Here is a 221,688-nt window from a genome sequence, read left to right as displayed (position 1 = left end):
CCGCCCATGGACTACGAATGGGACGGCTACGGTGACACCCGCGCCGAATGGCAGGCCCTGGCCGACCCCTTCGAAGAAACAGGCACCCCTTTCCTGCCCATGGGCCTGAACGCCGGCCTGCAACTGCACTGGCTGCAGCGCCACCACGGCGAAGCCTGCGCCCGCGTCCAACACTGGCTGCCCTACCCCCAATACTGGGCCTGGTGGTTCAGCGGCGTGGCCTGCAGCGAAGTCTCGTCCCTGGGCTGCCACACGGGCCTCTGGTCCCCCGCGAAGGCCGACTTCAGCCCCTGGGCCCGCCGCAGCGGCCTCGCCGCCCGCTTCGCCCCCATCCGCCGCGCCTGGGAAGCCATCGGCACCCTGCGCCCCGCCCTCGCCCAACGCCTGGACCTGCCCCCCGACATCCAAGTCATGGCCGGCTCCCACGACAGCAACGCCTGCCTCGCCCGCTACCTGCGCAGCGACCCGAACGCGCTGGTGCTGTCCACCGGCACCTGGTGCGTACTGATGGCGCCGGGGGCCTCGGCTGAAGACCTGGACGCGACACGCGATGAACTCGTGAACGTGGCAGTCGACGGCCGGCCGGTGCCGACTGCGCGGTTCATGGGCGGGCGGGAGTTTGCGGTGTTGTGTGGGGAGGCGTCGCCGGAGTTGGCCACGACTGAGGCGCTGGCGGAGGTGATGCGGGAGGGGTGGAAGGCCGAGCCGGCGTTCACGGAGGCTGGGGGGCCGTTTCCGGGGCAGCGGGGACAGGTGTTCAAGCGTGGAGTTGAAACCACCATCGACGCTGTGCCGCTCAAGCTTCGCCCTGCGCTGGCCTCGCTTTACTGCGCCGAAGTCATTGCTGCGATGGTTCAGAGGCTGGACCCGCGATCAGGCGCGGAGAGTTTGATTCTTGAGGGACCGTTGGCTGCCAATGCGGCGTTCTGTGCGGCCTTGACCATGCTCAGCGAGCCGAGAAAACTGAAGCACAGCCACGACGAGCTTGAAGGCACGGCGCGCGGGGCTTGGCTGTTGGCAAAGTGCTTACCCTATCAAGACAGCGAACGCTCAACTGGCCTATCAACCAACATACTTCCTGACGTGCGCCGTGACACCCGCCACCACCAGACAAAGCAGTTGTGATGATCGGTAATTGGAGACACCGCGCACTTGCCTTGCAGGGAAGTTCTTTTTCAGGCTGCGGCAACAACCTCGCCAGGTTCCAGTACGATGTCCTGGAATCCATAACGGGGGAGCGCGGTGAGAGACAGAGACCGGGAAGTCATTCGAACGATAGTTGCTCCGCTCGTAGGGCGAGGCGAGGCTTCGTTGCTACTTGGGGCCGGATTCTCCATAGTAAATAACTCAGCGTTGGGCCGCCTGCCTAGCGCCGATGGCCTTCGCGACATGATCTTGTCAGAGGCAGGTCGCTCAGCCGGCAAAAAGACTACGTTAAAGGATGCATACCTACTCGGAACCCGAGAAATCAACGACTTCAATGCATTTCTTTCGCGATGCTTCACCGTGTCGGCTGTTCACCCTTGGCAAGAGAATATCTTCGCTTACGCATGGACAAGAGTATACACGACAAACATCGACAATGTATTAAACGTTGCGCATGCCCAATGCGCAAGAAAAGGGCGAGTTAGCGGCGACTTTGTGTTCACAAACTACTCCGCCCCGGCCGCGCCCAGCAGCTTCATTGGGACAATGCCTGTGGTGACAATCCACGGTACTTGCCTGAATCTAGCAGATGGTTTCGTTTTCTCTTCGCTTGAGTACGCTAGAGCCTCAGCGAAGATGCTCGATTGGCATCGCGACTTGGCTGCTAGGGTTATGGCCGGCGGCCTAGTCGTCATCGGAAATCAATTAGACGAGTCGGACATCGACGCTCACCTCGCCATTAGAGAGATCGCGTACGGCAGTGGCCAGGCTCTGCAGAATTTCATCGTGACCCCAGGTCCCGATGAGATTAAAGCTTCCAATTATGAAGCCGCCGGATTTACGGTGATTGACTGCACGGCAGAGGAGTTCTTTCAGGAATTGTATTCAGTCATTCAACCGAAATCGGTCGCAGACATTGTCATCGATTCGACGCCGAGCATCAGGCGTGCGGTCACAAATATCAAAGCCATGACATGGTTCAAGGCCGCATTCAGATCATGCATCCTTGAAATCGACCGGGCAGCTAAGGAAACAGGCATTCTTCGGCATTTTGTTTCCGGCGCCGATCCAGATTGGTTCTACATAGTAAATGACGCATATGCGTCGACTTCCGTCATCGCGCGACTAACATCAAACGCAAATAGGTTGATGCAGTCAAATGCAAAAGGGATTGGTATTTTGCACGTCACCGGCCCGAGCGGATCCGGTAAGACCACGGCAATTAAAGGTGCCGTTCGGCAACTAGTTCGTACATATCCCTACATTTATGAGTTCGACGGCAGCAAGGAAGTTGATACCGATTTACTTCGGAGCATCATAGACGGCTTTTCTGAAAAGGTGATATTTGTTTTCTATTCTGCCGCCGAATATTACTATGCCGTCAATATAATCGCAGATCGCCTCAATAGCCACCCGAAGCCCTATACGCTGTTTATTCTCGAAGATCGAACGAATGAACACAAGCGGAACTACCGACAAATTGCCGACCCCAAAAGATCAAATTACTTTGAGATCCCTAGTATTGATTACGGGGATGCTTCGCTGATTGTCCAGAAGATGCAGGACAGCGGGCTAGAAGTTGAGAACTTTTCCAACCTACCTATCCCCAAGAGGGCTGGTATCCTTGTGGACAAGGAACGAGGATTTTCCGGTGACCTGCTGACAGCCCTGTTCTCTCTTACATCGCATGAGAATTTCGAGCGAAAAGTATTTGATGAGTACTACTCAACCCCTGAAGGGCTACCAAGGCGGATTTTTGACGTAGTTGCGATCCTTGGGGCGCAAGGTTTCTCGGTCCCGGTTGAGTATGTCGGCGGCTTCCTTGGTGAGCGGCCAGACACCATTTCTCAATGCCTTGGGACCGAGCTGGCGGGCGTACTGATACGCGACCAAAAGACGGCCAGTGTTAAGTGCAGGCACCGAATAATTGCACAGTATTATTTCAATACCTGTATCGCTGGAGCCGGAAGTGTCAACCTAATAGTAGGAATGCTGGAGTTCCTATCCAGAATGTTTGGCGTCGAAGACATCAAATTTCACCCGCTTCCCTACCGGATGTACAAAGAGGTTATCTCCTTTGAATTTTTGCATGACGCCTATTTTCCACAATCAACGAGATTAGCTGATACCGAGAGAACCTACCACGAAGCTCAGCGATTCTTTGGTCGCGATGGTATATTTTGGCTGCACTTCGGAAGATACTATCGCAAAACAAAGAGATGGGATGAAGCAATTGATTGCTTCAGATCAGGGCTAAAGTTCTTCGACTCTTTTCAGACTCGACATTCTCTGGGGACGGCCTTGCTCGAGAAATACTTGGCAGGAGGCTGCCAAGAGCTGCACCTTTATAACGAGGGTGTGCAATTACTTGAGTATGAAAGGCAAGAACGCGGATTAAGAGATCCGTACCCAACCACCACGCTGCTTGCTCTATTAATGCGAATAGTGGAGCGGAATTCACAGCATGCCGATGCGGCAAGCAGAGTGAAAGAATGCCTCAACTCTGGGCTAAAGCATTTCGCTGATGACGAATTCTTCAGGGACCTGCTGGCTCGGCATATGAAAGCTTCTGGATGAAATAGACACTGGCGTGGAGAGGCTCGGTGTTAGTGCCGTCAGTTTTATCGGTTCCGGCTTCGGGCCCTCAGACTCCGCGTCCAGCGCAGGGTTTCCTGTTTCCCCCTGCGGCAAGCTCCCAGTGCCGAGTTGCTGGGAAGCACGGTGACCTCAAGGCATTGCGCACAGGGCATGCGGGTGCAGGCTTTTGGGAAGCTGACTGCCGCGCCTGGGAAAGATGCGAATTGGAATGGGGACGATAGTTCTAAGACTACAAAGCCCCGCATTGCGGGGCTTCGAGTCGGAGCGCGAATCGGGTTCTGGCTGGCAGCTCAGACACGCTTGCCCGTCACGACAACGATCTGCAGCGGCGCCTCATCGGCCATGCGAGCCATCGCAACCAGGGCGGCATCGCTGCGGGCCTGCGCGAATTGGGCTTCCTTGACCTGAGCACCAGCGATATGGGTGACGCTGCCCAGTACAGCGAACGTCACCACCGCAGCCAAGCCGGCGAAGCTCAGGCGAGCGGTGCTGGAAACGGTGGCGAAGCGGGCGGCGGCGGTGGTCATTTGGGGCTCCAGTCAGTGGCTGTTGGGGTGTCGATGGATGGACTTTATGAAGACAGCCCAAGTGCCGCGAGCGGCTTGCGACGAGCTGCAGGGAACGCTGCGCAAAGCGCTGTCGGCAGGGATGAGCGGCGGCAATGGGAGCACCCCGATCCAGTCTGCTCAGGTGCGACGGAATGGCGGGCGCCACTGATCCGGGCACACGGCCCGTTTCGCGCTACTTCTGCTTCGTCCCCGAGTACGTATTCGACCCGCGAACCAGCGAGAACCCAGCCGCCGTGCCATCGCCCGTCAACTCGAAGCGAATCGTCATGTCCTGCGCCGTCATGAAGTAGGCAGCCTTGGACTCTGGGAAGAGTTCCATGCGCTTGGGGCCGAACAGGTCGCTCTGGAAGTAGAGGCGCTCGCCTTCAGCGGTGACCTGGGCGGGCTTGTCCAGCAGCATGTAGGTGCCAGCCACCGCCCTGTTCGCGGCGGCATCCGGCTTGGCGGCCAGTTTCTCGGTCACCTGGAATTCGGGCCAGCCGTATTCGGCGGCGATGCTGCACAGGATTTCGTCGATCAGGGCGGCGCCGTTCGCGCCGTTGGTCATCACCACGGCGCCTTGGCCAGACTTCGTATAGCCGTACAGCTGCGAGCGGAAACCTTCGGTGCCGCCGCTGTGGCTGAAGCTGGTGGTCTGACCCAGGTTTTCGACGAAGAAGCCCAGGCCGTATTCGCCCAGGCCGCGGGTCAGCATCGTGGAGGCCATGCCGCGCGACAGCAGCTTGTTGGACTGACCGGCCTCGGCGCGCTGGACTTCGGCGATGACACGCGCCAGGTCGGTGGGCGTGGCCCACAAGCCGGCGGCGGCGGATTCGGGGTATACGTGCCAGCCGCCTTTGACGGCCGTGCCGTCGGCGCCGTGGCCAGTCGCCGCCAGCTCACGCCAGCCGGGCGGCAGCGACTGCGCAAACGTGCTGTGGGTCATGCCCAAAGGGGTCAACACTGCCGCCTGCATGTACTGCCCGAACGGCTGCTGGCTGGCCTCGCTCACCATCAGCTGGACGATGCTGAAGCCGCCACCGGAATAGCGCCACGCGGTGCCGGGCACCGCCTCGACACGGACCGGGGCGGAGTTCGCAGGCGGCAGGCCGTCGAGCACCTGCGGCAGCGTCGGGATCTTCTGGCCCACTTCATAGCCATCGAAGCCGTGCACCGAGAGGCCCGCGCTATGGTTCAGCAGCATGCGCAGGCTGACCTCGTGGCCCGGGGTGAACGCATTGCCCGGAATCTGCCAGGCAGACAGCTGCCGATTCGCCGCCCCATCCAGCGAGAGCTTGCCCTGCTCGACCAGGCGCAACGCGCCGATGGCACTGACGGCCTTGCTGACGGACGCGGCCTGGAACAGCGTGGTGGTTGTCGCGGGCCGCTGGCTCGCTGCATCGAGCACGCCATAGGCACGCGCCCATGCGATCTGGCCCTTGTCGATCACGGCAATGCTGACGGCGGGCACCTGGTGGAACGCCATGCGCTCGGCGATGGCCATCTTGCGGTTCGGCGAATCCTTGACGACGACCCGCGTGGACAGGCCTTGCGCCACCCGTGAAATGCGCGCCTCGTCGGCCACCGATGCGGGCGGTTCGGAGACCGTGGGCTCGGCCGCCTGAACCTGCAGGCACAGCGCCAACAGAAGGAGCGCGCCGCACGACATGCGTTGTTGTTGGTGTTTCATCGAAGGAGCGTTTCGTCATGGGCAGCAAGCGCGGCGGCGTCCGCCTTGGCGACTTGCTCGGCGGGGAACAGCGCCCCGCCGCCGTGGGTTGTACCAAGAGACAGCGTCGACGCAGGCCGTGGCGCCCCAAAACGACAAAGCCCCGCCATGCGGGGCTTTGAGTCGGAGCGCGAATCGGGTGTTGGCTGATCAGGCACGCTTGCCCGTCACGACCACGGTCTGCAGCGGCGCTGCGTCAGCCTGGCGGGCCATCGCGACCAGGGCAGCATCACTGCGGGCCTGGGCAAGCTGGGCTTCCTTGACTTGCGCGCCGGCGATCTGCGTGACGCTGCCCAGGACAGCAAACGTGACCACCGCGGCCAAGCCGGCGAAGCTCAGGCGAGCGGTGCTGGAGACAGAGGCGAAGCGGGTGTTGGCGGTGGTCATTTGGGGGCTCCAGTCAGTGGCTGTGGGGGTGTCGATGGATGTACTTTATGAAGACCGCCCGGCCGCTGCGAGCGGCTTGCGACGAACTGCAGGGAAGGCGGCGCGGAGCGCTGTCAGCAGGGATGAGCGGCGGCGGCATCGATCGATGCGTGGCATTCCGGGCGATGATGGCGGCGCGCCCGAATTGCAGATGGCGAACCTCGTTCACCGGGAGAACCGGGCCGGCGTCCCCGCGAGCGCCCAAAGAAATCATGAACAAAAGATCGCTGACTGTTTTGGTGGTGGAAGATCATCCAACGATCGCTCGCCAGATCGTGGACTTCCTGGAGGGGCTGAAGTGGCAGGCCGACCATGCCGCCACCGGCGCAATGGCCATCCATCTCGCCATGAATGAGATCTACGATGTCGTGCTGCTCGATCTGAACCTGCCGGACATCGATGGGTTGGAGGTCTGCCGCACGATCAAGGCGCAGGCACCACGCAATGTGCCGGTACTGATGCTCACAGCTCGCGATGCTTTCGAAGACAAGGCTCGCGGTTTCCACGGTGGCGCAGACGATTACCTGACGAAACCATTCGACCTGCGAGAGCTTGCGCTGCGCTGCGAAGCGCTGGCAAGGCGTGGACAGTTGCACATCAGCCAGGAGATGCGTGTCGGTCCGTTGAGACTGCATGCAAGGGAGAAGCGCGCCTCGCACAACGGCACGCCGGTTGCGCTCACCCAGGCCTGCTTCAAGGTCCTGTTCATGCTCTGCACCGCCCATCCCCACGCCGTTTCCCGGTCCGCCTTGATGCACGACCTCTGGGGTGCCGATCCGCCCGATTCGGACGCCCTCAAATCGCACATCTACGCGCTGCGCAAGCAGCTCGAACAGGCCGGCGCGCCGAACATGATCGTCACCATTCCCCAGCTGGGCTATCGGCTCGCACTTGCCGCCGCGGACGATGTTTAGGTCCATCCGGCACGGCCTGTTTGCCGCGCTCGCAGGCTTCACGGTCCTGATCTGCGTCTTCTACACCGGGCTGGCCCTGGTCATTTCCTATGTGACCGAAGACATGCTGATCGACCGGCTGCTCGCGCGCGAGGCCGAGGCCATGGCCGCGCATTTCCGCCTGCATGGCGAGGTCGGGCCGCCCGGCAACGATTTGATCCAGGTGCACCGAAGCGTCGAATCACTGCCGCCTGTCGTGCGCGACAAGGTCTTGAGCGGTCACCCACGCGCGGAGATATTCACCGATACCGGCCAGCACTATCACCTCCGCAGCCTGGACCTCGGTGCGACCGGCGAGCCGCAACAGGCCTACCTGCTGGCGGACGTGGGCCCGCTCCTGGTGGTGTCCAAGCTGTTCCGTGAAGTCGGCGGGGGCCTGGTGGCCGCTGCAATGAGCTTGATTGCCTTGGCGCTGGTGCTGGCCTACCGGCTGTCCCGGCGGCTGGTACTTCCGCTCCAGGTGCTGGCAGACGAAGTGAGAGATTCGTCGCCGGATGCTTCGATCAACTTCAGCGCCAGGCAGCGGCCGGACGAAATCGGATACCTGGCAGAAAAGCTTGCCGAGACGCTTGCGGCATTGCATTCGGCGCTGCGCCGGGAGCATGCGTTCACGCGCGATGTCAGCCATGAACTGCGCACGCCGCTGACCGTCATGAACAACCTCCTCGGTCAGGCCACGTCGCGCACGCTGGCCAGGCAGGACGTGGCGCAACTGCAGGCGAGCCTGGACGACATGCGCGCCACCCTCGATGTTCTGTTTGCGCTGGCGCGCGCGACACACATTGCGACCGAGACCTTCGACCTGCGTGGCGGCATCGAGGAATGCCTGTTGCGGCTGCTGGAAAACGCCGACCATGGCGCCGAACGATTTGCACTCGACCTGCCGGAGCGAATCGACGTGGTCGGCAACCGCCATCTGGCCACGCTGCTGCTCCACAACTGCCTTGGCAACGCCCTGTTCCACGGCCAACCGGGCTCGCCTTTTCATATCTCGTTTGCAGACGGGGTCTTGTGCGTGGTCAACACAGTCGACCCTGACCGGGAGGGCGTGGTGCAAGGCTTCTCGCATGGCCAGAACCTGCTGTTGCGCATTGCCAAGGCCCTGCGCTGGGAGCTTGAAATTCATGCCGGCGTCAACGACCACCGGGTGCACATCGTGCCTTTGCGCGCCCACTGAAACCCGCCGGATTTCACCTGTTTTTCACCGCCAGCCTTCTATCCTGCGCAGCCGTTCACCGCCTGCGCATCATGAAAATCTGGATCAGCTTCGTCGTCCTTGCCTTCGCATCTCACACGGCATTTGCGCAGGTGAAATCCCTGCTTCACAAGGAAGAGAAGCGCCGCTATCTCGTCTACACGCCGGCCTCCTACGGCAGCCAGCCCGGCAAGGTCTTTCCGGTCGTCTTCAACTTCCACGGCGGCGGCATGACCATGGCCGAGCACATGCTCTACACGCAGATGAATCGCGCCGCGGACCGTCACCAGTTCATCGCCGTGTATCCGGCCGGCATTCAGCAGGACTGGAACGTCGGCTTTGGCATGCCCTACCTCGGGGGAACCGACGACATCGGCTTCACCGCAGCCGTCCTGGGCCAGCTTGGCAAGGACTACCGCGTGGATCCGCAACGTGTGTTCGCCACCGGGCTGTCGCGGGGCGGCTTCTTCGCGCTGCGCATCGCAGCCGAACTTCCCGAGCTGTTCGCGGCCGTGGCCTCTGTTGGCGGGCCCATGCCGGAACCCGTGGTCCAGCATCACACGAAGCCCGGCAAGGTTGGCGTGCTGCTGGTTCACGGCACTGCAGACCAGGTGGTCGCCTACGGCGGCAAGCCAACCGGCTATTTGTCGGCCGAAGCCTCCCATGCCCATTGGCTGAAGCACAACGGCGTCGCGTCAGCCGCCACGCGCCGTCGCCTCATCGACGCCGACACCAGCGACGGCACCGACGTGACCTGGACCGAACAAGGCGGCGATGGAGAGGCACACGTTGCACTCGTCACGATCAGGGAAGGCGGTCACACCTGGCCCGGCGCCGATCCTTTCAACGTCGGCCTGCCACTCGGAAAGACCACCCGCGACATCGACGCCAACGAGGTGATCTGGCAATTCTTCGATCAGCACCGCCGCGACTTGAAATGAAGACGTGGCCGGAGTGCCGCGCAGGCGCTCGGCAAGCCGTGGCCATCCAAAACAACAAAGCCCCGCAATGCGGGGCTCTGAGCGGGAGCGCGAATTGGGTGTTGGTTGATCAGGCACGCTTGCCCGTCACGACCACGATCTGAAGCGGCGCTGCGTCAGCCTGGCGGGCCATCGCGACCAGGGCAGCATCGCTGCGCGCCTGGGCCAGTTGCGCTTCCTTGACCTGAGCGCCTGCGATCTGCGTGACGCTGCCCAGGACAGCGAACGTGACCACCGCGGCCAGGCCGGCGAAGCTCAGGCGAGCGGTGCTGGAAACGGCAGAGAAGCGGGTGGCGGCGGTGGTCATTTGGTGGCTCCAGTCAGTGGCTGTTGGGGTGTCGATGGATGTACTTTATGAAGACACGCCAAGCGCTGCGAGCGGCTTGCGACGAACTGCAGGTAAGGCGGCGCGGAGCGCTGCCAGGACGGGATGAGCGGTGGCGAGGGGCACGCCAGCCATGGTCCGCGAGCTGGCCGCACTCAAATACCTCACCGGGCAGCCGATATCCCTGCATTGCAGCGCCATCCGAGGCCCGGCAACCACCACAGCGGCGCCATGGGCGCCGCCCTTCTGGAAGCATTGCATGAACTTCAGCTCTCGATTGTTCGTCTGCGCCGCGGTGCCGGCAGCCCTGTTCATCGCCGCACTCTCCACCGGTCTCTGGAGCCTGGTGCGCACGCAAAACGAGTTCGACCGATACATCAGCACCGAGCAGGCCGCCGCCAGTGGTTTGTCGGAGATGTATGCACAGGGCCTGCAGATGGGTCAGGCGCTGCGCAACATCGTGCTCGACCCCGCCAACAAGAAGGCCTACGACAACTTCACGAACGCCGAAGCCGGCTACGAAAAGGCCCGGGCCGAGACCGGGCAGGCCGTGCGCGGCACGCCGGCCCAAGCCAGCCTGGACAGGCTGGCGCCCTTGCGCGAGGGGCTGGCCGCCAAACAGAAGGAGGTGCTGGGATTGGTGACCACCGATCCAGCCTCGGCGGCCAAGGCCTTGACTGCCGGCGAGACCCCGGCCTGGCGCAGCCTGCGCGCCAAGCTGCTCGAGCAGATTGACGCCGGTCGCAAGACCGCCATCGAGACACATGCCAAAACGAAGCAGCGCGCCAACCAGATGACGGTGCTGACGCTTGCGCTGGCGGTGGTGGCGGCTGCGGTAGCGGTTGGCCTTTGCTGGGCGATGCGCCGCACGGTGGTGCGTGAACTCGGTGGCGATCCCGCTGGGGCCCGTGAGGCCTTGCGCCGCATGGCCGACGGCGACCTCAGCTTCAAGCTTGCGGTGCTGCCCCCGGCCGGCAGCCTGTTGGGCGAACTGCAGCGCACTCAGCACCGACTGCAGGAATTGGTGAGCCACGTCCACGCCAGCACCGAAAGCATCAACACCGCCAGCAGCGAAATCGCCACCGGCAACCACGACCTGAGCCTGCGCACCGAACAAACGGCCTCCAGCCTGCAGGAAACCGCCTCGTCGATGGAGCAGCTCACCAGCAACGTCAAACAGGCGGCCGACGCAGCCCACCAAGCCAACCAGTTGGCCACCTCGGCGGCCGAGGTGGCCCAGCGTGGTGGCAATGTGGTGGCACAGGTGGTCTCGACCATGGGCCAGATCAACACCAGCTCAAAGAAGATCGCTGACATCATTGGCGTCATCGACGGTATTGCGTTCCAGACCAACATCCTGGCGCTGAACGCCGCCGTCGAGGCCGCGCGTGCCGGTGAACAGGGCCGGGGTTTCGCCGTGGTTGCCAGCGAAGTGCGCAGCCTGGCGCAGCGCAGCGCCACCGCGGCGCGCGAGATCAAGTCCTTGATCGGCGCCTCTGTGGACAGCGTCGAAGGTGGCTCGCGCCTGGTGGCCGATGCCGGTCGCACGATGACGGAAATCGTCACCTCGGTGCAGCGGGTCGCCGACATCGTCGGCGAGATCACCAGCGCCGCGGGCGAACAGTCAGCGGGCATCGGCCAGATCAACCTGGCGGTGAACCAGCTCGACCAGATGACGCAGCAGAACGCTGCGCTCGTGGAGGAATCGGCCGCCGCCGCACAGTCGATGAAAGACCAGGTGGTGCGGCTTTCCGGCGTGGTGGGCACTTTCAGGCTGCGCGCCAAGGCCTGACCGACGCTTTCACATCCCGGCGGTCTGGACGCCGGGTCGGCCACCTCCATGCGCATCCCAAAGTGGGCGCGGGTCGCGCAAACAACAAAGCCCCGCAATGCGGGGCTTTGAGTGGGAGCGCGAATTGAGTGCTGGCTTTGGCTCAGGCACGCTTGCCCGTCACGACCACGATCTGCAGCGGGGCTGCGTCGGCCACGCGGGCCATCGCGACCAGCGCAGCATCGCTGCGCGCCTGGGCAAATTGTGCCTCCTTGACCTGGGCGCTCGCGATCTGCGTGACGCTGCCTAGGACCGCGAACGTGACCACCGCGGCCAGGCCGGCGAAGCTCAGGCGAGCGGTGCTGGAAACGGCAGAGAAGCGGGTGTTGGCGTTGGTCATTTGGGGCTCCAGTCAGTGGCTGTTGGGGTGTCGATGGATGTACTTTATGGAGCCAGCCCAAGCACTGCGAACGGCTTGCGACGAACTGCTGGAAAGGCGGCGCGGAGCGCTGTCTCGCGGGATGAGTGGCGGACGGACATGCTGCTTGGACCGTCACGGCTGGGACGGCCAATCCAAACGCCAAATCCGGCAGCCAACACAAGCTGTGTCGGTCACCCGATCCGCTCAATGGGCCAGAACGCACCGCCGAGCGGCCTTAGACGGCAGCGAGTCGCGATTCACTCAAGCCCGTTGGGGCTTCGCTGTCCCGCTGCTCGCAAGGTGTCTTCCAACTCGCGTCGCAGGGCTTCCCGGTCTGGCAAGTACAACTGGTACTTCTGGACAAAGAGTTGGCTGCTCATGCCGTAGGTCGCGTACTCGACCAGCAACTCGTCCTTTTGCCGGCTGAGGATGATGCCGATGGGCGGGTTGTCGCCTTCGACGTTCTCCTCGCTCGCGAAGTAGCCCAGATAGAGGTTCATCTGCCCGATGTCGTGATGCTGCACTTCGCCCAGCTTCAGGTCGATCAGCACGAAACAGCGCAGGATCCGATGGTAGAAAACCAGATCAACCCGGTGGTGTGTGCCGTTGATCGTCACCCGGTACTGTCGACCCACAAAGGTGAAGCCCTTGCCCAGTTCCAGCAGAAAGGGCTGCAGGTGGTCGCACAGCAAGGTTTCAAGCTGGGTCTCTGACACCTGATGGGGCTCGGGAATCTTCAAGAACTCGAACACATAGGGTTCGCGCAACAGATCGGCGGGTCGCTCGACGACCTGGCCTTGCTGGGCCAACTGCAATATTCCTGCCTTGTCCTGGCTGGCGGCCAGGCGCAGGAACAGGGCGGCAGCCTTCTGCCGCTTCAGCTCGGGCACCGACCAGCGTTCGGCCTGCGCCTGCTGTTCGTAGAAGCCTCGCTCCAGCGCATCTTCGATCTTCAGCAGTTCGACGTAATGCGACCAGCTCAATTGGTGAGAAGGCTTCTGACTTATTGGCGCGCTCGCTGGATAGCGCAGATAGAAGAGGCGCATGTACACCAGGTTGCTGCGACTGAAGCCCTTGCCGTGACGCAGGCCCAGGTCGATCGCAAGGCGCTGGATCAACGCCGTGCCGTACTCGGCCCGGGCTTGACCGGCCTGCTCGAATTCGACGATGTGGCAGCCAACATGCCAGTATGTGTCGATCAGTTGGGCATTGACCGCCTGTACCGCCCGCAGCCGACCTTGAGTGTAGGTGTCCGAAATCTCCTGCAAGAGCTGCAGGTAGCCGTCGGTGGTGCTCAATTCCATGCGAAGCCGCTCTCTCAAAGTGTTCATCGACATGGCGAACGGGACCGCCCAAATCAACCCAGTCGCAGCTTTGCGATGCGCGCGGGCCTTGCCAGCCGCTGGACAGCCCATTGTGCCAACGGCGACAGCTGGCCAAAGGCTTTCGTTCCACCAGCTCTGGACGCAAGGTCTCGCCTCCAGCGGCCCCGCTATAGTCCGCCCTCCTCGTTGTACCGCCCCTCGCAGCGCACCTTCCCCATGCCCCTCGCCGACCTCCGCACGGCCCTGAACGCCGAGCTGGCGGCCACGCCCGAGTATTACGACTTCAAGGTCCTGCGCAGCGAGCGCGAAGGCGCGCTGTGGCGGGTGACGCTGGCGCCGGGCTACGTATTCGCGGAGGGCCAGCGGCCGGGGCAGGCTTCGGCGCAGGCCTTGCTGGACGACAGCCTGGACGGGGCTTCGGCCTGGTGGGGCTCGCCGGAAAAAGGCGGGGCCAGCGTGCTGGCGGTGGTGGTGGAAGACGACCAGTTGGTGCTGCAAAACGCGAGTTCGCCGCCGCCGGGGACTGACCTGTTGATACGGCTGTACCCGCCGCGCTTCCTGACCGCGGTGGCGGATGCCTGGTGGGACACGGCCTGGGCCGAGCGGGCGCTGGGCTGTTTGCCGGACCTGGCGCGGCCGGAAGTGTTGGCCGACGGGCCGGTGCTGACCGGCGAGCCGTTTCGATGGCTGCGGCCGGCGCAGCGGCAGGCGCTGTCGCTGCTGCGGGCCAGCAGTGGCTTCCTGTGGGGGCCGCCGGGCACCGGCAAGACGACCACGCTGGGCGTGATGCTGGCTGAGTACCTGGAGCGGCGGCCAGAGGCGCGGGTGCTGCTACTGTCCACCACCAACCAGGCGGTGGACCTGGCGACACTCGCCGTGGACAAGGCGCTGCAGAAAGGTCGCAGGGAGACCTTGCGCGCCACCGTGCGCCGCCTGGGCACGCGCTTCGACGCGGCGGCCTATGCCGGCCGCGAACACCTGCTGCCCACCGATGACCACGACCTGATTGGCCGCCTGGCGCGGGCCGAGGCGGCGCGGCCGTCGTCGAGGGAAGCGGCGAAGCTGAAGGCCTGGGCCGACCGGCTGGCCACGCTGCGCGAAGAGCTGCGCGCGCAGTCGCTGAAGGTGTTGCGCAGCTGCCGGCTGGTGAGCATGACCACCACGCGCGCAGCCTTCACGCTGAAGACGCTGCGCGAGCTGGCGCCCGAGGAGGGCGAGCCACCGTTCGACCTGCTGGTCTTCGACGAGGCCAGCCAGGTGAGCCTGGCGCATGCGCTGGCGCTGATGCCGCTGGGCCGCGCACGGCTGTTCGCGGGTGACCCGCAGCAGCTCTCGCCGGTGCTGCGCAGCCCGGACCGACTGGCGCGCCGCTGGCTGGGCCGTTCGGCGTTTGGCGAGATGCCACCGCGTGGCGCTTCCGTGGCTTTGTTGGACGAACAGTCACGCATGGCCGGGCCGATCAGCGAGCTGGTCAGCGACCTGTTCTACGACGGCGCGCTGCGTGTGGCCGAAGACGCCTTGGCCTCGCCCGATTGGCTGGCCGCGCGGCAGCGCGCGCTGGGCGACGCGGACGCGGGCACGCATGTGCATGTGCATCGGCTGAAGACCGATGGCGCCTGGTCGGCCATGGAGCGCGGGCCGGTTCGCAGAGAGTCTGCCGAGCTGATTGCCGCGACCGTGGCCGCGGCGCTGGAAAGCGGGCATTGGCTGCCGCAGGAACTGATCGTGCTGACGCCGTTCCGCGCGCAGCGGGCGCTGATCCGCCAGCGGCTGTGGGCCCATGGCGTGCCGGAGACGGTGAAGGTCAGCACGGTGCACCGGGCGCAGGGCAGCGAAGCGCCGGCCGTGCTGTTCGACCCTGCCGATGGCGCGCAGCCTTTCCTTCAGACGGAAGAGGCGCAGCGCCTCTTGAACGTGGCGCTGAGCCGGGCGCAGGCCAAGGTGCTGGTCTACCTGTCGGCGGCCGACATCACGAACCCGATGCTGGCCGCGCTGGTGCAGCGGCTGAAGCTGGGCACCGACACGCGCGAGGCCGTGCCGCTGCTGGAGCTGGCGCGCCGGCCCGGCTTCCCGGCCAATGCGCTGGGCCAGCGCGTGAGCGCCGGGCGCCACACCGGCGAGGTTTCGCGCCTGAGCCCGGATGGGCGGCAGTTCTGGCTGGTGAATGAGCGCAGCGGCACCGAGCAGTTGTTCGACACTGAGTTCTGGCGCGCCAAGGCCCGCGGCTGAACTGCGACAGAATCGCCGCCCTCGCCTCCCGATCCTCATTTTCGATCTTGCGCGCCCCATGCAGCCCTTGTTAGACGCCATCGCCTCGACGGCCTTGCCCACAGACGCCCAGCGCATCTTCCACGGCCGCGGTGGCCTGCACCCGGGCTGCGAACACTGGTCGCTGGACTTCTTCCCGCCCGTGTGGGTGCTGACCAGCTTCCAGCCAGTGGCGGACGAGGAACTGGCCGCTGTTGGCGCGGCGCTGGCACAGCGCTGGGAGCAGCTCGCGCCGGGCCAGCCGCTGAATTGGGTCTTCCAGTGCCGGCACGAGGGCAAGAGCAGCACGCAGCTGATGGCCGGCGCCGTGCCGGACCCGCACTGGGTCAGCGAGGACGGGGCGCGCTTTCGCGTGCACGTGGGCAAGGGGCAGAACCACGGCCTTTTCCTGGACATGGCCGAGGGGCGGCGCTGGGTGCGCAAGCATGTGGCCGAGCACACCACCGAGGACCATCGCGTGCGGGTGCTGAACCTGTTCGCCTACACCTGCGCGTTTTCGGTGGTGGCCTTGCAGGCCGGCGCGCGGCAGGTGGTGAACCTGGACATGAGCCAGGGCGCGCTGGGCATTGGCCAGCAGAACCACCGTTTCAACGAGGTGTCGGCCAACGCCAGTTTCCTGCCGCATGACTTGTTCAGCTCCTGGGGCAAGGTGACGCGCAGCGGGCCTTACGGACTGATCATCGTGGACCCGCCCAGTTACCAGAAGGGCAGCTTCGTCGCGACCAAGGACTATGCCCGGCTGATCAAGCGCCTGCCGGACCTGCTGGCGCCCGACGGCCACGTCTTGCTGTGCCTCAATGCGCCGGAGCTGGGTCCGGCCTTCCTGCAGGACCAGGTGCGCGAACTGGCGCCGGAGCTGAGCTTCGTGGAACGCGTGGCCAACCCGCCGGCGTTTGCCGACGTGTCCGACCTGCGCTCGCTGAAGGTGCTGGTGTACCGCTCGCCGCCGCTGGAAAAGGCGCTCTAACTCGCCGCGGCCACGTGCGCCGCAAAAGCCTGCACCTTGGCCGACTGGCGGCGCTGCGGCGGGCTCACCAGGTGGATGGGCAGCGGCGGTGCGGGCCAATCGGGCAGCAGCCGCTGCACCTCGCCGGAAGCCAGTTCGGCTTCGAACAGCCAGGTGGGCGCCTGGCCGATGCCCATGCCGGACAGCACCGCCGCGCGGATGACCTCGCTGCTGTCCGTCTGCAGGTTGCCCTGTGCGCGCAGCGAGACCTGGGTGCCCACGGCCACAGGCGCACCGGGGCCGGCGGTGAAGGTCCAGTTGATGGCGCTGTTCAGTTCGGAGTAGACGATGCAGTTGTGCTGCAACACGTCTTCCGGCAGGCGCGGCGCCTGCAGGCCGGGCGCTAGCGCGCGCAGGTACTCGCGGCTGGCCAGCAGCACGCGATGGGTGCTGCCCACGCGGCGCGCCACCAGCGAGCTGTCGGCCAGCTCGCCGATGCGCACCGCCACGTCGATGCCCTGCTCCACCAGGTCCACGAAACCGTCGTTGAGCCGCAGCTCGATCTTCACGGCCGGGTGCGCAGCCAGGAAGCTGTTGACCAGCGGCAGCAGCTTCAGCCGGCCATAGGCGACCGACGAGGCCACGCGCAGCCAGCCGCTGAGCTGCTCCTCGCCTTCGCGTGCCGCGGCTTCTGCCTCGGCGATCTCGCCCACCAGCCGGCGCGCCTGCTCGAAGTAGCGCTGGCCGGCCTCCGTCAGCGCCAGCGCGCGCGTGGTGCGGCTGAGCAGCCTGGCGCCCAGCGTGCGCTCCAGCGCCGCCACCTGCTTGCTCACCGCACTCTGCGTGGACCGCGTCTCGCGCGCCACGGCCGAGAAGCTGCCGCTTTCGACCACGCGCACAAAGGTCTGCATCGCCGCCAGCCGGTCCATGTGTCTGCCCTCATTCATTCCAGATGGGACTGGATGTTAGGCGGACCGACTGGCTAGTGCGTTTGGCGGGCGTGAATCACAGTCCAACCCATCGATTCACCCCTTGAAGGAACCGCAGATGAACACCGCAACCCACACCCCCGTCGTGCTGATCACCGGCGCGCTGACCGGCATCGGCCGCGCCACGGCCCTGGCCTTTGCCCACGAAGGCGCCAGCGTGGTCGTCTCCGGCCGCCGCGACGAAGCCGGCCAGGCGCTGGCCACCGAGCTGCGTGCGCTGGGCGTGCAGGCCGAATACCTGCGGGCCGACGTGCGCGCGGAAGCGGACGTGCGCGGCCTGGTCGACCAGGTGGTCGAACGCTTCGGCCGGCTGGACGTGGCCGTGAACAACGCCGGCACCGAAGGCACGCTGGGCGCCGTCACCGAGCAGACCGCCGAAAACTACGAAGCCACCTTCAGCACCAACGTGCTGGGCACGCTGCTGGCACTGAAGCACCAGATGCGCGTGATGCTCAAGCAGGGCGCGGGCGCCATCGTCAATGTCTCGTCCATGGCCGGCCAGGTCGGCGTGCCGGGCGCTTCGGTCTACGTGGCCAGCAAGCACGCGGTGGAAGGCCTGACCAAGAGCGCCGCGCTGGAAGGCGCCGCGGCCGGCCTGCGGGTCAACGCGGTCGCCCCCGGCCCGGTGGCCACGCAGATGCTGGACCGCTTCGTCGGCCACAACGAGGCAAACAAAGCCGGCTTCCTGGCGACCATCCCGGCCCGCCGCGCGGCGCAGCCCGAAGAGATCGCGCAGACCATCGTCTTCCTGGCCAGCGACAAGGCGCGCTACCTGACCGGCCAGTCGCTGGCGGTGGACGGCGGCTACACGGCGCAGTGAGTTCAGCCGCGGCGCGGTTTGGCCGGCACGGCGCTTCTGCCGGCCTTGCCGCCACCGCGCCGCGCGCCGTTGCCCGACAGGCTGGCCGCGATCATGGCCGCCAGCAGCACCACCAGCCAGGAGAAGTACAGCCAGAGCAGGAACAGCGGGAAGGCCGCGAACGCGCCGTAGACGGCCTTGTAGGTGGGCAGCTTGACCAGGTAGGCCGCGAAGCCGCGTTTGCCCAGTTCCAGCGCGGTGCTGGCCAGCAGTGCGCCGAAAAAGGCATGGCCCAGCGGCACCTGGGTGTTGGGCACGAAGCGGAACAACGCCGTCAGCGCGGCCAGGAACAACAGCGCCGGCCCCAGGTCGAGCACGAAATGCAGCGACGGCGGCAGCGCACCGATCAGGCCCATGGAGGCGCCCAGCAGGTAGGAGCTGGCCCACAGGCTCAAGCCCAGCACCGGCGGGCCCACGGCCAGCATCAGCAGGTACAGCCCCACACGTTTGAAGAACGGCCGGTTGCGCTTGACCTGCCACATCTGGTTGAGCGCGTTTTCCACCGTGAGCAGCATCGCCACGGCCGTCACCAGCAGGAACAGCGAGCCCAGCCAGGTCAGGCTGCCGGCATTCGCGGCGAACTGATTCAGGTACTTCAACACCGTGCGCGAGATGTCCGCCGGCAGCAGGCCCTTGAGCACGTAGTCGTCGATCACGCCTTCGAGCCGGCCGAACATCGGCACCCGGGTGAACAGCGCAAAGCTCACGGCCAGCAGCGGCACGGCGGACAGCAGGCTGGTGAAGGTCAGGCTGCCAGCCACCTGCACCAGGCGCTCCTTGCGGGCGCGTTGAATCGTGAGTCGGATCAGGCTGAACATGCGGGGCGGAACACGCGGCGGAAGCTGGCGAAGCCGCAATTGTGCGGGCGCTTGCTGCGGGGGCTTCGCCGGCCGGGTCAGAATGCTTGCCGATGAAGCCGCTGAACTTCCTGGTGCCGTTCCTGGCCTTGCTGCTGTGCGAAGCGCATGCAGCCGGTGACCCCGTGGCCGGCAAGGCGGCCTTTGCGCCCTGCGCGTCCTGCCACCAGGTCGGCCCTTCGGCACGCGGCGGCTTCGGGCCGCAGCTCAACGGCATCATCGGCCGGCCGGCAGGCACCACCGCGGACTACACCTATTCGGCCGCGATGAAAAACTCGAGGATCGTCTGGACCGAGCAGACGCTGGCAGCCTTCATCAAGGACCAGGACAGCGTGGTGCCGGGCACCAGGATGCGCTTTGCCAGCTGGGGCTACGGCGACCAGAAGATCGCCGACCTGCTGGCCTACCTGCGCAGCTTCCCGCCGGCCAGGTAGCCCCGGTTCCGGCTGCGCCTGGCGGGTGCGGCGCAAGCTGTTAGAAACCTGTCGAAAGCCTGTCGTAGGTGGAAACCGACGCACGCTTCGGAGGGCAGCTTCCTACATTGGTGTACCGCAATTCAGCATTCCATGCGGACCCAACCCATGACAGACCAAAACCTAGCCCGCGGCGTGTTCCTGGCCGCCGTTTCGCTCGCCTTCGGGCTGGGCGCGTACATGCATTACCCCCTGGGAACCTTCAACCGCGCAGGCCCCGGTTTGTTCCCGCTGATGGTCAGCAGCCTGCTGCTGGTCATCGCGCTGGCGATGATCGTGCGCTCGCGTTTCGTCGCACCGATCGCCATGCACTTCAGCGTGAAGAACATCGGCCTGCTGATGGTAGCGCTGTGCGGCTTTGCCACCCTCTCCAAGCTGCTGGACATGGCGGTGGGCATCACCTTCATGGTCTTCGTGGCGGGCTTCGCGGCCACCTCGTATTCCTTCAAGCGCAACTGCATCATTTCCGCCAGCCTGATCGCCGTTGCGTTCGGCTTCCAGCACCTGCTCGGCCTCAACCTTCCGCTGTTCTGATGGACATCCTGCACAACCTCGCTTTCGGCTTCGGCCAGGCGCTGACCTTCCAGAACCTGATGTATTGCGCCATCGGGTGCACGGTCGGCACGCTGGTCGGCCTGCTGCCCGGCCTCGGCCCGCTGGCCACCATCAGCCTGCTGCTGCCGCTGACCTATTCCATCCCCACCGGCGGCGCGCTGATCATGCTGGCCGGCATCTACTACGGGGCCCAGTACGGGGACAGCGTGAGCGCGATCACGATGAAGATCCCGCACGCCAGCAGCATCGTGGCCTGCATCGACGGCTACGCGATGACGCTCAAGGGCAAGACCGGCCTGGCGCTGTTCACGGCCGGCGTGTCGAGCTTCATCGGCGGCACCGTGTCCATCATCGTCATCTCCTGCCTGGCGCCGGCGCTGGGTGAAGTGGCGCTGCTGTTCGGCCCGGCCGACTACTGCGCGCTGATGCTGGTGGGCTTTGTCTGCGTGAGCTTCGTGACCACTGGCAGCCTGCTCAACGGCCTGGCCATGTGCCTGATCGGCGTGCTGCTCGGCCAGGTGGGCACCGACGTGACCAGCGGCATGCCGCGCTACACCTTCGACCTGCCTTCGCTGGCAGACGGCGTGGGCCTGGTCAGCGTGGCGCTGGGCTGCTTCGGCATTGCCGAGATCACCAAGAACCTCGACGAGAAGCAGCAACGCACGCCGTTCAACGGCGCGATCAAGCTGATGCCGACCTGGCCGGAGTTCAAGCGCATCATCCCCAGCGCGCTGCGCGGCAGCATCGTGGGCTCGGCGCTGGGCATCCTGCCCGGCGGCGGCCCGGTGATCGCCCAGTTCGCGGCCTACGCGCTGGACAAGAAGGTCAGCAAGTACCGCCACGAGATTGGCGACGGCGCGATCGAAGGCGTGGCCGGCCAGGCCGCGGCAGACGAAGCGGCAGCCCGCACCAGCTTCATCCCGCTGATGAGCATCGGCATCCCGGAGAACCCGGTGATGGCGCTGATGATGGCCGCGTTCATCATCAAGGGCATCCAGCCGGGCCCGAACATGATCACCGAGCACGCCGACCTGTTCTGGGGCCTGGTGGCCAGCATGTGGATCGGCAACTGCTTCCTGCTGGTGCTGAACGTGCCGCTGGTGCGCTACTGGCTGTCGGTGTTCAAGATCCCGTACTACGCGCTGTTCCCGGCCATCCTGTTCTTCTGCTGCATCGGCACCTACAGCGTCAACAACAACCTGGACGACATCTTCATCACCTCGGCCTTCGGCCTGGGCGGCTATGTCTTCATGCGCCTTGGCATGGACGCTGCGCCGCTGATGCTGGGCTTCATCCTCGGCCCGATGCTGGAAGAGAACTTCCGCCGCGCGATGCTGATCAGCCGCGGGCACTTCGGGGTGTTCGTCGAGCGGCCCATCAGCGGCACGCTGATCGGGCTGATCGCAGCCTTCATCGTCTGGCAGCTGGTGGTGTTCTTCCGCAGCTCAGGAGGCGGCAAGCAGGCCGCGGCGGAAGCCGGTGGACACGGCCCGGCCGAAGAGATCAAGACGGCCTGAGCCAGGTCCCAGCGCCCCCGAAACTGCCCGCGCCTGCGGGCAGTTCCTTTTTCAGGACGGCACGGCGGCTGCGAACGGGAACATCAACAGCACGCGCATGCCGCGCTGCCCTTGCGCCGCGGGTTCGATCTTGGCCTCCGCGCCATGCAGGCGGGCAATGTCGGCCACGATGGCCAGGCCCAGGCCGCTGCCAGGGCTGCTGGCGTCCCGCCCGCGCCGGAAGCGCTGCCACAGCGCGTCCAGGTTGTCCTGCGGCACGCCGCGGCCGTCGTCCTCCACACTGAGCCAGCTGCGGCCTTCGCGGGTTTCAGTGCGCACGGTGATGCTGGTGCCTGCGCCGGCGTGGCTGATGGCGTTGTCGATCAGGTTGCCAATGGCTTCTTCGAGCAGCATGGCGTGCCCTTCGACCCAGGCCGGCTGCAGCTCGAAGCCCAGGTCCTGCCCGGCTTCCAGTGCCGGCCGCAACCAGCGCTCGGCCATGCCGGCCACCAGGGCCGCCAGGTCCAGGCGTTGCGCCTTCAGCCCCGGGTCCAGCGCGGCACCCTCGGCACGCGCCAGCGCCAGCAGTTGCTGCGCCAGCCGCGAGCCGCGCTCGGCACCGGCATGCAGGCGCTCCAGCACCGGGTGCAGGTCCGGCGAATGCGGCGTGGCCAGCGCCTGCGCGGTCTCCACGCGCATCACGCTCAAAGGGGTGCGCAGCTGGTGCGCCGCGTCGGCCACGAAGGCCCGCTGGGCCGCGGCGGCCTCGTGCAGGCGGGCCAGCAGCCGGTTCAGCGCATGGACAAAGCCCAGCACCTCCTGCGGCATGCCTTGCGCGTCGATGGGCGCCAGCCGGTGCGGCATCAGCGACTCCACGTCGGCCACCGCGCGGCGCAGCGGCCGCAGCGTGCGGCGGATCGCCAGCATCGAGAACAGCACCAGCGGCAGCGCCAGAACGGCGGCCCCCACGCCAGCGGCGAGCAAGGCGGCACGCTGCGCGGCGTTGCGCTTGCCCAGCGTCTCGGCCACCACGATGATGCAGACCTGGGCCTTCTGCGCGCCGCAGGCCGCACCATGCACCGCCAGGCGCACCGGCTTGCCGGTCAGCCAGGCCTGCTGGAAGTGCCACTCGTCGACCCGCACGGGCGGTGCCAGGGCGGCCAGGTCGAAGCTGCCGCCCAGCAGGCGGCCTTCCGGCGACTTCACCGCGAAAACGGTTTCGTCGACCACGTCGGCCGACAGTGCGCGCGCCGTCTGCGGGCTCAGCGGCAGCGTCACCTGCCCGTCCTTGAACTCGATGATCTCGGCCAGCGCCACGGTGGTGCCGGTCAGCGCACGGTCCAGCGCGTCCAGCGCCGGGCTGCGGGCCAGCAGGTAGATCAGCGCCGCCGTCAGCGGCACCAGCCCCACCAGCGGCGCCAGCAACCAGATCAACAGGGTGCGGCGCAGGCTGGGCGGCGCCGTGCCGTTGCCCTGGGTCATGGCGACGGCGCAGCGTCCAGCAGGTAGCCCAGGCCGCGCACCGTGCGCAGCCGCACGCCGCCGGGCTCAATCTTGGTCCGCAGCCGAGAGATCAGCAGCTCCAGCGCGTTGGCCGAGGTGGCGGCGTCCCAGCCGGGCACCAGCGCGGCCAGCTGGTCGCGCGGCACGATCTGGCCGGTCTTGAGCATCAGGTACTGCAGCACGATGCATTCGCGCGCCGACAGGTGCACCGGCTGCCCGTCCACATGGGCGCGCCGGGCGGCAGCGTCGAAGCTCAGCATGGACAGCACCAGCATCTCGCTGCGGCGCAGCTCGTGGCGGCGCACCAGCGCGCGCAGCCGGGCCAGCAGCTCGCTCAGCGCAAAGGGCTTGACGAGGTAATCGTCCGCGCCGCCTTCCAGCCCGCGCACGCGGTCGTCCACGCCGTCCCGCGCGGTGAGCATCAGCACCGGCAGGCTGGAGCCCTGCTCGCGCACGCGGCGCAGCGTTTCCAGCCCGTCGATGCCGGGCAGCTCGATGTCCAGCACCAGCACGTCGTAGGCGTCCTGCAGCAGCGAGGCCGGCACCGGCTCGCCGCGGTCGCTCACGTCGGCGCGCCAGCCTTGCGCGCGCATGGCCGCCGCGATGGATGCGGCGAGGGGGCTGTCGTCTTCGACCAGAAGGATGTGCATGCGTGTAACCCGGAGAACAGGCCGACACGATGCCACATCCTGGCCGGGTCAAACGATCGGCTCGGTTTCCGGGGCCGACTCGACAGTCACGCGCCAGCCAAGGCCCGCGCGTTCGCTGCTGCAGCGCACCGGCAGGAACCGCTGGATCACCTCGAAGTTGGTCTGCGCATGCAGCGTCAGCTCGGTGGCCGTGTAGCGACCCGCACGGCCACTGGCCCGCACCGCCAGCGCCAGCGGCAAGGTCAGCTGGTCGGCCAGGTACGGGCCGGCAGCGGCCGCGTCGTCGCCCTGCCGGCTGGCCTGGTAGCTGCGCACCTGCTGCACCAGCTTCTTCACGACCTGCTCGGCCGCCAGGCTGCGCTCGCCAAAGCTGGTGAAGACCTCGGTGACATGCGCGTGCACCAGCGTCGCCATCAGCGCATTGCCCGGGCCCTCGTTCTGCCGCGCAGTCGGCGTGCGCAACTGTTCGCCTTCCCAGCCCAACGCGGCGCCCAGCAGCTCCAGCTCGCGCGTGGCCACGCTGCGCGCCAGGCCAGGCGCCAGGCATTCGGCATAGGCCTCCTGCAAGGGCCCGCGCTGCAGCAGCTCGAACGGCTGCAGCGCACCCGCCGCCGCTGGCGTCACCTCGGCCGTCAGCTCCCCGCCACCGGCCGGGTAGAAGCCATGGCGGCGCAGTGTCACGTCCAGCCCCACGCCCATGCGGCGCAGCATCGGTGCAAACGAGCGCTCGATGAAATGGAAGTTCGGCGCCATCGGGTTGTGCGTGCCACCTTGCAGCGTCAGGCGGCTGGGCCCGTCCGCCAGCATCAATGCCGGCAGCACCGTCTGCAGCACCAGCATGCAGCTGCCCGCCGAGCCGACCGCAAAGCGGTACTCGCCCGCCTTCACCGCACCCGGCTCGAACACCAGCTCCCGCGAACCCAGCTCCGCACCCTGCACGGTTGCCCCACTCACCGCCTGCGCCGCATTCACGCAAGCCAGGTGCTGCCGCATCAAGCCCGGCTTGGGCCGGCGTCCGCGAATGTCGTGCAGCGCAAACGCCTGCCCGGTGCACATGGCCAGCGCCAACGCACTGCGCAGGATCTGGCCGCCGCCCTCACCCGCGGCGCCATCGAGTTCGATCATCTTGTTCATCACGTCTTGCATTGTTGTTCTCTCTTCCACTGCCGCGCCGCTCAACACCATCCTCTGGCGCGAGCCACCTCGGCCTGCCGGCGCTTCTCCAGCCCTTGTTGGTTTGCGGCCTCCAACTGCGCGTAGTCGGCATGCTTTGCAAAGTACGGCCCCAGCCACCCTTCTTCGTGGGTGAAGGCCATGTTCCAGGCCAGGTTCTCCGGAAATACGTTGTAGTCGCGCTCGGGCCAATTCACAGGCTTTCGATCGAGCAGAAAGACGGATTGCCGGTCATTCGACAGCAGGACGTAGCGCGCAGCGGCATGCCGCTCGTATTCCGCCCTCGCCTCCTCGCCCGCCACGCTTGGATACCTGGCGCCGCTGAAGATGTGCCAAAGAAATGCCTTGGCGTTGACGCCGTGCCGGTCCCGCCCAAAGACCGCCAACCAGCGCTGGCACCAGCCAGCCGCCACCGCAGGTGGACAAACGTGCACGACCCCAGGCACTTTTTTCCCCTTCGGAACGTCTCTCTTCGCCATGACCATTCCTCAGTCCAACACGCCGGCCGTCGCCAGGACAAAGCCCAGAGACGACTGCAGCGAACGCGGCAGGCGCGCAACCACCTGCAGCCAGGCCGCCTTGATGGCTTGCGCCTGTACAGGCTTCGGCGGCATGCAGATGTGCTGCATGTCCCGCTGCCAGCAAGCCACTGCATCAGCGACCTCTGCCTCACGGTCAGCCTCCAATGACAGGCCCATCGCCTGCAGCCAGAGCAGCAGCACCGCCCACGGCTCACCGTGCCGGAGAATCTCGCGCGCGCGGCGCAGTGCCAGGGCAGTCTGATGCTGAAAGGCCTGTTCCAGCACCCGTACCGAATCGGCGAGATACACGCCTTGCTGGACCTGCCGCGCCGCGTACTGCTGCAGCCGCGGCGCACTGTCGGCCCAGGCTGCCCATACCAAGGCCTCGACTTGTGCATCGTCGGCGTGCGCACGCAGCGCGGCCAGCAAAGCCACGCGCACCGAAGGCAAGGGCTCGGCACCCCAGGCCTGGCACAGCGGGCGCACGCACTCGAAGTCCGTCTCCGCCAACAGGCCCAGCGCAGCCACACGGTGGCGCGCAGACACGCTTGCGTCCACCACGCGCGCCATGGCTCGGGCCTTCACCTGGGCCTGCTGCGCCGCAGGCAGCATGGCCCACGCTGAGCGGCGCAGCGCCGCATGAGCGCTCAGCGCCAGATCCTGCAGCAGCTCGCTCGGCAGGCCTTCTGGCGCGTCCTTGCGCAAGCAGGCCAATGCCGAGAGCCGAATGCGCGAAAACGGGGACGTCATCGCCGCCGCCCACAGGCGAGCGCGGTCGGCCGCCTCCGCCAGCGACGAAACACTCGACAAGGCCCAGTGCGCCAACGGGATGTCGCGCCCGACCAGCGCGGCGTGCAGCCATGCCATGCGGTCGGCAGCATTGCTCGCCGCCTGCCACTCAAGGCGGCGCACATGGCGCCGCACCGTCAGCGGCGTGTCCGGCAACACCGCGGCCTGCAGGGCTGGCAGCACGGCGGGCGACGAGAGAAAGCTGTCGATCTCGTTCAACAGCTCGGCGTGGTCTGCTCGACCGGCGCGCGTGAGCGCCACAACCTCCGGCAGCGCCTGTGCCCAGGCGGCCGCGTCAGCAGGCCGCAGCAGCGCACGCACAGCCTCGCGCGCCGCAGCGCGAACCTGCGGCACCCAGTCGTTGACCCGCACCAGCAGGAGCGGCAAGGCCGCTGCCTGCGGCTGCCGCGTCAGCGTCTTGAGCGCGGCCTCCCGCTCCCAGCCGCTGTAAGAGGTCAGCCGATCGAGCAAGGCCAGCGTCTGGCTGGCCTGCGGATCTTCGGGCTGATGCCCCAGCACCTTGTTCATGAACTCGGCGAACGACATGTCGCCCTCCTTTCTTGTCTTTGTTGACCCGGCCGGGCATGCCGGCCCTGTCTACCCCTTCACGCACACCACCTGCTTCAACGTGTAGACCACTTCCACCAGGTCCGCCTGTGCGGCCATCACCGCGTCGATGTCCTTGTAGGCCATCGGGATCTCGTCGATGACGGCTTCGTCCTTGCGGCATTCCACGCCTTCGGTGGCCTTGATCTGGTCGGCCACGGTGAACAGTTTCTTGGCCTTGGTGCGGCTCATCACGCGGCCTGCCCCATGGCTGCAGCTCTCGAAGCTTTCCGGGTTCCCCAGGCCGCGCACGATGTAGCTGCGCGCACCCATCGAACCGGGAATGATCCCCAGCTGGCCCTTCTTCGCACTCACCGCGCCCTTGCGGGTCACGAACACGTCTTCCCCGAAGTGGCGTTCCTGCTGCACGTAGTTGTGGTGGCAGTTCACCGCTTCCACGTGAGCCTCGAACGGCTTGGTGATGACGTAGCGCACAGTGGCGATCAGGTTGGCCATCATCACTTCGCGGTTCTTCGCCGCGAACTTCTGCGCCCAGCCGACCGCACGCACGTAGTCGCCAAAGTACTGCGCGCCTTCCTCGAAGTACGCCAGGTCCTGGTCCGGCAGGTTGCGCTGATGCTGCTCCGCGTCCTTCTTGGCCAGCTCGATGAAGTGGGTGCCGATGGCGTTCCCCACCCCACGCGAGCCGGAGTGCAGCATGAACCAGACAGCGCCGGCTTCGTCCAGGCAGACCTCGATGAAGTGGTTCCCGGTGCCCAGCGTTCCCAGGTGCTTGCGGTTGTTGGTGTTCTTCAGGCGCGGGTGGTCTTCACACAGCGCTTCGAACTCGTCCACCAGCCCCGCCCAGGCCTGGTCCACCAGGTTGGGCGGGTTCTCCCAAGCGCCTTCGTCACGGCGCCAGCCCTTGGGCGAACGACCATGCGGCACAGCCTTCTCAATGGCCGAGCGCAGCGGGCCCAGGTTGTCCGGCAGGTCTTCGGCGCGCAGCGTGGTCTTGCAGGCCATCATCCCGCAGCCGATGTCCACCCCCACCGCAGCGGGAATGATGGCCTTCAGCGTCGGGATCACCGAACCCACGGTGGCGCCGATCCCCAGGTGCACGTCCGGCATGGCAGCCACGTGCTTGAAGACGATGGGCAGGCGCGCTGCATTGCTCAACTGCGCATGCGCCTCGGGCTCGACCGGCACGCCGCGGGTCCACATCTTGATGGGCACGCCGCCTTCGACTTGTTCTTCGTTGTAGTTCATGGTGTTCTCGTTCATTCGTTCATCTGGGCCCGGCGCGATGCCAGACGCTAGCAAGGGGTGCGGTGACAAGAGTCAATGAAATCTTCACTCCGCCATCCATTTCTGGACCGGGAGTTGAACCCGGGCGTCTCAAGATCACGCTTGAGACACGCAGCTTTCGCCACGTGCGTCTACCTGTAATTCCATCTGCATTCACCGCGAAAAAATTGGCGACAAGGGTTGGTGAAACGTCGTGCTCTATCCAACTGAGCTACGGTCAGCTCGGGAGCCGACCGGCGGGACTCGAACCCGCGACCACGAGATTAAGAGTCTGTAGTTCCACCGGCATTCGCCAAAAACTTCATGTTCAGTTCAGGGTGAGGTCGGGCCTCCCCGCGTGGCGACCAACAGTCGGAAAGACTGATGGGATGTAGTCCTTCCTGCATTCGCCACGCGACGACACCCTCCCTCGGGTTGATTCCTTCAATCCTTCTGCGCCACGTCCAGCGCCACATCCTCGATCACGCGCACCCAGTGCTCGGCACCGGTGGCGCCGTGCGCGAAGGCCGCGATCAGGCCGAACACCGCGTCCGAGAAACCGCCGACGTTCATCACGTCGGCCTGTTCCGCGGCCTGGGTGGTCGCGCCCGGCTGCAGGTCCACGCAGACCAGCCGCGCCTGCGGGCGACGCTGCTTCAGCGCGGCCCACTGGCGCATGGTCTCGGTGGCGCCGTGCCGCCGCGCATCGATCCACGACTCGTTGTCCGACACTATCACCACCAGGTCCACCTCGGCGCGCTGCTGGTTCAACAGCGCCAGCGGTGCGCTCACGTTGGTCCCGCCGCCACCTACGGCTGCCAGCCTGGCCGCGTTCGTCATCACCGAATCCCGAGGGTTCAGCGACAGCGACACGACCTTCTGCTCGAACGGCAGCACCACGGCACCGCTGTTCTTGCGCACCAGTGCTGCCGCCACCAGGGCAGCCACGTCGATGCAGCGCACCGTGGTGGTTGCCGAGCCGCGATGACCAGTCACCGGCGAGGCCATCGAGCCGGACACGTCCGGGCAGATGACGACACGGCCTGGCAGCGCCGGCACATTGGCCAGCGCTGCTTCCATCGCGTCCTGCAGCGCCTCGCCCAGCTCACCCGGCAAACCGGCCGCCGCCTTGTAAGCCGACAGCAGCTGGTACGGCAGCACCCGCGCCTTGGCGATGGCCCGCACGTCGCGCAGCTTCGCAGCCACAACTTCGACCATGCCGGGTTCCTCGAAGACACCGTGCCGGGCAAACGTGGCCAGGTTCTGCCGCACCATCTGCCACGAACCCTGGCGGGCGATCGCGCACCAGTGAGCGGTCGCCAGCGGCAAGGCCGTCAGCATCTGGAACGGCACGTCCGGCAACTCGCTGGCCGCTTCACCCGCAGCCAACGCACGCTTGAAGCGTTCGAAGGCTTGCGTGGCAGGAGGCAGCACCGCTTCGTCGAACGCACGGCCGATCAACCACGCGAACCAGGCGCCGCGCCAAGCCTCCGCCGGCTTCGGGTGAACCATCTTCACCACGTCCGCCAGCGAAGGCGTGGTGCCCACCGCAGCATGCAGCAACTGCGCTTCGGAAGCCGCCAGCAGCCATTGCTGCACCAGCTTCTTCGGACGCGAACCCAGCGACTTCCGGCCCACCGCGCCACTGCGCACGATCTGCACGAAGTTGCGCAGCATCTTGCCGTTGTCGATCACACGTGGGAACACCGCCTGCAGCAGGGCCACGTCACGCTGCGCCAGCACCGCCGCCAGCAACGCCGGCATGTCCTTCATGTAACCGGCCTGTCGGGCGTAGATCGCCGCCTTGGCCACGAACAGCGACGGCAGTTCGACAGCCAGTTGCTGCACGGCGTCCAGTTGCGCATCGGCAGAGGCGTAGAAGGTCTGGCCCAGGGAGCCGGTGGCCGCCAGTTGCGCCAGACGGTGCTTGGTGCTGTAGGCATAGGCCGGGGCCTGAGCCTGGTTCAGCGCGGTAGCGGCCGGCAGCTGCGGGCCGCGGGCGGTGGTGAAGAGCGTCTTCAACATGGCTTCTCTCCTCGGGCTTTCTTGTGTCTTGTTCCGTCAGTTCGTCTTGCTTGGTCTCTCTTATTGCAACGGGTGTGCCAAGCCTTTCTGAATAGCTTCAATCATTCATTAAGTGCTTGATATGACAGAAAAAATTCCCGAACCGGTCTACCGACCGACAATCCGAGCCGATCTCAAATTTCCGGATTGCTAGAATTTCAGCTAGCCAATTAGCCAGAAATGAAAACCTCCCAGAAGACCGTTGTCATCGGATTCCTCGGCACGCAGCTGGACTCGGGCCAGGGCGCAGGCCGCTGGGAGAAGTGGCGGCCGACGATTTCGCTGGTCCAGCACGAGGACACGGTGATCCACCGGCTGGAGTTGCTGTACACCAAGCCGCACCTGGCGCTGGCGCAACTGATGAAGGCGGACATTGCCAATGTCTCGCCCGAGACCACGGTGAACCTGGTGCCCATCGAGCTGGCCGACCCGTGGGACTTCGGCGAGGTCTACACCGCGCTGTACGACTGGGCCAAGGGCTACCGCTTCGATGCCGAGCGCGAGCGCTACTGGGCCCACATCACCACCGGCACGCATGTGGCGCAGATCTGCATGTTCCTGCTGGTCGAGTCGCGGCAGCTACCGGGCGTATTGCTGCAAAGCTCGCCGCCGCGGCGGCAGCGCGCGGGCGAGCCGGGCAACATCGCGCTGATCGACCTGGACCTGTCTCGCTACGACGGCATTGCCAAGCGCTTCCACCAGGAGCAGAGCGACGCGGTGGCTTTCCTGAAGAGCGGCATTGCCACGCGCAACCCGCGCTTCAATGCGCTGATTGCCGAGATCGAGCGCGTGGCGGTGCGCTCGAAGGCACCCATCCTGCTGGTGGGCCCCACGGGCGCCGGCAAGTCCTTCCTGGCACGGCGCATGTACGAGCTGAAGAAGGCGCGGCACCAGCTCGAAGGCAGCTTCGTCGAGGTGAATTGCGCCACGCTGCGTGGCGACGGTGCGGCTTCCGCGCTGTTCGGCCACAAGAAAGGCGCGTTCACCGGCGCTGCTGCCGAGCGCGCAGGCCTGCTGCGCACGGCGGACGGCGGGCTGCTGTTCCTCGACGAGATTGGCGAGCTGGGGCTGGACGAGCAGGCCATGCTGCTGAAGGCCATCGAGGAAAAACGCTTCTTCCCGATGGGCAGCGACCGCGAGGTGGCGAGCGACTTCCAGCTGCTGGCCGGCACCAACCGCGACCTGCGCGCCGAGGTGGCCGCCGGCCGCTTCCGCGACGACCTGTTCGCCCGCATCAACCTCTGGACCTACGACCTGCCGGGCCTCGCGCAGCGCACCGAAGACATCGAGCCCAACACCGAGCACCTGCTGGCCTTGAGCGCACAGGACACCGGCCGCGCCGTGCGCTTCAACGCCGAAGCCAAGGCCCGCTACCTGCGCTTCGCCCAGTCGCCGGAAGCCACCTGGAACGGCAACTTCCGCGACCTCAGCGCGTCCGTCACGCGGCTGGCCACGCTGGCCGAGGGCGGGCGCATCGGCGTGGACCTGGTGGACGCAGAGATCGCTCGGTTGCGCTGGCTGTGGAAGCGGCAGGACGAGCCGAGCAGCGGCGCCGAAACCGAGGTCGACCTGCACGCCCTGCTGGGCGACGAAACGGCGGACGCGCTGGACTTGTTCGACCGCCTGCAACTGCAATCGGTGCTGCGCGTGTGCCGCAGCGCCAAGAGCCTGTCGGACGCCGGCCGGCAGCTGTTCCACGTCAGCCGCAAGCAGCGCAGCGTGGTCAACGATGCCGACCGGCTGCGCAAGTACCTGCAGAAGTTCGGCCTGGGCTGGGAACGGATCAGCGAGGCCTGAGGGGCCAGCCGCCCGGGCCCTGAGCTGCGGCGGGGGGCAGCAGCTGAGCACTCAGGCTGTCGAACTGCAGACTCCAGGCCTGGCGCCAGGCCTGCCGCAGGTCGTCGTCCATCCAGGCGGCGTCCAGGCCATTGAGCATGAAGCCCTTCAAGGCCGGCAGGTCGAAGCCGAAGTCCCGGGCCATCATCAGCCAGGCGCGGGTGGGCGTGACGTGGTGCAGCGTCGGGTCGTCGGTGTTGGGGTGCACGCGCAGGCCCAGGCGCACCATCTCGCGGATCGGGTGGTCCAGCGCCCAGCGCTCCGGCGCCAGGGTGCGCAGGTAATAGGAGTTGGTGGGCACGACGGTGAAGACGAGGTTGCGCTCGATGCAGCGGCGCACCAGCGCCGGGTTGTCGATCACGGTGTAGCCATGGTCCACGCGGTCGACCTGCAACTGGTCGATGGCGGTCTCGACATGGGTCCAGGGCGTGCCGAATTCACCGGCATGCGCGGTGGTCTTGAGGCCGGCGCGGCGCGCGTCCCGATAAGCCTCCCAGAACAGCTCCGGTGGGTGGCCGACTTCGTTGTAGTCGATGCCAATGCCGAGGACCTCGGGCGCCCGATGGGCCGCAACCAGGCGCACCATCTCCACGGCGTCGTCCGTGGTGGCTTCGCGGTCGATGCTGGGCACCAGGCGGCCGATGATGCCCAGGTCGCGCTCGGCATCGCGAATGGCCTGCACGATGGCACTCTGCGCCGCCACATAGGGAATGCGGGAGACCTGCATCGTGCCGGTGGGGTTCCAGAAGAACTCGGCATACAACACGCCATGCTGGCGCGCGTCTTCGAGGTACTCGCGGGTGAGGCGGTACAGGTCGTCCGCGGCGACGATGAGCTCACGGTCCAGCGCACGCAGCACGCGCAACACGCCCACGGGCTTCTCGCCGCGAGTGTAGAAGGCCTCGATGGTGTCCTCGCTGATGGGTGCCTGGGCCTTCCTGGCCAGGGCCTGGAAGGTCTGCTGTCGCACGGTGCCGAACAGGTGGCAATGCAGCTCCACCTTGGGCATGGCGTGCAGGAATCTTTCGAGTGGCGACCGGGGGTCAGCCGCCTCGCGCGAGGGGCTCTGGAACATGTCTGTCTTCTTGTTCGTGAGGAAATGGCGGAGTGACGCCCCCTAGGGCCTGCTAACGCTACGGCAACGCGCTCCCTTGCCGTAGCGTTAGCAGGCCCTAGGGCGCTCAGCCCAGGCAATGGATCAAGCGCGCCATGAGGGCCGGCAGGGCCTGGCCAGCGTCAATGCGCATGGCCACCTGCACCGGTGGCTTGCGCTGGTGGGCCGGCCGGAATTCGCACACCGTCATGCCACGGGTGAAGCGGCCTTGCAGTTCGATGTCCACCTGCGCCGGCCGGAACTCGAAGTGCTCGGGGTTGCTGAGGTAGGCGGCCACGACCGGGTCGTACAGCGGCATGGGGACCGCGCCGTCGGCACTGCGAATGCGCTGGTAGGCGTCCAGGTAGCCCGCGAACCATTGCGCCCTTGGGCTGGCCAGCGCCTGCACCTGGCGAACCTCGGCCTGGGTGAGCGTGAGCTGGCGGCACAGGTTGAGGCCGAACATGCGCAGTGGAATGCCCGCGTTGAACACCTCGCTGGCCGCCTCGGGGTCGGCATGGATGTTGAACTCGGCGGCGGCGGTCTGGTTGCCGCCGTCGGTGGAGCCGCCCATCAGCAAAATTTCTGGGATGGACGCGGCGATGTCCGGCGCCTGGCGCAGCGCAGTGGCCAGGTTGGTCAGCGGCGCGATGGCCACGATGCTGAGCTCGCCCGGGTGGCGGCGCACCGCGTCGATCAAGGCTTGCACGGCATGCGGGCCGCTGCCAGCGGCCGTTGCAGCCACCGGTGGCAGCGGCTCGCCGGTGGTCTTCATGCCACTGGCGCCCAGCACATGCTGTGCGGTCTCGTTGCCACCCGCTAGGGCCTGGTCGCAGCCGCTGTAGAGCGGCGCGTTCAGGCCGTAGTGGGACTGGATGCGCTGCGCATTATCGAAGGTAGCGGCCAGGGGCGCGTTGCCCGCCACCACGCTGGTGCCCACCCAGTCCAGCGCCGGGTTGGCGGCCAGCAGCAGCATGGTGAACCAGTCGTCGAAGCCGGGGTCGGTGTCCAGCCAGATCTTGCGGGTGCTCATGGTGCGTCAGTCGCGCAGGCACACGGCCGCTGCGAGCGGCAGCGCGAAGTGCACGGTCTCGCCTTCGCGCCAGCGAGCCTCGGCGGCATCGCACAAGCCCTTGACCGGCCCCAGCGGCGAGTCCAGCAGGTATTCGACCTGGTCACCCAGGTAGCCGCGCGCCCGCACCGTGCCGGCGAGCTCGCCCTGCCCCACGCGCACCTGGCCCACGCGCCAGCCCACGCTGGCGGTGCCGGGCGGCAACGCGCCGGCCAGTGCCACCCGCTGGCCGGCCTCGCCGCAGAGGCAACCATCGCGGTAGGAGAAGAGATTCTCGAAGCCCATGAAGTCGGCCACGAAGCGATTGGCAGGCTGGTTGAACAGCAGCTCGGGCCGGTCGAACTGCTCGATCTTGCCGGCGTTCATGATGACGATGCGGTCCGACAGCGCCAGCGCCTCTTCCTGGTCGTGGGTCACATACAGCAAGGTGACGCCCAGCTCGCGCTGGATGCGGCGCAACTCGGCGCGCATCTGCACCCGCAGCTTGGCGTCCAGGTTGGACAGCGGCTCGTCCAGCAGCAGCAGCTTGGGCTCGATGACGATGGCGCGCGCCAGCGCCACGCGCTGCTGCTGCCCGCCAGACATCTGCGCCGGCAGCCGCTGCTCGAAGCCGGAGAGACCGGTGGCCGCCATCACCTTCTCCACCCGCTGGCGCAGCGCCGCTTCAGGCACCTTGCGCAAGCGCAGGCCGAAGGCAATGTTGTCGAACACGTTCAGGTGCGGGAACAGTGCATAGGACTGGAACACCAGCCCCATGTTGCGCTGGTGCGCAGGCCTGCGGCTGATGTCCTCGCCGTCGAGCACGATGCGCCCGGCGTGCAGCGGCTGCAGGCCGGCCACAGTGCGCATGGTGGTGGTCTTGCCGCAGCCGCTGGGGCCCAGCAGCGAGACCAGCTCGCCCTTCTCGACTGCAAGGTGCAGATCCTTCACCGCCGCTGCGCCGCGCACATAGCCGGTCGCCAGACCGTGAAGCTCCAGAAAACTCATGACCTGACCCTTGGCACTACATGTACTTGGAAAAGCCCAGCACCCGCTCGGCCGCGAACACCAGCAGCATCGAGAACACCACCAGCACGGTGGACAGGGCGGCGATGGACGGGTCGAAGGTGCTCTCCACGCGCCCCAGCATTTCGATGGGCAGCGTGCTGATGCCCGGCCCTGTCAGGAACAGCGAGACCGGCACCTGGTTGAACGAGGTGATGAAGGCCAGGAAGAAGGCGGCGATCAGCGCACCCCGGATGTTGGGCAGCACGATCATGAAGAAGGCCCGCAGCCGCGTGGCCCCCAGCGTGACGGCAGCGTCCTCGATGTCCACCCGCAGGTTGGACAAGCTGGCGTAGGACACCCGGATGGCATACGGGATGGACAGCGCCAGGTGGCCGATGAACAGGCCCAGGAAGACCGGCGCGTCGATGCGCAGCACCAGGTGGCGCAGCAGCGCCAGGCCCGCCACCATGCCGGGCACGATGAGCGGCGAGGTGATGACCAGCCGGATCACCCCCATGCCCGGCGGTGGCATGCGCGAGAAGACATAGGCCACCGGCACGCCCAGCAGCAGCGCCGCCACGGTGGCCAGCAAGGCGATCTCCAGGCTGGTGAGGAAGGCGCGCAGGAACTCGCCGTCCTGGAGCACCGCCAGCGTCCAGCGCCACGAATAGCTCCTGGGCGGAAAGGCCAGGGTTTCGGCGTCGCTGAAGCCGGCCATGCAGGTGATGACAAAAGGCCCCAGCAGGAACAGCAGCAGCAGCAACAGGGCTGCGCGAGAGAAGAGCGAGTCGCGTGTCATGGTCTGCGGGGGCTCCTTCGGTGGGCCAGGCGCTTGAGCAGCACGCTCATGGCCAGCGTCAGCACGATCAGGATCACGGCAATCACATTCGCCGCGCCCAGGTCGCTCTCCACATTGACCTTCTGGTAGAGCAGGGTTTCGAGCATCAGCACCTGCGGGCCACCCAGCAGCGCCGGCGTGACATAGGCGGTGACGCAGCCTGTGAACACAAGCGTGCCGCCCACCACCAGGCCCTCCTGCGTCAGCGGCAGGGTGACCCGCCAGAAGGCCTGCAAAGGCGTGGCGCCCAGGCTGCGCGCGGCGGCCTCCACGTCCCGCGGCATGTTTTCCATCGCACTGACCAGCGAGATCAGCATCAGCGGCGCGAACAACTGCAGCAGGCCGATGAACACCGCGCCTTCCGTGAAGAGCAGGCGCAGCGGCTCGGCGGAAAGCCCCAGCCACCCGATCACGTCATTGACAAAGCCGTTGCGGCCCAGCAGCACGATCCAGGCATAGGTGCGGGGCACCGGCGCGATCATCAGCGGCAGGATGGTCAGCGCCATCAACAGGCTGCGGTAGCGGCCGGACACCCGCACGATGGCCTGAGCCGGCGGGTAGCAGATCAGCGCAGACAGCAGCGTCACCAGCCCCGCAATGCGCAGCGTGCGCCAGAGGATCTGCCAGTTCAGCGCGGAGGCGAAGAACTCGGTGAAGTGGGCCAGTCCCCAGGCGCCGGCACCACTGCCCGCGCTCTCATTGCGGAAAGACGCCAGCAGCAACAGCAGCACCGGCAGCAGGAAGGCCAGCACGACGAAGGCCAGCGCCGGCGCAATGAGCAGCCAGCGCCATGGCGCTTGCGCAGGCTTGGCGGCGGAAGCAGGCGCGGGCATCGGCGAGGGCGGCGTCACGGCGAGGGCAGGCACGGCGGCTCAGCGGCTCAGCGCGCCATGCCCTTGTTCCAGGCGTCCACCCAGCCGGCGCGGTTGGCCAGGATGGTGTCGGGCTTGACGAACTTCAAGGACGCCATCTGCTCCTCGCCATAGGTGCTGACCTCGGCAATCTCCTTGGGCAGCGTCACGGACTTGTTGACAGGCGAGTCGATCATGTTGAGCGCCAGCGCCGTCTGCACTTCCTTTGACAGCCAGAAGTCCATCAGCTGGTAGGCCAGGTCGGCGTTCTTCGAGCCGGCCACGATGCCCATCACATTCAGCCCCGCGGCCTGTCCTTCCTTGGGCGAAGCCCACTTCAGCGGCATTCCGGACCTGGACATCTGGGCCCACACAAAACGCGGCACCGGCGCCAGCCAGATCTCGTCCTGGGCAAACAGCGCCGCCAGCTGCGCGCTGTTCTTGACGAAGGTGACCACGTTGCCGCGATTGGCCAGCACCTTGTCCATGCCGGTCGCATAGCTCGGGCTGGTGCCGCCCCACGAGAGCTCGGCCATGTGCAGCGTCAGCGGCCCCTGGGTGGTGGTGACGTCGGGCATCGCCACGCGGCCCTTCAGCGCCGGGCTCCACAAGTCCTTCCAGGAGGTCACCGCGGGCAGCTTGTCGCTGCGGTACACCAGCCCGACGGAGTAGGCGGTGTAGCCAACGGCGAACTTGCCGCCCACAGGGTCCCTGGCAAAAGATTCCAGGTCGTCGTAGTTCTTCAGGCGGCCGTAGTCCAGCGGCTGGACCAGGCCCTTGCGTGCGGCCTCCAGCATGCCGAAGTCGGAGAACAGCACCATGTCCACGACCTGGTTCTGGCGGCGCGCTTCCAGCTTGGCGATGCGGTCGGCGTTGTTGCCGGTTTCCACCACCAGGTTGCAGCCGCACTTGGCACGGAACGGGGCGTAGACGTACTTCTCGAAGCCGGGCTGCGAGACGGCGTAGGTCGAAAGCGTCAGCGTGCGCCTGTCTTCGGCGTGGACAGTGGCCACCAGGCCGGACAAGGCCAGCGCCAGCAGGCCCAGGCGTGAGGTCTTCTTCATGATGCTGCTGTAGGAGAGTTCGGTGAGGCCGCAAGAGCGGTAAAAGCCCCAGGGGCCAATGCCATCAGAACCGGTGGCGCATGCCCACGGTCAGCATGGTCTGCCGGCTGTCGCTCGAGGCACCATAGCCGAAGATGTGCGCCTGGGTGGCGTCGCCGCCGGCGCGCTGCTCGATCAGGTTCACGAACAGGTCGCTGCGCTTGGACAGCACATAGTTGGCCTGCAGGTTCACCTGGTCCCAGTGCGGCGCGGTGTCGATCACGTTGTACTTGCCGTTGGTGCGCGTGTAGGCCAGGCCGAGGATGACCTTGGGCAGCACGGTGTAGTTGATGTTCACATCGTAGTTCTGCATGTGCAGGTCGCTGCCATCCAGGTACTCGTACTTCACATCGCTGAAGTAGGCGCCGATCAAGGCAGGGCCCAGGGTGTACAGCCCGCCCGCACCGGCAATGGACTGCCGAGCGGTGCCATAGCTGTTGTTCACGGCGCTCTTGGTGAACAGCAGCAGGCTGCTGGCGTAGTCGTTGCCCACGGCACCGGCCGTGTTGCTGGCGCTGTTGGGGTTGTTCATGCGCGCAAACACGGCGCCCAGGTCCCAGGGCCCCTGCTTGTAGCCAACGCCCACGCTGTAGGCCTCGTTGTTCGAGCGGGTGGTGCTCTCGCTCAGGCCGTAGACGGCCGTCAGGTTCAGGCCGTTCCAGCGCGGGCTGATGTACTTGACCGAATTCTGGATGCGGATGTCGTTGTAGGCGTTGTCGTTGTCGCCAATCGCCACGCCATTGCTGGCGATCAGCACCGGGCCCAGGTAGTCGTGCACCGTGTCGTACTGGCGGCCCAGCGTGAGCGTGCCCAGCCGGTTGTCGCTCAGGCCCACATAGGCCTGCCGGCCAAAGGCGCGGCCGTTCTGGGACAGCGTGCCCGTCATCACGTTGAAGCCCTGCTCCAGCGTGAACACCGCGCTGGTGCCGCCGCCCAGGTCTTCCTTGCCCTTCAGGCCCCAGCGCGGGTTCTGGTTGGTGCCGCTCACCGCATGGCGGTTGCTTTTGCCGCCTTCGTCCGAGACGTAGCCCAGGCCGGCCGAAATCAGGCCGTAGATCGAGACCGTGGACTCGGCATGGGCCGTTCCGGTCGACATCACCGCGCAACCGAAGCACAGCGTCAGCACTTTTCTCATCGCAACCTCATCCAGGCGTTGTTGTGGCACCGCGGCGGCGACCAGGCACTTCGTGGTGGGGCCGGCCGGTGCATGGAAGGAAGGCTGCAATGTAGGACGAGGTAACAATAAGTGCAGATGATTATCTGTATGGTTCCATAGTCTCAAGTTATATTTTGGCGTGGACAACGACGCTGACAACCCTTCTGCCGACCGCCTGCCCGGCCTCACGCTGCGACAGTTGCGCCACCTCGTCACGCTGGCCGAACTGCGCAGCTTCACGCGCGCGGCGCAGGCCCTGTCCATCAGCCAGCCTGCGCTCACGGCCTCCATCCGGCAGGCCGAGTTCCTGCTGGGCGGGCAGTTGTTCGACCGCTCCTCCCATCGGCTCACCCTCACCGGCGCGGGCACCCTGGTGCTGCCGCTGGCCGAGCGCCTGCTGAATGTCGCCAGGCTCAGCTTCAACGACATGAGCCTGGCCGTGACGCAGGGCGTGCAGACGGTGCGCATCGGCCTGATCCCCTCGGTGGCCGAGAAGGTCACGGCCCACCTGATCGCGCTGCAGGCGCAGGAGCCCAGCGTGCGCTTCACGCTGCAGGACATGGCCAATTCAGACCTGATCGAAGCCGTTCAGGCCCGCAGGGTGGACTTCGGCATTGGCGCGCGCGAACGCCGGGCGGCCGATGCCGGCCTGGTCTGCGAGGACCTGTTCCGCGACGACATCGTCATCGTGATGCGGGCCGACGATTCCCTGGCCTCGCACGCGCAGCTGGCCTGGGCAGACCTGGTCGACCGGCCGCTGGCCGTCTTCGTGCGCGGCAATGTGGCCGACAGCCTGCTGCGAACGGCCGAGGAAATGGGCCTGGAGCTGAACGTGGCCTTCCGCATGGAATACACCGAGCCGATCTACGCGCTGGTGCGCAACCGGCTGGCCATGGCCATCATGCCGCGGCTCTACACCGAGCAGCTGCACGACCCCGGGCTGGTGGTGCGGGCCCTGCGGGCGCCGCATGTCAAACGCGGCATTGCACTGCTGGCCACCGCCGACGACGCGCGCAGCCCGCAGGTGATGCTGTGCCGTTCGTGGATCGTCAACGCGCTGCGGGTGGCCCCGTCGGCGGGCGAGGTGCCCGGCGAAACCTGATCCGCGGCCGCACCGCTCAGGGAAAGCCCCCTGATGCGGCCGGGCCGGCTCGTCGATAGTCCGCCAGTTGTACGACGACTGATGACATGACACCAACCATGAACACCAACTCACATACCCTCGCTCGCCACAGCCTGATGCGCCGCGGGCTGCTGGCCACCAGTGCCAGCCTCGCAGCGCTGTGCGCCAGCGCCGCGCACAGCGCCGAATACGCCTACATCGCCAATGCCGACAGCCAGGAAATCTCGGTGCTGGCGCTGGACTCGGCCAAGGGCACGCTGAGCACCATCGAGACCGTGCCGGTGGGCGGCACGGTGATGCCGCTGGCCGTCAGCCCGGACAAGAAGGTGCTCTACGCCGCGCTGCGCTCGCAGCCGTTTCGCGTGCTGAGCTTTGCCATCGACCCCGCCAGCGGCAAGCTGCGCAAGCTCGGCGAAGCGCCGCTGGCCGACAGCATGGCCAACATCGACACCGACCGCAGCGGCAAGTGGCTGTTCGCCGCCTCGTACCCGGGCCACAAGATCACCGTCAACAGCATTGGCAAGGACGGCGCCGTGGGCGCGATCCAGCAGCTGATCCCGACCGCGCCGAACGCGCACGCGATCCACGCGGATGCGACGAACCGCACCGTGTTCGCCACCAGCCTGGGTGGCGACCAGCTCTCGGCCTGGCGCTTCGACGAAGCCACCGGCCAGCTCAGTGCCAACAGCCCCGCGCTGACCGCGACCGACGCCAAGACCGGCCCGCGCCATTTCGTGTGGGACAAGGCGCAGAAGTTCATGTACGTGCTCTGCGAGGTGGACGCTTCGCTCTACACCTATGCCTACGACGCCGCGGCCGGCACGCTGCGCCAGCTGCAGCGCACCAGCGTGCTGCCGCCCGGCTTCACCGGCAAGCCCTGGGCGGCGGACCTGCACCTGGGCAACGACGGGCGCTTCCTCTATGCCTCGGAGCGCACCACCAGCACGCTGGCCACCTTCCAGGTCAACCCTGCGACCGGCCTGGTGCAACTGGTCAACCACGTGCCGACCGAAAAGACCCCGCGCGGTTTCGCGATCGATCCTTCTGGCCGCTGGCTGCTCGCCACCGGCCAGGACTCGCACGGCGTGGCGGTGCACGCCATCGACCCGGCCAACGGCACGCTGAGCCAGGTCCAGCGCTACCCGCTGGGCAAGAACCCGAACTGGGTGGAGATTGTCGAACTGCCCTGACCCAACTCAGGGCAACGCAGGGCCTCAGCGGTAGAACGCTTCGACCCTGCCCTTCAGCTTGATCTTCAGCGGCTGGCCCCTGCGGTCCTTGGCCTTGCCGGCGGCCACCGCGATCCAGCCTTCGCTGATGCAGTATTCCTCGACGTCGAAACGCTCCTTGTCATTGAAGCGGATGCCGATGTCGTGCTCGAAGACCTTGGCGTTGTAGTGCGGGCTGCGCGCGTCCGTCGAGAGGTGGTCGGGCAGCGCGGGGCGCTCGGCAGGCGTCGGGGCGGAAGCGGTCGTGCCGGTCGTGTCGGTGGTGTCGGTCATGGGAGCTGGATGATTCGGGGGTGAGGCTCAGCCGGCAAGACCCGCGAAGACGTTCTGCACGTCTTCGTTGGCGTCCAGCGCGGCGAGAAAGGTTTCGACTTCTTCGAGCTGCTCGGCGCTCAGCGTCGCCGGGTCGACCGGGTTCTTGGGCTTGTAGCCCAGCTTGGCCGACAGCACATTGAAGCCCTGGCCCTGCAGCGCGCGGCTGACCAGGTCCAGGTCGGTGGGGTCGGTGAGGAACACCGTCGCGCCGTCTTCGCCTGGCTCCAGGTCCTGCGCACCGGCTTCGATGGCGGCCATCTCGGGGTCGGCGCCCGGGGCCACCGGTTCGGCCTCGATCATGCCGACGTGGTCGAAGTCCCAAGCGACCGAGCCGGAGGTGCCGAGCTGGCCCTTGCGGAACAGCACCCGCATGTCGGAGGCGGCGCGGTTCACGTTGTCGGTCAGGCATTCGACCATCACCGGCACGCGGTGCGGCGCAAAGCCTTCATACAGCGCGTACTCGAAGTGCACCGCCTCACCGGTGAGGCCGGCGCCCTTCTTGATCGCGCGCTCCAGCGTGTCCTTGGGCATGGACACCTTGCGGGCCTGCTCCACCACGAGGCGCAGCCGCGAATTGGCGGCCGGGTCCGCGCCGTGGCGGGCGGCAATCATGATGTCCTTGGCCAACTTGCCGAACAGGCGCCCCTTGGCATTGGCCGCCAGGTCCTTGTGCTTTGCTTTCCACTGCGCGCCCATGGCTGCGGCTCTTTCTGCGAGTTGCGGTTGCCGCGACGACTGGCGCCCGGCGGAATGCACGGGCGCTTCAACAATGCTGGCGCGGCCTGCGCGCAGGCCGGCGGCGCACGCGAAGGGGGCGGATTTTACGGCCAGGCTGAACAAGCCCGGCGCCCCGAGCCCCGCACTTGCGCCTGCGCAAGCAACCGAGGCAGCCGCAGTCCAACAATTGGGCCAACCGTCACCAGCACCCCAATGCGGCATTTATGCGCCACGACCTACCCAGACAAGACAGGCAAGCCATGTTGGCCCCGGTCTTCCTGGCGCCTGTGCTGGCAGAAGCTGCGCGCCAGCGGGTCAGCGTCCACACGCTGACCCGCGGCCTGCAGATCACCGCAGAGGACCTCAACTCGCCTGGCACGGCGATATCGCACAGCGAAGCGCTCACCGTGGTGCGCCGCGCCGTGCAGGACCTGCGCATCGACGATGCCGGACTGGCCCTGGGCATGCGAGCCTGCGTCACGGAGCGCGGCATCCTGGCGCTGGGCATGTTGGCCGCCGCCACGCTCGGCGATGCGATCAAGCTGGCGCTGCGGTTCCCCGAAAGTGCAGGCTACCTGCTGAGCCTCTGGGAAACGCCTTCTGCCCAAGGCCCGCAACTGCACGCAGAACCGTTTCCCGACGACCTGGACCTGCAGGACTTTCTGGTCGACCTGACCTTCTCGTCCATGGTGGCTGTGTGCCGACAGGTCACGGCGGCGAACTACACGCCTGCTGGCGTGGAACTGGTCCGCAAAGCCCCCGCTGCGGGCCACGCCCATGAGCAGTTCTTCGGCTGCCCCGTGCGTTTCGGTTGCCCGAGAAACACGCTGACGACAGGGGCCGACTGGCACAACTTTCCCTTGCCCTGGGCCAACCGCCAGGCCTATCGGGTGTCCTCGCAATCGCTGGAGCAAGCCTGTGCGCAATGGCGCGCAATGACCGGCCTGGCCCCTCTGGTGACCCGTGCGCTGCACCGCAGCCTGCCACGCATCGCGAACCTCGCCGAGGTCGCGGCAACACTCCACCGCAGCGAACGCACCCTTCGCCGCCAATTGGCCCAGCACGGCCTGAGCTATCGCAGCCTGCTCGACGACAGCCGGAAGTCCCGGGCACTGGAGCTGATGACCAGCAAACGCTGGGGCCTGGCCCAGATCGCGGCCGAGGCCGGTTTCTCCGACACCCGCGCCTTCACCCGGGCCTTCAAGCGTTGGACCGGCCACTCGCCCACTGCTCTTCGCGACCGGCCCGCTGCCCCGACGACGCCCGCGGCCGAGGCCGAAGCTGGGACTGATTGATCAGTCGCCCAGCCCCGGGCTCAAGCATTCAGTCACGCAAGGCAATGCCGAGCCAGTCCGGCACGCCTTGGCTCGCTCACCTGTCGATTGGCCGAACAGGTCCATGGAATGGCCGAGCGGGCCCTGTCTGCCCGCAGGCCCGAACCGATAAGCAAGTGGTCGATGTCTGCATGGCCCGGCCCCCTTCGGCGAGATTGGCCATCGACTCCTGAACCAGACGACGGTTGCACCGCGCATTGTTTGACCAAAGACCCGACACCGCACTCAACTCACCCACCACCATGACCATCCTCAGCAATATAGGCATCGGAAAACGCCTTTACGCGGTTTCCCTCTTGTTGATCGTCGCGCTGTCTGCGCTGGCTGTCAGTTCCTGGTTTCAGTTGGTGCAGGTCGGGCAATTGGCCAATCGCGTGGGCATCGTGCGCGCACTGCAGCTCGAACTCATTGCCAGCACCGAGTTGGGGGTCACGCGCGCGTTGCTGGACCTTCGCCAGGCCATGCTGGTCAAGACGCCGCAGGAGGCCGAGGCCGCGCTGGGGGACATCGACGCCGTGCGCAAGCAGATCACCCACAACGACGACACCTACCTGCGCGAAGTCACGACGCAGGAGGGACGGGACGCGTTTGAGCGCGACTGGCTGCAACTGCAGAAAATCACCTGGCCGACCGCCGAAGCCACGGTCGCTTTGGTGCGCGAGGGCAAACGCGAGCAGGCCTTTGACACCTTGATGCAACGCACCATTCCGGCGTTTGCGCGCATGCAAGACTGGCTGAGCGCCGAGCGCGCCCGCCAAGGCAAGATGCTGGCCACCGAGGTGGGCGACATCTCGAAAGCCGCCGACGCGATTCGCATCCAGCTCGCGGGCTTGGTCGCTGCCATCGGCGTGGGCCTGATGGGCTTCTCCTGGTACATCGCACGCCTGCTGCGCCGGCGTGTCACCCAGGCGCAGCAAGTGGCAGAGCGAGCCCGCCAAGGCGACTTCACCGTTGCGGTCACCGATCACGCCAGCGATGAGTTCAGCCCCTTGCTGGGCAGCCTTTCCGCCATGCAGTCGTCGTTGATCGATGTGGTGGGCTCGGTCCGGCGCAATGCACAGGGCGTTGCCACCGCCAGTTCGGAGATTGCCAGTGGCAACAACGACCTGTCGCAACGCACCGAACAGCAGGCTTCGGCACTGGAGGAAACCGCCGCGTCAATGGAAGAACTGAGCTCGACCGTCAAACAGAATGCCGACAATGCTCGCCAGGCAGAGCAACTGGCAAAACTGGCCAGCGAAGTCGCCCGCAAGGGAGGCGATGTCGTGGCAGAAGTCATCCAGACGATGAAGGGCATCAACGACAGCGGCAAGAAGATCTCCGACATCATCGGTGTGATCGACGGCATTGCCTTTCAGACCAATATCCTGGCGCTGAACGCCGCCGTGGAGGCCGCCCGTGCCGGAGAACAGGGCCGAGGCTTCGCGGTGGTGGCCACCGAGGTGCGCAACCTGGCCGGCAGATCCGCCGAGGCTGCCAAGGAAATCAAGAGCCTGATCACAGCCAGCGTCGAGCGCGTCGAAGAGGGCACCACGTTGGTCGACAAGGCAGGGGCCACGATGTCCGAAGTGGTCTCTTCCATCCGGCGGGTGACCAACCTGATGAGCGAGATCAGCACCGCGAGCAACGAGCAGAGTGCCGGCGTCACGCAGGTGGGCGAAGCCGTCATGCAGATGGACCGCGCCACGCAACAGAACGCCGCGCTCGTGGAGCAAAGCGCCGCTGCCGCCGAGAGCCTGAAAACCCAGGCCCGGCAACTGGTGCAAGCCGTGGCGGTTTTCCAGCTCTCGCAAGACGCGGCTTCCGGTCCCCGGTGAACGCAAGGGTGGAGGCCCGCTGCTCCGGCAAGCCGTCAGCCAACCCGAAGGGACGGAATTCAGGCGCCTCCTCTTCCTCCTGGACTCATGCCGGCTGCACCTGCGGCGCAGGTTCGGCCAGCTGAGGCGCCAGCACCGAGATGACGGCCGCCAACGCCGCCAGCACCAGCAGCGCCAGACGCAGGCTGCCAAGGTGTGCGAGCCAGCCAATCATCGGCGGGCCGAGCAGGAAGCCGCCATAGCCCATGGTCGCCATCGCGGCAATGCCATGGCCCGGGCCGCGGTGCGAGCGCCGGGCCGCCGCGCCAAAGGCCAGCGGCGCCACCGTGGCCACCCCCAGCGCCACCGAAACAAAGGCCACCATCGTCAAGCCCAGCTGCTGGGCGGCCAGTGCGATGGTGAGTACCGCGGCGCCCAACGCATTGGCCAAGCGCAGCAAGGCGGGCGCCGGCCAGCGCAGCAGCAGCTTGTCGCCCGCCAGGCGCATGGCCATCATCGCGAAGGCAAACGCCGCGTAGCCCAGCGCGCCCACCGCTGCGGTGGTGCCCAGCGTGCCGGTCAGGTAGACGGCGCTCCAGTCGGCCATGGCACCTTCGATCAGGAAGGCACAAAAGACGATGGCGCCCAGGCCCAGCATGCCCGGTTCAGGGCGCGCGAAACGTGGGCCTTCGGGCATGGGAGCAGGCAGCGTGGCCGGCAGCCAGCGGCGCGCCAGCAGCGTGACCAGCGCGAGCAGCACCGCCACGCCGCTGAGGTGCCAGAACGGCGAAATGTCCGCATGCGCCATCGCACCGCCCAGCGCCGCCCCACACAGGCCGCCGGCACTCCACAGCCCGTGCAGGCCGGACATGATGGGCTTGCGCTGGCGGGTCTCGACCTCCACCGCCAGCGCGTTCATCGCCACGTCCATCGCCCCGTTGGCCGCGCCCAGCAGGAACAGCGAAAACGCCAGCGCCGGCAACGAGCCGACGATGACCGGATGCGGCAGCGCGTAGAAGAACATGAAGCCGGTGGCCAGCGTCAGCGCCCGCGCACCCAGGTGCGCAATGCCACGGCCGGCCAGCTGGAAGGCCAGCAGCGCGCCGGCGCCCATGGCCAGCAGCGCCAGGCTGAGCTGGCCTTCGCTGAGGTGCAGGCTGTCGCGCACGGCAGGAATGCGCGAAACCCAGCTGGCAAAGCCGGCGCCATTGGCGAAGAAGACCGCGGCCATCGCCAGGTGTTCGGCACGGGGCGCTGCAGCGCCTGCATCAAGGGTGGCGGCCATTCGGTCAAAGCTCCAGATTTGCGCTCAATCGAGCAAATTCACAATTAAACGAGCATACTTGAGCAATCAAGCCACCGCAAGCTGCCTAGAATTGCCGCATGGACCGCAAGACTTCTGCCCCGCCGCAGTTCAGCGAGGAACGCCGCGCCCGCATCCTGGAAGAGCTGCAGGCCAAAGGCCGCGTCGAAGTGCCGGGGCTGGCACGCCTGCTGGAAGTTTCCGAGCACACCATCCGCCGCGATCTGCTGGACCTGCAGGCCCAGGGCAAGCTGCACAAGACCCATGGCGGCGCCGTCAACCTGGACACCGCGCGGCTTGACTTCGCAGCACGCAGCAGCGTGCAGGTCAGCGCCAAGCAGGCCATTGGCCAGCTCGCCGCCACGCTGATCCAGCCGGGCCAGACGGTCATCATCGACGCCGGCTCCACCTCGCTGAGCCTGGCCCGCGCCCTCACCGCCCGTCCGCTGACGGTGATCACCAACGCACTGGACGTGGCCACGCTGTTCGACCGCGAACCGCAGGTGCAGCTGGTGCTGACCGGCGGCACCTGGCAGCCGCAGTCACGCGCGCTGTGGGGCCCGGCGGCCTGCGAAATGCTGGCCCGCTGCCGGGCCGACTGGGCGGTGCCCGGCGCCTGCTCGGTGGACCTGCGCATGGGCACCACCGTGACCGACGAGGCGGACGCTGCCACCAAGCAGGCGATGATCGCCGCGGCCGCGCGCACGCTGATCCTGGCCGACCACACCAAGCTGGACAAGGTCTCGCCTTTCGGCGTGGCGCAGTGGCACCAGGTGCACACCCTCGTGAGCGACCGCCCGTGGCCAGCGCTGGCTGCGCTGGGCGTGCAGGTGCTGGTCACACCGGCGGACTGATCAACCCACTCGCGCCGCCTCAAGGCACGAAGCGGTAGCCAATCCCCGTTTCGGTCAACAGGTGCCGCGGCTGCGCCGGGTCGTCCTCCAGCTTCTTGCGCAGCTGCGCCATGTAGACGCGCAGGTAATGCGTGTCGTCCGCATGGCTGGGGCCCCAGACCGAGCGCAGCAGCTGGCGGTGGGTCAGCACGCAGTGCGGGTGCGCGGCCAGATGCGTCAGCAGCCGGTACTCGATGGGCGTGATGTGCAGGGCCTCGCCGCCGCGCTCGACCGTGCGGCGGCCCAGGTCGATGCGCACCTCGCCGAACTCGATCGCGCTGCCAACCGCGTTCGCGCCTGCCGCGGCCGGCGTAGCGCGGCGGCGCAGGTGGGCGCGCACCCGCGCCAGCAGCTCGCCGGTGCTGAAGGGCTTGACGAGGTAGTCGTCGGCGCCGGCGTCCAGCGCCTCGATCTTGTCGGCCTCGCCGGTGCGGGCCGACAGCACCAGCACCGGCACGTCGGACCAGCCGCGCAGCTCGCGGATCAGGGCCACGCCGTCGCCGTCCGGCAGGCCCAGGTCCAGCACCACCATGTCGGGCCGGCGCGTGCCGGCTTCGATCAGGCCACGCTCCAGCGTCTCGGCCTGGTGCACCTCGAAGCCTTCGCGCTCCAGCGACAGGCTGACAAAGCGGCGGATCTCGGCCTCGTCCTCGACGATCAGCACGCGGGGCACGGGTTCACTCATGCGCTGGGTCCTTCTGTGATGTCTTGGTCGGGCCAGGCCTCGTCGGCCACCATCGGCGGCGGCTCACCGCGCGGCAGCTCGACGATGAAGCGCGCACCGCCCGCCGGCCGATTCTCGGCGCGGATGCGCCCGCCATGCGCCTCGACGATGGCCCGGCAGATCGCCAGCCCCAGGCCCACGCCCGGCGTGGCGCTCTCGCGCCGGCCGCGCTCGAACATCTCGAAGATGGCCTGCTCGCGGCCGGGCGGCAAGCCAGGGCCTTCATCGTCCAGCGTGATGCGCACCCAGTCGCCCACCACCTCGGCGCCGAAGCCCAGCGGGCTGCCCGGCGGCGTGTACTTGGCGGCGTTTTCCAGCAGGTTGCACAGCACCCGCTCGAACAGCGCCGGGTCCACCTGCAGCAGCGGCAGGTCGGCCGGAAGCTGCGCCTTCACGCGGCGCGCGTCCAGCGTGCCGTCCATCGCCCGCAAGGCACTGCCCAGCGCTTCTTCCAGTGGCAGCCACTGGCGGTGCAGATGCACCTGGCCGGACTGCAGCCGTGCCATGTCCAGCAGGTTGTGCACCTGCGAGCGCATGCGCAGCGCAGACTCGCGCATCGCATGCGCCAGCTCGGCCTGCCGCGCGGGCTCGGGCAGCGGCTGCATGGTCAGCGACTCGGCCATGCCGACCATGGCTGCCAACGGCGTGCGCAGGTCGTGCGAGATGGCCGCCAGCAGCGAGTTGCGCAGGCGCTCGGACTCGACCTGCACCGTCGTCTGCTGCGCCACCTCCACGTAATGGATGCGCTCCAGCGACAGCGCGAGCAGCGAAGCACAGGTGGCCAGCAGCCGCTGCTGCTCCGGGCCGACCAGCCGGGCAGGCTGCTGCGGCGCGACCGCCAGCACGCCGCGCATGCGCATCGGCGCCTTCAGCGGCAGGTACAGCATGGCCGCGGCCGGCAAGGTGTTGGTGCCCTGCCCGGCCGCTTCGGCATGGTCGTAGGCCCATTGCGCCACGCCGAGGTCGACAGCCTTTTCTGCTTCCGCACCTTGCGAGGCGACCAGCCGGTCATTCGCATCCGCCACCAGCAGCGTGCTGCGGGCATCGAACTGCGAGGCCAGGAAACGCGCGGCGATCTCGGCCACCTGCTCGGCCATCAACGCACCGGAAAGGTCCCGCGACATCGCGTACAACGCGCCCACCCGCGCCTCGCGCCGCGTGGCCACCAGGGCCTGGAACTTCAGGCCGGCCGTCATCTGGCCAATGACCAGCGCGACCACCAGCATCACCGCGAAGGTCAGCAGGTACTGCGCGTCGCTCACGCTGAACGAGAAGCGTGGCGCGACGTAGAGAAAATCGAAAGCCGCCACGCTGAGGAAGGCCGCCATCACGGCCGGGCCACGGCCGTAGCGCACGGCCGCCACCACCACGGCCAGCAGGAACAGCATCACGATGTTGGCCAGCTCGAAGACCGACTGCAGCGGCGCCGCCAGCACCGCGGCCACCGCGCAGCACAGCGCCGCCATTGCATACGGCCGCCAGCCCTGCATCTCGGGTGCCGGCGTGCCCCAGGCCCACCAGGGGCGCGCCCCGCGTTCGTCCTGGCGCGCAGGCAAAGCGATCTGGATCACGTCCAGGTCCGGCCCCATCGCGCCCACCGCTTCAGCCAGCGTCAGCCGCCAGGGGCGAGGCCAGCGGCGTGTGTCACGGCCCAGCAGCACGCGAGAGAGGTTGTGCGCCTGGGCGTAGCGCACCACCTCTTCCGGCAGCGAGCGGCCGGACAGCGTGGCGGTCGTCGCGCCGGCTTCCTCGGCCAATGTCAGCAGCCGCAGCGTGCGCTGGCGCACGGCGTCCGGCAGGCGCTGCAGGCGCGGCGTCTCCACGTACAGGCAGTGCCAGGGCACGCCCAGCTGCGCGGCCATGCGCGAGGCAGCGCGCACCAGCTTGTCGGCCCCCTCGCCGGGGCCGATGCACAGCAGCAGCGCCTCGCGCGTCTGCCAGACCGGCGCGACCGAGCGGGTGCGGCGGTACTGCAGCATCTCGTCATCGACCCGGTCCGCCGTGCGCCGCAGCGCCAGCTCGCGCAGCGCGATCAGGTTGCCCTTGCGGAAGAAGTTGCGCACCGCCGTGGCGGCCTGCTGCGGCAGGTAGACCTTGCCCTGCTTCAGGCGCAGCAGCAGCTCGTCCGGCGGCAGGTCGACGATGACGACCTCGTCGGCCTCATCGAAGATGCGGTCCGGCACCGTCTCCCAGACGCGGATGCCGGTGATGCCGGTGACCACGTCGTTGAGGCTTTCGAGGTGCTGGACGTTCATCGTCGTCCAGACGTCGATGCCGGCGTCCAGCAGCTCCTCCACGTCATGCCAGCGCTTGGGGTGGCGCGAGCCGGGCACGTTGGAATGCGCCAGCTCGTCCAGCAGCAGCAGGGCCGGCCGGCGCTGCAGCGCGGCGTCCAGGTCGAACTCCTGCAGCACGCGGCCCTTGTGCTCGACGCTGCGCAGCGGCAGCCGGTCCAGCCCCTGCACCAGGGCTTCGGTGTCGGCCCGGCCGTGGGTCTCGACCAGGCCCAGCAGCACCGGCACGCCCTGCCGGCGCAGGTCCTGCGCGCGCTGCAGCATCGCGAAGGTCTTGCCCACGCCGGCGCTGGCGCCGAAGAAGATCTTCAGCTTGCCGCGTGCGGCCTGGGCTTCGTCGGCCTGCAGGCGGGCCAGCAATTGGTCGGGGTCGGGTCGGGCATCAGTCACGATGCAAGCATAGGTGGCGCTGCATCAGGAACGCATCAGTGCTCAGCATCAGGATGCCGATTGCTGATCCAGTGCCAGGTTCAGCTGCAGGACATTGACCCGCGGCTCGCCCAGGAGGCCCAGCGTGCGGCCCTCGGTGTGCGCGGCGACCAGGGCCTGCACTGCCGCCAGCGGCAGCTTGCGCTCGCGGGCCACGCGCGCGGCCTGGTACTCGGCCGCGGCCGGGCTGATGTGCGGGTCCACGCCGCTGGCCGAGGTGGTCACCAGGTCCACCGGCACGGGTTGCGTGTTGCCCGGGTCGGCGGCCTGCAGCGCGGCCACGCGGGCCTTCACCGCGTCCACCAGCGCCGGGTTCAGCGGGCCGACGTTGGTGCCGGCCGAGTTGGCGGCGTTGTTGGCCATCGGGCTGGTGGCCGAGGGCCGGCCCCAGAAGTATTTCGGCTCGCTGAAGGCCTGGCCGATCAGCTTCGAACCCACCGGCTGGCCTGCGGCATTGCGCAGCAGGCTGCCGTGGGACTGTTCGGGAAAGGCCGTCTGCGCGACGGCGGTGACGACCAGCGGATACGCCAGGCCGGTGATCGCGGTGAGCACCACGAACAGGCTGAGGGCGGGGCGGATGAGGTTTTTCATGATGATGGCTTTCGAGTTCAGACCCAACCGGCGGCGCTGAGCAGCAGGTCGATGGCCTTGATGCCGATGAAGGGCACGATGACGCCGCCCAGGCCGTAGACCGCGAGGTTGCGGCGCAGCAGCACCGCGGCGCCCAGCGGCCGGTAGCGCACACCCTTGAGCGCCAGCGGGATCAGGAAGACGATGATCAGCGCGTTGAAGATGACGGCCGACATCACGGCAGAGTTCGGGCTGGCCAGCTGCATCACGTTCAGCGCGCCCAGCTGCGGATAGGTGCTGACGAATGCCGCCGGGATGATGGCGAAGTATTTGGCCAGGTCGTTGGCAATGCTGAAGGTGGTCAGCGAGCCGCGCGTCATCAGCATCTGCTTGCCGGTTTCCACCACCTCGATCAGCTTGGTGGGGTTGCTGTCCAGGTCCACCATGTTGCCGGCCTCCTTGGCGGCCTGGGTGCCGGAGTTCATGGCCACCGCCACGTCGGCCTGGGCCAGCGCGGGCGCGTCGTTGGTGCCGTCGCCCGTCATCGCCACCAGCCGGCCCTCGGCCTGGTGCTGGCGGATCAGCGCCAGCTTCTGCTCCGGCGTGGCCTCGGCGAGGAAGTCGTCCACGCCGGCTTCCGCGGCAATCGCCGCGGCAGTGAGCCGGTTGTCGCCGGTCACCATGATGGTCTTGATGCCCATGCGGCGCAGCTCGGCAAAGCGCTCCTTGATGCCGCCCTTGACCACGTCCTTCAGCTCGATGATGCCCAGCACGCGGGCGCCGTCCGACACCGCCAGCGGCGTGCTGCCGCGGCGGGCCACGTCTTCCACCGTGGCGGCCAGGTTGGGCGGGAAGCTGCCGCCGAGCGCCTCGACGTGGCGGCGCAGCGCATCGGCCGCGCCCTTGCGGATCTGCCGCGTGTTGCCACCAGCCGGCAGGTCCACGCCGCTCATGCGGGTCTGCGCGGTGAACTGCACGAAGCTCGCGCCTTCGGCCTGGAAGCCGGGGTCGCGCATCGGGTGCAGTTGCTTCGCGAGCACCACGATGCTGCGGCCCTCTGGCGTCTCGTCGGCCAGCGAGGCGAGCTGGGCCGCATCGGCGAGTTCCACGTCGCTCACACCGGGCGCCGGGATGAAGGCCGAGGCCTGGCGGTTGCCCAGCGTGATGGTGCCGGTCTTGTCCAGCAGCAGCACGTCCACGTCGCCCGCGGCTTCCACCGCGCGGCCGGAGGTGGCGATCACATTGGCCTGCATCATGCGGCTCATGCCGGCCACGCCGATGGCCGACAGCAGCCCGGCAATCGTGGTCGGGATCAGGCAGACCAGCAGCGCGATCAGCACGGTCACGCTGATGGGCGTGCCGGCGCCGGCCACCTGCACGCTGAAGACCGAGAACGGCAGCAGCGTGACGGTCACCGCCAGGAAGACGATGGTCAGCGCCACCAGCAGGATGGTCAGCGCGATCTCGTTGGGCGTCTTCTGGCGCTTGGCCCCTTCGACCATCGCGATCATGCGGTCGATGAAGGTTTCGCCGGGGTTGGCACTCACGCGCACCACAATCCAGTCCGACAGCACGCGGGTGCCACCGGTCACGGCGCTGAAGTCGCCGCCGGACTCGCGGATCACCGGGGCCGATTCGCCGGTGATGGCGCTCTCGTCCACCGAGGCCACGCCTTCGATGACCTCACCGTCGGCCGGCACCACGTCACCCGCCTCGACCAGCACTACCGCGCCCTTGCGCAGCTCGGTCGATTCCAGCGGATGCCAGGACGAGCCGTGGCGCGGCTCTTCCAGCTTCTTGGCCCAGGTCTGCTTCTTCAGCCCGCGCAGCGAGGCCGCCTGGGCCTTGCTGCGGCCCTCGGCCAGGGCCTCGGCGAAGTTGGCGAACAGCACGGTGAACCACAGCCACAGGGCGACAGCCAGCGTGAAGCCGGGCGAGCCCTGGGCTGCGCCGCCGCCGGAGTCCCGCACGGCCGCCCGAAGGGACTCGCTCCCGCCTGGCGGGATCGGCCCTTGGCCGTAGGGCGCACCAATCCAGGCCTGCAGCCACAGGCCGGTGGTCAGGATGCTGCCGACGTAGACGACGAACATCACCGGATTGCGCCACTGCACCCGTGGGCTCAGCTTGCGAAAGGCGTCGACCACGGCCGGCCTGGCCAGCGCGGGGTCGAACAATGAAAAGCTCTTGCGTGTCATGGGAACTCACTCACTTCCAGAGCACCAGGTGCTCAACGACCGGGCCGAGTGCCAGCGCCGGCACATAGTTCAGCAGGCCCACCAGCAGCACGATGCCGATCAGCAGGCCGCCGAACAGCAGGCCATGCGTGGGCAGGGTGCCGGATGTCGTGGCGATGCGCTTCTTCGCTGCCAGCGAGCCGGCAATCGCCAGCACCGGCACGATCACGCCGAAGCGGCCGAACCACATCGCAATGCCCAGCAGCACGTTGTAGAACGGCGTGTTGGCCGACAGCCCGCCGAACGCGCTGCCGTTGTTGTTGGCCGCCGAGGTGAAGGCGTAGAGGATCTCGGAGAAGCCATGCGCGCCGGGGTTGGCCACGCCCGCCTGCCCGGCAGGGCTCAGCACTGCAATGGCGGTGCCCAGCAGCACCAGCAGCGGCGTGACGAGGATGGCAATCGAGCTCATCTTCATCTCGTGCGCCTCGATCTTCTTGCCCAGGTATTCCGGCGTCCGGCCGATCATCAGCCCAGCGATGAAGACCGCCAGGATCGCGAAGATCAGCATGCCGTACAGCCCCGTGCCCACGCCGCCGAACACCACCTCGCCCAGCTGCATGTTGACCAGCGGCACCAGCCCGCCCAGCGGCGTGAACGAGTCGTGCCAGCCGTTGATCGCGCCACAGGAGGCGTCGGTGGTGATGGTGGCGAACAAGGCGGTGTCGGCAATGCCGAAGCGCGTCTCCTTGCCTTCCATGTTGCCGCCGGCCTGGGCCAGGCTCATGCCCTGGTCCACGCCCAGCGGCGCCAGCAGCGGGTTGCCCTGCTGCTCGAAGCTCATCGCGGCCACCGCGCCGACCAGGAACAGCACGCCCATTGCAGCCGCCACCGTCCAGCCCTGGCGCCTGTCCTGCACCATGCGGCCGAACGCAAAGCACAGCCCGGCCGGGATCAGGAAGATCGACAGCATCTGCACGAAGTTGGTCAGCGGCGTCGGGTTCTCGTACGGGTGCGCCGAGTTGGCGTTCAGGAAGCCGCCACCATTGGTGCCCAGCATCTTGATTGCCTCCTGCGAGGCGATCGGGCCCATCGCCAGCGTCTGCTCGCGGGTTTGCTGCGGCTCCGTCACCGGCTGGCCGTCAGCACCCTTGACCGGCTGGCCTTCGGCGTCCAGCTTCGGCGTTTCGTAGTGCTGCGTCTCGAGGGTCTGCACCACCGGGTAGGCATCGAAGTTCTGCACCACGCCTTGCTGCGCCAGGAACACCGCGTAGACGATGCACAGCGGCAGCAGCAGCCACAGCGTGGCCCGCGTCAGGTCCACCCACAGGTTGCCGATGGCCTTGGCCGAGTGCCGCGCGAAGCCGCGGATCAGCGCAATCACCACCACGATGCCGGTGGCCGCGGAGAAGAAGTTCTGCACCGCCAGGCCCAGCATCTGGGTCAGGTAGCTCATCGTGGTTTCGCCCACGTAGCCCTGCCAGTTGGTGTTGGTGGCGAAGCTGATCGCGGTGTTGAAAGACGAGTCGGGCGACACGTTGGCCATGCCCTGCGGGTTCAGCGGCAGCCACAGCTGCAGCCGCTGCAGCGCATACACCGCCAGCACGCCCAGGCCGTTGAACAGCAACAGCGCCAGCGCGTACTGCAGCCAGCCCATCTCCGCCTCGGGCTTGACGCCGCAGAGCCGGCACAGCCCGGCCTCGATGCGGCCCGCCCAGCGCAGCCGCCCTTCCATCACTGCGGCGATGTAGCGCCCCATCGGCATGGCCAGCAGCCACAGCACAACGCTGTAGACGGCCAGCAAAGTCCAGCCATGTGCATTCATGAAAACTTCTCCGGCTGCAGCAAGACCGCCACCAGGTAGACCAGCAGGCCTGCCGCGACGATGCCACTCAAGATGACCAGACCGCTCATTTCTCGGCCCCTCCCAGCTTTGCGCAACCCTGCGCCATGCCCACCAGCAACAGCCAGCACACGACGCTCAGCGCGATGTAAACGACATCCATGGGACGCCCTCCTTGAAACATGCGCTCATCGTAAAAATCGGGGCATCAAGACGGTGCCAAGACTCGGCAGCCGGGTATCAAGAAAGTATCAAGACGCCCTTTGCGGCGCCCGGTCAGGCCGGCAGCGTCAACAGCTTCCACACCTCGGCTGGCGTGCGGCTGCGCGCCAGCGCCAGGCGGAACATGCCCTCGCCGCAGCGGCTGGCCAGCCCGGCCAGGCGGATCAGCTGCGCCTGCGGCTCGCGCACTGGCAGCAGCAGCGCGATCAGCCAGCGCACCGGCTGCCCGTCCGCCTCGCCAAAGACCACCGGCGAGCGCAGGCCCACGCAGGCGCCCACCGGCGCGGCCAGACCGGCCAGTTGGGCATGCGGCAGCGCCAGGCCGTGCCCCAGTGCGGTAGAGGCCAGCGCCTCGCGCTGCACCAGGCGGCGCAGCACGGCTTCCTGCGGACAGACCAGCCGGCGCGACAGCAGCCGTGCCAGCACCTGCAGCGCCGCAGCGCCGTCCGGCGCCGCCACGTCCAGCAGGATGTCCTCGCAGGCCAGCCAGGGCTCGGCAGCGGGCGAGTCCTGGCGCGCACTGCGCGGCAGGGACGGAACACAGGGCGAGAGAACGCTCATGCCGACATTGCAGCAAGCAGCACCTCAAGCCGGGATCAAGAAAGCGGCGGCCGGCATCAAGCCGAAATCAAACGCGGGCGCTTGATGCGGGCTTGATGACGAGAGCCCGTCTCTTGATGCCGGGCTGAGGTCGCGCTGTCTAGAGTGGCTTCATCGTCACCACTGCGCGCCAAGCCGCGCCCTTGTATGAAACCGGTCGCCCTGCTGCAACACGACAAGACCCAACGCCCCGGCTTCCTGCTGGACTACCTCGAAGAGGTCGGCATCGAACACCGCCTGATCTGCCCCGAGCAAGGCGACAGCCTGCCGAGCGACCCGCGGGACTTCAGCGGCATCGTGATGCTGGGCAGCAATCGCAGCGTCAACGAGCCGCTGCCCTGGATCCACGACGAACTCGCGCTGGCCCAGGCCGCGCTGCGCGCCGACATTCCGCTGCTGGGCCACTGCTTCGGCGGGCAGATGATCGCCAAGGCCATGGGCGCGCGCGTCAGCACCAACGCCTGGGCCAACATCGGCTGGAACCACCTGCAGGTCACGCCCGCCGGCCGCCGGCTGTTTGGCGAGCAGCCGGTCGTCGCCTTCAACTGGCACTACGACACCTTCGAGATTCCCGCCGGTGCGCAGCGCCTGCTGTTTGGCCGACACTGCCTGAACAAGGCCTTCGGCATGGGCAAGCACCTGGCCTTCCAGTGCCACTTCGAGGTCACCGAGGCCATCGTGCGCGAGTGGTGCCACGAGTCGGCCCTGGAGCTGGCCCACGCGGCCGGGCCTGCCGCGCAATCGCGCGAAGAGATCTTGCGCCAGCTGAAAACCTGCCTGCCGCAGTTGCACGCCTCGGCCCGGCACATCTACAGGCACTGGGTGGCCTCGCTGCCACGCCCGGTGGTGGCCCACATGCGCGGCGGCTGGTGAGCGTTGAACGGCCGCGCTGTTTCAGCGCGCCAACGGGGGCGGCTGAAGCCGGCTGGCAAGGTGCGCCTGGAGGAATTCCACGCACACGCGCACCTTGGCCGAGGTGTCCAGCCGCGAAGGGTAGACGGCCCACACATCGGCCGCCTGACTGTGGTCCGGCAGGACCTGCACCAGCTTGCCTTCGGCGATCAGCGGGCCGACATCCCACAGCGAGCGCAGCGCGATGCCGCGGCCGTCCACGGCCCACTGCACCACCATCTCGCCGTTGTTGGACGAGAGCGGGCCGCGAACCTTGATGGTGCTTTCCTTGCGGCCGTGGCGCAGGCGCCAGACGCCAAACGGGTGGTCGCGTTCCTTGATGATCAGGCAGTCGTGCGTGGCCAGCTCGTCCAGCGTGCGCGGCGTGCCGCAGCGCGCCAGGTAGGCCGGCGAGGCGCACAGCACGCGATGGTTGGCTGCCAGCCGCTTGGCAATGAGGTGCGGGGCGATCTCGTCACCCACGCGCACGTCCAGGTCGAAGCCTTCGCTGGCCACGTCGACCAGCCGGTCGAACACCTCGAAGCGCACCTTCAGCGCCGGATGCTGCTCGACCAGGGCCGACAGCGCAGGCGCCACCACCCGCCGGCCGAAACCGAAGCTGCTGCACACGCGCAAGGTGCCACGAGGCGCCTGCCGCGTCACGCCAATCTCCTCGACCAGATGATCCAGGTCGTCCAGGATCTTCTGCGACCAGTGGCAGATGCGCTCGCCGGCCTCGGTCACCACCACCCGGCGCGTGGTGCGGTGGAACAGCGGGGTGCCCAGCGTGGCCTCCAGGATCTGGATGCGCTTGGTGACGTAGGACGGCGAAACGCCCAGCTCCTCGGCAGCGCCGGAGAAGCTGGCCTTGCGCACCACCGCGTTGAAAACGCGCAGGTCTTCGGCGAGCGGATCATTGTTCACGATGTGTGCATGGCGGATTCACAAGAGCTCCGATTGTAGAAAGCCCCAGGTCCCCTAGGATGCCAACCCTGACATGTGCCAATGCACGCACGGCGCCCAACCAGGAGTTCTCCATGAAACCGCTCAAGATCGCAGCCATCCCCGGTGACGGCATCGGCCAGGAAGTCATGCCCGAAGGCCTGCGCGTGCTGCACGCGGCTGCCGAACGTTTCGGCATTGCGCTGGACATCACGCCCATCGAATGGGCCAGCTGCGAGCACTACCTGAAGACCGGCCAGATGATGCCGGACGACTGGAAGCAGCAGTTGCAGGGCATGGACGCGGTGTATTTCGGTGCCGTGGGCTGGCCGGCCACGGTGCCGGACCACATTTCGCTGTGGGGCTCGCTGTTGAAGTTCCGCCGCGAGTTCGACCAGTACATCAACCTGCGGCCGGTGCGCCTGTTCGAGGGCGTGCCCTGCCCGCTCGCGGGCCGCAAGCCAGGCGACATCGACTTCTTCGTGGTGCGCGAGAACACCGAGGGCGAGTACACCAACCTCGGCGGCAAGCTCTACGAGGGCACCGAGCGCGAGATCGTGATCCAGGAATCGGTCTTCTCGCGCCACGGCACCGACAGGGTGATGAAGTACGCCTTCGAGCTGGCGCAATCGCGCCCGCGCAAGAAGATCACCGTGGCCACCAAGAGCAATGGCATTGCCATCAGCATGCCGTGGTGGGACGGCCGGGCCGATGCGATGCACGCCGGCTACCCCGAGCTGGCCATGGACAAGCAGCACATCGACATCCTCTGCGCCCGCTTCGTGCTGCAGCCGGACCGTTTCGATGTGGTGGTGGCCAGCAACCTGTTCGGCGACATCCTCTCGGACCTGGGCCCGGCCTGCACCGGCACCATCGGCCTGGCGCCTTCGGGCAACCTGAACCCGGAGCGCAAGTTCCCGTCGCTTTTCGAGCCGGTACACGGCTCGGCGCCGGACATCTTCGGCAAGGGCATTGCCAACCCGGTGGCCATGATCTGGTCCGGCGCGATGATGCTGCAGTTCCTCGGCCATCAAGAGGCACACGACGCGATCCTGCGTGCCATCGAGGCCACGCTGCGCGAGGGGCCTCGCACGCCCGACCTGGGCGGCAAGGCCAGCACCGCCGAGGTCGGCGCGGCCATCGAGGCCGCCGTGCGCAAGCGCTGAGTTACCAGACCTTGAACACCTGCCCGGTCTGCACGCCTTCGACGCTGCGCAGGTAGGCCTGGGCCGCGCGTGCCGCGGACACTGGCTCGAAGCCCTGGAAAAACGCCCCATAGGCGCCCAGCGATTCGGTCAGCACCGTAGGGCTGACCACGTTGATGCGCAGGCCGCGCTGCAGCTCGCAGGCCGCCGCGCGCACGAAGCCTTCGACAGCAGCATTGACGGCGGTGGCGTTGGCGCCCAGGCGGATCGGCGCTTCCGACAGGATGCCGCTGGTCAAGGTGATGGAGCCGCCGTCGTTCAGATGGTGCTGGCCGATCAGCGCCAGGTTGACCTGGCCCAGCAGCTTGTCCTGCAGGCCGATGCTGAACTGCTCGGCGCTCATTTCGGCCAGCGGGCCGAAGTGCACCTTGCCCGCGGTGGCGATGATCGCGTCGACCCGTCCCACCGCTTCGAACAGCGCATGGATGCTGCGGCCCTGCGTCAGGTCCACGCGATGCGCTCCGCTACTGCGGCCGGCCGTGACCAGTTCCCAGAGGCCCTCGCCCGCCTGCGCCACGGCCTGGCCCACGGTGCCGTTGGCCCCGACGATCAACACTTTTTTCTTGCCCATGATGTTTCGCTCCTGAAGTGCCCGCAAAGGTGCTGGCCTGGTCGTCATAATTCCTGGCACCGACTCATCAGGCAAATCGATTGGAATCATGAGCCACATCATCGAGCGCGATTTCAGGGGCGTGGACCTGAACCTGCTGGTCAGCTTCCTGGTGCTGGTGCGCGAGCGCAGCGTGTCGCGCGCGGCGGCCAAGCTGTTCCTCGGCCAGCCGGCGGTCAGCGGCGCGCTGGCCAGGCTGCGCGAGCTGACCGGTGACGAGCTGCTGGTGCGCACAGCGCAAGGCATGGTGCCCACGCCCCGCGCGTTGGCGCTGGCCGACCAGCTGGCGCCGGCGCTGGAAAGCGTGCGTGGCGCCTTGACCGAGTCCGGCGGCTTCGACCCTTCGCGCGGCGAGCGCAGCTTCCGCCTGGGCATGCCCGACTGGATGGAGGCCTGGCTGATGCCCGGCGTGCTGGCCGAAGTGGCGCGGCAAGCGCCGGGCGTACGGCTGGCGGTGCGCGCGTCGGACCGCTCCCGCGCCAGCCGCATGCTGGAAGCCGGTGAGATGGACCTGGGCCTGTCGGTGTTCGACCCGGGCCCGGCCTGGCAGCGCATGGCAGCACTGGGCACGCGCAACTACCGCTGCGTCTACCACCCCGATCAGGTGAAGTTACCACCCTCGGGCCGGCTGACACGGGCGCACTTCCTGCGGCTGCCGCACCTGTTCATCTCCTACCAGGGGGACTTCGAAGGCCAGGTGGACACCGCACTGGCGGCCCTCGGCGCGCAGCGCAGGGTGCTGTATGCCACCCCGCACTTCGGCTCGCTGCCAGGGCTGCTGGCCCGCCTGCCGGCGGTGGCCACAGTGCCGGAGCTGCTGGTGCCGGGCTGGCGCCAGCGCTTCGGGCTGCAGGCGGCAGCGCCGCCGCTGAAGCTGCCGGACTACACGCTGTCCTGCGTCTGGCACGCCCGCCACGATGGCGACCCTGCGCTGCGCTGGCTGCGCGAGCTGCTGCAGCGCAGCGCGGCCGCACTGCTGGACGGCGCTGGCGACGGGCAGCCGCGCCGCCAATCGCCCGCTACCGAGCCTCGGCCGGCGCGCCGCCCTCGCGCTTGATCACCGTGATCTGGCCATCGCCCTCCATCTGGGCGTGCTTCACCTCGGCCAGGTCCGACACCGCCTGCTTGCGCAGTTCCATCATCAGGTCGTCCAGCGTCAGGAACTCCTTGCGCAGGTTGCGATGCAGCACCCGGCCGTGGCGCACCAGCGGCAGCGGCGGTGCCTGCAACAAGCGGTGCACCGGCTCGAAGTGCCAGGCCGCCCAGTCCAGCGCCCAGTTCCAACCGACGATGGTGCCCACCAGCACCATGCCGTCCGCCACTGTCTTGTAGTCGCCGGCCATCGCGTTCTGCGAGGCGTCGGCGATCAGCACCAGCAGCAGCACATCGGAAATCGCGATCGAGCCCACGTCACGCCGCAGCACGAAGCGGAAGATCAGGAACAGGAAAACGTACATCGCGCTGCCGCGGATCACCAGATCCAGCGGTGACATCGAGAAGCTGAACATCGCCATCAAGCTTGCCTGGTTCATCGGTCGCTCCGTTCGTGTGCAGCGCCATCTTCCGGCCCCTCAGGCGGCGCCCTGTAGGCCCAGGCGAAGCGCGCGCGTCAGCCGGTGTCGCAACCGTGGCCCCAATGGCGCCATGGCATGGCAATGCGCCCTAGAGTGGCCTCATTGCCTCATGAGGAAACGCCGGGTCCGTCCCAAGTTTCCCCACCCCCTGGGGGGCTTGACGCTCAGCGGCAGGTCTGAGGGCACTCTCATCAACCCAGGAACCGCGATGCGAGTTCCGCCAACTGGAGTTCTTCCCATGCGCACCACCGCCAGCCACACTGCCAGCCCCGCCAAGTCGCGTACGCCCGACACCAGCAAGACCACTGGCCGCGCGCCTGACGCGATCACGCTGCTGCGCGCTGACCACGCCGAGGTCAAGAAGCTGTTCAAGGACTACGAGAAGCTGGCCAAGGCCGAAGCTCCAGCCGGGGATCGCAGCAGCGTCGCGCTGACCATCTGCGAAATGCTCACGGTGCACGCCCAGATCGAAGAAGAGATCTTCTATCCTGCCGCCCGTGAAGTGCTGCCCGAAGGCGATCTGGTCGACGAAGCCACCGTCGAACATGCCAGCGCCAAGGACTTGATCGCGCAGATCGAGGCCGGCAAGCCGGACGACGACCTGTACGACGCCAAGGTCAAGGTGCTGGGCGAGTTGATCGACCACCACGTCAAGGAAGAGCAGGACGAACTGTTCCCCAAGGTCAAGAAGGCCGGCATGGACACCAAGGCCGTCGGCGCCCAACTGGCCGCGCGCAAGGCCGAGCTGATGGCCTCGCATTGAAGGAGGCACCGGCATGAACCGCTTGCACTTCCGCTGCCAGGCCCCTGGCGGCTCGGACCACGCCGGTGCCGGCGGCCCCGGCACCAGCACCTCGGTCGGCCCGGACCCGGCCACCACCACGCTGCCCGACAGCGAAAGCCCGCGCGAATGGCTGGATGAACGCACCCGGAAGCCGGCCAGCGACAAGGGCCAGCCGCAGGGCGTGCCGCTGTCCAGCCAGGATCCGGACCGGCTGACCCCGCCGCTGGGCAAGGAACAGCGCCGGGACGCCGAAAAAGGCGAGGCCCTGGAGTCCAAACGCGGCGCGTACTGAACAACCCGACACCGGACATGCGCCACCTGCCCAGGCGGCAGCGACCGGCGTAGAGTCAGCATGCCTTGGCGGTGCAGTGGGGCCGCCAAGGCATGCGACTTGCCCCCCGGAGTCGGCGTCGCCCTCGGCTGCCCGATGCGTGCCGCGCCTCCCGATTCGACAGGAGCCATCTCATGAGCCAGCGCCCCGCCACCCAGGCCATTTCGCCACCCATTGCCCCGACCCCGTTCGATGCCACCTTGCTCGTCCAGCCGGACGAGCTGCCGGAGGCAGCGCAAGCCACCCTGGTCCGGCAGGAGCCCTGCGTGGCTTGCAACGAACAGGCCCACACCGAGGGCCGGCTGTGCATGTCCCGTGGCACCGAGCCCTGGGACAGCCGCCACGTGGTGCCCGAAGACGACAACGCCTACGGCGTGCGCCGCGTCGATGACGCTACCGGCCACGACACGCGCCACGAAGGCGCGCAAGGTTAGGCAGGTGGCTGGTTGATGGCTGGCTGTAGCAGAACATGCGCCGCTGGTCGACACCCGTGCAGGTGGACTTTCTCAGGCCAGAAGGTGGAGCATAGAACCACCTCATCGGGGCTTCCGCAGAGGGCCTGAAGACACGTATGGTGCCGCCGGTATCGACGCCGGCTGGCGAGGCGTTCCCGCCTAGCCGGCCCCGGCGTCGCAGCCTGGAAGCACCTCGTGACAAATCAACCAAGCGGCCACATTCGCGCCGCCATCGCCAGCGTCTGGCTGGCCCTCGGCCTGGCCGCAAGCTTGGTCACATCGGCCACCGGCGCAGACGCGGCAACGCACGCGACGGCCACAGGCGCCACGCTGCAATTGCCGCTGGAGGTGCTGGGCGCCGGCCTGCCCAGCAAGCCCACCATCGTGCAAGCCGTCCTGAACGTGGACGCCAGCCAGCTGGCCCAGGTCGACCGGCTGTGGTTCAGCTGCCACCGCTGCGGCTTCTTCGGCCCGCCGGAGTTCGAGGCCACCACGCAGGCACCCGCCCGCGTCAAGGCCAGCCTGCGGGTGCTGGGCGGCACCAGCGCCGATGCCGGCGCCGACATCCCCTGGGTGGACATCACCGATGCCAACGTGCAACTGGCCGATGCCGAACGACTGCAAGGCGGACTGGCCCGCGGCGGCCTCTACACCGCACGCATCGGCCTGGTGCTGGACGCCACCACCAAGGCCAGGCTGGTGGCCGCCGCCAGCGGCAACCTGATCCAGTTCCGCTTCAACGGCACCGACGGTGAGTCCAACGGCTACCGCGTGATTGCGCTGCAGCTGCAGGACGCCCAGGGCCGCAACCTGGCCACCAATGCGGTGCAGTTCGCCAACATCAAGAAGCAGAAGGACGCCGGCAAGACCTGGAGCGAAAACGTGGCCGCGGGCGAGACCCTCTGGCATGCCTCCGGCGTGCTGGCCAAGTCCTCCATCGTGCCGCGCAAGCTGCAGGCAGCCTGCGCCTCCTGCCACGCGCCCACCGGCCGCGACCTGCAGTATTTCAACTACTCGGACAACGCCATCGTGCAGCGCAGCCGCTTCCACGGCCTGAGCAAGCTGCAGGGCCAGCAGATCGCGGCCTACCTGCGCTACAGCCAGCAGGCCGTGCCCCACGTGGCGCAGGCGGCACCCTGGAACCCGCCCTACCAGCCCGGCGCCGGGCTGGACAGCCGGCCCATCACCGAATGGGCCGCAGGCGCCGGCCTGAGCGCTGCGCTGGACACCACCACCCAGGCCTTGCAGGCCGTGTTCGGCAAGCCCATCGACGGCCAGCCCCTGAGCCTCACGCAGGCCGACGTGGACAAGGTGATGGACGCCAGCGCGACCATGAACACCCGCGAAATGGCCGTGCCGCTGCAGTACCCGGACTGGAACGCCTGGCTGCCCGCCGCCCACCCGCTGGACGTCTGGCCCGAGGGCTTCAGCCCCGCGGGCTCCTTCGCCAAGGGCGCGCAGTTCTCGCAAAGCAGCTGGCAGGACCCGAACGGCGACGCCGCGAAGATCGAAGGCTGGCTGCAGGGCCACCTGAACCCCAACGGCAAGTACGGCGACTGGAGCCACCTGACGCCTGCCCAGCGCAACGAGATCCAGCAGCTGTTCGCGAACTCGGGCTGGATCGCCTACGGCTTCCTGGGCGGCGGCCGCGGCAACCACGTCGCCAGCAGCGGCCAGTATGGCGCGCAGGTCGGCGCCAGTCGACTGGCCGCGCTGGCCGCCAGCGCCACCACCGCGAGCGAACCCGAAGCGGCCACCACCAACGCCTTCATCGAGCGGGCCATGATGAGCCTGCTGCAGTGGAATGCCGTGCAGCAGTGGCACTGGGCTACCAGCTACGGCCTGGAAGGCAAGCAGAAGTGGTTCATTGGCGACTACGACGCCAAGGCCAACACCTGGAAGGGCCGCGGCGAGGTGCGGGGCTGGCCGTTCAACACCGTGAGCGTGTTCTACCTGGCGCCGCACATGCTCTACCAGGCCGACACCGATGCTTCCGGCAAGGTCACCCGCGACCTGATCCATGCCTGGGAAACCCACAACGTGATCGGCTCCTACTACCGCACCAACGCCTGGTACCAGATGCAGATGTCCATCAACCCCGGCGCCCAGAGCGACTGGGTGAACTTCTCGATGGACTGGCCCTACCTGACCGGCTTCGACGAACTCCTGACCGGCACCCTGGGCGCCTCCTCGCCGGCGTTGCAGGAACTTGGCAACGCCAGCACCGTGCGCCTGCTGCAGGCCCGCATCAAGAGCGCCCAGTTCGTCAATAACGCGATCCCGCTCTACGTGGCCAGCGACACCGGCAGCCTGATCAACAACCGCGGCCGCTACAGCCGGGCCCAGGCCATGAAGCACCTGTCGCCCAGCAACTTCATGGACCGCGCCACCGCCACCATGGGCACCGCCGGCTCGCCCTACGCGCCGCTGGACCGCTATCAACCAGGCCTCTCGCTGAAGCTGCTCAACGGCGCGATCTCGCAGTTCAACACCTTGTACGCCAGCACCGACCCCGCGGCCTGGCGCCGCTGCGACCCCGCCAACACCGACCTGGGCGAGCCCGAACCCACCGCGGGCTTCGCATTCTGCGTGGACAAGGGCCGCACGCCGCTGGCCGCGATGGGCAACGGCCAGTACGCAGAGACCACCGATGCCTACGGCCGCGCATCGCCCGAGCAATTCCTGCAGTACGCGCTGTGGAAGGCCACGCAGATGGGCGCCGAGACCACACGCCTGCAGCGGCTGACGGACTGGACCTACCGCGTCTGGCCGGCACCGGCCTCACCCGCCCGGTAGGACCTGCTGCGGGGCATGCGCCTTGCCAAAGACAAAGCCTTCACGGCATTTGCCATCCACACGAGGAAGCTTCGCATGACCCAACGCAACTCCCCCACGCCAGGCGCACCGCAGCAGACCGGCGGCGGTGGCTACGGTTTCGACAACAGCATGCGGCACCGCCAGACGGAAGACGGCGAGACCATGGGCAGCCCCGCCGCGAACCCGCCGCGCCAGCAGCAAGCCGAAGCCGCACCAAAGCCACAGGCCGAACAAGCAGGATTGGCCGAGGCCGACGCGCAGCCAGGCGGCGTTCCCAAAGCCCGCTGAGCGCGGGTCCGATGCTTCAGCGCGCCGCCGCCAGGTCAGCCATGGGGCGACTGCGGGGCCGTGCTCGCCGTCCCGGCGGGATCGGTCTTGGGCTGCTTCGGGTCGCAGCCGGACAGTGCAATCGCCATCAGCACCATGCGCCGCGACAGGCCATGGAACGCCGCGTGCTCTGCCCGGTCCAGCGGCTCTCCGGCACGGCAATTCGTGCCGCAGCTTGTGCCGTCGCAGGCGCGAACTGCGGAGCGCCTGTCCCTCGCGACCATCGGCGGCGGGCTGGGTGGGCTGGGCATGGGTGGCGGCGGCGCGATCGGCGGCACGCCATAAGGCGGCGGGTCGCCGATCGGCGTTGGCGCGGGCTCCGGCGGCTGGTTCGGCTGCGGCGGCAGCGTCGGCTCGGGTGGCACGTGCGCCCGCAAGCCGGGCGGAAGCGCCACGGTGGCGTAGGTTCTCTGGCCGAGCATCCTCATCGGGGTCTCCGTCAACAGTGGTGCTGGTGCCTGCCGGGCAGACGGCGTGCCCATGCCCAGCAGGGCACGGCGCTGCCGGGAAAAAGCGCGGTCAAAATGGCGCGGCCCGGGCCACCGAGAGATGGCCTGCCCTGCTCAGGAGCCCCGCTTGGACGAAGCCGATTTCCGCCGCCTGGTGTCGCTGCACGAACTCGCCTGCCGCGACGACCCGCGCCGCTTCACACGCGACACCGCGCTGCTGGCCGGCCTGGGCCAGGCCATGATCCTGGGCATGCTGGCACTGGCCATCGGCGGCCCGTGGCTGGCGCTGGGCGGCCTGTTCGGCGGGTCCCACGGCTCGCACGGCTGGTTCAAACCCTGGCGCCTGCTGCTGGCCGCCGGCTGTGGTTCGCTGCTGCTGTCGATTGCCGGCGCGCTGTGGATGCGCCAGCAGGCGCCACCCGGCCTGGTGCTGACCGCCGCCGAGGCACCGGCGCTGTTCAAGCTGATTGCCAGGCTGCGCAAGCGCTGCGGCGGCCCGCGGCTGGACCAGGTGCTGATCGACAGCAACCTCAACGCCGCCATCGTGCAGCAGCCGCGGCTGGGCGTGCTGGGCTGGCACCGCAACACGCTGATCCTCGGCCTGCCGCTGCTGATGGCGCTGGACCTCAAGCAACTGGCCGCCGTGCTGGCGCACGAATTCGGCCACCTGCGCGGCGACCACGGCAAGCTTGGCGCGTGGATCTACCGAACCCGCCGCAGTTGGTGGCTGCTGGCGGTCTCGCGTGAGCGTTCGCGCGTGGGCGCCTCGGTCGCGGACTGGGTGCTGAACCTGTTTTTCCAGCACTTCTTCCCGCGCTTCAATGCACGCGCCTTTGTGCTCTCTCGCCAGCAGGAGGTCGAGGCGGACCGGCTGGCGCACCAGGCCGTCGGCCCGCAACCGGCGGCGCTGAGCCTGGTCAGCATTGCCGTGCAGGCGCGTTACCTCAGCGAACACTTCTGGCCACGGCTGTGGGCCGCCGCCGAGCGCGAACCCGAACCCAAGGCCACGCCGATGCGCGACATGCGCATCCTGCTGAAGGACGGCCTGCGCCACGACGAAGCGCCACGCTGGCTGCGCGAGGCGCTCAAGGCCCTGCCGGACGCCAGCGACACCCACCCCAGCCTTCGCGAGCGCCTGGAACTCGCCAAGGTCCAGCCGGCGCTGCCCGCGCCACCGGCCCAGAGTGCCGCCGAGCAGTTGCTGGGCAGCGTGTTGCCCAAGCTGATCCAGACGCTGGACGCCCAGTGGCGCGACGAGGCCACGCCGACCTGGCAAGGCTTCCACCGCCGCCACCGCCAGCGCGAGCGCCTGCTGGCCGAACTGGCCGAAGCCCACGCCCGGCAGCGCCTGCCGCAGGCCGACCACATGCTGTGGGCCCGCACCGCCTGGCAGGTGCACGACGCTGCCAGGGCCCAGCCCATCCTGCGCGACGCGCTGGCCGCCGACACCCAGCCACCGCCCGGTGAAGCCCGTCTGCTGTTGGCCATGGCGCTGCTGGACGGCGCCGGCCCGGTGCAGCCGCAGGCCCGCCAGCCCGAACCGCCGCCCGCGCTCGCCGAAGCCCTGAAGCTGCTGAACAGCCTGGCCTACGAGCAAAGCAGCAGCCTTCACCTGCACGCCGGCACCGCCGAGCCACGCTGGCGGCTGCCGGCCGCGCAGCGGCTGGAGCAGGTGCTGGAACAGCGCGAGGACTTCGAGGGCCTGAAGAAGCTGCGCCCTCGTCTGCGCGAGCTGGGCGAAGAAGCCGAGGCCGCCGAAACCGCGCTGCACGACTTCGACGACGAACCGCTGCTGGCCGCCGCGCAGCTCAGCCCGCGCGTGCTGCGCCCGACGCTGGAACTGCTGCGCAGCGAACCCGCAGCCGGACGCGCCTGGCTGCTGCGCAAGACCAGCCATGCGGCCCCTGGATGGGCGCTGCTGGTGCTGGTGGTCGAACGCTCCAGCGTCATGGGCCAGCCCGGCGCAGCCGACTGGTGGCACACGCTGCGCGAGCAGGTCGAGCTGCCGATGCAGGTCATGGTGATCGACCTGGCGCATCCCTACTGGAAGGACGAGGCCCAGGCTGCGATGGTGCAGCGTTTCCGACAGACCGCCGGCGCGAACATCTACACCGCGAAGACCGCACGCTGAGCTTCAGGTGTCTGCTCGCCCAAACCCCAGCGCCGCGCCGATCAGCGCCACCGCCAGCACCGCAATGCCCGGGCCGATCAAAGCCGCGATGCCGGGCAAGCCCGCCAGGTGGCCGGTGCTGGCCACCAACCCGAGCAAGCCCGCCGCGCGCAGCAGCCAGCCGGCCCAGCCATGGCGCCACAGCGGGCCGCCGCGCTGCCAGGCCGCGGCCAGGGCGCCGAGTGCGGCTGTCCAGGCGCCAATCGTGAACAAGGCGTCGAACAGCAGCCGCAGCGCCGCGTAGCCGTCCGGCCCGGCCTGCAGCGCCGCGGCGGGCAGCACCAGTGCCACCATCGCGTCGACCACGATGAACAGCACGCTGGCCACGCCCAGCGCCAGCCAGCCGGCAGTTGCCAGCGCAGCCCCTCGCCGGTACTCGTGCGCCGCCAGCAGCAGCCCGCCGACGGCCAGCAGCACATCGCTGGGCATGCCCGCCAGGCCGGCAACGCGCATCCAGCCCCCAGCCGCCGGCGTGGCCGCAAACCCGGCCGCCATGCCAGGCGCGCCACCCGGCAGCGCGGCCAGCGGACCGGCCAGCACGTAGCCCAGGCAAGTGGCCACGAGGCCCAGCGCGCCGACCAGCAGCAGCCACGCGCCGAGCACCGTGGCAGCGCCGGCCTCGGCCCCCACGGCCGGGACGTTCAATGCGGGTGGCACCGCAGCAGATCGCAGGGAAGTCGCGGGCATGATCAGCCTCCAGGTGAATTGAGCGGCGCAGAGAAGTTATCAGTGTTAACTTCAACTGGGGCGCAGCTTAGAGTCCAGTGTTAATCTCGTCAACATGCCCGCCAAAACCCGCACCCAGACCGATGCAGGCGTCCAGCTGCCGCACCAGCCCAAGGCCGGTTACCACCACGGCGACCTGGCGCGCGCGCTGGTCGTCGCGGCCACGCGGCTGGTCGAGGCCGGTGGCGGTGGGCGGCTGACGCTGCGTGCGGCGGCGCAGGCCGCGGGCGTCAGCGTCGCGGCACCGTACCGGCATTTCGCAGACCGCGAGGCCTTGCTGGCTGCCGTGCTGGCCGAAGGTTTTGGCGAGCTGGCACGGCGCACCGACGCGGCGCGGCTGGCCGCTGCTGAACCGCTGGCCGCGCTGGCGGCAACCGGCCTGGCCTATGTGCAGTTCGCCGCGGCCCATCCGCGCACTTACCGCCTGATGTTCGGCCCGGAGTGCGACAAGGCCTCCCACCCGGCGCTGATGCAGGCCGGCCATGCGGCGCTGGGTGTCTTGCACAGGGCCGTGGCCGACTGCGAGGCGGCCGGCCTGCTGCGCAAGGGCGCCAACGTGCAGCAGGTGGCGCTGGCCGGTTGGTCCCTCACCCACGGCCTGGCCTCGCTGCACGTGGACGGGCTGCTGGCCGGCACCTCGGCCGACCAGGACATCGGCGCGACGGCCAGCGCGCTCAACGCGATGCTGCTGGCCGGGGTCCGCCGGGACGCTTAAGGCCTGAGCTGCCGGACGAAAAAGTCCGTCTCGGTCCTGGCCAGGTGCAGCTTGGATTTGCGGCCGTCGATGCCGTGCGCCTTGCCGGGGTAGATCACCGTCTCGAACAGCTTGCCTTCGGCCTGCAGCGCCTCGATCAGGCGCAGGCTGTTCTCGAACAGCACGTTGTCGTCGGCGGTGCCATGGGCCAGCATCAACGGCTTGGCCAGCAGCTTCGCGCGGCCGACCAGGCTGGCCAGGGCGTAGGTGGCCGCATCACGGCCCAGCGGGTCGGTGCCCAGGTAGCGCTCGGTGTAGGCGGTGTCGTAGAGCGTCCAGTCGGCGGGCGGCGCGCCGGCGAAGGCGGCCGCAAATGGGGTGTCTGCGTCCAGCATCGCGCGCACTGACAGGAAGCCGCCGTAGGACCAACCGGTGAAGCCGATGCGCGCCGGGTCCACGCCAGGCACTTGCTGCGGCAGCTGGCGCACCGCGGCGAACAGGTCGGCCACCTCGACCTGGCCGAAGGCGCGGTAATGGGCATGGGTGAAGTCGCGGTCGCGGTTGGCCATGCCGCGCGTGTCCACCGTCATCACGCCAAAACCCAGGCGCTGCCAGTAGGCCAGCTGCGGCAGCTCGCCTTCCCACGCCCAGCGCACTTCCGCGCCAGTGGGGCCACCGTAGGCGCGCACGATGACCGGGTGCAGCGCGCCCGGCGCGGCGCCGGCTTTCAGCGGCGGCAGGTAGAAGGCGTTCAGCGGCGTCTTGCCGTCTGCCGCCACGATGTCCAGCACCTGCACCTCGGGCACGATCTGCGCGAGCAGCGGCTCGGGCGGCGTGCCCGCGATGGGCTGCGGTGCCGCATCCATGTCCAGCGACACGGCCGACAGTTTCGGCGGTTGGCCCCAGCGCGACTCGGTCACCAAAAGCTGGCGGCAGTCGTCGTCGGCCTTGGCGTCGCGCCAGCGCCGCGGCTCGCCAGGCGACAGCATGCGAACCTGGCCTTCGCCGTCGGCCACGAACAGCTCCCGCGCCCGGCCCCGCTCGGTGGCACCGGCGAACACCACCCGCTGGCCGGCGGCGCAGACCACGTGGCTCACCGCCTCGGGCTGCTGCGTCAGCGCTTGCGGCTCGCCGCCGCGGCGGTCCAGCAACCAGAGTTGGCGCCGGCCGCTGCGCTCGCTGGACCAGACCAGCGCAGGCTTGCCGCCCAGCAGGCGGCCGCTCAGCTCGGCCAGGTCGTCATGGGTCTCGACCCAGGCCGGGTCGCGTTCGGAGACCAGCGTGTGCGGTGCGGCGCTGCGCCGGTCGAACTCGACCAGGTCCAGCCGGGTCTGCTCGCGCGTGAGCCACTGCAGCCACGGCGTGCCGTCCTCGAACCAGCCGGCGCGGGCGATGTACTCGGCCTCGGGCGGCAGGCGCAAAGGTGTGGCCTTGCCGTTTGAGATTTCGATCCTCAGCGCACGGACCTTGGCGTTCGGCTGGCCGGCGCCGGGGTAGCGCTGCTCGGCGAAGCTGGTGTGGTCGGCGGCGATCTGCGCGCGCACCTTGATCGGCACCGGGCTTTCGTCGACCTCGATGGCCAACAGCGCGCGGCCGTCCGGCGCCCACCAGAAACCTTCGTGCCGGTCCAGCTCCTCCTCGGCGATGAACTCGGCCAGGCCGGTGCTGCGGGTGGCGCTGGCGCTGTGCGTAAGCCGGCGCGCCGGGCCAGCGCTCAGCGGCTGCACCCACAGATCGCCCGCCTGCACAAAGGCGACTTGGCGGCCGGCCTTGTCGCACTGCGGGTCCCGCACCGGTTCGTCGCCCCGAGTGTCCGTTTTCGCCTGCGCCAGCAAGCGCGTGCGTGGCAGGCCGTCCGCCTGCAGTTCGGCCAGGTACAGCCCGCCGGACAAGGGCACCAGCAGGCGCTGGTCGCTGTTGCCGCACCAGCGGTATTCGAGGATGCCGCTGCCGCCGATGCGCCGCCGCTGCAGCGCCATCTTCTCGGCTTCGGTCAGGTGCACCTTCGCACCCCCCAGCAGATCGGCCATGGCCAACAGCCGGCGTGGTCCACCGGCCGGCAGCGGCTGGCCCCACAACTCCTTGACCTCGCCGTCGGCCTGGGACGGCTGCAGCCAGGCCGCCCAGCGGCCGCCAGGCGACAGCGTGGCCTCGCGCGGCAGCCGGCCCTGCAGCGGCGGGTCCGCATGGATGCGATCCAAACTCAACGGGTCGACCAGCTCGGCCGCCGGCACGGGCAGCACACAACTCAGGCAGGCGGCGGCGAGCAAGGCCTGTGGCATGAAACGCAAAAGCATGGTGGAGCGAGAGCGGTCAACAGCGAAGGCTGGAATTTAGCTGCGAATGCCGCGCAGCCGCACCGGCAGATTCAATGGTGCGTCCGCGCGGCGTTGGCCACCATGGTGCGCAGCGCCGCCAGCGGTTCGCCTTCGGCCCCCAGCTGATCGGCCAGGTCACAGAAGCGTTGTGTCTCGTCCAGGCACAGCGGCATGGCCAGCTCCGACCGCAGCGCCTGCAGCTGTTCGGCCAGGCTCGGCCACGGCACCAGGCGCAATGCAAAACGCATGGCGTTGGACAGGCCTGCTTCGACCCGGTCGACCCTGGGCGCGAACTGCGCGTAGGCCGCGTCCACCAACACGCCGGCCGTGGCCAGCTGCGCCTCGCTGAAGCCGTCGCCCCAGGCCCACCTGGCCAGCAGCAGCTTGAGGAAGCTTGCCACCATCGCAGCGCGGGCCGCGTTGGCCACCGGTGGCAGCAAGAGCTGCGCAGAGGCCATGGTACGAAGGTCCGCGCCGGCGTGGCAGGCAACGGTGGCCGTGCCTCGGCAACGGTCCATCAGCGCCACCACCTGGGTCAGCAGCACCAGTTCCTGCAGGTAGCGCCCGGTGTCGGGCGAATCGCCTCGGTCCTGTTGCATCACGGCTTGCGTGGCCGCCAGCAGCAACTCGGCGGCAAACATGTCGGCCGAGGCTTCGCACTGCAGCTGGTCCAGGCCGACCATCGAGCTGCCGCGCTCGGCCAGCGCGAGCTGGCGAATCTCGTTTTTCAGGCCAGCCGGGTAGTGCACGGCCTGGGCCAGGGCCACGTCGATAAAACCGAGCGCGCGCGTGTCGGAGAACAGCAGGCGCTGGCCGCTTTGCTGGCGGCGCGCCGCCTCCACATGGCCCAGCTCGTGCAGCAGGCCGTAGAACCACACGGCCATGTAGGCCTCGCCCTTGCGCTCCTGTTCCAGCACCAGGGTTTGGTCGCCATCGTCCAGCCAGATGCCTTTGCCAACGATGGATTTCAGGAAGGCGTGGACCGCGAAGTCGACATGGCCACGGCGCAGCGCGAACTCGGCCATCAGCTTCAGGGCCAGTTGCTCGGCGCATTCGTCGGCCACTTGCTGCAGCGAGGGCTCCGAGAACACGCGTCTGACACAGGCCGAGAGCGAGAGGTGGCGCCGGCTGTAGACGACCGGGCAAGGGCTGAGGCCCGGCAGCGAAAACAACTCGGGCGAGCCGAGGTCCAGCCAGTACAGGTCGAAGCTCCCGGCGCCCAGCCGGCGCTCGACCAGGTCCAGCACCAGGCCCATCGGCGAACCGGGCGCCGGCTGGTGCAGGAAGAAGCGGGCTCGCGGCCCCAGCTCAATGGCCAGCACCGCCTCGGCCTGGGCCCGCCGAGCGGCGCTGGCCATGCTCAGGCCGCCGAGTTGCTGCGGGCTTCCAGGGACTTGTCGATCGACTTGCGCAGCCGCTCGATGTCCTCTGCGCTCGGGTTCTCGATCTCGACGTCGCCGATCTTGATCTTCTTGACCTGGCGCCGCGTCACCAGGTCCTTGATGAAGCCCAGGATGTGCGGCAGCGCCAGCACCGCGACATTGGCGATCGCCAGCCAGGTCTGGGAGTTGCCGTCGAAGTTCTTGCGCTCGGTCAACGCGCTTTCGCTGCCGGGCTGCGCGGCGACCTCACGGTGAAAGGCCGTGATGGCTTCTTTCGGTCCGCTGAGCACCAGCAGTTCGCTCTGTGATTCGGTCATGCACGCTCCTCCGGGAAGCCACGCCACAGCCAGAACTTCAGGCTGCGCGGATTACAGCGGAATGCCGCCCACAGCGCCACCCCAAGCAGTGCCACGTCACAGGACTGAGGGACAGCGCGGCGTCACCTGCGCCACCCAAGGCTCACGCGCCGCCGGTGGACTCGCGCTCAACGATGCGAAAGCCGACGTCGATCACCGGCTGGGCCGGGGTTTCGCCGCGGCAGCGGGCCAGCAGCAACTCGGCGGCCTGGCGGCCGATGGCGGGGCCGTCGACCTGCACGGTGGTCAGCGAAGGCGCCATGTGGGCGGCGAAGTCCGCGTCGCCAAAACCGCAGACGGCCAGGTCCTGCGGCACGCGCAGGCCGCGCACGGTGGCTTCGGTCAGCACGCCTTGCGCGAGCTGGTCGGAGCTGCAGTAGATGGCGCGCACGCCAGGCGACTTTTTCAGCAGTTCGCCCAAAGCGCGCCGCCCCAGTGCCAGGCTGCTGGGCGCCGGCACCACCACCGTGGGCACCTCGCGTCCGATGACGGAGAGAAAGCCTTCGCGCCGCACTGAAGCACGCTGGTCATCACCGGTCGCGATGCCGACCTGCTGCCAGCCCTTGGCCAGGAAATAGCCGGCGACCGCGGCACCCACCTTGAGGTGCGAGAAGCCGACCATCATGTCCACCGGCCGCTCGCTCAGGTCCCAGATCTCGACCACCGGCGTGCCGAGCCGGCGCAGTTGCTCGCGCGCTTTGGTCGAATGCACCAGCCCGGCGAAGACGATGCCGTCCGGCCGGCGGCTGGCCAGCGTGTTCACCAGCGCTTCTTCGCGTGCATGGTCGTAGCCGCTCTGGCCGAGGATCAGTTGATAGCCGGCAGCGGCCAGGGTTTCGGTGAGCGTCTGCACCGTGGGCAGGAACTGCGCGACGGAGATCGCCGGCACCAGCGCCGCCACCGTCATGCTGCGGCGCGACTTCAGGCCGCCGGCCAGCAGGTTGGGGATGTAGCCTGTCGCCTCGACGGCCTGACGCACCTTCGCGATGGTCTTCTCGGACACCAGGTCCGGGTTGCCCAGCGCGCGAGACGCGGTGATCAGCGAGACGCCTGCCGAGCGCGCGACGTCGTGCAGCGTGGCGGCACGCGGCGAGGCGGGCGCGGCGTCGGGAGTGGAAGAGGCGTTGGGCATGGCAGCAGCGTGAGACGGCCGCATTGTCCGACACGTTCGACGGGTCGCTTGACGCATCGAAATGACAACGTTACCATTTTTCAAATCGAGCGCCGCGGTGGCCGGTTCCGACTGGACGCACACGAGACCATTTGACCGATGGCCTCGGTGGCGAGCGGAACATCAGCTGCCATCGCCCAGAAATGACAACGTTACCAATCCAACTCGCTTCCTGCCCATGAACGCTTCTGCCCTCCCCGTCCTGGCTGCCGACGACCGCATCGCCTGGCTGCGCATCTCCTCCTGCTACCTGCCGCTGGCCACGCCCATCAGCGACGCCAAGGTGCTGACCGGCCGGCAAAAGCCGATGACCGAGGTGGCGATGCTGTTCGTCGAGGCGCAGACCGAACAGGGCGCCGAAGGCCTGGGCTTCAGCTACTCGAAGCGGGCCGGCGGGCCGGGGCAGTTCGCGCATGCACGCGAGATTGCGCCGGCCTTGCTGGGCGAAGACCCGAGCGACATCGGCAAGCTGTGGGACAAGCTCTGCTGGGCCGGTGCTTCGGTGGGCCGCAGCGGTCTGTCCACCCAGGCCATTGGCGCGTTCGACGTGGCGCTGTGGGACCTGAAGGCGCGCCGCGCCGGCCTGCCGCTGGCCAAGCTGCTGGGCGCGCACCGCGACTCGGTGCGCTGCTACAACACCTCGGGCGGCTTCCTGCACACGCCGCTGGAACAGCTGCTGGTGAACGCCGCGGCCTCGGTGGAACGCGGCATTGGCGGCATCAAGCTGAAGGTCGGCCAGCCGGACCGCGCGCTGGACATCCGCCGCGTGGAAGCCGTGCGCAAGCACCTGGGCGACGGCGTGCCCATCATGGTGGACGCCAACCAGCAATGGGACCGGCCCACCGCGCAGCGCATGTGCCGCATCTTCGAATCATTCGACCTGGTGTGGATTGAGGAACCTCTTGATGCCTACGACCACGAAGGCCACGCCGCGCTGGCCGCCGCGTTCGACACGCCGATTGCCACCGGCGAGATGCTGACCAGCGCCGCCGAGCACGGCGACCTGATCCGCCACCGCGCGGCCGACTACCTGATGCCGGACGCGCCGCGCGTGGGCGGCATCACGCCTTTCCTGAAGGTGGCGGCGCAAGCCGATCACGCCGGTCTGATGCTGGCGCCGCACTTCGCGATGGAGCTGCACGTGCACCTGGCCGCGGCCTACCCGCGCGAGCCCTGGGTCGAGCATTTCGACTGGCTGGAGCCGTTGTTCAACGAACGGCTGGAGATAGCGCACGGCCGCATGTTGGTGCCCAAGCGGCCTGGCCTGGGCATCAGCCTGAGCGAGCAGGCACGGGCCTGGACGCGGGAAAGCGCCGAAGTCGGCCAGCGCACCTGAATCGCCTGACCCTACAACAACGGAGACACACCGCATGACCCTCAAGCACACCTTCGCCGGCCTGCTGCTCGGCCTGGCGACCTGCATCGCCCCCGCCTCTGCCGCCTGGCCGGACAAACCCGTCACGCTGCTGGTGCCCTTTCCGCCCGGCGGCTCGACCGACAACATCGCCCGCCTGCTCGGCGCGCAGCTGCAGCAAAGCCTGGGCGCGACCTTCGTGGTCGACAACAAGGCCGGTGCCGCCGGCACCATCGGCGCCGGCCAGGCCAAGCGCGCGGCGCCGGACGGCTACACGCTGCTGGTCGCGTCGCTCGGGCCGTTCGTGATCGCGCCGCACCTGCAGAAAGGCGTGAGCTACGACGCGCTGAAGGACTTCGACTACATCACCGTGGCCGTGCAGTCGCCCAACGTGCTGGCGGTGCCGGTGAACTCGCCGTTCAAGAGCGTGGCCGAGGTCATCGCCTACGAGAAGGCCCACCCCGGCAAGATGACCTTTGCCTCGGCCGGCAATGGCACCAGCGACCACCTGACCGCAGAGCTGTTCTGGCAGCAGACGGCCACCGAGGCGGTGCATGTGCCCTACAAGGGCGGCGCGCCAGCCATGTCCGACCTGATCGGCGGCCAGGTGGACGCGACCTTCATGAACGTCAACACCGCCGTGCCGCACATCAAGGCCGGCAAGCTGCGCGCGCTGGCCATCACCAGCACCCAGCGCTCGCCGGTGCTGCCGCAGGTGCCGACGATGACCGAGCTGGGCCTGCCCGGCGTCACCGTCTATTCCTGGCAGGCCGTGGCCGCACCCAAGGGCCTGCCGGCAGACATCAAGACCAGGCTGCGCGACGGCATCGTCAAGGCACTCAACGACCCGCAGGTCAAGGCCGGCCTGCTGGACGTGGGCTTCGAGATCGTCGCCAACACGCCCGAGCAGTTCACCGCCTTCCAGGCGACCGAATTCGCGCGCTGGAAGAAGGTGATCGACACCGGGCACATCACCGCGGATTGAGCGGCGGCTTCGTCGTGAAGCGAGGGTCGCAGCCGACGTGCTCGACCAGGAAGGCCAGCACCGCGCGCACCCGCGCCGGCAGGCGCTCGCTGCGGCCCAGGTAGACGGCGTGGATGGGCGCGCGCTCATCGGGGTTGAAGCGCTCCAGCACCGGCACCAGCGTGGCGGCGTCCAGGTCGTGCTGGATGTGGTACCGGGACAGGCGCGCCAGGCCGGCACCGGCCAGCGCGAGATTTCGCAGGGTTTCGCCGTCGCTCGCGCGGATGCGCCCGCGCACCGGCACGTCCAGCAGCTTGCCTGCAACCAGCAGCGGCCAGTCCGGCATGCGGCGGCGGTAGCTGAAGTCCAGCAGGTGGTGCGCGGCCAGGTCCTCAGGCTTTCGCGGCGTGCCGCGCTCGGCCAGGTAGGCCGGTGAACCGACGATGACCTGCCCAGTCTCGCCCAGGCGGCGAGCCACCAGGTCGGACGCCGGCAGCGGGCCCCAGCGGATCGCGATGTCGGCGCGCTCGTCCATCAGGTCGATCACACGGTCGGTCAGCGCCACGTCCAGCGAGAGCTGCGGATGCTGCGCCAGGAACCTGGGCACCAGCGGCACCAGCACATGGGTGCCGAAGGACACGCTGGTGTTGACCGTGACGCGGCCACGCGGCTCGGCGTCGGCCCCTGCCGCGCGCTCGGCCTCGTCCATGTCAGCCAGCACCTGCACCGCGCGCTCGTAGAACTGCTGGCCTTCGGCGCTGAGCTGCAGCTTGCGTGTGGAGCGGTGGACCAGCTGCGTGCCCAGCCGGGCTTCGAGCCGGCCGACCAGCTTGCTGATCGCCGAAGGCGTCATGCCCAGCACCCGGGCTGCAGCCGAGAATCCACCACGCTCGACCACCTGCACAAAGGCTTCCATTTCGCCGGAGCGGTTGACTTCGATGCGTGGCATGTGAATTCAAGTCACAGCTGATGGTCCATGCGGCATTCTAGTCACCGACTGAAAAGCCGCGCACAGTGCGGCCCATCATGCCAATCGCTCTTCTTGCCCTGACCGCCGGTGCCTTTGGCATCGGCACCACCGAGTTCGTCATCATGGGCCTGCTGCTGCAGGTCTCGGCGGACCTTCATGTCACCGTCGCCGGCGCCGGCCTGCTGATTTCCGGCTATGCGCTGGGCGTGGCCGTGGGCGCGCCGCTGCTGACGCTGGCCACCCGCAGCCTGCCGCGCAAGACCGTGCTGCTGGCGCTGATGGCCATCTTCACGCTGGGCAATCTGGCCTGCGCGCTGGCGCCGGGCTACGGCTGGCTGATGGCCGCGCGGGTGCTCACCGCGCTGGCGCACGGCACCTTCTTCGGCGTCGGCTCGGTGGTCGCCACCGGCCTGGTGCCGCCGCAGCGCCGCGCCTCGGCCATCGCCATCATGTTCACCGGGCTGACCGCCGCCACGCTGCTGGGCGTGCCGGCCGGCGCGTGGCTGGGCCTGCAACTGGGCTGGCGCGCGACCTTCTGGGCCGTGACCGTGATCGGCATGCTGGCCTTTGCGGTGATCGCGATCTTCGTGCCGGCCAAGGCGGGCCAGGAAGAGAACGCCGAGCCGGTGAAGCTGCGCGACGAGGTCGCCGTGTTGGCCCGGCCGCAGGTACTGCTGGGCCTGGCGATGACGGTGCTGGGCTTTGCCGGCGTCTTCGCGCTGTTCACCTACATCCAGCCGCTGCTGACGCAGGTCACCGGCGTGTCGGACGCCACCGTCTCTGCCCTGCTGCTGGTCTTCGGCGGCGGCCTGGCGGCCGGCAACCTGCTGGGCGGCAAGCTGGCCGACCGGGCACAGATGCCCGCTGTGCTGGGCAGCCTGGCGGCGCTGGCCGTGGTGCTGCTGGCCATGCCGCTGTTCATCGACAACGCCATCGCCGTCACCGGCTTCATCGCGGTGTTTGGCGTGGCCGCTTTCGCCACCGTCGCGCCGCTGCAGATGCGCGTGCTGGAGCAGGCCGCCGGCGCCGGCCAGAACCTGGCCGCCAGCCTGAACATCGCCGCCTTCAACCTCGGCAACGCGCTGGGCGCCTGGCTGGGCGGCGTGGCGCTGACGCACGGCCCCGGCCTGCGCTCGCTGGGCGGCGTGGCCGCGCTGTTGACGCTGGCCGGCCTGGCGCTGGCGCTGGTCAGCCGCCGGCTGGAACAGCGCAGCCGGCCGGTCTCGGCGCGGCTCTCGCGCGCCGCCTGAACAACATCTTTCCCCTCATTCAGGAACCTCAAATGGAACACCGCTTTCTCGGCAACTCCGGCTTCAAGGTGCCGGCCCTCGGTTTTGGCGCTGGCACCTTCGGCGGCCAGGGCCCGCTGTTCAGCGCCTGGGGCAACACCGACGTGGACGGCGCACGCCGCATCGTCGACATCTGCCTGGACGCTGGCGTCAACCTGTTCGACACGGCTGACGTCTACTCGAACGGCGCATCCGAAGCCATCCTCGGCGCCGCGCTGAAGGGCAGGCGCCACCAGGCCATCCTGTCGACCAAGCTCTCGCTGCGCAGCGGCGACGGCCCGAACGACACCGGCTCGTCGCGCCACCACCTGATCGAAGGCGTGAACGCCGCGCTGAAGCGGCTGGACACCGATCACATCGACATCCTGCAGCTGCATGCCTTCGACGCGATGACGCCGGTCGAGCAGGTGCTGCGCACGCTGGACGACCTGGTGCGCAGCGGCAAGGTGCGTTACCTGGGCGTGTCCAACTTCGCCGGCTGGCAGCTGATGAAGTCGCTCGCCGCGTCCGAGCGCCTGGGGTTGCAACGCTACGTGGCCAACCAGGCCTACTACTCGCTGATCGGCCGCGACTATGAACACGAGCTGATGCCGCTGGGCGCGGACCAGGGCGTGGGCGCCATCGTCTGGAGCCCGCTGGGCTGGGGCCGCCTGACCGGCAAGATCCGCCGCGGCCAACCCTTGCCCGAAGGCAGCCGCCTGCACGAGACGGCCGGCTTCGCGCCGCCGGTGGACGACGAACGCCTCTACCGAGTGATCGATGCAATGGCCGAGGTGGCCGAGGAAACCGGCAAGACCCTGCCGCAGATCGCCCTCAACTGGCTGCTGCAGCGGCCCACGGTCAGCAGCGTGCTGATTGGCGCACGCACCGAGGAACAGCTGAAGCAGAACCTCGGTGCGCTGGGCTGGCAACTGAGCGCGGCGCAGATGGAAAAGCTCAACACCGCCAGTGCGACCACACCGCCCTATCCGCACTACCCGTACTGGAACGGCATGTTTGCCGAGCGTGCGCCGGTGCTGGCGCTGCAAGGCGCCGCGGGTTAATCGCCGCGCGGCGGCGCCCAGCTGTCGATCAACGCACGCGTCTGCTCGCGCACCGTCTGCTTGAGCAGCGCCAGGTGCTCGCCATCCAGCTGCACCCAGCCGAGCGACTGCAGCGCGGTCTTCGGCACCACGTGGAAGACCAGCAGTTGCCCCTGCGCCGTCATCATGCGCAGCAGGGTCAGCGGATCATTGGCGGGCCGGCCGCTGAGGCGGGCCACCACCTCGGCCGCGGCCCGCTTCAGGCGCTGCTTGCCCGGGCCTTCCTGCACTTCGGCCAGCGCGCCGCGGCCGGCCTGGTCCTGGGCGATGAACAGGCGGCGGTGCTGGGCTTCATCGCTGAGCAGCAGGCGGTCTGCCGTCGCGTCCTGCATCAGGAAAAACGCTTCTATCAGCGTCTCGCGTGATGCCTGGGGGTCCGCCAGCGCGGCCTCCATCGCCGCCAGTGCGGGTGCGAAATGCGCCTCCGCGCTGCAGGACAGGTCTGCCATGCAGGCCTTGTAGAGGCCTTCCTTGCTGTCGAAGTAGTACTGCAACGCAGGTGCATTGACGCCGGCCAGGCGCGCGATGTCGCGCGTGGACGCGCCTTCGTAACCCCGCTCGCCGAACAGCCGGATGGCCGCGTCGATCAGCCGCTGGCGCGTTTCCTCGCCGCGCGCGTAGCCCCCGTCGGCGCGGTGCCGGGGACGGACCGTGTCGTGGGGTGCAGGGGCTTCAGGCTTGGCCATCTTCAAAAATATACCAGTTGACAGATTTCTTCCATCTGGAAAAAATCTATCAACCGTACGAATTTGGAGTTCCGCATGTCCTCGCCTGACCAGCCCAAGCCGGCCGCCGCCTCGAAACCGCCCAGAAAGATGCGCGGCCGCGCGGTGGCCTGGGTGTTCGGCGTGGGCGTGCTGGTGGTCGGTGGCGCCTGGGGCCTGCACTGGTGGCAGGTCGGCCGCTACATCGAAAGCACCGACGACGCCTACCTGAAAGCCGACGCGGTGGTCGTCACGCCCAAGGTCGGCGGCTACGTGGCCGAGGTGCTGGTGCAGGCCAACCAGGTGGTGCAGCAAGGCACGCCATTGGTTCGGCTGGACAGGCGCCAGTACGAAGCGCTGTTCGACCAGGCCAAGGCCCAGCTCGAAGCCCGCGAGGCCGACCTGCAGCGGGTGAAGGCCGAGCTGGTGCAGCAGCAGGCGCAGATCGAACAGGCCCAGGCGCAGGAAACCTTGGCCCGCCTGGCCGAGCGCCATGCGCGCGATGAAGTCGCACGCTACGCGCCGCTGGTCCCCACCGGCGCCGCCACCGAAGAACGGCTGGCGGAGTTGCGCAACACGCTGGAACAGGCCCAGGCCAGCCTCGTGTCTGCCAGCGCGGCGCTGAAGGCCGCGCGCAGCAAGCTCAGCACCAGCCAGGCCCAGGTGGCGCAGGCCGAGGCCCAGTCCCGCGCGGCCGAGGCCTCGCGCCGGCAGAGCACGCTGGACGTGGACGACACGCTGCTGCGCAGCGCGCAGGCCGGTCGCGTGGGCGACCTTTCCGTGCGCGTCGGCCAGTTCGCCCAGCCGGGCACTCGGCTGATGAGCATCGTGCCGGTGCAGCAGACCTACCTGGTGGCGAATTTCAAGGAAACCCAGATCGGCCGCATGCAGGCCGGCCAGCCGGTGAAGCTGCATGTGGACGCGTGGCCAGGCGAGACGCTGCGCGGCGTGGTCGAAAGCTTCTCGCCGGGCACCGGCGCGCAGTTCGCACTGCTGCCGCCGGAAAACGCCACCGGCAACTTCACCAAGATCGTCCAGCGCGTGCCGGTGCGCATACGGCTGGACGTGGACGCGGCCCAGCGCGCCCGCCTGCTGCCCGGCCTGTCGGTGACGGCGGACGTGGACACCCGCGGAGCAGCGGACCATGGCTGAAGCCACGGCCGACAACCCGCCAACAGCGAGCACGCCCAGCACCGCCGCGCCAGCCCGTGAACCGAACGCCAGCCTGAACGACTGGATCGCCGTGACCGCCGGCGCCTTGGGCGCGCTGATGGCGGTGCTGGACATTTCCATCACCAACTCGGCGCTGCCTCAGGTGCAAGGCGCCATTGGCGCCACCGGCACTGAAGGCACCTGGATCTCCACCGGCTATTTGATGGCCGAGATCGTCGTCATCCCGCTGTCGGCCTGGCTCACGCGGGTCTTCGGGCTGCGCAACTTCCTGGTCGGCGTGGCGCTGCTGTTCACGCTGTTCTCGGCGCTGTGCGGCTTCTCCACCAGCCTGGGCATGCTGATCTTCGCCCGCATCGGCCAGGGGCTGACCGGCGGCGCGATGATCCCCACCGCGCAGACCATCGTGCGCACCCGGCTGCCGCGCCACCAGCTGCCCGCCGGCATGACGCTGTTCGGCCTCACGGTGCTGCTAGGCCCGCTGCTGGGCCCGGTCATCGGCGGCTGGCTGACCGAGAACATCAGCTGGCACTGGTGCTTCTTCATCAACGTGCCGATCTGCGTGGGCCTGGTCGGGCTGCTGCTGTGGGGCCTGCCGGCCGACAAGCCGCACCTGGGCGAGTTCCTCGGCGCGGACTGGCTGGGCATCGCCGGCCTGGCGCTGGGCCTGAGCACGCTCACCGCGGTGCTGGAGGAAGGCCAGCGCGAGCGCTGGTTCGAGTCCGACCTCATCATCCTGCTGAGCCTGGCGTCGACCATTGGCATGGTGATGGTGGCGCTCTCGCAGCGGCTGGCTGCGCGGCCCATCCTGCGGCTGAGCCTGATGCGCAACAAGAGCTACGCCAGCGTGATCTTCATTGTCTTCACCGTCGGCGCGGCGTTCTACGGCGTGTCCTACCTGGTGCCACAGTTCCTGGCGCAGATCTCGGGTTACAACGCACAGCAGGCCGGCGCGGTGATGCTGCTCAGCGGCATCCCGGCCATCCTGATGATGCCGATGCTGCCGCGCCTGCTGGGGCGCATGCACTATTCGGTGCTGGTCATCGCCGGCCTGCTCCTGATCTTCGGCAGCTGCTGGCTGGACAGCAGCCTCACCGCCAGGAGCGCCGCGGACGACTTCACCTGGTCGCAACTCTTGCGCGGCCTGGGCCAGATCCTGGCCATGATGCCGCTGAACCAGGCCGCGATGGCCTCGGTGGCGCGCGAAGAGTCGGGCGACGCCGCCGGCCTCTACAACATGGCGCGCAACCTCGGCGGCTCGGTCGGCCTGGCCTTGATCGGCACCTTCATCGACCGGCGCGATGCCTTCCACGTCGACGTGATCAACAGCTCGGTGAGTGCCAATGCCGAGCTCACGCAGTCGCGCATCGCCGCCAGTGCCGCCGGCCACCTGACCCAGGTTGGCGACTTCGCCCATGCCCAGCTGCAGGCCCTGGCCGAGCTGGCTGGCCAGATCCGGCTGGAGGCGCTGGTCATGACCTACTCCGAGACCTTCTACGCGCTGGGCCTGGTGATGCTGTTGTGCGTGCCGCTGGCCCTGCTGATCAAGACGCCGCGTGCGCCCGCACCCGCCACCGAATCAGCACATTGAGGCACCTTTTCAGAAAGAACGCGATGCCGCTTCGACTGCTGCCTTTCCTTCCGCGCGCCGTGGCCCTGGCCACCGCGCTGCTGCTCGCCGCCTGCACCACCGTCGGCCCGGACTACGCCGGCGCGCCGGCGGTGCCATCTGCAACGTCCGGCCCGCTGGTGCGTGCCGCGCAGGCCGGCGCGCGCAGCGACGCGCCCGCCGCCGCATCCTGGTGGCGCAGCCTCGGCGACAACACGCTGGACACACTGGTCGACCATGCGCTGGCCAACAGCCCGGACCTGCGCGCCGCCCAAGCCCGCCTGCGCCAGGCCCGCGCCACGCTGGCGCAGCAGCAGGCCAACGGCCAGCCCAAAGGCTCGGCCAGCGCGCTAGCACTGGGCCTGAGCAGCGCGCCGGACACAGCGGCCTCACAAGACCTGCACTTCTACAACGTGGGCTTCGACGCCAGCTGGGAGATCGACCTGTTCGGCGGCACACGCCGCGCAGTGGAGGCCGCGGAAGCGCAGTCCGGCCAGGTGCAGGCCGAGTTCGCCGATGCCCAGGTCTCGCTGGCCGCCGAGGTCGTGCAGGCCTACGCCGAGCTTCGTGCCGGCCAGCAGCGCGTGCTGCTGCTGCGCGAGGCCGCCGCATTGGACGGGCAATCGCTGGCACTGACCCGCCAACGCCAGGAACGCGGCGTGGTCGGCATGCTGGACGTGGAGCGCCAGTTCGGCCGCGACCAGGCCACGCAACGCAGCGTGCAGGAAGCCGAAGGCGCCGTCACCGAAGCGCTGGACCGGCTGGCGCTGCTGTGCGGCCAGGCGCCCGGCACGCTGGACCCGCAGTTGGCCGCACCGGCCGCGCTGCCGCAGGTGCCGCGCGAAGTGGCGGTCGGCGATGTCACCGCCCTGCTTCAGCATCGCCCGGACATTCGCGCCGCCGAGCGCCGCCTGGCTGCCAGCACCGCGCAGATCGGCCAGCAGCAGGCCGGCTATTTCCCCAAGCTCAGCCTGCTGGGCGACATCGGCCTGGGCGCCACCGACCCCGGCCAGTTGCTCAGGCAAAACAGCCTGGTGCTGCTGGGCGCGCCCTACCTGTCCTGGAACGTGCTGGACTTCGGCCGCACCGCAGCCGCCGTGCGCAAGGCAGAAGCCGGCCGGGACGAAGCCCAAGCCAAGTACGAATCCACCGTGCTGCAAGCCCTGCGCGACGCCAACGTCGCCCTCACCCGCTACGGCCACCAACGCGAATCGCTGCGCAGCCTGCTCGCCCAGCAAGCCTCCGCCGACCGCAGCCTGAAGCTCACCACCCAGCGCCGCCAAGCCGGCACCGCCAGCCAGCTGGACCTTCAGGACGCCCAGCGCACTCTGCTCGACGTCCGCCGCGACAGCCTGGCCGCCGAAGCCAAGCTGCTGCAGGACTTTGCAGCGTTGCACAAGAGTTTGGGGCTGGGGTGGGAGGTGACGCCCGGCGCGGTGGCCAGGGCGCCCGAGTGACGGCGCGGCGCGGGTGCGACCCTGGTTCGAGAGACCCGGCGCAGCTGTTCAATCGAGCGACAAGGGGCATGTGCTGCGTGCCGGCGCATCGTCACCTGAGTGGACCTGGGTCCAACCGCCGGAGGATTTGCGGCCGACGAATTGCATTCACAATGCGGCGACCCTCCTGCAGTGGCGCTTGGCCTCCGAGGTCACGCTCCAAACACTGCTTTGGTACGCAGGCACCGCGCAAAGGAATTCCCGATGCAGCAATCGTCCCCCGCACAGCAAGCCATCGTCGCAGCGACGTTTTCTCTTCTGGTGTTCGGTGGCTGCGTGGTGGCCTTCCTGCCACCGCTGGTCGACCGGACCACGGCCTCGATGCCGCTGACGGTGGTGCTTGGCATCGCATTGGCGGTGAGCTTCGTGCTGCACCTGGCATTCATTGGCATCGCGGCACAGCGGCTGGGCCGCTCGGTAGTGGCATGGGTGGTGCTGGGCTTCCTGTTCTTCCCCATCGCGTCCATCGTTGGGCTGGTGCTGTTCGAGTGGTTCAGCGATGAGCAGCGGCAGCAGTCGCTTGGGCAAACAGCCCGGTAACCGCCATGCCCAGCGGCGCGAACAAAGGCAAGGCCAAGCAAGCGACCCTGCTCTCCGGCGGCAACCCGCAAATTGCCAAGGCCGATGGCGATGCGCCGGTGCAGACGTACATCGAGGCCATGCCGGGTTGGAAGCGGGACATCGGGCAACGGCTTGATGCGTTGGTCATGCAGCAGGTGCCGCATGCGCGCAAGGCCGTGAAGTGGAACTCGCCGTTCTATGGCGTCGAAGGCCAGGGGTGGTTCCTGGCGTTTCATGTGTTTGCGCGGTTTGTGAAGGTGAGTTTCTTCAAGGGCACCTCATTGCAGCCGATACCGCCCGGCGGTACCGGCAAGGACGCGCGCTGGATCGACGTTCATGAGGATGACCTCGACGAAGTGCAGCTGGCGGCGTGGATGCAGCAAGCGGCCGGCATGCCGGGCTGGGGCAAGTCGTAGCGGGGCTGCGCGGCTGCGCATTTTGGAAGCGCCCGGTGCCAGACTGGACCCTGGTGTCATTTGCGCAAACGGCGCACGAAGGCGGCAATCGCCTCTCCCACTTCATCCGGCGAGGTCTCTTGGAGGTAGTGGCCGCCCTTGATCGTGACTTCGGTCTGGTTGGGCCAGGTTTTCACAATGTCATACAGACGGTTCGTCAGGAGATAGCCGGGGTCGGACCGGATCAGTAGCTTGGGAACCTCGCTCTGGCCGAGCCAACGCGCATAGTCCTCCGCGATCTTCACGGTGTGCGCAGGCTACCCTTCGAGCGGCAGGTCGAACGAGATCATGGGCCGTCGATCCTCTCCGGGGTGGAGAAAGGGAGCCCGATAGTGAGCCCTCTCTGCTGCGGTGAAGTCGCGGGCGCCCAGCAGAAAGCCTTCAAGGAAATCCAGGCCTTGCAAACTGGCCTCCAGCCCTTCTGGCGTCATGTGCTTGAGTTGCGCCTGTACATGCTCGGGGAAATCGGAGACCAGCAACGGGGACACGATGGATTCCATGTAGACGATGCCCTGGACACGCTCACGATGCTGGTTCGCCCAGTCGAAACCAAACATGGACCCGGTGTCGTGCAGGACGAGGATCACCTCATCGCCAAGATCCAGCGCGTCCCACAGCCCATGCAGATACTTGTGCTGCTCGCTGAAGCTGTAGCGTGACGCACCCAGCGCCGGGTCGAGCTTGTCGGAATCGCCCATGCCCATGAAGTCGGCGGCAATCAAGCGCCCCAGCCCCTTCAAGTGAGGCATGACGTTGCGCCAAAGGTAGGACGATGTCGGGTTGCCGTGCTGAAAGATGATGGGCGGGCCTTCGCCCTCGTCGATATAGGCCATCTTGTGCCCGTGAATGCCGAGGTACTTCTTGGCCGCGAACGGTTGATCCGAGGATCTGACCTGGTATGACGTCATGATGCTTCTCCGGTGATTGGGTTGTTGGCTTGCGGTCGCAATTCAGCGTGCGGCGTCGACGACCATCCCGCCATCGGTGACGTCGCAGCGCATGCCGAGCGCCGTGCCGCCGTCAGCCTTGATGTCGGCGACGAAGGCACGGATGTTTTCGTAGCGACAGGACTGCCCGCTTCAGTTGGGCGATGCCTGGATCACCGCTGCAGGCGCGTAGGGTGAGGGAAGTTCGCGAGCGGCGTTCTGCGTCGCAAAGGAGCTGACCAGCAGCAGCAGTCCGGCGGCAGCCGGGATTGCGCCTTTGGGCTTGCGAACACCGAGATGCGCCAGCCCGGACAGGACCAGGTGGTAGAAGATGCCGGCGTAGGCCAGATCACTGAGCGCCACGTTGAAACGCCAAAGAATCGCAGCAGGCCCCAAGACCTTGACCGCGATCATGAAAGGCATGAGGTGAGCGGCCGAGTAGCCAAGGTCCTCCTGCGCCTTTCGCACAAAGTCGCCCTTGGCGATGTACAGGGAGGCGGAAACGAAATACAGCAGCGACAGCAGCGCGGTGCTGATCCAGTAGATGTAGGGGGTGGCCACGGTGTCTTGCCAATCAGCATTCAAGTTCAACATGCAGCAAGAATGTCGACTAAGATAATTATTGACAAGTAGGATGAATAAATGCCTCTTAGTATGGAAAACCTGACTAATGGCGATGGCGAAGTCAACATGCACGAAGAGATGCGCCGCGCATTCGCCCTGCTTTCCGGCAAATGGAAGCTGGAAATCATGTGGCTGTTGAATCAGCGCATGTACCGCTTTGGCGAGTTGCGAAAGGCCATTCCAGGCATCACCCAACACATGCTGACGGCTCAACTTCGCGAAATGGAGGCAGACGGATTGGTGTCGCGCACGGTGTTTGCCGAAGTGCCTCCGCGTGTCGAATATGAAATGACACAAAAGGCTCGCGGGCTTGGCCCGACGATGCAGGCACTGACGGCCTGGTGGAGCGAGCACGGGCAAAGCGTGCCGGTCAAGCCCTCCGCGCGTGGCCGAAAGACCGTAGCACCCAGGTCAAGCCACATCCATCGAACTTAAGCCAAGTCAGCCCTTGTAGGCAAAACGAGGATGAGACTTGACGCGATCAGTTCGGCGAGGTGTGGACCGTCCCGCAATGAATCGCTGGGGGTTGGCTGCGAGGCGAGCCGGGGCATCCTTGACGAGCCCGAGCACATCGCCGACCCGCAGCAGCACAGCGGGCAGCGCGCGCTGCAGGCAAATCCGGTGGATTGTGGTGCTGGGCGGCGCATGGGAAGGAGGCCAGGTCGAAAAGCGCCGCAATGAAAAACGGGGGCGCGAGGCCCCCGTTTTCATTGGCGAGGCCTCGGCTGCCTCAGGGCACGATCGCGAAGATCTGCTGGTTCCAGGTGGCGGCAGGCTTGAGCGGCTGGTCGGCCGGGGAGACCCAGATCGCCAGGCCGCCGCCTGCGTAAAGCGGCTCGTCGGCCAGGTTCACAGGCTGCGACATGACCCGCGTTTCACCGGGCTGCAGCGTGACGCGTTGCGGCACGAAACCGGCCTTCTTGCCAGCGCTGAAGGCGGTGATCTGCAGGAAGCGCGAGTCGCTGTTGGCCACGCTGCCGGTGCGGTCGCTCAGCACGCGGATCCACGCGTCCACGGTCATCGGTGCCGTGGCGTGGTTGGTCAGGCTGTAGCCGATGGTGCAGGCGTCGCCCAGGCGCACGGGGTACTGCACCAGGATCTCGGCCGGCATGCCGTAGCAGGTGGTCACGTCCTGGATGGTGATGCTGCGCGGCTGCGTCTGCACCGGGGCGAGCTTGACCGAGTTGACCGCGTCATAGGCGAAGGCCTGGCTGTAGGCCTGGTCGTAGGCCGAGTCGTCCACCCACACCTGGTAGCGGCCAGCCGGCCAGGTGGGTGCGTCCTTGAAGCTGTAGCGGCCGTTGGCCAGCGACTTGGTGCTCAGCGTGGACTGGGCGCACACGGTGTCGGCGTTGTCCCAGCACCAGCGCAGCGTCAGGTGGGCCGAGACCGGCTGGCCGTTGGCGTCGACGATGCTGCCGCTGATGGCGCCGGAATCGGCCGCTGTGGCCTTGGCCAGCGTGATGCGCCGGGCCCGCTTCAGCGAAGCGTGCGGTTGCGGCCACAGCGGCGAAGCGGTGCCGGTTTCGGTGATGCGCCAGTCGAAGCCGGGGAACATGCCGACCAGCTCGGTCGGATGGTCGGCCAGCGCGGCATACAGCATGGTCGTGCCGGCAATGCCAGAGGGCATGCCCGCCACGCCCAGTGCCTGCTTGACCTTCAGCTTCTCGCCGGGCTGCAGCTCGATGCGCTTGGCCTGGCGGCCGCCCTTGCCGGCGTCCAGCTCGACCGCCTCGATCGCGCCAATCGTCTGCGACACGACGGTGTGGGCCCACACGTCCATGGCGACTGGTGCGCTGGTGGTGTTCTTGACCTGGTAGCTGAACTCGCACTCGCTGCCGGCCTTGATGTAGGTACAGGCGCTGAAGTCGCTGAAGCCCACGGGCAAGGATGGGGGTTTCAGCTTGAAGTTCAGCGTGACCAGGCCGGCGTCCGGGCCCAGCGTCATGACCTTGGTGTACTTCGGGTCGTGAAAGCCGTTGGCCGACATCTTGACCATGTACGGGCCGGTGGGCAGGTCGCCCAGCGGCAGGTAGTAGCTGCCGTCCCGGTCAGAAGCGTAGGCGGAGTTGACGGCCTGGGTGCAACTGGCCGGGTCGCTGCTGGTGCAGGCCAGCAGCGTGACCAGGGCCGAGAAATAGGCCGGCGCTGCGCCGGTGCTGCCGTCCAGCACGGTGCCCACCAGGTAGGCATGCCGCGGTGCGCCGGCGATCATGTGATAGCTGCCGAACTCGGCCGGCAAGCCGTGGAAGGACCAGTCGCCATAACCTGCGGCGGCGAAGACGAGCTTGCCGTCGGCCGGCACCATGCCCATCACGGTCACGTTGTTGGCCGCGGAGACCAGGCAGGTGTTGTCGACGATGCCGGCCATCATGTCGTTGCCAGGCGTGCTGCTGTCGCGCACGACCTCGACTTCCATCCACTTGCCCGGGTTGCCGGTGAACTGGAAGTAGTCGACGTCGCCTTCGGTGATCTGGCCGGTCAGGTCTGCACCGTTGGACAGCTTGCCCAGCAGCTGCGCGCTGGCGCAGTCGTTGTTGGGCTCGGTTTCAGTCGAGGCCGCGTGGGCGGCGAACGAGGCGGTGGCCATCAACAGGCTGGCGGCCAGCCCGGCCAGGCGGAGGCGGCGAGGGAACGGGAAATACAACATGGTGGCGAGGCTGCAAGAGCTGGGAGAAGTGGCCAGTGTGTTGGCCCACCGCTTGCATGGCACCCGACCGGGGCTATGTTTTTTCTTGGTTTTCAGCTGACGGGGCATCGGAAGCGCCCCGGAGGCAACGGAATGGCAACGCCAGCCTCTGGACAGCGCCGTTGAGCGGACTTCTTCCACCAACGGCGGGCCCGCGCCAAGCCTGCTGCCGTTGGCCCAAGTCCCGTGCGGTACGCTAGGCTTTCCCTCACTCGATTGGCATGGACACTTAGTTTTGCTGGAGGACATGGACACGGTTGCCGACCCGGCCCCCCAAGCCCAGCTGCGGCAATGGCAGATCGGGCGGTTCGTGTTCGATCCTGCCGCGCGCACGCTGTGTGCCGACGGCGCCAGCGAGCGCATTTCCGGCAAGGCGGCCCGGGTGCTGCAACTGCTGGCCGAACATGCCGGCCAAGTTCTCAGCCGCGAACAGCTGATCGCCGAAGTCTGGGACGGCAACGCCTACACCGGCGCCACCGCGCTGACCCACACCGTCTCGCAGCTGCGCCGCAGCCTGCGCGCGACGGAGCCGGACGACGCGCCCATCGAGACCATCTCCAAGTCCGGCTACCGCCTGCTCTGGCCGGCGCAGCGACGGCCAGCGGCCCTCGGCGCAGCCCCGCCCGCGATGCCGGTGGCGGCCGAGCCCGCGGCGACCATGCCCGCCGCGGCCACCAGCCGCCTGTCGCCGCGGCAGCTCGCCGGCCTCGCCCTGCTGCTGGCCCTGCTCGCGCTCGCCGCCGTGCTGCTGTGGACTCGCCGGCCCGGCGCCGGCGCCCAGCAGGCACCCACGCCGCGCCCCATGACCACGCTGGAAGGCGTGGAGCAGTGGCCTGCTTATTCAGCCGACGGGCGCTTCCTCGCCTACGTCTGGCGCCGCACCGGCGGCAATCCGCGCTTGCGCGTGGTGGACCTGCAGCAGCCGAATGCGGCGCCGCGCGAGTTCAGCGACCCGCAAAACCTGATCGAGCGGCCCGTGTGGCTGGGCGCCGACCGGCTGGCCTACCTGCAGGCCGAGCATGGCGAGCGCTGCAAGCTGATGACGCTGTCGCTGCAGGACGGCCAGCCGCGCGAACTGGCCGACTGCGTGCACGTCAACGGCGCGGCCGCGCTGGCCGCCTCGCCAGACGGCGCCTGGCTGGCCTTCACCCGCCGCAGCCTGAAGAGCGCCAGCGGCCAACGGCTGCAGCTTCGCCGCCTGGCGGACGGCCAGGAACGCACGCTGGCCGAGGCGCCCGCCGGCCTGGGCTATGGGCAGATGGACTGGTCCCATGACGGCAAACACCTGGCGGTGATGCTGCTGAAGGACACGGTGGCCGGCCTGCTGCGGCTGGACGTGCAGAGCGGCGAAGCGCTGCAGCTGATCGAGGCAGACAAGCCGATCTGGGCCATGGCCTGGCGGCAGGATGACACCGCGGTGGTGTTCTCCGCCGGCTTGGCAGGGGACTTTGCGCTCTGGCAGGTGGACCGCGACGGCGGCGCGCCGCAGCGCTTCTCGCGGGTGGAAAACGTGACCAGCCTGACCGCCATGCCCACGGGAACAAATGCGGAGGGCGCCGCAGGCGACATGGCCGCCAGCGTGCAGCTGTTCGACGACCACATCGAGCGCTACGCCGCGGCCGATGGGCAGGCGCAGCTGCAGCTTCGCGAGGCCATCCGCTCCACCAGCCGCGACCTCTACGGCGACGCCTGCGCCGACACCGAACACGTGCTGTTCATCTCGTTCCGCTCGCGCCGCATCGGCCTCTGGTACCGCGACGGCGCCCAGGCCGAGCCCCACGAGCTGCCGCTGCCGGAAGACGGCACGCCGGAGCCAGCGGGCTGCAGCCCGGACGGCAAGTTCTACGCCACCGCCATGACCCCGCTCGCCGGCCGCCCCGGCAACCGCCTGGTGGTGGGCCGGCTGGACGGTCCGGCCGATGCCAAACCCCAGGTGATCGAGCTGCCTGCAATGCTGTCCAACGCCAGCTGGAGCGAGGACAGCCGCTCGCTGATGCTGGTCTCGGACGATCACAACGGCAGCGCCGCGCTGTGGCGCTTCGATCTGCCCACGCAAGGGCTGACCCAACTCTCCGGCGACCAGGCCCGCTTCGGACAGGAAGTGCGCACCGACGGCCGGCGCTGGCTGTACTTCAGCCGTGAAGGCCTGCGCGGCCTGTGGCGCCGGCCGCTGAACGACGACGGCAGCACCGGGGGTCCCATCGAACTGGTGCTGGAAGACCTGGCACCCAAGGACTGGGGCAACTGGCGGTGGCGCGATGGCGCGATCTGGCGCATCTCACGCAGCGCCAGCGCCGACCGGGTGCTGCGCCGGGATGCCGGCGGCCACGACCAGACAATGCTGGAGCTGCCGGCCGGCGCGGTGGGCGCCTACCGCTCACTGTCGGTCGATGGCCGCGGCCAGGCGCTGGTCACGCGCAAAGGATCGGCGCAGGCCGACCTGGTGCGCGTGCCGGAAGCCCCCTGAGCTGCGCCTTCCGCAGGGCACGAAAAGGCAACGGCTGCCGGTTCCATGACCACCATGCCGGCAGCAGGCTGGTTTTTTTCTGGAATCCCTTGGTTTTTGCTGGATCGGCTGGCCAGCCCCTTCCATGAGGAACACCGGTTGCGAAACTGGCTGCACACACACCGGCAGATCGCTCGGTGATGCGCACCACCGGAGTCTCTTCATCATGAGCCAAGCAGTTCCCCGCAAGACCGTCCTCGCCCTGGCGCTGGCCGCCCTCAGCCCCTGGGTCCAGGCCAAGGTCGCCGAAGTCGAGCCCAACAACAGCTGCGCCATCGCGCAGGACATCGGCGCCGCACCTGGCACCTCCGTCACCGGTGAGATCGTCACCGGTGACGTGGACTTCTACCGCGTCACCGCCACGCCCGGCAAGCTGCTGCAGGCCAACCTGTCGGCCAATCTCGGCGGCGGCGGCAGCTTGCTGGACAGCATCATTGGCGTGTTCGACAGCAGCTGCCAGCAGATCGCGATGAACGACTACGCCGGCCCGGACATGGACTCGCGCGGGCTGTTCAAGGTGCCGGCCGATGGCGTGGTGATCTTCGCCGCCGCCGGTTTTCCGGACTTCTTCTTCGAAGGCAGCCCTTACGAACTGGGCAGCTACACCCTCAAGGTCATCAAGCCGGCCGCACCCTACCTGACCGGCACCGTCACCGAAGCCGGCACCGGCCAGCCGCTGCCGCCCAACCTCGGCCCCGTCTCGCTGCTGCACTGCGACGGCCCCGGCTACGACACCTGCCGCGACGAAGTGGTCACCCTGCCCGTCTCGTCCGACGGCAGCTTTGCGCTGTCGCTGGGCGGCATGGACCCTGGCTACTACCAGCTGCGCACCGTGCCCAACGGTTACGGCAGCACCTACTCCGCACCCTTCGCCTACGAAGGCCCGGAGACCGTCGCCAAGATCGCGCTGAAGGTCAAGCCGCTGCCGGTCACGCTGTCCTCGCCCACCGCCTGCAAGCGCAGCACGCAAGGCGGCGACTGCAGCTTCAGCGTCACGGTCACCAACACCACCGCGTCAGCCATCGACGCCGACGTCTGGACCGTGGTGGACGCCAGCCCCAGCGGCGCGCCTTACGGCACCTCCAACTTCATGACCGGTGCCGCGGCCTACACGCCGGCGCATGTGCAGATTGCCGCCGGCGCTTCGGCCGTTGTCAGCCAGGTGCTGCCGATTGCCAGCGCGCTCACCGGCGTGACCGGCCAGGCCACGGTCTACGTCGGCAAGACAGGCAAGCCGCTGGCCACCATGGGCCAGACCGGCTTCGGCTTCACCGTCACCGCCCGCGGCACCAGCAGCCTGAGCCTCACGCAGACCAAGCTGATCCGTGAAGGCAATCTGCGGCGCGAAAAGGCGGCCCGCCAAGCCACACCGGGCGCCCGCAAGTCCGTTGCCGGCGCCACCACGGTCAGCTTCACCGGCACCCTGCTGAACGCCGACACCGGCGCCCCGGTGACCCAGCCCTTCCCGCCCTACGTCAACCTGTACGCCTGCGCCCAGCCCGGCTATGCGCTGTGCACCGGCTACATCGATGGCGCGCAGGCCGGCCAGGACGGCAGCTTCAGCATCGACACCCGCAAGCTCGCCGCCGGCCGCTACCAGTTCTGGGCCACCGGCTCCACCGGCTTCGACATCGGCTACTCGGCCACCTTCGACTACGACGGCACGACCGCACCGGTCACCCACTTCACCATCCCGCCCAAGCACATCGTCGTGGCCAATGTGAAGGGCTGCGCCGACGGCGACGCCCTGCCCGCCGGCAGCAAGTGCAACTACAGCTACGACCTGACCAACACCGGCACCACCGCCAAGACCCTGGCCTTCTGGACCTCGGCCCTGGTGCAGCCCACCGGCTCGCCCGCCAATACCACCGCCTTCAGCGTGCCAGGCGACGGCGGCCAGGCGCAAACGCTGATCACGCTGCAGCCTGGCGAGACCCGCAGCATCGCCAAGCCACTGCCGCAAATCACCAAGCTCCAGTCCGGCGCCCAGTACTTCCCTTCGCTGTGGCTGTCCACCCCGACAAGCCCTTCGAAATCCAGGGTTTCGACCTGGTGCCCACGGTAACGGTCGTGGCGCCCTAAGCGCGGCGCCTGATGCAGGGCTGGCAGACCTTCGACCCACCAGCCCCGCTCACACCACGTCCGGCAGCACCAGGTGGAACACGCTGCCCTGGCCTTCGCGGCTGCGCACGCCCACGCTGCCGCCTTGTGACTCGATGATGCGGCGGGCGAGCGCCAGGCCGATGCCGACGCCGGCGTAGCGCTTGGCGGTGCCTTCGCTGAGCTGGCGAAAGGGCATGAAGATGCGGGACAGGTCGGACCCGGCGATGCCGATGCCGTGGTCCTCCACCTCGATGCGCAAGCCCCGGTCACCGTCGCGCTGCGCGCGCAGCTGCAGCACGCCCTGGTCAGGCGAAAACTTGATGGCGTTGGCCAGGTAGGTGGCCAGCACCTGCTTCAGGCGCAGCGGGTCCAGCATGACGCTTTGCACCGCCGGCGCAACGCTCACCTGCAGCACCTGTTGCCTGGCTTGCAGCTGCTCCTCGAAGACGGCTTGCAACTCGGCCACCAGGCCGGTCAGTTCGGTGCGCTCGGGCAGCAGCGGGAGCTTGCCAGCTTCGGCTCGCGAGTACTGCAGGATGGTGTCGATCAGGCTCAGCAGTTGTTGCCCGCTGCGGCCAATGAGGTCCAGGAATTCCTCGTGCTTGGGCGAGCCGGGTGCTACGGTGCCGGAGCGCAGCAGCCTGGACAGGCCCAGCACGGCATTGAGTGGCGTGCGCAGCTCGTGCGAGAGATTGTTCAGGAACGCCTGCTGGACCCGGCTGCTTTCCTGCAGGTTGCGGTTCTCGGCCTGCAGCTGCACGGCGGCCAGCCGCAGGGCCTGGGCCTCCTGCAGCGGCGTGATGTCGTGCACCACGGAGCGGCTCATCAAGAAGCGCCCCTGATCGTCGTAGATCGCGGTCGCACTGATCTGCACCCTGCGCCGCGCGCCGCTTGCCGACACCAGGTCGAATTCGAGGTCCTGGACCCGGCCAGTGGCCTGCAACAGCGGGAAGTTCAGGGCGAAGGCGTCGCAGCCTTCGTCGGTGAAGAAGTCTGTGATGCGGCGCTGGCCGATCAATTCGCTGGCAGGAAGTCCCAGCCATGCGGCGCTGGTGGCATTGACGTGCACGAACACGCCGTTGGCGTCGAGCGAGTGGTAGCCGCAAGGGGCCTGGTCGTAGAGGTCGCGGATGCGCTGGGCCGACTCGGCCAGCTCCGCTTGCATCTGCTTGCGCTCGGTGATGTCGCGTGCGGCGCAATAGATCAGCTCGCGGCCGTCGATCTCGGCGGCCCGGCTCTGGACCTCGACCTCGATCAGGCTGCCGTCACGACGACGGTGCCGGGTTTCGAAGCGCTGTGTCTCGCCAACCTGGATGCCGCGCAGGCGCTCGGCCAGCTCTGTGTCCGTCATCACCGCTTCCCAGCTGCGCACGTTGCGGCCCGGCATGGCCCTGGGGGCCTGGTCCAGCATCGTGGCAAACGAGTCGCTGCAGCGCACAAGGGCGCCGCTGCGGTCCAGCACGTGAATGCCGTCGCAGGCCACCCGCAGCAAGGTCTCGCTGCGGCGGGCTTCGGCCAGCAGCGCACGACTGGCCGCCGTCTGCCGCCGCGCGCTGCGCAGCGCGATCACCGATCCCCCGGCCATCGCCAGCGTCAACGCGAGCAACAGCCCCAGCAACTGGGCGCGTTGCTCGTGCCAGGGCGAAAAGAAGTCCTCGGTGCCCAGGCCCACCAGGACCATCAGCGGATACGGTTTGACCTGTCGGTAGGCAGTCAGGCGCTGGACCTTGTCCATCGGGGTGACGGACATGAAGCTGCCGCTGGTTGGGTTCGCCCGCACCGCCACGGCCAGCTCGGCCGACACCACGGCGTTGCCCACCGGCACCGGCTGCGCCGTAGCCAACGGACTGTGGCGTGCGATCAGCTGCAGCGACGTACTGCGCAGTGTCACGGCATCCTGCGGCCCCAGGTCCATCGCGCCAAGGATCTGCTGGAAATGATCGACCGCAAGCGTGGCATAGACGACCCCGTCGAAGCTGCCATCCGGCCGCTCCAGCCGCCGCACCACCGCGATCACCCACTTGCGGCTGATGCGCGCCTGCAGCGGCTCTGACACCTGCAGGCTGTCACTGGCCTCGTCACGCGCACGCTGGAACACCAGGCGGTTGCTCATGTTCACCGGCGCGCCCACCACACCCGGGCCATGGCGCACCAGACCGGATGCGTCGGCAATGCGCAGGCTGTCCAGCACCGGCAGCACGCGCATCTGATCGGCCAACACGGCCTCGACGACCGGGTCGGTCGACTCGCTGGTCTGGCCACTGCGGCGCAGCGAGGCCCTCACGTTCAGCAGCGCCAGGTCCACCTGGGCCAGCTCCGACGCAATCGTCTGCTGCAGCGTGGTGGCAAGGTTCTCGCTGGTGGCCTGGGCGCGCTGTGCGTGCGTGCGGTAGCTGCCTTGCAGGGCCAGCGTGGCGAGGCCGGCAAGGAACGCCAACATCACCAGGTTGGCGAGCACGAGCCACCGCGCCAGGCGTCGGTCCAGCCCGAGCGAATCCACCGTGGCTGGAGTGGGCGCAACATCCATGTCCATTCCACTGCTGCTCGCGGCGTGTACGTCGCACACCGCATCTGGCGTAGCTCCCTGGCCACGCAGCCGCCGCAACAACAGCAACCGCGAAGGGCGTCGGCAGCGGACGGTTCACGCGCACTGCCTGTTTGAGTGTAGGAGCCACTTCAGCAAGCACACCCGCGTTCACCGACGTATTTTCCCGGATGGGCCTCTGTGAGAGAGCGCAACCCAGCCGGCAGGCGAGCATGTCCCGCAAACGTGTGGCGGCCAGCGAACTGGCCGCAGCTCGACAGCGCCGGGCGCTGAAAACCGATGCGCGCCAGCGAAGTCTGGCCCACCTCGCCGGTGCCGACGCTGCTGACCAGCGGCACCTGCTTCATGAGCCCGATCACCTGCACAAGATCGGTGTCGCGTCTCAGAAGGGACGTGGCCGCGGGGACAGCGGCCGAGGCCGTCGGCACGGTGGTGGCCACCGGGCGTTCCTTCGCCCCGGCCAGGCCGCGGCAATCAGCTCGTCCTTGCGCACCACGCTTCCCCGCCCCTCGATCAAGGCAAGCAGCAGCATGAAGGCGGGCCGGCCGATCTTGACCGGCTTGCCCTGCACAAGCAGCTGGTGCTCGTCGACCCTCAGCTCCCAGCCCTGGTAGCAATGGATCACATCGGTTGTCGCTTGCAGCTTCATGCGCCAGACAGCCGTTGATGCAGCTCGGGACACCGGGCCAGGCGCGCTGCGGGAACCTGGTTTGGCCAGCCCCTGCGAGGCCGCCAGCTCGTTTCAGCCGGCGAAGACGCACGGCCAAACCCGCTCCGGGCGCTAAGCCCGCAGCGGTGAATGGCGCAATTCTAGTGACGGATGCCCCATCGCGGCGACTCGGGGCATGCGAGTTGAATCCGTGGCGCCACATCCGCTCACCGAGCGTCAGCGCCAGGTTACGAAGTCAAGAAAGGCCGGCCGCGCGCAGCAACCGTCAATGGCGAGGATCGGCTTGATGATGGGCCGGTCTCGACGCAAAAGCCGGTCCGTCCCGGCTCCCCGATGTCCTCCTGGCTTCAGCGTGCCATGCCGGCCTCGCGTGCCCATTTGAAGGACAGGCCGGTGTGCCGTGTCACCGCATGCGGCGGGCGATGCCATTCGACCCGGATGCCGCGCCTGGCAGCGTCGGCGCTGAATTCGTCCAGCAGGTCCCGCACGTCAGGGTCCACGAAATCGGCCCGGCTGGCATCCACCAGCAGCACGCTGCCATCGGGAATCTGGGCCAGGCTTTGCTTGAGCGCCACCTTGGCCAGGAAGGTCACGTCCTTGCGAAAGGTCAGCAGCACACGGTCGTCATGCCGTGCGACGGTGAACGGCCGCAGCAGGCTGACGCGCACGCTCATCGCCACGCTGAAGGCCACCCCGATGCCGATGCCGATCAACAGGTCGGTGGCCAGCACGCCGGCAATGGTGGCGACAAAAGGCAGAAGGCGGTCCGGCCCCTGGCGCGCAGCGGTGACCAGCAGCGAAGGCTTCGCCAGCTTCAGGCCGGTGAAGATCAGGATGGTCGCCAGGCAGGCCAGCGGGATCAGGTTGATCAGCTCGGTGAGCAGGAACACGCTGGCCAGCAGCAGCACGCCGTGCACCACGGCCGACTGCCGGCTGCGCGCGCCGGCGTGCACATTGGCCGAGCTGCGCACGATCACCGCAGTGATCGGCAGCGCGCCGAGCAGGCCGGCGGACAGGTTGCCCACGCCTTGGGCCTTGAGCTCGCGGTCCGGCGCGGCGCGGCGGCGCTCCGGGTCCAGCCGTTCGACCGCCTCCAGGCTCAGCAGGGTTTCCAGGCTGGCCACGATGGCCAGCGTGAGCGCGAGACCCCACACCGACGCCTGGCCCAGCGCCCCCAGGTCTGGCCAGGCCAGCACCTGCTGCACGGCGCCCCAGGAATCCAGCGCCGGGAGGTTGACCCGGTGCTGCACCGGCGGCGCCAGTTGCGGCCAGAACAGGTCCAGGCCCAGCGTGACGACGATGCCCAGCGCCACCACCGCCAGCGGCGCGGGCACGGCCCGCACCAATGCGAAGCGGCGCAGCGCCGGGCGGTCCCACAGCGCCAACAGCACGGCGGAGCCCAGTGCGATGCCACAAGCGGAAAGCGACACATGGCCCAGCGATGTCTGCAGCAGACCGGCTGCCGGTACCTCGGAGAGACCCGCTGCTTGAGGCACCTGTTTGATGATCAGCAACAAGCCGATGGCCGCCAGCATGCCGCTCACCACGGACGAAGGCACGTAAGCCGCGAAACGCCCCGCCTTCAACAGGCCGAAGCCGAATTGCAGCACGCCGGCCAGCATCACCGCCGTGAGAAAGGCACCGTAGCCGCCTACGCTGGCGATGCCTTCGACGACGATCACCACCAGGCCCGCGGCCGGCCCGCTCACGCTGAGCGGAGAGCCGCTCAGCAAAGCCACCACGAGGCCACCAATGATGCCCGACAGCAGGCCGGCAAGCGGGTCCACGCCGGAGGCGTTGGCAATGCCCAGACACAAGGGCAGAGCCACCAGGAACACCACGATGCCAGCCGGCACGTCATGCCGGAGGTCCTGGAAAGTCGGGCGGGAGGAAGGCATGGGAGAACCTCACGGTCACATGAAAATGAAGAGGCAATGCAATGCCCTCACGCCACCGCGGTGGCGCGCAAGGCAAGCGCGGCAGCAAAGAAAGGAAAGGCGGGGGAAAAGCGGCTGGCAGGCGCTTCAGGCGGCTTGCAGTGCCGCAGGCCCATTGGCGCCATCGGCAGCGTCTTCGTCGTCCAGCACGCGCAGACGGCCGCTGTGCAGATCGAACATCCAGCCATGCACCCGAGGGCGAGGCTCGGCATGGCGCACCAGCGCGGTGGCGCGCACCTGGCGCACCTGCTCCAACACGCTCAGCTCGGCCAGGCGGTCGGCCCGGGCCGCTTCAGGCAGCGTGCCCAGTTCGGCAAGATGACGGTGCGCCAGCATACAGAGCGGGGCGATGCGCCGCGTGAGATGCGGCATGCCGTCCGGCACCCCCGCGAGCGCGGCACGCACGCCACCGCAGCCCGAATGGCCGCAAATGATCACATGCGCCACCCGCAGCACGCCGACGGCATATTCCAGCACGCTCATCGTGTTGGCATCGTCCGTCGGCACCAGGTTGGCAATGTTGCGGTGCACGAAAAGCTCACCCGGGCCGGCATTGGTGATGGCCTCGGCCGGCACGCGACTGTCCGAGCAGCCGATCCACAACACGCCGGGGCTCTGGCCCTGGGCCAGCGTGCTGAAAAAACCGGCATCGACCTGGGCCAACTCGTTTGCCCACGCGACGTTTTCTACCAGAAGACGCTTGGTCCGACTCATGGCGTTTCCCTGAAGTTTTTGTTGCACCGCAGCATATCGAGCAGTGCTCGTGAAAACGGTAACAACCCGAAAACCCTGGGGAATACCCGCAAAAGGCAGCTTTTTTCGATCCCTCGGCTGAGGCAGCGCCGGCCTCCCGGCCGCGACGTGGCCGCGGCCGTATCAGGCCCAGCCGGGGCAGCTATTTTCAAGACTCGAAGAAAACAAAGGCCTCCATCGGTGGGCGCGGCCTGGGAAGCCGGGGCCGCAGCGCGGTGCCAAGCGTGATGCAGCAGATCGCCTGCTCACCCTCGGCCAGTTCGAAGGCGCGGCGCATCGCATCGCTGCGCATGCCGCGGCCGCTGGAAAGGCCACTGGCGAAGCCGTGGGCCTCGGCGGCGAGCAGCAGGTTCTGGATGGCGGCGCCCAGGGAAACGAGTTGCTCCTCGGGCGGCACCTGCTCGTGGCCGGACTGAAGGCGGGCGATGGCCAGCACCAGCACCGGGCCGCGGGCAGCCTTGGCGCGGGCGTCGGCGAGCTGGTCTTCGGTAGCCGCCGGGTCGCGCTCGTGCAGCGCTTCGGCAAAGGCATGTGACAAGCGTTTGCGGCCTTCGGGCCCGAGCACGATGAAGCGCCAGGGCAGGAGGCGGCCGTGGTCCGGCGCGGTGGCTGCAGCGCTGAACAGCGCGCGCAGCACGACCTCTCCCGGGCCGGGTTCGACCAGGTGTTTCGGGCCGGTGTGCTGGCGGGACTGCATCAGGGCCGCCAGCATGGTGGCGGGTTCGGGCGAGGCGTCTGAGGTCATGGTGGGTCCACCGGTTCTTCGGGTTCGACGGGGCCATGGCGGCGCTGGCGGAAGAGCCACGCCGCGCCGCCCAGCAACAGCAGCAGCGGCCCCAGCCACAGCAGCCAGGTGGCGGGTTCCAACGGCGGCTGGTAGCTGATGAATTCGCCGTAGCGCTGGACCAGGAAGTCGATGATGCCGCGGTCGCTGTCGCCGGCTGCCACGCGCAGCGCGATCTCGCGCTTGAGGTCCAGCGCCAGCGGCGCCTGCGAGTCGACCAGCGAGCCGTTCTGGCAGACCAGGCAGCGCAGCTGGCGGTACAGCACCTGCAGGCGCTCTGGGTCCGGCTCGGGGGCGGACGCGGGCTGGGCCAGCGCGGCGGCGGGCAGCGTCAACAGCCAGGCGAAGCGCTGTTTCATGGTCATGGCGCCTCCAGCTTGGGCAGCAGGTCGCGGTCGATGACTTCCTGGGTCAGCGCGCCCACGTGGCGGAAGGCGATGTGGCCCTCGGCGTCCACCAGGTAGGTCTCTGGCGCGCCGTAGGCGCCGAGCTCGATGGCCAGCCGGCCGTCGGCGTCCACCAGCGTCAGTGCAAACGGGTTGCCGAGTTCGGCCAGGAAGGCGGTGGCGTCCTGCGGCGTGTCGCGGTAGTTCAGGCCCACCAGCCGGCCGCCCTGCCCTTTGGCACGCAGCCGCGCGGCCAGCACCATCAGCAGTGGCTGCTCCTGGCGGCAAGGGCCGCACCACGAGGCCCACAGGTTGACCAGCCGCGGCTGGCCGTCGGCCACCACGGTCTGCAACAGGCCGGGTGCCCTGCCCAGCACCGGGCGCGGCAAGGCCGGGAAGGCGGCCCCCAGCCGGGCAGCAGGCAGCGTGCGCGGCCGGCCTTGCCACAGCGCCGCAGCCAGCAGCGCCAGCAAGCCCGCCAGCAGCAGGCCGGACAACCACAGTCCCGGGCGCCGGCGCTTCATGCCATCGCTCCTGCGCCCACCAACACGCCGGCCTTGCGGCCGCGCCGGGCGGCAGCCGACAGCGCCGCGCCCGCGGCCATCAGCAGCGCGCCGGCCCAGATCCAGCGCACGCCGGGCTTGTGCTGCACCCGCAGGCTCCATGCGGCCGACAGGCCCTGGCCCAGCGGTTCGCCCATCGCCACGTAGAGGTCGCGCCACAGGCCGGGCGCAATCGCGGCCTCGGTGGTGGGCCGGCCGCCGCCGATGTAGACCCGCTTCTCGGCCCGCAGCAGGCGCGGCGCATTGCTTTCGCAGCCCCAGCGGAACTGGCCGACGCGGGCCAGGTAGTTCGAGCCGATCTCGTCGTGCAGGCCCTCGAACCTCAGCGGGCAGCCGGCCAACGGCGCGGATTCACCGGGCGCCAGCCGCACATCGCGCTCCTGGCCGTAGCCGTTGGACAGTGCCACGCCAGCGGTGAACAGCGCCACCCCCAGGTGCGCCAGCACCATGCCACCTGGCGGCACGCCAAAGCCGCGCCAGCCGACGCTGCGCATGCGCTGCCAGGCCCAGGCCAGCGTGCTGCCGGCAACACCCAGCGCCAGCCACAACGCCAGCGCGCTGCCCCACTGCCAACGGTCGAACACCCCCCACAACAACGCGGGCACCGCGACCGCGCCCAGCGCCATCAGCAACGCAACCGGCCGCAATCGCGTGAGCAGTTCCCGCCATGGCGACGCGCCCCAGCGCAGCCACGCCGCCGGCACCAGCAGCGCCAGCGCCAGGCCCAGCAGCGGCCCCAGCACCCGCTCGAAATACGGCGCACCCACCGACAGCCGGCCCAGGCCCAGCACCTCCATCGCCAGCGGGTACAGCGTGCCCAATGCGACGCTGGCGCAGGCAACGATCAGCAGCAGGTTGTTCAGTGCCAGCACGCTTTCGCGCGACACCGCCGCCGGCAGCGGCGCGGCCTTGGCTGGCAACAGCCGTTCCGGGTGGCGCGCATACAGCACGAAGCAGACGAGCAGCGTCAGCGCCATCAGGCCCAGCAAGGCGCTGCCACGCAGCGGGTCGCTGGCAAAAGCGTGCACGGAGGTGAGCACGCCAGAGCGCACGAGGAAGGTGCCGAGCAAGGCCAGCGCCCAGGCCGCCATCGCCAGCAGCGCGCTGGCATGGGCAAAGCGCCCACGCTGATCGCGCCCGGCCTGCACGTGCAGCAGCGCCGCCAGCGCCAGCCAGGGCAGCAGAGAGGCGTTTTCCACCGGGTCCCAGAACCACCAGCCGCCCCAGCCCAGCTCGTAGTAAGACCACCACGAACCCAGCGCAATGCCCACCGACAGGCAGGCCAGCGCCGCCGCGGTGAACGGCCGCGAGCGCCGCACCCAGTCGGCCGGCGCGCCCCAGGCCAGCGTGGCCAGCGTCATCGCAAACGGCAGCGCCGTGCCGGCATAGCCCAGGTACAGCAGCGGCGGGTGCAGCGCCATCGCCGGGTCTTGCAGCAGCGGGTTCAGGCCCATGCCTTCGCGCAGCGCGGCGGCGCCCTGCCAGGCCTCGAACGGGTTCGCGCCGCCCAGCAGCAAGGCCAGCAGCCCCAGGCTCAAGGCGCCCAGCACACCCAGCACCCGGCTGGCCCAGACCGGCTCAGCCGCGCGCAGGCCCCAGGCCGCTACGGCGCTCCAGCCGGCCAGCAGCCCGGCCCACAGCAGCAGCGAACCTTCGTGACCGCCCCACACGGCTGCCAACCGGTAGACCAGCGGCATCGCGCGATGGCTGTGGTGCACGACGTAGGCGATGGTCAGGTCCTGCGCCGCCAGCGCCCAGGCCAGCACCACCAGCGCGGCCAGCAGGCTCACGGTTTGTGCCACCAGGCCGATGCGGACCAGGCGCCCTGCCCGGCTTGTGGCGGCGGGTTGCGCCAGCCACGGCCCGATGCCAGCGCCGGCCTGCAGCAGGCCGGCGGCCACGGCCAGCCACAGCAAGGTGTTGCCCAACAGGCCCAGGCCGCTGCTCATCGGGCTGCCTCTCGGCGCTCAGAAGGACATGCAGACATCGGCCCTGACCCTCAAGACTGACTCTTGCAAGAACCGGCGCTTGTAGTCCGCCACCAGGGCTCGGATGGCCGCGTCGCTGGCGGCATCGTCTTCGTGCAGCAGGCTCAGCACAAACGAGGCCTCACGCACCACCGCCCCGTCAGCACCACGCCATTGGCCGGCGGCTGGCCACACGCTCAGCCCTTGCGGGAAACGCGGCGTGACACTGCTGCGCAGGAATTCGGCCCAGTCCTCGGGCGAAACGGCACCTTCCGGCCTGGCGGTGCCGAAATACAGCGTGTCGCTGATGGCGCGCGTCTCGCCCGCCGCGCACCGCAGCGCCGGCGGCGTGTTGGCACAGCCGGCCATCAGCAGCGCACCCAGCTGCAGGCTCAGCAGTAAAACGCAACGGATCATGGCGCGGAAGCCGGGTTGGCCGGGGCCAGCCCCGGCGGGGTGTAGTTCTCGTCGTGCTTGGCCAGCACTTCCTGCGCCTGCAGGCTGCCGTCAGCCGCCAGCCGGCCCTGCACGATGGCGCCCTTGCCTTCGGTGAACAGGTCAGGCAGCACGCCGCGGTAGTGCACCACCAGCGTGTGGTCGGCATCGGCCAGAACGAAGCGCACCGCCAGGCTGTCTGCCTCGCGCTGCAGCGAGCCCGGCTGCACATAGCCGCCGATGCGCAGCGCGTTGTTGTCCGCCTGCGGCCTGGCGGACAGTTCGCTGGGCGTCAGGTAGAAGACCAGGTTTTGCTGGAAGGCATTCAGTGCCAGCGCCACAGCGGCGCCAGCCAGCATCAGCACCGCGGCCCAGATGGCAAAACGCCGTTGCCGCGGGCTCATCGTGCATCCCCCTCGGCGGCGGCCTGCGCCGCGCGCAAGCGCCTCGCGCGCGCGGCCAGCGCCAACCATTCGCAGGCCAAGGCTGCGGTGACCAGTGCCAAGCCGGACCAGACGAACACGCCGTGCCGGCCCATCTGCAAGAAGCTGGCCCAGTCGGACCAGGCAGGGTGCAGCCACTCAGGCATGCAGCACCTCCGCTTGCGGCAACTCGTCCTGCCAGCGCAGCGCCAGCTGGCGTTCGGCGATCACGAGTTGCACCCGGCGCAGCGCCGTGGCCGCGGCATAGGCCCAGGCCGCGGCGGTCATCAGCAGCAGGCCGGCGAGCATCACCGGCGCCATCTGCGCCTGGCCGGGCGTGAGCGTTGCGCCCTGGTGCAAGGTGTTCCACCAGCGCACCGAGAAGTAGATCACCGGCAGGTTCAGCGCGCCCAGCAGCGCCAGCACCGCGCAGCCACGGTCCGCCCGCTCGCCTTCGTCATGCGCCTGCAGCAAGGCCAGGTAGCCGAGGTAGAGGAAGAGCAGCAGCAGCGAGGTGGACAGCCGCGCGTCCCACACCCACCAGGTGCCCCACATCGGCTGGCCCCACAGCGAGCCGGTGGCCAGGCTCAAGGCGGCGAAGACAGCGCCGGTCGGCGCCAGCGCATGCGAGAGCCAGAACGCCGTGCGCACCCGCCAGACCAGGCCGACAAAGCTCCAGGCGGCCATCAGCGCGTAGATGAACATGCTCATCCACGCCGCTGGCACATGCAGGTAGATCAGCCGGTAACCCTGGCCCTGCACCGCATCCGCAGGCGCCACGCCAAAGCCCAGCCACAGCCCGGCCAGCAACAGCAGCCCGGCGACGACCAGCAGCGGCCGCACCAGCTGCGCGGCGAGCGCGGCGAGCCGCGGCGGCGCGGCAAAGTAGAACAGCCAGCGACCAGCGTTCACGGGGCGGACGGCCGGCAGGCAGCGGGCAGCTGAAGCGCGGCGGTGGGGAGAAAGGCAATGGCGAGCATGAGGCACGGCGGCGCGCCGTTCGGGCGAAGCCGCCTATTCTCCGGGAACTCGCACACCGGCCTTCTTCACCCCCAGGTCTTGAGCACCCACAGCCAGCCGCTGGCGGTGATGAAGCTGGCCAGTGTGGTGATGAGCAGCACCGCGGCGCAAAAGCCTTCCCAGTGGTAGCGCAGCGCCATCATCGGGTAGATGCTGAGCATGGGCGCGGCGGCCAGCATCAGGCCGGCGTTGCGCAGCTCGGGCGAGACCGCCGGCAGCAGCCAGAAGGCCAGCGCCACGGCCATCGGGTGCATGACCAGCTTGCCCAGCATGACCGCGCCCATGGCGCTGCGCTGGCCCTCCAGCTTCGCGCCGTGCAGCGAGCCGCCGATCACGAACAGCGAGACGGGTGACGCGACCACGGCCATCATCTGCAGCGGCCGCATCAGCAGGTCCGGCAGCGTGAGCCCGGTCAGCGAGAACAGCACGCCCAGCGCCATCGCGACGATCAGCGGCGTGCGCACCAGCTGGCCGAAGACGCGCTGCAGCGTGGCGCGCCAGGGCACTTCGGCGTCGCCCTGCGCGGCCAGCACCAGGGCCAGCGGGATGATGATGAGGTTCTCGACCAGCATGGTCAGCGCCAGCGCCACGCCGGCCACCGGGCCCAGCCACTGCACCGCGATGGGGTAGCCCACGTAGGCGCTGTTGGAAGACGACACGCCCATGCCCAGCAGCGCCGAATGCGGCATGGTGCGACCCTGGCGCAGCCGGGCCCAGGCGGTGGTGCCCAGCAGCATCAGCAGCGAACCGGCGGCATAGGCGCCGAGGTAGTGCACGTCGAAGATCTTCGCGATGGGCTGGCGCGCCAGCGCATGGAACAGCATGCAGGGCAGCGCCACGTTGACCACGAAGCGGCCGATGGTGCGGAAGTCCGGCGCGTCGAACAGGCCGCCGCGGGCAATCGCATAGCCCAAGGCCATCAGCAGGTAGATCGGGGCGGTCAGCAGCAGGATGTTCAGCATCGGCGCGAGCAGGCGGGAAAAGGAAAGCCCCGCGAGCGGGGCTTGATGGACGAGGGCGATTGTCTATCGCAAGGCCTTCAGCTGCATGCTGCCCGGCAAGGGCACCGAGCGTCTGAGCACGCCTTCGGTGAGCCAGTCGGCCGAGCGCCGCGCGCGCGCGGCCACGGTGGGCAGCGGCATCTGCTGGTAGTCGTCGTTGAAGACCTCGAAGCTGTAGTCGCCGCGGTAGCCCATCTGGCTGAGCCGGGTGACCATGTCGGCCAGCGCCTCGTTGTGCACGCCTTCGCCGGGGAAGACGCGGAAGTGGCGCGCGGTGCTGATGCGCTCTTCCACCGAGCGGATTTCCTGCCACATGAAGTCCGCCAGCTGGACGAGGAAGATCTTGTCGGGGTCGACCAGGTCCAGTGCGTCCAGCGGGGTCTTCATGGCCAGCAGGTGGAAGGCGTCCAGCCCCAGGCCGAGGTTGGGCGCATCGGCCCGCTCGACGATCTCCCAGGCCTGCGTGAATTCATTGACACTGCGGCCCCAGGACAGCGCCTCGAACGCCACGCGAATGCCCATGGGCACCGCCAGCATGGCCAGCTTGCGCAGGTCGCGCGCCATGTCGGCCACGCTGTCGCTGGCATGGCTGGAGGTGGACGAACAGGCCAGCAGCACCTTGGCGCCCACCGCGTGGCACATCTCCAGCATGGACTTGGCCACGTCCACCTTGTAGGCATGCAGGTGGCCGGACAGGCCTTCGAAATCGCGCAGCACCTGGAAGCCGGTCACGCGCAGGCCGCTGTCGCGCACGGCCTGCACCGCGGCGTCCACGCCTTGCGGATGGCCGACCAGGTCGCGTGCCGACAGCATCACCTGCTCGAAGCCGGCCGCGCGCATGGCCGCCAGCCTGGCCTCCAGCGGGCCGGCCAGCGTGATGGTGTCCATGCCGAAGTCGCGGAAATTGCCCGCGGCGGGCGCGCCGGCTGACGGCCTACCGTCGGCGTTCATTGGCCAGCCTCGTCATGGACCAGCTCGAAGCTGACACTGCCCAGCCAGGTGCGGGTGAGCGCGCCACGCTCGGGATGCCGGGCGGGTGCCTCGCCTTGCAGGTCCGTCTGGAAGGCCACACCGCGGGCGGCGAGCGCCTGCACGGCAGCCGGCACATCCGGCGCGCCCAGGCCCAGCCGCGCGAAGCGCTCGCTGGACTCGATGACAAACACCTCGGGCTCGATCAACTGCAGGTAGAACGAGCGGCAAGGGCTTTGCAGGATGTGGCCCTTGGGCAGGATGCCGAAGCGCTGCTCGTCGGGCAGCTCGGTGAAGCTGAACAGCTCGCGGTAGAACTCGACCCAGTCGTTCATGCGGTCGTTGCCGATGTACTGCACCAGGCCGAACCAGTGCAGGCCCTGCAGCGCCGGTGGCTTCGGGTTCACGCCGGGAATCGGCACGAAGTCCACGTCGTAGATCGAGAACTCGCGGTAGCGGTCGACGAAGTAGATGCGGCTGCTGCCCACGCCGTGGATGGCCGGGATGTTCAGCTCCATCACCTCGACCTGCGCCGGCACGCCCCAGGCGCCACGCGCCAACACCTGGCGGTAGGCCTCGGATGCATCGCGCACGCGCAGCGCGATGGCGGCGATCTCGGGCTGCTCGCCCAGGTGGGGGCCGCCGGCCACCGAGCCGGTGTGGGCATTGATCACCACGTTCATGCTGCCCTGGCGGTAGAGCAGCACCTCGCGCGAGCGGTGGCGAGCCACCGGCTGGAAACCCATGTCCTCCAGCACCTGGCCCAGGGCCTGCGGCCGCCGGGTGGTGTATTCGATGAACTCGATGCCGTCCAGCCCCAGCGGGTTGGATTCGATCACCGGTTCGCGCTGGAGCGCGGCAGGCAGGGTCTGGGTAAGCGTCATGGCAGCAGTGGGTAAGGCGTCAAGAGGCCAGGGTGTGCGACTGGTGCGGCGTGTGCAGCGCGTCACCGGCAGCAGGCGTGGCGCCAGGCCGGCCCAGGTCGTGCATCTGGATGCGGTAGGTTTCGCGGGCCGACCAGCAGGCGGTTGCGGCAATCGCGCAGATGCCCAACGTGAGCGAGCCGACGATCAGCGGAATGTTCTGCGTGCCGGGAGGCGCAACGGTGGCAAACAGCGCCGGCAGCATCGCGGTGATGGCCGTGCCCACGTTCTGCGAAAGCGCCATGGCGGTGACCCGCGTGCGGGTGGGGAACAGCTCGGGGAAGAAGCTGGGGAAGACCGCGTTGTAGCCCTGGTAGACCACGCCCCACATCAGCAGCGACATCAGCACCGCGAGCGGCACGTTGGCAATGCTGATCGCATACAGGTAGGCGAAGGACAGCAGGCCGGCCAGCAGCGCGCCGACGATGATCGGCGGCCGGCGGCCGATGCGGTCGGAGAGCTTGCCAATGAAGGGGATCACGATCACGGCCAGGATGTTGCCGGCCACGGGGATCCACAGGTAGACCTCCTTGTCGAAGCCGATGCCATAGGCCTTCTGCACCGCGTAGGCGCCGCCGAAGATCGTCGCCACGACCGGGATCACGTTCATCAGCGCCATGCAGACGACGCGGAACATGTCGGCCTTGTTGCTGGCAAAGGACTGGGTGATGGGCGCGCGCAGCTTCTCGCCCTTCTTCGCCACCTCGGCAAACGCGGGCGTCTCGTCGACCTCCTTGCGAATGAAGTAGCCCGCGATGATGACGACGAAGCTGAGCAGGAACGGAATGCGCCAGCCCCAGGTGTTGAAGTCCTCGCTGGGCAGGAAGTGCGCCAGCGGCAGGAAGACGGCGGCTGCCAGGATCTGGCCGGCCTGCACGCCTTGCAGCGTGAAGCTGGCGTAGTAGCCGCGTTGGCCGTAAGGCGCGTGTTCCAGGATCATCGAGCTGGAGCCGGAGATCTCGCCCGCCACCGCAAAACCCTGAATCAGCCGCATCACCACCAGCAGCACCGGCGCCCACAGGCCGGCCTGTGCGTAGGTCGGCAGCAGGCCGACGGCCATGGTCGAGAAGCCCATCAGGAACATGCACAGCACCAGCACGTTCTTGCGGCCGTGCGTGTCGCCGTAGTGGCCCAGCACCATCGCGCCGATCGGCCGCGCCACGTAGCCCACGCCGTAGGTGGCCAGCGAGGTGACGATGGCAATCGTCGGGTTGCCTGCGGGGAAGAAGATCTGCGGAAAGATCAGCGCCGCGGCGGTCGCGTAGATGAAGAAGTCGTAGTACTCCAGCACCGAGCCGATCCAGCCGCTGGCTGTGGCTTTGCGGGTCTGGCTGGCGGCGTGGGAATCTGCGAAGGGCTTCGCGCTTGACCTGCTCATGGTGTCTCCTGTTGTGATGGCGGGAGACAAGAGGCCTGAATCGCACCCCACAAGGCTGTCGCCTGCCACGAGACGGGATTCCAGCACCGGCACCCCGAAGACACCAGCGATTTGCGCGATGATCGCGCACCCTGCGCGCTTTGCGGACCAAAAAGGGGTTTTCACTGAGCGCAGAGACGCGCCAGGCCCTGCTTCAGATCAAGGGCGCCAGCCCCAGCGCCGCCTCGCGCAGCAAGGGCAGCAGCCGCACGGCCAGGTCCTCGGTGGTGTGGGTGACCGCCTGCACGGTGCAGCTCATCGCGGCCTTGCACTCGCCCTTGCGGTTGAGCAGCGGCACCGCAATGCCCACCAGGTTCATGTCCAGCTGGCGCTCGGTGATCCAGTAGCCCAGCGCACGTGCGGTGCGGCAGTTCTCCAGGAAGCGCTGCGGGTCGGTCACCGTCTGGCCGGTGTAGCTGCTGAACTCGTGCACCGCGGCCCAGGCCTTCAGCGCCTCGTCGCTCCAGGTCGACAGCATGGCCGTGCCCGGCGTGACCACATGCGCCGGCGCCCTTGCGCCCACGTGATGGCCAATCGACACCAGGCGCGGCGAATTGCTGCGCGCCACGTAGATCACCTCGTGCCCGTCCAGCACGCTGACGTTCACCGTCTCGCCGCACTGCATGGACACGCGCTGGATGAAGGGCTGCACCAGGCGCGGCAGGCGCGAGGCATTGAGGTAGCTCTGTCCCAGCCGCAGCACGCGTGGCGTGAGCCAGAAGTATTTGCCGTCGGTCGCCATGAAACCGAAGTGCACCAGCGACAGCAGGTAGCGCCGCGCGGCCGTGCGGGTGATGCCTGCGCGCACGCCCATCTCGCTGGCGGTCATGCGCACATGGTCGTCGTCGAAGGCCTCGATGACGCGCAAGCCCTTGCCCAGGCCATCGATCACGTCCTTGCGATCGATCTCGAACGGCGGGGTGTCATCCATGGCAGTGAAGAGGAAAGATACGGGAAAACCCGCGTTAGGCACGATCAGCGCCCGGAGCGCGCGATTATCGCGCGCATCGCTTGTCGCCTGCGCCGCGCCTGCCTATCGTCATGCCCATTCAGTGCCCCGCCGTCCCGGCGCGGGCCTGCTCCCAACATGGCCACTGCAATGATCACTGGCAAGACCACCCTGGTCGCCCACCTGGGCTACCCGACCGCGGGCTTCAAGGCCCCGATGATCTACAACCCCTGGTTCGAACGCCGTGGCATTGACGCAGTCGTCGTGCCCATGGGCTTCAAGCCCGAGGACTACGCCGCCGGCCTGAACGGCCTGCGGCGCCTGACCAACCTGCGCGGTGCGCTGGTCACCATGCCGCACAAGGTCGCCACGCTGGCGCTGATGGACGAGGTCACGCCCACCGCCGCGGTGGCCGGCGCCTGCAACGCCATCCTGCTGCGGGAAGACGGCAGCCTGCTGGGCGACCAGTTCGACGGCGCCGGCTTCGTGCGCGGCCTGCAGCGCAAGGGCTTTGCGCTGGGCGGCAAGCGCGTGCTGGTCTCCGGAAGCGGCGGCGTGGGCTGCGCCATCGCTGCATCGCTCGCCGCGGCCGGCGTGGCCGAGATGCAGCTCTTCGACTCGAACGCAGCCGCCTCCGATGCGCTGGCCGGCCGCCTCGCCCAGCACTACCCGCAACTGAAAGTCGGCCTCGGCCGCAACGACCCTGCCGGCATGGACCTGATCGTCAACGCCACGCCGCTGGGCTCCCGCGAAGGCGACCCCCTGCCCTTCGACGTGGACCGCATCGCGCCCACCACCTTCGTCGGCGAAGTCGTCATGCGCCAGCGCATCACTCCCCTGCTGGCCGCCGCCCAAGCCCGTGGCTGCCCCATCCAGGTCGGCACCGACATGCTCTTCGAAATGATCCCCGCCTACCTGGAATTCTTCGGCTTCGGCATCGCCACGCCGGAGGAACTGCGCGAGAGCGCGGAGTTGCCGGACGGGGCTTGAGCGCTGCGGGCCGCCCTGGGCAAAACGGATGCACGAGCGGCAGCAGGCTACCCGCCCGCGCCGACCGCTGCCAACAGGCCTGACGCCGCCTGCTTGTCCCTGATCGGCGGCTGCCCATACATCCTGGTGTATTCGCGGCTGAACTGCGAAGCGCTTTCGTACCCCACCTCGAAAGCGACCTGGCTCATGTTCTTGCCCTTGGACAAGATCAAGCGGCGTGCCTCGATCAACCTGAGGTGCTTCTGGAACTGCAGCGGAGAGAGCGATGTGATGGCACGAAAGTGTTGGTGGAACGCCGAACGGCTCATGCCGGCCGCCGCCGCCAGCCGCTCAATCTGCACGGGCTGGGCATGGTCCGCACGCAGGATGGCCACAGCTCGCGCAATGCGTCGCACATGGCTGTCGGGCAGGCCCAGGCAGCGGATGGCCGGGCCTTGGCGGCCCAGCAGCAGCCAATGGTGAATCTCTCGGATCAAGCCATCCTTGAGCACCGCGAATGATTCCGGGCGATCCAGCAGCAGCACCAGCCGACGCAGAGCGTCGCGCAGGTCCTCGCGTGTGTCGGGCGCGACTTGCGGTGGACAGGCCTCGGGCGCATTCACGATCAGTTCCGTGATCACGGCCGGATCCAGGTCCAGTGCCAGCGCCAGGTAGGGCTTGGCGATGCTGGCCTGGCTGATCCGACTCGCCGTCGGCCGGTTGCCCGTGACGATCATCGTGTCGCCGGCGGCATAGGACGACACGCCACTGTCCATGGCGACGCGCTTGCGGCCCTGCAATACCAGGCACACCAAGGGACTGACCACCGTGTGCTCCAACTCGCTGGGTGCCGCACGCTGGACCAAGGACAGGCCTTGGACAGGCCTGACGGTGACCCCTTCAGCCTGCTTGTGCTTTCCCGTGTAGCGCAGGATCGCCTGCTTCAGCTCCTCGGACATGGCGCATTCTGTCCATGACGGCTGTCCAAGTAAAACCGGCCTGGACAATCAGGCAAGCAATGTCGACGTTCGGGCACGAGCCAAGGCCGCCTCGACCCTAGAGTGGGCGCATCGACCCAGGAGACCCGCACATGCCCCAGTTGCCTCACGAGATCCCCTCCAGTTCAGGGAAGCCGCTCGCCGCTCACCGCGGCGTGCAGGTACTGGGCGAACAAGGCGTTGAAGGCCGCAAGGCATTCTTCATTCGGATCGAGGCCCGCCCTGGACAAGAAGAGGCGGTGGCGCAAATGCTTGGAGACATCCGGGCATGCGTCGAAGATGAGCCCGCCACGGGACCGTGGTTTGCCTTGCGGTTTTCACAGACGAGTTTTGCCATCTTCGAGGCCTTCCCCGATCTGGCAGGGCGCCAGGCGCATGTCGAGGGCGGTGGTGGCGACATCTTCCGCGACCTCGCGCGCATGAACACCATCCTGGCCGATGCGGCCACGGTGCACCGCGTCGATGTTCTCATGAGCAAGGACCACTTCTCCCATCACCCGGCGGATTGATGGACTTGGCTGCCGCCAAACCGTCTGCACACGGATCCAGCGCCAGTCGCGCGCCCTGGCCAGCACGTCCCGCAGTTGGATGCGGACGGGCCTGGGACCCAACGACCCGGCCGCCATGGAAGAGCTCGCCGACTGGCGCCTTACGACCTCTATGCATGGGCCTCAACTATGCGTAGTTGCCTGTCGCAGAGCGGGCGTTGCTGAGGCAGGACGCGCCCTGCAAGCCCTCGATGTCGTGAGCATCCACACATGGTCCTTGCCCGCAGGTGCACTGGCGGCTCCACAACCTGGAGACCGCCATGTGCACCAAGCCTTGTTCTCGCTCCCATTCCTCGGGCCGTTCCCGCAGCTGCAATCAGCTGGACCGCCACATCCCGGGGTACCGGCAGTACCTCTCGGCTGGGCCACCTTCTTGTCGTCCTGCGCGCCGACAACGCCATCGCGCCTAGGCCGCTGGACATGACCGAGCTGGCGCAGGAACTGCGTCGCTACGACCACATGGAGCTGGTGCGAGGCCTTGCCCCGAAGACACGCGAGGGCGCTCTGCGCCTCGTCGAGGCCTTGCTGCTCAAACACTTCGGTGATGACACCATCCAGTTCAATGTCATCACGGCCGAGCGCGTGCGTCGCTTCTTCGCCGATCAGGCCAAGAACTAAAAGGCGCCAACGAGCCTGGGCGCCGTGGTCTCGGCCCTGCGCGGCTACTTCCGCTGGCGTGCGACGCTGGGTGACCGTACCCATGCGCTGGTTGGCGCGCTGGCGTACCCAGCGAACTGGCAGCAGGCATCGTTGCCCCAAGCCGCAGGAACCGGCAGAGGTCGAACAACTCGAGGCCGCCCTCGGCCAGGGCGGCCCGTCGATGCTGCGTGCTGACGCCATGGTGCGCCGCATGCTCGATCTGGGCCTGCGTAGCGGCGAGGTCGCACGCCTGGGTCTGGACGATATCGACTGGGAAGCCGGCACGATCACCTTGCGCCGGACCAAGGGCCGGCGTGAAGACGTGATGCCCTTGCCGAAAGCCACGGGGCGGGCCATCGCCGCACACCTTCGCGACGAGCGACCTAAGACCCAACACCGGATGGTCTTCGCCCGGCACATGACGCCACGGGAACGGCCGATCGGCCCGGACCTCTTGCGCAAGACCACCCGCCAGCCCCTGGCCCTCTGCTGGCGCAAAACAACCGGGTCTGACCACCGCAAAGCAATCTTGGAATGGGCAAATGCGGGGGCTGCAGCTGCCGAATTCACCTGACGCGTGGCGCTGTCGCACCAGGGGGTTGGGCCGGAATCCAGCACTGGCAAGCCCTTCAACCCTCAACCCGGTGCCGCTGTACATACCGCCGTCAAGTACGGTGCAGCCCGTTCACCGGCCTGCGCCGCTCCGGCCGAAATCGCCACACCAGGAGCAACAGAGCGAGCCCCGCCGGCAACCAGCGAAGATCGGTCTCGACCGGTTGCCGCCAGGCGAGCGGACTGTCGAGCATCGCGCGTTTCAGCACGCCTGGATCGGTGAGGGGCGCATAGCCCAAGCCCATTCCGGCGGCGAGCGACTGCAGGTAGTCGTCCTCGCGGCGCGACAAATGCTCGATGCCCTGCCCCACGCCCGGCCGCTGCACGACTTCATCGGCCGTCCAGAAACCGGCCGGGTTGCCATTTGAATCCGTCTTCGGAATCCGCACTGCCACTTCTCCGCCCACTCCGATCAGCCAGCCGCCGATCTCGCCGGGCGTGATGTCAGCCATCAACGGCAGGCCGGGTTCGCGCAGGGGCGGCGCCTCTTGCCCGTCGGTCAGGAAGATCACGTGGGTGTGCGGCTCCATTTGCTTGGCGGTGCGCAAGGCCCAGGTGACTCCCTTGCCGATGTTGCTCGCATTGGCCCAGCGCATGCGGCCATCGATTTGATCCAGCGAAGCGAGCAGCTCTTCATAGTGGCCGCAGACCTCCACCGGCAGCAGCAGCACCAGCACGCGGTAGTCGGCAAACAGACTCCAGCCGATTTCGGAACCGCATGGCAGGGCGAGCAGCGCCTCATGCGCAGCGGCGCGGGCAAGCGCCAGCCGGCTCACCGGCAGGCCGTTCAGCTGCAAGTCCTCGACATCCATGCTTTGTGTGACGTCGAACGTCACCATGTAGCGGTAGGTGTCACGCGACAACAACAAGTGCGGTGTACCCACGGCCAACATGAGCAGCAGCAACGCCGACGAGACGGGCCAGGTGGCGCGGTCGAATGCAGCGCGCAACCAGTTCAACACGAAACGTGTCGGGGCGTTGGAGGCAGGCCGTTCGATGCCGGCAGGAGGAGGCATCGCAACCGGGGGATGGACCGGAGCGTTCATGGCAAATCGCCGGCCTTCATGCCGCGCATGCGCACGCGGCGCTGCTCGACTGGAACGTTCTCGTCGGCGAACGCCGCTTCGTTTTCGGGCGCGAGGCGCAGCGCGCGTTCGAGGTTGTAGCGGGCGTCCCACTCTTGCGGCGCGGTGCGCAGCAGTTCGCGATAGCGCTGCTTGGCGAGCTCAAGCGCCGCGACCGAGTCGCCAGGTGCGCCAGCCATGCCCTGGCGCAGGTAGACGTTGGCCAGGTTATAGAGCGCCACCAGGCGCAGGCCCGAGGGCGAATCGTCCTGGAGCAGTCGGCTGTAGAGCTTGATCGCGGCGTCGTGCTGGCCCGAAAGCGAGAGCACATGGGCCCGGGTCAGGCGGGCTTCGGGCAGGGCATGTGGGTCGGATATGTCGCTGGAGCTGGCTGCGTGGCTCGCTGCCTGCAGGCCCTGGGTCGAGGCCAGTGCCATCGCCTGGTTGACCGCCTTCGCATGCTGAAGCTTGAGCGCCTGTTGCAGCAACATGCCCGTGAACACGAAGGCGACAACACCAAACAGGGCATGTACTGTTCGCCGCTTCATGACCATCCCCTCACTTCGATCGATCGCCAGGCCAGCAGCGCGACGCAACACGCGAGCGCGATGGTGAACAGAGCACCGCTGTGATCGCGACGTGGTACGCGTTCGAGGAACGAAAGCGGCTGGTTCTGTTGGCGATCGATCTCGGCGACCGCTGCTGCCATGGCGCCCGCATCGTCTGTCTGGTAGAGGTGGTAGGGCGTGGCGAGCTTGCTGAAGAAGCGGTGCAGCAAGATTTCTTCGACACTCTCGTCGGCGTCTGCCGTGAGACCCTTCAGGTCGGCCGAGTTGTGGCTGGTGCGGATGTAGATCCAGTACACGCCGATGCGCTGGCGCGCCAGCCCGGCCTCGATCTTCTGGCGTGTGGGCGCGTCGAGTTGCGCGCCGCCGTCTGAGGCGATGAGAACGACGCGGCTGCCCGAGTAGGGGCGACCTTCGAACTGGCGGATCGCCATCAACAGGGCGCTGCCCATGTCGGTGTCGGGCAGGCCACGGCCGATGCCGGCAGCGGACAGGCCGGCAAGCACGACATCGCGCCGTTCGGTGAACGGCACCGTGGTCATGGGCCGGGTGCTGAAGGTGATCAAGGCGAAGCGGTCGTCCTGCCGCTTGGTGACAAACTGGGCGAGTAGTTCGCGGACGATCTTGCCCTTGGAGTCGCCGACTTCCAAGCCGCCCCCGGAAGAATTCCAGGGCCTGATGACGCTGTCCATGCTGCTGCTGCGGTCCAGCAGAATCAGCACCTCGGCGCCGCGGCCGGTGCGCTGTATCTGCGCACCCGATTGGCCCGGACCGGCGAGCCCGACAACGAGGCTCGCCAGCGCCAGCACGCCGAGGGCACGCCATGCCAAAGACAGAGCGCGGCCGACGCGGTCCACCGGCAGCCAGGCGAGGTTGGAGAACGCGAGCGCGTCGCTGCGCCGCCGCAGCATGGGCAAGGCAGCCAGCGGCAGAAGAAGCAGCATCAAGGGATGCAGGAAGTCGAGCGCCATCATGACCCGCCGTGGTGACGCTTTTCTGCGTCGCGCAACGCGAGGCAGAGGTCGCGCAAGGGGTAGGAGGCGTGGATGGGCTCGGTCGCGAAGAATCGTTCGCTGGAGCGTTGATAGAACGCCTCCAGTTGCGGCTGCAGTGCGCGCAAATGTGGCGCACTGGTCAGCAGCCCACCCAGGGTACCGGCCGTGACCACGTGGCCCGCCGTGGCGTCGAGCGCCCGGTGAATGCTGAGCCACGCGGCGGGCTCGGCCTGAACTGCTGCCCTGTCGAAGCGCTGCAGTTCGGCCCAGGCACGCGCGAAGGGCAGCCGGATCGCCTCGCGCCGGTTGCGCCACAGCCACCAGGCGAGCCAAGCCGCGAGCGTCAGTGCCAAGCCGGTGGCCAGACGATCGAAGCGCCGGCGGATCAGCGCCGTGGGCAGAGCGGCAACTTCGTGGTCAGGACGCATGGCCAGCAGATCGCCCTGCGCAGACACGTTGTCTGGCGTCAGGGGACCCATGGTGATGGGCCACTCGGCGATCTGCCAAACGTTGCCCGACCGGCCCTTGAGCGTCAGCGCCGGCAGATTCGCGTTGGTGAGCGTTCGCGGCGCATTGACCACCTGGTAGTCGATCGCCAACCAGCGCTGGCCGGAGGCATCGGTCTCGAGGCGTGGCATTCGGCGGTCGAACCACGCACCGACGCGGCCGCTGGGCGCTGCCGCCGCAAGTTCGTCGTCGCCGAGCAACAGGCGCTGCGTGAGCACGTCGCCTATGGTGTTGCCGAAGGCGCGCGGCTGCTGCACGGTGGCCGGGGCCGCGCCGGCAGCGATGGCGACGCCGGCGGCCAGCGCGCCGGCGACGAAGACCAGGCACGAACGACTCACGCCACGTTCTCGAGGAAATAGCGCGACAGCGCCTCGGACTCGAACGCGCCGTGCACCCAGAAGGGCTGGATCTCGCGCGCGCGAAACCGGGTGTCGATCTCGGCGCGGCGATTCGCCACCGCGGTGCGCCATTGCTCCCGAAGGGCATCGCGCATCCACAGCGTTCGCTGCGAGCCGGACTCCGCGTCGCGCACCGTGAGCAGCGCGCCACTGGGCGGCGGCTCGGTCTCGGCGCGGTTCCACACGACGAGGGGGACGACGCGCGCTCCACTCAGGGTGTCGAGCACCTCTCCCAGCACGGCCAGCGGCCAGTGGAAATCCGACACCAGGAAGACCAAGGCCCGCTTGCCGGCGAGCCGACCCACCGCGTGATTGAGCGCGGCATCGACGCTCGTGCCGGTGTCGCTGGCGCGGCAATCGCGCAGCAGTCCCGACATCAGGCCCGCCATGCCGCGGCCGTGACGCGCCGGCAGGAACAGATCGTCGCGCGGTTCGCGGTCGAAGGCGAGCAGCCCCACCGCGTCGCCAACGCGGAACGCACTGTGGCCCAGCGCCTCCACGAAGTCCGCAGCGACCTGCAGCTTGGCACGCCCGCCGCCGAACTGCATCGACGCCGAGACATCGACCACCGCGTAAACCGGCACGGCAACGCGCTGCTTGTGATTGCGCACCAGCCACTGGTGACGCACGTCGCGCACGCTCGCGCGCAGGTCCAGGCGGCGCGGATCGGGGTGGTCGAACAGGCGGGCGTGGGTGGCAAACTCCTGGCCGGCACCGAGGGTGGAGCCTGCATGCGCACCTGCCCGGTAGCCGCCGGTGCGCGAGCGCAAGCGGTAGTGGAATTCTTCCATCTCAGCACCGCCCGGCCGCCCGAAGGTACTGAGACGCGCCCTCGGGGAGCAGTGAGCAAAGCGAGCGTGGGGGTTTCATTTCAGGGCGCGGCCACCTTGTCGAGGATTTGGCGCACCAGTTCCTCGGCGAGTTCAGTGCGGCGCATCTCATAGACCGGGGTGAAGAACACGCGGTGGCCGAGCGCCGCCGGAACCACGGCGTGCAGGTCGTCAGGCAGCAGGTGGGTACGTCCGGCCAGCCAGGCAACCACGCGGGCGGCGCGCAGCAGTGCGCTCACGCCGCGCGCGCTCGCGCCGGCGAGGATCAGGCGGTCCATGTCCACCCCCGGCAGTGATATGCCGAAGGCCTTGGGCGTGTCGCTCGCCTGCCATAGCGCCAGCACATAGCGCCGGATTGCTGGGCTGGCCTGCACGCTGCGCTGGATCGTGCCGGCGATCGCGTTGAGTTCCTCCCACGGCAGCAGGCCCGCTGTGACCTGCTCGATCAAGGCGTCCACGTCGTGGTAGGCGTTCTCGAAGACCAGTGCCTCGCGAACCGCCGGGTCGCTGGGCTTGGCCATGTTGAGCTCGAACATGAAGCGGTCGCGCGCGGCCGACGCCAGCTCGAAGGTCTCTTCCTTCTCGACCTTGTTGCGGTCGGCGTAGACGGTCATGTGCGGAAACGAAAACTCTCGATTGAAGGCCGAGACCGTGCGTTCGGCCATCGCGCGCAGCAACAGCGACTGCACTTGCGGCCGGGCACGGTTGATCTCGTTGAAGAAGAAGGTCGTCAGTTGCTCGCCATGCCGCAGCAGCGGCCCGGGGTCGATGCGCGGCTGGCCCTCGGCACTGACATAGGTGTGATAAACCAGGTCACCGGGCAGCAGATCGATCGTGCCCTCGACCCGCTCGAAAGCGCCGCCGACCGCACGCGAGAAAGCGCGAAGCACGGTGGTCTTGCCCACGCCCACGTCGCCCTCCAGCAGCACGTGACCGCGCGCGAACAGCGCCACGTTGATGAGCCGGATCGTGTCCGCCTGGCCGATGACGGCCTTGCCAACCTCATCTTCGAGACGCAGCGCAAGGTGGTGCCAGTCGCGAAGCGATTCGTCCGAACTCATGGTTGCTCCCGTGGGCGTGGGCCAGGCGCATGCCCACAATCGACGTCAGCGTAGCCGCTGGGTCCGAAGGTGTCTTGCCTGAAAATGGCCTTGTCGATTGCCTGACAGTCAACCTTTCTGGGTGCGTCGCATGAACGTTGCAGTGGAGTTCTCGACCTTGCTGGTGCCGCCGAACAAGCGCGTGGCGCGCTGGACTGAAGCCGCGTTCGACCGCTTCGTCGAGTCGGCGTTCGAGGTGCTTGACGAGGACGGATTCATTGCCACGATGCGCAATCGCGAGCTCGCACAACTCTCGCTGACCCGCATCGACTCGGCCGGTCACAGCCGTAAGCGTGTCACGCGTTCGCAGCACCAGGTTGCGCGGGCGGCCGAGGACTTTGTGCTCGTCAGCATCCAACTCGAGGGAGGATGCCGCGTGGTCCAGGGAAATCGCGAGGCGATCCTCGCACCGGGTCAGTTCGCCATCTACGACAGCACGCGACCCTACGAGCTGATCCTCGAAGAGGACTATCAACAGGCGGTGCTGCGGGTGCCGCGCGCCGCGCTGTTGTCCCGACTCGGCGACGCCGATCTGACGGCGCTGGCGGTAGCGGCCGAGGCCCTGCCCGCGCGCATGCTCAACCAGATGGTACGTTGCGCATGCGACTCCAACGCACCGCTGTCCTCGGCACAATCGCTCGACGTCGCCGACGGCGTAATGAGCGTGCTGACAAGCGGCCTGCGCGGCCTGCAGGGCGAACCCGACGTGACCTCGGGGGCGGGGGCGAGACAGATCGCGCGGGTCAAGTCCCATGTCGCCGAGAACCTGGGCGACCCGCAGCTCACGGTCGGCCGGATCGCCTTGTTTCTAGGTCTGTCGGTCAGCTACCTGCACAAGATCTTTCGCTCGGAGGGCACGACGCTGGAGCGCTGGATCTGGGAAATGCGTCTGGCCGCGTGCCAGCGGGCGTTGCGCGATCCGCGCTGGTCGGCCCGGACCATCTCCGACATCGCCTTCTCGTTCGGCTTCAGCGACGCCGCACATTTCAGCCGGAGCTTCCATCGGCGCTTCGCCATCACGCCGCGCGCGTGGCGACAGGCCGACGACGCACCAGGGTTGCCGCGGCCAAGCGTTTCTGACGATGCGCGATGACCGCCGCACTCTGACAGGCCAATTCCTCAGAAGGCAAAGGGCTTGCCGCTCAGGCAACCGCACAGCAGGGAGGTGCTTTGCAGCGGTCGTTGGTGATGGTCGTGTTGTGGCCGACCAGTGCCAGCCGCGAAAGTCAGCTGCCCGGCCGCGCAGTTCGAGCGTCAGCTCGAAGGCGATGAGTTCGTGGGCCTGACAGTCACTGGACGACCCTGAGCGGTTCTTGGACTCGCCGACCTCGCTGCCGAAAAGCAGTCGATCATGTCCAGTCGGTCGTTGAGAGGGGCGCGCCAGCCAACTGTCCGTAGGCCACACTTGTCGGTGGTCGGCATGCGACCGTCGTGGCCGCAAGTCACGAGCCGCCAGCGGCGCCAGGTCCGAGTCAGGGGTTCGGCCGGGGCACCAGCCGCATCACTGCACGGTTTCAGCACCGGCGCGGGGCCGCGCGATTGAGGCAAAACCATCCGTGGGTGACAGTCATTGCTGGCCGGCGATGACTGGCTTGACGGTGCCGCCAAGGGCAGGAATCCGGGAGAACACGTCAACAATGAAATCCATGAACACGGTTGCTCGCGTCGGCAAAAGTCGATTGGCGACGTAGACGATCTGGACAGGAACGGCCGGCGCGGAGTAGCCCGTCAAGATGAACTTCAGGCGCCCACTCCTCAACCCTTCGTCGAAGAGCCATGCCGGGCCGTGGCCGATTCCCAAGCCTGCAATGACCGCCGCGCTGACCGCTTCAGGTGAGTTCACTCTGAGCCTGCCGGAAACGGGCACATCGGTCTCGCGAAAGCGCCAAGTAGCACCCGACGACAGCAGCGTGTAGATGACGCAGTCGTGGTCTCGGAGGTCGTCCGGCGTTTGCGGCACTCCGCGCTTCGCCAAGTAGGCTTCACTCGCCACAAACACGCGTTCGTAAGCGCCTATGCGTCGAGCCCGCAATGCGCTGTCTTCCAGTTGCCCGATGCGGATCGCCAGTTCCGTCCCTTCGTCAACGAGATTGACAAATCGATCACTGATTTGCAGGTCCAGAGTCAGTTTCGGATAGCGCTCCAGAAAGGTCGGCACGTGCGGCAACACGAAGGCATGGCCCAGCGCGGTGGGGCAGGCTACCCGCAAGAGCCCTGACGGATCGACGTTGCTCCTGAAAGACGATTCGGACTCGTCCACAGCATCAAGAATCCGCCGGACGTCCGCGTAGTAGCGCTCCCCCTCAGGCGTGAGGGCAAGCTTCCGTGTGGATCGGTGCAGGAGCCGGGTCTGGAGGTGCTCCTCCAGCGCTGCGACGTAGCGGCTCACGTTCGGCTGCCCCAGGCCCAGGTCACGGGCTGCGGCCGTGAAGCTCCCCGTTTCCACAGCACGCGCGAAGCAGGTCATCAGCAGGAATCGGTCCATGCGCCCCTCCAATTCATGCCCGAAATGCATGGACGGTATTCGATCGGGCCATCTTATCGAACTGACAGCATGGATGCACATTCTCCCCATCGGCCACGGTGGGTGGCCGTCTACAGGAGAACCTCATGTCACGCTTGCAAGGCAAACGCACCCTCATCACCGGCGGCACCAGCGGCATTGGCCTGGAAACTGCCAAGCAGTTCCTGGCCGAAGGCGCCCGCGTCATCGTCACCGGCGTCAACCCGGATTCCATCGCCAGGGCCCAGGCCGAACTCGGGCCGGAGGTGCTGGTGCTGCGCGCCGACTCGGCCAGCGTGGCAGCGCAGAAGGACCTGGCACAAGCCGTCAAGAACCACTACGGCCAGTTGGACGTGGCCTTCCTCAACGCGGGCATCTCCGTCTGGCTGCCGCTCGAAGACTGGACGGAAGAGATGTTCGACCGTTCATTCGATGTCAACGTCAAGGGCCCGTACTTCCTGATCCAGTCGCTGCTGCCGGTGTTCGCACCCTCCGCATCGGTCGTCCTGAACACGTCCGTCAGCGCGCATGTGGGCGCAGACCGCTCCTCCGTTTACGCGGCCACCAAGGCAGCGGTCCTGAACATGTCGAAGACGCTGTCGACCGAGCTGCTCGGGCGCGGGGTTCGCATCAACGCGGTCAGCCCGGGGCCTGTCGACACGCCGCTGTACGACAAGCTGGGCATCCCCGAGGCCTACCGCGAAAAACTGAACAAGGACATCGCGGCCACCATCCCGCTGGGCCGCTTCGGCACGCCAGAAGAGGTGGCCAAGGCCGTGCTGTACCTGGCCTCCGATGAATCCCGCTGGTCGATTGGCACGGAAATCGTGGTCGACGGCGGTCGCCTGCTCAATCGCTGAGCGCACAAGGTTCTGCGCGCCGAAGGCGCCTTGCGACTGGGACGAGTCGAAGGCGCCTTCCTGATCCCTGCCAACACAGACGCCCATCAAATGCTTACCCTGATCAGCCACCCGCTCTGCCCGTTCGTGCAGCGCGCCGCGATCGTCCTTCTGGAGAAGGGCGTCGCCTTCGAACGCGTCAACGTCGACCTGTCGGCCAAGCCCGGTTGGTTCCTCGCGCTGTCGCCCACTGGCAAGGTGCCCGTGCTCAAGGTTCCCCAGGCCCATGCCGAGGACGCGGCGCTTTTTGAAAGCGTGGTGATCTGCGAGTACCTCAACGAGACGCAGGGCGGCTCGCCGATGTACCCCCACGACGCGCTGACACGCGCCCGACACCGCGCCTGGATCGAGTTCGCCACTCAGACTTTCGCTGAAGGCTGGCAGTTCCTTCATGCGCGTGACTCGCAGGTTGCGGATGCGAAGCGCGCCAGCTTCCGTGAGCGCCTGGCCAAGTTGGAGTCGGAAGTCACCGCAGGCCCGTATTTCGCTGGCGCGGCGTTCGGCATGGTCGATGCAGTCTATGCACCACTCTTTCGCTACTTCGAGCTGATCGACCCACCAGCGACGCGGCAAATCTTCGATGGCCTGCCGCGCGTTTCGGCCTGGCGAGAGGCATTGGCAGTGCGAGCCAGCGTGAGCAATGCAGTTGCCGAGGACTACGCCTCCCGCTTCCAGGCGCATCTCCACCAGCAAGGTGCCCTGCTGGCAGCGGCCTGATACCTATTCCATGCAACCCAATCGAATCTCCAAGGAATCAGCATCACGAGCCGCCGGGTGGCCGCACACCTCCCCTATGCCCTGAGCCGCTCTGCCCCTTTCCCCCGAAACTCCGCCAGCCGCTCCGCATACGGGTCCAGCGCGTCTTCTGGCCTGCCCAGCGGCAGCCCCACCACAGCGGCAAAGCGCGCAGGCGTGACCTGACCTTGCGCCATCAACTCGTCCACCAGCGCCAGCAGCGCGCCGCGGTGGGTGTCGAGCAGCTTCGTGGCGCGGGCGTGCTCGGCCTGCAGCAGCGCTTCGATCGGGGCGTTGCTGGCTTCCACGTCGGTGCAGAGGTTCTCGTCATTGTTCATGGACACGTCGCTGCGGCCAATGCGCCCGCCGTGGCCGAAGTGGCGCAGCATGCGGGCTGCGCTTTCGGTGGCCTTGCGCAGGTCGCCTTCGGCACCGCTGGAGCTCAGCTCGGCGCCGAAGACCAGCAGCTCGGCGGCACGCCCGGCCAGGCTGGTACAGATCGAGTCCAGCAGGTTGCGGCGCGACCAGACCTTGCGCGAGGTGTAGGCGTTGTAGCCGCCCTCGAAGCTGGCCACGTGGATCTTGATCTCCTGCGGTGCGCGGCCGAAGAGCAGCGCGTGCACCAGGCCGTGGCCGGCCTCGTGCACGGCCAGCAGCGCGCGGAAGTCGGCGTTGTTGCGCTGGCGCAGGCGCGTGATGTCGAAGGGCGCGGCAATCGCGTGCGACTGGCCGCGCCAGTGTGCGATCAGGCTGCGGCCATCGGCCGTGAGGCCCACGCTGTCGCCGGCCTCGGCGCCGCGCTCCAGCGCCCACAGCGCGGCCTTGGCCAGGCCTGCGCCGAGGATGGCGTGCAGCGACGAGAACAGCGGCCGGGTACCCTGCGCAGGGAAAACGGCGTTGGCGTAGATCTGCTCGCGAACGCTGGTGGCCAGATCGAAATGCAGGCCGCAGCGGCCCGCCGTATCGCGGGCATAGCGAGCGCAGTTCTGCTCGATCAACTGCTCGTACGCACGGCGCGACAGCGAGGGGTAGATGACATGCTCGTTGCCCAGTCGCGCCACCTGCTCGGGCTTGAAGCGCTTGTTGAGCGCCTGCTTCACGTCGATGACGCTCAGCTTGCCGGTGATGGCGTGGAAGGTGTCGGCATCGCTGTCGCAATCGTCCACGCTGGTGGCCAGGTCCTCGTACATTTCGTCGAGGTTGCCGCAGACGAAGACCAGCAGCCGGCTGTAGTCCGTCTCCCATTGCTGCTGGCCGCTGTCGCGAAACTCGCGCAGGCGCTGCTGCACCTGCTCGGGGGTCCAGGCCATGATCTGCAGCAAGGGCTCGTCGAGCTTCATGTTGCGCTTGAGTTCCTTGGCCTCCCAGCTGCGCAGCTTGAAGCGCCGCTGAGCCTCGCTGGCCTCGGCGCGTTCGGCATCGAACGCAGCCTCGGCAAGAGACGATTCGATGTCGCCCAGCAGCGAGAGCGACGGCGGCAGCCTGCCGTCTGACAGCAGCGCCCAGACGTCCTGGTAGCGCTCGACCCGCACTTCGGCACGCTTGTTGTCGATGGTGCGAAAGCGCTGGAACTCGTCCAGCGCCAGGATGCCCGGCTCGCCCTCGCGCACGCCGGACTGCCCCAGCATGCCCGAGATGCTCTGCGCGCCGCGCCAGCCCGCACCGTTGGAGAAGCCGTCCATCTGCACTTCGACGAAGCGGTCGTAGAAGCCCAGCAGTTGCGCCAGGCGGCGCACCAACTGGGTCTTGCCGGTGCCGGTCAGGCCCCAGAGGCAGACGATGACGGGCCGCGAGACGAGCTCGGGCAGCAGGTACCAGGCGCGCACCGAATCGATGACACGGTCGATGATGGCGTCGATGCCGAACAGCTCTGTCTTGAGCTGGGCGGCGACGTTCTGCAGCTGTTGGTTTTTTTGCGCCAGCTGGTCGCGCAATTGCTGGGGATCATTCATCCCAATCCTCTCTTCGCAGCAGCGCCTGCAGCGCCACGCGGTCTGCACGGCGCTGGGCGCCGCGGCTTTGGATGTGTTGGCCTGCGCCACGCAAGCCGCGCTGGGCCAGCGCACGCGCCACGGGGTCGCGCGCGCCGGGGCTCGTTTCGAGCACCAGCGTCATCGGCTGCTTCATGCGGCGCAGGGCCTTGACCCGCCCCTCCTCGAGGGCGCGGGAACGGAGTTGTGCACTCATTGCGGTTTCCGAAAAGCAATGCCCCGGCTCAATGGCGGCGGGGCTTGCTTGCCACGCGGTCTGAGGCCGAATCTGAAAAACAGACACGGTTCAGCCGGGGCGCGGGAACCGTGTTCAGTCGATGGTCGAGATGAACAAGGAGGACATAGGGGGATCTCCGTGATGCGGGCGCTGTCGTGGGCGCTTCCAGCAATGGGGTGCGAATGATGACGGCACCCGCTGCGGGTGCGCAAGCGGCAGACGCCTTCTGCGTTGTGGCGCGCCAACGGCCAGCGCTGGCTATGCTGGCGGTCATGCGCCTGCCTACGAACTTTCCGCTGCCTGCCGGGCTGACGCTGCGGCCCGCCACCGATGCCGACCTGCCCTTCCTGCTGGCCCTGCGCGAGCAGACCATGACGGAACGGCTGCGCGGCGCGGGCTACCAGCCCACCGCCGAAGACGCACTGGCGCGCGTCATGCTGTTCTTCGAAGACATCCAGCTGCTGCTGTGGCACGGCGAGCCGGCCGGCATGCTGAAGTGGCGCGACGAGCCCGCGGCCTGGCACATCGTGCAGGTCCAGCTGCTGCCCGCGCACCAGGGCCGCGGACTGGCCAGCGCGCTGCTGGGCGCCGTCTGTGCCCAGGCCTCGGCGCAGGGCCGGCCCATGCTGCTGTCGGTGCTGGTCAACAACCCGGCGCGGCGCCTGTACGAGCGCCTGGGTTTTCGGGTGACCGGCGAGGAAGACGATGGACGCAGCCTGCGCATGTGGCGGGAGGCCTGAAGCGCGTTTTGTGTGCGAACGGTTCGGCGACTTGGCCTATAAACCGGTCGGTGCGAAATTCCTCGCACCGACTTGCGCATGGAGCCGTTCTTGAGCCGCGTCATCGACTACCACCTCGCCCCGCACAGCCCCTGGACCTACCTGGGGCACGAACGCTTCGTCAAGCTGGCCCGCGAAACCGGCGCCAGCATCCGCGTGCGACCCATCGACCTGGGCAAGGTCTTCCCGGTTTCCGGCGGCCTGCCGCTGGCCCAGCGTGCGCCGCAGCGCCAGGCCTACCGGCTGGTGGAGCTGCGCCGCATCTCGAAGAGCCTGGGGTTGCCGATGAACATCGAGCCGAAGTTCTTCCCGGTGGCCACCGGCCCGGCTTCGCTGCTGATCATCGCAGTCGACCTGAAGGACGGCACCGAAGCGGCGCTTCGCCTCAGTGCGGCGCTGCTGACTGCCGTGTGGGTGCAGGAGCGCAACATCGCCGACCCGGCCACTCTGGCCACCGTGCTGGCCGAGTGCGAACTGCCGGCCGAACGCCTGGCCGAATCGACCACGCCGGAAGTGGCCGCCGTCTACGAGCGCTACAGCCGCGAGGCCATCGAGGCCCAGGTGTTCGGTGCGCCCAGCTATGTGCTGGACGGCGAGATCTTCTGGGGCCAGGACCGGCTGGACCTGTTGGCCGAAGCGCTGGCCGGCCCGACCCGCGGCGCCTGATCCATCGACCCGGCCCGGGTTTCAGTCACCCACCGCCTGCTTCAGCGCCACAGCGCCCAGCCACGGGCAGGCGACGCTGGCCAGCGCAAGCAAGGCCGCCAGCAGTTGCAGCGCCGGCCCGGCGGGCTGGCCCTGCTGCGCCGCATGCACGGCCAGCGTGCCCAGCACCAGCGCTGGCGTGGCCAGCGGCAGCACCATCAGCAAGCTGAGCAGACCCGCGCCGCGCAGCCCGGCAGCCAGCGCTGCAGCCACGCCGGCCAGTTGCACCAGCACCGCGCTGCCGAGCAGCAACGAGACCATCAGCGCCGCCAGCGCGGCACCTTGCAGGTCGAACTGCAAGGCCACCAGCGGTGCTGCCAGCAGCACCGGCCCGGCCACCAGCAACCACTGCGCCACGAAGCGCACTGCGAGCGGCAAGGCCAGCGGCAGCTCGGCCGCCTGCGCCGCCAGCTGGCACTGGTCCAGCCAGCCACTGCGCAGGTCTTCGTCGAACCAGCGGCCGCAGGCCAGCAGCACCGCAAGCAAGGCCGCGGCCCACAACACGCCTGGGCCCAGCAGCGCCAGTGTCGCCGGGTCCGGCCTCAGCGACAGCGGGAACAGCGCGGCGACCATCACGAAAAGCAGCGCATGCCGCGCCAGCTCGGCCGGCCGCTGCCAGGCCAGCGCCAGCTCGCGCCGCAGGATGGACAGGCAGAGGTTCATTGGCCGACTGTACCGACCCAGTCGGCCGGCCCCAGCCGCAGCGCCTCGCAGGCGGGAAAGCCTGCGGGCAGGCCCTGGTGCGCGCTCAGCACCAATGCGCCGCCGCTGGCCAGGTGCGACTGGGCCAGCGCACACAGCGCCGATTGGCCGGCGGCGTCCAGCGCGTCGAACGGTTCGTCCAGCAGCCACAGCGGCCGCGGCTGCAATGCCAGCGGTGCCAGCGCAAGCCGGCGGCGCTGGCCCGCCGAGAGCTGCCGCAGCGGGCGCTGGCGAGGGACCTGCATCTGGTCCAACCAGGCCTGGAGCACGGCATCGTCAACCCGCGCCGAAAGCCCCAGCCAGCCGCGCAGGTTGGCCAGCGCGTCCAGTTCGTCCGCCAGCGGCAAGGCGTGACCAATGAACCAGGCTTCACCGTCTCGCTCGCAGTGGCCGGCGGCCGGCGCGCGCAGCCCGGCCAGGGTGCGCAGCAGCGTGGTCTTGCCGCTGCCATTGGGGCCTTGCAGATGCAGCGCGCTGCCGGCCGACAGCGCCAGCGTCAACGGGCCCCAGAGCCGCCGGCCCTGGCGCACGCCGACCATGCCGCGCAGCACGAGCCGTGGGGGTGGCATCTCACGGCCTGTTTGCATCATCTCCCTACTTTAGCGGCCGCCTGCCCTGGCCCCGGAATGGGGCTGTGCAGCGCCGCGGTGCCGACGCAAACTACGCTCCGCTGCCACGGCATGGCAGCGGAGCCGATTGTTTGTGCCAATGAAGGAGTCGACATGCCCGAACCCTCTGTCCAGCCCTGCCTGTTTTTTCGCCGGCAACTGCGAGAAAGGACAAGGTGATGCATGCGTCCTTCCACATCGGCGACTTGCTGATCATGGCTTCCGACAGCTCCGTGCCGGGCGAACAAGGCTGATGGACGACGGCGCACTTTCCGAAGACTGGCGCCTGGCCTGGCAGGGACTGGGCCTGGCGCAGCCGAACGAAGCCTTGTTCAACCAGCTGCTGGCCCGCTACCGCGAGCCTCAGCGCCACTATCACACGCTGCAACACCTGGGCGAATGCCTCACGGCGCTGCAGGCCGCGCAAGGCCTGGCAGAGCGGCCGGCCGAGGTGGCGCTGGCGCTGTGGTTCCATGACGCGATCTACGACACCCGCGGCAGCGGCAACGAGCAGCGCAGCGCCGACTGGGCCGGCGAGGCGCTCGCCTCGGCCGGTGCGCCAGCCGAGGTCACGGCCCGGGTGCATGCGCTGATCATGGCGACCAGCCACACGGCGGTGCCGGCCGGACCGGACGCACAGTTGCTGGTCGACATCGACCTGGCCATCCTCGGTGCCGAGCCGGCGCGGTTTGCCGAATACGAGCAGCAGATCCGCGCCGAATACAGCTTCGTGCCACGCTGGCTGTTCCGGCGCAAGCGACGCGCCATCCTGGCCTCGTTCCTGGAACGGCGGCGGCTCTACAGCACCGGGTTCTTCCACGACAGGCTGGAAGCGCGGGCCAGGCTGAACCTGGCGCAGGCCATTGGCTGAAGCCGCCAGCAGGCCGGCCAGGTAGGCGCATTCCTACGCCCGAATGGGCGCTGCACGCGCGAACGGCTCACACGGCTGGCCCCAGGATTCGCTGCAGTAGCAGCTTCAGCGCTGCGTGCCGTTCCCTGGCGGCTCGCAGCGCTGCTTGTGCGCCTTGCAGCCTGTGACCTGACTGTTGTTGCCATGCCCTCCAGCCTGACTTCGTCCACGCCTCGTGCTGCCCGCCCGCCGCGCAGTTCCGCCCCCCTCGATGCTGCAGACGCTGCACCCGGCCTGCCCACCGAGGCCATGCGCACGCTGCGCAAGGTCTTCGGCCTGCGCCGCTTGCGGCCGGGGCAGGAAGAGGTGATGCAACGCGTGCTGGCCGGCCTGTCGACGCTGGCGGTGATGCCGACTGGCGCCGGCAAGTCGCTGTGCTACCAGTTGCCCGCCGTGCTGTCGGACAGGATGACGCTGGTCATCTCGCCGCTGATCGCGCTGATGAAGGACCAGTGCGACACGCTGAACGCGCTGGGCGTGCCGGCCGTGCGCCTGCATTCCGGCGTGGACGTGGCCGCGCTCGAAGAGGCCGAGCAGGCGGTGGCCAGCGGCACGGCCCGCGTCGTCTTCACGACGCCCGAGCGCGCCGGCGAGCCATCGTTTCGCGAGTTGCTGAGCAGCGTCAGGCCGGCGCGCCTGGGGCTGATGGTGGTGGACGAGGCGCACTGCATTGCCCAGTGGGGCCACGACTTCCGGCCGGCCTTTGCCGAGCTGGGCGCGCTGCGCCAGGCGCTGGGCGTGCCGGTGCTGGCGCTGACGGCCACTGCCGCTTCACCGGTGCAGCGCGAGATCTGCCGCGCGCTGCAGATCCCTGCGGCAGGCGTGCTGTGCACCGGCGTCTACCGGGCCAACCTGGACTACCGGGTCGAGCTGGTCGACGAGGAGGCCACCCGGCTGCGCCGCATCCAGGCGCTGGTGCATGACAGCGAAGGCCCTGGCATCGTCTACGCCAGCACCGTGCGCAGCGCCAAGCAGCTGCACGCGATGCTGGCCGAGGCCGACGAGGACGTGGCGCTGTACCACGGCCAGATGGGCGCAGCCGAGCGCACCCGCAGCCAGGATGCCTTCATGCAGGGCCAGGTGCGCGTGATGGTGGCCACGCCGGCCTTCGGCATGGGCATCGACAAGTCAGACATCCGCTTTGTGGTGCATGCCCAGCTGCCATCGTCCCTGGACGCCTATTACCAGGAGAGCGGCCGCGCCGGCCGCGACGGCGAAACGGCCACCTGCACGCTGATGTTCCTGCGCGCCGACCGCGCGGTGCAGCGCTTTTTCCTGGTCGGCCGCTACCCGTCGAAAAACGACGTGCGCGCACTGTGGCAGACGCTGACCCAGGGACCGCCCGACGGCTGGCTGACCAGCGCGCTGCGCGACGCGGTGGACGCACCACTGGCCAAGACACGCCAGGTGCTCAATGCGCTGCGCGGCCTGCGCCTGGTGCGCCTGGGCCGCGACGGCAGGGTGACGGTGGACGCCAGCCATTCGGTGGCCGAGGTGGTGGAACAGGTGGCGGAGAGCTACGACCAGCGAAAGAACCAGGACCGCCAGCGCCTGGACACGATGATGGACTACGCCCAGTCAGGCGGCTGCCGCTGGCAGATGCTGCTGGCCCACTTCGACCAACCGCTGCCGGAGTCGGAAAATGGCCGCTGCGGCCATTGCGACAGCTGCCTGCGGCTGCAGGCCCTGGCTGACATCCAACCCGAAGAACCGGCGACCTTTCCTGCGGACACCGCCGCCCAAGCGCCAGCCCCTGCCGAGCGCCAGCCGCTGGCGGTTGGCGACTGGGTCGAGGTCAAGCGCCATGGCAGCGGCGAAGTCATTGCGCTGGCCGGCGAGGTGGTGCGCATCCGCTTCCCGGCCCAGCGCCGGCCGCGCGAATTCCACGCCGATTTCGTGCAGCCGGCCGCCGCACCACGGGTGGCCGCGTAAGCCTTTGTTGCACTGCACCCCGCGTCCTACAGGGTTGTCGGCCTGCACCGATTGCCGACATCGCCGCCGAGCCCTAGTCTAGGCACTCGACCAACCCTGCAGGAGCAATGACATGAGCAAGCTACACGGCAAAGTGGTGGGTGATGTGAGCTACCGCGAAGGCGACGGCATGGACATGAAGATCCCGCAAGGCAATTGCGAGATCGAGGAAACCAAGCTGGACGTCACCCTGGGCTGGCAGGACGGCGATGCACGCGGCTCAGCCGCCATCCCGCTGCCGGACTTCCAGCGCTATGTGGACAGCGGCGCCCTGGTGGTCGAAGCCTACACAGCGGAAGAAGAGGCAGCGCACGCCTGAGGCGCAGCGGCCGCCTTCAGTTCCGGCGTGCTGCCAGCTGGCGACCATCGGCCGTCAGCAGCAGCAACTCGCCCTTGGGCGAGAAGTCGAAGCGGTTGACGGCCTTGAGCAGGGCCAGCAGCCTGTCCTCCTGCGCCATCACCGTCGGTGCGCAGGCCATCATCGTCACAGCAGGCGGGTTCAGCAGCAGGTTCTCGCTGCCCAGGCGCCAGGCGCCGGTGAAGTGGTTGCATGAGGCCAGGCCGGTGAAGCGGCCCTCGGGCGTGAAACGCAGCGTGGCCCGGCTGCGGTCGATCAGCGGCTGGCCCTGCAGGCTCACCACCAGCCATTCAGGCCCCAGCAACAGGCTGGCCGCCTCGCCGCCGCAACCGCGCCAGCGCGCATCGCCCCAGCGCACGCTCACGCCATCGGGCCTCGGCATGCCGCTCATGCTGTCGCGGCACAGCCCGGGCGTGGCGGTCAGTTCCAGCGGTTTGCCATTGACCTCGGCCTGCCAGCGGCGCGCCGTGCCAGCCCATTCGGGCGGCGGCTGCACCCAACTCAACGGCGGCTGCAAAGGCAGGCGCATCACGCCTTGCTCGCCGAGGTCGATGCGCCATTCCGGCTCGTGCCCGGTCGCCTGGTAGGGCTGCACCGGCGCAGGTGGCGGGGGCACCGGCGCGGTGCCGCCCTTGTCGCCGCCCAGCCAGCCGCCGACCAGCGGCACATGCGTGCAACCGGCAAGGGACAGCATGAGGCCGGACATCCACGCAACGCGCACCGCGCGAGCAGAGAGGTGGCCGGCGGAGCCAAAGATGGGGAACTCAGAACTTCTCATGCTATGCAGCGCCGATCCGGTGAAGCCTAGGGCCGGACGAGCGCTTTCCGGATGATGCACGATCAATGCCACGCCCGGAGTGACCAAGCATGTCACTTCGCGAACCAATCCGGCCCGTCACCTCAGGGAAACCCGTGTTCATAGGTCGGCGCCCGCCTGCCCCACGGTCAAGGACAGCCCCGCTCGCTGGGCAGGCGTCCGTCGGAAGGTCAGAGGTCAACGATGATTCCGCCCCGCGATGGCTTGCAGCAAGAGCGCATGGCCATGCCATTTCGGGCGTGCTAGTGTGCAGCGCAAAACGGTGCGGCGCGAAAATTCGCGGCGCTTCAGTCGCCGGGTCACAGAGCACGGGAGTGCGGCATGAATACGCAAAGAAAGTCGAATCCTCTTCGCTTCGCCTTGCTGACCTTCGGCCTGATCTTCATCTTCGGGGTGTACCCGCTGACGGTGCTGTGGCCAGCTGGCTGGGCATGGCACCACGGCCACTCGGAGTACATCGAGATGATCATCGCCCTGTACGCCACGCTCGGCGTCTTCCTGCTGATCGCCTCCCGCAATCCCGTCCAGCACCTCAGCCTGATCGCCTTCACCATCTGGTCCAGCATCGTCCACGCCGCAGTCATGGCCGTCCAGGCCACGGCCAACCCGATGCACACCGGACACCTGCTCGGCGACGTGCCGGCCCTGTTCATCGTCGCGCTGGTGCTGGGATGGCTGTGCCCTGCCGCATTCAAGCTTCCCTTTGACCGCGGCGCGCGCTGAATCGAATCCTGGAGTCACCCATGTGCCGAAACATCAAGACGCTGTTCAATTTCGAGCCCCCCGCCACCGAACTGGAAATCCGCGACGCCTCGCTGCAGTTCGTGCGAAAGCTCAGCGGGTTTTCAGTGCCATCCAAGGCCAACGAAGCGGCATTCGAAAGGGCAGTTGCAGAGGTCGCCGCCTCGGCCCGGGTCCTGATGGCTTCGCTGGTCACCAACGCAGAGCCGCGTAACCGGGAGGTGGAAGCGGAAAAGGCACGAGTGAGGTCTGCGATTCGGTTTGGAAGTCCGGAGTGATGGCCGTTGGCGTCGGCTTCCCGCACCTGAAAGGCGCTGTACGGGCCGCACCGGGCTGGTTACCATGCGCCCCATGACGACCACCGTCTGCCAGTTGATCATCGGTGACCACCTCGCCCGCAGCGTGCGCGGCGTGCCGTGCGCGCCGCCGAGCGCCCACGCGCCGGCCTGAAGCGCGCTGAGCGCCGCTTCGGCGCCCTCACCGCTCCCCTTCCCTTTCTTTTCGCATGGCTGCACGCCTGCACCGGTCCATGACCGGGCAGGCCGCTTGCCGCTTGATCAACAATTCTTTTTCCAGGAGCCAAACCATGGCTGATCTGTTTGACAACCCCATGGGCCTGATGGGTTTCGAGTTCGTCGAATTCGCCTCGCCCACCCCCGGCCAGCTGGAGCCGCTGTTCGAAGCCATGGGCTTCTCGCTGGTGGCGCGCCATCGCTCCAAGCAGGTGCTGCTGTACCGCCAGGGCGAGATCAACTTCATCGTCAACAACGAGCCCAGGAGCCATGCCGCATACTTCGCGGCCGAGCACGGCCCGTCGGCCTGCGGGATGGCCTTCCGCGTCAAGGACTCGCACAAGGCCTACGCCCGCGCGCTGGAACTGGGCGCCCAGCCGGTCGAAATCCCCACCGGCCCGATGGAGCTGCGGCTGCCGGCGATCAAGGGCATTGGTGGTGCGCCGCTGTACCTGATCGACCGCTTCGAGGACGGCAAGTCCATCTACGACATCGACTTCGAATACGTCGAAGGCGTGGCCCGCCATCCGGTCGGCCACGGCCTCAAGCTGATCGACCATTTGACGCACAACGTCTACCGTGGCCGCATGAGCTTCTGGGCCAGCTTCTACGAGCGGCTGTTCAACTTCCGCGAGATCCGCTACTTCGACATCCAGGGCGAATACACCGGCTTGACCTCCAAGGCCATGACCGCGCCGGACGGCAAGATCCGCATCCCGCTGAACGAGGAATCCAAGAAGGGCTCGGGCCAGATCGAGGAATTCCTGATGCAGTTCAACGGCGAAGGCATCCAGCACGTGGCGCTGCTGAGCGAAGACCTGCTGGCCACCATCGACCAGCTACAACTCGCCGGCGTGCCGCTGATGACCGCGCCGAACGACGCGTACTACGAGATGCTCAGCGAGCGCCTGCCCGGCCACGGCGAAGACGCGAAGGCCTTGCAGACGCGCGGCATCCTGCTGGACGGCTCGACCGGCAACGAACGCCCTCGCCTGCTGCTGCAGATCTTCTCGGCGACCATGCTGGGCCCGGTCTTCTTCGAGTTCATCCAACGCAAGGGTGACGACGGCTTCGGCGAAGGCAACTTCAAGGCACTTTTCCAGTCCATCGAGCGCGACCAGGTCAAGCGCGGCGTGCTGCAGGTCGACACGCCGACCACCGCCTGAGAAGCCGGCCCCCGGGCCTGGCGGGGCGCCGTCAGGGCTCGGGCTTGCCTGCCGTGTCGGTCCTGTCGGCCGATGCGGGCGACGACGCGCCACTTTCGGCCATCGCCGCCTCCACCAGCGCCAGCAATTGCCATCCGGCCTTTTCGACATGCGCCAAGTACAGGCGCTGCGTGGGCAGATCGTCCGCGCCCAGGCGCGTGGCCAGCAGTTGGGCAAAGCCGAGCACCGCGTTCAGCGGCGTGCGCAGCTCGTGGCTGACCCGCAGCCAGAACTGTTGCTGCTGCGCCTGGCTGGCGTCGTCAATGGCGGCGTCATGGGCGACAGGCCGATGCGCCAGCTGGCCGGCCTGCTGGGCCTGGCGCCGCTTGGTGAGGTCGGTCAAGGTGCCCACGGCCCGCAGCGCAGCGCCCTGCCCGTCACGCGCGACCACCTGGCCCCGTGAGAGCACCCAGCGGTAGGACCCGTCGGCCGCGCGCAGCCGAAACTCGTGCTCGTAGCTCGGCTCCTGCCCATCGATGTGGGTTGACAGTGCCTGCACCATCGCGCCCAGGTCATCCGGGTGCACGCGCGCGCGCCAGGTCTGGACGGGATCCGAGCTGTCCTCCGCCGGATAACCCAGCCAGCGCTTCCAATGCGGCGAATAAAGCACCCGCTGCGACGAGATGTCCAGGTCCCAGACAGCGAATCCGGCAACCTGCTCGACCAAGCCCCAGCGGTGAAGATCAGCAGGTGCATCCATCGGCATGTGGGTCCATCCGCAATTTGGCAGTTCGGCAGTTCGGCGAGCGCGGGCGGCGAATGCCAGCCGCCAAGTGTGCGGCCACTGGCCCACGCCCGCTTGCCACTGTATCGGCTGAATGCGTCGCCAACTGAATGCCGGCCTGCCGGCGCCGTAACCGCCAAGTAACCGTCAGCCAGCGGGGGCTTGGTGCACTGCAACACAATGCGACACCTGTCGCTGCCGCGCCAGGCCCCTGCCCTGCTTCCTCGCCTGCCCGCCCCACTCGATGAATTCCGCTGCGCCGACCGTCACCGATGTCCCGACCATCCGCCAGGCAGGGGCGTTCTGGCCCGCGATCATCGCGCTGGGCGTGGGCGGTTTTGCGATCGGCACCGGCGAGTTCGTCATCATGGGCCTGCTGCCCGAAGTGGCGGCCGACATGCAGGTCAGCATTCCCGAGGCCGGCCATGTGATCAGCGCCTATGCGCTGGGCGTGGTGCTCGGCGCGCCGCTGCTGGCGGTGCTGGCCGCCGGCTGGCCGCGGCGCACGCTGTTGATCGCGATGATGGCCTTGTTCTCGGTGGGCAACTTCGCCAGCGCGCTGGCGCCGGGCTACCTGTCGCTGAACCTGCTGCGCTTCGTGGCCGGACTGCCGCACGGCACCTACTTCGGTGTGGCCGCGCTGGTGGCGGCTGCGCTGGCACCACCCAACCGCCGCGCCAGTGCCGTCGGCCTGGTGATGCTGGGGCTGACCAGCGCGACGCTGGTGGGCGTGCCGCTGGCTGCCTGGCTGGGCCAGCACTGGGGCTGGCGCGCGGCCTTCGTGCTGGTGGGTGCGATTGCCGCGTTGGCCTGCGTGCTGGTGCGCCGCGGTGTGCCCAACATCCCGGCCGCCCACGGCGCCAGCCCGCTGCGCGAACTCAGCGCCCTGGCCCAGCCGCAGGTCTGGTTGACGCTGGGCATTGCCGCCATCGGCTTTGGCGGCATGTTCGCGGTCTTCAGCTACATCAAGCCCACGCTGATGGAAGTCTCGGGTTTCTCGATCGACGCCGTACCGCTGGTGCTGACGCTGTTCGGCCTGGGCATGGTCGCCGGCAACCTGGTCGGCTCGCGCCTGGCCGACCACGCGCTGATGCCCACCATCGGCTGGCTGCTGGTGTGGGACGCGGTCGTGCTCGCCGCCTTCGTGCCGATGGCCCACCACCCGGTCACCGCAGCGCTGGCGGTGTTCCTGGTCGGCAGCGTCGTCGCCATCGGCCCGGCGCTGCAGATCCGGCTGATGGACGTGGCCGGCCACGCGCAAACCCTGGCCGCCGCGCTGAACCACTCGGCCTTCAACACCGCCAACGCGCTGGGCGCGCTGCTCGGCGGCGCCGCCATCGCCGCCGGCCTGGGTTGGACTTCCACCGGCTGGGTCGGCGTGCTGCTGGCGCTGGGCGGCATGGCGGTGTTCGCCGCTGCGGTGTGGCAGGACCGGCGGGCCCGCGCGCCACACTGACCCGTTCGCCGATGTCCGCCATCCCCCGCTGTCAGGTTCACCGACGGACCGACATCGGTGCCGCGGCCCACTTCGTCGTTTCCGCGGCGATCAGCGCGGCAAACGCCGCGGAGCTGCCGCCCACCGGCACCGCGCCCATCGCCTGAAGCCGGTCGCGCATGGCGGGTCGGGCCAGTGCCTTGGCTGCCTCGGCTTGCAGCCGCTCCACGATCTCCGAGGATGTGCCCTTGGGCGCAAGCAGGCCGAACCAGGCCACCGCCTCGAAGCCCGGGTAACCCGACTCGGCCACCGTGGCCAGCTCCGGCAATGCCGGCAGCCGCTGCAGGGAAGACACCGCCAACGCGCGCAGCTTGCCCTCGCGCACCAGCGGCAGCGAAGCCGCATTGGCAAAAAACAGCTGCACCCGGCCGGCCATCACATCCGGCAGCGGACTGCCGCTGCTTGGCACATGCACCATGTCCAGCCCGGCCATGGCGTTCAGCAATTCGCCAGCGCGGTGCGACGAGGTGCCGTTGCCGGCCGAGGCATAGCTGAAGCGCCCCGGCTGGCTGCGCGCCAGCGCGACGAACTCGGCCAGCGTGGACACCGGCAGCTCCGGCGGCACCACCAGGACATTGGGCGTGAGCACCAGCTGCGAGATCGGCACCAGGTCGCTCGCCACCTGGTAAGGCGGCTTCACGCCATAGGCCGCGCCGACCACCAGCGCGGCGTCGCCGGAAAGCACCAGCGTGTGACCGTCGCCTGCGGCCTTGGCCACCTTGTCCACGCCCAGCGTGCCACCCGCGCCAGGCAGGTTCTCCACCAGCACCGGCACCGCCAGGGATTCGGCCAGGCCCTCCGCCAACAGTCGTCCCACCGTGTCCGGCGCCGTTCCGGCGGCAAAGGGCACCACCAGATGCACGGCCCGCCCTGGCCAGGCGCCTTGTGCCAGCGCCGCTCCCTGGGCCGCCAGCAGCAGCCATGTCGTCCAGTTCAGCAATGCGTGTCGCATCGGTGTCTCCTTGAGGGTCAGATCGATGGCTGCCATCCTGCGGCAAAGCCGGGCCGCTGGACGGGGCGGCGGCACAAGCTTGGCTGAGGAAATCCTTAAGATCCGGCAACCCGCCTTTCCCCGGCCTGCCTTGCACGATCCATCATCCATTTTTCCGCCCGCCTCGCGGCCCGCCGGCCAGGCGACACCCTTCTCGGTAGGCGACTGGCAGGCTGATGCCTCGCTGGACCAGCTGCAGCATGCCGACGGCCGCCGCCAGAAACTCGAACCGCGTGCCATGCGCCTGCTGGCCACGCTGGCGCAGCGCCCTGGCGAGCTGTTCACCAGCGCGCAACTGATGCTTGCCGTCTGGCCCGGTCTGGTCGTCACGCCCGCGTCGCTTTACGAAGCCGTGGCCCAGCTGCGCAAGGCGCTGGGGCCGGACCACCTCGCCACCGTGCCGCGCAAAGGCTACCGGCTGACCGCGCGGGTGCACAGCCTTGCGGCTGCGCAGGACAGCGTGATGGCTCCGGCCCTGGGGCCGCATGCCATCGCCGTGCTGCCATTCCGCCAGCAGGGCCTGACGGGGCAGCATGCCTTCCTGCGCGACAGCTTGGCCGACGCGCTGATCAGCGAGCTCTCGCGCCAGCCTGGCCTGGCAGTCATCTCGCGCGGCACCATGCTGCACTACGACCCGGCCGCCGTGGTGCCGCAACAGGTGGCTCGCGAGCTGGGCGTCCAGCAAGTGGTCGAGGGCCTGCTCGGGCTGCATGGCGAGACGCTGGAGATCACGGTGCAAGTCGTCGATGGCCAGCGCGGCACCCAGCGCTGGGCCGACAGCGTGAGCCTGCCGCTGGCCAGATGGCCAGACGCCAGCGGCTTGGTGGTGGGCCGACTGGCGAGGGCGCTGAACCTCGAGCTGCGCGACCTGCTTGCCCACACGCCAGCACCCACCACTCAACCGGGGCTCCAAGCCTGGACCCTGGCAACACGTGCCTGGGTAGAGCTGTTTGGCAAACCCGAGGGGCCAGGCGTGAACGCACGCGCGGCGAACTGGGCCGAAGCAGCATTGGTGCTGCAGTCGCCACTGCCGCTGGCTTCCATCTGCCTGGCTTTTTGCCACTGGCGCGCCGCGCAGTTCGGCTGGGACGACACGCCGCGTGAGCAATTGCTGGCCTGCGCCCTGGCCCAGGCCGAGGCCGCGCTGCAGCACGGCCCGCAGGAGCCCGATGCGCACTATGTGCACGCCTTGATCGCTTACAGCCAGGGCGAGACCGCGCGCGCCGAAGAGGGCCTGCGCCATTGCCTGCGCCTGAGCAACTCGCACGCGCCGGCGCACGGGCTGCTGGCGCTGATCCGCACCCGCCGCGGCCATCCGCAGGAAGCAGCGGCGCTGTGCGAGCGCGCCTTTGCGCTGAGCCCGCGTGAGCCCCTGCGGGTCGTCTGGCACCTGGCACTGGCCTGGGCGGCATTGGCGATGGCGGATTTCCCCGCGGCGCTGGAAGCTTCGCAACAGGCCATGGCAGTGAACGCCGAATTCGCCACCGCCTACCTCACAGGCACCGCCGCAGCGCAGCAGTTGGGCGCGACCGCCCTGGTTCAGCGCTGGGTCACCTTCCTGCGCGAGCGCAGCGCATTCGACAGCCTGGCCGCGGTACAAGCACGCCTGCCACCCGCCACCGAACCGGCGCACCGCCAGCAAATGGTCCAGTTGCTGGCGCTCCTGCGGGCTGCCGGCCTACCGCCCCGGTGAAACCCATCCAGCTTCAGGCGTGCGCCTGGCCGCGGCCGGCGCGGCGCCTGGCCTTGTCGTCGTACATGGCCCGGTCGGCGTCCTGGATCAGCTGGTCCAGGTCATCGTCCCCGCCGAAGAACAGCCGAACGCCGATGCTCGCGCCGACGCAGGAGGCCATGCCCATGCTCAGCAGCCACGGCTGCGCCAGGGCCTGGGCGATCTTCTCGCGCACGCCGTCGGCAGCCTCGCTGGCCACGGCAAGTTCCTGGCCCAGGTTCTCGCAGATCACGACGAACTCGTCGCCGCCCAGCCGGGCCACGGTGTCGCTCTCGCGCACGGCGCTGCGCAGCCGCCGCGCCACCTCCACCAGCAAGCGGTCGCCCGCGTCGTGGCCGTGGCGGTCGTTGAGCTCCTTGAACTGATCCAGGTCGATGAACAGCACGGCGCCGTGGCTGTTCAGCCGGCGGCTGTTCTGCTGCGCGTGGCGCAGCCGGTCCAGCAGCAGGCGGCGGTTGGGCAGCCGGGTCAAGGGGTCATGGAAGGCCAGGCTGCGCACCTCTTCTTCCATCGCCTTCTGGCGGCTGATGTCGCGCGCGATCTTCGAGGCGCCGATCAGCTCGCCGGCCTGGTCGACCAGCGGCGAGATGGTCACCGACACCGGCACGCGCCGGCCGCTCTTGTGCAGCCGCTCGGTCTCGAAATGCTCGACCGGCTCGCCGCCGCGCAGACGCTCGATGATCGCCTCCTCCTCGTCGCGCCGCTCGGGCGGGAACAGACGCTGCAGCGGCTGGCCCAGCATCTCGGCCGCGCTGTAGCCGAAGATCTGCTCGGCGCCGCGATTCCAGCTGGTGACCTTGCCGTCCAGCGTCTTCGAGACGATGGCGTCCTGCGAGGATTCGACGATGGCCTCGAAGCGGCGCTGCGCAGCGTCCAGCTGCCGGCGCGAGACGCGGCGCAGCTGCAGCAACGCAAAGCCGGCCACTGCCAGCGTGCTCACGGCCAGCAGCACGATGCTGGTGTCCACGCGGTTCCAGCCGCTCGGGAAATCCGCCTCCGGCAGGCCAACCACCAAGTACAGCGGAAGGCCGCGCAGCTTGCGGTAGGCATTGATGCGCGAGACGCCGTCCAGTGCGGTGGCGGCCACGTATTCACCGGCATCCGGCCGCGCCGCAATCGCTTCGCGCAGCTGCTGCGACACCTCGCTGCGGCCGATGCCGCTGCGCCCGCTGTCCGGCCAGGGCTGGCGGTAGACCAGCGCCAGTCCGGCGGTGCGCAGCGTGGCCGCGCCGTGCGCGCCCAGGTCCACGTCGCGGAACACCGGGCCGAACAGGTCGACCGGCAGGTCCGCGCTGACGATGCCGAGGAACTCGCCCTGCCTTCCTTGCAGCGCCCGGCTCAGCATCATCACCCACGTCCCGGTTTCGTCATGCCGCACCGGCCCGGCGATCAGCAGGCCGGGCTCGCCGCCCTGGCGGGCACGCACGAAATCCTCCCGTTGCGCGAAGTGCTGCGCCGCGCTGCGCCCGACCTGGCCTTGCCCGTAGCGCAGCTGGCCCATCGCGTCCACCACCGTCATGCCGACGATCTCCGGCGCCGCGGCGCGGTAAGCCTGCAGCTCGCGCTCGGCATCGAACGGGCTGCTGGCATCGTCCAGCAAATGGTCCACCGCGTGGTAGGCAGCCACCTGCAGCATCAGGTCGATCTTGGTGAACACGTCCGTCACCCGGCCTTCGAGCAACCTTGCCAGGTTCTGCGTGGCGGCCGCGGCCCGCTCGCGCTGGCGCACCCGCTCCTGCCAGATGGACACCCCTGCCAGCGCCATCAGCAACATGGCCACCAGCACCGCCACGATGGCGTAGGGCAGCCAGTCGGACAGTCGCCGGGATGGGGGTCTTGGAACGGGCATGCGGCCTCATCTGCTGCGCCACGGCCGTCTCGCGCGTGGATGGCGGTGGGCCCCCGCGCGGCCCGCGGGCCTCGGTGAGGCTCGCGGCTTGTCCTGTCGGCCGACGTGAATCGGCGAAGTGTTACACGGAGACCGGCAGCGAACCAAGCCGCCGCCAGGCCGCCCCATCCCGACTGTTGATTCATCCAGTATGCTCGCAGCCGCGATGCAGACCCTGACCCGACCCGACGTGCCACCGCCCCCCGGCACCGACCCGCTGGCCGCGCTGAACGATGCCCAGCGCGAGGCCGCCAGCCACCTCGGCGGCCCGCTGCTGGTGATTGCCGGCGCAGGCTCGGGCAAGACGCTGACGCTGGCCGCCCGCGTGGCCCAACTGGTGCTGAACGGCGCCGACCCGCAGCGCCTGCTGCTGCTCACGTTTTCGCGCCGCGCCGCACAGGAACTGCAGCGCCGCTGCGCCGCCCTGCTGCACCAGGCGCTGGGCCTGAAGCCCATCCAGGCCGCGCCGGTGCTGCCCTGGGCCGGCACCTTCCACAGCGTGGGCGCACGGCTGCTGCGCGAGCAGGCGCTGGCCATCGGCCTGTCCGAGCAGTTCACCGTGCTGGACCGCGGCGACGCCGAGGACCTGATGGCCCTGGTGCGCCAGCAGCGCGGCCTGGCCGCCACCGCCAAGCGCTTCCCGATGAAAGGCACCTGCCTGTCCATCTACTCGCGCTGCGTCAACAGCCAGAGCGCCGTCGGCCCGGTGGTGCAGCAGGTCTTCCCGTGGTGCCAGGACTGGGTGGACGAGCTGCAAGCCCTGTTCGCCGACTACGAAGCCGCCAAGCAGGACCAGCAGGTGCTGGACTACGACGACCTGCTGCTGTGGTGGCACACGATGATGCAGGAGCCGGCCATCGCCGGCCCGCTTTCCGAGCGCTTCCAGCACGTGCTGGTCGACGAATACCAGGACACCAACCGCCTGCAGGCCGGCATCCTGCGCGCGCTCAAGCCTGGCGGCGGAGGTGTCACCGTGGTGGGTGATGACGCGCAAGCCATCTACGGCTTCCGCGCCGCCGAAGTGCGCAACATCCTGGACTTCCCCGGCCAGTATTCGCCGGCCGCGCGCATCGTCACGCTGGATCGCAACTACCGCTCCACGCAACCCTTGCTCGACGCCGCGAACGCGGTCATCGCGCTCGCACCCGAGCGCTTTGCCAAGACGCTGTGGACCGACCGCGCCTCGGCCGAGAAGCCACGCCTGGTGACCGTGGAAGACGAGCCCACGCAGGCGCGCTGGGTCTGCGAGCAGGTGCTGGCGCGGCGCGAGCAGGGGCTCACGCTGAAGCGCCAGGCGGTGCTGTTCCGCAGCTCGCACCACAGCGCCGCGCTGGAGCTGGAACTCGCGCGCCGGCGCATTCCGTTCGTCAAGTACGGCGGCCTGAAATTCCTCGAGGCCGCGCATGTGAAAGACGTGCTGGCGGTGCTGCGCTGGGCCGAGAACCCGCGCAACCGCCTGGCCGGCCTGCGCGTGGCGCTGCTGGTGCCCGGCATCGGCCCGGCGCATGCACGCCGGCTGCTGGACACGCTTGCCGCCGCCGCGGACCCGGGCGCCGCAATGGCGACCTGGCAACCGCCCGCTGCCGCCACCGTCGAATGGCAGGCCCTGGCCACGCTGTGGCTGGCGCTGCGCCGCGGCGAGCCCGGCTGGCCCGGCGAGCTGCAGGCGATTGCCGACTGGTATGCCCCGCAGCTGGAGCGCCTGCACGAACACGCCGCCGCGCGCCAGACCGACATCGACCAGCTCGTGCAACTGGCCCGCGGCCAGCGCAGCCGCGAGCGTTTCCTCACCGAGCTGGCGCTGGACCCGCCGGAGGCCAGCAGCGACAACGCCGGTGACCCGTCATTGGACGAGGACTACCTGATCCTCTCCACCATCCACGCCGCCAAGGGCCAGGAATGGCAGGCCGTGACGCTGCTGAACGTCGTGGACGGCTGCGTGCCGGGCGACCTCGGCGTGGGCACCACGGCCGAGCTGGAGGAAGAGCGCCGGCTGCTCTACGTGGCCATGACGCGCGCCCGCCAGCACCTGGACCTGATCGTGCCTCAGCGCTTCTACGTGACCCAGCAGCACCGCCACGGCGACCGCCACATGTACGGTGCCCGCAGCCGCTTCCTGCCGCCCGAGCTGCTGCCGCTGTTCACACACGCCACGCCGCGCGCCGACGGCAGCGAACCCACGCGCCCGACCACCCAGGTCATGGACCTGCGCGAGAAGCTGCGCAGCCGCTGGGGCTGAGCACGCGTCAACGGCGCATGCCCGCCCCGACCTGCCGAAGGCGCCGTGTCGCCCGGCGTGGCGTTGATCACCCGCGGCGAGGCCATGCTGGCTTGGGCGTAGACGCGCAAGCCAGCGGAGTTCAGGTCACGGCGTCGGCAGGCCAGCGCGAACAACAAAGGCACAGCCTTCGCTGGTCCGCTCGAACGAGATGTGTTGGGTGAGGCCCGTCTCAAGGAGGACCTGGATTTCCCACGGGCCGGTTTGCTGGATTCTCTCCACCCACCAGGTGTCCCGCTCCTTCCGGCCGAGCTCGAAATACTGGGCGGACGGCCGGCCGGGTTGGTATGCCTCGAACGGCTCTTCGAGGAAATAGACGATGAGGCCGTTGCCGCCGACGGCACACCATCTTTCGCCACGATCGATGATGGCCGTGTGGGGGTCGCCGTAGAAATCACCGATCTCGGTGGGCCTTGCACCTTCGCGCATCAGCCACACCGTCTCGTATTCATGCGAAAGACGAAAGCGGGCCGAGTGTGCGAGTTGTCGGACGGGGTCGCGCATGACGGGTCGATGAATGTGATGTTGAAAAAAGTGGCCGCGGTTGCCATGCTCCCGGCGTGGCGCCCTTCTACCCTCCGTACGAGATGGCGCTCCTCAAGCAGACACCGCAGTGACGAATCTCTCTGCGGCCTGGTCCTACACAGCGGCAGCTGGCACCGGGCGACACTTGCCTCAAGTCCTTGACCTTCTCCGGCGTCCGGCCCCGTCCTCCATGAACCATGCCTGGCAATTCTTCCGCGCCGGTGGCGTCGACCAGGTGCTCATCACCAGCGGTGATGACATCGCCCACCTGCGCGAACTCGACCAGAAGCTCTGGGTCGCCCTCGCCTGCCCGACCCGCGGCACCCACTTCGACCCGCGCACGCTGGACCTGATCGACACCGACCACGACGGCCGCATCCGCGCGCCCGAGCTGCTGGCCGCCTGCGAATGGGCCTGCGAACGGCTGGCCGACCCGCAACAGCTGATGCGCGGCGGCGAGCGCCTGGCGCTGGCCTCGCTGGCCGACAACGAAGAAGGCCGCGCACTGGCCGAAGCAGCCCGCCACACGCTGGCCCGCCTCGACGAAGCCCAAGCCAAGGCCAGCGACATCGGCCTGGAAGCCATTGCCGAGCGCCAGCAGCACCTGGCCGAAGAACGGCTGAACGGCGACGGCATCGTCACTGCCGCAACCGCTGGCGACGACACCGCATTGCGTGGCCTGATCGAGCAGATCGTCGAGACCCAGGGCAGCGTGAAGGACGCTGGCGGCGAAGCCGGCATCGGCCTCGACCAGGCCACCGCCTTCTTCGACGCCGCCGAAGCCTTGCTGGCCTGGCACCACCAGGGCGAAAGCGACTGCGGCGACATGCGCAGCGCCGCGCAAGCGGTGGACGCGGTGCACGACAAGGTCGAGGATTTCTTCGCCCGCTGCCGCCTGGCCAGCTATGCCGCAGGCGCCGCCGAGGCACTGAACCTGCCCGCGCCCGAAACCCTGCAGGGGTATGCGCTGCAGTCCCTCTCGCTGTCGGCCGACCCGTTGCGCCAGCTGCCGCTGGCCCCCGTCAGCGCTGGCCGTCCGCTGCCGCTGGACCACAGCGCCAACCCGGCCTGGCAAGCCGCGCTGCAGGACCTGCGCAAGCTGGCCGTCGCCCCGCTGCTGGGCGGCGAGCGCGACACGCTGGCCGAAGCCGAATGGCAGGACCTGAAAAGCCGCGTGGCGCATTGCAGGGACTGGCTGTCCACGCGGCCGCCTGGCAAGGTCGCCGCGCTGGGCGCCGACAAGCTGCTGGCACTGCTCGGCCAGGACCTGGCCGCCAGCCGCGCCCGCCTGCTGGCCCTGATCGAAGAGGACACGGCCGCGGCGCCGCAGCACGGTTACGTCAATGACCTGGAGAAGCTGCTGCGCCTGCAGCGCGACCTGCTGCCGCTGCTGCGCAACTTCGTCTCCTTCGAGGCCTTCTACCGCCGCGAAGGCGCGATCTTCCAGGCCGGCCGGCTGTACCTGGACGGCCGCAGCTGCGACCTGGCGGTGCAGGTGGCCGACGCCAGCCAGCACGCGGTGATCGCCGGCCTGGCCAAGGCCTACCTGGCCTACTGCGAATGCGTGCGCGGCAAGGAGAAGATGACCATCGCCGCGGCCTTCACCGCGGGCGATGTGGACTTCCTGTTCGTCGGCCGCAACGGTCTGTTCTATGACCGCGAAGGCCGCGACTGGGACGCCCGCATCGTCAAGGTGATCGAGAACCCGATCGGCATCCGGCAGGCCTTCCTGCTGCCGTACAAGAAGCTGTTGCGCATGATCGAGGAGCAGGTGGCCAAGCGCGCCGCCGCCGGTGACGCGACCCAGCAAGGCAAGCTGGGCGGCCTGGCCGGCCAGATCACCACCCTCGACAAGCCCGCCGCCGGCACGCCGGCGGCAAGCGCCGCCGCCGCAGCCGCCGCCACTCAGCGCCGCATCGACGTCGGCACCGTGGCCGCCCTGGGTGTCGCGCTCGGCAGCATCAGCGCCGTCATCGTCGGCGTGTTCGGCAAGTTCATCGAACTCGGCTGGTGGATCCCGGTCGGCCTGCTCGGCATCGTGCTGGCCATCTCCGGCCCCAGCATGCTCATCGCCTGGCTCAAACTCCGCCAACGCAGCCTCGGCCCCATCCTGGACGCCAGCGGCTGGGCGATCAATGGGCGCATGCGGCTGAATGTGCGCCTGGGCGCGTCGCTTTCAGAAGAGGCCAAGCTGCCGCCGGGTGCGAGCCGCAAGCCGGATCCGTATGCCGAACGCCATGGCACGGCGTGGACCGTGGGCGCGGTGGTGCTGGTCGTCGCGCTGCTGGGCCTGGGCTGGCGGGTGGGGTGGTTGAATGGGGTGTTGCCGGAGGCGTTGCAGCATGGCGCGGCGGTCGCTGCGGCGGCGAAATAGCGGCCGGCCGGTCCAAGTCGAGAGAACCAGGTTCCAGTCGACGACGCCCGGATCCTTGCCGTTGCGCGGCGCCTGCGCTCGACGCCAACCGCCTGACCTACCCTGGCTGGGAGATTTGCTACACAGCGTGTAGCAAATTGAGCTGGAGCCACAACCGGCTCATCATGCGGGAGGACGACCCCAAGGCCAGGGCCTACTACCTGCTCAAGTGCTTTGTCATCATCGACCTGAAGACGGGCAAGCTCAGCCACCAGGACATCGGCCAGATGGACATGTATGTGCGCATGTTCGACGACCTCAAGCGTGGCGAGGACGACAACCCCACCATCGGCATCATCCTGTGCGACAGCAAGGATGAAACCGTCGTCAAGTATTCGGTGATCCAGGAAAGCCAGCAGCTCTTCGCCTCCAAGTACCAGCGGGTGCTGCCCACCGAAGCGGAGCTGGTAGCGGAGATCGCACGGGAAAAGCGCCTGATCGGCGCACACCGTGACTTGCCCGATGCAACCGGGACGTCAGACCCAGAATCACCATGACCGATGAGACAGAACTCGTTCACTCGCCGCTGACGCCCTGAACTGAAACGCGCGCCGCAACAACGTCGGCACCGTCGCCGCATTGGGCGTGGCACATCACGACCGTGGCGATCACCTACTGCACGCTGGTTTCGGATGAAGGGTAGTCGATGTAGCCTTTGTCCGTACCGCCGTAGAAAGCGCTGGGATCCGCTTGGTTGAGAGGGGAATCAGTCCGATAGCGCGCCACCAAGTCGGGGTTTGCGATGAACGGCACTCCGAAAGAGATGAGGTCGGCTTCCTGGGCGGCCAAGGCTTGCTCTGCCGTTTCCTTACCGTAGCCCCCGTTGAGGATGAAAGGACCGGTGAAGAGTTTGCGCAGGGCTGGGGCAATCGGCTCCTTGCTCTGTTTCGGGGCCATGAAGTGGCCCGGCAGCGCCTCCATCACGTGCAGGTAGGCCAGCCCGAACCGCTCGAGTTGCTGAGCGAGGTAGCTGAAGGTAGCCCGCGGATCAGCGTCAGAGATGCCGCCCAAGTTCGCGCTCGGGGACATCTTGTAGCCGACACGGCCGGCTCCAAACACGTCCGCTGCAGCCTGCACCACTTCAAGTGCAAAGCGGGCGCGATTCTCAAGGCTGCCGCCGTATTCGTCGGTACGCAAGTTCGTGCCGCTTTGCAGGAACTGGTCGATGAGGAAACCGTTGGCGCCGTGGACTTCAACGCCGTCGAAGCCAGCGGCTTGGGCATTCTTGGCGGCTTGGCGGAAGTCCTCCACGATGGCTTTCACCTCGTGGGTTTCCAAGGCGCGGGGCGTGGGCACTTCTTCCATGCCGTTGCCTGTGAAGGCGGTGGCTGTGGGCTTCACGGCAGAGGGCGCCACCGGCAGGGCTCCGTTGTGAAAGTAAGGGTGGGAGACAGCCCCAACATGCCACAGTTGCAGGAAGATGCGGCCCCCGGCGGCATGCACAGCCTCCGTGACCAGCTTCCAGCCTGCCACTTGCTCGGCCGAGTAGATGCCCGGCGTATCAATGTAGCCAACTGCTTGGGGCGAAATTGGGGAGCCTTCGCTGATGATCAGGCCTGCTGTGGCGCGCTGCGCGTAGTAGAGCGCGGCGGAAGCGGCCGGTACGTTGCCAGGGCGCTGAGCGCGGCTGCGCGTCATCGGGGCCATGATCAGGCGGTTGGAAAGGGTCAGCGCGCCGACTTGAAAGGGCGTGAAAAGCATGGAGTCGCTCATGGCGGTTGATCAAGCCATGACTCTAGGATTACACTTTCCATTTGGGAAGTACTTACCCCAGAGTGTGTGCCATGACGACCATCAAAGAACGCTCCAGTGTCCAAAAAAACAAGCAGGCTGTGCTCGAGGTCTGTCCCGTCACGTATGTGATGGAGCGCATTGGCGGGTACTGGAAGCCGGTCATCCTCTACGAGCTCTCATTTGGCGAAATGCGCTACAGCGAACTGCGTAGGCGCATGCCAGGCATCAGCGAGAAAGTCCTCATTCAGCAACTCAAGCAATTGGAGGCCGACGGCTTGCTGACGCGCGAAGCCAGACCAGTCGTGCCTCCCCATGTCACTTACAGCCTTACGTTGGCGGGCCGGGACATGCTGCCGGTGATGAGAGCCATGGTGGATTGGGCTGAAAAGTACATTTTCACGTCAGATGCAAAAAGCACGCGCGTCGACCTCACGCCTGGAAATTCGGAACGGTCACAAACCACCGCCGACTTTCGTTCCGAAAAAATTTTAGACACCGCCCGCACATTTGATTCAGGCGGCGACCCTGGTCGCTTTTCTTGAACTTTCAAATGTGTGAGGTGTTTGTGCATAAACTCAAAGCAGTCGACAACCACAGCGTGCCCCCGGGCGGGCATCACGTGAGCGCAACCGCTGCAAAGTCGACGCAGTCCACCCGATCTTCTTCGCCGCACCCGGGCGTCACAGCGTGCTGTGCCGGACCAACCTAGGGATCCCCAGGGCAAACCGCCACGCGGCATTCATGGGCAGCGGATAGATTCGACTGAATTTCATTGAGAGCCCTGTCCATGCCGATCCCCCGCTTTTTGTCCCTCGCGCTGCTTGCAGCCGCCGCCTGCGCCTCGACAACGCCTGCCTTTGCCAAATGGCCGCAAGAGGGCTACAGCGCGGCCAAGGGCCAGGCCAACACCGATGAGGCCACGTTGACGGCTCGCAACGTGGCCGGGTTGCAGCTGAAGTGGCAGCGGCAGCTGGGGCAGTTCTATGCCAGCGCCGTCACGCAGGCCGGGCCGCAGTTGCTGGCTTGCTCGAACCTTTTCGACGTGTCTGCGCTGAAGCTGGGCAGCGGTGCCAGCAAGTGGGACCAGCTGGCAGGCGTGGGCAACTGCGGTACGCCGGCCACGGCGGGTGGGCAGACCTTCCTCGTCAGCTCGGCGCTGTCGCCGAACTACCGCAATGTCGTCAGCGCGCTGGACACGGCCAGCGGCCATGTGCTGTGGGAAACGGACTTGCCGGCCAGCAGCAGCGACATGGGGCTGAATGCGGACCCTGCGCTGAGCCAGGGGCGGCTGTACGTCAGCAGCAACCGTGGCCAGGTCGTGGCGCTGGACACGGCCACCGGCCAGCAGGCCTGGCGCAGCACCACGGGCGGCAACGGCGTGATGAACAACGACCCGGCGGTCGCCGGTGGCCGTGTGTTCGTCAGCACCTGGCTGGAATGCTGCGGCAACGGAGCGCGCAAGCTGCATGCGTATGACGCGGCGACCGGCGCCGAGCTGTGGGCCGCCGAAGTCGCCACCAGCAACATGCAGCGTCCGGCGCAGCCGCTGGGCGACAAGGTGGTCGTCACGACCGATTCGGGCCTGGTGAATGCCTATGACGCTGCCACTGGCGCGCTGAGCTGGTCGCGCACGGTGGGCTTCGTCGACCACGCGATGGCGTTGCACGGCCAGGCGGTCTACGTGCCGGTGGGCACCAGCGTGCTGGCGCTGGACGCGGCCACCGGCAACACGCTGTGGACCCGCCAGTTGCCCAGCGGCCAGGGTGCCATCTCCAACCTGGTCTGGGCCAATGGCCTGGTCTACCTGCTGGCCCAGAACGCCAGCAGCGAAACAGCGGTGGTCGCGCTGAAGGCTGGCAACGGCAAGCCGGTGGCCAGCGTGCCGGTGTCGATCTCCGGCAGCTACGCGCGCCTCAGCCTGTCTGATGGCATGGTCTACATCAGCGCCAACGGCACCCTGAGCGCGCTGGGGCTCTGAGCCCCCGGCAGGCGGGGCTACAGGCCGGACAGGAAGCGGTAGACCGCCTGCTGCTCGGCCTCGTCCAGCTCGAAGAAGCGCTGGCGCACGATCTCGGCTTCGCCGCCGTGGGCCAGCACGGCGTCGCGCAGCGTCTCGGCGCGGCCGTCGTGCAGGTAGCGCTGGCGCATGTGCAGGCCAACCAGCGGCGTGGTGCGCCAGTCGGCACCGGTGGCCTCGCCCTGCACGATCTTGTCGTCCAGCGCGGGGCCCATGTCGTGCAGCAGCAGGTCCGAATACAGCGGCACGTCGCCATGGATGCCGGGCAGCGAAGGCACATGGCATTTGGCGCAGCCCACGGCGTCGAACACGCGGCCGCCAGCGTCCAGCCGCCGGGCCAAGCCCAGCTCCGCGCCTGCCCTATCCGCAGCATCCGAAGGCAGCTCCGCCCCGCTGCCGCTCAGCCGCACCATCGCATAGGCCAGCCCGGCCGACAGGGCCAGCGCCAGCGCGCAGAGCCCCGCCAGCCGCAAGGCCTGCGCGGGCTGGCGAGGCAGGCGCAGCGGTGTGCTCAGGCCCAGCGCAATCATCACCATCAGGAACAGGAACTGGTCGAACTGCAGCAGGCTCGCTCGGACCTGCGGATGCAGCGTGATGCTGGAGTTCAGCAGCAGCACCGCCAGGAAGCCCATGACGAACCACGGCACGGCCACGCGGGGGCGCGCCGCACCGGCCTTTTCGCCCTCGCCGCCTTCACCGCCAGTCACCGGCGGGCGCTGCAGCCCCATCACCAGCAGCAGCGGGATCAGCATCACCACCTTGCTGAGCTTGACCAGCGTGGCGGTGTTCAGCGCGCCTTCGGAGATGGCGAAGGAGGCGCCGTAGACCTGGGCCAGCTCGAAGATGCTGGCGCCCACGGTGACGCCAAAACCATGCTCGTCCAGCCCCGGCAGCCAGCCGGCGGTGAAGGCGATGGGGTACAGCAGCAGCGCCACGGTGCCGCTCACGGTGATCAGGCTGATGGCCAGGCCGGCATGCTTCTCGCGCCCCGGCGCAAGCGCGGCCACCGAGAGAATGGCCGCCGCCCCGCAGACGGACGAGCCCACCGCCACCAGCAGCGCCAGCGCCGGGTCCAGCCCGAACCAGCGGCGCCCCGCCCAGCGCACCAGCAACAGCACCACCACCAGCTCGACCGCGGCGATCAGGATGGGCACCAGCCCCAGCGAGACCAACAGCAGCACGGTGATGCGAAAGCCCAGCAGCATCACGCCCAGGCGCAGCAGCTGGCGCTTGGTGAAGGCGAGACCGGGCTGCAGCACCGCCGGGCAACCCAGCACGCTGCCCAGCAGCAGGCCGAACAGCATCGCCACCAGCACCGGGTTGCGCGCCAGCGGGTCGCCCAGGCCTCCGGCCATCCAGCTGGCAGCCAGCGCCAGCGCCGCGGCGGCTGCCACGCCGGGCCAGCGCGCCCGCAGTTCGAGCGCCGGCCACCAAGCCGACCACGCGGCCAGGCGGGCTGCCAGCGGCACGTCCGCCCGAGATTCCACCCGTGTGTTCATCGTGCCTGCTCCGTCGCGCCAGGCTTCACGGCGGCCAGCGCGGCCCCGGGCGTTGGCTTGGGCGGTCCCAGCGTGCGCAGGTAGGCGGCCAGCGAACGCACCATCGCGCCATCGTCCTTGGGCTGGGCAACCGGGTGCAGCGCCAGCGCGCTGGTAATGCCCATCTCGTTGCCCATGGCCTCGGCCACCATGTCTTCCAGCGTCGCCACATCGGCCTTCCAGCCATAGCGGCCCACCCGCTGCTCGCCGCTGGCTGTTGTGACGCGCTGCACCCTGCCTTTGATGCCGTCGCCCTTGCTGACGGCCTGGGCGGCGATCACCGCGTCTGGGATCTCGTCGAGCCGGCTGGCCGCGTGCAGCGCCAGCGGCATGCGCAGCGAGACCACGTTGGCCTCGCGTGGCGCGTCGGCAGAAGGCGCGCCTGCCACACCCAGTTCCCGCACCGAGCGGCGCGGCGCCACTGTGCTGAGCTGGCCGGCCTGCGGCATCAGCCGACCGGTCACCGGGTCCATGCGGGCCAGGCGGCGTGCGAAGTGTGCCTCATCGGCGCTGGCGCCGCCGCCAGGGTGGCAGGCCACGCAGGAAGGCGCGTTGAACAGCGGGCCCAGGCCTTCGCGCGGCGAGAAGCGGGTGGCGAACAGGCTCGCACCGTGAGCCATGGTGGTGGCGGAGGTGCCGCTGCCTCGCGCCACGACGGGCGCTGTGCCGGTCACGGATGCGGTCATGTTCGCGAATTGCCCGGCTGCGTCGAAGGCATTCACCTCCAGCACGGTGGCCGTGGCGCTGCCCGGCGGCTGCGCCATCAGCCAGATGCGCTGCGCGTCGGCCGAGACGGCCAGCGCGCGCAGGCTGTCTGCGCCAATGCGGCCCACGCCGGGCCAGTCGACCAGCGCGCGGGCCACCGCCTGGCCGTCCTGGCGCAGTCGCAGCAGGCTGCCGTCGCCGCGGTTGAGCACGTACAGGTCCGAGCCGCCGGCCAGCGTGGTGTGGCTGGCAAAGCGCGGGTTGGCGATCTCGGGCAGTGCGGCGGCCAGGTCCACCGGCTGGCGCAGCCACGGCAAGTTCAGCTGCTCGACACGGCGGGTGGTGAACTGCCGCCCATCGTCCGCCAACTGCAGCACCGCGATGCGGTTGCGCCGGGCATCGGCCAGGTACAGCGCGCGGCTGGGCATCCACTTGAAGGCCATGCCGATGACGCCGGGGTCCACCCCGCCCACGTCCACCGTGCCAGGCGGTGCCAGCCCGTCCACGCCGTCCTGCACATGCACCTGCACCACCGCGCCATTGCCGGTGACCACGGCGAAGACCGCAAAGCCGCTGCCGTCCGGCGAAGCGCCGAGCAGCGCGGTGCCCAGCGCGCCGCGCTCGATCGCGCCGGGCGTGAGCTGGCCGCTGTCCCGCCGGTTCCACAGCGAGGCCCACCAGCCGCTGCGCACGGCCTTGGGCACGCTGGCCCGGCCGCTCTGGTCGCCCACGAACACGCCACCGGCGGTTTCGCTGGGCGCGTTGGCCAGCGGCGTGCCGTCCGGGTCCACCACGCTCTCGCTGCCGGGACCGCCCAGGCCGAACGGCGCGTTGGCCACCCAGAGCCGGCCAAAGGCGTTGTTGACCGACAGGTAGCGCGGCCCGGAGACGGCGCCGAAGCGCGCCGTGCGGGCGGCCTCGTTGTGGCGCCGGTTCAGGAAGGCTTCGCTCTGCGCGCTGTAGAGCTGCACCGGCGAGCCGGGCGACGGCGGGTGGCGAGCAAGCTCGGGCGGCACCTGCAGCGGCGCGCCTTCGCGGGCCGCGCGCGGGTCGATGGACAGCACGCTGCCGGTCGCATGCGCCGCATTGCCAGGCGCCGCGCCCAGGTTGCCGGCCACGGCCACCAGCAGGCGCTCCGGGTCCAGCACGTGGCCGGCCTGGGTCTGCAGCAGGAACTCGGGGTTGGACGGGATGGGCCCGCCGCTGTGGAAGCGGCCCACCTGGCGCAGCCCGAAGCCACCTGGCAGGCCTGTGGCCACGACCCGCGCCTGCAGCACCCAGGTGGGTGGCTGCGCGGCCGGAGATTCACCCAGCACGCCCGGCGCTGCCAACACGGCGGCCAGACCCAACAGCCCCTTGGCCACCCGCAACATTGAACCCATTTCGCAAGACTCCCGTCACCTCCGGCACAACCCTCCGAGGCCACGCTCCTGAATCTCCTAACGAAATGCGGATCTTGAAAGTGCCACCGGCAGGCGCAAGCCGCCGCCGAGGCGTGAACCGGCCCTGGCTCAGAACACGTCCAGCATCGGCAAGCGGCTGTCTTGCTGCAGGCAGCTGGCGATGAACAGCGCCACGCCGATGTCGCCGGTCCACAGCGAATGGCGGGCGTGGCCGCTGGCCTCGCGCTGCGCATCCACCTGCGTGGCGGCGTGCATCGCAAAGGCACGTGCACGGGCCAGCCACAGCGCGTCCCCGCTGCGCTGCCAGAGCTTCAGCAGCGCGTAGCCGTTTCCTGCGGTGCCATGGCACAGGCCCGAGCCCTTGGCCAGCGGGCCGGCGTGCCAGGTCATCTCGCCGGCTTCCAGCAGCAGCGCGTCCCAGGCTGGCGTGCGTGGTGCGCCGGCCAGGCGGCAGACGATGCCGGGCGCGCCGTGGCAGTCCTGCACCAGCATCTTGCCGTTGGCGCTTTGCGGGTGCGAAGGCGGCCAGTTGGTGCACCCGTCCTGGCGCATCGCCAGCGCCTGCAAGGTCTGCAAGGCCCGGTCGGCAAAGCCTTGCACCACCGCGGGCGGCAGCAGCGCCGCACCGCGCATCACCGGGTACAGGTTGCCGGCAAAACCGTGGCCCGCGCCGATGTAGCAGACGACCTTGCCGTACAGGTCCTGCCACCACAGCCAGGCGCCGAGTTCGGCGTCTAACACCATCTCGTCCCACAGGATGTGCACGCCCCGTGCAAACAGCTCGGCCCAGCGCGGCTCGCCGGTCGCCTCGGCCATGTGGATCGCTGCCACCAGCGTGCCGGGCGAGCCCCACAGCATCTCGCGCGCCGGGTGGTGCAGGTTGCCCTGCACCACGTCGAACAGCTGGTCGGCCACGGCTTGCGAGGGCGTGGCCTGCCACTGCAGCAACAGCAAGCCCGAGTCCCCCATGAACAGCGACTGCGTGCCCGCCAGGTGCGTCTCGCCAACCTCGCGGTTGCGCTGGACCAGCGTGGGCACGGTGGCGTCGAAGCGGGCCAGTTCGGCCGGCTCGACGAAGCCCTGTCTAGACAGGTGGCGCAGCGCCCAGATGATGCCGCCGGCGCCGAAATAAAGCATCGAATAGCGCGTGTCGGGCGTTGCCGGATCGTCCAGCGCATGCGCCCGCCAAAGCCCCTGCGGCGAGAAGTCCTGCAGCGCGTCCTGCACCATGCGTTGCACCGCGGCGCGTGCCGCAGCCTCGTCCCACAACGGCCCGTTCAAGCCCTCGTGGCGCGCGGGGTCAAACAGCGTGTTTGAAACAGTCGTTGCAACTTGCATGCGCGCATTTTGCGGGTGTCATGCCTGTCCCGCCAAGGGCAGCGCGCTGCGATATCAGGCCTGCGCCTACACGGCGGCCAACGGGCAACTTCTATAGTCCCCGGCATGCAGATGGATCATGAACGCACACCAGGGATGAAGATCGGAAAGCATGATGCGGGCTTTCGGCAACGGGCCGGCATTGGCATGCCCGCGGAGTGCGCATGAACGCCCCCGACCTGCCTGGCAGCGAATGCGCGCTGTTCTTTGACTTCGACGGCACGCTGGTCGATCTGGCGCCCACCCCCGACACCATCGCCGTGCTACCGCGCACGGCTGAATTGCTGTTCCAGCTGAAGCTTGCTCTCAACGGCGCGCTGGCCATCGTCAGCGGCCGGCCGGTCAGCGAGATCGACCACTACCTGCATTCGCTGAAGCTGACCGTGGCGGGCGTGCACGGCACCGAACTGCGCGTTGCCGATGGCCCCATGCGGCGCATGCCGGTGGCCTCGCTGGACGCCGCGGCCGTGGTCATCACCCGGCTGTGCGAGCAGCACCCGGCGCTGCTGATGGAGCGCAAGCCCGGCGCGATTGCGCTGCACTACCGGCAAGCCCCAGCGCTGGAAGACATGTGCCTGGCCGTGATGGAAGAAGCCTTGCTGCATGCGGAGGGCATGGCCCTGCTGCGCGGCAAGTTCGTCGTTGAAATGAAACCCAGCCGCGCGACCAAGGCTGCCGCGGTGCACGCGCTGATGGACTGCAAACCTTTCCGCCTCCGCAGGCCCTGGTTCTTTGGCGACGACGTGACCGACGAGAGCGCCTTCGAGCTGGTGCAAAGCATGGGCGGCGTGGCGATCAAGATCGGTGAAGGCGAAACCCTGGCCTCGCACCGCCTGGCCGATCCGGCCGAGTTGCACGACTGGCTGGCCGCCGCGGCCGCCCAGCTCGGTGCACAGCAACCTGAGAGGTTCTCGCGATGAGCCGGCTTGTCGTGGTGTCCAACCGGGTCGGCGACCCGAGCAAGCCCTCTTCCGGCGGCCTCGCGGTCGCGTTGGGCGACGCCCTGACCAAGTCCGGCGGCCTGTGGTTTGGTGCGGGTGAGGTGGTCGACGCGGCCACGCCCACCGACCAGCGCCTGCACCTCAAGCCGCTGGACAACAAGGTCACGCTGGCCACGCTGGATCTGAGCCGCGAAGACTACGACGGCTACTACCGCGGCTATGCCAACGGCGTGCTGTGGCCGGTCTTCCACTACCGGCTGGACCTGGCGCATTTCGAGTCCGGCCACCTGGACGCCTACCGCCGCGTGAACCGCCAGTTCGCCCAGGCCCTGGCCTCGCTGCTGCAGCCCGACGACATCATCTGGGTGCACGACTACCACCTGATCCCGCTGGCCGCCGAGCTGCGCGCGCTGGGCTGCCAGCAGCGCATCGGTTTTTTCCTGCACATCCCCTTGCCGCCGCAGCTCATCCTGGCCGCGCTGCCCGGGCATGACTGGCTGATGCGGGCACTGTTCGCCTACGACCTGGTGGGCCTGCAGAGCGAAGCCGACATGGTGCACCTGCGGCGCTACCTGGTGGCCGAAGCGCATGCCGAAGAACTCTCCGAGCATTCGTTTGGCGCCTTCAACCGCATGCTGCGTGCCGGTGCCTTCCCGATCGGGCTGGACGTGGACAGCTTCATCGCGATGGCCGAAGCCCCGCCAGCGCAGGAAACCCTGGCCACGCTGCGCCAGCAGTACGCCCAGCGCCAACTGCTGGTCGGCATTGACAGGCTGGACTATTCCAAGGGCCTGCCGCAGCGCATGAAGGCCTTCCGCACGCTGCTGGAGCGCCACCCCGAAACCCGCCAGCAGGCCACGCTGGTGCAGATCGCTGCACCGTCGCGCGAAGAGGTCGAAGCCTATGGCGACATCCGGCGCGAGCTGGAAAGCCTGTGCGGCGCGATCAACGGCGACTTCAGCGAGCTGGACTGGACGCCCATCCGCTACCTGCACAAGCCGCTGGAACGCGAGGCCGTGCCCGGGCTCTACCGGGCAGCCAAGGTCGCACTGGTCACGCCGCTGCGCGACGGCATGAACCTGGTCGCCAAGGAATTCGTTGCCGCGCAGGACCCGGCCGACCCCGGCGTGCTGGTGCTGTCGCGCTTTGCCGGCGCGGCCGAGCAGCTGACCGAAGCCTTGCTGGTCAACCCCTACGACACCGACGCCACGGCAGAGGCCATCCTGCATGCGCTGAAAATGCCGCTGGAGGAACGCCAGCTGCGCCATCAGCGGATGCTGGCGAACATCCGCGAGCACGATGTGCACGCCTGGCAGCGCCGCTTCCTTGAAACGTTGATGGATGTCTCGCCCGCATGACGACGCTGTTGTCCGAATCCGAAGCCACGCTGTCGCTGCGCCTGCAGCACATCGTGCAGTCCTCGCCCATCTTCATGGCCGCGCTGCGCGCCGTGCGCCAGGTCGCGCCGCCGGACGCCTGCATCGGCGCCGGTGCCATCCGCAACCTGGTCTGGGACCATCTGCACGGCCACACGGAAGCCTCGCCGGTGGCCGACTGGGACGTGGTCTTCTTCGACGCCGCCGACTGCCGCCAGGCGCGTGACCAGGCGCTGCAGCAGCAGCTGACGCAAGCCTGCCCGCAGCTGACCTGGGAGGTCACCAACCAGGCCGGCGTGCACCACTGGTTCGAAGCCATCTTCGGCCACGCCGTGGCCCCGCTGGACAGCCTCGAAGAAGCGGTCGCCACCTGGCCGGAATACTGCACCTCGGTCGCCATTGCACTGCGGCCGGACGACAGCCTGCGCATCATCGCCCCCTACGGCCTGGCGGACCTGTTCGCGCTGCGCGTGCGCCGCAACCCGGCGCGCGTCAGCGAGCAGACCTACCGCCAGCGCGTGGCCACCAAGCAATACGCCAAGCGCTGGCCGGGCGTGACGGTGGAGAGCTGCTGAAGCGCTGAGCGCGAATTTGCTGGGCAGCTGAGGCATCATCGCGGACCGCCCTCCGGCCCGCGACGCAACCGCATCGCCGGGCATCGTTTGCCGCTCCGCCCGCAGCCCATGCCGACGTTCCGCCCCGCGCCTCTTGCCTCAACATCACACCAAGCAGGCCTGGACACCCTGCGTGCCGTCGCCATCGCGCTGGTCTTCATGTACCACTACCAGGTCTTCGTCTCGCAGGAGGCGACTTTTGGGTGGCTCAGCGAAGTGGGCTGGGTGGGCGTGGACCTGTTTTTCGTGCTCAGTGGCTACCTGATCGCCAATGGCCTGCTGGGCGGGCTGATGCGCGGGCAGGCGCTGGACCTGGGCGGGTTTTATGCGCGGCGCATGTTCCGCACCTGGCCGGTGTACTGGCTGGTGCTGGCAGCGTATTTCCTGGCGCCTGCGCTGATGGGCGGCAAGACGCCGCCGCCGCTGTGGCGCTTCCTCACCTTCACGCAAAACTGGGGGCTGCAGCCGGGCACCGCGTTTTCGCATGCCTGGTCGCTGTGCATCGAGGAGCAGTTCTACGCGACGCTGCCGCTGGCCGCCTTGCTGGGCACCCATGCAGTGAAGGCCTGGGGCTGGGGACGGCGCCAGGCCTGGGGCGCGCTGGCGCTGCTGCTGGCGGTGGGCGTGGGCCTGCGGGCGCTGCTGTGGGCCTGGTACGGCCGCGAGGACAGTCCACTGGCCGACCATTACTACCCCTGGGTGTACTACGGCACGCTGTGCCGCTTCGACGAATTCCTGCCCGGCGTGGCGCTGGCGATGCTCAAGCACCTGCACCCTGAGACCTGGCGCCGGCTGATGGCTGCTGGCGGCCGCTGGTTGCTGCCGGCCGCGCTGCTGGCGCTGCTTGCCACGGGCTACGGCGTGCTGCGCCACTACTACGTCGACGGCTACGGCTATGGCGGCTTCATGAGCATTGCGGGCTATTCGCTGGTGGCGATGAGCTTCGGCCTGCTGGTGGCCGCGGCCATGCGGCCGGGCAGCTGGCTGCAGCGCACCCGCGTGCCGGGTGCGGCCACGCTGGCGGCCTGGTCCTACCCGCTGTACCTCTCGCACAAGCCGGTGGCCTACATCGTGGCCAATGCGGGTGGCGCATCGCTGGCGGCCGCGCCTGGCTGGCGTCTGGCGCTGGTCACGGCGGCTTGCCTGGCCGTGGCGGCCTTGTTGCATCACCTGGTGGAGCGCCCGGGGCTGCGGCTGCGCGAGCGCTGGTTCCCGCAGCAGTTCAAGCCGGTGGGCGATGCACCGCCGCGGGCCGGGGGCGCCGTGGCGCCCTGAAAATCAGGCGCCCATCAGGCCCAGGTCGTGCAGCGTCTGCGCCAGCAGGTCCATCTGCACCGGCTTGAGCAGGTAGGCGTCGTGGTGCACGGTGCGCCCGGACGATTTCAACTCCGGCAGTTCGCTGCCCGAGCAGACCACCATCACGGTCGGGTGTTCGCGGCCCTGCTCTGCTTGTCGCACTTCGCGGATCAGCTCCAGCCCGCCGAGGCCGGGCATGTCCAGGTCGGTGACGATGGCGCCCACGCCGCCGCGCCGCCACCTGGCCAGTGCGTCGCGCGCGTCGGCGGCGCCTTCGGCTTCGAAGCCCAGGCGACACAGCATCTCGGTCATCATCAGCCGGCTGACCGGGTCGTCGTCGCAGACCAGCACCGCGCCGCTGCGCGGCCCGGCCGAAGCGGGCGCCAGCTCGTCCTGCCAGGGGATGTCCAGCGTGACCTCGGTGCCCCGGCCGGCTTCGCTGTGCAGTTCGATGCGGCCACCCATCAGCGTGCAGAGCTGGCGGCAGATGGCCAGGCCCAGGCCGGTGCTGCCCTCGGGCGTTGTCGGCCCGGCCTCGCGCTCGGCGGTGGCATAGGGCTCGAACAGCGTGGCGCGCAACTTGGCGTCGATGCCGGCGCCCGTGTCGCCCACCACGAAGCGCAGGCCGCCGTCCGCGGCGCGCGAGGCTTCCAGCCAGACCCGGCCGGCGGCGGTGTACTTGCAGGCATTGCTGAGCAGGTTGGTCAGCAGCTGCTTGAGCCGCAGCGGATCCAGCACCACCCGGCGCGGCAGGTCCGGCGAGGCATGCAGCTCGAACACCAGCCCCTTGCTGCCGGCGGCCGCGCGCCAGGCACCGGCCACTTCGGTGAGCAGGGCCTGCAGGTCGAAGCTGCGGGGGCGCAGCTTGATGGCGTCGGTGGAAAAGCGTGCGGCGTCCAGCACGTCGTTGAGCAGCTGGGTCAAGGTCTGCGCCGACTGGCGGGCAATCTCCAGCGCACCGGCCTGCTGCGCGTCCAGCCCCCGGTCGCTGACCGACTGCAGGGCCAGCGACAGCAGGTGCGTGGGTGCGCGCAGCTCGTGGCTGGCCGAGGCCATCAGCAGGTTGCGCGACTCGGCCTCGCGTGCCAGCCTGGCCTGCAGTTCACGCTCGGCGCTCACGTCCACCACATAGCCCGTCCACACCCGCGTGCCGTCCGGCTCGGTGCGCTGCACCGCTTCCGCATGCACCCAGCGGCTGCCGCGCTCGGGGTTCAGGTAGGCCACCGTCAGCTTGAAAGGCTGGCCTGTGCGCATGGACGCCCGCTCAGCGGCCAGCGCGCCGGCCCGGTGGTCCTCGCGCACGCGGTCAATCACCTCGCGCAGGATGGAGCGCGTCGGGTCCAGCTGGTCGACGCCCATGAAACGCATCGTGCCGGGCGAGGTGTAGCGGTGGGCGAAGCTGCCGTCCGGCCGGACGACGTAGCGAAAGACGATGCCCGGCACGTGGGCGGCCACGTCGTTCAGCAAGGCTTCCGCCCGCCGGTGCGCTTCGATTGCCCGTTCTGCGTCAGCACGCGCCTCGCGCTCGGCCAGGTGGGCCAGCTTCAGCCGGCGGTTGGCCAGCCACATCATGCAGATCACCAGCAGGCCGCCCAGCGCAATCGGCACTGCCCAGCTGGTGACGTCCACCCAGGTCAGCCCGGGCTGCACCGAGACCAGCAGCCAGCGCCGCTTGATGTCGGCCGCCTCGCCCGGCGTGATGGCCTCGAAGCCTTTCTCCAGCAGCCGCGCCAGCTCGGGCCTGGACTTGCGCACCCCGAAGAACAGTTCGCTGTCGGCATCCGGCAGCACGCCGGTCAGGCGCAGCCGACCGGTGTAGCGCGCGTCGATCAGGCGGTTGATGACGGCGGCATTGCCAATGGCCGCGGCCACCTCGCCAGTGTCCAGCGCCGCCAGCATCTCGGCCTGCGACGAGAACTCGGCCAGCGCCAGCCCGGGGCGGCGCGAGCGCAGCTGCGGCAGCAGGAAATGCTCCCTCAGCAAGCCCAGCGAGCCGCCCTCGATGTCGTCCGGCGTGCGCCACTGGCGCGGGTCGCTGCTGCGCATGACGAGCACGGTGGGCGATGACGAGAACGGCCCGACAAAGTCGAACAGCGCCCGGCGCGACTCGGTGCGCGCCATGCCGACGACCACGTCCAGCTCGCCCCGCGCCGCGCGCTCGTAGGTGTCGGCAAAGCTGGCGCCGCTTTGCTCGATCACCCGCAGGCCGACCTTCTGCGCAGCCAGCCGGAACATGTCGGCCCCCAAGCCTTCGAAACGGCCCAGGCCGCTGCTGCTGGTGAAGGGCGCGAACTCGCGGTCGAAGCCAATGCGCACACCGCCCGCACGCTGCACCCAGTTGCGCTCGGCATCGCTGAGTTCGACCTTGCCGGGCACCCACAGCGCCGACGAACCCACCGGCAGCCAGCGGCGCGCCGCCGCGGCCCGCTCGGCCGGGCTGATGCTCTCCAGCGCCTTGCGCACGATGCTGTCCAGCAAGGGCTGCTGGCGCGACACCGCAGGCCCGAGGAAGCTGCGCCCTGCCCTGTCCTCCCGGCGCACGCGCAGGTTGGCCAGCAGATTGGCCTCGATGTGGTACAGCGCCTCGTGCAGCCAGGCCACGCACAGGTCGGCCTGCCCGGTGGCCACCGCCTGCAGGGCTTGCTGGGTGGTTTCGAAGGACAGCACCCGGGTGCCCGGGAACTCGCGCGTCAGCATTTCGCCCGGCACCTGGGCCTGCACGATGGCCACGCGGCGGCCGGCAAAGTTCTGGGCTTCGGACACGTCAGTCACATCGCTGCGGGTCACCAGCACCAGCTCGGCGTCCAGCAAGGCACCGGGGAAGGTGGCAAAGGGCTCGCGCACGGGACTGGGCGCGGCCAGCGGCGTCATCTGCACCTCGCCGGTGGCCAGCAGTTGCGCGGCCGCCTGGGCCGAGGGCACCCAGCGGTAGGCCCAGCGCAAGCCGGTGCGCTCGCCAATGCGGTCCATCATGTCGATGGCAAAACCCACCGGCGTGCCGTCCGCGTGCCGGCTGTAGTACGGCGCGTTGCCGTCCACCACCACCACCGGCACGGCGCCCTGCTGGGCAATCCAGTTGCGCTCCTGGTCGCTCAGGCTGGGGAGCTGGGCAAATGCCAGCGCGGCCGGCAGCAGCCAGAGCCAGCTCCACAACAGCACACGAAAGCAGACCCGCATGCGGCATCGTACCCGGCACGCAAGCCGCTTCGCCAAAACAACAGGCGCAGGCCTGGCCCTCGCGCCGGCGGCACCGTAGACTCCGCAGCCGACTTTCAGGAACCTTCCCATGCAACTCATCGGCATGCTGGACTCGCCTTACGTGCGGCGCGTCGCCATCTCCCTGCAGCTCTTGCAGCTGCCGTTTGAACACCGCTCGGTCTCGGTCTTCCGCGGCTTCGAGCAGTTCAGGCAGATCAACCCGGTGGTCAAGGCGCCGACGCTGCTTTGCGACGATGGCACGCCGTTGATGGACTCGACGCTGATGCTCGAATATGCCGAAGCGCTGGCGGCCCCGCGCAGCCTGATGCCGGCCGCCCTGCCCGAGCGCCAGCAGGCGCTGCACCTGATCGGCCTGGCGCTGGCCGCGACGGAGAAGAGCGTGCAGATCGTCTACGAACACGGCATTCGGCCGGCCGAGAAGGTTCACGCGCCGTGGCTTGAGCGCGTGACCGGCCAGATGCACAGCGCCTTCGGCCTGCTCGAAGCGGCGCTGGCACCGCAGTCGCCGCAGGCGCCGCTGCTGTCGCTGGCCAGCGGCGAGCTGCAGCAAGCCGGCATCACGCTGGCGGTCGCCGTGCATTTCGCGCAGCAGATGCAGCCCGAACAGATCAACGCCGTGCGCTACCCGCGGCTGAGCGCCTGGTCGGCGCAGGCCGAGCAACTGCCCGCGTTCCGTGCCGCAGCGCATGGCGAGGGCGTGTACCCGGTGCAAGGCGCCTGATGGACTGGCAGGCCACCGCCCAGGCCTTGGTGCCAGCCGAGCTGGCCTACGCCGCCTTCAATGCCCGCCGCACCACCGACGGCGACGAGGCCGCCGTGCAGTGCGCACCGGCCGACGCCGTGCCCTGGGTGTGCGACCCGGCGCGCCCGCGCAGCAGCTACTACTGCCGCGCGGTGGCACGCGAAATCGCCGCGCTGGAGAACCTGGAACTCAGCCCCGAGGCCGAGCAGGCCGCCGCCTGGGAGCTGTGGCCGGACAGCGTGGACGCCAGCACCAGCGCTTTCCTGCAAAGCCGGGGCTACCGGCCCGGCTACACGCTGTGCTACCTCGCCGCGGCGCCCGCGGCATTGGCGCCGCAGCCAGCCACGCCGCAGGTTCAGCAGCTGCGGCCCGACCAGGCCGACCTGTTCCTGGACCTGCTGCAGCAACATGAAGGCCTGCAGCTCAGCGCCGAGAAGCGCGCCCGCAAGCGCCACTTCTACGCCACAGACGAGTTCCAGGTCTTCCTGTGCCAGGACAGCGCCGGCCAGCCCTGCGCCTGGGCCACGCTGCATGTGTCACTTGATGCAGGCGGCGTCGGCTTCCTTGGCAACAGCTTCACGCTGCCCAGCCATCGCCGCCAGGGCCATCACCGCGCACTGCTGCAGGCCCGCCTGCAGCGCGCCCGCGAACTGGGCCTGGCCTGGGCTTTCGCCGACGTGGCACACGGCTCCCCCAGCCACCTCGGCTGCGAGCAGGCGGGGCTGCGCACGCTGACGGTCAACACGATCTGGCAGTCCTGAGCCAACGCTGGCGCAAAGACCGCCCCGCTGGCCGGGCCGGCGTCCGGCCGTGGAGAAGGTCGTGGAGAATCAGCCTTCCTCCTGAACGACAGACCCAGCGCCATGAAAACTGCCCTGCTCGTGATCGATGTGCAATGCGGCCTGTTCGACGACTCGCCGCGCCCCTTCGAGGCCGACGCGGTCATCGACCGCATCAACGCCCTGACCGCCCAGGCCCGCACGGCCGGCGTGCCGGTGGTCTTCATCCAGCACGAGCGCGCCAGCGGCTCGCTGGCCCATGGCAGTGACGGCTGGCAACTGGAGCGCCGGCTGAAGACCGATGCGCGCGACACCTTCATCCGCAAGACGACACCCGATTCCTTCCTGCGCACCGAGCTGCAGGAGACGCTGCAGGGCTGGGGCGTGAAGCAGCTGGCGATCTGCGGCTATGCGACCGAGTTCTGCGTGGACACCACCACTCGCCGCGCAGCCGCGCTGGGCTTCCCGGTGCTGCTGGTGGCCGACGCCCACACCACACACGACAAGGCCCACGCCAGCGCCGCGGCCATCCGCGCCCACCACAACGCCACGCTGCCCGACATCGCCAGCTTCGGCCCCGAGATCCGCGCCGTCAACGCGGCCGACCTGCGTTTTGGCGACGGCACTGCCTCGCCCGCGCCAGGCGCCAAGCCCGTCACGCCGGCCGGCCCGCCCGAAGGCCTGCCCGTCTACCGCCTGCTGACAGGCGTGGACGATGCGGCCTTCTGCCACCGCGTCTCGGCCGCGCTGAGCCTGGGCTACCGGCTGCGTAGCGCGCCCTCGGCGACCTTCAACGGCGAGCACGTGGTCGTCGCCCAGGCCGTCGTCTGGCCCGGCCCATTGACGGCAGACGCCGATGCGAAGCCGGGCACCGCGGCCGACGCCGCCACACGCTGACGCACTTCAGCGCGAACCGAATCGCGCGCAGCGGGTCGCACAGGCATGGCTTCATCTTCCATGCCCATCCAGAACCTCACCAGCCCGAGCATCCTGCCCGCGCCGGAAATGGCGCCCACCACTTTTTCGCTGCACTTCACGCTGCGCCCGGCCCGCCCTGGCGAGGCCGGGGCGCTGAGCGCGCTGGCCCGGGCTTCCAAGGCCTTCTGGCCCTACAGCACCGCCCAGGTGGCGGCCTGGGCCGACGACCTGCGCATTGACGAGGCCACGCTGGCGACCGGCTGCTGCTGGGTGGCCGAGCGGGTGGACCACGGTACCGCCGAGTTGCCGGACGCGTTGATCGCCGGCTTTGTCGTGCTCCAGCCGGGCTCGCCCGACTGGGCGCTGCAGCACTGCTGGGTGCTGCCCGAGCAGATCGGCCGCGGCGTGGGCCGGGCGCTGCTGGCGCAGTCCGCCCGCCTGGCAGGCGAGGCCGGTGCCGCCGGGCTGACGATAGACGCCGACCCATATGCCGAGCCGTTCTACCTGGCCCGCGGCGCCCAGCGCGTGGGCAGCCAGGCCGCGCCCATCGAAGGAGAGCCGGACCGGGTGCGGCCACAGCTGCGGCTGGCACTCGCGCGCTGAAACTCGCGCGCCCAAGCCCAGCCTGGACTCGCGTGCGATGATGCTGCGAACAGGTCGGCACGGCATTGGGTGTGATGGTGGATGGTGAATCGGACGAGCTGATCTTTGGCGACTGCGTGCTGCGGCCGGCCGGGCGCGAGCTGCTCTGGCGTGGCCAGCCGCAACCGCTGCCGCCCAAGGCCTTCGAGCTGCTGCTGCACCTGGTGCGGCAGCGAGACCGCGTGGTGCCCAAGGCCGAGTTGCTGGACGCCGTGTGGCGCGGCGCCGATGTGTCGGACAACGTGCTGGCCCGCACCGTGATGAAGGTGCGCCAGGCCCTGGGCGACACTGGCGACGAACCGCTGCTGCTGCGCACGGTGCACCGTGTCGGCTACCGCTTCCAGCCGCCGGGCGGCGTGAGCACCGCGGCCCCGGGCGACGGCCCGGCCGCGCCTGAAGCCCCGTCTCCCGTCGCCGCGCGCCCGCGCCTGGCCCTGCTGCCGGTGCACAACGCCAGCGGCGACACCACACTGGACTGGACCGCCTGGGGCCTGCCGCTGCTGGCCGCTCAGGCGCTGGACGGCGACACCCGGCTCAGCATCCTGGCCACCGAGACGGTGCAGCACGCGCTGAGCCAGCTGCCCTCCGCCAAGTCTGCAAAGCCTGATGAGGCACTGGCACTGCAGCTCGCCGAGCTGACCGGCGCTCAAAGCGTGGTTCTGGCCAGCCTGCGCCGCAGCGGCGAGCGGCTGCGACTGGACTATCACAGCGTGGGCTGGCACGAGTTGCGCGGCAGCCTGAAAGCGACCGAGCCTGGCGCGCTGGGCGGGCAGCTGGCCGACGCGCTGGCCGCCGGCCTGTTTCCCGAAGCCGCGCTGCGCAACACCGCGCAGCGCGCCACGCCCGATCCGCTGGCCAGCCAGGCCTTTGCGCGCGCCATCGAGGTCGGCGGGCAGGAGCGCTGGGAGGTGGCCGCCCGGCTGCTGCGCGTGGTGCTGGACTTCAACCCCGACGACCTCTACGCCAGGCTGCACCACCTGCGCGCACTGGCCAACCTGAACGATCCCGAGGCCGCACACATCGGCCTGGCGCTGGTGGCCGATGCCGAACGGGCCGGCGACCAGCGACTGACGGCCGCCGCCCACGAGGGCCTGGGCCGCGCGCTGTTCAACAGTGCGGCCGATGCACCCGCCATCGCCGATGCCCGCCAGCACCTGGACACCGCGCTCGCGCTGGCCCGCCCGTTCGACGACGAGGACTGGGTAATCCGCATCTACCTGGGCCAGGCGATTGCCGCGCAGGTCGAGCGCGACTACGAGCGCGCCCGGCGCTTCTACGACCTGGCCTGGCGGGCCAACGAACGGGCCGGCAACCAGTTGCGCCGGGCCGTGATCCTGACCAACCACGCGGTGCTCTCGCACCATGCCGGCGACCTGCTGGTGGCGCGCGACCTGGCCGAACAGGCGCTGGCGCTGTGCGAGCGCCACGGCCTGCGCGCCAACAGCGTGGACGCGCTCGCCTGCCTGGCGCTGGCCGAGGCCGGGCTGGGCCTGTTCCGCCAGGCCACGGCGCGCTGCGAAACCGCGATGGCCCGCCTCGCAGAGCTGCCGGCCAACGAACATGACAGCGCCGCCTGGGTGCTGCTGATCGCTGCCCAGCTGGCTTTCGAACTGCGCTCGCCAGGGGACCTGGCCGAGCGCGCCTTCCAGGCTGCCGCCCACCTGGGCGACGGCACGCTGCGCCGCGTGCTCGCGGCGCTGGCCGTGGCCTGGGCCTACCGGGCTGCGCAAGACGGCGACCTCGCAGGCGCCGAGGTGCATTGCCAGAACGCGCTGGCCCAGTCGCAGGACAACGGCTACGCCGAGAGCGTGCACCTGTTCCAGCGCTGGCGCCTGGGCCTCTGGCTGCGGCTGCGGCCGGCCGCCGAGCTGCTGGCGCAAAAAAAGCCCTGGCAGGCAACCTGGCACGCGCTGCCCCGCTGGGGCGAGGACCTGCTGCTGCAGGCCGCCGAGCTGCACGCCCAGGCCGCCCAGGCCCAGGAACAGGGCGACGACCTGCAGGCCCTGGCGCTGCTGGCCCGCACCCGCCAGATGGCGCCGCTGGGCAGCACCCGCGCCCATGCCCAGCTGGACGCCGCATGGCTGCAGCTCGAAGCCGGCCAGCCGGCCGAGGCCGCCCGGCTGCTGCGCGACATCGGCCCCTGGCTGCGCGAGCATCCGCTGGGCCTGGCGGTCGCCGCCCGGCTGGCGCTGGCCCAGGGCCGGCGCGAGGCAGCCGCCGAGCTGCACCAGGCCGCGCTGGAGGCCATGCGCCACCGCGCACCGCCTTTCCTGGCCGCACTGAGCCCTTTCTATGCGGCCGCCGAGGACGCGCTCGCGCCGCCCCGCGCACCCCGCCTGCTGACGCTGCTCTAAGCCACTGCGCGGGACTACCCCCCGCAGTCATGGTTTGGTCATCAATTGGGCAGGACTTGCCTGGCGCCGCCGCCTATCTTTGCGCCAGGGCTGCAGATCACCCACTGCCGCACTACCACCACATGGTGGGGCCCGGGCCACCCGCCCGGGCATCCCCCACATCCCAGAAGCCAGTCCGCTAGGAGTTTGCCCGTGCCCGCCGTCGTTGCCTGTTTCCGCCTTCTGCCCTCCGTCCAGTTGCTGGTCGCCGCGCTGGCCGTGTTCGCCCTGGGCGACTCGGCCCATGCCCAGTCCACCGCCCTGAACGGCAAGAATGGCGCCGTCACGCTGGGTGACCAGCCCACCGTGCTGCCGATGAAGATCGTGCGCCAGGGCGACACCACGAATGCCGTCAGCGTGCATTACCAGACCGTGGACGGCTCGGCCAAGGCCGGCAAGGACTACTGGCCCACCAGCGGCATCGTCACCATTCCGGCCGGCGCCACCAGCGTCACGGTGCCGGTGCAGGTGCTGGGCAAGAACGCCAAGCACCGCAAGCTGGGCAAGTTCACGCTGCAGCTGGACAAGGCCATCGAGACCGCCGGCAGCCTGGACACGCTGGCGCTGGCGACCACCACCCCCGCGGCCGCCATCGGCCAGTTCATCTGGGGCATGGCCAGTGCCGACCTGGACGGCGACGGCATGCCCGAACTGGTGCTGGCCAACCAGGACGCCGGCACGCTGGACGTGCTGCTGAACAAGACCGCCGCCGGCGCGACCGGCACGCCGGTGCTGGCCGCTCCCCTGGCGCTGGGCATGATCTCGGCGCCGAACAAGCCGGCCGCCTGCGACCTCAACGGCGATGGCAAGCCGGACCTGGTGGCCGCCGGTGCCGGCATCAACCAGTTCACGGTGCAGATGAACAGCTCGCAGCCTGGCGCGCTGAGCTTCGTGCGCACCGACGTGGCCTCGCTGCCCTGGGGCTACATGAACCAGATGGCCTGCGCCGACTTCGACGGCGACGGCAAGATCGACATCGTCGGCGCCGGCTTCGGCTCGCCCTCGGCGGCCGACACCAACCGCGCCATCGTCTTCCGCAACCTGACCAAGCGCGGCGAGACCACCGTGGCGCTGGAGGCCCCGATCGGCTTCGCAGCCAGCGCCACCAGCAGCTTCTCGTCGCCGCAGACCGTGGTGACGGGCGACTTCAACGGCGACGGCAAGCCCGACATCGCGCTGGGCAACAGCAACGGCGCCAACGTTGCCATCTTGCTCAACACCACGCCGGCCGGTTCATCGAAAATCAGCTTTGCCCCGGCCACCACCTTCGACACCTTCGAGGGCGCGACGGACATGATCACGCTGGACATCGACGGCGACGGCAAGACGGACGTCATCACGATGAATGGCGAAAACGGCTTCGGCGCCACCTGGGCCCTGCTGGTCAACCGCACCCCCGCCGGCGCCACCACCCCCGTCTTCGTCCCCAACGTGCGGCAGATTGGCGGCGTGCCCTTCGGCATGGCCACCGCCGACATGGACCTGGACGGCCGCCCCGACGTGCTGGTCAGCTACCTGGGTGTGGGCAACACCCCCACTGGCGCCATCGGTGTCCTGCTGAACCGCAGCACCGCCGGCAGCGACAACCCCAGTTTCCTCCAGGCCAACATGGTGACCGGCACCGATGAGCCGCATGCCGTCGCGGCAGTCGACCTGAACCAGGACGGCCTGCCCGACGTGGTGACGGCGGACATGGTGTTCAACAGCCGCGCCAAGCTGCAGGTGGCCCTGCAGTCGCGCAGCACGCTGCCGGTCCAGATCTTGCAAAGTGGCATCGGCAAGCTGCAACCCTGACGTCACTGCCGGGCATTTGCTTCCGCGAGCCCGGCGAGCCGGGGCCCTCGCTCATCGTTCCCTTGTTGAAACTCAGAACCATTTCCCACATGCAAAACACTTCCCTGCGCCTGATTGCCGCTGCCGCGATCGCCCTCTGCATGGGCCAGTCGGCCCTGGCGGCACAACCCGCCGCCGATCACCCCGCCGTGCAACGCGCGCTGGCCCATCTGGGCGGCCAGGCCCTGGCCTCGGCCCACGGTTCGGGTGCGGATGCCTATTCGGTGCGCGACCTGGTCGTCGATGCCGACGGCAGCGAGCACGTGCGCTTTGCCCGCACCCACAACGGGCTGCGCGTGATCGGCGGCGACCTGGTGGTGCACAGCCGTGCGGACGGCAGCCTGCGAGGCCTCAGCCTGACCCAGAAGGCCATGATCCAGCTCGACCTGACACCCAAGGTGGAAGCCGCCCTGGCCGCCAGGACCGCGCTCGCCGCCACCACCTCGCTGGCTTCCGCCGGCAGCGTGAAGCACAAGGAACTGGTGATCTACGCCCGCGGCGCCCAAGCCCAGCTGGCCTGGGACGTGCGCGTGGACGGCGTGCAGCCTGACGGCACGCCCAGCCAGGCCCACCTGATCATCAGCGCCACCGGCAACACCCTGCTCGACCAGTGGGACGAGATCAAGACGGCCGACATCAAGGGCAAGGGCAAGACCCTGTATTCCGGCAACGTGCCGCTGCATTCGGACCTGACCGACACCACCTACACGCTGAAGGACCTGAACCGCGGCGGCCACTACGTGGTGGACATGAAGAGCCGCCAGTTCGGCGGCACCGTCTTCACCGGCACCGACAAGATCTGGGGCGACAACACCGAGACCAGCAACGAGACCGTGGCCGCCGACGCGGCCTATGGCCAGAACATGACCTGGGACTACTACCAGAAGACCTTCGGCCGCAACGGCATTGCCGACGACGGCCAGGGCGCCTACTCCCGCGTGCACTACGGCCGCAACTACGACAACGCCTTCTGGAGCGACGACTGCTTCTGCATGACCTACGGCGACGGCAACAGCTTCACCCCGCTGGTCTCGCTGGACGTGGCCGGCCATGAGATGACCCACGGCGTGACCTCGCGCACCGCCGCGCTGATCTACTCCGGCGAATCCGGCGGCCTCAACGAGGGCACCTCGGACATCATGGGCAGCATGGTCGAGTTCTTTGCCAAGAACGAAAACGACGTGGGCGACTACCTGATCGGTGAAGAGCTCTACCCGGCCGGCAGCGGCGAGGCCCTGCGCTACATGCAGCAGCCCAGCAAGGATGGCGGCTCGGCCGACTGCTGGTACAGCGGCGTCGGCAACCTGGACGTGCACTACTCGTCCGGCGTGGCCAACCACTTCTACTTCCTGCTCGCCGAAGGCACCACCGCCGGCTCGCCGTCCAAGACCTGCGTTTCGGGCGACACCAAGACCGCGACTGGCTCGGCCACGCTGACCGGCGTCGGCCGCAAGAAGGCCGCCAAGATCTGGTACCGCGCGCTGACCGTCTACATGACCAGCAGCACCGACTACGCCGCCGCCCGCGCCGCCACCATCAGCGCCGCGACCGACCTGTTCGGCGAAACCTCGCCGGAGACCGAAGCCGTCAAGGCGGCATGGACGGCCGTGAACCGCTCGTGATGCAGGCCTGACCGGCACGCAAAGGCCGCACCCGGCAACGGGTGCGGCCTTTTTCACTTTGGGCGGCGGGGAGCGCGCGCCCGCGCAGCGATGCGGCCGCTGCGTTGACGGCGGGTCACGCCGGCCCGTTCACTTCGTGACGCGGTAGACGACGCCGCTGCCCGACCCACCGGCATACGTGGTGCCGTAGAACCAGTGCACGTCCGTGGCCTTGTCGCGCAGCAGGGCGGCCCGCGAGTAGCTGCCGGTGGTGCCGTCGAACGAGTGAAGCGTCTTCAGCTTGCCATCAGGCGAGAGCTTGAAAACCGTGCCGTTGTACTGGTAACCGCCCCAGTTGGTGGTGCCCAGCAGGTTGCCCTTGCCATCGAGCATCAGCCCCGCTTCCGGCTCCGAGCCATCGGCACCGCCAGTAAAGTCATAGAGCACGCTGAAGGTGCCGCCCGGGGTCAGCTTGAAGATCGTGCCGTTGCCCGTCGCGCCGCCCGCGCCGGTGGCGCCGTAGAGGTTGCCGTCCGCGTCCAGTGTCAGCGGGACATGCGAGAAGAAGCCGGAGGCATGGTCGAAGGTCTTGAGCGTGGTGAAGGCGCCGCTGGCATCGATCTTGAAAATCGTGCCCGAACTGCCGGTGGCGGTGTTCGACGTGGTGCCGTAGAGGTTGCCGGCCGCATCCATCACCAGGCTGGCGGCGGGATATTTGCCATCGGCGCCGGTGAAGCTGTGCAGGATGGTGAGCTTGCCGTCCAGGGTGACCTTGAAGACAGTGCCGAGGCCGTTGGCGCCGCCGTTGACCGTCGTGCCCAGCAGCTCGCCGCCCTGGCCCCAGATGAGATCGCTGGCGGGCGTGTACCCGTCGACATTGCTGGCCCCGAACTCATAGATCGAGGTCAGCTCGCCTTTTGGCGTCACCTTGTACACATTGCCCGCGCCGTTGCGGCCGCCAACCTCGGTCACGCCGTAGAAGTTGCCGTCCGAGCCCTTCAGCAGGCCGGACATCGCGAGGTTGCCATCCACGCCGTTGAAGGCGTGGATCACCGTCTGGGTGCCATCCGGCGCCAGCTTGTAGATCGTGCCCGCACCATTGGGGCCGCCCGCGGAGGTGGTGCCGTAGAGATTGCCCTTCTTGTCGGCGACGAGGTTGCCGGCGGGCCAGGCGCCGTCATTGCCGCCGGTGAAGGTGTAGAGCACCTCGAATTTCGGGCCGTTCTCGCCGGCATGGACGGTGGGCAGCACCAACGCGCCGGCCATGAAGGCCACGCTGGCGACCAGCGCTCCGAAGGTCTTCCGATGGCCACCAGGCCTTGCCGAGGACAACACAACTTCTCGATCGAACATGGGACTTTCCAATGCGGGTTAAGGGTGCCCCCAGGGCTGGGCTGCGCCCAGCCCGCCCCCGTGGGGGTTGAGGAAACTTGGGACGGCCCGGCGTTTCCTCAGGGGATGCCCCAATGTAGTCAGCCGGCACTGCTTGCGGAACCCTTCGGATGCCCAGGCGATGACAGGGCGCGCCTGAACTTGATAGTTGCTGATAATTGGCTCAGGCCGCGACGCGCGGCAGCCAGAACGCGATGCGCGTGCCATGCGGCCCGGTGTCGACAGCGACGCGGGCTTCGTGCACCTTGGCCACCTCCGCGACGATCGCCAGGCCCAGCCGGCCACCGGAGAAGACCGAGCGCTCGCCGCCGGTGCGAAGCAGCACCTGCTGTGCGGCAGCGGGCATGCCAGGCCCATCGTCGGTCACCACCATCGCGGCCTCATGCTCGCTGAAGACCACCGAGACGTCCACCCGCCCGCCGTCGCGCGAAAACTTCAGTGCGTTGTCAACGAGGTTGCAGAACGCACGCATCAGGGTCTCGCGATGTCCCACGATGGCAATGCCGAAAACCAGGTCCAGCTCCAGCCGCCGGCCTTCATCGATCGCACGGCGCTCGAAGGTCTCGCAGGCGGCATCCACGAGCGACGCGAGGTCCAGCGGCACCCGGTCGGCGATCGGCAGGCGACTGAGGCGGGCGACGGCCAGGAAGCGGTCCGTCATCGCCAGGGCGCGCTCGGCGAGGCGCTCCGCGCGTTGCGCTGCGGACTTCGGCGTCACGCTCTGCAGCGCCGGACCCAGCGCCACCAACGGGGCACGAAGGTCATGGGCCAGGAAGGCCAGTGTCTCCTCGCGCTCGGCGTGCAGCCGTGCCTGCTCTGCATTGCGCTGCATCAGCTCGTCCTGAGCGGCGCTCAGTTCGGACAAGGCCTGTTGCAGCGAGCGGGCCCGCTCCGCCTCGATGTCGGCGATGCGGCGTTGATGATCGCGTTCGGCCCGGGCCGATTCAGCCTCGTGACGCAACTGCGCCGCCATGGCGAGATGGCGCACCTCCCGGCTGTGCGTCGCCTCCCGGGCGGCTGCCGCGTCGAGCGAGCGCGCATAGGCCGAGGCATGTTCACCCACCTTGGCATGCTGCTCGGCCAACTGCTCGAAGAGGCGGTAAGGCACCCGGAAGTCGGGCATCGCCACGGCGACGGCCAGCGCCTGTCCCAGGTAGTGCAGCGGCGCGGTCGTGGCCGCCAGCGGCACCGGCGGGCTCAATGCAAAGCGATCATGCAGGCCCGCCAGCAATTCGAGCGCATCGATCTGGGCGTGCGGCCATTGCATGGCTTGCGCACTTTCGAGTGCCGCCAGCGCGCCTTGCTCCGCTTCCGGTGCCCGCCCCATCAGCATGAACGCCCGGGCGCGGCCGAGGCACACGGCGAACAGGAAATTCTCGCGATAGTGCTTCTGCGACAGGCGCTCCAGTTCGTCGCTCCATTGCAGCGCGGCCATCGCGTCGCCCCGCGCCAGCGCGAGGCGCCCCTGGAAAGAAAGTGCTTCCAGGTGCAGATAGGCGCCAGGCAGTTGCTTCAGGACGGCCAGCGACTCATCCAGCATGGCCTGGGCCGTCGAGCGCTTGTCCAGGGTGTCCAGGACCTGCGCCGTCTGCAGCAGCGCAGTGCCCACCAGGACCGGCCATCCACAGGCCTTGGCCATGCCCAGCGCCTCCTGGGCCCACTCCAGAGCTGTCCCGTGGTCGTTGAACATGGAGAACGCCATGCTCAGGTTGGCCGCGGTCGTGATCTGCTTGCGCACCATGCCGCACACGCGGGCCGCTTCCAGCTGGTCGCGCAGCCAGGTGATGGCCAGGCCGTATTCACCGCGTTGAAATGCCATCACCGCGCGCAGGTCGTTGGTGCAAGCCACCAGCACGACGCTGCGCCGGCTGGTCAACTGCGGGTCGATGGCGGCAGCCCAATCGCTCGCCGCATGCCCGTTGTCCGCCACCGCGGCGTTGTAGGCCATCGCGGCATCGATGATCGCAAGGCGCAGCGGGTCAGCGGCTGCCAGCGCCGCGGCACGCGCCTGGTTCAGCGCAGCGTCGCGCTTGTCGTGGTGGCCCAGGTCGGCCTCCAGCGAAGCCAGCAAGCCGTGCATGTCCGCGGTGCCGGCCATGTCACCAGCGCTGGCAAACAGATCGCGGGCCGCCAATGCGTGCGTGCGCGCCGGCTCGAACGCCGCAGCGAACAGCGCCTGCTCGCCGAAAACCAGCTGCAGCCGGCCCAGCAGCGAGGGCGCTTCCGAGGAGGCGATGCTCACGAGGGAAAGCGCTTCGCCTGCCATACGCCGAGCCTGCGCAGGATCGCGCTGGCGCAGGTGCCATGCAAGCGTGACCAGCAAACGGGCGCGTGCCTCACCGGTCGATGCCTGCAGACGCGCCTGCCAAGCGGCCACCAGCTCATCGGTGGCCACCGGCGCCACGGCATCGGTGGCCGGCGGTGTCAGCGACGACGGCTCATCGTCCGGGGAGGGAGTCGCGTTCACGAGGGCCGTTCACGAGGACATGGGTGGAGGGCAACACCGGGAGGCGAGCCCCAGGCGCTCAGCCAGCGGGCAGCTCGAGGCGGTATCCGGAACCGTAGACGGCGACGAGCCGAATCCCGCGCCGCGCCAGCCCCAGCTTCTTGCGAACCGCATGCACATGTTGGGCCAGGGTGTGGGTGGCGACCTCGCTGGCCTTGCCCCAAACCGCGGCGAGCAGCTCAGCACGCGGGATGAAACGGTCCGGGTTGTTCATCAGCAGCCAGATCAGGTCGAACTCACGTGGCGTCAGGACGAATCGCTCTTCGGGCGCATCGACATCCACCACGCTCTGACCCGCATAGTCGAGGCAGAACGATCCGAAGGTCAAGCGTCCCCGGTAGGCCACAGGCACCTGTGTGATGCGTCGCGCAAGGGCCTGCAGCCGCGCGCGAAGAATGGGGCGTGCCACCGGCTTGGTGAGGAAGTCGTCGGCGCCCGCCTCGAGCGCGGAGACGATGAGGTCCTCGCTGTCAACCGAGGTCAGCATCACGATGGGAATGCGCAGGCCGAAGTGTTCCCGCACCTTGCGCAGCACCTCGAAGCCGTTGAGGTCCGGCAGCCACCAGTCCAGCACGATCATCTGCGGCGTGGCCTCGGCCAGTCCCTTGAAGAACGCGCTGGCGGTCGAGAAGTGCGAAATCTCGATGCCGGTGGCAGCCAGGCAATCGATCAAATGGGCCGCGTGCTGCGGATCGTCCTCAAGCAGAAAGCCGCGCACTTACGGCTCGCAATGGCATGACACGCGATCGTCGTTGCCGTGACGGAAATGGACGGGAGCCGGCAGGCACATGGCGGTATCGAGGTTGGACAAGACGCTGGGCCTTGATTTGACGCCAGACCGTGCACGCGCCTTCAGCGGAATGTTCAAGAATCATCAAAAGCCGCGTCGCGGCCGCGGTTCAGCGCCTCACATCACCGTCGCGCAGCATCACCGGCTCGACCGAGCCGCCGGCCACGCGCTTTTGCACCGCCGCATGCAGCTCGGCGGCATGGGCCAGGTAGGTGGCCAGCGGGTCGTCGTCCAGGCTGGCGGACTGGTAGCGGTAGTGCAGCACTTCCTTGCCGATGCTGGCGCCGACCTCGGTGTCCTGCACCTGCACCCAGAAGCGCACCGTGCCGGAAGGAAGGTGGAAAAAGGCCTCTGTGCTCATCGCGTCTCCGTTGAGATGTCTTGTGTATGCGGGCAACCCGCTGCTTGCCCCGCAGGGCAGCATTGCCCGCGGCGGGGCCGCCGTCCGTGCGCTGGCACACATACGCCGACTGTACGGCGACCGAGCACAGCCCATGCCATCATCGGCCCAGACGGGAGAAATGCCGATGACCGAACCTTTGTTGCTCAGCACCACACGCATCACCACCTACGACGGCGACCGGGTGCTGACCGGTGCGACCGGTTTTTTCTTCGAGCGCGAGGATCAGCTGTTCCTGGTGACCAGCCGGCATGTGTTCATCGACGCTGCCAGCAAGCATCACCCGAACCGCATCGAGATCGAGCTGCACACCGACGAGGTGGACCTGCGTGCGATGCAGGTGCTGTCGCTGTTCACCTACCACGAGGGCTTCAGCCTGTGGCGCCAGGCCAGCGACGGCGGCGGCGAGATCGACGTGGCGGTGCTGCCGCTGCCGCGCGAGTCCTTCCCCGCCGGCACGGTGCTGCGCTGCTTCACGCCAGCGCACGTGCAGCACACGCAGCCGGACGTGGAGGTCGGCCAGCCGCTGCTGGTGGTGGGCTTCCCGCTGGGCTTCCACGACACGCTGCATCACCTGCCGGTGGTGCGCCAGGCCAGCGTGGCCTCGGCCTTTGGCGTGCGCTTCCAGGGCCAGGGCTTTTTCCTGACCGATGCCCGCACCCACCGAGGCGCCAGCGGCGCGCCCGTGGTGATGCGCGACGCAGCGCTGGGCGCCACGCTGCCGTGGCGGCTGCTGGGCGTGCACGCCTCGCGCATGGACATGGGCACACGCGACCTGGTGCTGGATGAATCGCTGGGCCTGAACTGCGCCTGGTATGCGGACATTCTGCTCACGCTCACCGCGCCACCGGCAGCAGCCGCAGCCACGGGTGCGTCAGGCACCATCACCCAAACGTGAACGCGAAGGCCTGCGCGCCTTCGTCCAGGAACTCGATGTTGAACACCCGTTCGCGACCGTCCGAGGACTGGCGCACGAGCTGGTAGAGGCGTTGGGCTTCGATGCGGCCGTTGCCTTCGGCGTCGGTGTCGCTGCCGTGGTCGGCACCGGGCGGCTGGCCGTCGATGCGGACCTTGAAGCGCAGGCTGCGGCCGGGCTGGCCGGGGCCGAGCACCAGGTGCAGGTCGCGGGCCTTGAAGCGGTAGGTGATGCGGGCGCCGGCCTGCGGCGCATCCAGCTGTTCTTCGCCAACGCGCCAGTTTCCGGCCAGGGTCCACTGGTTCAGGTTCAGCCGCGGCGCGGGCGAGAAGCGCTGCGTGCGGCCGCCTGCACGCAGCTGGCCCAGCGTGGCCACGAAGCCTTCGGCGCGGGCGCCGCCGAGGTAGGTCTCGTCGGAGGCCGGTGCCTGCGGCCCGGCGGCCGCCTGCGTGCCCTCGCCTTGCGGCGCCACCAGGTCCTCCGGCACGTTGCGGCGGCCGGCCTCGCGCAGCAGTTGCTGGATCATGCGTTCGGCCTGGTCGTAGCGGCCTTCGCCGAGCTGGCGGTGGCGGATCCTGCCGTTCGCATCGACGAAGTAGAACGCCGGCCAGGCACGGTTGCCGAAGGCGCGCCACAGCGCCTGCTGGCTGTCCACCGCGACCGGGTAGGCAATGCCCAGCTCCTTCACCGCGCGCTGCACGTTAGGCAGGGCCCGCTCGAAGTCAAACTCCGGCGTGTGCGCGCCGATCACCACCAGCCCCGACGAGCCATATTTCTCGGCCCAGGCGCGCACATACGGCAAGGTGCGCAGGCAGTTGATGCAGGAGTAGGTCCAGAAGTCCACCAGCACGACCTTGCCACGCAGGGCCTGGGCGTCCAGCGGCGGCGAGTTGAGCCAGGCGGTGGCACCGTCCAGCGCCGGCAGCGGCTGCTGCCCGCTGGGCGCGGCGCCCAGCCAGTCGCCACCGGCCATGCCCCACCGGCCGGTCATCAGCGCGAACCAAGTGGCCAGCAGCACCGCGGCGGTGCGGGGGGCCAGCCAGCGGCGGGTGGAGGAAACGGAGGTGGGCTTCATGGCCGGCATGCCTTTGAGTGGTGCTTCAGTGCGTCAGGGCTTCGTGCGTCCGTGGCCCGGTCAGTTGACCGAAAACGCGACGTCGATGTTGCCGCGGGTGGCCTTGGAATACGGGCAGGTGGCGTGCGCCTCGTCAACCAGCGCACGGGCCACCTCGGGCGCCAGGCAGGGCAGGCTGATCGCCAGCCGGGCTTGCAGGAAATAGCCGCCTTCGCCAGTGCCCAGGTCCACCTCGGCGGCCACCGCCACGTCGGCCGGCAGCGCCACCTTCATGCGGCGCGCGGCGTGACCCATCGCGCCAATGAAGCAAGCCGACCAGCCAGCGGCGAACAGTCTTTAACATGAGGCATTCCTTTTGAGAAAGGTTGGGAGATTCAGAGGCGGGCGACATCGAGCACGGCCTGTGCAAAGGCGGCCGGCGCCTCCTGCGGCAGGTTGTGGCCAATGCCGCCTTCGATCAGCCGGTACTGGTACTTGCCGGTGAACTTGTGGCGGAAGGCCGCGTCGCCCACGGCATGCGGGGCGCCGTTGGCATCGCCTTCCAGTACGATGGTCGGCACGCCGATGGTGGGGCCTGTGGCCAGGCGCCGCTCCAGCGCGTCGTAGCGGGCCTCGCCGTCGGCCAGGCCCTGGCGCCAGCGGTAGTTGTGGATCACGATGGCCACGTGGTCCGGGTTGTCCAGCGAGGCGGCGCTGCGGGCGAAGGTCGCGTCGTCGAAGCGCCACATGGGCGAGGCCGTCTGCCAGATCAGCCGGGCGAAGGCGTCGCGGTTCTTCTCGTAGCCGAGGCGGCCCCGCTCGGTGGCGAAGTAGAACTGGTACCACCAGGCGTATTCGGCCGCTGGCGGCAGCGGCGCCTTGTTGGCCTCGCGGTTGCCGATCAGGTAGCCGCTCACCGAGACCAGCGCCTCGCAGCGCTCGGGCCACAGTGCCGCGATGATGTCCGCCGTGCGGGCGCCCCAGTCGAAGGCGGCGAACAGCGCACGCGGGATCTTCAGCGCGTCCAGCAGGGCGATGATGTCCAGCGCCACCGCGGCCTGCTGGCCGTTGCGGAAGCTGTCCACCGACAGGAAGCGTGTGCTGCCATGGCCGCGCAGGTGGGGCACGATGACCCGGTAGCCCTGGGATACCAGCAGCGGTGCCACCTCGGCGAAGCTGTGGATGTCGTACGGCCAGCCGTGCAGCAGCACGACCACCGGGCCGTCGACCGGGCCCAGCTCCGCATAACCCACGTTCAGCAGGCCAGCCTCGACCTGGCGGATGGGGCCGAACGACGCGGCCGTCGTGCCGGCCGCGTTCTGCGCGGTGGCAGCACCGGTCCAGGCCAGGCCAAGGCTGGCGGCGCCGAGGCTGATGGCGGTGCTGCCGAGGAACTGGCGGCGGGAAGCAAGCGGGGTGTGGGACATGGGCTCTCCTGGCAAAGACGGGGGACTGCGGGCACGGGGCGAATGGTCCGCGTTCCACCCCGTGCGATCAAGAGCAACTAACATCACGCTTCGTTGCCCGTTGAGCAACACCAAGCAACGCCCGCCAGCAACGCATTCAGGGGAGCCATGTGATGCGAGAGATCAACCAGCAGCGCCTGCGCTATTTCCGCGAGGTGATGGCGCAGGGCACCATACGCGGCGCGGCCGACAGCCTGAACACCGCGCCCTCGGTCATCACCCGGCAGATCCGCCTGCTGGAAGACGAGCTGGGAGCGCAGCTGTTCGAGCGCGAGGCACGCGGCGTGAAACCCACCGAGGCGGCGGCCCACCTGCTGGATTTCTGGCGCGGCTACCGCTCGCACCAGGAGCGGCTGGAAGACCGGCTGCAGGCCATTCAGGGGCTGCAGCTGGGCCGTGTGCGGGTGGTCATCAGCGAGGGTTATGTGGACCTGCTGGTGGCCGAGGTGCTGACCGACTTTTGTGCCCGCTACCCGAAGCTGGAGATCGAGGTCGAAATGCTGTCGATGGACGACCTGCAGGCCGAGGTGGCCGAGGGCCGGGCCCACATCGGCCTGGCCTACAACCCGCCGCCGCACGAGCACATCACCACGCGCGCCAGCTCGGCCCAGCCGGTCATGCTGGTGGTGCACCCACAGCACCCGCTGGCCCGGCGCGGTGGCCCGGCCAACCTGCAGGATCTGCTGGCCCATCCGCTGGCGCTGATGCCGGCCAGCTTTGGCGTCGGCAAGCTCATCGAAATGCTGGCCTTCACCGAAAGCATCGCGATCCGCCCCACGCTGACCACCAACTCGCTGACCGCGCTGAAGCGCATGGCCGCCAGCGGCCACTTCCTGACGCTGATCGGCGAGTTCGCCGCGCAGCGCGAGATCGAGTCCGGCGAACTGGTCGCCCTGCCCGTCGACCACGCCATGTTCCGCAACGCGCAAGCCAAGCTCCTGGTGCGCGCCGGCCGCCCACTGGTGGCTGCGGCCAACGAGCTGCTGGACTGGCTGTTGATGAGGATGACGATGTTCGCCGCCGATCCCGGCACCAGTCCTCGCTGAATGGTGTCCAGGCGCTCTCCCGCTGGGTGGACGGCAGCGCCGAGTGGCAGATGGACATGACCCGGCTTTGCTCCGAGGCCTACCCTGCCCCCAGCCCGGACAGCGCGGAAGCCGAAGCGCACGATGGCGCCTTCCTCTGCGAGCTGTGCGTGCCGGTCAAGCCCAGGTGACACTCGCTAAAAGGCACCTGAATAGCGCCCTCACTGGCCGTCCCGGTCGTGATGGTCCACCGGCACGAAGCTGAAGCCGGTCTTTTCCTGGCGCACATGGCCCAGGCCAGGGAACGGCAGGTGCGGCGCGGCCACCAGCGCGCGGTCGCTGGCCAGCTTCTCGAACTGGGCCTGGCGCTGCTTCGCGGCAGCGGGCTGGTCCACGTCGTAGGTGATGGTGATGGCCGGTTGCGGGAACTGCACCGCCTGCACGTGCACCACGTCGCCGATGAAGGTGATGGCCTGGCCGCGGCTTTCCACCCGGTAGAAGGCATGGCCAGGCGTGTGGCCCGGCGTCGGCATGGCGGTGATGCCGGGCAACAGCGTCGTCACGCCGCTGAACGGTTGCAGCTGGCCCGAGGCCTTGTAGGGCGTGAGCGCCGCGGTGGCCTGCGCGAAATAGGCCTTGTCGTAGCCGCCCACGCCTTGCTGGTGGGCCGGCGCGAGGAAGAAGTCCACGTCCGGCTGGCCCACGTGCAGCGCAGCCTTCGGGAACACCGCCTTGCCCTCGTGCACCAGGCCGCCGCTGTGGTCGGTGTGCACATGGGTCAGCAGGATGTCGGTGATGTCGGCCGGGGACCTGCCTGCTGCGCGCAGCCTGTTCAGCAGCTTGCCGCCGTAGCCCGGGCCGAAGAAGTCGCCCGCGCCCACGTCCACCAGCACCAGACGCGAGCCGGTGTCGATCAGGAAGGCATTGATGGAGGCCTCGACCGGGCTGGCGAGGAAGGAACGGGCCAGCAGCCCGTCCACCTCGCGCTGGCTGCCACCCTTGAGCAGCGCATGCAGGTCCTGCGGCACCGAGCCGTCGGACAGCACGGTGATCTCGAAGTCGCCCAGCTGATAGCGGTAAAGGCCGGTCTGTGCGTGTTGCGTGACGGCGGTGCTGGCCGGCTCGGCCGCGGCGGCAAAAGCCGTGAAGCCGGCGGCCACGAGCGTGCTCAGCACAAAGGCAGCGGAACGGAGGGCAGAAGTCTTGTTCATGGAAACCTGGCGGAAAGAAGTGGGAACGTCCGTCAGGTTACCCATCGCCATTCACAATGGTGAGTGGCTTATTTCGATACGAGGCATCGGCAATATGGATATCAAACGCTCCGAGCTCCCGCTGCTGATTTCGCTGGACGCACTGCTGGCGGAGCTGAACGTGACGCGCGCCGCCAGGCGGCTGAACATCAGCCAGTCGGCACTCTCGGGCCAGCTGGCGCGGCTGCGCGAGGCGTTTGGCGACCCGCTGCTGGTGCCCTCGGAAACCGGCCGCGGCATGGTGCCGACCGAACGCGCGCTGGAGCTGAAGCCGCGGCTGGGCGAGGCGTTGGCGATGCTGCGCGACGCAGTGGCCAGCGAGCTGGCCTTCGACCCCAGCACCTCGCGCCGCACCTTCGTCGTGGCGGCCAACGACAGCGTGTTCACCATCATCGGCCTGACGGTGATGGCCGCGGTGGTCCGGCAGCAGAACCCGGCGCTGCGCCTGGCGGTGATCCCGGCCGACGACGGCGGCACGCTGGTGGCCCGCATGGCGCGCGGCGAGGTGGACCTGTTCCTTGGCGACTCGGGCAAGGTGCCCGACACGCTGAAGGCCCGCTTCCTGATGAGCGACGGCTTCCAGATGGCGCAGCGCAAGCAGCACCCACGCGGGCTGCAGCCAGCCACGCTGGACGAATACTGCCGGCTGTCGCACGTCATCGTCTCGCAGAAGGCGGATTTCCACAGCCCGACCGACGACGTGCTGGCCACGCTGTCGCGCCAGCGCCAGGTCGCCGTCACCGTGCCCAGCTACAACCAGGTGGCGCTGGTGCTGGCGCAGACCGACTGCGTCGCCACGCTGCCCAGCCAGCTGCTGCAGCGCTACGCGGCCATCGTCGACGTGCTGGACCTGCCCTTCGAGATGCCGCGCTTCAACCTGGCCATGGCCTGGCACCCGCGGGCCCAGCAGGACCCGGGCTTGAGCTGGCTGCGCAAGCGCTTCGTGGAAGCAGTGCCCAGCACCTGACACTCAAGCGCCGGGCTTGCAATCCAGCTGCGGCATGCGCTGGGCCGGGTCGCCGGCCTGGGTGGCACGCACCGGCTTTTCGGCCGCGCCGCGCCAGGGCTGTTCAGGCCACCACGGCGTGTGGCCGGCGCCGTCGGCCAGCGTGGGCTGCACGCTTTCGCCGGGGCGCGGCGTCAGCACCTGCGTGCCGTTGCAGCGGGCTGCCGCCAGCACGCGTTCGGCCGGTTCGGTCCAGCCGTGGTTGGCCAGCGCGAACAGGCCCCAGTGCACCGGCATCATCACCTTGCCGCCCACCCACTGGTTGGCCAGCACGGCCTGCTCGGGGCCTAGGTGCCAATCCGGCCAGTCGGCGTCGTACTGGCCGGACTCGATCAGCGTCAGGTCGAACGGGCCCAGGCGCTGGCCGATCTCGCGCAGCGTGTCGTGCAGCCCTGTGTCGCCCGAATACCAGGCCTTGTGCTGCGGGCCGATGAAGGCATAGCCGGCCCACAGCGTGTGGTTGCTGCGCGGGTTCAAGCGGCCCGAGGCATGCCGGGCCGGTGTGGCCGTGACCTGCAACTCGCCCAGCGCGGTGGCCTGCCACCAGTCCAGCTCGGTGATGCGCCCGGCCGGCACGCCCCACAGGCGCAAGCGCTCGCCAATGCCCAGCGGCACGATGAAGCGCGGCGGCTCGGGGCGCGCGTTCAGCGCCTGGATGGTCGGCGCGTCCAGGTGGTCGTAATGGTCGTGCGAAACCAGCACCGCGTCGATGCGCGGCAGCTTGTCCAGCGCGATGGGCGGTGCGAACCAGCGCTGCGGCCCGGCCCAGCTGACGGGCGACGGACGCTGGCTCCAGATCGGGTCCAGCAACACCTTCTGGCCGTCGATCTCCAGCAGCGTGGACGAATGGCCGAACCAGGTCACGCGCAGCCCTGTGGCGGGTGGCGAGGCCAGCGCTTCGCCGTCACTGGCCAGCACAGGCACGGGCGACTCGGGCGCGCGGGCCGGGGTCTGGTTGAACAGCACGCCGGTCAGCGCCTTGAGCGTGTTGTTCCACATCGGCTGCGGGTTGTGGAACTCGCCGTCATGCCACTGCGGGGACTCGGCCTTGCGCGCGTCGGCCTGGGCCGCTTCGTCGTGCGGCGTGCCCCAGTGGTCCAGCGTGGCGCAGCCGCTCAGGCCCGCCACGGTGCCAACGACGGTGCCCGCCACGGCGAGCAGCAGCCAGCGCCAGAGCCGGCGCTTCGGTGCGCTGCGTTCAACCACGGCTTGCACCTCCCGCCGCGGCCGGCCGCAGCAGCGACAGCGCCTGCAGGTCCGGCGACTCCAGCACCGGCTTCGGCCCACCTTGCGACGCCAGCACCAGCATCGCCCGGCCCAGGCGGCGGGTGTCCAGGACTTGGCCGGGCAAGGCATGCCGCGCCAACCACAGCAAGGGCCCGGTGAGGCGATAGAACCAGTCGTAGAAGCCGGTCTTGGAGTGGATGCCATCCAGCGGCACGATGACGCCCGGTCGCAGCAGGTAGACGGCACGGAAGCCAACGCGCTGCAGTGCGTTTTCGGTGCGGCCCTTCACACGCGCCCACATCGAGCGGCCCTGCTCGGTCGTGTCGGTGCCAGCGCCCGAGACGTACAGGAAGGTCATCGCCGGGTTCAGCACCTGCAGCGCACGGGCGGCGGCCAGCGGCAGGTCATGGTTGAAACGGGCGTAAGCCGCCTCGTCCAGCCCGGCGGCCGACACGCCCAGGCAGAAGCAGCAGGCGTCCACCTCGCGCAGCTCGGCCGCAAGCGGCTCGGGCAGCACCACTTCGCCGCCTGGCGCACCCACGCCGAACAGCGCGAACAGGTCCGGCTGCAGGTGCTCGCGCAGCTTGGCAGCGTTCGGCGTGCGGGCCCACGGCGCGGTGCCCGCTGGCGAGCGGCCCAGTGTGTGCACCTGGGTCACGTCGTCGGCCCGCAAGGCCTCACGCAGCAACGCCTGGCCCACCATGCCGGTGGCGCCGATGATCAGCAATCGCATCGTTTCACGCTCCAGAACCGGCAGGCATCACGATGCCGCGCCAGAAGACCTCGAAAGCCGCTTCCGCATGGTCCGGGTCGCCCGGCTTCGCGGTGGCCACAAAACCCATCGTCGCTTCGGCCATGCCGCCCAGCAGCGCGCACAGGAAGTCGAACGGCAACGGACGCAGCACGCCCTGCGCGATGGCCTGTTGCGCCGCGTCGCCCAAAGGCCCAAACGCGGCCATGCCGGCGGCGCGGCTCTCGGCCGTGACCCGGTCCGAGTGCTTGAGCTGCGTCATCACCTTGAAGCGCGCCGGGTTGGCCGCACCCCAGTGCACGTAGGTCTTGAAGACATGGCCGAAGCCGGCCTTCACGGTGGCCACGCCCTCGCCGGCCGGATGGCCGGCCAGCATGCGCTCGGCCAGCTCGCCCTTGAGCTGCCGGTACAGCGCGTTGACCAGCTCGTCCTTGCTGGCGAAGTAGGTGAACAGCGTGCCCTCGGCCACGCCGGCCGCCTTGGAGACGGCCGAGGTCGGCGTGTGCCACACGCCGCGCACCGCGAACTCGGCAATGGCGGCCTGCAGGATGGCGTTGCGCTTGTCTTCGCTACGGGGGCGAGCCATGGCAATCGGCAATATTTAGTTGAGTGATTACTCAATCATATTCATCACCGAATGGCCGGTCAATCCGCATGGGCTTTACTTGATGAGTTGCGGTCGCGTGCAGCGTTGGGAGCTCTGTTGGATGCAACGGGCCTGTCCGCCTACGAACCGACCAACCGCTACGGGCGGTACGCCTTTGGTTGCAACGCTGCTGTGAGCCAGTCGCAGTGGGCCGAGGACAGGCGCCGGCTGTCCTCGCGATTTGCTGCGGCGACAAAAGCCAGCCGAGCATGTGCGTGACTCCCGGCCAGAGCGGGCCGTCAGCATCCAGCTTGTTAGCCGGCCTGGCGGACTGCCGACGCTCGCGCACTGCACCAGGCTCGACGCATAGGCCGCCCGGAGACGCGTTGCGCCCGAGTTTCTCTGCTGGCCGGATTACGGCCAAGCACCGCGGCAACTTCGCGAAGACTTCGGCCCTGCTGCCGCAACGCAACCAGCGTCACCAGGTCTTCAGGCTATGGATGTCGATATCTCCGTCATCCTCATACCTTACCGGTTGGCAAGGGGTCTACTTCAGACTTGAGACCGCCAATTCATGCTTGTACGCTATTGAACTACTTTCCCGCGGTTTCTTTAGCTGATAGAAGTTGTGCATCCAATTCGTTCGATCTACCACGCAATTCCAGTAACCTTTGCTGATCTTTCTCGGCGGCAATCAATGTTTGCACTGCAAGTTTTTGCGCAACCAGAAGGGCAGTTTGGAACGAAGCGAATACATCCGGCGTCACACCTGTGCCTTCCCAATTCGTATTGGTTATGGGATTGACTGCTCGGCCAGTAGGGATAAATGCAGAAAAATTACCCTTTAGGCGAACAATATCGCCTGGATTGGCCCCGCCGCTCGTGGCCTCTCCAACAATTGTCGCGCGCTTGAGTATCTTCAGATTGTAGCTGAATGCTTCGGCGGCAGAAAATGTGCGTCTGCTCGTTAGGACAAACACAGGCTTAAGCTGCCCGAATTTGGGTCCGAATACATTTTCATCTGTCCAAAACTGTTGCGTGCGTGCACCGTCACGCCAATAAAGATCGGTGAGGTGCGTTCGCTTATCAAAGAGGTAGCTGGAAAGCAAAGCTACCGTATCGGGGTCGCCACCGTGGTTATTTCGCAGATCCACGATCAACACGGCGCTGTCAGCCACCTGAGCCATTGCGACCGCGATTGCCTGCTTGGAGTAATTTGGGGGAGAAAATTGATGTACGTCAAGGTAAGCAATGTTTCCCGAAAGCCTTTCAACGGTAGCAAACGCGGAACCAAAGGCCTCGATTTGTTTTCTTGTGAAGGCGTCTTTTTCGGCTTGCGTTGAATTGTCAATATCAGAGTCGATCGGCAGAGTTTCCCCGTACCTACATGAAGGTGAAGGTCATTGCAAATCGCTTGCACATCAGTGGTCAATAGGGTCGAAAGCCCTACTGCATATTTCACCGAATCGTAGCCGCCATCATTGAGCTTCTTTTTCAGTGCAATTGCCGTTTGCTCTCCAATATCAGGGAACACGTAAAGATCGCGCATTTTGTCGGCGAGGGAATTTACAATCTGGACGCGACTTGCTGCATCAACTTTGTCGTCGGCAGATGGGGTGCTTTCCGCATGCGCGTAACTTTGCGACATGAGCGCAACGATCCAAAAGATCACGCAGAGAAGAAATCCGGAGCGCGGAGTTTTGATCATGTGGATATGAAGGTTGGGAGCTCAGGCGGTTGAGCACCCGATGCTCGTACTGGCGGGCGGCCCGCCCTTGCTGCGGTCCGCTCGCGGGCGTACGACGTCCACGGCTGCGGCCATCTTTGGCTTGAAATGGCGCTGCACGAACATGTCGTCTGGTGCTTCCTCAGGAGAGAAGCCCGAGGGCTTGATGCGCGGCGTGATCATCGCGACATCTTGCCGCAGCCTGTGCTGGTCAAGCCTATGCCCTCGTCAAATGGCCAGTGTTGCGCTTGATGATCGGCCAACGTATCGCTGTGAATTGCTTCGAAGTCACGCCGCAACGACGGGAGTGTTCCAGGCTGCCGGCTGGTCATTCGTGCTTACCGCGGCTGCCAACTGGCCGTTCGCCCTTCCTTTGGCTGCCGCATGGTCAAAGCCGCTTCCGGATCGAGTGAAGCGTCAGTGACCAGTCACAGAAGAACAATCTATTGGGATCAAGGAGTTGGAGCTATGCGTGACGGGTCATCAACGCTTCCGGCGCCTACTTGATCAAGCCATCCGCCTTGAACATGGCCTTGATGCCGCGCACCGCCTGGCGGATGCGGGATTCGTTCTCGATCAGCGCAAAGCGCACATGCCCGTCGCCATGGTCGCCAAAGCCGATGCCGGGCGACACGCAGACCTTGGCCTTCTCCAGCAGCTGGCGTGCGAACTCCAGCGAACCCAACGCGCGGTAGGGCTCGGGAATGGGCGCCCAGATGTACATGCTGGCCTTCGGACACTCCACCGCCCAGCCGGCTTCGGTGAGGCCCTTGTAGAGCACGTCGCGGCGGCGCTGGTAGCTGGCGCCAATGTCCTGCACGCATTGCTGGTCGCCCTCCAGCGCAGCGATGGCGGCCACCTGCAGCGGCGTGAAGGTGCCGTAGTCGTGGTAGCTCTTGATGCGCGCCAGCGCAGCCACCAGGTCCGCGTTGCCGACCATGAAGCCGATGCGCCAACCTGCCATGTTGTAGCTCTTGGAGAGCGTGAAGAATTCGACCGCCACGTCCTTGGCGCCGGGCACCTGCATGATGGACGGGGCCTGGTAGCCGTCGAACACGATGTCGGCGTAGGCCAGGTCGTGCACCACCAGGATGTCGTGCTTCTTGGCCAGCGCCACCACGCGCTCGAAGAAGCTCAGCTCCACGCACTGCGCGGTGGGGTTGGACGGGAAGCCGAAGACCATCATCTTCGGCTTGGGGTAACTGCCGCGGATGGTCTTCTCCAGCTCGGCGAAGAAGTCCACCTCGCTGGAGACCGGAATGGCGCGGATGTCCGCCCCGGCGATCACCGCGCCGTAGATGTGGATGGGGTAGCTGGGGTCCGGCACCAGCACCGTGTCGCCGCGGTCCAGCGTGGCCAGCATCAGGTGTGCCAGGCCCTCCTTGGAGCCGATGGTGACGATGGCCTCGTGGTCCGGGTCGATGGCCACGCCATAGCGCCGCTCGTACCAGTGCGAGATGGCGCGGCGCAGCCGCGGGATGCCCTTGCTGGCCGAGTAGCCGTGCGTGTCCGGCCTTTGAGAGACCTCATTGAGTTTGGCGACAATGTGCGCCGGCGTGGCCCCGTCGGGGTTGCCCATGCTCATGTCGATGATGTCTTCCCCGCGCCTGCGGGCCGCGAGCTTCAGCTCCGCGGTGATGTTGAAGACGTATGGCGGCAGGCGGTCGATGCGCGCGAAGCGGCGCTTGCCGCTGCTGGTGGCAGAGGAAGAAGTGCTCATTGAATTGTCACGTGAGCGCCCGGAACCGTCCGAGCGACGTGGGCGGCATGTTGCCGGTCCGGGGACGACTCTAACGCAAGCCGCGCCTGTCCCGTTGCGGGGCTGGCGCACCAGCGCCAACCCAGTTCAGGCCAGCGCACGCCAAAGCGCCAGCAGGCACAGCCCGCCGTAGAACAGCAGCAGGCTCTGCATGCCCAGGCCGGTGAGCTTGACGCGTTGCTGCCGCTCACGCAGGAAGCGCCACGCGGCCCGGCCCGCCGGCAGCAGCGGCAGCAAGGTGAGCGCCGCCAGCGCCGGCGGCACGCCTTGCTGCACCCACAGCGCGAACAGCGTGAAGCTGGCGCCCAGCGCGCAGGCCAGCACCAGCGCCATCGCGCCACCGCCGCCCAGCACCTGCGAATACAGGCGTTCGCCCGGCCGCGCCAGCGCCGGCCAGGCGGTCTTGCGCAGCAGTTCGTAGACCAGGAAAGCCAGCGCAAACGCGACGATCACCAGCACGCCGCGGGCCGAAGGCGCCGCGCCGGTGCGTGTCAGGAAGGCGGCATAGGCGTAGACGCTGAGGGCCACGTTCACCGGGTAGGTCAGCAGCAGGTTCAGCAGCATGCCGTCACGCAGCGCCGCCGAGCGGCGCTCAAGCGCGACCAGCGCCAGCCCCCAGCCCAGGTCGGCCAGCACGATGAACAGCGGCCAGGGCGCCAGCAGGCTGTTGATCGCCAGCACCGCCAGCGCCGTGACCCAGAGGTAGCGGTACAGGTCGCGCAGCGTGACCAGGCCACGCACCAGCGGGCGATCCGGGTTGTGCACACGGTCGTAGGCCAGATCCTTCCACTCGTCGACCACGCGCAGGAAGAACAGCACCAGAAAAAAGGTGGCAATGCAGGCCAGGCTGCGCGCGTCGGGCCGCCACTGCCGGCCCGCCAGCCCGCTCAGCGTGCCCTCCAGCGCCAGGTACCACGCGGCGGCATAGGCCAGGTGCAGGCCGGGCGCATAGACCTCGTGCAGGAAGCCCAGCAGCGGCCAGCGCGAGCCGGCGGTACTGGTGGTGGTCGTCACGCGGCCTCGGCCATGGCGGGTGCGTCACCGGCCACCGGCAGCTCGATGATCTCGACCCGCCCGCTGGCGCCGTCCATCTCGATCAGCGCGCCATCGGGAATGCGCGTGGTCGCGCCCGGCAGCGCGACGATGGTCGGGATGCCGAACTTGCGGCCGGTGATCGCCGTGTGCGAGAGCATGCTGCCACGCTCCACCACCATGCCCTTGGCCGAGAGCATCAGGAACAGCCAGCCGGGGTCGGTCTCGCGTGCGACCAGGATGGCGCCCTCGCCCAGCGCGCCCACGCTGTTCGGGTCGATCACCACCCGCGCCCGGCCGCGGACCTTGCCGGTGCTGGAGCCCAGCCCGCGCAGCTCGCCTTCGGTGGGCGTTTCCTGGCTGGGCGCCAGCAGCACGTTGTCGCGCAGCGGGCCCAGCGTGGTCAGGTCCATTGCGGTTTCGGCCAACTCGTTCTGGCTGAATTCTCGCCGCCGGAGGTCGGCCAGCGCCTGCAGGTCCTGGGTCACGCCGCTGCCGTCCAGCCAGCCGAACAAGTCGTCCTGCGACAGGTGGTAGACATCGTCGGCGCTGCGCAGCACGCCTTGCGCCACCAGCCGCCGGCCCATGGCCCGGAACACGTTCTTGCTGAAGCCGAACAACTCGCTGCGGCAATAGCGGCTGTTCTCGCGGTGGCGGATCAGCCCGCGCACCTTGGGCAGCAGGTAGGCCAGCACCAGGCGCTTGAGCGGCGCATCGGCCAGCAGTTCCTTGAGCCGCAGCTCGGCCGCCTGGCGCAGCGCCTGCTCGCGCTCGCGCAAGCCCTGCACCGTGACCTCGCCGCCCACATAGCCCTGCACCATCTGCATCAGCAGCTGCGGTGTGTGGCGCATGTTGGGCTGCTCGATCTTCAGCTCCTGCAGGCCGCGGTCGCCGTAGCGGTGGCAATGGCGCCTGGCGGCGGCGCAGAACTCGGCGTCCAGCGCGTCGGCCGCCACCGCGTCCCACAGCGCCTGCGGCTGCATGTGGGCAAAGGCCTGGCGCAGCGCCGGCACCGCGCGCACCCGCTCGGCCAGCCGCACGGCGCTGCGCACGATCTCCACGCTCATCAGGTCCTCGTCGCCGCACAGCAGGTCGCTCATCAGCGCCTCGTCTTCGGCCAGGCCCCATTTCCGGAACAGGTTTTCGGTCAGCCCGTACAGCACCGGCAGGTAGGTGTCGTTCAGCAGCGTGACGCCCCATTCATTGCCGACCTCGCGCCACACGCGATGGAACTCGTGCTCCAGCACCAGCAGGTCCTGTTCGTCGAAGTCCCGGCCACGCAGCGGCGCGATCAGGCCTTCCCACCATGCGTGGAAATGGCGCATCGCGCGCTCGTGCGTGAAGTAGCGGTACAGCACCACGGCGCCGGCCGACGCGGTGGCCAGGGCCTTGCCGGTGGCGCGCAGCGCGCGGCCGAAAATGCCGGCGGGCGCCGCCTGGTAGGAGGCGCGAAAACCCATCATCTTTTCCCAGTGCCCGCGGAAGACCGGGAACAGCGGGCTGCGCGAGTGCAGGTGGTAGAAGTGGGTCAGGCAGTAGTACACGCGGCCACCCACGAAGCCGATCATGCGGTCCAGCGCCTCGTGTTCATCGTGCAGCCCGCGCTCGCTCATGCCCAGCCGGCGGTAGCAGTCGTGGAAGATCACGCGATAGAAGTAGCGCGAGAACGAGTAGGTCAGCGCGGTGGTCACGCCGGGGAAGCTCTCGGTCACGTTGGCATTGGTCCAGACGCGCATGCGGCGGTAGTCCAGCGCGATGGGCCGCGACTGCAGCACATGCACCTGGCCTTGCGCGTCTATCGTGCCCTCGATGTCCTGCGGCGCGCCGAACACCGCCTCGATGCGCCGGCCCAGCTGCACCAGCGCGCGGACCTCGTCGTCCGACAGCACCGGCGCCTGCTGCAGTGCCACCGGCACGGCCAGCATCGCCAGCCCGCTGCCACGCGCCGGGTCCAGCCCCAGCATCTCGGTCTTCTCGACCACCTCGGCGCGGATCTCGCCGCTGCTGCCGAGCACGAAGAAGTGATCGGTCGCAACCTTGTCCTGCACCACGCCCTCGCCGATGCCGTGGCCGGCGGCAATCACCGTCTCGCGCGCGGCAGTGCGCGGGTTGACAGTGAACAGCACGAAGGAGCGCTGGCCCAGCACCATCTGCTGCACCGCCACGCCGACGCTGAAGCCCAGCAGGTCCATGCCCTGGGCCTGGCGGTAGACCAGCGACTCGGGGCTGAAGCCGCTGGCCCAGCACAGCCGCATTTTGGCCAGCACCTCTTCGCGCCGCACGTAGAGAAAGGTCTCGCTCATGCCGGCGAAGGGGTTGTCGGCAGAGTCCTCGCTCTCGTCGAGCCGGTGGCCGATGGTCGAGGCGCGCACCGCCACCAGCGCGTCGGCCGGGAAATGGCGGTCGAAGCTGGCCAGCACCGCGGCCTCCTGCTCGGCGCTCAGCGGCAGCGCGACAAAGCGCTCGCGAATCGCCGCAGCCGCTTGCCGCACGGCCTGGCCGTCGCTGAAGTCCAGCTTGGCCAGCAGGCGGGCCACCTCCTCGCGCAGCGGCCAGAAGACCTCGTCGAAAAAGGCCGCGGTCAGCGCAAAAAACGGCGGCACGGCCAGGCCTTTTTCGCGCATCACGCGCTGGCGGGCCAGCTTGCCGCCCACCGCCTGGTCGTCGCGCAACTGGGCCTCGGTGGCAATGCGGGCGCCGATGCGCCGCGACCGCGGCGGCGGGCCGGACGGGACCTGCATGATCTGACTGGATGCGCTCATGGCGAAGACCTCAAGACAGTGAAAGAAGCCGGGCGGCCTGCGCCACGACGGCGCGCGGGTCCTTGGCCAGCAGGTCGGTGCCGACCTCGGCCTGCAGCCGGTCGGTGGCCGAGAAATGCGACAGGCCGACCAGCTCCAGCTGCGTCGCCAGGCGGCGCAGCCCGGCCAGCGGCAGCGACGACATCAGGCGCGTCACCCGCCCCGACACCGGGACTCGCCGGCGCACCGGCGGCAGCGCAAAGGCTTCGCCCAGCGCGCTGCGCACTTCGTCGAAGCTGATCGGCCGCGCGTAGCCAATGTGCAGCGGGCCGCGCACCTGGCTGCCAGCCTGCAGCCGGTGGCACAGGCGCAGCATGATGTTGGCGTAGTCGTCCACGTCGATCACCGACCAGCGCTGCGCGCCGCTGCCCAGCGCCAGGCCGCGCCTGGCCAGCCGCAGCAGGCCGGGCAGCGTGGCCGCGTCACCGCGGCCCAGCACGAAGCGCGGGCGCAGCAGGTAGGCGCCAATGCCACGCGCCTGCGCCGCGGCCAGCACCAGTTGCTCGGCCGCCAGCCGCGAGTGCGCCAGCGCAGTCTGCGGCGCCACCGGCGCGAGCTCGTCCACGCCCTCTTGCGCGGCCTGGCCCAGCACCGACAGCGAGCTGCCATAGACAATGCCCTGGCACGAGGCCGGCAGCGCGGCCAGCAGGCGCCGCGTGCCCTCCACGTTCACCGCTTCGAAGCTGGCCGCGTCGCCCACGTTGTGATTGGCCAGGTGCACCAGCACATGCGGCCCCGCGGGAAAGAGCTGCTCGACAGCGCCCTCCGACAGCGCCGGCAAGGCGCCGATGACTGGCGTGACGCAGGCACTCGCCACGCGGCTGCCCTCGCCTCGCACCAGCGCCCGCGCGCTGACGCTGCCGGGCGGCTCGGCGGCCAGCCGGCGCAGCAGCGCGCTGCCGGTGAAGCCGGTGGCGCCGGTGATGGCCAGCGCCAGCGGGGCCATGCGCGCGCCGCTCACCACACCAGCGGCAGCAGCCGTGGCCGGCCCTGGCTGAATTCGCGGTAGCCGGCCAGCGTGCTCATCAAGGCCTTTTCCTCGACCAGGATGCGCAGCACCACCGCCGGCACGAACAGCAGCACCAGCAGCGCGGCAGCGGGCCAGCTGAAGAAGAACAGCACCAGCCCCAGGTGGGCGAAGATCATCCCGGTGTAGGCAGGGTGGCGCATGAAGCGGTAAGGCCCGGTGTCGACGATCTGGTGGTCGCCGCGCAGCCGCACCCGGTGGGAGTAGAAACGGCCCAGCTCGCGGATCGCGTTGAGCCGCCACAGCACCGCGGCGACAAACAGCACAAAGCCGCCGGCCGCCTGGGCGCCGATGGCCTGCTGGGCCGGCGCCAGCGCCAGCGCGGCCAGCACCGTGACGGCCCGGCCGAAGGCATACAGCTCCAGCGTGCCGCGGTCCAGCCCGGTCTGGCCCTTGCCGATTTCACCGACGGCCACCCGCGCCTCCACCGCCAGCCAAAGCAGGTAGGCGCCGACAAAGGCAAAGGCCAGCAGCCGCGCCGGATCGGCCCAGGCCGACAGCCGCCACAGCGTGAGCACCAGGATGGCAGTGACAAACGAGATCGACAGGATGAGCGGCAAGCGCTCTTGCAGATGTTTCATGGGGGCTCCGGTTCGGTGGGGTTGGTCAATACAGCCCGGGCAACAGCAGGGCGGGCACGCGCCGCGCGTAGGCGGCGTATTCGGGCAGCAAGGCCATCAGGCAACGGTCCTCGACCAGCGTGCGCATCAGCACCGCGGGCGCCCACAGCAGCGCCAGCGCCGCCAGGGACCAGGGGTTGAAGAAGACCAGCGCAACACCGGCATGGGCCAGCAGGGTGCCGAGGTAGGCCGGGTGGCGCAGGCGCGCATACAGCCCGTGCTCGACCAGCGGCAGCGCCGGCACGCGGATGCGGTGGCTGTAGGCGGCACCCAGTTGGCGGATGGCCGTGGTGCGCAGCGCGATGCCCAGCGCCATCAGCGCCAGGCCAGGCAGCGCGGCCACGGCCATCACGTGGCTGGGCGGGATCAGCGCGGCCAGCAGCAGCGTGATCTTGGCGGCGGCGGCCATCTCCATCGTGCCGCGGTCATGGTCGGCCGTGCGCTTGCCGACCTCGGCGACCGACACGCGCGACTCCCAGCCCAGCCAGCCGGCATACAGCGCCACGGCCGCCGCGCAAAAGCTGGCCTGCAGCGTGGGCCCGAGCTGGTACAGCCTGTAGCCGCACAGCCCGCCGATCAGCACGAAGCCGCCAACGGTCAACAGCAGCGGCATGGCCGCGCGCAAGGCCTTGCCACGGGCCGCAGCCGCCACAGTCGGCACGGAAACCTGGGTCATGCACTCTCCTGGAAGTCTTGCGCGCCGGTGGCCACCAGGCCGCGCTGGAACAGCCGCACCGAGCGCGGCACCTTGTGGGGCGACAGGTAGCCGCGCGCAAACGTGACCAGGTCCTCACCCTGGATGGCCGCGCCGGCGCGCAGCACCACCGAGGCGTCGACGCGTTCGCCGCGCAGCGGGTCGTTGCGCACCGATGCCCGCGCGTCGGCCACCAGCGGATGGCGGCGCAGCACCGCCTCGATCTCCGGCAGGTCCACCATCTGCGCCGCGCTCTTGGTGAAAGGCATGGCCCGGCCGTCGAAATGCAGGTGGCCCTGGGCATCGAGGTGGCCGAGGTCGCCGGTGTGCATGCGGCCGCCCTTGAGGAAGCGCGCGGTTTCACGCGGCCGGCCCAGGTAGCCCTGCATCAGGCAGGGCCCGCTGACGACGATCTCGCCGACCCGGCCGGCCGGCAGCGGCTGGCCTTGCGCGTCCAGCACCGCCACCTGCACACCACCCCGCAGGCCACCCTGCAGCGGCAAACCCAGCGAATGCGGCTGCGCGCTGCCGCGGAAATTGGCACACACCAGCAAGGCCTCGGTCAGCCCGTAACCCTGGCTGGGCCGCACGCCCACGGCTTCTTCCACCTCGGCCATGGCCTCGGGGCTCATGTGGCTGCCGCCGGTCACCAGCAGCAGCTCGGGATGCAGCGCGCCGGCCTTGTGCCGGCCCGGCGAGCGCGCCTGCGCCACCAGCAGGCGGTAGATGGTGGGCACCAGCGAGGCACATTCGACCTGCCGCCGGCTCAGCAGCGCCAGCACATGGCGCCGCCCCGAGCCGGTGACCACGATCACATGCGCGCCCAGCGACAGCGGCGACAGCACGCTGGCCAGCAGCGCATAGATCGGGTGCAGCGGCAGCAGCGCCAGATGCACCGAGCCGGCCCGCACGCCGGCACTGGCCAGCAGGCCTTCGATGCAGGCGCCGTAGCTGGCATAGCGGTGCAGCACGCCCAGCGGATAGCCCAGTCCCTTGTAGGTGAAGTGGCAGCTGACCAGCGGATTGCCCGGCGGCGGCTGCAGCGCGCAGCGCCGGCCCTGCTGTTGCCCCACCCACTGCGCCAGCACCGCCACGCGCACGCCGTCAATCGCCTGCACCACAGGCGCCTGGCCCTGCAGCAGCAGCGCAAAGCCCACGCTGGGGCCCAGCACACGGGCCAGCATGCCGGCCTCGGCGACGATCACGCCCTTGGGCCTGGCATCGGCCAGCACCGGGGCCAGCTCGAAGGGCGTCAGGTCTTCGGCCACCGGCACGAACAAGGCCGACAGCGAAGCCAGCGCGTAGAACGCCGCCACCAGCTCCGGGCAGGCCGGCAGGGCCACCAGCACCGCGTCGCCCTCGCCCACGCCCAGCGCCTGCAAGGCCGCGCGCACATCCTCGATCAGCCCCTGCAGGCCGCGGTAGCTCAGCACCTGGCCGCTGGCTTCCATCTCGATGGCTGGCGCGTCCGGCCTGATCTCGACCTGCGCCAGCAGGCGTTCGATCGGGCCGGCCGGTGCTGCCGGACTTGCCGCGACGGCCGTCATCCCGCGCTCCGTTCCAGCACCGCAGCGCCGGCCTGCGGCGCCGGCTCGCGGCCGCGCTGCTGCTCGTAGGTGCCGGCGTCCACCACCTGGGCTTTGATCAGCACCTCGCCCAGCACCCGCTCGCCCTCCAGCAGCACGGTGCGCACGTCGGCCAGCGTCATCGTGTCGACCTTGCGCAGCGGCTGTGGCTGCAGGCGGTAGGCCAGGCTGGCCGCGCGCGGGGCCGGCTCGGCCAGGCGCAGCTCCAGCGCCAGCAGGTTCATCGGCAGGCCCAGCGGAATGCCCATCACGCCGTGGGCGCCCAGCATCACCGCCTGGCGCGCGGTCTCCAGCAGATACAGCGGGCCATGGAAGCCTGGCGCGCCGTGCGCGAAGCGGTGGCCGGCCGGTGGCGGCACCAGCGCCGTGTCATGGCCACGGGCGCCTTCGGCCAGCGGCCCGACCAGCACGTTGGCCGCATGCCGCTTGTGCAGCAGCTGCGGCTGGTCCACCGGGCGGACCGGCGCCGCGATGCCCACCGGCAGCAGCGGCGGCGCACCCAGCTCGATCTCGAAGCTGCCCACAGCCTGGCCGTGCTGCAGCACCTGGCCGCCAAAGCACAGCCCACCGGCCCGCGGCAGCAGCTCGATGCGCACCGCATGCTGCTTCTCGCAGAAGCGGCGGAACTTCAGCGCCAGCCGGCGCACCCAGTGGCCGGGCGCGCGGTGCAGGGCCAGCTGCACGATGCCTTCGACCATCAGGATGCCGGGCACATGGTCCAGCGCATGGTCGAAGAAATACGGGTCTTCCTCGTCCACCCGCAGCTCGGCGGACAGGCCTTGCGCGGTGCTGGCGATGGCTTGCAGCACGCCGAAATCGGGCATGGCCACGGCCGGCGGCAACGCAGGCACCGACATCGGCACCAGGCCCGGCCGCAGCGCCGCACCCGGCCCCTGCAGCAGGTCCAGCGCGCGGCGCTGGGCAGCGAAAAACGCCTGCAAGGCCTGGCCGGCCTGCTGGGCCCAGCGCGCCGCCGATGCGCCCGACTCAGTCGCCGGCGAGGCCGGCAAGCTCACATCGGCCGCGCGGCCATGCGGCGCAAAGCAGATCTCCAGCGGCAGCTGCGGCTGGCGCGGCACGGCGCTGAACGCCGCCTCCTTGTCCTTGTCCAGTACCCAGGCCTGCACCGGCTGGCCTTGCCGGCAGACCTCGATGGCCACGCGGCGCTCGGGCGCCAGCAGCGCCTGGGCCAGCAGCTCAACACCGGCCGCCTCGGCCAGCGCGGCCTGGTGCAGCTCGCAGCGCAGCCGCAGCGCAATGGTGGCCAGGTCCAGCCCGGCCTGCGCGCAGGCCGCCGGCAGCGCCAGCCCCGGCGCCAGCGGGCGCAGCAGCGCCAGCAGCGGCTCGCCCGCCGCGCGGGCCTGGGCCTCGGTCTTCAGCAGGAACAGGCCCAGGCCGTCCTGCGCGCCGGCCTGCTGCGCCTCCAGCGGGCTCTTGACCTGCCGCGCCGCGCCCAGCACCAGGGCCTGGCAGCTGCCGGCCAGCCAGCGCGGCGCCAGCCGCAGCGAGGTCCAGAAACTGCCGGGCTCGCCGGCCAGGGTTTCGTGAAAGCCGCGCAAGTCCAGGTGATAGGCCGGGTAGCCCGAGCACATGGTCGGCAGCGCCGAGGCAATCGCCTCGATGCTGGTCTCCGGCCCGTCGGCTGCAGCAGCCCGGTCGGCGAACAGCGCGGCGTATTTGCGCGACAGCCGCAGGCTCATCTCGCCACCGAGGTTGCTGGTCAGCACAATGCCGGTGGCCGCCGAGCCGCTGCTGCCGGGATGGCGGGCCAGCAGCTCGCGGGTCAGGTGGGTGGCCAGCAGTTGCAGCGGGTCCAGCCGGCGCAGGAAGTTCGGGCCCATGCGCAGGCCCTGGGCGTCCACCCGCAGCGTGGTCGGGAAGCGGCCGGCGGGCCACTCGCCGCCGCGAGCCGCCGCGGCCAGCGAAGCGGCACCGTTCACGCTGGCGAAGGCGGCCTCGAAGTCGACGATGGCCAGGGCCTCGGCGGGCGCGGCAGCTTCGACGGCGACGATCCCTGCGGCCATCGTGGGCGCTTCCTCCAGCACCACGTGCGCATTCGCGCCGCCAAAGCCGAAACCCGAGATGCCGACCCGCATAGGCCGGCCCAGCTCGCCCAGCACCTGGGGTGCGGTGGCCAGCGTCAGCAGCGTGTCGGCCAGGCCGGCATGCGGCGTGACCGGCAGGTGCGGAGGCAGCGTGCGCGTGGCCAGCATCTTCAGGCCCTTGATGACCGAGGCGATGCCGGCGGCGGCCAGCGTGTGGCCGATCAGGCCCTTGACCGAACCGATGGGCAAGGGCCGGTCGCGGCCGGCGCCGAAGAAGGCCTGCAGCGTGTGGATCTCGGTTTCGTCGCCCACCGTGGTCGCCGTGCCGTGGGCCTCGACATAGTCCACCGCGTGCCGGTCCAGGCCCTCGAAGGCGCGCTCATAGGCCAGCCGTTGGCCATCGGCACCTGGCGCGAAAACAGAACGCTCGGCACCGTCGGCCGCCAGCCCCACCGCGCGCACCAGGCCCACGACCTGCCGGCCGGCGGCGCGCGCCAGGTGCAGCGGCTCCAGCACCAGCGCCGCAGCGCATTCGCCAGGCACGATGCCGGATGCATCGGCGGCAAACGGCGCAATGCGCGAAGCCGGCGACAAGGCCATCAGCTTGGAAAAGCCGATGAACAGGAACGGCGGCATCAGCACGTTCAGGCCCAATACCACGACGGCCCGCGCCTGGCCGCTTTCCAGCAGCCCGGCGGCCAGGTCCAGTGCATACAGCGAGGAGGCGCAGGCCGTGTCCACGGCCAGGCGCGGGCCGCCCAGCTCGGGCGCCAGTGCAGCCAGCTGGGCCTCGGGCGCATGCGCCGGGCCGGCGGGCGCGGCCAGGCCCAGGTGCTGCGCCGCGTCGTGGCCGAAGTAGCTGGGGGCGCTCCAGGAAGTGGCCGCGACCAGGGCCACGCCGTCCAGCAGCAGCGGCTGGCCAGCGCGCGCGGCGTCGGCCAGCGCGGCACGCACCGCGTGGCGGCCGGCACGCACCTGCGGGTCGGCACTGTCGCCTTGGCCGGCCTCGGGCAGCGCGATCGTGAAGGCCGCGTCGGCATAGGCGCGGTCCGGGGTGCCGGGCGGGCCGAGGTAGCGCGCCCGCGGCACGCCCCAGCGGCCTTCCTGCGACTCGGCCTGGGCGACCTGCGCAGTCAGGATGCGCTGCCAGAAGGCCTCTACATCATTGGCACCGGGGAACAGGCCGCCCATGCCGGTCACTGCCATCGGCGGGCGGCGGCGGGTTGGCTCAGGCATGCACACCCTCCTCGGCCAGCGCGACCTGGGCCGGCACCGGCGTGGCATCGCCGTTGAGCGCATAGTCCAGCGTCGCCTCGGGGGCCAGCAGCACCCAGGGCTCGTCCTTGTCGCCCCGCGCGAGTTCGTCCTGCAGCTGGGCCACGCCCTGCGCCGTGCTGATGCCAGGCAGGCCCAGCCTGGCCATCTGCCGCACCAGCGAGGCCGAGGCCAGCCCGGCCTCGGACCAGACCGACCAGAGCAGCGCCCGCACCGGGTAGCTCGCCTCGGCATTCCATGCCTCGGCCACGGCGCCCAGCACCTCGTTGGCCGCCACGTAGTCGACCTGGCCCGGCGTGCCGGCATGCACGCTGAGCGAGCTGAACAGGAAGGCAAAGGCCAGCGGCTCGGCCTGCAGCAGTTCGCGCATCAAGGCCACCGATTCGGTCTTGCTGCGCAGCACGCGACGGAACGAGGCCACCGACTTCCTGGCCAGCAGCGCATCCTCGGTCACGCCCACGCCGTGCACCACGCCGTGGATGGGCCCGCAGGCCTGGCAGATGCGCGCCAGCGCGGCCACCATCTGCTCGCGCTGCGTCGCGTCGGCCGCTTCGTGGTGGCAACGGCCGCCAGCCTGGGCAATGCGCTGGCAGGTGGCGAACACCGCGCGCTGCCTGGCCACGCTGCGCAGGCGCTCGCGCAGCCGTTCGGCCGCCGGCCGGCCGCTGCCGTCCGGCGCCGCGTGCAGCTCGGCGATCAGCAGCGCGCGCAGCGCCTCCTCGGTGCCGGCTTCGGGATAGGGGTAGGCCGCCGGGCAGGCGGTGCGGCCGATGATGGCGATGCGGCACTGGTAGCGCGCCGCCAGCGCCACCGCCACCTCGGCGGTGATGCCATCCCCACCACCGAGCAGCAGCAGCGTGGACGACGGCCCGAGCGCCGGCGGCCGGGCCGGCCGCAACTCGCTGGGGCGGGCCTGCAGGCTGTGCTGGAACAGCCTGCCGCCGCGCAGCACCAGGTCCTGTTCGCTGGGGCCGGCACAGAACACGTCCATGGCGCGCGCCAGCAGGCCGGCATCCATCGCGCCGGCCGGCAGGGCCGCGTCTTCCAGCCAAAGCGAACGCACCCGCGTGGCCGGCCACTCGCGCGCCAGCGTGCGGGCCACGCCGCGCGAGGCCGTCCAGGCCGGGCCGGCATGGGCGCTGCCCAGCACGCCAAACCAGGCCAGCTCTCGCTGGCACAAGGCCTTGGCCAGCACAAAGGCGCCGGTGGCCGCGGCTTCGACGCCGGCCGACCAGTCGGTATCAGAATCGGGCTGCGCGAGTCCGCTGCCGGCCACGAACAGCAGCGCGCTGGCGCCGGCGGGAGCCGGCAGCGCCGCGGCCAGGCGGTCCACTTCGTCCATGCCGATGGGCGGCAGCTCCGGCTCGCTGCTGGGCCTGAAACCGGTGGCCGAGACATGCCAGGCATCGACCGCCACGCCGTGGCCCAGCAGCGTGGCGTGCAGTTGGTCGAACAGCGGGCCGGCGGCGCCGGCCAGCAGCACATGGGCCGGCCAGGCCGCGTGCGCCGGCAGCGGCACCGGCAGCGCCACGCGAACGTGGCGGCCCAGCCGCTCTGGCTGGCCCTCGGCGTCTTCCAGCCCCAGCACCCGGCCGCACAGCGCCAGCAGGCCGGCGACCGAGCTGGCATGCACCAGCTCGCGGCCAGCCACCGCCAGCGCCGGCCGACGCTGCACCAGCTCGTCGCACAGCTCGGCACGGGTGAACACGTCCAGGCCCAGTTCGCGCTCGAAGTCGGCGTCGGGCGCGATGGCGTCCGCCGCCAGGCCCTTGGCCACCGCAATGCGGGCGACGATCTCGTCGCGCAGCGCGGCCAGCGGCCCCTGCACCCCGGGCACCACGGCCGGTGCAGCACGGGTCATGGCCACAGCAGCTTTCGGCGCCGCCACGACCACAGGCCTGGACTCAGGCACCGGCGCCTCGGCCACTGCCGGTGGCATGTCGCCCAGTGAGGCGATCAGCGCCACGGCGTCCGAGATCCTGCGGCACTGGCGGAAGGCGTCGCGCTGGCTGTCGAGCTGCGGGAATTCATCGACCAGCGCAAACCAGACCTCGGCCATGGTCAGCGAGTCCAGCCCCAGTTCGCCTTCGAAGTCGCTGTCAGCCCGCACCATGGCTTCGGGGAAACCGGTCAGGTTGGCGATCATCGAGCGAAACCAGGGCTCGCTGCCGGCCGGGGCCGCGGGCGTCAACGGTCCGGTGACCAAGGGCGGCACAGGTGCCTCATGTGTGTGTGCAGGCGTTGGCGCCAAGACCGGCGGTAGCAATGCGGCCGATGCCGCCGCCGGCAGCGCCGCTTCCGCAACAGGCCGGCCCAGTACCGCCTGCTGCTGCGTCTGCAGGTAGCTCTCCAGCGCCTGCTGGTTGGCCTGCACCAGTGCCGTGAACAACTGCTGGCGCTCGCCGGCCAGGCTGCCTGCACACAGGTCCACCAACGAGGACTGTTGCTCGAAGAAGCGGGTCATGACCCGGCCGTTGACGTCGAGGAAGTGGTTCAGGGCATTCACGGGCGGAAGCGGCGGGAGGGCCGTGGCAAGAGGTGGGGAAGGCAGCAGGCGCGCGGCGGCCGGCGGTGACGTGAAGGCCGGAACGTCCAGCGCAAAGTCCCGCAGCGCAGGTCGCAAACCGAGCGAGACCAGGCGCGCCAGCAGTTGCAGCAGGTGCTCGCGCGGGTCGGCATTGCCGGGGTCGCAGGCCAGCGCCACATGCGGCCTGTCCTTCAGGATCTGGCCGGCCAGCTCGGTCAAGGTCCGGCCGGGGCCGACCTCCACGAACACGCGTGCGCCCAGGGCGTGCAGGTGCTCGACCGAGGCCTGCCAGCAAACCGGCGCCTCGACCTGGCGCGCCAGCAGATCGCGCACCGATGCGGCCGAGGCCTGGTGCGGCCGGGCGCTGACATTGGCCAGCACCGTGAGGCCGGCCGGCGGCTGCACCGGCGCGGCGGCCAGCACCGCCTGCCAGCGCGCGGCGGCGCTGGCCATCAGCGGCGAGTGGAAGGCGCAGGCCGTCTGCAGCCGCGTGCAGCGCAGGCCACGGGCCCGCGCCAGCGCCTCGACACGCGCCACCGCCGCGAGCTCACCCGAGACCACGCCCTGGCGCGGGCTGTTGCGATTGGCCAGCACGGCCCCCGGGCCGGCCTCGACCAGCAGCGCCTCGATGCTGGCGGTGTCGGCCAGCAGGGCCAGCATTGCGCCGGCGGCCTCGTCGCCCGCCTCGCCCAACAGCTGGCCTCGCGCCACGCTGAGCTGCAGCAGCGTGGCGGCGTCAAAGGCGCCGGCCAGCGCCAGTGCGGGCAGCTCGCCATAGCTGTGGCCGGCCGCAAAGCGGGGCGCCAGCCCGAGCGCCAGCAGCGTCTGCGCCAGCGCGATCGAGACCAGCCCGATGGCCGGCTGGGCGTGGCGGGTGTCGCGCAGCGCGGCTTCGGCGGTGGCACTGCGTGCGGCGTTGATCAGCGCGCGCCAGCTGCCGTCGGCGTCCAGCGCTGCCACACGTTCGGCGAAGCCGGGTAACACCTCGTTCAGCGGCGCCAGCATGCCCAGGGCCTGGCTGCCCTGGCCGGGGAACAGGAAGGCCAGCGCCGGTTCGCCCGGCGGCGAAGGATCGAAATACAGGCCGAGCCGGGCATCGGCGATGGCGTGGCCGGGCTGCAGCGCCGCGGCAGCATCGGCCAACAGCCGGCGCAGCGCTTCGGGGTGCGCATCGCGTACCAGCATCACGGCCGCGCAGGTGCCGGTTTCGTCGGCCAGCGAGGCCAGCGAACGGGCACCGCTGGCGACCTCCGCCAGGCGCTGCCGGATCTGCCCGGCGTGTTCGCCGCGGACGCACAGCAGCGCCGGCAGGCGGGACTCCAACCCTCTCATCTACCACTCCCTTTTGATTGAGGGACCTTTGGAAGCGAGACAGCTACTTCGAGGCCTTCCTGGCGCGTACTGCTGTTTACAGGGTAGTCACATGTTCGTCACAAATCTGTCTCACGTCACCCTGATACCTAGGGATGAAACGCGTCAGCCCCCTAGAAAAAAGTGGAATGTGTCATCTACATGACGCATGCGAGAGTGCGACTTCGCACGCCAGCCGTGCATACGGGGTGCTGTATGGCACCCGGGCCAGCGCCAGGCGGACGGCCGGACGACGGCACCAGCGCATGCCCTACAGTCCGGCCGATGCACGACTTCTCCACCCTGCAGCTGGACACGCCGCGCCTGTTGCTGCGCCCACTCCAGCCCACCGACGCGCCCGCGTTGTTCGCACTTTTTTCCGACCCAGAGGTGATGCGCTACTGGAGCAGCGGCCCATGGACCGAGATGGCGCAGGCGGACGCGATGATCGCCAGCGACCAGCGCCAGCTGGCCGAAGGCAAGGCGATCCGCCTGGGCCTGATCCGGCGCAGCGACGAGGCCATGATCGGCACCTGTTCGCTGTTCAGCCTGGTGCAGGACAGCCGGCGCGCCGAGCTTGGCTATTCGCTCGCGCCTCACGCCTGGCGCCAGGGCTACGTGCAAGAGGCCGTTGGCGCACTGATAGCCTGGGCCTTCGGTCCGGCGCTGAACCTGAACCGGCTGGAGGCCGACATTGACCCGCGCAACGTCGCCTCCGGCCGCAGCCTGGTGCGACTGGGTTTCCAGTGCGAAGGCCTGCTGCGCGAGCGCTGGTTCGTCGCCGGCGAGGTGTCGGACACGGCCATGTACGGCCTGTTGCAGCGGGAGTGGCTGGCCGCCCGCCTGGCCTCGTGATACGGTCACCCCTCTGTTTTCACTCGAACCAACAGGAGACCACCTTGCAGATCAAGTTCAGCAGCGTGCCGGTGGACGATCAGGACAAGGCCCTGGCGTTCTACACCGAGGTGTTGGGTTTCGAGAAGTGCGCCGACATCCCGATGGGCCCGCAATACCGCTGGCTGACCGTGACGGCGCCGGAAGGCATGGCAGGCGTGGAGCTGGTGCTGGAACCCATGGGCTTCCCGCCGGCCAAGGTCTACCAGCAGGCGCTGTTCGACGCCGGCGTTCCGGCCACCGCCTTCATCACCAGCGATGTGCATGCCGAGAAGGCCAGGCTGGCCGCCAAGGGCGTGCGCTTCCGCGGCGAGCCGGTCAACATGGGGCCCATCATCGCGGTGATGTTCGAGGACACCTGCGGCAACCTGATCCACCTGGTGCAGCCGCTGGTGGCACCGCCAGCGCCCTGACGCATGGGCGCCGCCGAGCTGCAGGCCACCGAGTTTGTCGAGGCCAACGGCACACGGCTGGCCTGCAGCGTGCAAGGGACTGGCCCGGTCGTGCTGTACGCGCATGGCCTGTTCTGCAGCCGCGCGGTGGACAGTCAGCGAGGGTTGGTCGATTTTTCTCCGGTGGCCGAGGCGGGTTGCCGGCTGGTGGCGTACGACGCCCGCGGCCACGGCGACTCGCGCGGCGGCGAACGGGCCGAGGCCTTCCGCTGGTCTTCGCTGGCCGACGACCTGCTGGCCCTGGCCGATCACTTTTCGGCCGGCGCACCGGTCTCTGTCATTGGCCTGTCCATGGGCACCGGCACTGCGCTGCATGCCGCACTGAAGCGGCCCGCGCGCTTTCGCAAGCTGGTGCTGACAGCACCGCCCACCGCCTGGCACACCCGCGCGGCGCAGGTCCAGGTCTACCGGAAGCTCGCAGCCGTGGCCGCCAGCGGCAAGGTGGCGCTGCTGGAGAAAGCAGTGGCCATGGCCCCGGTACCGCCCATCTTCGCCAACAGCCCACGCTCCTCGCCGCTGGAAGCAGTCGCACTGCCAACGCTGCCATTGGTGCTGGCCGGCGCAGCGGCCTCGGACCTGCCAGCGCCGGCCGCGCTGCGCGGCATCCAACAGGCCACGCTGATCCTCGGCTGGGACAGCGACCCAGCCCATCCGATCTCGACCTCGACAAAACTCGCCGGGCTGCTGCCAGCCGCCGAGCTGCGCATCGCCACCAGCACCGCCGAGGTCGGCACCTGGGGCGTCCAGGCGGCCGCATTCTTGCGGAACTGATCCAAAAAAGGCGGCCACGCAGGGCCGCCTCAACTGGTTTTCAGCGCCGCTGTTGCAAGCGGCCTGACCCAGGGTCCAATCGACAATCAGTTCACTTCAGCAGCAGGTTGGGCAGCCACATCGAGAACCCTGGCACGTAGGTGACCAGGCCGAGCGCGACGATCAGGCCGCCGTAGAACGGCCAGATGGTCTTCATCACGGCGCCGACCGAGATCTCGCCGATGGTGCAGCCGACGAACTGCGTCGTGCCGACCGGCGGGGTGTTCAGGCCCAGCGCGCAGTTGATCAGCATCACGATGCCGAACTGCTCGGTGCTCATGCCGAACTGCTGGCAGATGGGCAGGAAGATCGGCGTGCAGATCAGGATGGTGGCGGCCATGTCCAGGAAGGTGCCGAGCACGAACAGGATCACGTTGACCCACAGGAAGATCACCCATGGCGAGCTGCTCACCTGGCTCAGCATCTGTCCGGTCAGTTCGGCCACGCCGTACAGCCCGATCAGGTAGCCGAACATCGACGAGATGCCGATCAGCAGCAGCACGGTGCCTGTGGTCTTCACGGCCTTGGCAGCGGCCTTGAAGAACTGCTCACGCGTCAGCTTGCGGTAGACGATGGCCGACAGGAACAGTGCCCACAGCACCGCCACCGAGGCCGACTCTGTCGCCGTGAACGCGCCCGACAGGATGCCGGTGATGATGATCAGCACCACGGCCAGGCCAGGCACCGCAGAGCGGAACGAGGACCAGACGATGGCCCAGCCCGGGAAGGTGCCGGCCGGGTAGCCGCGCTTGACAGCCACGCCATAGGCCGCGGCCAGGTTGCACAGCGTCAGCAGGATGGCCGGCACGATGCCGGCCAGGATCAGCGCCGCAATGCTGACCTTCCCGCTGGCGGCCAGCGTGAAGATGATCAGGTTGTGCGAGGTCGGCATCAGCGCGCCGACCAGCGAGGCATGCGTCGTGACGTTGACCGCGTAGTCGGCGTCGTAGCCTTCCTTCTTCATCTGCGGGATCAGCACAGCGCCCATGGCCGACACGTCGGCCACCGGCGAGCCGGAAACGCCGCCGAACAGCGTGCAGGCCAGCACGTTGCTCATGCCCAGGCCGCCGCGCACATGGCCGGCCAGGCTCTTGGCGAGGCCCACGATGCGGTCGGCAATGCCGCCGTACATCATGATCTCGCCGGCGAAGATGAAGAACGGGATCGCCAGGAACGAGAACGGGTTCATGCCCGAGATCATTTGCTGGAAGCCGACCGCCAGCGGCAGGCCTTCGTACAGCAAGGTGGCCAGCGAAGACAGGCCGATGGAAAACGCGACAGGCACGCCAAGCAGCAGCAACAGCGTGAAGCTCACGCAAAGAATGGTCAGTGCCATGCCGGCTCCACCTCGGTACCGCGCAGCAGCGCAAAAATGTGTTCCAGCGAGAACATGGCCACCAGCACGCCGGCCAGTGCCGGCGGGGCGTACTTGAAGGCTTCGGACAGGCCCAGCGTGGGGATCTTGTAGCCCATGACGGACTCGGCCAGCAGCGCGCACTGCCAGGACATGATGATGCCGAAGACCAGCACCAGGCCGTGGATCAGCAGTTCCATCTTCAGGCGCAGCCAGTCCGGTGCCAGCACCAGGAAGGACTCCAGCCCGATGTGGCCGGCGTCCCGCACGCCCACCGCCATGCCCAGCATGGTCACGTACAGCACCAGCAGCACCGCGCCGCTCTCGGCCCAGGTGGGCGTGTCATTGAAGACGTAGCGGCCGATGACCTGGTACAGCACCGCGACGATGAGCAGCACCAGGCCGCTCACGCCGATGACCAGGCAGCCCCGGGCAATGCCGGTGCACAGCCGGGTGTACAGCTCGAAAAAGCCGCCGGAGGGCGGCGCGGCGACGGGAGCGCCGTTGGGAGGTGGCATGGGACGGGCCTGGCTCATGATGGAAACAACTTTGACGGCAGCGGCGTGAGGAGGCGTTGGCTTACTGGGTGGCCTGCACGCGGGCGACCAGGTCCTTCAGGTGCGCGTCGGTGATGAACTTGTCGTACACCGGCTTCATCGCGCCCTGGAAGCTGGCCTTGTCGACCTCGATGATCTGCGCACCGCCAGCCTTGATCACAGCCAGCGACTTCTCTTCACGCTCGTCCCAGATCTTGCGCATGAAGCCGACCGATTCCTTGGCGGCCGCGCGGATCAGCTTCTGGTCGTCGGGCGTCAGGGTGTCCCACACGCGCTTGGAGAACAGCAGGATTTCCGGCGCCATCGAGTGCTCGGTCTTGTTGAAGTACTTGGCCACTTCGAAGTGGCGCGAGCTTTCGTAGGACGGGTAGTTGTTCTCGGCACCGTCCACCAGGCCGGTCTTCAGCGCGGTGTAGACCTCGCCGAAAGGCATCGGCGTGGCGTTCGCGCCCATGGCTTCCAGCAGCGAGACCCACAGGTCGCTCTGCTGCACGCGCACCTTCAGGCCCTTGGCATCGGCCAGGGTCTTGACCGGCTTCTTGACGGTGTAGATCGAGCGTGCGCCGGAGTCGTAGAAGGCCAGGCCGACATAGCCCTGGGATTCGCAGTCCTTCAGGATCTCGTCGCCAATCGCGCCGTCCAGCACCTTGCGCATGTGCTCCTTGCTGCGGAACAGGAAGGGCATCGTCGGCACCATGGTCGCGGGGCAGATGTTGTTCATCGGCGCAACATTGACACGCGTCATCGCGATGGCGCCGAGCTTGGTCTGCTCGATGGCATCCTTCTCGATGCCCAGCGCGCCCTTGGCGAAGACCTTGATGGTGAGACGTCCGTTGGTGGACTTGCTGAGGGTCTCGCTCATGTGGCGCACGGCCAGCACGGTCGGGTAGTCCTCGGGGTGGATGTCGGCCGAACGGAATTCGACGGCCTGGGCGCCGGTGGCGGCCAGCAGCAGGCTGGCAGCGGCCAGCAGGGTGCGATGGAAGAAGGTCATGCGCTTGTCTCGGTGTTGGTTTGTGGGGGCGGAGAAAGAGGAACAGGAATCAAACGGAATGGCGGCTTCAGGCCACCGGCGCCGAGCAGGGCCGCTCGGCCAGGCCTTGCGTGCCGGGCAACAGCACCAGCACCGCGCCGTCCAGCGAAGCGTCGAAGCCGGGCGCCGGCTTGGCCGGCGTGATGGAGGCGACAAACAGCTGGTCCAGCTGCGGGCCGCCGAAGCTGCACATCGAAGGCTTGCTGATGGGCAGCGCGATGCTGCGGTCCAGCTTGCCATCCGGCCGGAAGCGGTGCACCTGGCCGGCGTCGTTGCCGCAGATCCAGTAGCAGCCGTCGACATCGATGGCCGCGCCGTCGGGCCGGCCAGGGTGCTGCGTCATGTCGACGAACAGCTCGCGGCCGCCGCGCGGCAGGCCGTCGGCGTCCAGCCTGTAGCGCCAGATGGCCTGCACGCTGGGGTGGCTGTCGGAGATGTACATCATGCGGCCGTCGGCGCTGAAGGCCAGGCCGTTGGGCGTAATGAAGCCGTCCATCAGCGGCGCGCTCAGGCCGTGGCTGTCCCAGCGGTAGAGCTGGCCGGCCGGGCTGGCCAGCGCCATGTCGCGCACCATGGTGCCGGCCCAGAAACGGCCGTCCCGGTCGGCGCGGCCGTCGTTGAAGCGCATGCCGGGTTGCGGGTGGGCGACGCTGGCCAGCGGCAGCGTCTGCAGCTCGCCACCCGGCTGTGGCAGCAGCGCGGCCAGCTGGGTTTCCAGCCCGCCGATCAGCCCGCCTTCGGTGCGCAGCGCAATGCAGGCCAGCCGCTCGGGCGTGGACCAGTGTTCGATGCGGCCACTGGCCGCGTCCCAGCGCCAGAGCCGGCAGGCATCGATGTCGACCCAGTACAGCGCCTGTTCGGCCACGCTCCACAACGGGCTCTCGCCCACCTGGTGGCGCTGCGGGCCCAGCACCTCGATGTTCAACGCCATCGGGGTCAGCCCTCGAACGGGCCGGTGCGCACGAAAGCGCCGCCCTGGTACAGCGCGGCAGGATCGCTCAGGTCGATGGTGGGCTGGCGCGCCTCGATGGCGGCGCGGTACGGTTCGGAGCTGTCCTGCGGGCGATAGCCCAGGTGCGCTGCCCCGCGGTTGTCGCACCAGGTGCGCAGGTTGTCGGAGACACCGTAGACGATGCTGTGGCCGACCACCGGTGCCGACAGGCAGGCCATCACCAGGCGCTCCAGGTCGTCGTAGCTGAGGAAGGTGTTGAGCATGCGGCGGTCGCGCGGCTCGGGGAAGGAGGAGCCGATGCGCAGGCAGGCCGTCTCGATGCCGTAGCGGTCGAAGTAGAAGCGCGACAGGTCTTCGGCAAAAGCCTTGGACACGCCGTACAGGCCATCGGGCCGCGCCGGGCTGTTGACATCCAGCACCTGGTCCTGGCGATGGAAGCCCATCACATGGTTGGAGCTGGCCAGCACGATGCGCTTGACACCCTGCTTGCGCGCCGCTTCGTACAGGTTGTAGGCACCGACGATGTTGGCCTGCAGGATGGGGTCGAAAGGCGCCTCGACCGACACGCCGCCCAGGTGCACCACCGCGCTGACACCTTCGAGCAGCTGCAGCATCGCGGCCCGGTCTTCCAGCCGCACCGGCGCGAGTTCCTCGCCCTCGCCGGCTTCGCCCAGGTCGGAAATGTCAGACAACCTGAGCTGGTCGCAATAGGCCTTCAGGCGCGGGCGCAGCACCTTGCCCAGGCCGCCGGCGGCGCCGGTCAGCAGCAAACGGGAAAAACGCAAGGAGGTGGCAGGGGTGGCAAGCATGTGGGGAAACGATCTCGGGAAACTTGGCGCTACGGATGTGTCGTCTGATGTCATCCGTTGTCGTACAACATGGTCGGAAATGCGTGAGCGCTTGTCAACGACACAAGGCAAGGGTTTCCCCGCGATTCGCTGGTTTACCCCGAGACAAAACCGGCCACCCATCGGGCCACTGTTCCCAGGTAAAAGCCCAGCCAGCACGTCGAAACTGACATGGCGCTGAACCGACGCGCCAGCGGGCTTGCGGCTTTCACGCGACAGCCTGCGGGAATGTCTCTAGATGGCGCATCTTGTTGCAGACAGCGGCCACTTGTACGATGACTTACAACAACTACCCCACTGGATGGAGACTCCCACATGCAGAAGATTTCCCTGATGACCCTGGCTGGCGCCGCGGCGCTGGCGGCCGGTGCGGCACATGCCGACTCCACCGTCACGCTGTACGGCCTGATCGACGTGAACGTGACCCGCTACATGGCCGGCAGCAAGTCCGGTGCGGACGACAACTGGATGGTCAACGACGGCGTGGTCAACGGCCTGAACGGCTCGCGCTGGGGCATCAAGACGATCGAGGACCTGGGCGGCGGCCTGAAGGCCAACGTGGTCGCCGAAGCCGGCCTGAACGCCGACACCGGCACGCTGGGCCAGGGTGGCCTCGCCTTCGGCCGCCAGGTCTACGTGGGCTTGAGCGATGCGAAGCTGGGCGAGATCCGCGTCGGCCGCCAGTACATCCTGGAAGACAGCGTGATGTGGCAGTCCGACCCGTTCGGCAATGCGCTCTCGCTGAACCCCGGCACGGCCGTGACCAACAAGGGCAAGTCCCTGCCCTTCTGGCTCAACGCACCGCGCGCCAACAACATCGTCCAGTACCGCACGCCGGACTTCTCCGGCTTCAGCATGCAGTTCCAGATCGCCCCGGGCGAAGGCACGGCTGACCGCTTCCACGGCATTGGCGGCGTCTACCAGGCGGGCGCGGTCTACGCCGGCGTCTCGTATGAATGGAACAAGCCGCGCAACGGCGGTGACGACAAGAGCAACGAGTCGCTGACGATTGCCGCGAACTACAACTTCGGCCCGGTCAAGCTGCTGGGCGGCGTGCAGCGCAACCGCAACCTGACGACCACCAGCGGCAACGGCGCCTTCACCGGCACCAACCTGACCGTGGCCACCGACACCAGCTTCGTCGCGCACGACACCGACAACTACACCGTCGGCTTCGAAGCGCCTGTGGGCAACTGGACCTTTGGCGGCAACTACTCCAACGTCAAGTACAAGAACGACGGCGGCAGCGTGAGCGCCACGCTGGGCAAGGCAGGCCTGGGCGTGCGCTACGGCTTCTCGAAGATGACCTTCCTGTACGCCTCGGCCTCGATGTCCACCGGCGACCTGAAGGACTACATCTCTCAGGAACGCACGGTGCAGCTGGGCCTGCGCAAGGCGTTCTAAAAGCGCCTTGAGGAAAAGGCAGCCGGCGGCACCGTCGGCTGCCGCTGCCGCCACTCGGCCTGCGTCAACCGGTACAGGCAATGCGGCCGCAGCGGGTCGCCCTCGGGCACCGCAGGGTGCTCGAAGTCCCCGTCCGCGCGGTTGGTCACCGCGAGTCCGTTCACGGCAGCACCGCGGCCGACAGTTCGATCTCCACCGTCGCGTTTTTCGGCAACTGGTAGACGCCCACCGAGGTGCGCGTGTGCAGGCCCGCGTCGCCCAGCACCTCGTGCAACAGGTCCGAAGCCGCATCCGCCACCTCGCTGTGCTGCGTGAAGCCGGCGTTGCATTGCACGAACACGCCCATGCGCAGCAGCGTGGCCACGCGCGCCAGGCTGCCCAGGTGGCGCTGCAGCAGCACAAGGCAGCGCATGGCCGAGATGCGCGCGGCCTGCTGCGCCTGGGCCAGCGACACGCCGTCGCCCGCGCGGCCAGTCACCATCACCGTGTCACCCAGGCGCGGAATCTGGCCGCTGAGGTGCACGGTGTCGCCGTGCTGCAGCAGCGGCACGTAATGTCCGCCGATCTTGATCTCGCCATCGAAGCCGTGGCCGAGTTCGGCAGCGAGCCGGGCCGCCACCTGTTGGAAACGTTGGTCAGCGGGAGAAATTGGGGAAGCTGCTATGGTCATTGGCGCGTTATACCGCGGCCCGCCACCCGCCTCCATCCAACCTCGCCATCCTGCCCATGGACGAACTGAGAGCCCTGTCCACCTTCGTGCGCGCCGCCGAACTCGGCAGCTTCAACCAGGCCGCGCTGGCCCAGGGCAGCTCGCCGCAGGCCGTCAGCAAGACGGTGCGGCAACTGGAGCAGCACCTGGGCGTGCGGCTGTTCCACCGCACGACCCGCAAGAGTGCGCTGACCGAAGAAGGCCAGCGGCTGTTCGAGGCGGTGCGCGGCAACCTGGACGGGCTGGCCGCCGCGCTGGCGCAAGCGCGCAGCGCGGTGCGCGACGACGAGGGCCTGATCCGCATCAGCGCTGGCGGTGCGGTCGGCCGCAAGGTGCTGGTGCCGCTGCTGGCAGCGTTCTGCGAGCTGCATCCGGCCATCGAGTTCGACCTGCTGCTGGAAGACGGTTTGACGGACTCGGTCAGCGAACGCATCGACGTGGGCTTTCGCGCCGGCAGCGCCCCCACCGCGCAAGTCATCGCGCGGCGCCTGTTCACGATCCAGCAAATCGTCTGCGCGTCGCCAGCGTACCTGGCGCAGCACGGCGCACCGAAAAAGCCGGCGGACCTGCTGCAGCACCGCTGCACCGGCTACCGCCAGCCCGGCACCGGGCGGCCGTTCCTGTGGGAGTTCAGCGTCAAGGGCGAGACTGTGTTCGAAACCGTGCCTGCCGTGCTCCGCAGCAACGACCCGGAGGCGGAAATGCAGGCCGTCATCGCAGGGCTGGGCATTGGCCAGATCGACAGCATCAACGCCGCGGCGCCCATCCGCGCCGGCCTGCTGGTGCCGCTGCTGACGAACCAGCTCAGCGAACGCATGGGCCTGTACCTCTACTACGCGCAGCGCGCCGAGATGCCGGGCCGCGTGCGCCGCTTCATCGACTTCGCCGTCGAGCGCCTGAAGGACAGCGCTGACTTCAACGTCCCGCTGGCCGAGCTGAAGGCACGCTCGAAGCGCGGGACGTAGCCGCATCATTCACAACCATTGGTTGCGAGTGTTGTGGCCCGCCGCTCACTACCGGTGGAGAGTGCCGAATCCTAGAGTTCATCCCGTCGACCTTCCGACGCTCAACGAACCCAAGGACACCCTCATGACTTCCACTCTTCAGGATCTCGCCGGCCGCGTGGCCGTTGTCACCGGCGCTTCCAGCGGCATTGGCCGCGCATCAGCCGCGCTGCTCGCCGCCCGCGGCGCCAAGGTCGCGCTGCTGGCGCGCCGCCAATCCGCGCTCGACGAACTCGCCGCCGAGATCCGCGCCGCTGGCGGCGAAGCGCTGGCCCTCGCGGTCGACGTGACCGACCAGGCCGCACTGGACCTCGCGGCAGCCACCATCCGCAAGACCTGGGGCTGCATCGACCTGGTCTTCAACAATGCCGGCGTGATGCTGCCTGGCGCCATCGGCCAGCAAGACACTGCCGAATGGCAGCAGCAGATCGACCTGAACATCAGCGGCGCGATGCGCGTGATCCAGGCATTCGTACCGCAGCTCGAAGAGGCCGCTGCCAAGGGCGCCACGGTGGACCTGATCAACACCTCGTCCATCGCCGGCCAGTACCTGTTCCCGTACTTCGCCGTGTACTCGGCCACCAAGGCCTACGTCAGCCACCTGACCCGCCACCTGCGCATCGAGCTCGGTCCGAAGAACATCCGCGTCTCGATGATCGAACCCGGCATCGTCGCCACCGAACTGCAGGACCACGTCACCTTCCAGGGCGCCAAGGACTGGCTGGCCAATGCCGCCAAGAGCATCGACTTCCTGCAACCCGCAGACGTGGCCCAGGTCGTCGGCTTCATCGCCTCGCAGCCCAAGCACGTCAACCTGCAGCAGGTGGTCATCATGCCGACGAAGGAAGGGGTGTGAGCCACTGGACCCTGGCGCGCCGCGAGCAGGCCTGAACGCGGGCACAACAGCCTCTGTCGACACCGGCTGGCTGCGCACACGCAGTCTTCGCGCGGCCGACCCCGAAGGCCCATTCAGCGGCCGGTCATGCTGTATGTCGACAGGTCCTTTCCATACCAACGCTGAAGGCCGCGGAATTGCATGCCCAGGCGCTTCATGACATTGGCCGAAGCCAGGTTGGCGGGGTCGCAGACCGCATACAGCTCATCGGCGTGCAGCTCGCCAAAGGCGAAGCCTGCGATGGCCCGCGCGGCCTCCGTGGCCAATCCCTGCCCCCAATGATCATGACGAAGCCTCCAGCCAATCTCCAGTGGACAACTGGGGTCCGGGTGCAGGCTTTCATCCCGGCGCAAGTTCTGCAGACAGCCCGCCCCAACGACTTCCCCGCTGACGGGATCCACGAAACTCCACCACGAGTAGCCGATTTCAATCCAGCGCTGCTTGACCCGCTGGACGACGGCCACGGTTTCCTCCATCGTCTCGGGCCGACCCGAGATGTAGCGCATGACTTCCGGGTCAGCGTTCAAGGCGTTCAGCCCCGCCACGTGGCTGTCCATGAAAGGTTCCAGGCGCAAGCGGGCGGTGGTGAGCGTGGGCATCGTGCAAGGCAATCAGGTTTGGCTGCGAGCCTCCGGCGCGGTTCGGCAGTTGCCCATACAAGGAGGCATCCGCTTCGATGTGGCGAAGTGTCGTGGCGCCTATGATCGCGGCCGTGCGGATGGTGGTCAATCATGAGCAGCAGTGCTGCCAGCGTCGCTTGTCGGCCAGGAGCCGTCTTTCACCAGGGGCCTGCTCTAAGCGTGTTTCCCACACGACTCGCATGCTCAAATGTTCGGCAAAAACGATTCGTCCACAACATGTCAGGCACCCGCAAAATGCAGTACCTCGCGTCACACGTGCAGAGATTTGTCGCCTTACTCTTCTCCGCTTGCTGTTTTCAGGCTACTTTTGCCGGTCAGCCGACTCCGACCGCTGCCTTTCTGGAGGCATTCAAGAGCCACGCAAGTCGTGTCCAATCAGGAGATTCAACGCTAGATCCGTTCGTGCACGACCTTCAGCCAATCGCGGCATCCGGCGATCCCGTCGCCCAATTCATGCTCGCCATGCTGATTTCAAAGTCGGAGCCTGATGCGGCAATCTCTCTCTTCCACAAATCCTATGAAGGTGGCTGCGTTGGTGCAGCCGGTGCGATCGGCGCGCTAGTAGCAGTCAAGAGTCCGGTCGTAGCTCGTTCGTGGCTTGTAAAAGCCGCCGATGCCGGCGATGCGAGCTCCCAGCTGGCCGTCGCGGGCATGCATGAGCGCGGCGAGGGTAACTTCGCAAAAAGCAAGGCGGTCGCAGTTGCGTGGGCCAAGCTGGGGCGAGGTCAGGCTTACAACAGAGGAATAACCTGGGCCGCAGATCAATACCTCGCTCGTCTTGAGCCCACCCTCAGCGCTGCGGAGGCCACCGAAGCAGAGGCCACTTGGAGTCACCTGATGCGTAACCACCCGAAGCAACCACTCTACCTCTGCGGTCAGTCGGTGCCCTAACCACATAGCACATAGCACCGCTACGCAACCATCGCCGGGCGGCGCAAACCCTAACCCAAGTAGACCAGCTCGCGGTCAGCCGCTCTAGTGATCGTTGAATGACCGTTTTGGGGCACTTCGCATCATCTTGACGGGCGTCCACTCAGGGTCGCAAGCTGCTGCTGAACTGCCTGGCCAAGGCGCTCCGCAAACAACCTACCGCCACCCGCCAACAGCGGCAAGCCAGCCGCCTGTTCGATCAACCCAACCGCAGGAACAACGCCGAAGTCCACACCCTTGACTGGTCGCGCTGGCGGGCGGTGATGAACAGCGGGTGTTCGCGGTCTGCGTCCAGTGCCAGCAAGGCCAGGTCGATCTCGCCTTGCAGGTCGCGGGGCAGTGGCTGTTCGGTGATGCGCTCGATGCTGACGCGCAGTTCGGCGCCGGGCAGTTCGCGCACCAGGGCGTGCTGTTCGAGCAGCTCGCGGCCGCTGATCTTCAGCTCCACGTCTGGCGCGTATGGATGGGCTGGCGGGTCCAGCGGGTCGCCGACTTTCACGTAGCCGTGGATCTGGGCGCGCACGGTGATCTCGGCGTGGGCCAACGCGCCGAGCGTGAGCTCGATGCTGTCGGTGTCGCCATGCGTGGCGGTGCGGAAGGCCAGCGTGGTGGTGTTCTCGCGCCAGCAGGTTTGCTCAGGGTTGTCGAAGCCGAAGGCATCGAAGGCGCCGATGGGAGTGCCTTTGACTTCCACGGTGCCGGTCCAGCAGGCGGCGCGGTAGCGGTCCTTGATGCGGGCGCCGCCCAGGCGGATGCGGATGCGCTGCTGCGAGAAGCCCAGCTCCTGGTGCAGGTTGCGCTCCCACACGGCGTTTTCGCCGCGGAACAGCTGCACCGATTCCCAGCCCGCATCGCCCAGCAGGTGGTAGCGCAGCGGCTGCCCGCCGGCGCTGCGGCAGACCTCGCCCATCCAGTGCGCACCGAGCTGCAGCGCGGCGTAGCTGCGTTCGCCGGTGGTGGCGAAGGTGCGCCGCGCGCGCAGCGCCTGGCCTACGCCGTCGCGG

The 221,688-nt window shown here is 68.4% G+C and carries 202 protein-coding genes and 1 pseudogene (2 of these 203 running past the window's edge); 84 read left to right on the top strand and 119 right to left on the bottom strand.

The genetic code is table 11. The features are described 5' to 3' along the window. Positions 1-1,125, top strand: partial view of an FGGY-family carbohydrate kinase gene (locus AC3WR5_RS13450; RefSeq protein WP_492485109.1) — the 3' portion only. It extends 252 nt beyond the left edge of the window; the window shows 1,125 of its 1,377 coding nt (coding positions 253-1,377); the start codon falls outside the window, past its left edge; its stop codon occupies positions 1,123-1,125. A 264-nt stretch (positions 1,126-1,389) separates the two neighbouring features. Continuing rightward, positions 1,390-3,723 (top strand): P-loop NTPase, encoded by a 2,334-nt coding sequence (locus tag AC3WR5_RS13445; protein ID WP_492485107.1) that lies wholly within the window; start codon positions 1,390-1,392, stop codon positions 3,721-3,723. A 311-nt stretch (positions 3,724-4,034) separates the two neighbouring features. On the opposite strand, the gene AC3WR5_RS13440 is transcribed toward AC3WR5_RS13445, so the two are convergent. The 3 genes from AC3WR5_RS13440 to AC3WR5_RS13430 all read right to left on the bottom strand — a co-directional run bounded on the left by AC3WR5_RS13440 (position 4,035) and on the right by AC3WR5_RS13430 (position 6,408). After that, a complete protein-coding gene (locus AC3WR5_RS13440) occupies positions 4,035-4,271 on the bottom strand; it encodes a hypothetical protein (RefSeq protein WP_492485105.1) in 237 nt (78 codons plus the stop codon). Between the two features lie 214 nt (positions 4,272-4,485). Next, positions 4,486-5,982: a serine hydrolase domain-containing protein gene (locus AC3WR5_RS13435; protein ID WP_492485103.1), complete on the bottom strand. Its 1,497-nt coding sequence runs from the start codon at positions 5,980-5,982 to the stop codon at positions 4,486-4,488. A 189-nt stretch (positions 5,983-6,171) separates the two neighbouring features. Beyond that, positions 6,172-6,408: a hypothetical protein gene (locus tag AC3WR5_RS13430; RefSeq protein WP_492485101.1), complete on the bottom strand. Its 237-nt coding sequence runs from the start codon at positions 6,406-6,408 to the stop codon at positions 6,172-6,174. 47 nt (positions 6,409-6,455) lie between these two features. Between AC3WR5_RS13430 and AC3WR5_RS13425 the strand changes: the two genes are divergently transcribed. The 3 genes from AC3WR5_RS13425 to AC3WR5_RS13415 all read left to right on the top strand — a co-directional run bounded on the left by AC3WR5_RS13425 (position 6,456) and on the right by AC3WR5_RS13415 (position 9,536). Then, positions 6,456-7,361 (top strand): response regulator transcription factor, encoded by a 906-nt coding sequence (locus AC3WR5_RS13425; protein ID WP_492485099.1) that lies wholly within the window; start codon positions 6,456-6,458, stop codon positions 7,359-7,361. Beyond that, complete coding sequence (locus AC3WR5_RS13420; protein ID WP_492485097.1) at positions 7,354-8,577, top strand: sensor histidine kinase; 1,224 nt, start codon at positions 7,354-7,356, stop codon at positions 8,575-8,577. The genes AC3WR5_RS13425 and AC3WR5_RS13420 overlap by 8 nt, the downstream gene beginning before the upstream one ends. Before the next feature lie 71 nt (positions 8,578-8,648). Further along, the gene (locus tag AC3WR5_RS13415) at positions 8,649-9,536 is read left to right on the top strand and encodes an extracellular catalytic domain type 1 short-chain-length polyhydroxyalkanoate depolymerase (RefSeq protein ID WP_492485095.1); all 888 of its coding nucleotides are present in this window, start codon (positions 8,649-8,651) and stop codon (positions 9,534-9,536) included. Between the two features lie 109 nt (positions 9,537-9,645). On the opposite strand, the gene AC3WR5_RS13410 is transcribed toward AC3WR5_RS13415, so the two are convergent. Then, positions 9,646-9,882: a hypothetical protein gene (locus AC3WR5_RS13410; protein ID WP_141285172.1), complete on the bottom strand. Its 237-nt coding sequence runs from the start codon at positions 9,880-9,882 to the stop codon at positions 9,646-9,648. A 277-nt stretch (positions 9,883-10,159) separates the two neighbouring features. Between AC3WR5_RS13410 and AC3WR5_RS13405 the strand changes: the two genes are divergently transcribed. Further along, positions 10,160-11,692: a methyl-accepting chemotaxis protein gene (locus AC3WR5_RS13405; RefSeq protein ID WP_492485093.1), complete on the top strand. Its 1,533-nt coding sequence runs from the start codon at positions 10,160-10,162 to the stop codon at positions 11,690-11,692. 142 nt (positions 11,693-11,834) lie between these two features. Here the strand turns inward: AC3WR5_RS13405 and AC3WR5_RS13400 are convergent, their stop codons facing one another. Both AC3WR5_RS13400 and AC3WR5_RS13395 read right to left on the bottom strand, forming a co-directional pair. After that, the gene (locus AC3WR5_RS13400; protein ID WP_492485092.1) at positions 11,835-12,071 is read right to left on the bottom strand and encodes a hypothetical protein; all 237 of its coding nucleotides are present in this window, start codon (positions 12,069-12,071) and stop codon (positions 11,835-11,837) included. Positions 12,072-12,349: 278 nt separating this feature from the next. Next, positions 12,350-13,429, bottom strand: a complete 1,080-nt coding sequence (locus tag AC3WR5_RS13395) for a PDDEXK nuclease domain-containing protein (protein ID WP_492485090.1) — start codon at positions 13,427-13,429, stop codon at positions 12,350-12,352. A gap of 204 nt (positions 13,430-13,633) precedes the next feature. On the opposite strand from AC3WR5_RS13395, the gene AC3WR5_RS13390 reads away from it, so the two are divergent. Both AC3WR5_RS13390 and AC3WR5_RS13385 read left to right on the top strand, forming a co-directional pair. Continuing rightward, positions 13,634-15,646, top strand: coding sequence for a DEAD/DEAH box helicase (locus AC3WR5_RS13390; RefSeq protein ID WP_492485088.1), 2,013 nt, complete (start codon positions 13,634-13,636; stop codon positions 15,644-15,646). A 58-nt stretch (positions 15,647-15,704) separates the two neighbouring features. Further along, positions 15,705-16,652: a class I SAM-dependent methyltransferase gene (locus AC3WR5_RS13385; protein ID WP_492485086.1), complete on the top strand. Its 948-nt coding sequence runs from the start codon at positions 15,705-15,707 to the stop codon at positions 16,650-16,652. On the opposite strand, the gene AC3WR5_RS13380 is transcribed toward AC3WR5_RS13385, so the two are convergent. Continuing rightward, positions 16,649-17,560 carry a LysR family transcriptional regulator gene (locus tag AC3WR5_RS13380; RefSeq protein ID WP_492485084.1) on the bottom strand — a complete coding sequence of 304 codons (912 nt, stop codon included), beginning with the start codon at positions 17,558-17,560 and terminating at the stop codon, positions 16,649-16,651. The two genes, AC3WR5_RS13385 and AC3WR5_RS13380, sit on opposite strands and share 4 nt — an antisense overlap. 118 nt (positions 17,561-17,678) lie before the next feature. Here AC3WR5_RS13380 and AC3WR5_RS13375 point away from each other — a divergent pair, with 118 nt between their 5' ends. Continuing rightward, positions 17,679-18,440, top strand: coding sequence for an SDR family NAD(P)-dependent oxidoreductase (locus AC3WR5_RS13375; protein ID WP_231011039.1), 762 nt, complete (start codon positions 17,679-17,681; stop codon positions 18,438-18,440). 2 nt (positions 18,441-18,442) lie between these two features. On the opposite strand, the gene AC3WR5_RS13370 is transcribed toward AC3WR5_RS13375, so the two are convergent. Next, positions 18,443-19,297 carry a YihY family inner membrane protein gene (locus tag AC3WR5_RS13370; protein ID WP_492485082.1) on the bottom strand — a complete coding sequence of 285 codons (855 nt, stop codon included), beginning with the start codon at positions 19,295-19,297 and terminating at the stop codon, positions 18,443-18,445. Between the two features lie 92 nt (positions 19,298-19,389). On the opposite strand from AC3WR5_RS13370, the gene AC3WR5_RS13365 reads away from it, so the two are divergent. The 3 genes from AC3WR5_RS13365 (at position 19,390) to AC3WR5_RS13355 (ending at position 21,881) form a co-directional block, all read left to right on the top strand. After that, positions 19,390-19,770, top strand: coding sequence for a c-type cytochrome (locus AC3WR5_RS13365; protein ID WP_492485080.1), 381 nt, complete (start codon positions 19,390-19,392; stop codon positions 19,768-19,770). 147 nt (positions 19,771-19,917) lie between these two features. Next, a complete protein-coding gene (locus AC3WR5_RS13360) occupies positions 19,918-20,343 on the top strand; it encodes a tripartite tricarboxylate transporter TctB family protein (RefSeq protein WP_141290105.1) in 426 nt (141 codons plus the stop codon). Continuing rightward, the gene (locus AC3WR5_RS13355; RefSeq protein ID WP_141290104.1) at positions 20,343-21,881 is read left to right on the top strand and encodes a tripartite tricarboxylate transporter permease; all 1,539 of its coding nucleotides are present in this window, start codon (positions 20,343-20,345) and stop codon (positions 21,879-21,881) included. The genes AC3WR5_RS13360 and AC3WR5_RS13355 overlap by 1 nt, the downstream gene beginning before the upstream one ends. Before the next feature lie 51 nt (positions 21,882-21,932). Here the strand turns inward: AC3WR5_RS13355 and AC3WR5_RS13350 are convergent, their stop codons facing one another. The 7 genes from AC3WR5_RS13350 to AC3WR5_RS13320 form a co-directional block, all read right to left on the bottom strand. Further along, positions 21,933-23,342 (bottom strand): sensor histidine kinase, encoded by a 1,410-nt coding sequence (locus AC3WR5_RS13350; RefSeq protein WP_492485077.1) that lies wholly within the window; start codon positions 23,340-23,342, stop codon positions 21,933-21,935. Further along, positions 23,339-24,013 carry a response regulator gene (locus tag AC3WR5_RS13345; RefSeq protein WP_231011036.1) on the bottom strand — a complete coding sequence of 225 codons (675 nt, stop codon included), beginning with the start codon at positions 24,011-24,013 and terminating at the stop codon, positions 23,339-23,341. The genes AC3WR5_RS13350 and AC3WR5_RS13345 overlap by 4 nt, the downstream gene beginning before the upstream one ends. 48 nt (positions 24,014-24,061) lie before the next feature. After that, positions 24,062-25,138 carry an RNA 3'-terminal phosphate cyclase gene (rtcA, locus tag AC3WR5_RS13340; RefSeq protein ID WP_492485484.1) on the bottom strand — a complete coding sequence of 359 codons (1,077 nt, stop codon included), beginning with the start codon at positions 25,136-25,138 and terminating at the stop codon, positions 24,062-24,064. 50 nt (positions 25,139-25,188) lie between these two features. Next, positions 25,189-25,665 (bottom strand): DUF4275 family protein, encoded by a 477-nt coding sequence (locus AC3WR5_RS13335; RefSeq protein WP_492485075.1) that lies wholly within the window; start codon positions 25,663-25,665, stop codon positions 25,189-25,191. A gap of 9 nt (positions 25,666-25,674) precedes the next feature. After that, positions 25,675-27,042: a hypothetical protein gene (locus AC3WR5_RS13330; protein ID WP_492485073.1), complete on the bottom strand. Its 1,368-nt coding sequence runs from the start codon at positions 27,040-27,042 to the stop codon at positions 25,675-25,677. 51 nt (positions 27,043-27,093) lie between these two features. Beyond that, on the bottom strand, positions 27,094-28,326 hold the full coding sequence (locus AC3WR5_RS13325) for an RtcB family protein (protein ID WP_492485071.1): 1,233 nt from the start codon (positions 28,324-28,326) through the stop codon (positions 27,094-27,096). Positions 28,327-28,773: 447 nt separating this feature from the next. Further along, complete coding sequence (locus AC3WR5_RS13320; protein ID WP_492485070.1) at positions 28,774-30,354, bottom strand: vWA domain-containing protein; 1,581 nt, start codon at positions 30,352-30,354, stop codon at positions 28,774-28,776. A gap of 219 nt (positions 30,355-30,573) precedes the next feature. On the opposite strand from AC3WR5_RS13320, the gene rtcR reads away from it, so the two are divergent. Beyond that, on the top strand, positions 30,574-32,190 hold the full coding sequence (gene rtcR / locus AC3WR5_RS13315) for an RNA repair transcriptional activator RtcR (protein WP_492485068.1): 1,617 nt from the start codon (positions 30,574-30,576) through the stop codon (positions 32,188-32,190). On the opposite strand, the gene add is transcribed toward rtcR, so the two are convergent. The 7 genes from add to AC3WR5_RS13280 form a co-directional block, all read right to left on the bottom strand. After that, the gene (gene add / locus AC3WR5_RS13310) at positions 32,177-33,304 is read right to left on the bottom strand and encodes an adenosine deaminase (RefSeq protein WP_492485066.1); all 1,128 of its coding nucleotides are present in this window, start codon (positions 33,302-33,304) and stop codon (positions 32,177-32,179) included. The two genes, rtcR and add, sit on opposite strands and share 14 nt — an antisense overlap. A gap of 106 nt (positions 33,305-33,410) precedes the next feature. Continuing rightward, on the bottom strand, positions 33,411-34,355 hold the full coding sequence (locus AC3WR5_RS13305) for a nucleoside hydrolase (protein ID WP_492485064.1): 945 nt from the start codon (positions 34,353-34,355) through the stop codon (positions 33,411-33,413). 6 nt (positions 34,356-34,361) lie between these two features. After that, positions 34,362-35,381 carry an ABC transporter ATP-binding protein gene (locus tag AC3WR5_RS13300; protein WP_492485063.1) on the bottom strand — a complete coding sequence of 340 codons (1,020 nt, stop codon included), beginning with the start codon at positions 35,379-35,381 and terminating at the stop codon, positions 34,362-34,364. Positions 35,382-35,397: 16 nt separating this feature from the next. Beyond that, positions 35,398-36,180 (bottom strand): ABC transporter permease, encoded by a 783-nt coding sequence (locus AC3WR5_RS13295; protein WP_492485061.1) that lies wholly within the window; start codon positions 36,178-36,180, stop codon positions 35,398-35,400. Then, positions 36,177-37,085 carry an ABC transporter permease gene (locus tag AC3WR5_RS13290; RefSeq protein WP_492485059.1) on the bottom strand — a complete coding sequence of 303 codons (909 nt, stop codon included), beginning with the start codon at positions 37,083-37,085 and terminating at the stop codon, positions 36,177-36,179. Before AC3WR5_RS13290 ends, AC3WR5_RS13295 begins: the two co-directional genes overlap by 4 nt. A gap of 14 nt (positions 37,086-37,099) precedes the next feature. Then, on the bottom strand, positions 37,100-38,134 hold the full coding sequence (locus tag AC3WR5_RS13285) for an ABC transporter substrate-binding protein (protein WP_492485057.1): 1,035 nt from the start codon (positions 38,132-38,134) through the stop codon (positions 37,100-37,102). Positions 38,135-38,198: 64 nt separating this feature from the next. After that, the gene (locus tag AC3WR5_RS13280) at positions 38,199-39,308 is read right to left on the bottom strand and encodes a porin (protein ID WP_492485055.1); all 1,110 of its coding nucleotides are present in this window, start codon (positions 39,306-39,308) and stop codon (positions 38,199-38,201) included. A 160-nt stretch (positions 39,309-39,468) separates the two neighbouring features. Here AC3WR5_RS13280 and AC3WR5_RS13275 point away from each other — a divergent pair, with 160 nt between their 5' ends. Both AC3WR5_RS13275 and AC3WR5_RS13270 read left to right on the top strand, forming a co-directional pair. Continuing rightward, the gene (locus AC3WR5_RS13275) at positions 39,469-40,431 is read left to right on the top strand and encodes a LysR family transcriptional regulator (RefSeq protein WP_492485053.1); all 963 of its coding nucleotides are present in this window, start codon (positions 39,469-39,471) and stop codon (positions 40,429-40,431) included. Positions 40,432-40,529: 98 nt separating this feature from the next. Next, complete coding sequence (locus AC3WR5_RS13270; RefSeq protein WP_492485051.1) at positions 40,530-41,642, top strand: lactonase family protein; 1,113 nt, start codon at positions 40,530-40,532, stop codon at positions 41,640-41,642. Between the two features lie 24 nt (positions 41,643-41,666). On the opposite strand, the gene AC3WR5_RS13265 is transcribed toward AC3WR5_RS13270, so the two are convergent. Both AC3WR5_RS13265 and AC3WR5_RS13260 read right to left on the bottom strand, forming a co-directional pair. Continuing rightward, positions 41,667-41,954: a DUF3297 family protein gene (locus AC3WR5_RS13265; protein ID WP_492485049.1), complete on the bottom strand. Its 288-nt coding sequence runs from the start codon at positions 41,952-41,954 to the stop codon at positions 41,667-41,669. Positions 41,955-41,981: 27 nt separating this feature from the next. Then, complete coding sequence (locus AC3WR5_RS13260) at positions 41,982-42,692, bottom strand: YebC/PmpR family DNA-binding transcriptional regulator (RefSeq protein ID WP_492485047.1); 711 nt, start codon at positions 42,690-42,692, stop codon at positions 41,982-41,984. A 281-nt stretch (positions 42,693-42,973) separates the two neighbouring features. Between AC3WR5_RS13260 and AC3WR5_RS13255 the strand changes: the two genes are divergently transcribed. After that, complete coding sequence (locus AC3WR5_RS13255) at positions 42,974-44,008, top strand: AraC family transcriptional regulator (RefSeq protein WP_492485045.1); 1,035 nt, start codon at positions 42,974-42,976, stop codon at positions 44,006-44,008. 281 nt (positions 44,009-44,289) lie between these two features. Continuing rightward, positions 44,290-45,864, top strand: a complete 1,575-nt coding sequence (locus AC3WR5_RS13250; RefSeq protein WP_492485043.1) for a methyl-accepting chemotaxis protein — start codon at positions 44,290-44,292, stop codon at positions 45,862-45,864. Positions 45,865-45,949: 85 nt separating this feature from the next. Here AC3WR5_RS13250 and AC3WR5_RS13245 read toward each other — a convergent pair whose 3' ends face one another. Beyond that, the gene (locus AC3WR5_RS13245; RefSeq protein ID WP_492485041.1) at positions 45,950-47,128 is read right to left on the bottom strand and encodes an MFS transporter; all 1,179 of its coding nucleotides are present in this window, start codon (positions 47,126-47,128) and stop codon (positions 45,950-45,952) included. A gap of 98 nt (positions 47,129-47,226) precedes the next feature. On the opposite strand from AC3WR5_RS13245, the gene AC3WR5_RS13240 reads away from it, so the two are divergent. Next, positions 47,227-48,000: a DeoR/GlpR family DNA-binding transcription regulator gene (locus AC3WR5_RS13240; protein ID WP_231011031.1), complete on the top strand. Its 774-nt coding sequence runs from the start codon at positions 47,227-47,229 to the stop codon at positions 47,998-48,000. Positions 48,001-48,019: 19 nt separating this feature from the next. On the opposite strand, the gene AC3WR5_RS13235 is transcribed toward AC3WR5_RS13240, so the two are convergent. The 7 genes from AC3WR5_RS13235 to AC3WR5_RS13205 all read right to left on the bottom strand — a co-directional run bounded on the left by AC3WR5_RS13235 (position 48,020) and on the right by AC3WR5_RS13205 (position 56,853). Then, positions 48,020-48,724, bottom strand: a complete 705-nt coding sequence (locus tag AC3WR5_RS13235; protein WP_231011030.1) for a response regulator — start codon at positions 48,722-48,724, stop codon at positions 48,020-48,022. Further along, entirely contained in the window at positions 48,721-51,447 is a 2,727-nt protein-coding gene (gene kdpD / locus AC3WR5_RS13230; RefSeq protein ID WP_492485038.1) for a two-component system sensor histidine kinase KdpD, read from the bottom strand. Before kdpD ends, AC3WR5_RS13235 begins: the two co-directional genes overlap by 4 nt. A gap of 48 nt (positions 51,448-51,495) precedes the next feature. Beyond that, positions 51,496-52,077, bottom strand: coding sequence for a potassium-transporting ATPase subunit KdpC (kdpC, locus tag AC3WR5_RS13225; RefSeq protein WP_492485036.1), 582 nt, complete (start codon positions 52,075-52,077; stop codon positions 51,496-51,498). Positions 52,078-52,094: 17 nt separating this feature from the next. Next, complete coding sequence (gene kdpB / locus AC3WR5_RS13220; protein ID WP_492485034.1) at positions 52,095-54,251, bottom strand: potassium-transporting ATPase subunit KdpB; 2,157 nt, start codon at positions 54,249-54,251, stop codon at positions 52,095-52,097. A gap of 10 nt (positions 54,252-54,261) precedes the next feature. Next, a complete protein-coding gene (gene kdpA / locus AC3WR5_RS13215; RefSeq protein ID WP_492485032.1) occupies positions 54,262-56,052 on the bottom strand; it encodes a potassium-transporting ATPase subunit KdpA in 1,791 nt (596 codons plus the stop codon). Further along, positions 56,049-56,141 carry a K(+)-transporting ATPase subunit F gene (kdpF, locus tag AC3WR5_RS13210; RefSeq protein ID WP_141289743.1) on the bottom strand — a complete coding sequence of 31 codons (93 nt, stop codon included), beginning with the start codon at positions 56,139-56,141 and terminating at the stop codon, positions 56,049-56,051. Before kdpF ends, kdpA begins: the two co-directional genes overlap by 4 nt. A 205-nt stretch (positions 56,142-56,346) precedes the next feature. Then, positions 56,347-56,853 (bottom strand): PTS sugar transporter subunit IIA, encoded by a 507-nt coding sequence (locus tag AC3WR5_RS13205; RefSeq protein WP_492485029.1) that lies wholly within the window; start codon positions 56,851-56,853, stop codon positions 56,347-56,349. A 186-nt stretch (positions 56,854-57,039) separates the two neighbouring features. Between AC3WR5_RS13205 and AC3WR5_RS13200 the strand changes: the two genes are divergently transcribed. After that, a complete protein-coding gene (locus AC3WR5_RS13200) occupies positions 57,040-57,765 on the top strand; it encodes a type 1 glutamine amidotransferase (RefSeq protein WP_492485027.1) in 726 nt (241 codons plus the stop codon). A gap of 21 nt (positions 57,766-57,786) precedes the next feature. Here AC3WR5_RS13200 and AC3WR5_RS13195 read toward each other — a convergent pair whose 3' ends face one another. Beyond that, on the bottom strand, positions 57,787-58,707 hold the full coding sequence (locus AC3WR5_RS13195) for a LysR substrate-binding domain-containing protein (RefSeq protein WP_492485025.1): 921 nt from the start codon (positions 58,705-58,707) through the stop codon (positions 57,787-57,789). A 113-nt stretch (positions 58,708-58,820) separates the two neighbouring features. Here AC3WR5_RS13195 and AC3WR5_RS13190 point away from each other — a divergent pair, with 113 nt between their 5' ends. Continuing rightward, the gene (locus AC3WR5_RS13190) at positions 58,821-59,891 is read left to right on the top strand and encodes a tartrate dehydrogenase (protein WP_492485023.1); all 1,071 of its coding nucleotides are present in this window, start codon (positions 58,821-58,823) and stop codon (positions 59,889-59,891) included. Between the two features lies 1 nt (position 59,892). Here AC3WR5_RS13190 and AC3WR5_RS13185 read toward each other — a convergent pair whose 3' ends face one another. Then, positions 59,893-60,501, bottom strand: coding sequence for a short chain dehydrogenase (locus AC3WR5_RS13185; protein WP_492485021.1), 609 nt, complete (start codon positions 60,499-60,501; stop codon positions 59,893-59,895). 88 nt (positions 60,502-60,589) lie between these two features. Here AC3WR5_RS13185 and AC3WR5_RS13180 point away from each other — a divergent pair, with 88 nt between their 5' ends. Further along, a complete protein-coding gene (locus AC3WR5_RS13180) occupies positions 60,590-61,597 on the top strand; it encodes a LysR family transcriptional regulator (protein WP_492485019.1) in 1,008 nt (335 codons plus the stop codon). Here AC3WR5_RS13180 and AC3WR5_RS13175 read toward each other — a convergent pair. Continuing rightward, positions 61,560-62,072 carry a DUF421 domain-containing protein gene (locus AC3WR5_RS13175; protein WP_492485018.1) on the bottom strand — a complete coding sequence of 171 codons (513 nt, stop codon included), beginning with the start codon at positions 62,070-62,072 and terminating at the stop codon, positions 61,560-61,562. The two genes, AC3WR5_RS13180 and AC3WR5_RS13175, sit on opposite strands and share 38 nt — an antisense overlap. Before the next feature lie 280 nt (positions 62,073-62,352). Between AC3WR5_RS13175 and AC3WR5_RS13170 the strand changes: the two genes are divergently transcribed. The 5 genes from AC3WR5_RS13170 to AC3WR5_RS13150 all read left to right on the top strand — a co-directional run bounded on the left by AC3WR5_RS13170 (position 62,353) and on the right by AC3WR5_RS13150 (position 66,789). Further along, entirely contained in the window at positions 62,353-62,877 is a 525-nt protein-coding gene (locus AC3WR5_RS13170; protein ID WP_141290155.1) for a hemerythrin domain-containing protein, read from the top strand. A 13-nt stretch (positions 62,878-62,890) separates the two neighbouring features. Beyond that, complete coding sequence (locus AC3WR5_RS13165) at positions 62,891-63,190, top strand: hypothetical protein (protein WP_492485016.1); 300 nt, start codon at positions 62,891-62,893, stop codon at positions 63,188-63,190. A 173-nt stretch (positions 63,191-63,363) separates the two neighbouring features. After that, positions 63,364-63,663, top strand: coding sequence for a hypothetical protein (locus AC3WR5_RS13160; RefSeq protein ID WP_492485014.1), 300 nt, complete (start codon positions 63,364-63,366; stop codon positions 63,661-63,663). Between the two features lie 216 nt (positions 63,664-63,879). Then, the gene (locus AC3WR5_RS13155; RefSeq protein ID WP_492485012.1) at positions 63,880-66,480 is read left to right on the top strand and encodes a hypothetical protein; all 2,601 of its coding nucleotides are present in this window, start codon (positions 63,880-63,882) and stop codon (positions 66,478-66,480) included. Positions 66,481-66,555: 75 nt separating this feature from the next. Further along, positions 66,556-66,789 (top strand): hypothetical protein, encoded by a 234-nt coding sequence (locus tag AC3WR5_RS13150; protein WP_492485010.1) that lies wholly within the window; start codon positions 66,556-66,558, stop codon positions 66,787-66,789. A 35-nt stretch (positions 66,790-66,824) separates the two neighbouring features. On the opposite strand, the gene AC3WR5_RS13145 is transcribed toward AC3WR5_RS13150, so the two are convergent. Beyond that, positions 66,825-67,256, bottom strand: coding sequence for a hypothetical protein (locus tag AC3WR5_RS13145; protein ID WP_492485008.1), 432 nt, complete (start codon positions 67,254-67,256; stop codon positions 66,825-66,827). A gap of 148 nt (positions 67,257-67,404) precedes the next feature. On the opposite strand from AC3WR5_RS13145, the gene AC3WR5_RS13140 reads away from it, so the two are divergent. Continuing rightward, entirely contained in the window at positions 67,405-69,408 is a 2,004-nt protein-coding gene (locus AC3WR5_RS13140; RefSeq protein ID WP_492485006.1) for a M48 family metallopeptidase, read from the top strand. 3 nt (positions 69,409-69,411) lie between these two features. On the opposite strand, the gene AC3WR5_RS13135 is transcribed toward AC3WR5_RS13140, so the two are convergent. Beyond that, a complete protein-coding gene (locus tag AC3WR5_RS13135) occupies positions 69,412-70,134 on the bottom strand; it encodes a hypothetical protein (RefSeq protein WP_492485004.1) in 723 nt (240 codons plus the stop codon). Between the two features lie 94 nt (positions 70,135-70,228). Here AC3WR5_RS13135 and AC3WR5_RS13130 point away from each other — a divergent pair, with 94 nt between their 5' ends. Further along, a complete protein-coding gene (locus AC3WR5_RS13130; protein WP_492485002.1) occupies positions 70,229-70,888 on the top strand; it encodes a TetR/AcrR family transcriptional regulator in 660 nt (219 codons plus the stop codon). On the opposite strand, the gene AC3WR5_RS13125 is transcribed toward AC3WR5_RS13130, so the two are convergent. The 4 genes from AC3WR5_RS13125 to AC3WR5_RS13110 form a co-directional block, all read right to left on the bottom strand. Next, complete coding sequence (locus AC3WR5_RS13125) at positions 70,885-73,164, bottom strand: S9 family peptidase (RefSeq protein WP_492485000.1); 2,280 nt, start codon at positions 73,162-73,164, stop codon at positions 70,885-70,887. The two genes, AC3WR5_RS13130 and AC3WR5_RS13125, sit on opposite strands and share 4 nt — an antisense overlap. 71 nt (positions 73,165-73,235) lie before the next feature. Further along, positions 73,236-74,543 (bottom strand): hypothetical protein, encoded by a 1,308-nt coding sequence (locus AC3WR5_RS13120; protein ID WP_141290642.1) that lies wholly within the window; start codon positions 74,541-74,543, stop codon positions 73,236-73,238. A gap of 2 nt (positions 74,544-74,545) precedes the next feature. Further along, positions 74,546-74,884 carry a hypothetical protein gene (locus tag AC3WR5_RS13115; protein WP_141290640.1) on the bottom strand — a complete coding sequence of 113 codons (339 nt, stop codon included), beginning with the start codon at positions 74,882-74,884 and terminating at the stop codon, positions 74,546-74,548. A gap of 142 nt (positions 74,885-75,026) precedes the next feature. Then, the gene (locus AC3WR5_RS13110; protein ID WP_492484997.1) at positions 75,027-76,055 is read right to left on the bottom strand and encodes a LacI family DNA-binding transcriptional regulator; all 1,029 of its coding nucleotides are present in this window, start codon (positions 76,053-76,055) and stop codon (positions 75,027-75,029) included. 217 nt (positions 76,056-76,272) lie between these two features. On the opposite strand from AC3WR5_RS13110, the gene AC3WR5_RS13105 reads away from it, so the two are divergent. Next, entirely contained in the window at positions 76,273-77,430 is a 1,158-nt protein-coding gene (locus AC3WR5_RS13105) for an L-talarate/galactarate dehydratase (protein ID WP_492484995.1), read from the top strand. Positions 77,431-77,464: 34 nt separating this feature from the next. Then, the gene (locus AC3WR5_RS13100) at positions 77,465-78,433 is read left to right on the top strand and encodes a Bug family tripartite tricarboxylate transporter substrate binding protein (RefSeq protein WP_492484993.1); all 969 of its coding nucleotides are present in this window, start codon (positions 77,465-77,467) and stop codon (positions 78,431-78,433) included. Here the strand turns inward: AC3WR5_RS13100 and AC3WR5_RS13095 are convergent. Beyond that, positions 78,420-79,361: a LysR family transcriptional regulator gene (locus AC3WR5_RS13095; RefSeq protein ID WP_492484991.1), complete on the bottom strand. Its 942-nt coding sequence runs from the start codon at positions 79,359-79,361 to the stop codon at positions 78,420-78,422. The genes AC3WR5_RS13100 and AC3WR5_RS13095 overlap by 14 nt on opposite strands. A 77-nt stretch (positions 79,362-79,438) precedes the next feature. Here AC3WR5_RS13095 and AC3WR5_RS13090 point away from each other — a divergent pair, with 77 nt between their 5' ends. Both AC3WR5_RS13090 and AC3WR5_RS13085 read left to right on the top strand, forming a co-directional pair. Beyond that, positions 79,439-80,632 (top strand): MFS transporter, encoded by a 1,194-nt coding sequence (locus tag AC3WR5_RS13090; protein ID WP_492484989.1) that lies wholly within the window; start codon positions 79,439-79,441, stop codon positions 80,630-80,632. Positions 80,633-80,664: 32 nt separating this feature from the next. Next, complete coding sequence (locus tag AC3WR5_RS13085) at positions 80,665-81,714, top strand: aldo/keto reductase (RefSeq protein ID WP_492484987.1); 1,050 nt, start codon at positions 80,665-80,667, stop codon at positions 81,712-81,714. On the opposite strand, the gene AC3WR5_RS13080 is transcribed toward AC3WR5_RS13085, so the two are convergent. After that, the gene (locus AC3WR5_RS13080; RefSeq protein WP_492484985.1) at positions 81,711-82,439 is read right to left on the bottom strand and encodes a CerR family C-terminal domain-containing protein; all 729 of its coding nucleotides are present in this window, start codon (positions 82,437-82,439) and stop codon (positions 81,711-81,713) included. The genes AC3WR5_RS13085 and AC3WR5_RS13080 overlap by 4 nt on opposite strands. Before the next feature lie 75 nt (positions 82,440-82,514). On the opposite strand from AC3WR5_RS13080, the gene AC3WR5_RS13075 reads away from it, so the two are divergent. The 5 genes from AC3WR5_RS13075 to AC3WR5_RS13055 all read left to right on the top strand — a co-directional run bounded on the left by AC3WR5_RS13075 (position 82,515) and on the right by AC3WR5_RS13055 (position 87,709). Then, positions 82,515-83,609: an HlyD family secretion protein gene (locus tag AC3WR5_RS13075; RefSeq protein ID WP_492484983.1), complete on the top strand. Its 1,095-nt coding sequence runs from the start codon at positions 82,515-82,517 to the stop codon at positions 83,607-83,609. Further along, the gene (locus AC3WR5_RS13070; RefSeq protein ID WP_492484981.1) at positions 83,602-85,218 is read left to right on the top strand and encodes an MDR family MFS transporter; all 1,617 of its coding nucleotides are present in this window, start codon (positions 83,602-83,604) and stop codon (positions 85,216-85,218) included. The genes AC3WR5_RS13075 and AC3WR5_RS13070 overlap by 8 nt, the downstream gene beginning before the upstream one ends. Before the next feature lie 23 nt (positions 85,219-85,241). Further along, positions 85,242-86,693, top strand: coding sequence for an efflux transporter outer membrane subunit (locus tag AC3WR5_RS13065; protein WP_492484980.1), 1,452 nt, complete (start codon positions 85,242-85,244; stop codon positions 86,691-86,693). Between the two features lie 243 nt (positions 86,694-86,936). Then, on the top strand, positions 86,937-87,272 hold the full coding sequence (locus AC3WR5_RS13060; protein ID WP_492484978.1) for a hypothetical protein: 336 nt from the start codon (positions 86,937-86,939) through the stop codon (positions 87,270-87,272). A gap of 5 nt (positions 87,273-87,277) precedes the next feature. Next, positions 87,278-87,709 carry a DUF1801 domain-containing protein gene (locus AC3WR5_RS13055; RefSeq protein WP_492484976.1) on the top strand — a complete coding sequence of 144 codons (432 nt, stop codon included), beginning with the start codon at positions 87,278-87,280 and terminating at the stop codon, positions 87,707-87,709. 56 nt (positions 87,710-87,765) lie between these two features. On the opposite strand, the gene AC3WR5_RS13050 is transcribed toward AC3WR5_RS13055, so the two are convergent. The 3 genes from AC3WR5_RS13050 to AC3WR5_RS13040 all read right to left on the bottom strand — a co-directional run bounded on the left by AC3WR5_RS13050 (position 87,766) and on the right by AC3WR5_RS13040 (position 89,370). After that, the gene (locus AC3WR5_RS13050) at positions 87,766-87,993 is read right to left on the bottom strand and encodes a hypothetical protein (RefSeq protein ID WP_492484974.1); all 228 of its coding nucleotides are present in this window, start codon (positions 87,991-87,993) and stop codon (positions 87,766-87,768) included. A gap of 12 nt (positions 87,994-88,005) precedes the next feature. After that, on the bottom strand, positions 88,006-88,656 hold the full coding sequence (locus tag AC3WR5_RS13045) for an alpha/beta fold hydrolase (RefSeq protein ID WP_492484972.1): 651 nt from the start codon (positions 88,654-88,656) through the stop codon (positions 88,006-88,008). Positions 88,657-88,827: 171 nt separating this feature from the next. Then, positions 88,828-89,370, bottom strand: coding sequence for a DoxX family protein (locus tag AC3WR5_RS13040; protein WP_492485494.1), 543 nt, complete (start codon positions 89,368-89,370; stop codon positions 88,828-88,830). On the opposite strand from AC3WR5_RS13040, the gene AC3WR5_RS13035 reads away from it, so the two are divergent. Continuing rightward, on the top strand, positions 89,329-89,733 hold the full coding sequence (locus AC3WR5_RS13035) for a winged helix-turn-helix transcriptional regulator (protein WP_141288383.1): 405 nt from the start codon (positions 89,329-89,331) through the stop codon (positions 89,731-89,733). The genes AC3WR5_RS13040 and AC3WR5_RS13035 overlap by 42 nt on opposite strands. Before the next feature lie 295 nt (positions 89,734-90,028). Here the strand turns inward: AC3WR5_RS13035 and AC3WR5_RS13030 are convergent, their stop codons facing one another. Further along, positions 90,029-91,948 (bottom strand): carboxypeptidase-like regulatory domain-containing protein, encoded by a 1,920-nt coding sequence (locus AC3WR5_RS13030; RefSeq protein WP_492484970.1) that lies wholly within the window; start codon positions 91,946-91,948, stop codon positions 90,029-90,031. 286 nt (positions 91,949-92,234) lie between these two features. Here AC3WR5_RS13030 and AC3WR5_RS13025 point away from each other — a divergent pair, with 286 nt between their 5' ends. The 3 genes from AC3WR5_RS13025 to AC3WR5_RS13015 are packed head-to-tail and all read left to right on the top strand — an operon-like array spanning position 92,235 to position 96,558. Continuing rightward, on the top strand, positions 92,235-94,454 hold the full coding sequence (locus AC3WR5_RS13025) for a winged helix-turn-helix domain-containing protein (protein ID WP_492484968.1): 2,220 nt from the start codon (positions 92,235-92,237) through the stop codon (positions 94,452-94,454). A gap of 45 nt (positions 94,455-94,499) precedes the next feature. After that, the gene (locus AC3WR5_RS13020; RefSeq protein WP_492484966.1) at positions 94,500-94,634 is read left to right on the top strand and encodes a hypothetical protein; all 135 of its coding nucleotides are present in this window, start codon (positions 94,500-94,502) and stop codon (positions 94,632-94,634) included. Positions 94,635-94,659: 25 nt separating this feature from the next. After that, positions 94,660-96,558, top strand: a complete 1,899-nt coding sequence (locus AC3WR5_RS13015) for a hypothetical protein (protein ID WP_492484964.1) — start codon at positions 94,660-94,662, stop codon at positions 96,556-96,558. Positions 96,559-96,624: 66 nt separating this feature from the next. Here AC3WR5_RS13015 and AC3WR5_RS13010 read toward each other — a convergent pair whose 3' ends face one another. From AC3WR5_RS13010 to AC3WR5_RS12925, 18 genes are all read right to left on the bottom strand, one after another. After that, complete coding sequence (locus tag AC3WR5_RS13010) at positions 96,625-99,123, bottom strand: PAS domain S-box protein (protein WP_492484962.1); 2,499 nt, start codon at positions 99,121-99,123, stop codon at positions 96,625-96,627. 149 nt (positions 99,124-99,272) lie between these two features. Next, a complete protein-coding gene (locus AC3WR5_RS13005) occupies positions 99,273-99,488 on the bottom strand; it encodes a hypothetical protein (RefSeq protein ID WP_492484960.1) in 216 nt (71 codons plus the stop codon). Between the two features lie 35 nt (positions 99,489-99,523). Beyond that, complete coding sequence (locus tag AC3WR5_RS13000; RefSeq protein ID WP_492484958.1) at positions 99,524-99,790, bottom strand: winged helix-turn-helix domain-containing protein; 267 nt, start codon at positions 99,788-99,790, stop codon at positions 99,524-99,526. 368 nt (positions 99,791-100,158) lie between these two features. Further along, the gene (locus AC3WR5_RS12995; RefSeq protein WP_492484956.1) at positions 100,159-101,709 is read right to left on the bottom strand and encodes a SulP family inorganic anion transporter; all 1,551 of its coding nucleotides are present in this window, start codon (positions 101,707-101,709) and stop codon (positions 100,159-100,161) included. A 126-nt stretch (positions 101,710-101,835) separates the two neighbouring features. Then, positions 101,836-102,462, bottom strand: a complete 627-nt coding sequence (locus tag AC3WR5_RS12990; RefSeq protein ID WP_492484954.1) for a carbonic anhydrase — start codon at positions 102,460-102,462, stop codon at positions 101,836-101,838. A 187-nt stretch (positions 102,463-102,649) separates the two neighbouring features. Then, positions 102,650-103,246 carry a nitroreductase family protein gene (locus AC3WR5_RS12985; protein WP_231011012.1) on the bottom strand — a complete coding sequence of 199 codons (597 nt, stop codon included), beginning with the start codon at positions 103,244-103,246 and terminating at the stop codon, positions 102,650-102,652. Next, a complete protein-coding gene (locus tag AC3WR5_RS12980; RefSeq protein WP_231011011.1) occupies positions 103,243-103,650 on the bottom strand; it encodes a cytochrome c-type biogenesis protein in 408 nt (135 codons plus the stop codon). Before AC3WR5_RS12980 ends, AC3WR5_RS12985 begins: the two co-directional genes overlap by 4 nt. Further along, on the bottom strand, positions 103,647-104,195 hold the full coding sequence (locus tag AC3WR5_RS12975; protein WP_492484951.1) for a DsbE family thiol:disulfide interchange protein: 549 nt from the start codon (positions 104,193-104,195) through the stop codon (positions 103,647-103,649). Before AC3WR5_RS12975 ends, AC3WR5_RS12980 begins: the two co-directional genes overlap by 4 nt. Beyond that, on the bottom strand, positions 104,192-106,183 hold the full coding sequence (locus tag AC3WR5_RS12970; protein ID WP_492484949.1) for a heme lyase CcmF/NrfE family subunit: 1,992 nt from the start codon (positions 106,181-106,183) through the stop codon (positions 104,192-104,194). The genes AC3WR5_RS12975 and AC3WR5_RS12970 overlap by 4 nt, the downstream gene beginning before the upstream one ends. 18 nt (positions 106,184-106,201) lie before the next feature. Next, the gene (locus AC3WR5_RS12965) at positions 106,202-106,618 is read right to left on the bottom strand and encodes a DUF3574 domain-containing protein (RefSeq protein ID WP_231011008.1); all 417 of its coding nucleotides are present in this window, start codon (positions 106,616-106,618) and stop codon (positions 106,202-106,204) included. Further along, positions 106,615-107,040: a cytochrome c maturation protein CcmE gene (ccmE, locus tag AC3WR5_RS12960; RefSeq protein ID WP_141291817.1), complete on the bottom strand. Its 426-nt coding sequence runs from the start codon at positions 107,038-107,040 to the stop codon at positions 106,615-106,617. The genes AC3WR5_RS12965 and ccmE overlap by 4 nt, the downstream gene beginning before the upstream one ends. Further along, complete coding sequence (ccmD, locus tag AC3WR5_RS12955) at positions 107,037-107,225, bottom strand: heme exporter protein CcmD (RefSeq protein WP_141291815.1); 189 nt, start codon at positions 107,223-107,225, stop codon at positions 107,037-107,039. Before ccmD ends, ccmE begins: the two co-directional genes overlap by 4 nt. Next, positions 107,218-107,970, bottom strand: coding sequence for a heme ABC transporter permease CcmC (gene ccmC, locus AC3WR5_RS12950; RefSeq protein ID WP_231011007.1), 753 nt, complete (start codon positions 107,968-107,970; stop codon positions 107,218-107,220). Before ccmC ends, ccmD begins: the two co-directional genes overlap by 8 nt. Positions 107,971-108,104: 134 nt before the next feature. Further along, positions 108,105-109,040, bottom strand: coding sequence for an AEC family transporter (locus tag AC3WR5_RS12945; protein ID WP_141291499.1), 936 nt, complete (start codon positions 109,038-109,040; stop codon positions 108,105-108,107). Between the two features lie 63 nt (positions 109,041-109,103). After that, entirely contained in the window at positions 109,104-110,030 is a 927-nt protein-coding gene (locus AC3WR5_RS12940; RefSeq protein ID WP_492484946.1) for a sugar phosphate isomerase/epimerase family protein, read from the bottom strand. Continuing rightward, positions 110,027-110,932, bottom strand: a complete 906-nt coding sequence (locus tag AC3WR5_RS12935) for a 4-hydroxyphenylpyruvate dioxygenase (RefSeq protein ID WP_492484944.1) — start codon at positions 110,930-110,932, stop codon at positions 110,027-110,029. Before AC3WR5_RS12935 ends, AC3WR5_RS12940 begins: the two co-directional genes overlap by 4 nt. Before the next feature lie 19 nt (positions 110,933-110,951). After that, on the bottom strand, positions 110,952-112,349 hold the full coding sequence (locus AC3WR5_RS12930) for an MFS transporter (RefSeq protein ID WP_141289404.1): 1,398 nt from the start codon (positions 112,347-112,349) through the stop codon (positions 110,952-110,954). A gap of 193 nt (positions 112,350-112,542) precedes the next feature. Further along, entirely contained in the window at positions 112,543-113,319 is a 777-nt protein-coding gene (locus AC3WR5_RS12925; protein WP_141289403.1) for an IclR family transcriptional regulator domain-containing protein, read from the bottom strand. 168 nt (positions 113,320-113,487) lie between these two features. Between AC3WR5_RS12925 and AC3WR5_RS12920 the strand changes: the two genes are divergently transcribed. Next, entirely contained in the window at positions 113,488-114,327 is an 840-nt protein-coding gene (locus tag AC3WR5_RS12920; RefSeq protein WP_231011125.1) for a shikimate dehydrogenase family protein, read from the top strand. A gap of 47 nt (positions 114,328-114,374) precedes the next feature. Here AC3WR5_RS12920 and AC3WR5_RS12915 read toward each other — a convergent pair whose 3' ends face one another. Then, on the bottom strand, positions 114,375-115,265 hold the full coding sequence (locus AC3WR5_RS12915; RefSeq protein WP_492484941.1) for an AraC family transcriptional regulator: 891 nt from the start codon (positions 115,263-115,265) through the stop codon (positions 114,375-114,377). A 131-nt stretch (positions 115,266-115,396) separates the two neighbouring features. Between AC3WR5_RS12915 and AC3WR5_RS12910 the strand changes: the two genes are divergently transcribed. The 3 genes from AC3WR5_RS12910 (at position 115,397) to AC3WR5_RS12900 (ending at position 117,065) form a co-directional block, all read left to right on the top strand. Then, the gene (locus AC3WR5_RS12910) at positions 115,397-115,813 is read left to right on the top strand and encodes a putative quinol monooxygenase (RefSeq protein WP_492484939.1); all 417 of its coding nucleotides are present in this window, start codon (positions 115,397-115,399) and stop codon (positions 115,811-115,813) included. A 459-nt stretch (positions 115,814-116,272) separates the two neighbouring features. Continuing rightward, the gene (locus AC3WR5_RS12905) at positions 116,273-116,470 is read left to right on the top strand and encodes a hypothetical protein (protein WP_492484937.1); all 198 of its coding nucleotides are present in this window, start codon (positions 116,273-116,275) and stop codon (positions 116,468-116,470) included. 82 nt (positions 116,471-116,552) lie between these two features. Continuing rightward, positions 116,553-117,065 carry a tyrosine-type recombinase/integrase gene (locus AC3WR5_RS12900; RefSeq protein ID WP_492484935.1) on the top strand — a complete coding sequence of 171 codons (513 nt, stop codon included), beginning with the start codon at positions 116,553-116,555 and terminating at the stop codon, positions 117,063-117,065. A 91-nt stretch (positions 117,066-117,156) separates the two neighbouring features. On the opposite strand, the gene AC3WR5_RS12895 is transcribed toward AC3WR5_RS12900, so the two are convergent. The 6 genes from AC3WR5_RS12895 to AC3WR5_RS12870 form a co-directional block, all read right to left on the bottom strand. Continuing rightward, a complete protein-coding gene (locus AC3WR5_RS12895) occupies positions 117,157-118,149 on the bottom strand; it encodes an MxaL protein (RefSeq protein ID WP_492484933.1) in 993 nt (330 codons plus the stop codon). After that, a complete protein-coding gene (locus AC3WR5_RS12890) occupies positions 118,146-118,715 on the bottom strand; it encodes an MxaK protein (RefSeq protein WP_492484931.1) in 570 nt (189 codons plus the stop codon). The genes AC3WR5_RS12895 and AC3WR5_RS12890 overlap by 4 nt, the downstream gene beginning before the upstream one ends. Next, entirely contained in the window at positions 118,712-119,704 is a 993-nt protein-coding gene (locus AC3WR5_RS12885; protein ID WP_492484929.1) for a vWA domain-containing protein, read from the bottom strand. Before AC3WR5_RS12885 ends, AC3WR5_RS12890 begins: the two co-directional genes overlap by 4 nt. Next, positions 119,704-120,492 carry a hypothetical protein gene (locus tag AC3WR5_RS12880; RefSeq protein ID WP_492484927.1) on the bottom strand — a complete coding sequence of 263 codons (789 nt, stop codon included), beginning with the start codon at positions 120,490-120,492 and terminating at the stop codon, positions 119,704-119,706. The genes AC3WR5_RS12885 and AC3WR5_RS12880 overlap by 1 nt, the downstream gene beginning before the upstream one ends. A gap of 77 nt (positions 120,493-120,569) precedes the next feature. Next, positions 120,570-121,424 carry a DUF58 domain-containing protein gene (locus tag AC3WR5_RS12875; protein ID WP_492484924.1) on the bottom strand — a complete coding sequence of 285 codons (855 nt, stop codon included), beginning with the start codon at positions 121,422-121,424 and terminating at the stop codon, positions 120,570-120,572. Between the two features lie 80 nt (positions 121,425-121,504). Next, positions 121,505-122,524 (bottom strand): AAA family ATPase, encoded by a 1,020-nt coding sequence (locus AC3WR5_RS12870; RefSeq protein ID WP_492484922.1) that lies wholly within the window; start codon positions 122,522-122,524, stop codon positions 121,505-121,507. Positions 122,525-122,654: 130 nt separating this feature from the next. Here AC3WR5_RS12870 and AC3WR5_RS12865 point away from each other — a divergent pair, with 130 nt between their 5' ends. Beyond that, on the top strand, positions 122,655-123,656 hold the full coding sequence (locus AC3WR5_RS12865) for an AraC-like ligand-binding domain-containing protein (RefSeq protein ID WP_492484920.1): 1,002 nt from the start codon (positions 122,655-122,657) through the stop codon (positions 123,654-123,656). A gap of 474 nt (positions 123,657-124,130) precedes the next feature. Here the strand turns inward: AC3WR5_RS12865 and AC3WR5_RS12860 are convergent, their stop codons facing one another. Beyond that, positions 124,131-125,048 (bottom strand): LysR family transcriptional regulator, encoded by a 918-nt coding sequence (locus AC3WR5_RS12860; RefSeq protein WP_492484918.1) that lies wholly within the window; start codon positions 125,046-125,048, stop codon positions 124,131-124,133. 125 nt (positions 125,049-125,173) lie between these two features. Here AC3WR5_RS12860 and AC3WR5_RS12855 point away from each other — a divergent pair, with 125 nt between their 5' ends. Together AC3WR5_RS12855 and AC3WR5_RS12850 are read left to right on the top strand one after the other, a co-directional pair. Then, positions 125,174-125,926 carry an SDR family oxidoreductase gene (locus AC3WR5_RS12855; protein ID WP_492484916.1) on the top strand — a complete coding sequence of 251 codons (753 nt, stop codon included), beginning with the start codon at positions 125,174-125,176 and terminating at the stop codon, positions 125,924-125,926. Positions 125,927-126,016: 90 nt separating this feature from the next. Next, on the top strand, positions 126,017-126,682 hold the full coding sequence (locus AC3WR5_RS12850) for a glutathione S-transferase family protein (RefSeq protein ID WP_492484914.1): 666 nt from the start codon (positions 126,017-126,019) through the stop codon (positions 126,680-126,682). A gap of 74 nt (positions 126,683-126,756) precedes the next feature. Here the strand turns inward: AC3WR5_RS12850 and AC3WR5_RS12845 are convergent, their stop codons facing one another. Together AC3WR5_RS12845 and AC3WR5_RS12840 are read right to left on the bottom strand one after the other, a co-directional pair. Then, a complete protein-coding gene (locus AC3WR5_RS12845; RefSeq protein WP_492484912.1) occupies positions 126,757-128,652 on the bottom strand; it encodes an AAA family ATPase in 1,896 nt (631 codons plus the stop codon). Further along, positions 128,645-128,887 (bottom strand): hypothetical protein, encoded by a 243-nt coding sequence (locus AC3WR5_RS12840; RefSeq protein WP_325650874.1) that lies wholly within the window; start codon positions 128,885-128,887, stop codon positions 128,645-128,647. The genes AC3WR5_RS12845 and AC3WR5_RS12840 overlap by 8 nt, the downstream gene beginning before the upstream one ends. Positions 128,888-129,180: 293 nt before the next feature. Here AC3WR5_RS12840 and AC3WR5_RS12835 point away from each other — a divergent pair, with 293 nt between their 5' ends. Further along, a complete protein-coding gene (locus tag AC3WR5_RS12835; protein ID WP_492484910.1) occupies positions 129,181-129,648 on the top strand; it encodes a GNAT family N-acetyltransferase in 468 nt (155 codons plus the stop codon). 90 nt (positions 129,649-129,738) lie between these two features. Then, complete coding sequence (locus AC3WR5_RS12830; RefSeq protein WP_492484908.1) at positions 129,739-130,353, top strand: 2-hydroxychromene-2-carboxylate isomerase; 615 nt, start codon at positions 129,739-129,741, stop codon at positions 130,351-130,353. Positions 130,354-130,374: 21 nt separating this feature from the next. Here the strand turns inward: AC3WR5_RS12830 and AC3WR5_RS12825 are convergent, their stop codons facing one another. Together AC3WR5_RS12825 and ccmA are read right to left on the bottom strand one after the other, a co-directional pair. Then, a complete protein-coding gene (locus AC3WR5_RS12825; protein WP_492484906.1) occupies positions 130,375-131,055 on the bottom strand; it encodes a heme exporter protein CcmB in 681 nt (226 codons plus the stop codon). Beyond that, entirely contained in the window at positions 131,052-131,663 is a 612-nt protein-coding gene (gene ccmA / locus AC3WR5_RS12820) for a heme ABC exporter ATP-binding protein CcmA (protein ID WP_231010998.1), read from the bottom strand. Before ccmA ends, AC3WR5_RS12825 begins: the two co-directional genes overlap by 4 nt. A gap of 292 nt (positions 131,664-131,955) precedes the next feature. Here ccmA and AC3WR5_RS12815 point away from each other — a divergent pair, with 292 nt between their 5' ends. The 3 genes from AC3WR5_RS12815 (at position 131,956) to AC3WR5_RS12805 (ending at position 134,902) form a co-directional block, all read left to right on the top strand. Further along, entirely contained in the window at positions 131,956-132,573 is a 618-nt protein-coding gene (locus AC3WR5_RS12815; protein WP_492484904.1) for an HD domain-containing protein, read from the top strand. A 183-nt stretch (positions 132,574-132,756) separates the two neighbouring features. Then, positions 132,757-134,544, top strand: a complete 1,788-nt coding sequence (locus AC3WR5_RS12810; protein WP_492484902.1) for a RecQ family ATP-dependent DNA helicase — start codon at positions 132,757-132,759, stop codon at positions 134,542-134,544. A gap of 112 nt (positions 134,545-134,656) precedes the next feature. Then, positions 134,657-134,902, top strand: coding sequence for a hypothetical protein (locus AC3WR5_RS12805; protein WP_141291481.1), 246 nt, complete (start codon positions 134,657-134,659; stop codon positions 134,900-134,902). A 16-nt stretch (positions 134,903-134,918) separates the two neighbouring features. Here AC3WR5_RS12805 and AC3WR5_RS12800 read toward each other — a convergent pair whose 3' ends face one another. Further along, positions 134,919-135,635, bottom strand: coding sequence for an META domain-containing protein (locus AC3WR5_RS12800; protein WP_492484900.1), 717 nt, complete (start codon positions 135,633-135,635; stop codon positions 134,919-134,921). Between the two features lie 483 nt (positions 135,636-136,118). Between AC3WR5_RS12800 and AC3WR5_RS12795 the strand changes: the two genes are divergently transcribed. The 3 genes from AC3WR5_RS12795 to hppD all read left to right on the top strand — a co-directional run bounded on the left by AC3WR5_RS12795 (position 136,119) and on the right by hppD (position 138,177). Then, positions 136,119-136,481 (top strand): DUF6632 domain-containing protein, encoded by a 363-nt coding sequence (locus AC3WR5_RS12795; RefSeq protein ID WP_492484898.1) that lies wholly within the window; start codon positions 136,119-136,121, stop codon positions 136,479-136,481. Positions 136,482-136,501: 20 nt separating this feature from the next. Further along, positions 136,502-136,777 (top strand): DUF2277 domain-containing protein, encoded by a 276-nt coding sequence (locus AC3WR5_RS12790; protein WP_141291929.1) that lies wholly within the window; start codon positions 136,502-136,504, stop codon positions 136,775-136,777. A 308-nt stretch (positions 136,778-137,085) separates the two neighbouring features. After that, positions 137,086-138,177, top strand: coding sequence for a 4-hydroxyphenylpyruvate dioxygenase (gene hppD / locus AC3WR5_RS12785; RefSeq protein ID WP_492484896.1), 1,092 nt, complete (start codon positions 137,086-137,088; stop codon positions 138,175-138,177). A gap of 31 nt (positions 138,178-138,208) precedes the next feature. Here hppD and AC3WR5_RS12780 read toward each other — a convergent pair whose 3' ends face one another. Continuing rightward, a complete protein-coding gene (locus AC3WR5_RS12780; protein WP_492484894.1) occupies positions 138,209-138,916 on the bottom strand; it encodes a PAS domain-containing protein in 708 nt (235 codons plus the stop codon). Positions 138,917-139,184: 268 nt separating this feature from the next. On the opposite strand from AC3WR5_RS12780, the gene AC3WR5_RS12775 reads away from it, so the two are divergent. Continuing rightward, on the top strand, positions 139,185-140,396 hold the full coding sequence (locus AC3WR5_RS12775; RefSeq protein ID WP_231010981.1) for an MFS transporter: 1,212 nt from the start codon (positions 139,185-139,187) through the stop codon (positions 140,394-140,396). 37 nt (positions 140,397-140,433) lie between these two features. Here AC3WR5_RS12775 and AC3WR5_RS12770 read toward each other — a convergent pair whose 3' ends face one another. Next, entirely contained in the window at positions 140,434-141,387 is a 954-nt protein-coding gene (locus AC3WR5_RS12770) for a tripartite tricarboxylate transporter substrate-binding protein (RefSeq protein WP_492484892.1), read from the bottom strand. A gap of 130 nt (positions 141,388-141,517) precedes the next feature. Between AC3WR5_RS12770 and AC3WR5_RS12765 the strand changes: the two genes are divergently transcribed. After that, positions 141,518-143,119, top strand: coding sequence for a winged helix-turn-helix domain-containing protein (locus tag AC3WR5_RS12765; RefSeq protein WP_492484890.1), 1,602 nt, complete (start codon positions 141,518-141,520; stop codon positions 143,117-143,119). A gap of 13 nt (positions 143,120-143,132) precedes the next feature. Here AC3WR5_RS12765 and AC3WR5_RS12760 read toward each other — a convergent pair whose 3' ends face one another. Further along, entirely contained in the window at positions 143,133-145,007 is a 1,875-nt protein-coding gene (locus tag AC3WR5_RS12760) for a diguanylate cyclase domain-containing protein (RefSeq protein ID WP_492484888.1), read from the bottom strand. 205 nt (positions 145,008-145,212) lie between these two features. On the opposite strand from AC3WR5_RS12760, the gene AC3WR5_RS12755 reads away from it, so the two are divergent. After that, the gene (locus AC3WR5_RS12755) at positions 145,213-147,285 is read left to right on the top strand and encodes an ATP-dependent helicase (protein WP_492484886.1); all 2,073 of its coding nucleotides are present in this window, start codon (positions 145,213-145,215) and stop codon (positions 147,283-147,285) included. A 126-nt stretch (positions 147,286-147,411) separates the two neighbouring features. Here the strand turns inward: AC3WR5_RS12755 and AC3WR5_RS12750 are convergent, their stop codons facing one another. Beyond that, positions 147,412-147,828 carry a hypothetical protein gene (locus tag AC3WR5_RS12750; RefSeq protein WP_141291357.1) on the bottom strand — a complete coding sequence of 139 codons (417 nt, stop codon included), beginning with the start codon at positions 147,826-147,828 and terminating at the stop codon, positions 147,412-147,414. A 211-nt stretch (positions 147,829-148,039) separates the two neighbouring features. On the opposite strand from AC3WR5_RS12750, the gene AC3WR5_RS12745 reads away from it, so the two are divergent. Together AC3WR5_RS12745 and AC3WR5_RS12740 are read left to right on the top strand one after the other, a co-directional pair. After that, positions 148,040-150,223: a hypothetical protein gene (locus AC3WR5_RS12745; RefSeq protein WP_492484884.1), complete on the top strand. Its 2,184-nt coding sequence runs from the start codon at positions 148,040-148,042 to the stop codon at positions 150,221-150,223. A gap of 164 nt (positions 150,224-150,387) precedes the next feature. After that, positions 150,388-150,759 (top strand): PDDEXK nuclease domain-containing protein, encoded by a 372-nt coding sequence (locus AC3WR5_RS12740; protein WP_231010954.1) that lies wholly within the window; start codon positions 150,388-150,390, stop codon positions 150,757-150,759. A gap of 115 nt (positions 150,760-150,874) precedes the next feature. Here the strand turns inward: AC3WR5_RS12740 and AC3WR5_RS12735 are convergent, their stop codons facing one another. Beyond that, entirely contained in the window at positions 150,875-151,975 is a 1,101-nt protein-coding gene (locus tag AC3WR5_RS12735) for an alkene reductase (RefSeq protein ID WP_492484881.1), read from the bottom strand. A 71-nt stretch (positions 151,976-152,046) separates the two neighbouring features. On the opposite strand from AC3WR5_RS12735, the gene AC3WR5_RS12730 reads away from it, so the two are divergent. Together AC3WR5_RS12730 and AC3WR5_RS12725 are read left to right on the top strand one after the other, a co-directional pair. After that, entirely contained in the window at positions 152,047-152,538 is a 492-nt protein-coding gene (locus AC3WR5_RS12730) for a winged helix-turn-helix transcriptional regulator (protein ID WP_231010952.1), read from the top strand. A gap of 245 nt (positions 152,539-152,783) precedes the next feature. Next, a complete protein-coding gene (locus AC3WR5_RS12725) occupies positions 152,784-153,974 on the top strand; it encodes an outer membrane protein assembly factor BamB family protein (RefSeq protein ID WP_141289435.1) in 1,191 nt (396 codons plus the stop codon). Between the two features lie 17 nt (positions 153,975-153,991). Here the strand turns inward: AC3WR5_RS12725 and AC3WR5_RS12720 are convergent, their stop codons facing one another. The 3 genes from AC3WR5_RS12720 to AC3WR5_RS12710 form a co-directional block, all read right to left on the bottom strand. Next, a complete protein-coding gene (locus AC3WR5_RS12720) occupies positions 153,992-155,512 on the bottom strand; it encodes a YeiH family protein (protein ID WP_492484878.1) in 1,521 nt (506 codons plus the stop codon). Beyond that, positions 155,509-157,638: a hypothetical protein gene (locus tag AC3WR5_RS12715; protein ID WP_492484876.1), complete on the bottom strand. Its 2,130-nt coding sequence runs from the start codon at positions 157,636-157,638 to the stop codon at positions 155,509-155,511. Before AC3WR5_RS12715 ends, AC3WR5_RS12720 begins: the two co-directional genes overlap by 4 nt. A gap of 129 nt (positions 157,639-157,767) precedes the next feature. Then, positions 157,768-158,997 carry a lanthionine synthetase C family protein gene (locus AC3WR5_RS12710; protein WP_492484874.1) on the bottom strand — a complete coding sequence of 410 codons (1,230 nt, stop codon included), beginning with the start codon at positions 158,995-158,997 and terminating at the stop codon, positions 157,768-157,770. 203 nt (positions 158,998-159,200) lie between these two features. On the opposite strand from AC3WR5_RS12710, the gene otsB reads away from it, so the two are divergent. The 4 genes from otsB to AC3WR5_RS12690 all read left to right on the top strand — a co-directional run bounded on the left by otsB (position 159,201) and on the right by AC3WR5_RS12690 (position 163,242). Continuing rightward, positions 159,201-159,956: a trehalose-phosphatase gene (otsB, locus tag AC3WR5_RS12705; protein WP_492484872.1), complete on the top strand. Its 756-nt coding sequence runs from the start codon at positions 159,201-159,203 to the stop codon at positions 159,954-159,956. Continuing rightward, entirely contained in the window at positions 159,953-161,335 is a 1,383-nt protein-coding gene (gene otsA / locus AC3WR5_RS12700) for an alpha,alpha-trehalose-phosphate synthase (UDP-forming) (protein ID WP_141288528.1), read from the top strand. The genes otsB and otsA overlap by 4 nt, the downstream gene beginning before the upstream one ends. Beyond that, entirely contained in the window at positions 161,332-161,928 is a 597-nt protein-coding gene (locus AC3WR5_RS12695; protein WP_492484870.1) for a nucleotidyltransferase family protein, read from the top strand. Before otsA ends, AC3WR5_RS12695 begins: the two co-directional genes overlap by 4 nt. A gap of 108 nt (positions 161,929-162,036) precedes the next feature. Continuing rightward, positions 162,037-163,242 carry an acyltransferase family protein gene (locus AC3WR5_RS12690; RefSeq protein WP_492484868.1) on the top strand — a complete coding sequence of 402 codons (1,206 nt, stop codon included), beginning with the start codon at positions 162,037-162,039 and terminating at the stop codon, positions 163,240-163,242. Between the two features lie 3 nt (positions 163,243-163,245). Here AC3WR5_RS12690 and AC3WR5_RS12685 read toward each other — a convergent pair whose 3' ends face one another. Next, the gene (locus AC3WR5_RS12685) at positions 163,246-166,440 is read right to left on the bottom strand and encodes an ATP-binding protein (protein ID WP_492484867.1); all 3,195 of its coding nucleotides are present in this window, start codon (positions 166,438-166,440) and stop codon (positions 163,246-163,248) included. Between the two features lie 109 nt (positions 166,441-166,549). Here AC3WR5_RS12685 and AC3WR5_RS12680 point away from each other — a divergent pair, with 109 nt between their 5' ends. The 7 genes from AC3WR5_RS12680 to AC3WR5_RS12650 all read left to right on the top strand — a co-directional run bounded on the left by AC3WR5_RS12680 (position 166,550) and on the right by AC3WR5_RS12650 (position 175,411). Then, positions 166,550-167,203, top strand: a complete 654-nt coding sequence (locus tag AC3WR5_RS12680) for a glutathione S-transferase family protein (RefSeq protein ID WP_231010915.1) — start codon at positions 166,550-166,552, stop codon at positions 167,201-167,203. Continuing rightward, entirely contained in the window at positions 167,203-167,985 is a 783-nt protein-coding gene (locus AC3WR5_RS12675; RefSeq protein WP_492484865.1) for a GNAT family N-acetyltransferase, read from the top strand. Before AC3WR5_RS12680 ends, AC3WR5_RS12675 begins: the two co-directional genes overlap by 1 nt. Before the next feature lie 102 nt (positions 167,986-168,087). Next, positions 168,088-168,900: an isochorismatase family protein gene (locus AC3WR5_RS12670; protein WP_492484863.1), complete on the top strand. Its 813-nt coding sequence runs from the start codon at positions 168,088-168,090 to the stop codon at positions 168,898-168,900. Between the two features lie 45 nt (positions 168,901-168,945). Beyond that, positions 168,946-169,524 carry a GNAT family N-acetyltransferase gene (locus AC3WR5_RS12665; protein ID WP_492484861.1) on the top strand — a complete coding sequence of 193 codons (579 nt, stop codon included), beginning with the start codon at positions 168,946-168,948 and terminating at the stop codon, positions 169,522-169,524. Between the two features lie 74 nt (positions 169,525-169,598). Continuing rightward, positions 169,599-171,917 (top strand): winged helix-turn-helix domain-containing protein, encoded by a 2,319-nt coding sequence (locus AC3WR5_RS12660; protein WP_492484859.1) that lies wholly within the window; start codon positions 169,599-169,601, stop codon positions 171,915-171,917. Between the two features lie 192 nt (positions 171,918-172,109). After that, the gene (locus AC3WR5_RS12655; RefSeq protein WP_170200870.1) at positions 172,110-173,750 is read left to right on the top strand and encodes an FG-GAP-like repeat-containing protein; all 1,641 of its coding nucleotides are present in this window, start codon (positions 172,110-172,112) and stop codon (positions 173,748-173,750) included. Positions 173,751-173,839: 89 nt separating this feature from the next. After that, on the top strand, positions 173,840-175,411 hold the full coding sequence (locus tag AC3WR5_RS12650) for a M4 family metallopeptidase (protein WP_492484857.1): 1,572 nt from the start codon (positions 173,840-173,842) through the stop codon (positions 175,409-175,411). 129 nt (positions 175,412-175,540) lie between these two features. On the opposite strand, the gene AC3WR5_RS12645 is transcribed toward AC3WR5_RS12650, so the two are convergent. The 4 genes from AC3WR5_RS12645 to AC3WR5_RS12630 all read right to left on the bottom strand — a co-directional run bounded on the left by AC3WR5_RS12645 (position 175,541) and on the right by AC3WR5_RS12630 (position 180,439). Further along, on the bottom strand, positions 175,541-176,743 hold the full coding sequence (locus AC3WR5_RS12645; RefSeq protein WP_492484855.1) for a choice-of-anchor tandem repeat GloVer-containing protein: 1,203 nt from the start codon (positions 176,741-176,743) through the stop codon (positions 175,541-175,543). Positions 176,744-176,945: 202 nt separating this feature from the next. Beyond that, positions 176,946-179,249 carry a sensor histidine kinase gene (locus AC3WR5_RS12640; protein WP_492484853.1) on the bottom strand — a complete coding sequence of 768 codons (2,304 nt, stop codon included), beginning with the start codon at positions 179,247-179,249 and terminating at the stop codon, positions 176,946-176,948. Positions 179,250-179,307: 58 nt separating this feature from the next. Next, positions 179,308-180,006, bottom strand: coding sequence for a response regulator transcription factor (locus AC3WR5_RS12635; protein WP_141287834.1), 699 nt, complete (start codon positions 180,004-180,006; stop codon positions 179,308-179,310). A 181-nt stretch (positions 180,007-180,187) separates the two neighbouring features. Further along, complete coding sequence (locus AC3WR5_RS12630) at positions 180,188-180,439, bottom strand: DUF1488 family protein (RefSeq protein ID WP_141287835.1); 252 nt, start codon at positions 180,437-180,439, stop codon at positions 180,188-180,190. Between the two features lie 166 nt (positions 180,440-180,605). Between AC3WR5_RS12630 and AC3WR5_RS12625 the strand changes: the two genes are divergently transcribed. Next, the gene (locus AC3WR5_RS12625; RefSeq protein WP_492484851.1) at positions 180,606-181,376 is read left to right on the top strand and encodes a S1 family peptidase; all 771 of its coding nucleotides are present in this window, start codon (positions 180,606-180,608) and stop codon (positions 181,374-181,376) included. Here AC3WR5_RS12625 and AC3WR5_RS12620 read toward each other — a convergent pair. The 3 genes and pseudogenes from AC3WR5_RS12620 to AC3WR5_RS12610 all read right to left on the bottom strand — a co-directional run bounded on the left by AC3WR5_RS12620 (position 181,363) and on the right by AC3WR5_RS12610 (position 183,875). Next, positions 181,363-182,469 (bottom strand): thioredoxin family protein, encoded by a 1,107-nt coding sequence (locus AC3WR5_RS12620; RefSeq protein ID WP_492484849.1) that lies wholly within the window; start codon positions 182,467-182,469, stop codon positions 181,363-181,365. The two genes, AC3WR5_RS12625 and AC3WR5_RS12620, sit on opposite strands and share 14 nt — an antisense overlap. Positions 182,470-182,529: 60 nt before the next feature. After that, positions 182,530-182,805: pseudogene (locus AC3WR5_RS12615) on the bottom strand (Ohr family peroxiredoxin); the annotation flags it as partial. A 38-nt stretch (positions 182,806-182,843) separates the two neighbouring features. Further along, positions 182,844-183,875: an alpha/beta fold hydrolase gene (locus AC3WR5_RS12610; RefSeq protein WP_492484847.1), complete on the bottom strand. Its 1,032-nt coding sequence runs from the start codon at positions 183,873-183,875 to the stop codon at positions 182,844-182,846. Positions 183,876-184,027: 152 nt separating this feature from the next. Here AC3WR5_RS12610 and AC3WR5_RS12605 point away from each other — a divergent pair, with 152 nt between their 5' ends. Then, complete coding sequence (locus AC3WR5_RS12605) at positions 184,028-184,960, top strand: LysR family transcriptional regulator (protein ID WP_492484845.1); 933 nt, start codon at positions 184,028-184,030, stop codon at positions 184,958-184,960. Between the two features lie 200 nt (positions 184,961-185,160). Here the strand turns inward: AC3WR5_RS12605 and AC3WR5_RS12600 are convergent, their stop codons facing one another. Further along, positions 185,161-186,150 carry an MBL fold metallo-hydrolase gene (locus tag AC3WR5_RS12600; RefSeq protein ID WP_492484843.1) on the bottom strand — a complete coding sequence of 330 codons (990 nt, stop codon included), beginning with the start codon at positions 186,148-186,150 and terminating at the stop codon, positions 185,161-185,163. 94 nt (positions 186,151-186,244) lie between these two features. Between AC3WR5_RS12600 and AC3WR5_RS12595 the strand changes: the two genes are divergently transcribed. Further along, the gene (locus AC3WR5_RS12595; protein ID WP_492484841.1) at positions 186,245-187,156 is read left to right on the top strand and encodes a LysR family transcriptional regulator; all 912 of its coding nucleotides are present in this window, start codon (positions 186,245-186,247) and stop codon (positions 187,154-187,156) included. Between the two features lie 3 nt (positions 187,157-187,159). Here the strand turns inward: AC3WR5_RS12595 and AC3WR5_RS12590 are convergent, their stop codons facing one another. From AC3WR5_RS12590 to AC3WR5_RS12520, 15 genes are all read right to left on the bottom strand, one after another. Then, complete coding sequence (locus tag AC3WR5_RS12590; RefSeq protein WP_492484839.1) at positions 187,160-188,401, bottom strand: MBL fold metallo-hydrolase; 1,242 nt, start codon at positions 188,399-188,401, stop codon at positions 187,160-187,162. Beyond that, positions 188,394-189,155: a Rossmann-fold NAD(P)-binding domain-containing protein gene (locus AC3WR5_RS12585; RefSeq protein ID WP_492484837.1), complete on the bottom strand. Its 762-nt coding sequence runs from the start codon at positions 189,153-189,155 to the stop codon at positions 188,394-188,396. The genes AC3WR5_RS12590 and AC3WR5_RS12585 overlap by 8 nt, the downstream gene beginning before the upstream one ends. A gap of 4 nt (positions 189,156-189,159) precedes the next feature. Further along, a complete protein-coding gene (locus AC3WR5_RS12580; RefSeq protein WP_492484835.1) occupies positions 189,160-189,759 on the bottom strand; it encodes a TetR/AcrR family transcriptional regulator in 600 nt (199 codons plus the stop codon). Between the two features lie 593 nt (positions 189,760-190,352). Further along, on the bottom strand, positions 190,353-190,958 hold the full coding sequence (locus AC3WR5_RS12575) for a S41 family peptidase (protein ID WP_492485482.1): 606 nt from the start codon (positions 190,956-190,958) through the stop codon (positions 190,353-190,355). Beyond that, a complete protein-coding gene (locus AC3WR5_RS12570) occupies positions 190,916-191,467 on the bottom strand; it encodes a hypothetical protein (protein WP_492484833.1) in 552 nt (183 codons plus the stop codon). Before AC3WR5_RS12570 ends, AC3WR5_RS12575 begins: the two co-directional genes overlap by 43 nt. 21 nt (positions 191,468-191,488) lie before the next feature. Then, positions 191,489-191,668, bottom strand: a complete 180-nt coding sequence (locus AC3WR5_RS12565; protein WP_211361513.1) for a hypothetical protein — start codon at positions 191,666-191,668, stop codon at positions 191,489-191,491. Between the two features lie 316 nt (positions 191,669-191,984). Then, the gene (alaC, locus tag AC3WR5_RS12560) at positions 191,985-193,205 is read right to left on the bottom strand and encodes an alanine transaminase (RefSeq protein WP_492484831.1); all 1,221 of its coding nucleotides are present in this window, start codon (positions 193,203-193,205) and stop codon (positions 191,985-191,987) included. Between the two features lie 126 nt (positions 193,206-193,331). After that, on the bottom strand, positions 193,332-194,258 hold the full coding sequence (locus tag AC3WR5_RS12555) for a UbiA prenyltransferase family protein (protein ID WP_492484829.1): 927 nt from the start codon (positions 194,256-194,258) through the stop codon (positions 193,332-193,334). Beyond that, on the bottom strand, positions 194,255-197,038 hold the full coding sequence (locus tag AC3WR5_RS12550; protein ID WP_492484827.1) for a PEP/pyruvate-binding domain-containing protein: 2,784 nt from the start codon (positions 197,036-197,038) through the stop codon (positions 194,255-194,257). Before AC3WR5_RS12550 ends, AC3WR5_RS12555 begins: the two co-directional genes overlap by 4 nt. Before the next feature lie 10 nt (positions 197,039-197,048). Next, the gene (locus AC3WR5_RS12545) at positions 197,049-198,038 is read right to left on the bottom strand and encodes an NAD-dependent epimerase/dehydratase family protein (protein ID WP_492484825.1); all 990 of its coding nucleotides are present in this window, start codon (positions 198,036-198,038) and stop codon (positions 197,049-197,051) included. Then, the gene (locus tag AC3WR5_RS12540) at positions 198,035-198,685 is read right to left on the bottom strand and encodes a methyltransferase family protein (protein ID WP_231010879.1); all 651 of its coding nucleotides are present in this window, start codon (positions 198,683-198,685) and stop codon (positions 198,035-198,037) included. Before AC3WR5_RS12540 ends, AC3WR5_RS12545 begins: the two co-directional genes overlap by 4 nt. A 25-nt stretch (positions 198,686-198,710) precedes the next feature. Continuing rightward, a complete protein-coding gene (locus AC3WR5_RS12535) occupies positions 198,711-199,400 on the bottom strand; it encodes a methyltransferase family protein (protein ID WP_492484822.1) in 690 nt (229 codons plus the stop codon). Continuing rightward, on the bottom strand, positions 199,397-200,965 hold the full coding sequence (locus tag AC3WR5_RS12530; protein WP_492484820.1) for a class I adenylate-forming enzyme family protein: 1,569 nt from the start codon (positions 200,963-200,965) through the stop codon (positions 199,397-199,399). The genes AC3WR5_RS12535 and AC3WR5_RS12530 overlap by 4 nt, the downstream gene beginning before the upstream one ends. Then, complete coding sequence (locus AC3WR5_RS12525) at positions 200,962-204,285, bottom strand: beta-ketoacyl synthase N-terminal-like domain-containing protein (RefSeq protein ID WP_492484819.1); 3,324 nt, start codon at positions 204,283-204,285, stop codon at positions 200,962-200,964. The genes AC3WR5_RS12530 and AC3WR5_RS12525 overlap by 4 nt, the downstream gene beginning before the upstream one ends. Continuing rightward, the gene (locus AC3WR5_RS12520; RefSeq protein ID WP_492484818.1) at positions 204,278-208,183 is read right to left on the bottom strand and encodes an acyltransferase domain-containing protein; all 3,906 of its coding nucleotides are present in this window, start codon (positions 208,181-208,183) and stop codon (positions 204,278-204,280) included. The genes AC3WR5_RS12525 and AC3WR5_RS12520 overlap by 8 nt, the downstream gene beginning before the upstream one ends. 303 nt (positions 208,184-208,486) lie before the next feature. Here AC3WR5_RS12520 and AC3WR5_RS12515 point away from each other — a divergent pair, with 303 nt between their 5' ends. Genes AC3WR5_RS12515 through AC3WR5_RS12505 form a run of 3 tightly spaced genes read left to right on the top strand, consistent with a single transcriptional unit; the run spans position 208,487 to position 210,318 of the window. Further along, positions 208,487-209,056, top strand: coding sequence for a GNAT family N-acetyltransferase (locus tag AC3WR5_RS12515; protein WP_492484816.1), 570 nt, complete (start codon positions 208,487-208,489; stop codon positions 209,054-209,056). A gap of 44 nt (positions 209,057-209,100) precedes the next feature. Next, positions 209,101-209,508 carry a VOC family protein gene (locus AC3WR5_RS12510; RefSeq protein ID WP_492484814.1) on the top strand — a complete coding sequence of 136 codons (408 nt, stop codon included), beginning with the start codon at positions 209,101-209,103 and terminating at the stop codon, positions 209,506-209,508. 3 nt (positions 209,509-209,511) lie between these two features. After that, entirely contained in the window at positions 209,512-210,318 is an 807-nt protein-coding gene (locus tag AC3WR5_RS12505; protein ID WP_492484812.1) for an alpha/beta fold hydrolase, read from the top strand. Between the two features lie 91 nt (positions 210,319-210,409). Here the strand turns inward: AC3WR5_RS12505 and AC3WR5_RS12500 are convergent, their stop codons facing one another. From AC3WR5_RS12500 to AC3WR5_RS12480, 5 genes are all read right to left on the bottom strand, one after another. Further along, on the bottom strand, positions 210,410-211,693 hold the full coding sequence (locus AC3WR5_RS12500; RefSeq protein WP_492484810.1) for a TRAP transporter large permease: 1,284 nt from the start codon (positions 211,691-211,693) through the stop codon (positions 210,410-210,412). Continuing rightward, on the bottom strand, positions 211,684-212,172 hold the full coding sequence (locus AC3WR5_RS12495; protein WP_141288192.1) for a TRAP transporter small permease: 489 nt from the start codon (positions 212,170-212,172) through the stop codon (positions 211,684-211,686). The genes AC3WR5_RS12500 and AC3WR5_RS12495 overlap by 10 nt, the downstream gene beginning before the upstream one ends. A gap of 118 nt (positions 212,173-212,290) precedes the next feature. Further along, complete coding sequence (locus tag AC3WR5_RS12490; RefSeq protein WP_141288186.1) at positions 212,291-213,262, bottom strand: TRAP transporter substrate-binding protein; 972 nt, start codon at positions 213,260-213,262, stop codon at positions 212,291-212,293. A gap of 67 nt (positions 213,263-213,329) precedes the next feature. Next, a complete protein-coding gene (locus AC3WR5_RS12485) occupies positions 213,330-214,232 on the bottom strand; it encodes an SMP-30/gluconolactonase/LRE family protein (protein WP_492484808.1) in 903 nt (300 codons plus the stop codon). Positions 214,233-214,237: 5 nt separating this feature from the next. Beyond that, positions 214,238-215,062 (bottom strand): NAD-dependent epimerase/dehydratase family protein, encoded by an 825-nt coding sequence (locus AC3WR5_RS12480; RefSeq protein WP_492484806.1) that lies wholly within the window; start codon positions 215,060-215,062, stop codon positions 214,238-214,240. 354 nt (positions 215,063-215,416) lie between these two features. Between AC3WR5_RS12480 and AC3WR5_RS12475 the strand changes: the two genes are divergently transcribed. After that, positions 215,417-216,505 (top strand): porin, encoded by a 1,089-nt coding sequence (locus AC3WR5_RS12475; RefSeq protein ID WP_141288189.1) that lies wholly within the window; start codon positions 215,417-215,419, stop codon positions 216,503-216,505. On the opposite strand, the gene AC3WR5_RS12470 is transcribed toward AC3WR5_RS12475, so the two are convergent. Both AC3WR5_RS12470 and AC3WR5_RS12465 read right to left on the bottom strand, forming a co-directional pair. Next, on the bottom strand, positions 216,502-216,669 hold the full coding sequence (locus AC3WR5_RS12470) for a hypothetical protein (RefSeq protein ID WP_492484804.1): 168 nt from the start codon (positions 216,667-216,669) through the stop codon (positions 216,502-216,504). The two genes, AC3WR5_RS12475 and AC3WR5_RS12470, sit on opposite strands and share 4 nt — an antisense overlap. Beyond that, positions 216,666-217,175, bottom strand: coding sequence for a RidA family protein (locus AC3WR5_RS12465; RefSeq protein WP_492484802.1), 510 nt, complete (start codon positions 217,173-217,175; stop codon positions 216,666-216,668). The genes AC3WR5_RS12470 and AC3WR5_RS12465 overlap by 4 nt, the downstream gene beginning before the upstream one ends. A 56-nt stretch (positions 217,176-217,231) precedes the next feature. Between AC3WR5_RS12465 and AC3WR5_RS12460 the strand changes: the two genes are divergently transcribed. Then, positions 217,232-218,179 carry a LysR family transcriptional regulator gene (locus tag AC3WR5_RS12460; RefSeq protein WP_492484800.1) on the top strand — a complete coding sequence of 316 codons (948 nt, stop codon included), beginning with the start codon at positions 217,232-217,234 and terminating at the stop codon, positions 218,177-218,179. A 124-nt stretch (positions 218,180-218,303) separates the two neighbouring features. Next, entirely contained in the window at positions 218,304-219,074 is a 771-nt protein-coding gene (locus AC3WR5_RS12455) for an SDR family oxidoreductase (protein ID WP_492484798.1), read from the top strand. A gap of 113 nt (positions 219,075-219,187) precedes the next feature. Here the strand turns inward: AC3WR5_RS12455 and AC3WR5_RS12450 are convergent, their stop codons facing one another. Then, positions 219,188-219,712 (bottom strand): GNAT family N-acetyltransferase, encoded by a 525-nt coding sequence (locus tag AC3WR5_RS12450; protein ID WP_492484796.1) that lies wholly within the window; start codon positions 219,710-219,712, stop codon positions 219,188-219,190. A 258-nt stretch (positions 219,713-219,970) separates the two neighbouring features. On the opposite strand from AC3WR5_RS12450, the gene AC3WR5_RS12445 reads away from it, so the two are divergent. Beyond that, positions 219,971-220,645 (top strand): tetratricopeptide repeat protein, encoded by a 675-nt coding sequence (locus AC3WR5_RS12445; protein ID WP_492484794.1) that lies wholly within the window; start codon positions 219,971-219,973, stop codon positions 220,643-220,645. Positions 220,646-220,883: 238 nt separating this feature from the next. Here the strand turns inward: AC3WR5_RS12445 and AC3WR5_RS12440 are convergent, their stop codons facing one another. Then, positions 220,884-221,688, bottom strand: the 3' end of a protein-coding gene (locus AC3WR5_RS12440; protein WP_492484792.1) for a hypothetical protein. Its footprint extends 1,565 nt past the window's final position; only the last 805 of its 2,370 coding nucleotides appear in the window; the start codon falls outside the window, past its right edge — the gene reads right to left on this strand; its stop codon occupies positions 220,884-220,886.

The organism is Ideonella sp. FW305-24 (assembly GCF_058788035.1).
The sequence above is the reverse complement of the archived record's forward strand: the minus strand, read 5'-3'. Positions and strand labels throughout refer to the sequence as shown.

What these genes read in the sequence shown, in the direction of transcription:
- AC3WR5_RS12915 (WP_492484941.1), bottom strand. Translation starts at nt 115,265, where the DNA reads ATGTCCGAGGAGCTGAAGCAGGCGATCCTGCGCTACACGGGAAAGCAC.
- AC3WR5_RS12730 (WP_231010952.1), top strand. Translation starts at nt 152,047, where the DNA reads ATGACGACCATCAAAGAACGCTCCAGTGTCCAAAAAAACAAGCAGGCT.
- AC3WR5_RS13300 (WP_492485063.1), bottom strand. Translation starts at nt 35,381, where the DNA reads ATGAGTTTTCTGGAGCTTCACGGTCTGGCGACCGGCTATGTGCGCGGC.
- AC3WR5_RS13265 (WP_492485049.1), bottom strand. Translation starts at nt 41,954, where the DNA reads ATGACCGACACCACCGACACGACCGGCACGACCGCTTCCGCCCCGACG.
- AC3WR5_RS12980 (WP_231011011.1), bottom strand. Translation starts at nt 103,650, where the DNA reads ATGACCATGAAACAGCGCTTCGCCTGGCTGTTGACGCTGCCCGCCGCC.
- AC3WR5_RS12735 (WP_492484881.1), bottom strand. Translation starts at nt 151,975, where the DNA reads ATGAGCGACTCCATGCTTTTCACGCCCTTTCAAGTCGGCGCGCTGACC.
- AC3WR5_RS13410 (WP_141285172.1), bottom strand. Translation starts at nt 9,882, where the DNA reads ATGACCACCGCCGCCACCCGCTTCTCTGCCGTTTCCAGCACCGCTCGC.
- AC3WR5_RS12650 (WP_492484857.1), top strand. Translation starts at nt 173,840, where the DNA reads ATGCAAAACACTTCCCTGCGCCTGATTGCCGCTGCCGCGATCGCCCTC.
- AC3WR5_RS13175 (WP_492485018.1), bottom strand. Translation starts at nt 62,072, where the DNA reads ATGAACCAGGCAAGCTTGATGGCGATGTTCAGCTTCTCGATGTCACCG.
- AC3WR5_RS13020 (WP_492484966.1), top strand. Translation starts at nt 94,500, where the DNA reads ATGACCACCATGCCGGCAGCAGGCTGGTTTTTTTCTGGAATCCCTTGG.
- AC3WR5_RS13100 (WP_492484993.1), top strand. Translation starts at nt 77,465, where the DNA reads ATGACCCTCAAGCACACCTTCGCCGGCCTGCTGCTCGGCCTGGCGACC.
- AC3WR5_RS12775 (WP_231010981.1), top strand. Translation starts at nt 139,185, where the DNA reads ATGAATTCCGCTGCGCCGACCGTCACCGATGTCCCGACCATCCGCCAG.
- AC3WR5_RS12595 (WP_492484841.1), top strand. Translation starts at nt 186,245, where the DNA reads ATGGATATCAAACGCTCCGAGCTCCCGCTGCTGATTTCGCTGGACGCA.
- AC3WR5_RS12475 (WP_141288189.1), top strand. Translation starts at nt 215,417, where the DNA reads ATGCAGAAGATTTCCCTGATGACCCTGGCTGGCGCCGCGGCGCTGGCG.
- AC3WR5_RS13380 (WP_492485084.1), bottom strand. Translation starts at nt 17,560, where the DNA reads ATGGACCGGCTGGCGGCGATGCAGACCTTTGTGCGCGTGGTCGAAAGC.
- AC3WR5_RS12695 (WP_492484870.1), top strand. Translation starts at nt 161,332, where the DNA reads ATGACGACGCTGTTGTCCGAATCCGAAGCCACGCTGTCGCTGCGCCTG.
- AC3WR5_RS12725 (WP_141289435.1), top strand. Translation starts at nt 152,784, where the DNA reads ATGCCGATCCCCCGCTTTTTGTCCCTCGCGCTGCTTGCAGCCGCCGCC.
- AC3WR5_RS13405 (WP_492485093.1), top strand. Translation starts at nt 10,160, where the DNA reads ATGAACTTCAGCTCTCGATTGTTCGTCTGCGCCGCGGTGCCGGCAGCC.
- AC3WR5_RS13360 (WP_141290105.1), top strand. Translation starts at nt 19,918, where the DNA reads ATGACAGACCAAAACCTAGCCCGCGGCGTGTTCCTGGCCGCCGTTTCG.
- AC3WR5_RS12860 (WP_492484918.1), bottom strand. Translation starts at nt 125,048, where the DNA reads ATGGACCGATTCCTGCTGATGACCTGCTTCGCGCGTGCTGTGGAAACG.
- AC3WR5_RS12895 (WP_492484933.1), bottom strand. Translation starts at nt 118,149, where the DNA reads ATGAACGCTCCGGTCCATCCCCCGGTTGCGATGCCTCCTCCTGCCGGC.
- ccmD (WP_141291815.1), bottom strand. Translation starts at nt 107,225, where the DNA reads ATGCCTGAGTGGCTGCACCCTGCCTGGTCCGACTGGGCCAGCTTCTTG.
- AC3WR5_RS12985 (WP_231011012.1), bottom strand. Translation starts at nt 103,246, where the DNA reads ATGACCTCAGACGCCTCGCCCGAACCCGCCACCATGCTGGCGGCCCTG.
- AC3WR5_RS13120 (WP_141290642.1), bottom strand. Translation starts at nt 74,543, where the DNA reads ATGGCCAGCGCCGCTCGGCGGGCCCAGGCCGAGGCGGTGCTGGCCATT.
- AC3WR5_RS12515 (WP_492484816.1), top strand. Translation starts at nt 208,487, where the DNA reads ATGCACGACTTCTCCACCCTGCAGCTGGACACGCCGCGCCTGTTGCTG.
- AC3WR5_RS13440 (WP_492485105.1), bottom strand. Translation starts at nt 4,271, where the DNA reads ATGACCACCGCCGCCGCCCGCTTCGCCACCGTTTCCAGCACCGCTCGC.
- AC3WR5_RS12800 (WP_492484900.1), bottom strand. Translation starts at nt 135,635, where the DNA reads ATGCTGTCCCTTGCCGGTTGCACGCATGTGCCGCTGGTCGGCGGCTGG.
- ccmE (WP_141291817.1), bottom strand. Translation starts at nt 107,040, where the DNA reads ATGAGCCCGCGGCAACGGCGTTTTGCCATCTGGGCCGCGGTGCTGATG.
- AC3WR5_RS12670 (WP_492484863.1), top strand. Translation starts at nt 168,088, where the DNA reads ATGAAAACTGCCCTGCTCGTGATCGATGTGCAATGCGGCCTGTTCGAC.
- AC3WR5_RS13130 (WP_492485002.1), top strand. Translation starts at nt 70,229, where the DNA reads ATGCCCGCCAAAACCCGCACCCAGACCGATGCAGGCGTCCAGCTGCCG.
- AC3WR5_RS13305 (WP_492485064.1), bottom strand. Translation starts at nt 34,355, where the DNA reads ATGAGCACCCGCAAGATCTGGCTGGACACCGACCCCGGCTTCGACGAC.
- AC3WR5_RS12630 (WP_141287835.1), bottom strand. Translation starts at nt 180,439, where the DNA reads ATGAGCACAGAGGCCTTTTTCCACCTTCCTTCCGGCACGGTGCGCTTC.
- AC3WR5_RS13030 (WP_492484970.1), bottom strand. Translation starts at nt 91,948, where the DNA reads ATGTTGTATTTCCCGTTCCCTCGCCGCCTCCGCCTGGCCGGGCTGGCC.
- AC3WR5_RS13095 (WP_492484991.1), bottom strand. Translation starts at nt 79,361, where the DNA reads ATGCCACGCATCGAAGTCAACCGCTCCGGCGAAATGGAAGCCTTTGTG.
- AC3WR5_RS13280 (WP_492485055.1), bottom strand. Translation starts at nt 39,308, where the DNA reads ATGAGAAAAGTGCTGACGCTGTGCTTCGGTTGCGCGGTGATGTCGACC.
- AC3WR5_RS12680 (WP_231010915.1), top strand. Translation starts at nt 166,550, where the DNA reads ATGCAACTCATCGGCATGCTGGACTCGCCTTACGTGCGGCGCGTCGCC.
- AC3WR5_RS13445 (WP_492485107.1), top strand. Translation starts at nt 1,390, where the DNA reads ATGATCTTGTCAGAGGCAGGTCGCTCAGCCGGCAAAAAGACTACGTTA.
- AC3WR5_RS13080 (WP_492484985.1), bottom strand. Translation starts at nt 82,439, where the DNA reads ATGGCCAAGCCTGAAGCCCCTGCACCCCACGACACGGTCCGTCCCCGG.
- AC3WR5_RS12660 (WP_492484859.1), top strand. Translation starts at nt 169,599, where the DNA reads ATGGTGGATGGTGAATCGGACGAGCTGATCTTTGGCGACTGCGTGCTG.
- AC3WR5_RS13355 (WP_141290104.1), top strand. Translation starts at nt 20,343, where the DNA reads ATGGACATCCTGCACAACCTCGCTTTCGGCTTCGGCCAGGCGCTGACC.
- AC3WR5_RS13320 (WP_492485070.1), bottom strand. Translation starts at nt 30,354, where the DNA reads ATGTTGAAGACGCTCTTCACCACCGCCCGCGGCCCGCAGCTGCCGGCC.
- AC3WR5_RS13430 (WP_492485101.1), bottom strand. Translation starts at nt 6,408, where the DNA reads ATGACCACCGCCAACACCCGCTTCGCCTCTGTCTCCAGCACCGCTCGC.
- AC3WR5_RS13005 (WP_492484960.1), bottom strand. Translation starts at nt 99,488, where the DNA reads ATGAAGCAGGTGCCGCTGGTCAGCAGCGTCGGCACCGGCGAGGTGGGC.
- AC3WR5_RS13165 (WP_492485016.1), top strand. Translation starts at nt 62,891, where the DNA reads ATGAACCGCTTGCACTTCCGCTGCCAGGCCCCTGGCGGCTCGGACCAC.
- AC3WR5_RS13205 (WP_492485029.1), bottom strand. Translation starts at nt 56,853, where the DNA reads ATGAGCGTTCTCTCGCCCTGTGTTCCGTCCCTGCCGCGCAGTGCGCGC.
- AC3WR5_RS12490 (WP_141288186.1), bottom strand. Translation starts at nt 213,262, where the DNA reads ATGACCTTCTTCCATCGCACCCTGCTGGCCGCTGCCAGCCTGCTGCTG.
- AC3WR5_RS13070 (WP_492484981.1), top strand. Translation starts at nt 83,602, where the DNA reads ATGGCTGAAGCCACGGCCGACAACCCGCCAACAGCGAGCACGCCCAGC.
- AC3WR5_RS13295 (WP_492485061.1), bottom strand. Translation starts at nt 36,180, where the DNA reads ATGACACGCGACTCGCTCTTCTCTCGCGCAGCCCTGTTGCTGCTGCTG.
- AC3WR5_RS13370 (WP_492485082.1), bottom strand. Translation starts at nt 19,297, where the DNA reads ATGTTCAGCCTGATCCGACTCACGATTCAACGCGCCCGCAAGGAGCGC.
- AC3WR5_RS12600 (WP_492484843.1), bottom strand. Translation starts at nt 186,150, where the DNA reads ATGAACAAGACTTCTGCCCTCCGTTCCGCTGCCTTTGTGCTGAGCACG.
- AC3WR5_RS13125 (WP_492485000.1), bottom strand. Translation starts at nt 73,164, where the DNA reads ATGCTTTTGCGTTTCATGCCACAGGCCTTGCTCGCCGCCGCCTGCCTG.
- AC3WR5_RS12580 (WP_492484835.1), bottom strand. Translation starts at nt 189,759, where the DNA reads ATGGCTCGCCCCCGTAGCGAAGACAAGCGCAACGCCATCCTGCAGGCC.
- AC3WR5_RS13060 (WP_492484978.1), top strand. Translation starts at nt 86,937, where the DNA reads ATGCAGCAATCGTCCCCCGCACAGCAAGCCATCGTCGCAGCGACGTTT.
- AC3WR5_RS13245 (WP_492485041.1), bottom strand. Translation starts at nt 47,128, where the DNA reads ATGGCCGCCACCCTTGATGCAGGCGCTGCAGCGCCCCGTGCCGAACAC.
- AC3WR5_RS13395 (WP_492485090.1), bottom strand. Translation starts at nt 13,429, where the DNA reads ATGTCGATGAACACTTTGAGAGAGCGGCTTCGCATGGAATTGAGCACC.
- AC3WR5_RS13025 (WP_492484968.1), top strand. Translation starts at nt 92,235, where the DNA reads ATGGACACGGTTGCCGACCCGGCCCCCCAAGCCCAGCTGCGGCAATGG.
- AC3WR5_RS13015 (WP_492484964.1), top strand. Translation starts at nt 94,660, where the DNA reads ATGAGCCAAGCAGTTCCCCGCAAGACCGTCCTCGCCCTGGCGCTGGCC.
- AC3WR5_RS12790 (WP_141291929.1), top strand. Translation starts at nt 136,502, where the DNA reads ATGTGCCGAAACATCAAGACGCTGTTCAATTTCGAGCCCCCCGCCACC.
- kdpA (WP_492485032.1), bottom strand. Translation starts at nt 56,052, where the DNA reads ATGAATGCACATGGCTGGACTTTGCTGGCCGTCTACAGCGTTGTGCTG.
- AC3WR5_RS12445 (WP_492484794.1), top strand. Translation starts at nt 219,971, where the DNA reads ATGTCAGGCACCCGCAAAATGCAGTACCTCGCGTCACACGTGCAGAGA.
- AC3WR5_RS13115 (WP_141290640.1), bottom strand. Translation starts at nt 74,884, where the DNA reads ATGACCGAATCACAGAGCGAACTGCTGGTGCTCAGCGGACCGAAAGAA.
- AC3WR5_RS13385 (WP_492485086.1), top strand. Translation starts at nt 15,705, where the DNA reads ATGCAGCCCTTGTTAGACGCCATCGCCTCGACGGCCTTGCCCACAGAC.
- rtcR (WP_492485068.1), top strand. Translation starts at nt 30,574, where the DNA reads ATGAAAACCTCCCAGAAGACCGTTGTCATCGGATTCCTCGGCACGCAG.
- AC3WR5_RS12965 (WP_231011008.1), bottom strand. Translation starts at nt 106,618, where the DNA reads ATGATCCGTTGCGTTTTACTGCTGAGCCTGCAGCTGGGTGCGCTGCTG.
- AC3WR5_RS13235 (WP_231011030.1), bottom strand. Translation starts at nt 48,724, where the DNA reads ATGAGTGAACCCGTGCCCCGCGTGCTGATCGTCGAGGACGAGGCCGAG.
- AC3WR5_RS12745 (WP_492484884.1), top strand. Translation starts at nt 148,040, where the DNA reads ATGAACCATGCCTGGCAATTCTTCCGCGCCGGTGGCGTCGACCAGGTG.
- AC3WR5_RS13075 (WP_492484983.1), top strand. Translation starts at nt 82,515, where the DNA reads ATGTCCTCGCCTGACCAGCCCAAGCCGGCCGCCGCCTCGAAACCGCCC.
- AC3WR5_RS13420 (WP_492485097.1), top strand. Translation starts at nt 7,354, where the DNA reads ATGTTTAGGTCCATCCGGCACGGCCTGTTTGCCGCGCTCGCAGGCTTC.
- AC3WR5_RS12610 (WP_492484847.1), bottom strand. Translation starts at nt 183,875, where the DNA reads ATGTCCCACACCCCGCTTGCTTCCCGCCGCCAGTTCCTCGGCAGCACC.
- AC3WR5_RS13415 (WP_492485095.1), top strand. Translation starts at nt 8,649, where the DNA reads ATGAAAATCTGGATCAGCTTCGTCGTCCTTGCCTTCGCATCTCACACG.
- AC3WR5_RS12805 (WP_141291481.1), top strand. Translation starts at nt 134,657, where the DNA reads ATGAGCAAGCTACACGGCAAAGTGGTGGGTGATGTGAGCTACCGCGAA.
- AC3WR5_RS13270 (WP_492485051.1), top strand. Translation starts at nt 40,530, where the DNA reads ATGAACACCAACTCACATACCCTCGCTCGCCACAGCCTGATGCGCCGC.
- AC3WR5_RS13255 (WP_492485045.1), top strand. Translation starts at nt 42,974, where the DNA reads ATGTTGGCCCCGGTCTTCCTGGCGCCTGTGCTGGCAGAAGCTGCGCGC.
- add (WP_492485066.1), bottom strand. Translation starts at nt 33,304, where the DNA reads ATGTTCCAGAGCCCCTCGCGCGAGGCGGCTGACCCCCGGTCGCCACTC.
- AC3WR5_RS12710 (WP_492484874.1), bottom strand. Translation starts at nt 158,997, where the DNA reads ATGCAAGTTGCAACGACTGTTTCAAACACGCTGTTTGACCCCGCGCGC.
- AC3WR5_RS12525 (WP_492484819.1), bottom strand. Translation starts at nt 204,285, where the DNA reads ATGCCTGAGCCAACCCGCCGCCGCCCGCCGATGGCAGTGACCGGCATG.
- AC3WR5_RS12945 (WP_141291499.1), bottom strand. Translation starts at nt 109,040, where the DNA reads ATGCTGAACATCCTGCTGCTGACCGCCCCGATCTACCTGCTGATGGCC.
- AC3WR5_RS13145 (WP_492485008.1), bottom strand. Translation starts at nt 67,256, where the DNA reads ATGAGGATGCTCGGCCAGAGAACCTACGCCACCGTGGCGCTTCCGCCC.
- AC3WR5_RS13135 (WP_492485004.1), bottom strand. Translation starts at nt 70,134, where the DNA reads ATGCCCGCGACTTCCCTGCGATCTGCTGCGGTGCCACCCGCATTGAAC.
- AC3WR5_RS12530 (WP_492484820.1), bottom strand. Translation starts at nt 200,965, where the DNA reads ATGACGGCCGTCGCGGCAAGTCCGGCAGCACCGGCCGGCCCGATCGAA.
- AC3WR5_RS12975 (WP_492484951.1), bottom strand. Translation starts at nt 104,195, where the DNA reads ATGAAGCGCCGGCGCCCGGGACTGTGGTTGTCCGGCCTGCTGCTGGCG.
- kdpB (WP_492485034.1), bottom strand. Translation starts at nt 54,251, where the DNA reads ATGACACGCAAGAGCTTTTCATTGTTCGACCCCGCGCTGGCCAGGCCG.
- AC3WR5_RS12780 (WP_492484894.1), bottom strand. Translation starts at nt 138,916, where the DNA reads ATGGATGCACCTGCTGATCTTCACCGCTGGGGCTTGGTCGAGCAGGTT.
- AC3WR5_RS12620 (WP_492484849.1), bottom strand. Translation starts at nt 182,469, where the DNA reads ATGAAGCCCACCTCCGTTTCCTCCACCCGCCGCTGGCTGGCCCCCCGC.
- AC3WR5_RS12535 (WP_492484822.1), bottom strand. Translation starts at nt 199,400, where the DNA reads ATGACCCAGGTTTCCGTGCCGACTGTGGCGGCTGCGGCCCGTGGCAAG.
- AC3WR5_RS12755 (WP_492484886.1), top strand. Translation starts at nt 145,213, where the DNA reads ATGCAGACCCTGACCCGACCCGACGTGCCACCGCCCCCCGGCACCGAC.
- AC3WR5_RS13160 (WP_492485014.1), top strand. Translation starts at nt 63,364, where the DNA reads ATGAGCCAGCGCCCCGCCACCCAGGCCATTTCGCCACCCATTGCCCCG.
- AC3WR5_RS12645 (WP_492484855.1), bottom strand. Translation starts at nt 176,743, where the DNA reads ATGTTCGATCGAGAAGTTGTGTTGTCCTCGGCAAGGCCTGGTGGCCAT.
- AC3WR5_RS12930 (WP_141289404.1), bottom strand. Translation starts at nt 112,349, where the DNA reads ATGAGCAGGTCAAGCGCGAAGCCCTTCGCAGATTCCCACGCCGCCAGC.
- AC3WR5_RS13055 (WP_492484976.1), top strand. Translation starts at nt 87,278, where the DNA reads ATGCCCAGCGGCGCGAACAAAGGCAAGGCCAAGCAAGCGACCCTGCTC.
- AC3WR5_RS13110 (WP_492484997.1), bottom strand. Translation starts at nt 76,055, where the DNA reads ATGCCCAACGCCTCTTCCACTCCCGACGCCGCGCCCGCCTCGCCGCGT.
- AC3WR5_RS12740 (WP_231010954.1), top strand. Translation starts at nt 150,388, where the DNA reads ATGCGGGAGGACGACCCCAAGGCCAGGGCCTACTACCTGCTCAAGTGC.
- AC3WR5_RS12500 (WP_492484810.1), bottom strand. Translation starts at nt 211,693, where the DNA reads ATGGCACTGACCATTCTTTGCGTGAGCTTCACGCTGTTGCTGCTGCTT.
- AC3WR5_RS12505 (WP_492484812.1), top strand. Translation starts at nt 209,512, where the DNA reads ATGGGCGCCGCCGAGCTGCAGGCCACCGAGTTTGTCGAGGCCAACGGC.
- AC3WR5_RS12855 (WP_492484916.1), top strand. Translation starts at nt 125,174, where the DNA reads ATGTCACGCTTGCAAGGCAAACGCACCCTCATCACCGGCGGCACCAGC.
- AC3WR5_RS12995 (WP_492484956.1), bottom strand. Translation starts at nt 101,709, where the DNA reads ATGCCTTCCTCCCGCCCGACTTTCCAGGACCTCCGGCATGACGTGCCG.
- AC3WR5_RS12715 (WP_492484876.1), bottom strand. Translation starts at nt 157,638, where the DNA reads ATGGGTTCAATGTTGCGGGTGGCCAAGGGGCTGTTGGGTCTGGCCGCC.
- AC3WR5_RS13335 (WP_492485075.1), bottom strand. Translation starts at nt 25,665, where the DNA reads ATGGCGAAGAGAGACGTTCCGAAGGGGAAAAAAGTGCCTGGGGTCGTG.
- ccmA (WP_231010998.1), bottom strand. Translation starts at nt 131,663, where the DNA reads ATGCCACCCCCACGGCTCGTGCTGCGCGGCATGGTCGGCGTGCGCCAG.
- alaC (WP_492484831.1), bottom strand. Translation starts at nt 193,205, where the DNA reads ATGAGCACTTCTTCCTCTGCCACCAGCAGCGGCAAGCGCCGCTTCGCG.
- AC3WR5_RS12900 (WP_492484935.1), top strand. Translation starts at nt 116,553, where the DNA reads ATGCGCTGGTTGGCGCGCTGGCGTACCCAGCGAACTGGCAGCAGGCAT.
- AC3WR5_RS13000 (WP_492484958.1), bottom strand. Translation starts at nt 99,790, where the DNA reads ATGAAGCTGCAAGCGACAACCGATGTGATCCATTGCTACCAGGGCTGG.
- AC3WR5_RS12910 (WP_492484939.1), top strand. Translation starts at nt 115,397, where the DNA reads ATGCCCCAGTTGCCTCACGAGATCCCCTCCAGTTCAGGGAAGCCGCTC.
- AC3WR5_RS12665 (WP_492484861.1), top strand. Translation starts at nt 168,946, where the DNA reads ATGGCTTCATCTTCCATGCCCATCCAGAACCTCACCAGCCCGAGCATC.
- AC3WR5_RS12605 (WP_492484845.1), top strand. Translation starts at nt 184,028, where the DNA reads ATGCGAGAGATCAACCAGCAGCGCCTGCGCTATTTCCGCGAGGTGATG.
- hppD (WP_492484896.1), top strand. Translation starts at nt 137,086, where the DNA reads ATGGCTGATCTGTTTGACAACCCCATGGGCCTGATGGGTTTCGAGTTC.
- AC3WR5_RS12875 (WP_492484924.1), bottom strand. Translation starts at nt 121,424, where the DNA reads ATGGAAGAATTCCACTACCGCTTGCGCTCGCGCACCGGCGGCTACCGG.
- AC3WR5_RS12465 (WP_492484802.1), bottom strand. Translation starts at nt 217,175, where the DNA reads ATGACCATAGCAGCTTCCCCAATTTCTCCCGCTGACCAACGTTTCCAA.
- AC3WR5_RS13375 (WP_231011039.1), top strand. Translation starts at nt 17,679, where the DNA reads ATGAACACCGCAACCCACACCCCCGTCGTGCTGATCACCGGCGCGCTG.
- AC3WR5_RS12845 (WP_492484912.1), bottom strand. Translation starts at nt 128,652, where the DNA reads ATGAATGATCCCCAGCAATTGCGCGACCAGCTGGCGCAAAAAAACCAA.
- AC3WR5_RS12625 (WP_492484851.1), top strand. Translation starts at nt 180,606, where the DNA reads ATGACCGAACCTTTGTTGCTCAGCACCACACGCATCACCACCTACGAC.
- kdpC (WP_492485036.1), bottom strand. Translation starts at nt 52,077, where the DNA reads ATGAAAAACCTCATCCGCCCCGCCCTCAGCCTGTTCGTGGTGCTCACC.
- AC3WR5_RS13035 (WP_141288383.1), top strand. Translation starts at nt 89,329, where the DNA reads ATGGAAAACCTGACTAATGGCGATGGCGAAGTCAACATGCACGAAGAG.
- AC3WR5_RS12685 (WP_492484867.1), bottom strand. Translation starts at nt 166,440, where the DNA reads ATGCGGGTCTGCTTTCGTGTGCTGTTGTGGAGCTGGCTCTGGCTGCTG.
- AC3WR5_RS12540 (WP_231010879.1), bottom strand. Translation starts at nt 198,685, where the DNA reads ATGAAACATCTGCAAGAGCGCTTGCCGCTCATCCTGTCGATCTCGTTT.
- AC3WR5_RS13425 (WP_492485099.1), top strand. Translation starts at nt 6,456, where the DNA reads ATGAAGACCGCCCGGCCGCTGCGAGCGGCTTGCGACGAACTGCAGGGA.
- AC3WR5_RS13345 (WP_231011036.1), bottom strand. Translation starts at nt 24,013, where the DNA reads ATGCACATCCTTCTGGTCGAAGACGACAGCCCCCTCGCCGCATCCATC.
- AC3WR5_RS12565 (WP_211361513.1), bottom strand. Translation starts at nt 191,668, where the DNA reads ATGATCACGCCGCGCATCAAGCCCTCGGGCTTCTCTCCTGAGGAAGCA.
- AC3WR5_RS13010 (WP_492484962.1), bottom strand. Translation starts at nt 99,123, where the DNA reads ATGGATGTTGCGCCCACTCCAGCCACGGTGGATTCGCTCGGGCTGGAC.
- AC3WR5_RS13150 (WP_492485010.1), top strand. Translation starts at nt 66,556, where the DNA reads ATGACCCAACGCAACTCCCCCACGCCAGGCGCACCGCAGCAGACCGGC.
- AC3WR5_RS12455 (WP_492484798.1), top strand. Translation starts at nt 218,304, where the DNA reads ATGACTTCCACTCTTCAGGATCTCGCCGGCCGCGTGGCCGTTGTCACC.
- AC3WR5_RS13090 (WP_492484989.1), top strand. Translation starts at nt 79,439, where the DNA reads ATGCCAATCGCTCTTCTTGCCCTGACCGCCGGTGCCTTTGGCATCGGC.
- AC3WR5_RS12585 (WP_492484837.1), bottom strand. Translation starts at nt 189,155, where the DNA reads ATGCGATTGCTGATCATCGGCGCCACCGGCATGGTGGGCCAGGCGTTG.
- AC3WR5_RS12450 (WP_492484796.1), bottom strand. Translation starts at nt 219,712, where the DNA reads ATGCCCACGCTCACCACCGCCCGCTTGCGCCTGGAACCTTTCATGGAC.
- AC3WR5_RS13200 (WP_492485027.1), top strand. Translation starts at nt 57,040, where the DNA reads ATGAAACCGGTCGCCCTGCTGCAACACGACAAGACCCAACGCCCCGGC.
- AC3WR5_RS13170 (WP_141290155.1), top strand. Translation starts at nt 62,353, where the DNA reads ATGCGCACCACCGCCAGCCACACTGCCAGCCCCGCCAAGTCGCGTACG.
- AC3WR5_RS12485 (WP_492484808.1), bottom strand. Translation starts at nt 214,232, where the DNA reads ATGGCGTTGAACATCGAGGTGCTGGGCCCGCAGCGCCACCAGGTGGGC.
- AC3WR5_RS12825 (WP_492484906.1), bottom strand. Translation starts at nt 131,055, where the DNA reads ATGAACCTCTGCCTGTCCATCCTGCGGCGCGAGCTGGCGCTGGCCTGG.
- AC3WR5_RS12550 (WP_492484827.1), bottom strand. Translation starts at nt 197,038, where the DNA reads ATGAGCGCATCCAGTCAGATCATGCAGGTCCCGTCCGGCCCGCCGCCG.
- AC3WR5_RS13180 (WP_492485019.1), top strand. Translation starts at nt 60,590, where the DNA reads ATGAGCCACATCATCGAGCGCGATTTCAGGGGCGTGGACCTGAACCTG.
- AC3WR5_RS13185 (WP_492485021.1), bottom strand. Translation starts at nt 60,501, where the DNA reads ATGGGCAAGAAAAAAGTGTTGATCGTCGGGGCCAACGGCACCGTGGGC.
- AC3WR5_RS12935 (WP_492484944.1), bottom strand. Translation starts at nt 110,932, where the DNA reads ATGACGCTTACCCAGACCCTGCCTGCCGCGCTCCAGCGCGAACCGGTG.
- AC3WR5_RS12865 (WP_492484920.1), top strand. Translation starts at nt 122,655, where the DNA reads ATGAACGTTGCAGTGGAGTTCTCGACCTTGCTGGTGCCGCCGAACAAG.
- AC3WR5_RS12520 (WP_492484818.1), bottom strand. Translation starts at nt 208,183, where the DNA reads ATGAGAGGGTTGGAGTCCCGCCTGCCGGCGCTGCTGTGCGTCCGCGGC.
- AC3WR5_RS13105 (WP_492484995.1), top strand. Translation starts at nt 76,273, where the DNA reads ATGAACGCTTCTGCCCTCCCCGTCCTGGCTGCCGACGACCGCATCGCC.
- AC3WR5_RS12750 (WP_141291357.1), bottom strand. Translation starts at nt 147,828, where the DNA reads ATGCGCGACCCCGTCCGACAACTCGCACACTCGGCCCGCTTTCGTCTT.
- rtcA (WP_492485484.1), bottom strand. Translation starts at nt 25,138, where the DNA reads ATGATCGAACTCGATGGCGCCGCGGGTGAGGGCGGCGGCCAGATCCTG.
- AC3WR5_RS12940 (WP_492484946.1), bottom strand. Translation starts at nt 110,030, where the DNA reads ATGAACGCCGACGGTAGGCCGTCAGCCGGCGCGCCCGCCGCGGGCAAT.
- AC3WR5_RS12570 (WP_492484833.1), bottom strand. Translation starts at nt 191,467, where the DNA reads ATGATCAAAACTCCGCGCTCCGGATTTCTTCTCTGCGTGATCTTTTGG.
- AC3WR5_RS13330 (WP_492485073.1), bottom strand. Translation starts at nt 27,042, where the DNA reads ATGTCGTTCGCCGAGTTCATGAACAAGGTGCTGGGGCATCAGCCCGAA.
- AC3WR5_RS13390 (WP_492485088.1), top strand. Translation starts at nt 13,634, where the DNA reads ATGCCCCTCGCCGACCTCCGCACGGCCCTGAACGCCGAGCTGGCGGCC.
- AC3WR5_RS12925 (WP_141289403.1), bottom strand. Translation starts at nt 113,319, where the DNA reads ATGGATGACACCCCGCCGTTCGAGATCGATCGCAAGGACGTGATCGAT.
- AC3WR5_RS13190 (WP_492485023.1), top strand. Translation starts at nt 58,821, where the DNA reads ATGAAACCGCTCAAGATCGCAGCCATCCCCGGTGACGGCATCGGCCAG.
- kdpF (WP_141289743.1), bottom strand. Translation starts at nt 56,141, where the DNA reads ATGAGCGGTCTGGTCATCTTGAGTGGCATCGTCGCGGCAGGCCTGCTG.
- AC3WR5_RS12480 (WP_492484806.1), bottom strand. Translation starts at nt 215,062, where the DNA reads ATGCTTGCCACCCCTGCCACCTCCTTGCGTTTTTCCCGTTTGCTGCTG.
- AC3WR5_RS12835 (WP_492484910.1), top strand. Translation starts at nt 129,181, where the DNA reads ATGCGCCTGCCTACGAACTTTCCGCTGCCTGCCGGGCTGACGCTGCGG.
- AC3WR5_RS12850 (WP_492484914.1), top strand. Translation starts at nt 126,017, where the DNA reads ATGCTTACCCTGATCAGCCACCCGCTCTGCCCGTTCGTGCAGCGCGCC.
- AC3WR5_RS12760 (WP_492484888.1), bottom strand. Translation starts at nt 145,007, where the DNA reads ATGCCCGTTCCAAGACCCCCATCCCGGCGACTGTCCGACTGGCTGCCC.
- AC3WR5_RS12840 (WP_325650874.1), bottom strand. Translation starts at nt 128,887, where the DNA reads ATGAGTGCACAACTCCGTTCCCGCGCCCTCGAGGAGGGGCGGGTCAAG.
- AC3WR5_RS12885 (WP_492484929.1), bottom strand. Translation starts at nt 119,704, where the DNA reads ATGGCGCTCGACTTCCTGCATCCCTTGATGCTGCTTCTTCTGCCGCTG.
- AC3WR5_RS12990 (WP_492484954.1), bottom strand. Translation starts at nt 102,462, where the DNA reads ATGAGTCGGACCAAGCGTCTTCTGGTAGAAAACGTCGCGTGGGCAAAC.
- AC3WR5_RS13065 (WP_492484980.1), top strand. Translation starts at nt 85,242, where the DNA reads ATGCCGCTTCGACTGCTGCCTTTCCTTCCGCGCGCCGTGGCCCTGGCC.
- AC3WR5_RS13435 (WP_492485103.1), bottom strand. Translation starts at nt 5,982, where the DNA reads ATGAAACACCAACAACAACGCATGTCGTGCGGCGCGCTCCTTCTGTTG.
- AC3WR5_RS13085 (WP_492484987.1), top strand. Translation starts at nt 80,665, where the DNA reads ATGGAACACCGCTTTCTCGGCAACTCCGGCTTCAAGGTGCCGGCCCTC.
- AC3WR5_RS13240 (WP_231011031.1), top strand. Translation starts at nt 47,227, where the DNA reads ATGGACCGCAAGACTTCTGCCCCGCCGCAGTTCAGCGAGGAACGCCGC.
- AC3WR5_RS12720 (WP_492484878.1), bottom strand. Translation starts at nt 155,512, where the DNA reads ATGAACACACGGGTGGAATCTCGGGCGGACGTGCCGCTGGCAGCCCGC.
- AC3WR5_RS12460 (WP_492484800.1), top strand. Translation starts at nt 217,232, where the DNA reads ATGGACGAACTGAGAGCCCTGTCCACCTTCGTGCGCGCCGCCGAACTC.
- AC3WR5_RS13365 (WP_492485080.1), top strand. Translation starts at nt 19,390, where the DNA reads ATGAAGCCGCTGAACTTCCTGGTGCCGTTCCTGGCCTTGCTGCTGTGC.
- AC3WR5_RS13260 (WP_492485047.1), bottom strand. Translation starts at nt 42,692, where the DNA reads ATGGGCGCGCAGTGGAAAGCAAAGCACAAGGACCTGGCGGCCAATGCC.
- otsA (WP_141288528.1), top strand. Translation starts at nt 159,953, where the DNA reads ATGAGCCGGCTTGTCGTGGTGTCCAACCGGGTCGGCGACCCGAGCAAG.
- AC3WR5_RS12970 (WP_492484949.1), bottom strand. Translation starts at nt 106,183, where the DNA reads ATGAGCAGCGGCCTGGGCCTGTTGGGCAACACCTTGCTGTGGCTGGCC.
- AC3WR5_RS12920 (WP_231011125.1), top strand. Translation starts at nt 113,488, where the DNA reads ATGATCACTGGCAAGACCACCCTGGTCGCCCACCTGGGCTACCCGACC.
- AC3WR5_RS12690 (WP_492484868.1), top strand. Translation starts at nt 162,037, where the DNA reads ATGCCGACGTTCCGCCCCGCGCCTCTTGCCTCAACATCACACCAAGCA.
- AC3WR5_RS13325 (WP_492485071.1), bottom strand. Translation starts at nt 28,326, where the DNA reads ATGAACGAGAACACCATGAACTACAACGAAGAACAAGTCGAAGGCGGC.
- AC3WR5_RS12890 (WP_492484931.1), bottom strand. Translation starts at nt 118,715, where the DNA reads ATGAAGCGGCGAACAGTACATGCCCTGTTTGGTGTTGTCGCCTTCGTG.
- otsB (WP_492484872.1), top strand. Translation starts at nt 159,201, where the DNA reads ATGAACGCCCCCGACCTGCCTGGCAGCGAATGCGCGCTGTTCTTTGAC.
- AC3WR5_RS12815 (WP_492484904.1), top strand. Translation starts at nt 131,956, where the DNA reads ATGGACGACGGCGCACTTTCCGAAGACTGGCGCCTGGCCTGGCAGGGA.
- AC3WR5_RS12675 (WP_492484865.1), top strand. Translation starts at nt 167,203, where the DNA reads ATGGACTGGCAGGCCACCGCCCAGGCCTTGGTGCCAGCCGAGCTGGCC.
- AC3WR5_RS12905 (WP_492484937.1), top strand. Translation starts at nt 116,273, where the DNA reads ATGACCGAGCTGGCGCAGGAACTGCGTCGCTACGACCACATGGAGCTG.
- AC3WR5_RS13250 (WP_492485043.1), top strand. Translation starts at nt 44,290, where the DNA reads ATGACCATCCTCAGCAATATAGGCATCGGAAAACGCCTTTACGCGGTT.
- AC3WR5_RS13045 (WP_492484972.1), bottom strand. Translation starts at nt 88,656, where the DNA reads ATGACGTCATACCAGGTCAGATCCTCGGATCAACCGTTCGCGGCCAAG.
- AC3WR5_RS12770 (WP_492484892.1), bottom strand. Translation starts at nt 141,387, where the DNA reads ATGCGACACGCATTGCTGAACTGGACGACATGGCTGCTGCTGGCGGCC.
- AC3WR5_RS12870 (WP_492484922.1), bottom strand. Translation starts at nt 122,524, where the DNA reads ATGAGTTCGGACGAATCGCTTCGCGACTGGCACCACCTTGCGCTGCGT.
- AC3WR5_RS12810 (WP_492484902.1), top strand. Translation starts at nt 132,757, where the DNA reads ATGCCCTCCAGCCTGACTTCGTCCACGCCTCGTGCTGCCCGCCCGCCG.
- AC3WR5_RS13400 (WP_492485092.1), bottom strand. Translation starts at nt 12,071, where the DNA reads ATGACCAACGCCAACACCCGCTTCTCTGCCGTTTCCAGCACCGCTCGC.
- AC3WR5_RS13350 (WP_492485077.1), bottom strand. Translation starts at nt 23,342, where the DNA reads ATGACCCAGGGCAACGGCACGGCGCCGCCCAGCCTGCGCCGCACCCTG.
- AC3WR5_RS13285 (WP_492485057.1), bottom strand. Translation starts at nt 38,134, where the DNA reads ATGAAGAAGACCTCACGCCTGGGCCTGCTGGCGCTGGCCTTGTCCGGC.